This is a genomic window from Pseudomonas sp. P108, from assembly GCF_032613195.1.
Classification (GTDB): domain Bacteria; phylum Pseudomonadota; class Gammaproteobacteria; order Pseudomonadales; family Pseudomonadaceae; genus Aquipseudomonas.
Window position 1 is genome coordinate 5,975,001 of sequence record NZ_CP126691.1, and the last position, 230,686, is coordinate 6,205,686.

A 230,686-nucleotide genomic window follows, 5' to 3' on the forward strand; every position below is an offset into this window, starting at 1 on the left:
ACCCGGCGCTTCCTGGATACCGACGTAGTTGCCCAAAGACTTGGACATCTTCTTCACGCCATCCAGACCTTCAAGCAACGGCATCGTCAGAATGCACTGAGCCTCTTGACCATAACCACGCTGCAGCTCACGCCCCATCAGCAAGTTGAACTTCTGATCGGTACCACCCAGCTCGACATCAGCACGCAGCGCGACCGAGTCGTAACCCTGCACCAGCGGATAGAGGAACTCATGAATAGCGATTGGCTGATTGGTGGTGTAGCGCTTATCGAAGTCGTCACGCTCGAGCATGCGAGCGACGGTGTACTGCGAGGTCAGACGAATGAAGTCGGCCGGCCCCATCTGATCCATCCAGGTGGAGTTGAATGCGACTTCGGTTTTTGCCGGATCGAGAATCTTGAACACCTGAGCCTTGTAGGTCTCGGCGTTTTCCAGAACCTGCTCGCGAGTCAGCGGAGGACGCGTAGCACTCTTGCCACTCGGATCACCGATCATCCCGGTGAAGTCACCAATAAGGAAGATCACCTGATGCCCCAACTCCTGGAACTGGCGCAGCTTATTAATAAGCACGGTATGACCCAGGTGCAGATCCGGAGCGGTTGGATCGAAACCAGCCTTGATACGCAGCGGCTGGCCGCGCTTGAGCTTCTCGATCAGCTCGGACTCGACCAATAGTTCTTCCGCACCACGTTTAATCAGCGCTAGCTGCTCTTCAACCGACTTCATAACAGACCCGCAAGGCTCAGATTCAAAGGGAAACAACCATACAAGATCGCGCACTAATTACAAGTTTTGCCCGGCGCACGGACACCAATCCACAGACGCGCTGTCTGTAGACTTGCTTCAGAGATGATTTGGTTATATTTTATACAGTTATTTCATCTTCATCATGTCATTCATCTTTTCCAATTCATCATTTTTCAAAGTCAAAATTACCTATGACCACAGAACCGTCTAAAGCGCCGCCGCTTTACCCGAAGACCCACCTGCTCGCCGCAAGTGGAATCGCCGCCCTTCTTAGCCTGGCTCTCCTGGTATTCCCTTCCAGTGATGTTGAAGCCAAAAAGACGACCCTGAGTCTTGAACTGGAAAGTCCTGCTGAACAACTGACACAAGATCAAGACGCTGCTGACGCGGTTCAAGCCACAAATGAGCCAGTAGCTTCTCCGTTTGCTCAAATCGAAAACACTGACGAAAACACCGCACAAACCGCAGAAGCCGCACCTGCGCCAGTCGCCGAAAAACCGAAAGCCCCCGGGCATCGTGAAGTTGTTGTAGCCAAGGGCGATACGCTGTCGACCCTGTTCGAAAAAGTCGGCCTGCCGGCTGCGTCCGTCCATGAGGTCTTGGCCAGCGACAAACAGGCCAAGCAGTTCAGCCAGCTCAGGCACGGCCAGAAACTCGAATTCGAATTGAACCCTGACGGCCAACTGACCAGCCTGCACAGCAAGGTCAGCGACGTCGAAACCATTACCCTGACCAAGAATGACAAGGGTTATGCCTTCAACCGGGTTACCGCAAAACCAACCGTTCGCACAGCTTACGTCCATGGCGTAATCAACAGTTCGCTTTCACAATCCGCAGCCCGTGCCGGGCTCTCCCATAGTCTGACCATGGATATGGCCAGCGTTTTCGGTTACGACGTCGACTTCGCTCAGGACATCCGTCAGGGTGACGAATTCGATGTGATCTACGAACAGAAAGTGGTCAACGGCAAGTCGGTCGGCAACGGCCCGATACTGTCCGCTCGCTTTACCAACCGCGGCAAGACGTATACCGCTGTGCGTTACACCAACAAGCAAGGCAACAGCAGCTACTACACCGCTGATGGCAACAGCATGCGCAAAGCGTTCATCCGTACTCCGGTGGACTTCGCCCGCATCAGCTCGAAGTTCTCGATGGGCCGCAAGCACCCGATCCTGAACAAGATCCGCGCTCACAAAGGCGTTGATTACGCTGCGCCACGCGGTACGCCAATCAAGGCTGCCGGGGACGGTAAAGTGCTGCTCGCCGGCCGCCGTGGCGGCTACGGCAACACCGTTATCATCCAGCATGGCAACACCTACCGTACGCTGTATGGCCACATGCAAGGCTTCGCCAAGGGTGTGAAGACTGGCGGTACCGTGAAACAGGGCCAAGTGATTGGCTACATCGGCACCACCGGCCTGTCCACCGGCCCGCACTTGCACTATGAGTTCCAGGTCAACGGCGTTCACGTAGATCCGCTGGGCCAGAAGCTGCCAATGGCTGACCCGATTGCCAAAGCCGAACGCGCTCGTTTCCTCGCACAGAGCCAACCGCTGATGGCGCGCATGGATCAAGAGAAGGCCACCATGCTGGCTTCGAGCAAGCGTTAAGCCATGGCCCTTTATATCGGTGTGATGTCCGGAACCAGCCTCGACGGTCTGGACATTGCCCTGATCGAACAGACCTCGGCGATCAAGCTGATCGCCACGCACTACATTCCCATGCCTGAATCACTGCGCGCAGAGCTGCTCGGCTTGTGCGCCAGCGGCCCTGACGAAATCGCCCGCTCGGCAATTGCCCAGCAGAACTGGGTAAAACTTGCTGCGCAGGGCATTAACACCCTCCTCGATCAGCAGAACCTTAAACCACAAGATATTCGAGCGATCGGCAGCCACGGCCAGACCATCCGCCATGAGCCTGCGCGCGGCTTCACCGTGCAGATCGGCAACCCTGCCCTGCTGACTGAATTGACCGGTATTACCGTAGTCAGCGACTTCCGAAGTCGCGATGTCGCCGCCGGTGGTCAAGGCGCCCCGCTGGTTCCTGCGTTCCATGAAGCTTTATTCGAAGAGCGTACCGGTAACCAGGCGGTCTTGAATGTCGGCGGTTTCAGCAATCTCAGTCTGATAGAGCCGACCAAGCCTGTAGCCGGTTTCGACTGCGGCCCTGGGAATGTTCTGATGGACGCCTGGATTCACCAGCAACGCGGCGATAACTACGATCGCAACGGCGACTGGGCGAAGTCAGGCTCTGTTGAGCCAACCCTGTTGAAGGCACTGCTCAGCGATCCGTTCTTCGTCACCAAAGGCCCGAAAAGTACCGGCCGAGAAGTGTTCAACCTGCCATGGCTGGAAAAACATCTCTCACATCTGCCAACCTTTGCTGCGGAGAATGTGCAGGCCACGCTGCTTGAATTGACTGCACAGAGCATCATCGAGTCGCTGCAAAGCGCTCAATCCGATACTCAGGAATTGTTGGTCTGTGGCGGCGGTGCGCATAACGCCACACTGATGAAGCGACTGGCCGACTTGCTGCCCAAAGCAACCGTCGCCAGCACTGCGACTCATGGTGTCGATCCGGACTGGGTGGAAGCGATGGCCTTCGCCTGGCTGGCCCATTGCTGCCTTGAAGGGATCGCCGCCAACCGCCCAAGCGTCACCGGCGCACGCGGTCTGCGGGTACTCGGCGCCATCTACCCGGCTTGATCAATTCGCACACAGCAAAACGCCGCAGAACCGTAAGGCTCTGCGGCGTTTTGTTATCTGAAACGAAAAGCGATCAGATCGAGAACGATGATCCGCAACCACAGGTCGTGGTGGCGTTCGGGTTCTTGATCACGAAGCGCGAACCTTCCAGACCTTCCTGGTAGTCCACTTCAGCACCCGCCAGGTACTGGAAGCTCATCGGATCGACCACCAGACTCACGCCTTCGCGCTCGACGATGGTGTCGTCCTCGGCCACATCCTCATCGAAGGTGAAGCCGTACTGAAACCCTGAACAACCGCCGCCCGTAACGAATACGCGCAGCTTCAAGCGATCATTCCCCTCTTCATCGACCAGGCTCTTCACCTTGTGCGCGGCACCGTGGGTGAATTGCAAAGCCGTGGGGGTGAAGGATTCGACGCTCATGCTGACTATCTCCCGGCGTTACGCCGCCATAATGCGTGATGACGCGCATTATCCGCTTGTCCGAGAAAATCGGTCAACTATTGTTACGGTATATCAATAAAGCCGACGAGCTGTTCACAATGCAAAAAGGCCCGTTAAACGGGCCTTTTTGCTATGCCGCTTAAAGTGTTACGGCAGCATACCGGCGTGGGACAGGCCGAAACGCTCGTCCAGACCGAACAGGATGTTCATGTTCTGCACTGCCTGACCCGACGCGCCTTTGACCAGATTGTCAATCACCGACAGCACCACCACCAGATCGCCATCCTGCGGACGGTGAACGGCAATGCGGCAAACGTTGGCGCCGCGCACGCTACGGGTTTCCGGATGGCTACCGGCCGGCATTACGTCGACGAACGGTTCGTTGGCATAACGCTTTTCGAACAGTGCCTGCAGATCCACCGAACGATCTACCACGGTCGCGTAGAGTGTGGAGTGAATACCACGGATCATCGGGGTCAGGTGTGGAACGAAGGTCAGACCGACATCCTTGCCCGCTGCGCGACGCAGCCCCTGGCGGATTTCCGGCAGGTGACGGTGACCTTTCACCGCATAGGCCTTCATGCTTTCCGAGGTCTCGGAGTACAGCGAGCCGACAGCCGCACCGCGACCGGCACCGCTGACGCCGGATTTGCAGTCGGCGATCAAACGCGAAGTATCGGCCAGACCCGCCTCCAGCAATGGCAGGAAACCCAGCTGGGTAGCGGTCGGGTAGCAACCCGGCACGGCGATCAGGCGGGCCTTCTTGATCTGTTCGCGATTGACTTCCGGCAGACCATAAATCGCCTCGTCCAGCAATTCAGGCGCGCCGTGCGGCTGACCGTACCACTTGGCCCACTCTTCAGCGTCTTGCAGACGGAAGTCGGCGGACAGGTCGATCACTTTGGTGCCCGCTGCCAGCAATTCACCCGCCAGCGCGTGCGCAACACCATGCGGCGTGGCGAAGAACACTACATCGCAAGCACCGAGGGTCTTGATGTCCGGCACGCTGAAGGCGAGGCCATCGTAGTGGCCGCGCAGGTTCGGGTACATGTCAGCCACGGCCAGACCGGCCTCGGATCGGGAAGTGATCACAACCACTTCTGCCTGCGGATGCTGCGCCAACAGACGCAGCAGTTCGACACCGGTGTAACCCGTGCCGCCGACGATACCGACCTTGACCATAACCTGCCCTCAAAGAACCCACTGGAAAGCCGTCGATAATAGGGGGCGCGCGGCCCTGCGACAACCGTCAAGGTGACGTGCGGACGCTCAAGCCTCTACTATCTGGGCTACCGTGATTAAGGAAATAACTAAAAATGCTCTATCTATGGATCAAAGCTTTTCACATTGTCAGCATCGTTTGCTGGTTTGCCGGACTGTTCTACTTGCCGCGACTGTTTGTTTATCACGCGCAAAGCGAAGACACGATCAGCAAGGAACGCTTCAGCGTCATGGAGCGCAAGTTGTATCGCGGCATCATGGGCCCGGCGATGATCGCTACGCTGATCTTCGGTGGCTGGCTGATTTACCTCAATCCGACCATCTTCAGCATGGGCGGCTGGATTCACGCCAAACTGACACTCGTCGTCCTGCTGATCGGCTACCACCACATGTGCGGCGCGCAGGTAAAACGTTTTGCCCGTGGCGAAAACACCCGCAGCCATGTCTTTTATCGCTGGTTCAATGAAGTCCCGGTTCTGATATTGCTGGCTATCGTAATTCTGGTCGTGGTCAAGCCGTTCTAACTTCAACAAGTACAGATCTTTGGGGTGTTCATCATGTCGCTGCCCGCTCTGCTCGAACAACGTCTGCGTCTGCCTGTAGTGGCCGCGCCGATGTTTCTGATTTCCAATCCTGAGTTGGTGCTCGCCTGCTGCCGCAATGGCGTGGTCGGCAGTTTTCCGGCCCTGAACCAACGCGAAAGCAGCGGCTTCAAAGCGTGGCTGGAACAGATCGAAGCGGGCCTGGCGACACTGGAGAACCCGGCGCCGTATGCAGTGAATCTGATCGTGCACAACAGCAACCCGCGTTTGCAGGCGGACTTGAACATCTGTGTCGAACACAAAGTGCCGATTGTCATCACCAGTCTCGGCGCAGTGAAGGAACTGGTCGACGCGGTGCACAGCTATGGCGGTCTGGTGTTCCATGACGTGACCACTCGCCGCCACGCCGAGAAAGCGGCTGAGGCCGGCGTCGATGGTTTGATCGCTGTCGCCGCCGGCGCCGGGGGCCATGCCGGTACCTGGAGTCCGTTTGCACTGATCGCCGAGATCCGAGAGTTTTTCGATAAAACCCTGCTGCTTGCAGGATGTCTTAACCACGGCCATGAGATCCTCGCCGCACAGCTGCTCGGTGCGGATTTGGCCTACTTCGGTACGCGATTTATCGGCACGACGGAAAGTCATGCGCCTGACGCGTACAAAGAGATGCTGCTGACAGCCAAGGCTGCGGACATCATTCATACTCCAGCGGTGTCGGGAGTGCCGGCGAGCTTCATGCGCCAGAGCCTGGAGGCCGCCGGTTTCGATATGGCCACTCTGCAAGGCAAAGGCGAAGTGAATTTCGGCGACAAGCTCAAGCCGATCAGCGATGAAGCCAAAGCATGGAAAACCGTGTGGTCCGCCGGTCAGGGTGTAGGGCAGATCGATGACTTGCCAAACGTGGATCAATTGATCTCGCGGCTGGACGCTGAATATCGTCAGGCACAGGAAAACGCGACACAGCTTACGAAACACTGGCCACGCTAAGAAAAACCAGGCCAGCCCCGACGGACTGGCCTTACACTGCTGACCTTTCAATCTATTCGCGACAAGGATGCCTCGGCCATGAGCGAACCCCGTTACAAGATCGTATTCGACGGAGCTCTACAGCCCGGTGTCGATATCACCACTGCCAAACTCAATCTGGCGGATCTGTTCAAAAGTGATGTGGCCGCGATCGAGCGCCTGTTCAACGGCCGCACCGTCGCACTCAAACGTGATTTGTCCCACAGCGATGCGCAGACCTATCTGCAAGCGCTGAGCAAAACCGGGATCGATGCGCGCATCGAAGCTGAAACGACGATCGAACTGAATCTCTCCGACGTACACGAGCATTCAGCTGCCATAGCGGAACCTGACTCCCCTTACGCACCACCGCGCGCCACCGTCGGCGAGAGTCTGCCGGCGTTCGCCACGCTCAAGCCGTTCAGCGTCGAAGGGCGAATCGGCCGCCTGCGATTTCTGGCATGGACAATGGTCCTGAGCCTGGTGACCCTGCCCATTGTCGGCGTGTTCGCCCTGCTGGCTCTGGGGCTGGTCAGCGGCGATTCCACCACTGGCCTGATCATCGGTGGCATCTTCGCCTTCTTCCTGTTTGTCGCCTTCCTGATCGTCAGCATTCTGTTCAGCGTTCAACGACTGCACGACATCGGCTGGTCGGGTTGGCTGTGGCTGCTGAACCTGGTGCCGTTCGTGGGCAGCTTCTTCCCGCTGGTCATCATGGTTGTGCCGGGCAACACCGGCGCCAACCGTTACGGGCCTCCGCCGCCGCCCAACAGCACCGCAGTGAAAGTCTTGTGCTCACTGTGGATCGTGTTTTTCGCGCTGGTCTTTGCCGGTGGAATGCTTGGCGGGATTTCGGCCATACAGCAGGAATACGAAAGCAACCTGGAAAGCAGCTACGAAAGTGGCTCAGTAACTACTGATGAAGTCGAAGTAGAGGTCGAATCACCCGTGGATTCCGCCGACGAAGCAGCCGAAGCGGCGCAGGCCCCTGTAGACTCTGCAAAAGAATGAACAGCGCTCCCCGCCGTGACACCCGCGTCGCTGGCGCGGAGCTGTTGCGATGGAGAATTGCATGACCCGTTACGCTCTGATCACTGGCGCCTCCAGCGGCATCGGCCTGGCCATGGCCGAAGCGCTGGCCCGGCGCGGCCGCAGCCTGATTCTGGTGGCCCGACAGCGTGATCAGCTGGAAAGTATTGCGATCGAGTTGACCCAACGCTTCGGTGTTGAAGTGCTGTTCCGCGCCTGCGATCTGGGCGAGCCGCTGCGCCTGTCCGGTTTTTTGCTGGAACTGGAAGAAGGCGACCGGCAGATCGACTTGCTGGTCAATTGCGCCGGCATCGGCACCTGCGGCCCGTTTCTCGCGCAGGACTGGATGACCGAGCAGGATCTGATCGAGGTGAATATCCTCGCCCTCACCCGCTTGTGCCACGCCATCGGTAACAGCATGGCGCTGCAAGGTGGCGGGCAGATTCTCAATGTCGCCTCGGTGGCAGCGTTCAATCCCGGCCCGTGGATGAGCACTTACTACGCCAGCAAGGCGTATGTTCTGCACTTCTCCGAGGCCTTGCGGGTTGAGCTCAAACAAAGCGCGGTCAAGGTTTCGGTGCTCTGCCCCGGCCCGACACGCACGGCATTTTTCCGCACGGCACAGCTCAACAGCGACAAACTCAAAGACAGCAAATTGCTGATGAGCCCCGAGGAGGTCGCGCTTTACACCGTGCGCGCCCTCGACAAGAACCGCGCGATCATCATTCCCGGGCGGCGCAACCGCTGGTTCGCATTCCTGCCGCGACTGGGTTCGCGCTGGCTCAATCGCACCATTGTCGGCATGGTCAACAAGGCTTACTGCCCGCGCTGAAATGCCCTACAGGTAAAACACTGGGCGGGATAAGCCGCCCTGAGTACACTCAGACCAGCCAAACAACGGAGAAAACAGCAGTGGATACTCTGTTCACCAAGATCATCAACCGGGAAATCCCGGCGAAGATCATTTACGAGGACGACCAGGTTCTGGCGTTCCACGACATCGCCCCTCAGGCACCAGTGCATTTCCTGGTGATCCCGAAGAAACCGGTGCGCACCCTCAATGATCTGACCGAAGACGACAAGGCTTTGGCCGGGCATATCCTGTTCACTGCGCAGCGTCTGGCGCTGGAACTGGGCTGCGAGGAAGGTTTCCGCGTGGTGATGAACTGCAATGAAAAGGGTGGGCAGACCGTCTACCACATTCATATGCACGTACTCGGTCAGCGGCAGATGAACTGGCCGCCGGGCTAAGGCACGCCCCTTCCCCCTGTGGGAGCGAGCCTGCTCGGGAAGACTTCGGCACATTCAATGTATCAGTGCCTGACACTCCGCCTTCGCGAGCAGGCTCGCTCCCACAAAAAAGCATGACCGCGCAGCAAATGACCCAGCGCAAACCTTCCCCCGGCCGATTCGGTTAAACTGGCCGCCGAGATTCTTCCCGGAGGTCAGCATGACTACCCAACGTCACTACTCGCCGATTGACCGTCTTCTGCTGCAAGCCGATGCCGCGATGCGTACCCTGTTGCCCTTCAGTGGCCAGCCGTACCGTCCGTCGCCAGCGATTTTGCAGCCGGACACGCAGATGAGCGACGAAGACACCCGCCACGTCGCCGGCCTGATGCGCATCAACCATACCGGTGAAGTCTGCGCCCAGGCGCTGTATCAGGGGCAGGCGTTGACTGCCAAGCTGCCGCAGGTACGCGAGGCCATGGAGCACGCCGCCGAAGAAGAAATTGATCATCTGGTCTGGTGCGAGCAACGCATTCACCAGCTGGGCAGCCATACCAGCGTTTTGAATCCGCTGTTTTACGGGATGTCGTTCGGGATTGGCGCGGTGGCCGGATTGATCAGCGACAAGGTCAGCCTCGGGTTTGTCGCGGCGACCGAGCATCAGGTGTGCAAGCACTTGAACGAACACCTGGAGCAGTTGCCAGCGGAGGATGAGAAATCCCGGGCGATTCTCGAGCAGATGCGCATTGATGAAGAACATCATGCCGAAAGTGCTTTGGAGGCTGGAGGTTTCCGTTTTCCGGCGCCGGTGAAGTTCGGGATGAGTATTCTGGCCAAGGTGATGACCAAGAGTACTTATCGGATCTGAGAACGATATTGCTGCAGAGGGCCCCTTCGCGAGCAGGCTCGCTCCCACAGGGGGGGGTTGGCAGAAATGAAAAAGGCGACCGAAAGGTCGCCTTTTTTGTGCCCGGGAATCTTAGGTCGGCATGTTGCGCGCGTAGAAGATTTCGAGCATTTCGTGTTTCACCCGGTCGGTCACCTGAGCACGCTGCTCGGGGGACAGGTTGCTGGTGGCGTCGCCGAACAGGTAGTTATCCAGTTCGAAGTTCTTCAGCAGCATTTTGGTGTGGAACAGGTTTTCCTGGTACACGTTCACGTCGGTCATCTGGTACGCGTCGCGAGTGTCTTCGGAAAGGTAGTTCTGGATCGAATTGATCTCGTGGTCGATGAAGTGCTTGTTGCCTTCAACGTCACGGGTGAAGCCGCGCACACGATAATCCACAGTCACGATGTCCGAATCGAACTGGTGAATGAGGAAATTGAGCGCTTTCAGCGGTGAGATGACACCACAAGTCGACACGTCGATGTCCACACGGAACGTTGCAATACCGTCGTCCGGATGAATTTCCGGGTAGGTGTGCACCGTGATGTGGCTCTTGTCGAGGTGGGCCAGGATAATTTCGGGCAACGGGCCCGGCGATTCTTCGATCTGGCTTTCAGTCGGGGTTACCGGCTCTTCAGAAATCAGAATCGTGACGCTGGCGCCCTGAGGTTCATAGTCCTGACTGGCAATGTTCAGGATGTTGGCACCAATGATCTCGACAACTTCTGTGAGAATCTGCGTCAGGCGTTTCGCGTTGTACTCTTGATTGATGTACTCGACGTAAGCCTGCTGGTCTTGCGGGGTTTCCGCGTAGCAGATGTCATAGATGTTGAAGCTCAAGGTCTTTGTCAGGTTATTGAACCCGTGGAGCTTGAGTTTGCTTTTCACCGTTAAAAACTCTCTATGTATGCGGCCCGGCCGCGTGATCAAGCATGCCCGTCAAGTGCGAACAACGCACCTGCGTAGGACGGTTAACACCTCTTCGCGATGGCGATTTTGGTTATCTGTTCAGGCGGCTGATCCATCGGCTGACCGATCACTGCCCTGAAAAAAGTGGCGCATTATGCAGACGTCAGCGGGGGATCGCCAGAGTCTGCACTGCTTTTATGATAGTTGAATGTCGGTTCAACCGAGTTCGACGATTTCGTAATCGTGAGTAATCGCCACACCAGCCGCGCCGAGCATGATCGAAGCCGAGCAATACTTCTCGGCGGACAGCTCGATCGCGCGTTTGACCTGGGCTTCTTTCAAGCCACGGCCCTTGACCACGAAATGCATGTGAATCTTGGTGAACACCTTCGGATCTTCGGTCGCGCGCTCGGCTTCCAGGAAGGCTTCGCAGCTTTCCACGGCCTGGCGGGACTTCTTCATAATGCTGACCACGTCGAAGTTGCTGCAACCGCCAACACCCAGCAGAAGCATTTCCATCGGGCGAACACCCAGGTTACGACCACCGGCGTCCGGCGGACCGTCCATCACTACGACATGACCACTTCCGGATTCGCCGAGGAACATGGCTTCGCCAGCCCATTGGATGCGTGCCTTCATCGCCAAGACTCCACTGTTGAAAAAAGGGTCGCCAGCTTAGCACAGCACTTTGCCCGGACAGCGGGCGGCGTTCCTAGGACGGACGCCTCTGCGGTGTAGGTAATTTCTCGAATTTTCGACGAAGTGTCTGTTAAGCTGGCGCCAATTCGCTGGCGCCCATGCCAGCTGTGCAGCGACCGCCTTCAGCGCCTCATAAAAAAATCAAACATCACCGTGCAGTCTTTTCGGGATACAACCATGGTTGCTATTACCCCCACACCCAAAATCAAGAACCTCGACAAGCTGCTGATGCATTGTCAGCGCCGTCGTCATGCAGCCAAAAGCAACATCATCTGTGCGGGCGATCGTTCGGACACGCTGTACTTCATCATCAAGGGCTCGGTAACGATCCTGATCGAGGACAACGACGGTCGTGAAATGATCATCGCCTACCTCAATGCCGGGGATTTCTTCGGTGAGCTGGGTCTGTTCGAACAAGCCGGCCAGGAACAGGAACGCAGTGCCTGGGTGCGGGCCAAGGTCGAATGCGAAACAGCGGAAATCAGTTACGCCAAGTTCCGCGAATTGTCGCAGCAGGATCCGGACATTCTTTACGTCCTCAGCGGACAAATCGCACAACGCCTGCGCAACACCACGCGCAAGGTTGGCGATCTGGCGTTCTTCGACGTCACTGGCCGGGTAGCACGTTGTCTGCTGGAACTGTGCAAGCAGCCAGATGCGATGACCCACCCGGACGGCATGCAGATCAAGGTGACGCGTCAGGAGATCGGGCGGATTGTCGGTTGTTCGCGGGAGATGGTCGGTCGCGTGCTCAAGGATCTTGAGGAACGCAACCTGGTCGATGTGAAAGGCAAGACCATGGTGGTCTTCGGAACGCGCTAAGCCCGAATATCAGGCGCTGTACATCTGCGCCAGCATCAAACGAAACAGCTCATCGAGACGCGCCAGGGCCTGTGGCGCGCTGAATTTCTCGTGCAGGGCAATGTGGCTTTGCGCTCGCACCCGCTGCTCCATGCCACAGGCTTCATTGAAGCGATTGACCGCTGCGACCATCGATTCGCGCTCGTTATCCATCAGCATCGCCCCGTGCACCAGACCGACCGGGCGCTGTCCACCCTGACTCTGGCGCCAGCGCTGGGCGGTGCCGACCATTTTACGGCCGTCGAGATTGACGTTGAAGCGACCGTCACAGAAAGCGCCGTCGATCTCACCCAACGATGATGTGCCACCCAACTCATCCAGTAACTGACAGATCGGATCGCAGAGACGACGGTAGCCGGTTTCGATACGGTTCAGATCGCCTTCGCTGCGCGGTGGTGCGTAGACCAGAGCGATATTGATAGTGGCGGCAGATTGCGGCACGGGTTCGCCGCCGGTTTCGCGCAGCAGGACGGGCCAGCCAGCGGCGGCGGAGACTTCGCAAGCGTGGTCGAAACCGGGGAGACGATTGAGGCGGCGCGGCATGACCAGGGCGCGATCGCTGGGTTGCCAGAACAGCAGGCCGAATTCAGAGTCGCCGGCGCAGACCGAGGCCAGCAAATCCTGTTCGGCTTGCAGGCCGGCTTCGATGGTCAGGGGGGTTGGCAGCGACATGGAAGGCTCCGGCAGATCTGGAATCTTTGGGGATTTCTAGTACCTCATCGCGAGCAGGCTCACTCCTACAATTGGAACGCGTTCCCCTGTAGGAGTGAGCCTGCTCGCGATGGCGTCGACTCGGTCTGGAGCGAATCAGTCGAGGGTCGAACCGCTGATCGACACGCCTCGCTCCGGGAAGAACAGACGCTGCAGTTCAGTGCCCGGATTTTCCGCACGCATGAACGCTTCACCGACGAGGAACGAGTACACGTCGCTGATTTCCATCAGTTCGACATCAGCACGATTGAGGATACCGCTCTCGGTAATTACCAGACGATCGCGCGGAATGCGCGGCAGCAGGTCGAGGGTGGTTTCCAGACTGACATCGAACGTGTGCAGATTACGGTTGTTGACCCCGACCAGCGGTGTATCGAGGGTTTTCAATGCACGCTCCAGCTCATCGCCATCGTGTACTTCGACCAGCACATCGAGACCGACGCTTTTGGCGACGGCGGCCAGCTCGGCCATTTTCACGTCATCGAGTGCGGAGACGATCAACAGCACACAGTCGGCGCCCAGCGCACGGGCTTCAACGATCTGGTAAGGATCAATCATGAAGTCCTTGCGGATCACCGGCAGGCTGCACGCGGCACGAGCCTGTTGCAGGTACGCATCGGCGCCCTGGAAGTAATCGATGTCGGTCAGTACGGAAAGACAGGTCGCCCCACCCTTCTCGTAGCTTTTGGCGATGTCGGCGGGAACGAAGTTCTCGCGGATCACGCCTTTGCTTGGCGAAGCCTTTTTGATTTCGGCAATCACCGCAGGCTGTTTCTTCTTGGCTTGCGCCAGCAATGCCTGGGCAAAACCACGGGGTGCATCGGCCGCCTTGGCCAGACTTTCCAGCTCGCTCAGGCTGACGCGAGCACTACGCTCGGCGACTTCCTGAACTTTGCGCGCCAGAATGTTTTCCAGAACCGTCGGTACACTCATCCCTCATTCTCCACTCTGAATACCGCGGTAAAGGCACCCAGCTCCTCGAGTTTTTCCCGAGCGAGACCGGTGTGCAGCGCGTCGTGCGCAAGCTCGACGCCCTGTTTCAAACTGCTGGCCACGTCAGCGGCATACAGCGCTGCACCGGCATTGAGCACAATCATTTCGGCGGCTTTCTGGCCGTTCTCGGTTTTGCGCTTGCCGAGGGCATCGCGGATCAGCGCCAGCGAGGCTTCCGGGCCGTCGACCGACAGACCGTGCAGGCTCTGGCTCTTCATACCCAGATCTTCCGGCTCGACCCAATATTCGCTGATTTCGTTGTTTTTCAGCTCGGCGACAAAGGTCGGTGCGGCGAGACTGAATTCATCCAGGCCGTCCTTCGAGTGCACCACCAGCACATGCTTGCTGCCCAGACGCTGCAAGACTTCGGCCAATGGCCGGCACAGCGCCTTGTTGAATACGCCCACTACCTGATGCTTCACACCGGCCGGATTCGTAAGCGGGCCGAGCATGTTGAACAGCGTACGCAGGCCGAGATCGCGGCGCGGGCCGGCGGCGTACTTCATGGCTTTGTGGTGAGTCTGGGCAAACATGAAACCGATGCCGACGTTGTCGATGCAACGGGCGACCTGAACCGGCGTCAGGTTCAGATAAATGCCGGCGGCTTCGAGCAAATCGGCGCTGCCGCTCTTGCCCGATACCGCACGGTTGCCGTGTTTGGCTACGGTGCAACCGGCTGCCGCGACAACAAAGGAAGAAGCGGTCGACACGTTGAAGATGTTTGCACCGTCACCGCCGGTACCGACCACATCGACCACGCCATCAAGGGTCTTCAGTTCAACCTGATCGGCCAGCTCACGCATCACCGACACGGCGCCGACGATCTCGTCGATGCTTTCGCTCTTCATGCGCATGGCCATCATGAACGCGCCGATCTGCGCGTCGGTGCATTGGCCGGTCATGATTTCGCGCATCACGTCGCGCATTTCATCGGTGCTGAGGTCGAGGTGTTCGACGATACGGCTCAGGGCTGTCTTGATATTCATGGGAAGTCCTTAGCGCGTGCCGCCGGTTTGTTTGAGGAAGTTGGCAAACAGTTCATGGCCTTGCTCGGTCAGGATCGACTCGGGGTGGAACTGTACGCCCTCAATGTTCAGGGTCTTGTGACGCAGGCCCATGATTTCGTCGACCGAACCGTCGTCGTGTTGCGTCCACGCGGTCAGCTCCAGGCAATCGGGCAAAGTATCGTGCTTGACGATCAGCGAGTGGTAGCGGGTTACCGTCAGCGGATGATTCAGACCTGCGAAAACGCCCTTGTCCTCATGGAATACCGGGCTAGTCTTACCGTGCATCACTTGGCGGGCGCGGACTACATCGCCGCCAAACGCCTGGCCAATGGACTGGTGGCCAAGGCAGACACCGAGGATCGGCAGCTTGCCGGCGAAGTGTTTGATGGCTTCGATGGAGATGCCAGCTTCGGTCGGCGTGCAAGGGCCTGGCGATACCACGATGCGCTCAGGTTTCAGCGCTTCAATTTCGGCGACGGTCAATTCGTCGTTGCGCACGACTTTGACGTCGGCACCCAGCTCGCCGAGGTATTGCACAACGTTGTAAGTAAAGGAGTCGTAGTTGTCGATCATCAGCAACATGGCGTGTCGAACCTCTTGAATTCTGATTTGAAAACAGCCTTCAGATCACTTGCCCGCAGGGCGCTGCACGATGTCGGACGCAGGTAGATGCGTCGGCACAGCGGCATTTCAAACAGGCAAGGAAGGCAAAGCGATACAGATCCGGCAGGGCCGGCAGAAAAGATTCAGGCGCGCCAACGCCAGCGGGCGTGTGCCTTGATGACTTGATCCAGAAGTTTGCTGGTGATCAACACGGGGAAGGTCTCGTTCATACGTTCCGGCACAGTAACTTAGCTGGGCGGAGCGTGCAATATGGCCGGGGCTGCGGGAGATAAAAGCTGGGGAGGATTCGCGACCGATGGCAAAACGCCGGGAGTTTTTGGTACTGTCGTTTCGTTCACCTACAACAATAAATAAACGGACTTGCTCATGATCAAACAGACGCTGTTTGTCCCGCTGGCTGGCTGCCTGCTCGCACTGGCTTGTGCTCAGGCCAATGCTGCACCCAATCCCTATTCGAATTTCATAGTTTTCGGCGACAGTCTGAATGACGCCGGAACCTTCGCCGACACTGGCGGACCGGCCGGCTCCACCGAGCGTTACACCAACCGGACCGGGCCGGTGTATCAGAATGGCAGCGGTGAACTATATTCGTTGAACTCCACGCAGTTGCTCGGCGGACGCCTTGGCTTTTCGCCAGACCAGACAGCCTCTTCCAGCTCCGCCGTGCGCGCCGAAAACGGCCAGCCGGACGGCAACAACTGGGCGGTCGGCGGCTATCGCACCGACCAGATCCTCGACTCGATCACCACGCAATCCGCTACCGGCGAACGCACTCGCGCCGGTTACCTGCCCTCCAACGGCTTCCGCGCCGATCCGAATGCGCTGTATTACATTTCCGGCGGCGGCAACGACTTCCTGCAAGGGCGCATTCTCAGCCTGCCGCAAGCCAACGCCGCCGCCGACCGACTGGCCGACAGTGTGCAGACGCTGCAAACCGCCGGCGCCAAATACGTGATGGTCTGGCTGTTGCCTGACGTTGGCCTGACCCCAGCCATCAACGGTACGCCATTGCAAGCCTTCAGCAGTCAACTTGCCACCCAGTTCAACAGTCAATTGGTCACACGCCTGCAAGGCATCAATGCCGAAATCATTCCGTTGAACATTCCGGTCTTGCTCTCGGAAGTGTTTGCCGACCCGGGACGCTTTGGCCTGGCGACCGATCAGAACCTCACTGCGACCTGCTTCAGTGGCAGCAGCTGCCCGGAAAACGCCCGTTACGGCATCAACAGCGCGACACCCGACCCGAGCAAACTGATCTACAACGACGGCGTGCACCCGACCGAAGCCGGGCAAAAACTGATCTCCGACTACGCCTATTCCCTCCTCGCCGCGCCGTGGGAGCTGACGCTGCTGCCGGAAATGGCCCACGCCACCGTGCGCGCGCACCAAGACGAACTGCGCAACCAATGGCAGGCGGATTGGGAGAACTGGCAAGCGGTTGGCCAATGGCGCGCGATTGTTTCGGCGGGCGGCCAGCATCTGGATGTCGACAGCCAGAGCAGCGGCGTCAGCGCTGATGGCAGCGGTTACAACCTTAACATCGGCGGCAGCTATCGCTTGAATGAAGCCTGGCGCGTGGGTGTGGCAGGCGGCTTCTACCGACAGAATCTGGAGGCCGGCCATAACGACTCGGACTACAAACTCAACAGCTACATGGCCACGGCATTTGCCCAGTACCAGCAAAATCGCTGGTGGGCTGATGCAGCGTTGACCGGTGGCAAACTCGACTACGACAACCTCAAACGCAAGTTCGATCTTGGCGCCAGCGAAGGTGCGGAGAAAGGCGACACTGACGGCAGCCTCTGGGCCTTCAGCGCGCGTGTCGGTTACGACATTGCCCAGCCGGGCAGCGAGTGGCACCTGTCGCCATTCGTCAGCGCCGACTACGCCAGCGTTGATGTCGATGGTTATTCAGAGAAGAGCAATCGCGCCACGGCATTGACCTTCGATGATCAGACCCGTGACTCGAAGCGTCTGGGTCTGGGCTTGCAGGGCAAGTACAACATCACCCCGCAAACCCAGGTGTTTGGCGAATACGCTCACGAGCGTGAGTACGAAGATGACGTGCAGAAGGTCCGCATCGCGCTCAACACCTTGCCGGCGAATGACTTCAAGCTTGAGGGCTATACGCCGCAGAGTCATTTGAACCGCTTGAGTCTGGGCGTGAGCCACAAGCTGACGGCTGATCTGGCGCTGCGCGGCGGGTATTCGTTGCGCAAGGATGATGATTTTACCCAGCAGGGTGTGAATGTCGGGGTTGTGTTGGATTTTTAAGCGGTAGATCAAAAGATCGCAGCCTGCGGCAACTCCTACAGGGCTGTTGCAGGTCACAAAAAAGCGGCGCCCTCACAGGCGCCGCTTTTTTATTGCCAAACATATGCCCCCCTGTGGGAGCGAGCCTGCTCGCGAAAGCGCTAAGTCAGCCAACATCAATGGTGACTGACACGGCCTCTTCGCGAGCAGGCTCGCTCCCACAGGGAAGATCAGTGATCAGTCCGGGGTTTGCTCGGCCAGGGCCACAGCGCGGAACATCGCGCGGCGTTTGTTCAGGGTTTCTTCCCATTCCAGCGCCGGCACCGAGTCGGCGACGATACCGCCACCGGCCTGCACATGCAGTTCGCCGTTCTTGATCACCGCCGTGCGAATGGCAATCGCGGTGTCCATATTGCCGTTCCAGGCGAAGTAACCGACCGCGCCGCCGTAAACACCACGCTTGACCGGCTCCAGTTCGTCGATGATTTCCATCGCGCGAATCTTCGGTGCGCCCGACAAGGTGCCGGCCGGCAGAATCGCCCGCAGCGCGTCCATCGCCGTCAGCCCTTCTTTCAACTGGCCGGTGACGTTGGAGACGATGTGCATCACGTTGGAATAACGCTCGATGACCATTTTCTCGGTGAGTTTCACCGAGCCGATTTCCGAAACGCGCCCGGTGTCGTTACGGCCCAGATCGATCAGCATCAAGTGCTCGGCGATCTCTTTATCGTCCGACAGCAGGTCTTCTTCCAGCGCCACATCGGCTTCTTCGGTGGCACCACGTGGGCGAGTACCGGCGATCGGGCGCACAGTGATCAGGTTGTCTTCGACCCGCACCAGCACTTCCGGGGAACTGCCGACGACGTGGAAGTCGCCGAAGTTGAAGAAGTACATGTACGGCGTCGGGTTGAAGCAACGCAGGGCGCGGTACAGATCGATCGGTGCAGCCTTGAAGTCGATCGACATACGCTGCGACGGCACAACCTGCATGCAGTCGCCAGCAAGGATGTACTCCTTGATGGTGTCGACGGCTTTTTCGTAATCGTCCTGGGTGAAGCTGGAACGGAACACCGGATCAGCCGATTGCTGTTTGCTGAAGTCCAGGCCACGGCGTGGGGTGATCGGTTGGCGCAGTTTTTCCAGAAGTGCCAGCAATTGCGCCTGACCTTGTTCGAAGGCATCCGCCTGCGCAGGGTCGGCCAGCACGATCGCGTGCATCTTGCCGGCGAGGTTGTCAAAAACGACGACCGCGTCGGAGACCATCAGCAAAATGTCCGGCACGCCCAGTGGATCCGGGTTCGGGCACTTGCCCAGACGCTTCTCGACATAACGCACGCAGTCGTAACCGAAATAACCGACCAGGCCACCGTTGAAACGCGGCAGACCGGCAATGGTCGGCACGTTATAGCGAGCCTTGAAGGTTTCGACGAAGGCCAGCGGATCTTCAACATCGTGGCTTTCGGTCTCGACGCCATCAACGGTGATGCTGACGTGATGGTCGTGAACCCGCAGCACGGTGCGGCACGGCAGGCCGATGATCGAGTAACGGCCCCATTTCTCGCCGCCCTGCACCGATTCGAGCAGGTAGGAGTTGGGCTGGTCGGCCAGTTTCAGGTAGATCGACAGCGGCGTGTCGAAGTCGGCCAGGGTTTCGCAGGCCAACGGAATGCGGTTGTAGCCGTCAGCGGCCAAGCGCAGGAATTCTTCGCGGATCATAAGGTGCCTCGTGGTGTGAGGGGCAAATCAGTCAGGTATGCAAACGCGCCGGCGAGCCGGCCAGGAACAAGTCAGGCGCGCCAACGCCAGCGGGCCAGGGCCTTGATGACTTTCATCCAGAGTTTGCGAGTGACCACCACGATGGCGTTTCCAGAATGGGATTGAGAAGCGTCGGGCAACGTTATCTCAGCGGCCGTACCGAGGCAACCGGGAATTAGCTTGCGCAGATCGTCGATCACCAGCGCCGGGGATTCCTCGGCAATCGGTCGGCCATGGTTGTAGCCGTAACTCAGCGCCACGCATTTGACTCCCGCCGCTTTCGCCGCCAGCACGTCGCTGCGCGAGTCGCCGACGAACAACGATTGCGAGGCCGGGATGTTGGCCATTTTCATCACGAAGAACAGCGCCGCCGGATCAGGCTTTTTCTGCGGCAGGGTATCGCCACCGATGATCCACTTGAAGTAGCGGCCGATCTTCATCTGATCCAGCAACGGCGCGACGAAACGCTCCGGCTTGTTGGTGATCAGCGCCATGGCCACGCCTTGCTTGTGCAGCCACTTGAGGGTGTCGCGCACGCCGGGATAGACCACGGTCAGCTCATGGCTGGCGCCGTAGGCTTGCATGAACACTTCCAGCGCACGCTCGGCTTCGACGTCATCCACGGCTGAATGATCAATGCCACCGGCCAACGCGCGGCGCACCAGCACCGGCGCGCCGTTACCAACCCACTCGCGCACCGAATCGATGCCCGCCGGTTGACGACCAAGGGTGAGCAGCATGTTGTCCACCGCGGCTGCCAGGTCCGGAACCGAGTCGATCAGCGTGCCATCCAGATCGAACATCACCAGCCGTGGCAGTTTCCCCGGGAACAGCTGCTCGAACCCGCTCATGGGCGCGCCAGCGCCAGTTCGGAGCGCATCTTGTCGATGACTTCCTGATAGTTCGGCGCGTTGAAGATCGCCGAGCCGGCAACAAAGGTGTCAGCGCCAGCGGCGGCGATTTCGCGGATGTTGTTGACGTTGACGCCGCCGTCGATTTCCAGACGAATGTCACGACCCGAAGCATCGATGATCGCCCGCGCTTCGCGCAGTTTGTCGAGGGTGCCGGGAATGAACTTCTGCCCGCCGAAGCCCGGGTTGACGCTCATCAGCAAGACCATGTCGACCTTGTCGATCACGTACTTGAGCACGTCCAGCGGGGTTGCCGGGTTGAACACCAGACCGGATTTGCAGCCGCCTTCACGGATCAGTTGCAGCGAGCGATCAACGTGCAGCGTGGCTTCCGGGTGGAAAGTGATGTAGGTAGCGCCGGCCTCGATGAAGTCGCCGACGATGCGGTCCACCGGGCTGACCATCAGGTGCGCGTCGATCGGCGCGGTGACGCCGTACTTGCGCAATGCCGCACAAACCATCGGACCGATGGTCAGGTTCGGCACGTAGTGGTTGTCCATGACGTCGAAGTGAACGAAGTCGGCACCCGCGGCCAGAACGTTGTCGACTTCCTCGCCGAGGCGGGCGAAGTCGGCGGAGAGAATCGACGGAGCAATTACGAAGGGCTGCATGACGCACCTTTTCTGAGCTAAATCACGATGGCGCGCATTGTATACCTCAAGTTTCCAAGCGCGCACCGTGACCGCGATGATTGGGTTGTGCCATGACGGAGGACGGGCGCTGACTCAATACGCCGCGCGGTAGATCTTCTCGATGTCCCCAGCGCTGAGTTTGCGCGGATTGTTGCGCATCAGGCGCTCGATCCCCGCCGCTTCCACGGCCATCGCCGGGATCGCTTCTTCCGGCACGCCGAAACTACGCAGTCCGGCCGGAATTTCCACGGCTGCGCACAGATCGCTCATTGCCTGCACGGCTTTGTCCGCTGCTTCGGCGGCGCTCAGATGAGCGGTCTTCACCCCCATGGCTTCGGCGATATCCTGCATGCGCTCAACGCAGGCCATCTTGTTCCAGGTCATGACGTACGGCAGCAGCAACGCATTGCTCACGCCATGGGCGATGTTGAAACGCCCGCCCAGTGGATACGCCAGCGCATGCACCGCGCCGACCCCGGCATTGCCGAACGCCATACCGGCCATCAGGCTGGCGGTGGCCATGTCTTCGCGCGCTTGCAGATTGCCGCCGTTGGCATAGGCCTTGGGCAGGGCTTTGGCGATCAGCTTGATGGCACCGATGGCCAGCGAGTCGGTGATCGGCGAGGCATTCACCGACAGATAGGATTCGATGGCGTGCACCAAGGCGTCGACGCCACTGGCGGCGGTGACACTGCGTGGGCAGGTCAGGGTCATCTGCGGGCTGACCAGCGCCACGTCCGGTAATAGAAAGTCGCTGACGATGCCTTTCTTCAACTGCGCGACTTTGTCCGAGAGGATCGCTACGTTGGTCACTTCGGAACCGGTGCCGGCGGTGGTCGGGATGGCGATCAGTGGCGGGCCTTTGCGTGGCACCTGGTCGACACCGAACAGATCTTCCAGTGCGCCGTGGTAACCGGCATACGCCGCGACACTTTTGGCGATGTCGATGGCACTGCCGCCACCGAGACCGATCAAGCCGTCGTGCCCGCCTTCGCGGTAGACACGCATGCAGTCTTCGACGATGGCGATTTCCGGGTCTGGCAGTACGCGGTCGAAAATCTCGTAGTCGCGACCACCGAGTTGCACCAGTGCCAGCTCAACCGTGCCGGATTTGACCAGCGCGGCATCGGTGACGATCAATGGGTTGTCGATGTCGAGGCGTGTGAGTTCGGCGGCCAGTTGTTCGATGGCGGCGGCGCCGGTGATCAGTTTGTGAGCGATTTTGAACTGGGACAGACTCATCGTGCGCAGCCTCTTATAGATGTGGGAGCTGGGCACAAGATTAGCTGGGGATTTGGGGTTGTCTGCTATTCAGGTGGTGAATGACCTATCGAGGGCAAGAGCAAGAGCCCCTCACCCTAGCCCTCTCCCAGAGGGAGAGGGGACTGACCGAGTTGTACTCTCGAAGTACACCGACCTGAAATACCGAGTCGAACTCAGATTCTGAACCGCACGAATATCTGCTCCCTTTCCCCTCTACCCCTTGGGGGAGAGGGCTGGGGTGAGGGGGTAAGCTTTTGATCTGGCCCTTAAACCTGAGCCGTACGCAGTTTTTCGCTACGACCCCGTAGCCATTCCAGGGTCAGCAGCAGGATGACGGAGAAGGCGATCAGCAACGTAGCCGCAGCCGCAATCGTCGGACTCAGGTTCTCGCGAATCCCGCTAAACATCTGCCGAGGCAACGTCGCCTGCTCAGGCCCGGCAAGAAACAGCGTCACCACCACCTCATCAAACGAAGTCGCAAACGCAAACAGCGCCCCGGAAATCACCCCCGGCGCAATCAGCGGCAAGGTCACCCGACGAAACGCCGTCAGTGGCGAAGCACCAAGACTAGCCGCCGCACGCACCAGATTGTGGTTAAACCCCTGCAACGTCGCCGATACCGTGATGATCACAAACGGCACGCCCAACACCGCGTGCACCACGATCAACGAGAAGAAGCTGTTGCCCAACCCCAGCGGTGCGAAAAACAGATAGCTCGCCACACCAATGATCACCACCGGCACCACCATCGGCGAAATCACCAGCGCCATCACCAGCGCTTTACCGGGGAAGTCACCGCGAGTGAGACCGATTGCCGCCAGCGTGCCAAAGATCATCGCCAGCACCGTCGCCGCCGGGGCGACGATGATGCTGTTCTTCAGGGCGCGCATCCATTCCGCCGAGGCGAAGAAGTCGTGATACCACTGCAGCGAGAAACCCTGCAGCGGATACACCAGAAAACTGCCCGAGTTGAACGACAGCGGAATAATCACCAGCACCGGCAGAATCAGGAACAACAGAATCAGGCCGCAAAGGATCCGCAGGCTGTAGAACCACACCCGTTCAATGGGCGACATGTAAGGACTCAGCATCTCGAATTCCCCTTAGCTCAGGCGCAGGCGACTGGCGCCGACCAGCCAGCTGTAAATCAGATAAAGCACGACAGTCGCCAGCAACAACAGCCCGCCCAGTGCGGTGGCCATGCCCCAGTTGATGCTGGTGTTGGTGTAGAAGGCGACGAAGTAGCTGACCATTTGATCGTTCGGGCTGCCGAGCAGCGCCGGGGTGATGTAGTAGCCAATGGCGAGGATGAACACCAACAGGCAACCGGCGCCGACACCGGCATAGGTCTGCGGGAAGTACACCCGCCAGAAACTGGCAAACGGATGGCAGCCAAGGGAAATCGCGGCGCGCATGTAAGTCGGCGAGATGCCTTTCATCACGCTGTAGATTGGCAGAATCATGAACGGCAGCAGGATGTGCACCATCGAGATGTACACGCCGGTGCGGTTGAACACCAGTTCCAGCGGTTTATCGATGATGCCCATGGCCATCAGGCCACTGTTAATCAGACCGCCCGATTGCAACAGCACGATCCATGCGGCGACACGCACCAGAATCGAGGTCCAGAACGGCAACAGCACCAGAATCATCAGCAGATTGCTTTGCCGCGATGGCAGGTTTGCCAGCAGGTAGGCCAGTGGATAGGCGAGCAGCAGGCAGATCACGGTGATCACCAGGCCCATCCAGAAGGTGCGGGCGAAGATGTCGAGGTAGATCGCCTGATCCGGGGTGGCCGGGGCGATTTCGCCGAGGTCGTCGATGCGGTGGTCGACGGACGCCAGCAGGTAATAAGGCGTGATGCTGCTGGTGTTGCGTTTGACCGCCTGCCAGTAGGCGGGGTCGCCCCAACGTTCGTCGAGTGCTTCCAGGGCTTCTTTATAAGAGGCCGGTTCGCTGGCGAACGGCAGCGCCCGGGCGGTTTTGGTCAACAGGCTGCGATAGCCGGCCAACTCCATGTTCAAGCGCTTGGACAAATCGCCCAGCGTCTGGTTTTTGCGCGCTTCGGCGAGGTCTTCGCCGGCGGCTTTATAGACCGGTTCAGCGGGCAGGCCACGGCCGTCCCAACTGGCGATGGCCGCCACGGTGCGCGGCATGCCGCCGACCACTTCGGGGTTGCCGACGCTTTTGTAGAGCAGCGCCACGATCGGCACCAGAAACACCAGCAACAGAAACAGCACCAGCGGCGCAATCAGCGCTTGAGCCTTCCAGCGGTTGACCCGCTCGGCGCGCTTGAGCTTCTGCTTCAAGGTGGGGCTGTTGCCCTCGTTCAGGGGAACGGCGATGGCCATGACGTACTCCGCAAATCTTTGATCGTTACAGAGGTGGTGAGCCACCGCTGTTGTGTTGAAACACAGCTACCTGTGGGAGCGAGCCTGCTCGCGAAGAGGCCAGCACATTCAACATCTATGCTGGCTGATCTACCGCTTTCGCGAGCAGGCTCGCTCCCACAGGGGTGGGCAAGCCCACCCTCACCAGGCTCGGCTTATTTCGCAGCCCAGGAGTTGAAGCGCTGCTCCAGCTGCTCGCCGTTGTCAGCCCAGAAGCTGACGTCGATCTGCACCTGGTTGGCGATGTTTTCCGGGGTGGTCGGCATGTCTTTCAGGACATCCTTGGCCAGCAGCGGCACAGCCTGGGTGTTGGCCGGGCCGTAGGCGATGTTTTCCGAGTAGGTCTTCTGTTGCTGCGGCTGTACCGAGAAGGCGATGAATTTCTTCGCCGCTTCCGCGCGCTTGGCGTCCAGACCTTTCGGGATAGCCCAGGCGTCGAAGTCGTAGATGCCGCCGTTCCACACCACTTTCAGGTTGGATTCTTTCTGCACCGCCGCGATGCGACCGTTGTAAGCCGAGCTCATCACCACGTCACCGGAAGCGAGATATTGCGGCGGTTGCGCGCCGGCTTCCCACCACTGAATGCTTGGCTTCAGCTCATCAAGCTTCTTGAACGCGCGATCCTGGCCACCCTTGCTCGCCAACTCTTTGTAGACGTCTTTCGGCGCCACACCATCGGCCATCAGAGCGAATTCGAGGGTGTACTTGGCACCTTTACGCAGGCCACGTTTGCCCGGGAATTTCTTCGTGTCCCAGAAATCCGCCCAACTGGTCGGTGCGGTTTTCAGCTTGTCGGCGTTGTAAGCCAGTACGGTCGACCAAACGAAGAAACCTACGCCGCACGGCTGGATCGCGCCTTTGACGTAATCTTCGGTTTTGCCGAACAGTGCCGGGTCGAGTTGTTCGAACATGTCTTCGTCGCAACCACGGGACAGCTCGGGCGATTCAACTTCCACCAGATCCCACGACACGCTCTTGGTGTCGACCATGGCTTTGACCTTGGCCATTTCGCCGTTGTATTCGCCGGCGACGATCTTGCCGTTGCCCGCCGCTTCCCACGGTGCATAGAAGGCTTTGACTTGCGCGGCCTTGTTCGCCCCGCCAAACGACACCACGGTCAAATCCGGGCCAGCGGCCATTGCGCTGGCCGCACCCATCAGGCCCAGGGTCAGGGCGGTGAACTTCAGGGATCTCAACATTTATTGTTCTCTCCACGTGCAGGGTTGGTGTTGGTATTGCCGGGGCGATCAGTTCGCCTCTAAAAGCGGGTCAAGCGCGCGAACGTGCTCGACCTGCCAGCCAAGCGGTACCACGTCACCGACTGCGAGCGCGGGATCGAGCTCGGCAATCGGCTGTTTCACGAAGAAGTCGGTCTTGCCGCAGACTTCCAGGCGCACCCGGACGTGGTCGCCCAGATAGATGAATTCCGCCACCCTCCCTGAGAAGCGGTTAACGCATTGATCGCTCGAACCGTTGAGGCTGACACGCTCCGGACGGATCGACAGGGTCACCGGTTCGCCGGTCTGGCCGACATTGACCGCCAGCGCCTCGACCTTTTCGCCACGACCCAACTCGACCACGCAACGCTCGCCGCTCTGGCTGAGCAAGCGGCCGTTGAGGCGGTTGTTTTCGCCGATGAAATTGGCGACGAAGGTATTTTTCGGTTCTTCGTAAAGGGTGCGTGGTGGGGCGATCTGCTGGATTTCGCCTTGATGGAACACCGCGACGCGATCGGACATGGTCAGCGCTTCACCCTGATCGTGGGTCACGTAGACCACGGTCACGCCGAGGCGCTGGTGCAGGTGTTTGATTTCCATCTGCATGTGTTCACGCAGTTGTTTATCGAGGGCGCCGAGGGGTTCGTCCATCAGCACCAGTTGCGGTTCGAACACCAGCGCGCGGGCCAGCGCCACACGCTGCTGCTGACCACCGGACAGCTGCGCCGGGTAGCGCGAGGCGAACGCGTCGAGCTGGACCATGCTGAGGACTTTCTTCACGCGGTCGCTGACGTCGCTTTTGTTCAGGCCACGGACGGTCAGCGGGAACGCGAGGTTTTCCGCTACGGTCATGTGCGGGAACAACGCGTAGTTCTGGAACACCATGCCGATGTCGCGTTTGTGCGGCGGCACGTTGTTGATCGAGCGCCCGGCCAGCAGAATCTCGCCAGCGGTCGGTGTTTCGAAACCGGCGAGCATCATCAGGCTGGTGGTCTTGCCGGAACCGGACGGCCCGAGCAGGGTGAGAAATTCGCCTTTGCGAATGTCCAGGTTGAGGTCTTTGACGATCAGGTTCTCGCCGTCGTAGCTCTTCTGCACTCCACGAAAGCTGACCAGCACATCACTGGCCCCTGCGTTTGTATCGACCTGGCTCATACCCACACCTTTGTTGTTGATGACTGCTTGTGGGTTAAGCCTAGTGGCTGCTGACAGGCACGCAAATCGGGGCGCAGGAGAGAATCGCCTCAGCCGGATGGAAGGTTGGGGGTAGGGATTGCCCTACAAGGATGGCGCTAATGGATAAGGCAGTGGCAAGCGACAAGCTGCGAGCCACATGCAATGGCAAAAACGCGTGTCGCTTAGGGATATGCGCACAATCCGGATCCAAAGCAGATCCCTTGTGGGAGCGAGCCTGCTCGCGAATGCGGTGGGTCATTCAGCTTATTCGGTGACTGTTACACCGCTTTCGCGAGCAGGCTCGCTCCCACAGGGGAACAGTGCTGATCAGAGAAGTTTGTGTTCCATCGCGTATTTGACCAGTTCGGCCAGCGAGGTGATGTTGAGTTTCTGCATCAGCCGCGCTTTGTGGGTGCTGATGGTCTTGCTGCTCAGGGCCAGTTGCTGGGCGATGTCGTTGACGTTGGCGCCTTGGGCCAGGCGTTCGAACACCGAGAACTCGCGTTCGGACAACAACGAATGCAGCGGCCGCGCATCAGTCAGACCGACTTCAAACACCATGCGATCCGCCAGATCCGGATCAATGTATCGCCCGCCGGCCGCGACTTTACGAATGGCGGTGAGCAACAGCGCCGGATCACTGTCCTTGGTCGCATACCCGGCCGCGCCAACCTTCAGCGCCCGCGCGGCCATCTGCGCTTCGTCGTGCATCGACAGCACCAGAATTGCTGGCGGATTGTTCAACGCACGGATGCGCGGGATTGCTTCGAGGCCATTGACGCCGGGCATGGAGATGTCGAGCAAGACCACTTCGCATGGCACGCTACGCAAGGTTTCGAGCAGTTGCTCGCCATTGCTCGCCTCGCCCACCACTTGCAGATCCTTGGCCAGGCCGATCAATTGCTTGATGCCCTCGCGGACGATGGTGTGGTCTTCGGCTACCAGTACACGGATCAAATCTTTTCTCCAGATTTCAGGTACACACCATTCCCTGTAGGAGTGAGCCTGCTCGCGATAGCGTCAGCCCAAACACTACAGACTTTCAGACCTCACTCACCGGCACCCGCACCATCAGACTGGTGCCCTCCCCCGGTTCACTCTCCAGCGTCAACCGCCCGCCCATGATCAGCACCCGCTCGCGCATGCCAACCAGTCCAAACGAAGTCGGCCGACCGGCAGCGGCGACAAATCCTACGCCATCATCACTGACAGTCAGACACAATTCGTCGCCTTCCAGCGCCAGCGTCAGTTCCACAGTATGCGCCTGAGCATGGCGCATCACATTGGTCAGCGCCTCCTGCAGGATCCGGAACAGGCCAATCGCCTTGGCATCACTGAGCGCCGGAAGATTGTCCGGCACCTGCACCAGACACGGAATCTGCGTCCGCGCTTCAAACCGCCGCGCCTGCCATTCGATCGCCGACGCAATCCCGGCATCGAGAATCGGTGGCCGCAGCGCCGTCGCCACATCGCGCACCAACTGAAACAACTGGGCGATCAAGCGTTTCATGCTGTTGAGGCGTTCGTTAAGACCGGGATCGAGTTGCGCGTAGGCCAGTTCGCACATCGATGTTTCCAGTTTCAGCACCGTGAGCATCTGCCCCAATTCATCGTGAACCTCGCGGGCAATTCGCGCCTTCTCTTCTTCACGCACGCTCTCAAGATGCGCCGACAGTTCGCGCAGTTGCTCACGGGAGGCGGCCAGCTCCAGCTCGATACGCTTGCTCTCGGTGATGTCCCAAACGATGCCGTCCCACACGTAGGCGCCATCCTCCAGTTGCCGGGTGATCGCCTTGATCTCGGCCCAGCGCTGCTCGCCCTGACGCGTGAGGATTCGGCCCTGCCATGACCAGTCGCTGTCGGTGTCCAGCGCCTGATCCTGGGTGCGGTGGTAACTGGCCTTGTCATCCGGATGCACCAGACTGCGCAGACCCATGTCGCGATGAGCGATGACGGCCGGTGCGTAGCCGACCAGACTTTCGCTGCCTTCACTGATGTAGGCAAAGTCGATCTGCCCGGTCACCGGCGCGCGCTCCAGACGGAACACCAGTCCCGGTACGTTGGCGGCGATGCCCTGCAGACGCGCCTCGCTTTCCTGCAACGCCGCCACGGCGCGACGGCGCTCGGTGACGTCGGTGAGATAAACCACCAGATACTCACTGTCACGAAAACGCAAGAAACTCAGCGAGACATCCGCCGGCAAAACACTGCCATCGGCACGCACGCAACTGGTCTCGAAACTCAACGGCCCTTCTTCACTGGCGCGCGCGCGCTTCCACAGGTTGAGCCAGCGATCCATGTGCAGGCCCGGCTCGAAGTCGATCAGCGGTCGCTCGATCAACCCGCCCGAGGGGTAACCGAGCATGACTTCGGCTGCACGGTTGGCGTAGCGCACATGGCTGTCCCAGTTGACCCAGAGGATGCCGACGGTGCTTTGATCAATGGAGAACTGCGTCAACCGCAGCGCTTCTTCGCTGGCCGCGCGCAAGGCGATGTCTTCCCGGGCGGCCAGCAGTCGCTGTTCGAGGCTGTGCTGTTGGCGGCGCTGCCAGAACACGATCGCGACACAACTGAGCAGCATCACCGCGAACAACAGACTAAGGTTCTGCCAGAACCCCGGCGACTCCGACAGTCGTGGATATTTCGGTTGCAGCCATTGATTGTGCAGTTGCTCGAGATCCTTGGCCGGGATCGCGCGCAGCGCACTTTGCACGATGCCGGCCAACTCTGGCCAATCGCGGCGCGAGCCGACTCGCAGCAGTTGCGGCAGGCCGATATCGCCGACCACCACCAGTTCGGCGAACTCCGGTTCTACCGACAAGCGTCCGAGCTGCGCCTCATCGACTACGGCGTAAGCGGCCTGCTGACTCAACAGCAACTGCAAGGCCTGACGTTCGAGCGGCACGCCTTGCAGGTTCAGATGCGGATAGTTGCCGCGCAGATAGTCGGCGGTGGTACTGGGCATGCGCACAGCAACACGGACCTGGCTATCGAGTTTCTCCAGATCGACCACGCCACTGGCCTTCTGATCGCTGACGACCAATTGCGGCACGCGCATGTACGGATCGGAAAACTGCCACAGACGCAACGCACTCGGGGTTTGACTCAGGCCCGGCGCGATATCGATCTCGCCCTCGCGCACCGCGGTTTCCAGTTGCGCGAGATCCTGAAAGTTGCGCCAGCTCAGTTCGACATTGAGCGTTTTCGCCAACAACTTCATCAATTCGACGTTGGCCCCGGACAACCGTTGCAGGCGCCGGTCGTATTGCGCATAAGGGGCTTGCAACACCAGACCAACACGCAATTCATTGTGCTGCGCCAGCCACTGCTGCTGGCCCGCCGACAACTGTGCGAGATGTGACGGCGGCGCAGGCGCCGCCCAGCCCATCAAGGGAAACCATAAACAGCCGATAACCCACAGGCAGCAAAATCGCTTCATTGAAGTCTCATACACTGACAAATTCTGACCAACCCATTAGGCTGCCGGGATACTTTCTGGCCTGGAATAACCGATGCCCTCTGTCTACCGCCTGGCAATGCCAGCATTGTGCCTGTCGCTGATTCTGCCTTGTGCGTTTTCCGTCGAAGCCGCCGATCCGGCACCTGCCGCCACCGCAGAAAAACCGGCCGAAGAAAAACCCGCCGAACGCCAGCCACTGCTTGAGCGTAGTCAGGAAGAAGCCGCCGCACTGCAACGTAAGGTCCCGGCGCAAGAACAGCAACAATTACAGGCCGGCAGCGACACCTTTCTCGCCCTGTGGAAACCGGCCAACACCGCCGAGCCCAAAGGCGCGGTGATCATCATCCCTGGCGCTGGCGAAACCGCTGACTGGCCACAGGCGATCGGCCCATTGCGACAAAAACTGCCTAACGCCGACTGGAGCAGCCTGAGCATCACGCTGCCTGATCTGCAAAGCGATGCCATTGCCCCGCGCGTCGTCGAAGCAGCTGCCGCGCCGAAGGCACCGGAAAGCGGCAGCAAGGACGCCACCACCGCGCAGCCAATCGAACAGGCGGCGGGCGGTGAAGCCGAAGTCGCCGAGCAGGTCGTTGCCGAGACCACCGAAGAACAAGCCAAGGCCGATGCCGAGCGTATCTTCGCGCGGATCGACGCGGCGATTGGCTACGCCGAACAGCAAAGTGCACGCAGCATTGTCGTACTCGGCCACGGCACCGGTGCCTATTGGGCCGCGCGCTATTTGACTGAAAAACAAACCGCGCAGATCGAAAAATTTGTCATGGTCGATGCGCAAGCACCGGCCAAAGCCAAACCGGCATTGGCGGAACTGACACCGACATTGAAATTGCCGACCGCGGATATTTTCTACATGGACAAGCCGCTTGATCGCAACGCGGCGCTGGAGCGCATGCAGGCGAGCAAGCGCTTGAAGACTTCGGCGTTCAGCCAGGTCGCACTCAAGGCCTTGCCGGATAACAAGGCTGAACAGGAACAGCTGTTCCGCCGGGTGCGTGGCTGGTTGAATCCGCAGAACCCGGACTGATCGGTAAACCGCGTCGCCCCCTTCGCGAGCAGGCTCGCTCCCACATTGGATCTGCGTACACAATCCATTGTGGGAGCGAGCCTGCTCGCGAAGGGGCCATCACCGGCAACACAGCGCTAACGACTAGCGAAAATCCCGCCGCTCACGAATCAACGTGTAGGCATTGTGCAGCTCGCGGGTTTTATCGGTCGCCTCACGCACCTGCGCTGGCGTCGCCCCCGTACCGGCAATCTTGTCCGGGTGATGACGACTGAGCAGGCGCCGATAAGCGCGCTTGATCTGCGCCGGCTCACTGGACGCCGACACGCCGAGCAAGCGCATCGCCTCTTGATAGCTTACCGCCGCGCTGACGATCGGCCGCTTGCCCGGCTCGTAATCGTTGGCCAAGGCCTGCACCTGATGCGCCGTCCAGCCCAGCCACTTGCCCCACTGCGCCAGCAACTCACGTTCACTGACGCCCGCGCGACCATCGGCCCAGACCATTCGCCAGCAGGCGCGCAATACGCCTTCGGCAGCATGCGGTTGCGTACTCAGACGCCGCAGATAACCGCGCAGACTGTCACTGCCGGACTTGCCGCGATTGAACGCGGCAATCGCCCGGCGTGTTGCCGGCTCACTCATTTCCAGCGCGCGCATCTCGTTACGCGCCTGCTGGATATGCCCATCGGTGACGCGACCGTCGCTCTTGGCCAGACGACCGAGCAACACGAACAACAATTCATCATTGCGCAGCATCGGCTTACCGCCGAGCTTTTCCCGCAAATGCCCCCAGCTCTGCAAGTGCAGACGCCGATCCAGCGCTTGCCCCAACAATGCCCCAAGCATGGCCCCCGGAATGCTGGCAATCGCAAAACCCGCTCCGGCTCCAATCAGAGTCCCTGGCCACAACATGTCAGCGACTCGCTTCTATCAAGGTTTCAGCTTCTGCCAGACGCTCGTGCGTACCGACATCGACCCAGTGACCTTTCAGACGCTCGCCCGTGACCTCGCCAGCCGCCATGGCGTTGCGCAACAGCGGTGCCAGTTTGAAAGCACCGTCGGCGCAGCCGTCGAACAACTGAGGATGCAGCACCGCGATGCCGCTGTAGGTCAGGGTTGCAGCGTCCGGCTGACCGTTGTGCACCTTGCCATCGACCAAAGTGAAATCTCCACTCGGGTGATGCGCCGGGTTGTCCGCCAGCACCAGATGCGCCAGACCGGTGATCGGCTGGTGCAGGACGCTGAAGTCGTAATCGGTCCAGATATCACCGTTGACCACCAGAAACGCGTCATCGCCAAGCAACGGCAGCGCCCGGAAAATCCCGCCGCCGGTTTCCAGCGGTTCACCTTCCGGCGAATACTGAATGCTCACGCCAAACTGCGAACCGTCGCCCAGATAATCTTCGATCTGCTGACCGAGCCAGGCGTGATTGATCACGATCTCGTTGAAGCCGGCCGCCGCGAGGGCACGCAGGTGGTATTCGATCAGAGGAACGCCGCCGGCACGCACCAGCGGTTTCGGCGTGGTCAGGGTCAGCGGGCGCATGCGCTCGCCTTTGCCTGCAGCCAGAATCATTGCCTTCATGCTGTTGCTCCACCCCGCAGGCTGGTGAGCAGCGTTTGCAGCTCCGCCAGCTCCGGACGACGCCCGATCACTGCCTCTATATAAGAGAAGAAGCGCGGTACGTCGGCCAGATAACGCGGCTTGCCATCGCGATGGCAGATGCGCGCAAAGATGCCAATGACTTTCAGGTGACGCTGCACGCCCATCAGGTCGCTGGCGCGCTGGAAATCTTCGAAGTCCGGCTGCACCGGAATATTCAGCGCCGAGGCTTGTTGCCAATAACTTTCCAGCCAGCCACGTACGCGTTCTTCAGGCCAGCTGAGGAAGGCGTCCTTGAACAGACAAGTCACGTCGTAGGTCACCGGGCCGTAAACCGCATCCTGGAAATCCAGCACGCCGGGATTCGGCTCGCTGAGCATCAGGTTGCGCGGCATGTAGTCGCGGTGAACCAGCACTTTCGGCTGGGCCAGGGCGCTGTCGATCAGCAGATCGCTGATGTGCTGCCACTGTTGTTGCTGAATTGAATCGAACTCGACGCCGAGTTCGCGCTTCACGTACCACTCGGGAAACAGTTCCAGCTCACGGCGCAGCAACGCAACGTCGTAACTCGGCAGCGGCGCAACCATTGGTAACTGCTGAAAAGCCAGCAGCGCTTGCAGGGCATCGCTGAACAATGCGTCGGCATTTTCGCCATCGATCACGTCGAGATAGGTCTTGTTGCCCAGGTCATTGAGCAAAAGAAATCCGCGATCGAGGTCTTCGGCATAAATTTTCGGCACATTTATTCCGGATTTCGCCAGCAAAAAGGCGATATCCACGAACGGTTTGCAGTTTTCCTGGGGCGGCGGTGCGTCCATTACGACAAAGCTGCGACCCTCCCCTTCCCAGCGGAAGTAACGGCGAAAGCTCGCGTCGCTGCTGGCCGCGGTCAACGTGGCCGGGGGCACGGTGCCCCAGCCCTGATTTGCAAACAGGATTGCCAACTGCTCATCGAGCCAAACTTTCAGGTGTTGCAAGCGTACATCTTGATCAGGCATTGCAAGGGTCTCCGACGGCGCTAGCCGTCAAGCGGGTCATGCTTTATTATCCAGCATCTTTTTCAGACCATCGAGAGGCGTGCGGCCCACACCGCGGGCAGATGGCACGCAGGAAGCCCGGACTAATAAGATGGCATTGAAATCCCCCGCGTTTCGTAAAAAATTTCCGTTGTTGGTAACCGGCAGTCTGCTGGCTATGCAACCTCTGGCCAGTCAATTCGTTGTTGCCGCCGAGCAGTATGACTGCTCCGTCTCGGCTTCGGGTGGTTGGGCCTGTGCGCCCAAATCAACCGCTGCTGCGTTGCCGCCGCGTCCGGTGCATGACGGCAGTGCCGTCAGCGCTACCGGCGAAGCCGCGACCGAGAACGGTTCGGTTGCCGACACAGCCCCTAAAACGGCACTCGTCACCGAAGCCAAAGGCCGCGGTCTGAAATCCCGTAGCGAAGACTTCAGTCACCTCGACTGGGTTCCGCGCGAGAAACTCACCGCCGCCCAACTGGCCGAGACCGGGCCTTACTGCTCTGGTGCCTATATCGAACCGATTCGTCCTGGCATGAATGACAAGACGAACAAAAGCGATGCACCGACCTTTATCGGCGCAAAAGCCTCGCGCTATAACACCGATGATCAAGTCGGTACGCTGGCCGGCGATGTCGTCCTGCGTCAGGGCAGCATGCAGGTCGAATCCGACGAGGCCAGCCTGTATCAGGCCGAGAGCCGCGCCGAACTCAATGGCGATGTGCGCATCCGCGACAACGGCGCGCTGATCGTTGGCGACCATGCCGATGTGCAGCTCGACACCGGTGAAGCCAAAGTCGACAACGCCGAATACGTGATGCACAAATCGCGTATCCGCGGCAACGCGCTGTACGCCAAGCGTGCGGAAAACGCGATCATCCGCTTGAAGGACGGCACGTACACCACGTGCGAACCGAACAGCAATGCCTGGCAGCTCAAGGGCAACAACATCACCTTGAACCCGGCCACCGGTTTCGGTACCGCGACCAACGTGACGTTGCGCGTAAAAGACATTCCGATTCTTTACACGCCGTACATCTATTTCCCGATCGACGACCGTCGCCAGTCGGGCTTCCTGCCGCCGACCATTGGCAGCGGCACCGATACCGGCTTCATGCTGGTCACGCCGTACTACTTCAACCTGGCACCGAACTACGACGCCACGTTATACCCGCGCTACATGAGCAAGCGCGGCATGCTGGTGGAAGGCGAATTGCGTTACCTGACCAAGTCGAGTGAAGGTCAGTTCGGTGCCGCCTACCTCAATGATGAAGACGATGATCGCAAGCGACAGTCCGACTACAACGAGACTCGCTACATGTACAACTGGCAGCACAAGGGCGGTCTCGACTCCCGTGTGTTCACTCAGGTTGACTACACCAAGATCAGCGATCCGTACTACTTCCAGGACCTGCAAACCGATCAGATTGGCGTGAAGTCCAGCGACTTCGTCAACCAACAGGGTCTGGTTTCCTACCGTGGTGATTCGTACACCGCCACGTTGAATGCCCAGCAATACCAGCTCGCAACCGTTTCGAACCTGACGCCGTACGGCCGTCTGCCGCAGATCACCTTCAACGGTCAGCTGCCGTACCACCCGGAAGGTCTGAATTTCGATTACGAGACCGAGCTTGTCCGTTTCGACCGTGACCTGAGAAGTGGCACCTTTGTACAGGAAGACGGCGTCACTACCGAGTCGCGCCTAGACAACAACATCACGGGTCTGGCACGTGCCAATGGCGACCGCTTGAATCTCAAGCCGGGTGTCAGCCTGCCAATGAACTGGACCTATGGCTTCTTGAAGCCATCGCTGAAATACCAGTACACCCAATATCAGCTGGATCTGGACAACACCGGCAAATCGCAGATTGATGCGATGACAGCTGAACAGAAAAAGCTCAACGGCGAATTCGACAGCAACCAGAACCGTGGTGTACCGATCGCCAGCATCGACGGCGGGCTGTATTTCGACCGCAATACCCAGTACTTCGGCAAAAACTATCGTCAGACTCTGGAACCACGCTTGTTCTACCTTTATGTACCCGAGGTCGACCAGGAAGACATTCCAGTATTCGACACCAGCGAATACACCTTCAACTACGCTTCGCTGTTCCGCGACAACCGTTTCTCTGGCTCCGACCGCGTCGGCGACGAGAACAAACTGTCGCTGGGCGTTACCAGCCGCTGGATCGAAGACAACGGTTTCGAACGTCAACGCATCAGTGTTGGTCAGGCGTTGTACTTCAAGGATCGCAAGGTTCAATTGCCTGGCATCGCATTCAACGATCGTGACGACGCGAAATCCAACGTCTCGCCATACGCTCTGGAATACGAATACCGCTGGAACCGCGATTGGCGCACCACGGCCGATTACAACTGGGATCCGGACAGCCGCAGCCCGCGCTCCGGCAGCGCGATGTTCCACTACCAGCCTGAAGACAACCCGAACAAGGTTATCAACGTCGGTTATCGCTATCGCAACGACCAGATCCGTTACGACCAGAACACCGGTAAATGGACAGTGGGTGGTGGCGACTACGGCACTCCTGGTCAGCCTGGCTACGTGAAGGACTACTACAAGATCCAGCAGCATGACTTCTCGGTCATCTGGCCGATCGTTCCGCAGTGGAACGCCATCAGCCGCTGGCAGTACGACTACAACCGCAACCGTACCCTGGAAGCCTTCGGTGGTTTCGAGTACGACAACTGCTGCTGGAAACTGCGCCTGATCAACCGTTACTGGGTTTCCTATGACGAGTTCAGCCAGGAAGCCCCGCAAAACGAAAAAGGCGACCATGGCATCTTCCTCCAAATTGTTCTGAAGGGACTCGGCGGCCTCACTGGCGCCAAGGTAGAGAGCTTCCTCGACAAAGGCATTCAAGGTTATCGTGAACGTGAAGACCAAGCTTTCTGATTGTCTGCGCCCGCTGATGCTGGGCGCGCTGTTCCTGGGTACTGCGGCTAACGCCGCAGTTCAATCCATCGACAAAGTGGTAGCGATCGTCGACAACGACGTGGTCATGCAGAGTCAACTGGACCAGCGCGTCCACGAAGTTCAGCAGACCATCGCCAAGCGTGGTGGCGGCCTGCCGCCTCCAGGCGTACTGGATCAACAGGTGCTCGAGCGTCTGATCGTCGAAAACCTGCAACTGCAGATTGGCGAGCGTTCCGGCATCCGCATCACCGATGAAGAATTGAACCAGGCAGTCGGCACCATTGCTCAGCGCAACAACATGACTGTTGATCAATTCCGTGCTGCTCTGGCTCGCGACGGTCTGTCCTACGACGACGCCCGTGACCAGATCAAACGCGAAATGGTCATCAGCCGCGTACGTCAGCGCCGCGTGGCAGAACGCATTCAGGTCTCCGAGCAGGAAGTGAAGAACTTCCTCGCCTCCGACCTGGGCAAGATGCAACTGTCCGAAGAACTGCACCTGGCCAACATCCTGATCCCGACGCCGGAAAGCGCCAACTCTGATGCGATTCAGAGCGCTGCCCGTCAGGCCATGGAGATTTACCAGCAACTCAAGCAAGGCGCTGACTTCGGTCAGATGGCGGTGGCCAAATCCGGTAGCGACAACGCTCTGGAAGGCGGCGACATGGGCTGGCGTAAAGCCGCACAATTGCCACCGCCGTTTGACCGCGAGTTGAGCAGCATGGCCGTTGGCGACATCACTCAGCCTGCACGCACCCCGGGTGGTTTCATCATCCTCAAGCTACTGGCCAAGCGCGGCGGCGAAGCGCAGATGCGCGACGAAGTGCATGTACGCCACATTCTGGTCAAGCCAAGTCCGATCCGCGACGAAGCCAAAACCAAAGCCTTGGTGCAATCGTTGTATGACCGCATCCTGGCCGGTGAAGATTTCGCCGAACTGGCGAAAAACTACTCCGAAGACCCGGGGTCTGCCCTCAACGGCGGCGACCTCAACTGGATCGACCCGAACGCACTGGTGCCGGAATTCCGCGAAGTGATGGCCCAGACCCCACAAGGTCAGCTGTCCAAGCCATTCCAGACCCAATACGGCTGGCACGTTCTGGAAGTCCTTGGCCGTCGCGCCACCGACAGCACCGAACAGGCCCGCGAGCAGCAAGCCATGACCGTACTGCGTAACCGCAAATACGACGAAGAGCTGCAAACCTGGCTGCGTCAGATCCGTGACGAAGCTTACGTAGAGATCAAACTCCCTGGTGCAGACCAGGCAGCGCAGTGAAACCCAAGCGTTTCGCGCTGACACCCGGCGAACCAGCCGGCATCGGTCCCGACCTGTGCCTGCTGCTCGCCTCGCAAGCCCAGCCACATCCCCTGATTGCCATCACCAGCCGCGACCTGCTCAAAGAGCGGGCCGCGCAGTTGGGGCTGGCCGTCACTTTGCTGGATGTCGGCCCGAATCACTGGCCGGACGCTCCGGCACCCGCAGGCAGCCTGTATGTCTGGGATACACCGCTCAGCGCCCCCGTGGTGGCCGGGCAACTGGACAAGGCGAATGCCGCTTTCGTCCTCGAAACCCTGACCCGCGCCGGCAACGGCTGCATGAACGGCGATTTTGCCGGGATGATCACCGCGCCCGTCCACAAAGGCGTGATCAACGAGTCGGGTATCGCGTTTTCCGGGCACACAGAGTTTCTGGCTGACCTGACCCACACCGCGCAAGTGGTGATGATGCTTGCCACGCGCGGCCTGCGCGTCGCACTGGTCACCACTCACCTGCCCCTTCGCGAGATTGCCGACGCAATCACGCCGCAGCGGCTGGAGCGGGTCACGCGGATTCTGCACGCCGACCTGCAAGAAAAATTCGGCATCGCCCAGCCACGCATCCTGGTCTGCGGCCTCAACCCGCACGCCGGTGAAGGCGGCCATCTGGGCCATGAAGAAATCGACATCATTGAACCGACATTAGAGCGTCTGCGCGGCGAGGGCATGGACCTTCGTGGCCCGCTGCCTGCCGACACTCTGTTTACCCCCAAATATCTGGAGCACTGCGATGCAGTGCTGGCGATGTACCATGACCAGGGCTTGCCTGTGCTCAAGTACAAAGGCTTCGGCGCTGCCGTCAACGTGACCCTTGGCTTGCCGATCATCCGCACCTCAGTCGACCACGGCACCGCCCTGGATCTGGCCGGCAGCGGCAAGATCGACACCGGCAGCCTGCAAGTCGCCCTGGAAACCGCCTACCAGATGGCCGAGACCCGTTTATGACCGAGCAATACCAACACAAGGCGCGCAAACGCTTTGGCCAGAACTTCCTGCACGATGCCGGCGTGATCGACCGCATCCTGCGCTCCATCAGTGCCAAGTCTGAAGACCGTCTGCTGGAAATCGGCCCGGGTCAGGGCGCATTGACCGCCGGCCTGCTCAACTCCGGCGCGCAACTCGATGTAGTGGAACTGGACAAGGACCTGATTCCGATCCTCAACCAGCAGTTTGCCGGCAAGAGCAACTTCAATCTGCATCAGGGCGATGCACTGAAGTTCGACTTCAACACGCTCAACGCCGCGCCGAACAGCCTGCGTGTGGTCGGCAACCTGCCGTACAACATTTCCACGCCGCTGATTTTTCATCTGCTGAACAACGCCGGCATCATTCGCGACATGCATTTCATGCTACAGAAAGAAGTGGTCGAGCGGCTGGCCGCAGGCCCGGGTGGCGGTGACTGGGGTCGTCTGTCGATCATGGTTCAGTACCACTGCCGTGTGGAACACCTGTTCAACGTCGGTCCGGGCGCGTTCAACCCGCCGCCGAAAGTCGATTCGGCGATCGTTCGCCTGGTGCCGCACGCCGTGCTTCCACACCCGGCCAAGGATCACAAGTTGCTCGAGCGCGTGGTGCGCGAAGCGTTCAACCAACGCCGCAAGACCCTGCGCAACACCCTCAAGCAACTGCTCAGCAATGCCGAGATCGAAGCCGCCGGTGTCGATGGCAGCCTGCGTCCGGAGCAACTGGATCTGGCCGCGTTCGTACGCCTGGCTGACCAGCTCGCCATACAAGTCCCGGCCTCCCCCGCCGCCGACTGACAAACGATGAACGCTATCGGGCAGGACGCCACTCTGGTTTACTGCCCGATACTTGCCTAGACTGATTCCCCATCAGCTACGCCCCGCGTTCCGCTTCGTTTAAGGCCTCTTGCATGTCCGATTCCCGTTACCAGGTCGATGTCAGCGTCGTTACACACTATCTGGCAGACCAATCGCAACCCGAGCACGACCGCTTTGCCTTCGCCTACACCATCACCGTGCAGAACAATGGCGCGATCCCGGCCAAGCTGCTGTCGCGGCACTGGGTCATCACCGACGGTGACGGCCATGTCGAAGAAGTCCGCGGCGCTGGCGTGGTGGGTCAGCAACCGCTGATCAATGCCGGACAGAGCCACACCTACAGCAGCGGCACGGTCATGACCACCAAGGTCGGCACCATGCAGGGCACGTACGAAATGGTCGCCGACGACGGCAAACATTTCGATGCCATCATCAAGCCATTCCGCCTCGCCGTCCCCGGAGCCTTGCACTGATGGCGACGTATGCCGTCGGCGACCTGCAAGGCTGCCTCGAACCGCTGAAATGCCTGCTCAAGCAAGTCGCGTTCGACCCGGCACTCGATCGGCTCTGGCTGGTCGGCGATCTGGTCAACCGTGGCCCGCAATCACTGGAAACCCTGCGTTTTCTGTATGGCATGCGTGAATCGCTGGTCTGCGTACTCGGCAACCACGACCTGCATCTGCTGGCCGCGGCCAGAAATATCGAGCGCTTGAAGAAGTCCGACACGCTGCGCGAGATTCTCGAAGCGCCGGACTGCGCTGAATTGCTTGAATGGGTGCGACAGCAAAAGCTCATGCACTACGACGAGCAGCGTAATGTCGCCATGGTCCACGCCGGCATTCCGCCGCAATGGTCGCTGAGCCGCGCGCTGAAGTGCGCCGGCGAAGTCGAAACCGCCCTGCGTGACGACAACCTGTTCCCCGCCTACCTCGACGGCATGTACGGTAACGACCCGGCGAAATGGGACAACGACCTCAAAGGCGTCACGCGCCTGCGCGTCATCACCAACTACTTCACGCGCATGCGCTTCTGCACCGCCGAAGGCAAGCTCGACCTCAAGAGCAAGGAAGGCCTCGACACCGCTCCACCCGGTTACAAACCTTGGTTCCAGCACAGAGAGCGCAAGACCAAAGGCCTGCGCATCATCTTCGGCCACTGGGCGGCACTCGAAGGCAATATCCATGAGCCAGGCATCTCGGCGCTGGACACCGGTTGTGTCTGGGGCGGCAGTCTGACCCTGATGAACGTCGACAGCGGCGAACGCCTGTCATGCAAATGCGATGAACACGGCGGCCTCGCCCCGACCGTCGCACCACTTATCCCCGAAACTTCGCCAGTCAGCGCGCCGCGTTAGACTGCGCTTTCAGCCGAGCAACAGGAACCCGCCATGAGCGAATTCAAACGAATCCCCCCGGAACAGGCCCAGGCCCTGCGTGAGCAAGGTGCTGTCGTCGTCGACGTGCGCGACCCGGCGACTTTTGCCGCGCTGCACATCAGCGGCTCGAAGCATCTGGACAACCATTCGCTGCACGCCTTCATCCAGGGCGCCGACCTGGATGCGCCGACTGTGGTCGTCTGCTATCACGGTAATTCCAGCCAGGGCGCTGCGGCGTACCTGATCAGCCAAGGCTTTTCTGACGTCTACAGCATGGATGGCGGCTTTGAGCTGTGGCGTACGACTTATCCTGCAGAAACCGCGCAAGGCACTACCGAATAATTTTTTTGTCACGCGCAGGCCCCGGCTCCCGTGGGCCTGCGCGGGCAGACGAACGGTCTTGCCACAACTAATTACGTATCTCGCCTTTACCTCCCGAATTCCCAACTATCCTTAAGCCCAGGCCATCCAAAACAGGGGAGAGCCGGTACACCGGCGCACGGGTCATCGGGAGTGACTTTCACGATTGTCGATCGTGAAAGTGTTCTGGGGGGTAAACAAACAGCTGCCAAAACGGTTGTTTGCCAGCATCGACTGAGTGATCCGGCGTCGGCTCCACGTATCGAGCGAGGTGACGTCATGAGTATCTTTAGCCACTTCCAACAACGCTTCGAGTCCACACGCCAGGAAGAACTCTCGCTGCAAGAGTACCTGGAGCTGTGCAAAAAAGACCGTAGCGCCTACGTTTCCGCCGCCGAGCGTCTATTGCTGGCCATCGGTGAGCCGGAACTGCTCGACACCTCGACCAACTCGAGGCTGTCACGCATCTTCTCCAACAAGGTGATCCGTCGCTATCCGGCCTTTGAAGACTTCCACGGGATGGAAGAATGCATCGACCAGATCGTCTCGTATTTCCGCCACGCCGCCCAAGGCCTGGAAGAGAAGAAACAGATTCTCTATCTGCTCGGCCCCGTCGGCGGCGGTAAATCGTCGCTGGCCGAGAAGCTGAAACAGTTGATCGAAAAAGTGCCCTTCTACGCAATCAAGGGCTCACCCGTATTCGAATCGCCGCTGGGTCTGTTCAACGCCACCGAAGATGGCGCGATCCTCGAAGAAGACTTCGGCATCCCTCGGCGCTACCTGAACACCATCATGTCGCCATGGGCGACCAAACGCCTGGCCGAATTTGGCGGTGACATCAGCCAGTTCCGCGTGGTCAAACTGTATCCGTCGATCCTCAATCAGATCGCCGTGGCCAAGACCGAACCGGGTGACGAGAACAACCAGGACATCTCGGCGCTGGTCGGTAAGGTCGACATCCGCAAACTTGAGGAATACCCACAGAACGACGCCGACGCCTACAGCTATTCCGGTGCGCTGTGCCGGGCCAACCAGGGCCTGATGGAATTCGTCGAAATGTTCAAGGCACCGATCAAGGTGCTGCACCCATTGCTGACCGCCACTCAGGAAGGCAACTACAACAGTACCGAAGGCCTCGGCGCGATTCCGTTTACCGGGATCCTGCTCGCCCACTCCAACGAATCGGAATGGCACACCTTTCGCAACAACAAGAACAACGAAGCGTTCATCGACCGGATCTACATCGTCAAAGTGCCGTATTGCCTGCGCGTCAGTGACGAGGTGAAGATCTACGACAAACTGCTGTTCAACAGCTCCCTGGCCAAAGCGCATTGCGCGCCAGACACCTTGAAGATGCTCGCCCAGTTCACCGTGCTTTCGCGCCTCAAGGAGCCGGAAAACTCCAACATCTATTCGAAGATGCGTGTCTACGACGGCGAAAACCTCAAGGACACCGATCCGAAGGCCAAGTCGATTCAGGAATACCGCGACTCGGCAGGTGTCGATGAAGGCATGAATGGTCTGTCGACCCGCTTCGCCTTCAAGATCCTGTCCAAGGTGTTCAACTTCGATCCGCACGAAATCGCCGCCAACCCGGTGCACTTGCTCTATGTGCTGGAACAGCAGATCGAACAGGAACAGTTCCAGGCCGAAACCCGCGAGCGCTATCTGCGCTATCTCAAGGAATACCTGGCACCGCGTTATATCGAATTCATCGGCAAGGAGATCCAGACCGCCTACCTCGAGTCTTACAGCGAGTACGGCCAGAACATCTTCGACCGCTACGTGCTGTACGCGGACTTCTGGATTCAGGATCAGGAATACCGCGATCCGGAAACCGGCGAGATCCTTAACCGTGTCGCGCTGAACGAAGAACTGGAGAAAATCGAGAAGCCGGCCGGCATCAGCAATCCGAAGGATTTCCGCAACGAGATCGTCAACTTCGTATTGCGCGCCCGCGCCAACAACAACGGCAAGAACCCGACCTGGCTCAGCTACGAAAAACTGCGGGTGGTCATCGAGAAGAAAATGTTCTCCAACACCGAAGACCTGCTGCCCGTCATCAGCTTCAACGCCAAGGCCAGCAAGGAGGATCAACAGAAGCACAACGACTTCGTCACTCGAATGGTCGAACGCGGCTACACCGACAAACAGGTACGGCTTCTTTCCGAATGGTACCTACGGGTACGGAAGTCGCAGTGAAGCAGCTGCAAGCTTCTAGCTACAAGCTGCAAGAACAAAGCGCGTAACCCAGAGATGCCCGGGAACCTGCTTTTACTTGCAGCTTGAAGCTCACAACTTGAAGCTGCCCGGAGGGCTTCCTATGAGTTATGTGATCGACCGACGTCTGAATGGCAAGAACAAGAGCACGGTAAACCGCCAGCGTTTTCTGCGGCGCTACCGTGACCACATCAAGAAGGCTGTCGAAGAGGCGGTCAGCCGGCGCTCCATTACCGATATGGAGCACGGCGAACAGATCAGTATTCCCGGTCGCGACATCGACGAACCGGTGCTTCACCACGGCCGCGGCGGCAAGCAGACCGTGGTTCATCCCGGCAACAAGGAATTTACTGCCGGCGAACATATCGCACGGCCACCTGGAGGTGGCGGCGGACGCGGTCCGGGCAAGGCTGGCAACTCCGGCGAAGGCATGGACGAGTTCGTCTTCCAGATCACTCAGGAAGAGTTCCTCGAATTCATGTTCGAAGACCTCGAACTGCCGAACCTGGTCAAGCGTAACCTGAGCGGCACCGACACCTTCAAAACCGTACGCGCCGGGATCAGCAACGAAGGCAACCCGTCACGGATCAACATCATCCGCACCCTGCGCTCGGCGCACGCACGGCGTATCGCCCTGTCCGGCAGCAGCCGCGCGAAACTGCGCGAAGTCAAAGAGGAACTTGAGCGACTGAGACGCGAAGAGCCAGACAACTTCGGCGATATTCAGGAACTCGAAGCGGAAATCGAAAAACTCAGTGCGCGCATCCACCGCGTGCCGTTCCTCGATACGTTCGACCTGAAATACAACTTGCTGATCAAACAGCCGAACCCGAGCTCGAAAGCCGTCATGTTCTGCCTGATGGATGTTTCCGGCTCCATGACCCAGGCGACCAAGGACATCGCCAAACGCTTTTTCATCCTGTTGTACCTGTTCCTGAAACGGAATTACGACAAGATCGACGTGGTGTTCATCCGCCACCACACCAGTGCCCGGGAAGTCGACGAAGAAGAGTTTTTCTATTCGCGGGAAACCGGCGGCACCATTGTTTCCAGCGCCCTGAAACTGATGCAGGAGATCATGGCCGAGCGTTACCCGAGCAACGAGTGGAACATCTACGCGGCGCAGGCTTCCGACGGCGACAACTGGAACGATGACTCGCCGATCTGCCGTGACATTCTGATCAACCAGATCATGCCGTTTGTGCAGTACTACACTTATGTGGAGATCACCCCGCGCGAACATCAGGCCCTGTGGTACGAATATGAACGCATCGCCGAAGCCTTCTCTGACACTTTTGCCCAGCAGCAACTGGTCTCGGCCGGGGATATCTATCCGGTCTTCCGTGAACTCTTCCAGCGCAGGTTAGTGACATGACCGCCAAAGAGCAGAAGCGCCAACCCATTTCCACCGGCTCCGAATGGACGTTCGAGCTGATCCAGACCTACGACCGCGAAATCGCCCGGATCGCGGCCCGCTATGCCCTGGATACCTATCCCAACCAGATCGAAGTGATCACCGCAGAGCAGATGATGGACGCCTATGCCTCGGTCGGCATGCCGCTGGGTTACCACCATTGGTCCTACGGCAAACACTTCCTCAGCACCGAAAAGTCCTACAGTCGCGGGCAGATGGGGCTGGCCTATGAAATCGTGATCAACTCCGATCCGTGCATTGCTTACCTGATGGAAGAAAACACCATCTGCATGCAGGCGCTGGTCGTGGCGCACGCGTGCTACGGCCACAACAGCTTCTTCAAGGGAAATTACCTGTTTCGTACCTGGACCGATGCCAGCTCAATCATCGATTACCTGGTGTTTGCCAAGCAGTACATCATGCAGTGCGAGGAGCGCCACGGCATCGATGCCGTGGAAGACTTGCTCGACTCCTGCCATGCCCTGATGAACTACGGCGTCGACCGCTACAAGCGGCCGTATCCGATTTCCGCCGAAGAGGAAAGGCGGCGGCAGAAGGATCGCGAAGAGCACCTGCAGAAGCAGATCAACGATCTGTGGCGCACCATCCCCAAAGGCGCAGACAAGTACAGCGACAGGGACAACGCGCGCTTCCCGGCCGAGCCGCAGGAAAACATCCTGTACTTCATCGAGAAACACGCGCCGTTGCTCGAGCCATGGCAGCGCGAGATCGTGCGGATCGTGCGCAAGATCGCCCAGTATTTCTATCCACAACGCCAGACCCAGGTGATGAACGAAGGCTGGGCGACATTCTGGCACTACACACTGATGAACGACCTGTACGACGAAGGGCTGGTCACCGATGGCTTCATGATGGAGTTCCTGACGTCGCACACCAGCGTGGTGTTTCAACCGGGCTTCGACAGCCCCTACTACAGCGGCATCAACCCCTATGCACTGGGCTTCGCCATGTACCGCGACATTCGGCGCATGTGTGAAGAACCTACCGAAGAGGATCGTCACTGGTTCCCGGAAATCGCCGGGAGCGACTGGCTGTCGACCATCAAATTCGCCATGAGCAGCTTCAAGGATGAGAGTTTCATCCTGCAGTACCTGTCACCAAAAGTGATCCGTGACCTGAAACTGTTCAGCATCATGGATGACGATCAGAAGGACGACTTGCTGGTGCCTGCGATTCATGACGAACCCGGCTACCGGATCATTCGCGAAACCCTTGCTGCGCAGTACAACCTCGGCAATCGTGAACCGAACGTGCAGATCTACAGCATTGATCGACGCGGCGACCGCTCACTGACCTTGCGTCACCAACAGCACGATCGCAAACCGCTGGGAGACTCCACTGACGAGGTGCTTAAACATCTGCATCGCTTGTGGGGCTTCGATATCCATCTGGAAACCCTGCAAGGCGACCAGATCATGAAAACCCATCACGTTCCGCCACGCAGTGAACACAGCGAAGGGGATTACGGCCGGCTCGATCTGGCCGTCATTCATCTTTGAAACGGTTCTGGCCTCCGAAAGTCCGACACAAGAGTTATCCTGTCGGGCTAACGGAGGTTTTTTATGCAGATTTTCAAGGTTGGCGGTGCCGTACGTGATCGCTTGCTCGGCAAACCGGTTACGGACATCGATTGGGTGGTGGTCGGTGCCACCACGGAAGAAATGCTCGCCCAGGGTTATCGCCCGGTCGGTGCGGATTTCCCGGTGTTCCTTCACCCCAAAAGCGGCGAGGAATACGCCCTCGCCCGCACCGAGCGTAAAAGCGGTCGCGGTTATGGCGGCTTCACCTTTCACGCCAGCCCCGAAGTCACGCTTGAAGAAGACCTGATTCGTCGCGACCTGACCATCAACGCCATGGCCGAGGACGACCAGCAGAACCTGACCGATCCGTACCATGGCCAGCGCGATCTTGAAGCTCGAATCCTGCGCCACGTTTCTCCGGCGTTCGCCGAAGATCCTCTCCGCGTTCTGCGTGTTGCCCGCTTTGCCGCGCGTTACGCCGGGCTCGGCTTCACGGTCGCGCCGGAAACCCTGGAACTGATGCGCCAGCTCAGCGAGTCCGGTGAACTGGAGGCGTTGACCGTCGAACGCAGCTGGAAAGAAATCTCCCGTGCACTGCTGGAAGATCGGCCGCAGGTATTTATTGAGGTGCTACGCGACTGCGGCGCGTTAAAGGTACTGATGCCGGAAGTCGACGCGCTTTTTGGTGTGCCACAACCGGAAGCGCATCACCCGGAAATCGATACCGGCCTGCACACACTCAGCGTGCTGGAGCAGTCGGCGCTGCACAAACAGCCGCTGACCGTGCGCTGGGCTTGTCTGCTGCATGACCTCGGCAAAGGCCTGACGCCGGAAGAAGAGTGGCCACGGCACATCGCCCATGAGCACACCGGACTCAAGCTGATCAAAGCGGTCAACGAACGCTTCAAGGCGCCGAAGGACTGTCAGGAGTTAGCGCTACTGGTCGGCAAGTACCACACTCATGGACACCGGGCACTGGAGTTAAAGGCTTCAACATTGCTGGAGCTGCTGCAGAGTTTTGACGTGTATCGCCGACCGCAGCGCTTCGAAGAATTTATTGCTGCGTGCGAGATGGATGCGCGGGGACGCAAAGGGCTGGAACAGAGAAGTTATCCACAGGCGGATTACTTGCGCGGCGCTGCCAAGGTTGCGCGGGAAGTCGCGGTGCAACCGTTGCTGGAGAAGGGATTCAAGGGGCCGGAGCTGGGTGAGGCGCTGAAGCGTGAGCGACTGAAGGCGTTGAAGGCTTACAAAGAGAACGCCTGAAGCAAGATCAGAAGATCGCAGACTACGGCAACTCCTACGCGGGAATATGCGTTTCTCTGCAGGAGCTGCCGCAGGCTGCGATCTTTTGCTTTAAAGATTCGGCGGGGTTAACTGCTTACCCCGCCACTCGAACGCCACCGGCGCCAGCACCTGATCAATCTGCGTCTCAGCCCACAACGTCGCGAAGCTTTTTCCCACACCCGGATGCACGCGATCCGGCGCAATCAGCGACAGCGGCCACAGCACAAAGGCATTTTTCAGAATCTCCGCGCGCGGCAGAACCAGTCCGTCGAAATTTCCCGCCAGTTCGCCATACAGCAGCACATCGATATCCAGCGGCAGCCCCTTGCGATCCGGTGCGTAGCGACCGTTGTCCGCCTCAATGAATTTCAAGCGACGATCCAGCTCCATCAGCGGCAGGTCGGTATACGCCGACACCACAAAGTTGAAGAAAGGCCCGCTTTTGATCCCGACCGGCTGGCTTTCGAACACCGCCGAACAGCGGATATCCACCAGAAACGTCGCCAAAGCGTCGAGACCAGCGCACAGATGAGTTTCGCGCTCGATATTGCTACCGAGCCCAAGGTAGACCTGAGTCAGCGACATCCGCGCTCGATCTCCACACCCACGCCGCCCTTGGCCGCGGACACCGCACCTGGCTTGGTCAGCTTCAAGCGCACCCAAGTGATGTTGAATTCGCTCATCAACACTGCGACCAGACGCTCGGCAAAGGTCTCGACCAATTGAAACTGCGCCTGCTCGGCAAAGGCCTGGATTCGCGCGGATACGCTGGCATAGTCGAGCGCCAGGGTCAGGTCGTCACCGGCGGCGGCCGGGCGATTGTCCCAGGCGAAGCTCAGATCAAGTCGCAGGCACTGTCGGATGCCGCGCTCCCAGTCGTAGGCACCGATCACGGTGTCGACTTCCAGGCCCTCGATAAACACTCTGTCCAAGCACTTCTCTCCACTGCACGACAAGGGCGCAATGCGCCGTTAGAATCAGGGCGTCCTCGCCCGGAATAGTTAGCATGTTTTGGTTACTGGCGACTCTCGCCTACCTGCTCGGCTCGCTGTCCTTCGCCATTTTGCTCAGCCGCCTGACCGGAAACCCGGATCCGCGAATGAGTGGCTCGGGCAATGCCGGCGCCACCAACATGCTGCGCCTGGCCGGTCGCAAACTGGCGATCCTGACCCTGCTCGGTGATCTGTGCAAAGGCCTGGTGCCGGTGCTGATTGCCTCGGCAGTGGGCCTTTCGCTACAGGATCAGGCGTGGATCGGCGTGTGCGCCGTGATCGGTCACCTGTTCCCGCTGTACTTTCGCTTTCGTGGCGGCAAGGGTGTCGCCACCGCTGCCGGCATGCTGCTGGGCCTGTATCCGCCCGCCGCGCTGCTGGCAGTATGCGCCTGGTTGCTGACGTTTTACCTGACCCGCACCAGCTCGCTCGCAGCACTGATCGCCACCCCCTTGACCCTGCCGCTGCTGGCCTGGCAGGAACCGGAGGCGCTGTTGCCGATGAGCGCGCTGACACTGCTGATCGTCTGGCGCCACCGCGGCAATCTACGCGACCTGTTTGCCGGGCGCGAACGGCATTTCTGAATACCGTCATGAGCGCCACTCATCACAGCGCCGACAACTGCTCCATCGGCCAGCGCGCCTGCACGCTGATTGCCAGACTTTCCTGCTGACCGGCCTGCAAGCGCTGGCAACCGGCAAACGCGATCATCGCGCCATTGTCGGTGCAGAACTCGGGACGGGCGTAGAACACATCACCTTTCATGTCGCCGAGCATCTTTTCCAACGAAACGCGCAAGGCTTTGTTGGCGCTGACGCCACCAGCGATCACCAGACGCTTCATGCCGGCCTGCTTCAGGGCCCGTTTGCACTTGATGGTCAAAGTCTCCACCACGGCCTGTTGGAACGCCAGCGCGATGTCGCAACGGGCTTGCTCGTTGTCGTCCCCGGCGCTGACGCACTGCTGCCAGGCGTTGAGAGCAGAGGTTTTCAGACCACTGAAGCTGAATTGCAGACCCGGGCGATCGCACATCGGACGCGGAAAGGTGAAACGTCCTGCGACGCCCTTCTCGGCCAGTTTGGCGATTTCCGGGCCACCCGGATAATTGAGGCCCATCATCTTCGCGGTTTTGTCGAACGCTTCACCGGCAGCATCGTCGAGGGTCTCGCCGAGCAGACTGTACTGGCCAATGCCATCGACCTGAACCAGCTGCGTATGACCGCCGGAAACCAACAAAGCGACGAACGGAAATTCCGGCGGTTTTGGCTCAAGCATCGGCGCCAGCAAGTGGCCTTCCATGTGGTGCACACCGAGCGCAGGAATACCCCAGGCAAAGGCCAGTGCCTGAGCACAGGAAGCACCGACCAGCAGCGCGCCAACCAGCCCAGGACCCGCGGTATAGGCGATTGCATCGATCTCGGTCGGCACGCAGTCCGCCTCGGCCAACACCTGACGGATCAAGGGCAGCATGCGTTTTACGTGGTCACGCGAGGCGAGCTCCGGCACCACACCGCCATAGGCACGGTGCAGGTCGATCTGGCTGAACAGTGCGTCGGCCAGCAGGCCACGTTCGCTGTCGTATAATGCGACGCCGGTTTCGTCGCAGGAGGTTTCTAATCCCAGTACTAGCATGGGTTTGCGCCTTGTTTAGGCTGAATTCGAAGGCGCGCATAATAGTCGCCGCGTGATGCCCCGACCAGCGGTTTTCGATCAGAGGCTTTGCATTCCGAGCGATGAGGGGTTAACATCCGCAACCCTTAAAAACCGACGTCTTCAAGTGCTCTTTTGCCGCGAGGATGTTGACCCCGGTAATGAATGAAGGTAGCTCTGGATGCCAGCCGTCAAAGTTAAAGAGAACGAACCCTTCGACGTAGCTCTGCGTCGTTTCAAGCGCTCCTGCGAAAAAGCCGGTGTACTGGCTGAAGTTCGTAGCCGCGAATTTTACGAGAAGCCAACTTCTGAGCGTAAGCGCAAAGCAGCAGCCGCTGTTAAGCGTCACGCCAAGAAAGTTCAGCGCGAACAGCGCCGCGCCGTTCGTCTGTACTAATACACAGACGTTCGTTGCAAGCTTCTTTGCCTAAGCCCGGCTCTCAGCCGGGCTAATGGCATTTGCGTAAAACGCTTGATGCTTCAACGTCGAAGCCGCACACGCGACCTAGACGAATCTGCTTCACACGTCAGACCTGGCTCTTTTGCCAGCGGTGCACGTCTTTTCTGACGAGCCTTTCAAGGCTACTGACGAGCACACCCACTGATTCCTCTCACGACGATCAGCCCAAGGCACCTGCATGCGTGCCCGCTTTATTGAGCTATCCGAGGCCCTCAACCAGCCGTCAGCGGATTCAGCGCAACACTTTCAAATAGTCGAAGACTGATGAGTACTAACGTCAGTGGATTTTCGGCAGATACACTTCCCGACAGCGATTACGCAGACGACACCGGTCGAGCCGCATATTTTGCGTGCCTACAGTAACGACCCGCGTCCGACCGCCCTTCGTATCGGACTATTTACAGCGCAGACGACGAGAACGCCATGGCCGGGCTGATTCCCCAGAGCTTCATTGACGACCTGCTGAACCGCACCGACATCGTCGACGTGGTCAGCTCGCGCGTGCAATTGAAGAAGGCCGGCAAGAACTACACCGCCTGTTGCCCGTTTCACAAAGAGAAAACCCCGTCGTTCAGCGTCAGCCCCGACAAGCAGTTCTATTACTGCTTCGGCTGCGGCGCCGGCGGCAATGCCCTCGGCTTTCTCATGGATCACGACAACCTGGATTTTCCTCAGGCTGTCGAAGACCTGGCCAAAGCCGCCGGCATGGAAATCCCTCGCGAAGAAAGCGGCCGCGAGCGCAAGCCACGGCAACCGACCGATTCGCCGCTATACCCGTTGCTCACCGCCGCCGCCGACTTTTACAAGCAGGCGCTCAAGAGCCATCCCGCCCGCAAGGCTGCCGTGGATTACCTCAAGGGCCGCGGCCTGACCGGCGAAATCGCCCGCGACTTCGGCCTCGGTTTCGCGCCGCCGGGCTGGGACAACCTGTTCAAACACTTGAGCAGTGACACACTCCAGCAGAAAGCCATGATCGACGCCGGCCTGCTGATCGAGAACGCCGAAACCGGCAAACGCTATGACCGCTTCCGCGATCGCGTGATGTTCCCGATCCGCGATACCCGTGGGCGGATCATCGCTTTCGGCGGTCGCGTGCTAGGCGACGACAAGCCGAAATACCTGAACTCACCGGAAACCCCGGTATTCCATAAAGGCCAAGAGCTCTACGGCCTTTATGAAGCGCGCAAGAACAACCGCAACCTCGACGAAATCATCGTCGTCGAAGGTTATATGGATGTCATCGCCCTCGCCCAGCAAGGCTTGAAGAATGCCGTCGCAACACTGGGCACGGCGACCAGCGAAGAACATCTGAAGCGCCTGTTCCGTGTCGTACCCAACGTACTGTTCTGCTTCGACGGCGACCAGGCCGGCCGCAACGCCGCGTGGCGCGCACTGGAAGCAACGCTGTCGAGCCTTCAGGATGGACGTCGCGCACGCTTTCTGTTTCTGCCCGAAGGCGAAGATCCGGACACTCTGGTGCGTGCCGAAGGCACTGACGCCTTCAAGGCCCGGATCAATCAGCACGCTCAGCCGCTGGCAGATTATTTCTTCCAGCAACTGACCGAAGAGGCCGATCCGCGCTCGCTCGAGGGCAAGGCCCACATGGCCACCCTCGCCGCACCGCTGATCGACAAAGTGCCTGGGGCGAACCTGCGCATCCTGATGCGTCAGCGCCTGACCGAAATTACCGGCCTGAGCAGCGAGACCGTCAGTCAGCTCGCACAAAGTGCGCCGCAGGAAGCACCGCCCGCCTACGATCCAGGCATCGATTACGACGCAATGCCGGATTACAGCGACTACCATCAGCCGCAGGCACAAGACATGTATGTGCCGCAGCAGGAGTGGACGCCGAAGAAACCCGGTGCTGGCGGTAAAAAATGGGACAAGAAGCCCTGGGACAAGAACGGCAAGCGTGGTGGTGATCGCGATCAGCAACGCCCGCGCACGCCGATTGGCGTCGAATCGCCAACCCTGACCGCCCTGCGTACGTTGCTCCATCACCCGCAACTGGCCGAGCGCGTCGAAGATGCCGGACACATTGCGGACGAGAATCAGACCAACGCCCAGTTACTTGTGGCGCTGCTCGAAGCCGTACAGAAGAATCCCAAGCTAAACTCATTTCAGTTGATCGCGCGATGGCACGGCACTGAACAGGGTCGCCTGCTCAAGGCACTGGCAGAAAAGGAATGGCTGATTGACGGAGATAACCTTGAACAACAGTTTTTCGACACCATTACTAGCTTGTCAGCCCGCCAACGCGAGCGAAATCTGGAACAGTTGCTCAGGAAAGCGCGTCAAAGCGAATTGAGCATCGAAGAGAAAAATCAACTGCGCGACCTACTAAGTCGCAATGTTTCCGCATCAAACCCGACCTCAACTGGCGCGTGAGGTCATAGCTCAGGTATAATCCTCGGCTTGTTTTTTGCCCGCCAAGACCTTCAGTGGATAGGGTGTTATGTCCGGAAAAGCGCAACAGCAGTCTCGTATTATTGAGTTGATCAAACTGGGTCGTGAGCAGAAGTATCTGACTTACGCCGAGGTCAACGACCACCTGCCCGAGGATATTTCAGATCCTGAGCAGGTGGAAGACATCATCCGCATGATTAACGACATGGGGATCCCCGTACACGAGAGTGCTCCGGATGCGGACGCCCTTATGTTGGCCGACGCCGATACCGACGAGGCCGCTGCGGAAGAAGCAGCCGCTGCGTTGGCAGCGGTGGAGACCGATATCGGTCGCACCACTGACCCAGTGCGCATGTACATGCGTGAAATGGGTACGGTCGAGCTTCTGACTCGTGAAGGCGAAATCGAAATCGCCAAACGTATCGAAGAGGGCATCCGTGAAGTGATGAGCGCAATCGCGCACTTCCCTGGCACGGTTGACCACATTCTCTCCGAGTACACCCGCGTCACCACCGAAGGTGGTCGCCTGTCCGACGTTCTGAGCGGTTATATCGACCCGGACGACGGCATTGCGCCGCCTGCCGAAGTGCCGCCGCCGATCGAAGCGAAAGCTGCCAAAGCTGACGACGACACCGACGACGATGAAGCCGAATCTTCCGATGACGAAGAAGAAGCCGAAAGCGGTCCGGATCCGGTTATCGCTGCCCAGCGCTTTGGCGCCGTGGCTGACCAGATGGAAATCACCCGCAAGGCCCTGAAAAAGCACGGTCGCAACAACAAGGCAGCGATTGCCGAGTTGCTCGCACTGGCCGAGCTGTTCATGCCGATCAAACTGGTACCGAAGCAATTCGAAGGCCTGGTCGAGCGTGTTCGCGGTGCCCTGGATCGTCTGCGTCAGCAAGAGCGCGCGATCATGCAACTGTGTGTACGTGATGCACGTATGCCACGCGCCGATTTCCTGCGTCAGTTCCCGAGCAACGAAGTCGACGAAAGCTGGTCCGACGCCCTGGCCAAAGGCAAGAGCAAGTACGCCGAAGCCATCGGTCGTGTGCAGCCGGATATCATTCGTTGCCAGCAGAAACTGATCGCGCTGGAAACCGAAACCGGTCTGACCATCGCAGAAATCAAGGACATCAACCGTCGCATGTCGATCGGTGAGGCCAAGGCCCGCCGCGCGAAGAAAGAAATGGTTGAAGCCAACTTGCGTCTGGTGATCTCGATCGCCAAGAAGTACACCAACCGCGGCCTGCAATTCCTCGATCTGATCCAGGAAGGCAACATCGGTCTGATGAAGGCGGTGGACAAGTTCGAATACCGTCGTGGTTACAAGTTCTCGACTTATGCCACCTGGTGGATCCGTCAGGCGATCACTCGCTCGATCGCCGACCAGGCCCGCACCATCCGTATTCCGGTGCACATGATCGAGACGATCAACAAGCTCAACCGTATTTCCCGGCAGATGCTGCAGGAAATGGGTCGCGAACCGACTCCGGAAGAGCTGGGCGAACGCATGGAAATGCCTGAGGACAAGATCCGCAAGGTATTGAAGATCGCTAAAGAGCCGATCTCCATGGAAACGCCGATCGGTGATGACGAAGACTCCCATCTGGGTGACTTCATCGAAGACTCGACCATGCAGTCGCCAATCGATGTCGCCACTGTTGAGAGCCTCAAAGAAGCGACTCGCGAAGTACTGTCCGGCCTTACTGCCCGTGAAGCCAAAGTACTGCGCATGCGTTTCGGTATCGACATGAACACCGACCACACACTCGAAGAAGTGGGCAAACAGTTTGACGTAACGCGTGAGCGGATCCGTCAGATCGAAGCCAAGGCGCTGCGCAAGCTGCGCCACCCGACGCGAAGCGAGCATCTGCGCTCCTTCCTCGACGAGTGATACCAGAACCCCCGGCCCAGGCCGGGGGTTTTGTTTATATGGCAGATTAAATCCTTCGCAACGCCCCTCCCCCGCATACCCCGTCTACACTCGAAACAATCATCCCCGAGCCATAACGAGAGCGTTATGCCCAGATTGGCGTCCGTGCTTTTTTTGCTGTCACTGATGATCTGGACCGCAACGGCTGACGCGCTGACTCTGACCGATGAAGAACGTAGCTGGCTGGCGGCTCACCCGGACTTGCGCCTGGGTGTCGATGCGTCGTGGCCGCCCTTTGAATTTCGCGACGACCAGAACCGCTATCAGGGCCTGGCGGCCGACTATATCGACGTGATTCGCCAACGCCTGACGATCAAATTGACCCCCATCGAACCGGTGAGCTGGACGGTGGTGCTGGAACAAGTGAAGTCGGGCAAGATCGACCTTCTACCCGGCATCATGTCCACCCCTGAACGCCAGACCTACCTGTCGTTCACCCGCCCTTATCTCGACTTCCCGATCGTCATCCTCGCCCACATCGGCGGCGCGCAACCACGCAAGCTCGACGACCTGTACGGCTTGAAGATCGCCGTGGTGGAAAACTATGCACCCCACGAACTGCTGCGCACCCATCACCCTGATCTGAATCTGGTGGCTATGCCGAATGTCAGTTCGGCATTGCAAGCGCTGGCGACCGACGAAGTGGACGCCGTTGTCGGCGACCTCGCTTCCAGTGTCTGGAGCCTGCGTCAGCTCAAGCTCGACGGTTTGTACGTCAGCGGCGAAACCCCTTATCGCTACCAACTGGCGATGGCCGTGCCCCGTGACAACAAGGTACTGGTGGGGATTCTCGACAAAGTGCTGGCCGACATGAGCCCGGATGAAATCAGCAGCATTCAGGAGCATTGGGTCGGCAACGTCCTTGATCACCGGACATTCTGGTCGGACCTGCTGATCTACGGTTTACCGGGGCTGTTGTTGTTGGTGACGATTCTCGCCGTGGTAATCCGCATCAACCGCCGCCTGAGTTCGGAAATCGCCCGACGCATCGACCTCGAACAGGAATTGCGCAGCAGCGAATACCACTATCGCGGCCTGGTCGAGAGTCTGTCGGCGATTGCTTGGGAAGCGCGGATGAGCGACTTCACCTACAGCTATGTGTCGCCCCACGCCGAAGACTTGCTCGGCTACCCGCAATCCCATTGGCTGATCCCCGGTTTCTGGCACAACATCATTCATCCGGCCGATCTGACTCGCACGCAAAGTTACTGCAAAGAAGCCCTGCGCGAGGGTCGCGATCACATCGTCGATTATCGTGTCATCACCGCTGACGGCCGTTGTTTGTGGGTGCGCGACATCGTCAGCCTGATCGAACACGGTCATGAGCCGGTGATGCGCGGCTTGATGATCGACATCAGCGAAATCAAGCGCACTGAAGAAGCACTGCAGCTCTCGGAGCAAAAGTTCGCCTCGGTCTTCCAGCAGTGCCCGGACATTCTGGTGATTGCACGGCTGTCCGACGGTTGCCTGCTGGAGGTCAACGAAGCGTTTGAAGAACAGATCGGGCTGAAAGCCGAGGAAGTCCTTGGCCAGACGGCGACCGACCTGAATATCTGGGGCATTCCCGGCGTTGGTCCGGGACTGCTGCAACGTTTGCAGGCGGGCAGCATTCGCAACCTGGAGATGCCCTTTCGCCGCAACAACGGCCAACTGTTCACTGGCCTGATTTCCGCCGAGCCGTTTGATCTGGACACCACGCCAGCGCTGGTGGTCGTTGTGCGTGACATCACCCAGCTCAAGGAAACCCAACAGCAACTGCAAACCTCCGAGGAGAAGTTCGCCAAAGCCTTCCATGCCTCACCGGACGGTTTGTTGTTGTCGCGCCAGAGCGATGGTTTGCTGCTGGAGGTCAACGAAGGTTTCAGTCGCATTACCGGTTTCAATAGCGCCATGTCGGTGGATCGTTCAGCGCTGGATCTGGGGATCTGGGTCAACCTCAACGAGCGCAAACAGATGCTCGATCTGTTGCATCGCGACGGCTTCGTCCGTGACTTCACCTGCCATATCCGCCGCAGTGACGGGCAGATTCGTCTCTGTGAAGTCTCCAGCCGTCCGCTGCCGATCGGTGAAGAAGACTGCATGCTGACCATCGCCCGCGACATCACCGAACGCCATCTGATGCAGGAAAAACTGCAACAGGCCGCCACCGTATTCGAAAGCACTGCCGAAGGCGTGCTGATTACCGACACCCAACAGCACATCAGTGCGGTCAACCGCGCCTTCACCGAGATTACCGGTTACAGCGAAAGCGAAGCGCTCGGGCATACGCCGCGCCTGCTAGCCTCCGGCCTGCACGACAGCGCCTTTTACGCGGCAATGTGGCACCAGTTGACCGACGAAGGTCACTGGCAAGGCGAGATCTCCAACCGGCGCAAGAACGGCGAGCTGTACCCGAGCTGGCTGACCATCAGTGCCGTACGCAACCGCGACAAGTTCATCACCCACTTTGTCGCGGTGTTTGCCGACATCTCCAGCCTCAAGCATGCGCAAGCCAAACTCGACTATCAGGCGCACCATGACCCACTTACCGGCCTGCCGAACCGTACGCTGTTCGAAAACCGCTTGCTGATGGCACTGAACAGTCAGCAGGAAAACGGCGGTCAGGGCGCCGTGTTGTTTCTCGATCTCGACCGCTTCAAGCACATCAATGACAGCCTCGGACACCCGGTCGGCGACCTGCTGCTCAAGGGCATCGCCGTGCGCCTGAAAGAGCAACTGCGCGACATCGATACCGTGGCACGTCTGGGCGGTGACGAATTCATCATTCTGCTGCCCGGCCTGCAACAGGCCAGTGATGCCGACAACATTGCCACCAAACTGCTCAACTGCTTTGGTGCGCCGTTCCAGGCTGGCGAGCATGAGTTCTTCATCAGCGCCAGCATCGGCACCAGCCTCTATCCACGGGACGGTTGCGACGTCGCCACACTGGTGAAAAACGCCGACGCAGCCATGTACCGCTCCAAGGCCAAGGGCCGCAACCGCGTCGAGAGCTACACCCGCGACCTCACGGCCCAGGCCAGCGAGCGCATCGCGCTGGAACACGAACTGCGCCGGGCTATCGAGCGCGATGAACTGTTTCTCTACTACCAGCCGAAAATCAGCCTCGACGATCATCGCCTGGTCGGTGCAGAGGCACTGATTCGCTGGCGTCACCCGACTTTCGGCGACGTACCGCCAGAGCACTTCATTCCGTTGGCCGAAGAGAACGGCATGATCCTGCAGATCGGTGACTGGGTGCTGGAGACCGCGTGCCGGCAAATGTTCGAGTGGAATCAGATCTACGACAGCCTCGGCCCACTCTCGGTAAACCTCGCCGGCGCGCAACTGCGTCAACCGAATCTGCTTGGGCGCATCGAACAACTGCTCAACGACAACCACCTGCAGCCGGATTTACTGCAACTGGAAATTACCGAGAATTTCATCATGAGTCAGGCCGAAGAGGCGCTGGCTGTGCTGCATCAGCTCAAATACCTCGGCGTGCAACTGGCGATCGATGATTTCGGTACCGGATATTCCTCGCTCAGTTACCTCAAGCGCCTGCCGCTGGATATCCTCAAAATCGACCAGTCGTTTGTCCGCGGATTGCCCGACGACCCCCACGACGCGGCCATTGTCCGAGCCATCATCGCGTTGGGCCGGAGCATGCAATTCACTGTTATCGCCGAGGGCGTGGAAACCCAGGCGCAACAACAATTTCTCGCCGTCGAGGGCTGCGAACAGATCCAGGGCTACATCGTCAGCCTGCCGTTACCACCAGAAGAGTTCGCCGCGACGTTTCTTCGTGTAACCGTATCGGATTATTCGGATAGCACAGCCGAGAAACCGTCGCTATAATCCGCGACCTACTGAGGGCCTATAGCTCAGTTGGTTAGAGCAGAGGACTCATAATCCTTTGGTCCACGGTTCAAGTCCGTGTGGGCCCACCAAATTGAAAGCCGCGCTAAATGCGCGGCTTTTTCTTGGGCGATGGATTAGGGTTCGACGTCTTGGCGAGCGTAATGTACGGAAGGCCATTGTTAGGAATACAACCGCAAGATCTGTAGGAATGTTCCCAAACTAAGTTTTCTCCCCTCTCCGCGCGTTGTTGACCGTTTCTCCAGACGAGTAATCTCCGGACGCCTCCGCCAGTCCAGGATCGATTTCATGCTCGTGAATGCTGCGCCACTGATAAAGGAAGCAGCCGACCAGCAAACCTGGATCGACCTCGCCTTACCCGATCTCAGAACCTTATCAAGAGAACTTCGGTCGGCCGCGATAGAAGAGGTTAAAAGGGCTGAGAACGCAGAAGGCGCGCTCAAAATCCTCTCGGATCACTTTGGGTTTGTCGACGAGTCATTATTGGCCGTTACCATCTTCACACCCATCGGGAACGTCACGGTCCTGAGAGACAAACTGGCCCACATCGTCGAGAAACGTCCAGATTCCCGAGAACGTTATGTTCGACATGCCATAGATACGCTGACGGGACCTTTTGAAATATGGAAAGTTCTCTACGATAACGGCGGATACCGAATGGCATTCATTAACGCCTACGAGGCAAAAAACGACATGCTTGTCGTGGTCGATGTGCGAAACGGGCATGTCCTCTGGAACTTCATGCACGCTCCCGCCAGAGCGATGAACAAACACCGCCAAGGCGAACTTTTGTACAAGCGGTACATTCTTGAAGACAAAGAAAAGGGCAGCCATTTGGCTGCCCTTAATATTTGAATCCTGATATTTGCATCCTCAGGAAATGGGATGAAGAGGTCTCACCTTACACCGATGTTGCAGCATCGCTGAGGTACCTACGTCCACTAATGCCCTGCAAGGCAGCGGATTTCGCGCTCTTGCTGGCATTCTTGATAAATAGGCCAACCAAGTCAAATCAAATATCCGATGTATTGTTTCAGCGCAACGATGCCATCGATTCTTGGGTGAACAATTCAAACATCGCCTGCAAGCGTGTTGCTGACAGTGTCTGTAACATGCGTACTCACCGCCCCCACACCCATGGAGCCGCACCCTTGCCAGACACCCGCCCGCCCGTGCTCGATGAAATCGACCGTCAGCTGATCGCCGCCCTGCAAATCAACGCCCGCGAAAGCGTTGCCATGCTTGCCCGGCAGTTGGGCATTGCGCGCACCACCGTGACTTCGCGACTGGCGCGGCTGGAAAAGGCCAAAGTGATCACCGGTTACGGCGTGCGTCTCGGTCAGCGCGTGGTCGATGGCGGCTTGCAGGCTTACGTGGGGATCAAGGTGCAGCCGCGTTCCGGCAAAGAGGTGGTGCGCCGGTTGAGTGCGATGGCGCAGGTGCAGCAGCTGTGTGCGGTGAGTGGCGAGTTTGATTATGTGGCGTGGTTGCGCACTGATTCGCCGGAGCAGCTCGATCAGTTACTGGATCAGATTGGCGGGGTGGATGGGGTGGAGAAGACGACGACTTCGATTATTTTGAGTAGCAAGGTTGATCGGGGGCAGCCGGTTTAAGGTTTTGATCGGGTATCTCGAGTGGATTACAGGGCCTCTTCGCGGGCAAGCCCACTCCCACATTTGACCCGGGTTGCTCACAAAATCTGCGCCAAGCACAAATCCACTGTGGGAGCGGGCTTGCTCGCGAAGGCGGTTTGTCAGCAACAACGATGTCGACTGATCCGACGCTTTCGTGAGCAAGCACACTCCCACATTTGACCCAGGTTGCGCCCAATATCTGCACCAAGCACAAATCCACTGTGGGAGCGGGCTTGCTCGCGAAGGCGATTTGTCAGCAACAACGATGTCGACTGATCCGACGCTTTCGCGAGCAAGCCCACTCCCACATTTAACCCGGCTTGCGCCCAATATCTGCACCAAGCACAAATCCACTGTGAGAGCGGGCTTGCTCGCGAAGGCGGTTTGTCAGCAACAACGATGTCGACTGATTCGACGCTTTCGCGAGCAAGCCCACTCACACATTTTGGTCGGTGTGCAGGCCTCTATCGTCAGATTGATCAGGTTATTGGCAAAACGACGACACTTTGCGTCTTATTAACGTGTTCTACGCTCCCTAGAATGGCTGGCATCTTTTCCTATACTCAGACGCGCATCCTGCGTCGGGTCGCCAGCAAGGTCAGCCATGAACAAGAACAATCGCCATCCTGCAGACGGTAAGAAACCAGTCACCATTTTCGGTCCGGACTTTCCGTTCGCCTTTGACGACTGGATCGAACACCCGGCCGGTCTCGGCACTATTCCTGAGCACAACCACGGCGCCGAAGTGGCGATTGTCGGCGCCGGCATCGCCGGTCTGGTGGCCGCTTACGAGCTGATGAAGCTCGGACTGAAACCGGTGGTTTACGAGGCCTCGAAACTCGGTGGTCGTCTGCGCTCGCAGGCGTTCAACGGCACGGACGGCATCGTCGCGGAACTGGGCGGCATGCGTTTCCCGGTGTCCTCCACCGCGTTCTATCACTACGTCGACAAGCTCGGCCTTGAGACCAAACCGTTCCCGAACCCGCTGACGCCGGCCTCCGGCAGCACCGTGATCGATCTGGAAGGCAAAACCCATTACGCACAGAAACTGGCGGATCTTCCTGCACTGTTCCAGGAAGTGGCTGACGCCTGGGCGGATGCCCTGGAAGCCGGCTCGCAGTTCGCCGATATCCAGCAAGCCATTCGCGAACGCGATGTGCCGCGCCTGAAAGAGCTGTGGAATACCTTGGTGCCGCTGTGGGACGACCGCACGTTCTATGACTTCGTCGCCACCTCCGAGGCCTTCGCCAAGCTGTCGTTCCATCACCGCGAAGTGTTCGGTCAGGTTGGTTTCGGTACCGGCGGCTGGGACTCGGACTTCCCCAATTCGATGCTGGAAATCTTCCGTGTGGTGATGACCAACTGTGACGATCACCAGCACTTGGTGGTCGGCGGCGTCGAACAAGTCCCACAAGGCATCTGGCGCCATGTGCCGGAACGCTGCGTGCACTGGCCTGAAGGCACCAGCCTGAAATCCCTGCACCGTGGCGCACCGCGTTCCGGCGTGAAGAAAATCGCCCACGCGCCAGATGGCCGTTTCGCGGTCACCGACAACAACGGCGACACCCGCGAATACGCCGCCGTGCTGACCACGTGCCAGAGCTGGCTGCTGACCACGCAGATTGAATGCGACGAAACCCTGTTCTCGCAGAAGATGTGGATGGCGCTCGACCGCACGCGCTACATGCAGTCGTCGAAGACATTCGTGATGGTCGACCGGCCGTTCTGGAAGGACAAGGACCCGGAAACCGGCCGCGACCTGATGAGCATGACCCTCACCGATCGCCTGACCCGCGGCACCTATCTGTTCGACAACGGCGACGACAAGCCGGGCGTGATCTGCCTTTCCTATTCGTGGATGAGCGACGCTTTGAAGATGCTTCCGCATCCGGTGGAAAAGCGCGTTGAGCTGGCGTTGAATGCATTGAAAAAGATCTACCCGAAAGTCGATATCGCTGCGCGGATCATCGGTGATCCGATCACCGTGTCGTGGGAAGCTGACCCGTACTTCCTCGGTGCATTCAAGGGCGCGCTGCCCGGCCACTACCGCTACAACCAGCGCATGTACGCGCACTTCATGCAGGACGACATGCCCGCCGAGCAGCGTGGGATCTTTATCGCCGGCGACGACGTTTCGTGGACGCCGGCATGGGTTGAAGGCGCGGTGCAGACTTCGCTCAACGCGGTTTGGGGGATCATGAAGCATTTTGGCGGCGCGACACATAAAACGAACCCGGGCCCGGGTGATGTGTTCAAAGACATCGGCCCTATCGCCCTGCCCGAGTAAGAGGAATCCCTGATGCGTGTAGCCCTTTACCAATGTCCACCGCTGCCCCTGGACCCCGCCGCCAACCTGCAACGCCTGCATCAACTGGCGATGGAGGCCAAGGGCGCCGACCTGCTGGTGTTGCCGGAGATGTACATGACCGGCTACAACATTGGCGCCGAAGCGGTGAGTACACTGGCCGAGGTCTACAACGGCGAATGGGCGCAGCAGATCGGCCGGATCGCCAAGGCTGCCGGTTTGGCTATTGCGTATGGTTATCCCGAGCGCACCGCCGATGGGCAGATTTACAACGCCGTGCAGTTGATCGATTCGCACGGTGAGCGCCTGTGCAATTACCGCAAGACGCATCTGTTCGGTGATCTGGATCGCTCGATGTTCAGCCCCGGCGATGATGACTTCCCCATCGTCGAACTCAACGGCTGGAAACTCGGTTTCCTGATCTGCTACGACCTCGAGTTTCCGGAAAACACCCGACGTCTGGCACTCGCTGGCGCCGAACTGATTCTGGTGCCAACGGCGAACATGATTCCGTTCGATTTCGTCGCCGACGTCACCGTGCGTTCGCGCGCCTTCGAAAACCAGTGCTACGTGGCCTACGCCAACTATTGCGGCAGCGAAGGCGACATCCACTATTGCGGGCAAAGCAGCCTCGCCGCACCGGATGGCAGCCGTATCGCCCAGGCCGGACTCGACGAAGCGCTGATCATCGGCGAACTCGATCGGCAGTTGATGCTCGACTCACGCGCCGCCAATCGCTACCTCAGTGATCGCCGCCCGGAGCTTTACGGCGCGCTCAACCTGCGCTAATCCGCTAGCATTGGCACTTCACTGTTCTGGAAGTGCCCATGCCTGCGCCGACCCACCCCTGCCCCCACACTGAAACCCTGGCCAACGGCTTGCGCGTGACCCTGCGTCATGTGCCTGACCTGAAGCGCTGCGCGGCTGCTTTGCGCGTGGCCGCCGGTAGCCATGACGTGCCGCTGGCGTGGCCGGGGCTGGCGCATTTTCTTGAGCATTTGCTGTTTCTCGGCACCGAGCGTTTTCCCACGGGCGAAGGGCTGATGGCTTACGTGCAAGGTCACGGTGGGCAAGTGAATGCCAGCACGCGCGAACGCACTACAGACTTTTTCTTTGAGTTGCCGAACCGAGTATTCAGCGGTGGCCTGGAGCGTCTGTCAGACATGCTCGCCAGGCCGCGTATGAATCTGGACGATCAGTTGCGCGAACGCGAAGTGTTGCAGGCGGAATTTGTCGCCTGGTCGCAGGATCCTGCGGCGCAGCGGCAGGTTGCGTTGTATGAAGGTTTACCAGCAGACCATCCACTGCGCGGGTTTCACGCGGGTAACCGGGACAGCCTGAAGGTTGAAGATCCGGCATTTCAGCAGGCGTTGAAAGATTTCCACCAACAGTTTTATCAGACCGGGCAGATGACCTTGAGTCTGGTCGGGCCACAGAGCCTTGAAGAATTGAAATCGCTGGCGGAGCAATTCGCGGCGGCGTTACCGGCTGGGGATATAGTTATGCAGGCTGCGCCCCTGCCGCTGGCGGTGAAAAGTTATCAACAGGTCGATGAGCAGTGCGCCAATCTGATGTTTGCCTTCGATGCCCTGCCTGAATCGTCCACCGAGGCTTTGGCGTTTCTTTGCCATTGGTTGAACAGCGCCAAGCCCGGCGGATTGCTCGCGCATTTGCAGCAGCAAAAACTGGCGAATGGATTAAACGCGGCGCCGGTTTATCACTTTGTCGGACAAGCGTTGCTGCAGCTGGAGTTCACCGCTCCCACCGAATCGCTAGTAGCCATTCGCGAACAACTGCTCGATTGGTTGAGCTTCTTTGCTCAGCAGGATTGGACGTCACTGCACAAAGAATACGCAGCCCTGCTTCAACGTCGGCAGCAAGTGAGCGGCGCACTGCAACTGGCACGGCTCGACAGTGAGCAGCTGGAAAACGGCCTGTCCGATGCCGGCGTTGAAGCACTTACACAGATACTCCGCGAAATCGGCACTGTGGATAACTTCAGTGCTCACTGGCACCTGCCTGCCGCCAATCCATTCCTGCGCGCCAGTGAAGCTTTGGCCAATGCCGGGCTGATTCGCGGCCAGACCAGCGCCCACCGAGGCCTGCGTACATTTGCTCAGGATCGCTCGCGCGGACGCCGCGAACGCTCGCCGATGCAGTTCAGCCAGGCTTTGCCGGACAGCGGCGATGACGGCGCGATCTACCTGCGTTGGCAGGTGGAAGCGGCAGCCAGCGCGGATCTGCTCTCAAGGTTGCAACGCAGTCTTCGGCTCATTCTGCAAGATGCGCGTGAGGCCGGGGTCGATTTGTCTTTTAGCGCCGCAGGCAATCAATGGCTGCTGAAGCTCACCGGCCTGCAAGAGCCGATGCCCAGCGTCCTTGAGCACGCGCTGAAATGTCTGACGCAAGTTGATGCGGATTCCCCGCGCAGCGAGCCGGAAACGCCGCTTGTCGCCATCCGCCAACTGCTTAAAGCACTGCCGGAACAGGTTCTGCAACCAGCAAAAACCGGCGATGACGCCAAACACCTGTGGACAACTTCGCGCTGGGACGGCCTCGCACTGGGCCTCAACCAACCAACGCAATCCGCCATGGGCCTGGCCCTGAGCCGCATACCCGGGATCCCGGACAATCAGTTGCCCGGGCCAACAGTGATCTTCGCGCAAAAGCACTGGCGCAACATCGATTCCGCATCCAGCGAACATGCCTTGCTGCTGCATTGCCCAACCGCCAGCCGTGACATCGCAGACGAGGCAGCGTGGCGAATGCTCGCGCAACTGTGCCAGACACCGTTCTATCAGCGTTTGCGCATCGAACTGCAATTGGGCTACGCCGTGTTCAGTGCGCTGCGGCAGATCCAGGGTCAAACCAGTCTGCTGTTCGGCGTGCAATCGCCAAGTGCCAAACCTGCGGAGTTGCTTGAACACATTCAACAGTTTCTCAACGGCATTCCCGCGCTGATCGAACAGCTTGATGAAGCCAGCCTCAGCCAACACCGGCAAAACCTCGTCGATCAATTCGACGACGCCACGCTGGCCGGCAAAGATGCAGCCGAATTGCTCTGGCAGGCCAGGCTCACGGGCCACTCGTCGGATTATCTTGAGCAACTGATTGCTGCCATCGGCCAACTGGATCGCCAGGCACTGCTCAGCGCTACACAGCGCCTGATCAACGCCGAAGGCGGCTGGCTCTGCCTCGCCAGCGATCCAGCGCCCGAAACCCCATGGCAAGCGGCAAATTGATCATTACCGAGGCTGCAAGGAGCTTTCTCAAAGATTCACGGGCAATCCCGGTGAAATTTTGAGTAACATAGCAGCCTAACTATTTGGAACATCTCTGCGCTGCCGTGGACTATAACTATGGACAGCGCTATCCCACCCACCCTGAGGAGACACACCATGTCCTGGACAAAACCTGCTTACACCGACCTGCGTATCGGCTTCGAAGTCACCATGTACTTCGCCAGCCGCTGAGTTCTGCTCACGTAGAATTGCAGTGCAACGCCTCGGCTCGCCGAGGCGTTTTATTTTCCGCGTTGAAATGATGGAGTGTTCATGTTCGTCCAGATTCTGGGTTCGGCCGCTGGCGGCGGTTTTCCGCAGTGGAACTGCAACTGCGTCAATTGCGCAGGCTTTCGCGACGGCAGCCTGAATGCCAAGGCCCGCACCCAATCGTCCATCGCGATTTCCGACGACGGCGTGAACTGGGTGTTGTGCAACGCCTCGCCAGATATCCGCGCGCAACTGCAAAGCTTCGCCCCGATGCAACCGGGCCGCGCCCTGCGTGACACCGGCATCAGCGCGATCATCCTGATGGACAGCCAGATCGACCACACCACCGGCCTGCTCAGCCTGCGCGAAGGCTGCCCGCATCAGGTCTGGTGCACGGACATGGTTCATGAAGATCTGAGCACCGGTTTCCCGCTGTTCAAGATGCTCACGCACTGGAATGGCGGGCTGGACTGGAACCGCATCGAACTCGACCAGAGCTTCACCGTGGCCGCCTGCCCGAACCTGCGTTTCACCCCGCTGCCGTTGCGCAGCGCCGCGCCACCGTATTCGCCGCACCGCTTCGATCCGCACCCGGGCGACAACATTGGTTTGATCGTGGAAGACCTGAACACCGGCGGCAAATTGTTCTATGCGCCGGGGCTGGGCAAGGTCGATGCACCGCTGCTGGAGATCATGGCGAGCAGCGATTGCCTACTGGTCGACGGCACGATGTGGGACGACGATGAAATGCAGCGCCGCGGCGTCGGCACCCGTACCGGTCGCGAGATGGGTCACCTGGCACAGAACGGGCCTGGCGGCATGCTCGAAGTGCTGGAGCAGTTGCCTGAGCAGCGCAAAGTGCTTATCCACATCAACAACACCAACCCGATTCTCGATGAGGATTCGCCGGAGCGTGCGGAACTGGCGCGGCGTAATGTTGAAGTGGCGTTCGATGGCATGAGTATTGTGTTGTAAGCCGTAGACACCGATGCGCGGCCTATCGCGAGCAGGCTCACTCCTACATTGGAATGCGATCACCTGTAGGAGTGAGCCTGCTCGCGATAAGGCCGGCACAGACACCAGATATTTCTAGGGTTGTTCCCCGGAGAACCGCAATGACCGACACCCCGCTTTCCCCGGCCGAATTCGAAGCGGCCCTGCGCGCCAAAGGCGCCTACTACCACATCCACCACCCTTACCACGTGGCGATGTACCAAGGCCGCGCCACTCGCGAGCAGATTCAGGGCTGGGTCGCCAACCGCTTCTACTATCAGGTGAACATCCCCCTGAAAGACGCGGCGATCCTCGCCAATTGCCCGGACCGGGAAATCCGCCGCGAGTGGATTCAGCGCCTGCTCGACCACGACGGCGCCCCCGGCGAAGACGGCGGCATCGAAGCCTGGCTGCGTCTCGGTCAAGCGGTCGGTCTCGACCCGGATCAACTGCGCTCGCAGGAACTGGTGCTGCCCGGCGTGCGTTTCGCCGTCGATGCCTACGTCAACTTCGCCCGTCGCGCCAGTTGGCAGGAAGCCGCCAGCAGCTCGTTGACCGAACTGTTCGCGCCGCAGATTCACCAGTCGCGCCTCGACAGCTGGCCGCAGCATTACCCGTGGATCGACCCGGCCGGTTACGAATACTTCCGCACCCGCCTCGGTCAGGCGCGGCGTGATGTCGAGCATGGTCTGGCGATCACGCTGGAGCACTACAAGACCCGCGAAGGCCAGGAGCGCATGCTGGAAATTCTCCAGTTCAAACTGGACATTCTTTGGAGCATGCTCGATGCCATGAGCATGGCCTACGAACTGAACCGCCCGCCGTATCACAGCGTCACCGAACAACGGGTCTGGCATAAAGGAATCACCTTATGAGTTTCGACCGCAGCAAAGTCCCGACCTGGCGTCCCGGCTACCGCTTCCAGTACGAACCGGCGCAGAAAGGCCATGTGCTGCTCTACCCCGAAGGCATGATCAAACTCAACGAAACCGCTGCGTTGATCGGCGGTTTGATCGACGGCGAACGCGATGTCGCGGCGATCATTGCCAAACTCGATGAGCAGTTCCCCGGCGTGCCCGAGCTCGGTGACGACATCGAGCAATTCATGGAGGTTGCCCGTGCGCAGCACTGGATCGAACTTGCCTGATCTGCCGGCCAAGCCTGAAATCGGCCTGCCGCTGTGGCTGCTCGCCGAGCTGACCTACCGCTGCCCGCTGCAATGCCCGTACTGCTCCAATCCACTGGATTTTGCCGAGCAGGGCAAAGAGCTGACCACAGAACAATGGATCAAGGTATTTCGCGAAGCGCGGGAGATGGGCGCGGCGCAATTGGGCTTTTCCGGTGGCGAACCGCTGGTGCGTCAAGATCTCGCCGAGCTGATTCATGAAGCGCGACAGTTGGGTTTCTACACCAACCTGATCACTTCGGGCATCGGCCTGACCGAACAGAAAATCAGCGACTTCAAGAAGGCCGGCCTCGATCACATCCAGATCAGTTTCCAGGCCAGCGACGAGCAAGTGAACAACCTGCTCGCAGGCTCGAAAAAAGCGTTTGCGCAGAAGCTGGAAATGGCCCGCGCGGTGAAGGCCCACGGCTATCCGATGGTGCTGAACTTCGTCACCCATCGGCACAACATCGACAAGATCGACCGCATCATCGAGCTGTGCATTGCCCTCGAAGCCGACTTCGTCGAGCTCGCCACCTGCCAGTTCTACGGTTGGGCGCAGCTCAATCGTGTCGGCCTGTTGCCGACCAAGGAACAACTGGTCCGTGCGGAACGCATCACCAACGAATACCGCGCAAAACTGGAAGCCGAAGGGCATCCGTGCAAGCTGATTTTCGTCACCCCGGATTACTACGAAGAACGCCCGAAAGCCTGCATGAACGGCTGGGGCAGCATCTTTCTGACGGTTACCCCGGACGGCACCGCCCTGCCCTGCCATGGCGCCCGACAACTGCCGGTGCAATTTCCCAATGTGCGCGATCACAGCATGCAGCACATCTGGTATGACTCGTTCGGCTTCAACCGCTTTCGCGGTTACGACTGGATGCCCGAGCCGTGCCGCTCCTGCGACGAGAAAGAAAAAGACTTCGGCGGCTGCCGCTGCCAGGCGTTCATGCTCACCGGCGATGCGAGCAATGCCGACCCGGTGTGCAGCAAATCCGAACATCACGGCGTGATCCTCAAGGCCCGCGAAGAAGCCGAGACCGCCACTCAAACCATCGAACAACTGGCCTTTCGCAATGAACGAAACTCACGCCTCATCGCCAAGGGCTGAGCCTTTCAGCGCCTCGCAAGCCGTCGCTGCCGGCATGGACTTCGCCGAGTTGCAGCTCGGCGCCAACGGGTTGTTCTGGAATGAATATCGACCGGAAGATGCCGCGTGCCGGATCTGGCATTGGCGCGATGGCGTGGCGAAATGTCTGACGCCGGATGGCTTCAGTGTGCGCAGTCGCGTGTACGAATATGGCGGTGGCGCGTTTTGTCTGACGCCTGACGGGGTGGTTTTCGTTGCTGAGGCGGATCAGCAGTTATACCGCCAGAACCTCGGTAGCAGGCCGGAAGCACTGACCTCGGGTGAGTGTCGTTACGGCGATCTGCATTTTGCTTTCGGCCAAGTGCTGGCGGTCGAAGAACAGCACGATCAGCATCGGCTGGTAGCGATTGATCTGGCGGATGGCGCGCGACGGGTGCTGGCCGAAGGTGCAGATTTCTACGCGGCGCCTACCCTCAGCCCGGATGGTCAGCGTTTGGCGTGGATCGAGTGGAGCCGGCCTCATCAGCCTTGGACTTCAACACGATTGATGGTGGCTGACGGTGATTTTTCTGCGCCCCGTTGCGTGGCGGGAGACCAGGTTGAGGAGTCGATTCAACAACCGCGATTCGATGCCGAAGGTCGTTTGTACTGCCTGACTGATCGGGGTGGTTTCTGGCAGCCGTGGGTTGAAACTAGCGATGGCTTGAAACCACTGCTCGCTGCGCAGGCCGATCATGCGCCGGCACCGTGGCAACTCGGCGGCTGCACTTGGTTCCCTGTTGGAGATTCCTTTTTAGCCAGTTGGAGCGAAGGTGGTTTCGGGCGCCTGACGCTTGCCGATGAAGATTACACGGGGGACTACAGCCGCTTCCGCCATTTGGCGCTGGATACACAGAACATCTACTGCATCGCCGCCTCGCCTATCACCCCTTCGGCGGTCATCGCTATTGATCGAACCAGCCGCGAAGTTAAAGTGCTGGCCGGTGGTGTTGCGCCCCTGCCCGCTGAGCGCATCAGCCGTCCGCAAACCCTGCGCTACCCAAGCGGTACAGGTGAAGCCCACGGTTTCTTTTATCCGGCCATGAGCGGCGAGACAAAACCGCCGCTGGTGGTGTTCATCCATGGCGGCCCGACATCGGCCTGCTACCCGATGCTCGACCCGCGTATTCAATACTGGACGCAACGCGGTTTCGCCGTCGCCGATCTTAACTATCGCGGCAGCAGCGGTTATGGCCGGGAATATCGACAGGCACTGCATCTGAGCTGGGGCGAGGTGGATGTCGAGGATGCTTGTGCGGTGGTGAGTTATCTCGCCGAACAGGGTTTGATCGACGGTGAACGCGCATTCATTCGTGGCGGCAGCGCAGGCGGCTACACCACATTATGTGCGCTGGCGTTCAAACAGGTTTTCCGCGCCGGAGCGAGCTTGTACGGCGTCAGCGACCCGGTTGCGCTGGCTCGGGCAACGCACAAATTTGAAGGTGATTATCTGGACTGGCTGATCGGTGACCCCGAGCAAGACGCCGAACGCTACGCCGCCCGCACGCCGCTATTGCACGCAAACAATATCCGCGTGCCGGTAATCTTTTTTCAGGGTGAACTGGACGCTGTCGTAGTCCCGCAACAAACCCGCGACATGGTCACGGCACTCGAGAACAACGGCATCCCGGTCGAAGCGCATTACTATCCCGACGAACGCCACGGCTTCCGCCGCGCGGCCAATCAGGCGCATGCGCTGGAGCAGGAGTGGAAGTTCTATCGGCGGGTGATGGGATTTACAGACTGAAACCCTCTTCCTGTAGGAGCTGCGGCACGCTGCGATCTTTTGATCCTGATCCTCGAATTAAAATCAAAAGATCGCAGCGTGCCGCAGCTCCTACAGGTTTATGCCGCTGACTCAGCGCTTGGCGATGATATACACCGCATGCACGATCCCCGGAATATACCCGCACAACGTCAGCAGAATGTTCAACCAGAACGCCCCGCCAAACCCGACCTGCAGAAACACGCCCAGTGGTGGCAACAGAATGGCGATGATGATGCGAATGAAATCCATGGGGCAGCTCCTGTATGGGGGTTGGCTCACTTGAGCCATACAAGCTAATCGACCCGCGCCGTTCGTCAGGGTTCAGTGCAATAGCTGCCCACCGCCTTAAGCCAGAATTTTCAGCCCATGCTTCTGCACAATACTCAGCAGCTTGAGGGCCATCCCACTTGGATGTTTTTCTCCCGATTCCCACTGTTTAATCGTCGACGCACTGGTATTCAAATACCGTGCGAACACTGGCTGGCTGACATTATTGCGCTCGCGTAGCGCCTTGATCTGATCGGCCGGGATCGCTTCTGGAACCGTTGCCAGGCAAGACTCATCAAACTCCCGCATGGTTGCCTTGCTGATTGCTCCGACAGCCAGAAGAGCACTGGCTGACTCGTGTATCGATTCAAAAACTTCACTTTTGAATTTCTTACTCATGAAATATCTCCACAAACTCTTTCATCGCCAACAAATCCCGAATCTGCTCTTCAGTCAGTTGCGCGTACACCTTGGCTAACTTTCTTAAATCCTTCAGTTCTGTGTGAGTGATGTTGCTCTGATCTTTCTTTGCAAACAGCACTTGATAGATCCAATAGCGCCCTCCCTTCGCCAAAACAATTGAGCGATGACGGTTGGCGCTCAATCGTTTCTTCCAGACGCCACCACCAAGATCGTCAGCCTGACCTGCAAGCATCTGGCAAAACGCCTCCCGAAGCTCCTCGTCGCTGATCCATGCCTTGCCGGCTCGTATCGCAAAACCTTTGGTTTTGAACAGCCTGAATGACATCGGTATCCCTTCCCAAAAAACATACCACCCAGTGGTATAGATTACAAAGCCATCCGTCTCGAAAATATCGATCGGCCTTAACCCGCATTCCCTGCCGGCGCTTTCTAAAAAACCATTCGTACCACGAACACTCAAGGACTAATCGCCACCTGCAAAACCCGGCCACAAAAAAAACGCCCCACGCCAAAAGAATCAGGCGTGGGGCGTGCGTTATACCGCGAGACGGTTCTTGGAATCGGGTGGGAAACTTCAGTTCAGACGGCAATCCCCTTGCGGCATTGCAGTTGTGCGGTGCGCACTCGCGAGAAGGCGCGGCCCAGGCGCAGGAGCATTTCGTCGATGTTGGTTTTGCTCACGGTGAGCGCTGGGGTGAAGCGCAAGCAGTTGGCTTGCGGGGCATTGAGCAGGAGGCCTTCGTGCAGGGCTGCATGGACCACAGCATCGGCGGAATCGTCCGACAGGGTCAGACCATAGAACAGGCCTTGGCCGCGCAATTCGCCGTGGTCATAGCGGTGCGCCAATCGAGCCAGGCCTTCGCGCAGGTATTGGCCGTTGTCGTTGATCTGCTGGAGGAAGCTGCGGTCGTGCACGCTGTCGAGCACTACCAGACCGGCCGCCGTCATCAATGCATTGCCGTGATGCGTACCGCCGAGCTCGCCGGCCTCGAAACAACATGCTTTGCCCCGCGCCAACAATGCCGCCAACGGCACACCGCCGCCAAGCCCTTTACCGAGCACGACGATATCGCCGCGCACGCTGTAGGACTGTTCCGCGAGCAACGTGCCGCAGCGGCCGATGCCGGTTTGCACTTCGTCGAGGATCAGCAGAATGCCCAGTTCACGGCACAGACGCTCGACACCCTTGAGGTAATGCTCGGTGGCCGGGATTACACCGGCATCACTCTGGATCGGCTCCAGCATGATCGCCACGGTCTGCGCATCGACCGCCGCATGCAGCGCCGGTAAATCGTTGAACGGCACCAGATCAAAACCCGGCAGCAGCGGCGCGAAACGGTTGTGCAGGTTGCAGCTGTCCGAGGCGGAAATCGTCGCCAGACTACGGCCATGACACCCCTGCTTCGCAACGATGATCCGCGACGCGCCGCCGCGATGCAGTTGGCCCCACTTGCGCGCCAGTTTGATCGCCGCTTCACAGGCTTCGCTGCCGCTGTTGAGCAGGTAAGCCTGATCGCTGGAGGTCGCGGCGCACAGGCGTTCGGCGAGGCTGAGCATGCCGCGATTGTGTAGATTGAATCCGGGATTGATCAGCGCCTGCGCCTGACTGCTGATGGCTTTCACCAGCGCCGAAGGGCTGTGGCCGAGGCTGTTGGCGCCACCAGCTTGGGAAAAATCCAGGTAAGCGCGGTCGTTACTGTCCCATAGCCACGAACCCTGACCACGGATGAATACCTGTTGCGGCCGTCCGACGCTGGGCATCAGGCGCTCGGCGCTGAGATTTTCGTTATGGTCAGATGGATTGGCCTCGAAAGCGAGGTCATCAAGACTCGGCGTCTGACGCCGCAAACTGAACAGATTCATTGAAAAACACCTCGTTTCAGGTGTTTTGAACTGCCTATGCAAACACTGTCGAAGCGAACGCTATTCATCGCGTTTTCTGGCCCTGTAAGCCTTGTGAATACGGTTAGACTAGGCTCACTGACGCCCGCGGGCCATTTCGATTTCCCAGCATTTTCGATAAGCATTACTTATGGATTTCAAACAACTGCGTTATTTCGTCGCGGTCTACGAAGAAGGTCATGTTGGCCGCGCCGCTGAACGCCTGTCGATCTCGCAACCGGCACTGTCGCAGCAGATCCGCCAACTCGAGCAAAACCTCGACGTCACTCTGTTCGAACGCAGCAGCAAACGCCTGCTGCCAACTCTCGCCGCGCACACGCTGTACAACCATGCCTTGCCATTGCTTGATGGCTTGCAACGGGCGCGCGAGGCATTGGGCAACTTCAAGGGCCAGGCCTTGCGTACGCTGGCGATTGGCGTGCTGCAAACGGTTCACACCAGTCTGGTGCCGCAAATGCTCGAACGGGTGCGCAAGGCGCAACCGCATCTGGTGGTGCAAATTTACGAATTGACCGGACTTGAGATCGAGCGGCGACTGCTCAACGGTTCATTGGACATCGGCATCAGTTATCTGCCGCCACGCCAACCTGGGCTGCACGGCGTAATGCTCTACGAAGATGAACTGACGCTGGTGATCCCGGCGGATCATCCGTTGCGTGAATTCAAGAAAGTCTCGATGCGCCAAGCGGCAGAACTGCCCATGCTGCTGTTGGGCGAAGAGTTTCAGATCCGCCAGATCTGGCAGGCGCAACTGACCGCCCTGGGACGACGCCCGCAAGTGCAGGCCGAGCTGAACAATATGGTGGGGATTCTCGACAGTCTGCCGCACACCAGACTGGCGACGGTGCTGCCCGGGCGTTCGCAGAAGGAATACGACGATCAGGATCTGTTGTGGAAACCGCTGAGCGAACCGCGGGTACCGCTGAAAGTGGGCCTGGTCTGTCGCGATGTGCAGCGTCAGCAGGCGCCTTTGGCGCTGTTGCAGACATTGCTGGAGGAAGTGATGGCGCGTGAAGTGCGGCCAGAGAGAGATCCTTTGGTCTGAGCACTTTTCTGCAGGCAAAAGAAAACCCCGCCGAAGCGGGGCTTTGCAGACTGTTTCCCTGACATCCATTTCACTCCGCCACCCTGGCAGAATCCTACGTGTCCGTGTTGTTGCTTTGCGCTTCCTGCGCGACGTCCATGAAATGTAGATTAGCTGTGGATCCAATCCGCGCCTATGGGAGAACAGCAGCACGTCATGTAAGAGAATGCTTACATGACGCGATCACATCAGAATTGCGCCGCATCCAGCAGGAACAGCGACTCGCTACCCGCCTTGACCGACGCGCTCAGCGAGTGAATACGCGGCAGCAAACGGGCGAAATAGAAGCGCGCAGTGCCGAGCTTGCTGGCATAGAAATCGTCCTGCGCTTCTTTGCCCAGTGAGGCTTTGGCCATCAATGCCCACATGTAGGCGTAGGAAACGTATCCAAACGCTTGCAGATATTCGACCGAAGCCGCGCCGATTTCGTTCGGGTTGGTTTTCGCCCGATCCAGCAGCCACGAGGTCAGCTCGTCGAGGGTGCCGACGGCATCGTTCAGCGGTTTGGTGAATTCGCCCAGATCGGCACTGGCGGTAGCGGTGAAATGGCGGATCTCATCGGCGAACAGTTTGTAGAACGCGCCGCCGCTGCCGACGATCTTGCGCCCGACCAGGTCCAGTGCCTGAATGCCGTTGGTGCCTTCGTAGATTTGCGTGATGCGCACGTCACGCACCAGTTGTTCCTGACCCCACTCGCGGATGTAGCCGTGGCCGCCGAAAATCTGCTGGCCGTGCACGGTGGTTTCCAGACCCAGATCGGTAAGGAACGCTTTGGCCACCGGCGTCAGCAACGCAACCAGATCTTCCGCACGTTTGCGGGTGGTGGCATCTTCGCTGAACTTGGCAGTGTCGAGTTGCATCGCCACGTAAGTGGAGAACGCGCGTCCACCTTCGTTCGAGGCTTTCATGGTCAGCAGCATGCGCCGCACGTCCGGGTGGACGATGATCGGGTCAGCGACTTTGTCTTTGTTCTGCGCGCCGGTTGGCGAACGGCTTTGCAGACGGTCGCGGGCGTATTCAACAGCGTTCTGATACGAACGCTCGCCAGTCGCCAGGCCTTGAATGCCAACACCGAGACGCTCGTAATTCATCATGGTGAACATCGCGGCCAGGCCTTTGTTTGGCTCGCCGACCAGATAACCGACGGCTTCGTCGAAGTTCATCACGCAGGTCGCGGACGCCTGGATGCCCATCTTGTGTTCGATCGAACCGCAGGTCGCCGGGTTGCGTGCGCCCAGGCTGCCATCGGCATTGACCATGAACTTCGGCACGAGGAACAGCGAGATGCCCTTCGGGCCCGCCGGGGCGTCCGGCAGTTTCGCCAGTACCAGATGGATGATGTTTTCGGTAAGGTCGTGTTCGCCACCGGTGATGAAGATCTTGGTGCCGCTGACCTTGTAGGAACCGTCGGCCTGAGGCTCGGCTTTTGTACGAATGATCCCCAGATCGGTACCGGCATGCGGCTCGGTCAGGCACATCGAACCGGCCCAGATGCCGGCATACATGTTCGGCAGGTAGGCGGCTTTCAGCTCTTCGCTGGCGTGGGCGTTGATCGACAGGCAGGCGCCGGCGGTCAGCATCGGGTACAGACCGAACGACAGGCTGGCGGAGTTGACCATTTCTTCGACTTGCGCCGACACGGCTTTGGGCATGCCCATGCCGCCGTATTGCGGATCACCGCCAACGCCGACCCAGCCGCCTTCGGCATAAGTCTGATAAGCCTGTGGGAAACCTGCCGGGGTGGTGACGGCACCGTCGGCCCAGTGGCAGCCTTCTTCGTCAGCGGCACGGCTCAGTGGCGCGATGCTTTTGCTGGTGACCTTGCCGGCCTCTTCGAGAATGGCTTCAACAGTTTCGGCGTCGACGGTCTCGGCCAGTGCTGGCAATTCGGCCCAGAGTTTGGCGACCTCGAACACTTCATTGAGGACGAAGCGCATATCGCGCAGCGGCGCTTTGTAGTCAGCCATGGCAAACCTCGCAAGATCTAAACAGGTGATTCGTGGAATGGTGTTTTCGTTGAGCCGGAGTGTACCTCAACAACTTTTGCGACACATAGGGTCAACCGGTGACTGATTTGTTATTTTCAGTCATCACAAAAAGATCGCAGCCTGCGGCAGCTCCTACAGATAAAACTCGGTCCCATGTAGGAGCTGCCGAAGGCTGCGATCTTTTGATCTTGCTTAAAGCGCAAACATTTCCGCCGGCAACTTCATCAAACACTCACTCCCCGCCTCGATCGCCGCCCGATGCGCCGCCGTACGCGGCAACAAGCGCTTGAAGTAAAACTCGCTCGTCGCCAATTTGCCCCGCAGGTAATCCGCCTCACCCTCGCCCGCTTCCAGTTGCGCCTGCGCCACTAACGCCATGCGCAACCACAGATAACCGAGAATGATGTAACCGCTGTACATCAGGTAATCCACCGACGCCGCGCCCACTTCATCCGGGTTCTTCATCGCCGCCATGCCGACCTTCATGGTCAGGTCGCCCCACTGCTGGTTCAACTCATTGAGTTGCGCAACGAAACTGCCCAGTTGCGGATGCTCGGCGTTGGCTGCGCAGAATTTGTGGACGATTTTGGTGAAGCCACGCAGCAATTTACCCTGACTGCCCAGCACCTTACGGCCCAGCAGATCCAGCGCCTGAATACCGTTGGTACCTTCGTAGATCGGTGCAATCCGACAGTCGCGAACCAACTGCTCCATGCCCCACTCGCGAATAAAACCGTGGCCACCAAACACCTGCATGCCGTGGTTGGTCACTTCCAGCCCGGTGTCGGTCATGAACGCCTTGCAGATCGGCGTGAGGAACGCCAACAGATCTTCCGCCTCCTGCCGTGCCTCGGCGTCGCTGCTCAGGTGCGCGACATCGAGCAACTGCGCGGTGAAGTAGGTCAGCGCGCGGTTGCCTTCGTTGAAAGCTTTCATGGTCAGCAACATGCGCCGCACATCCGGGTGGACGATGATCGGATCCGCCACTTTGTCCGGGGCTTTGGCGCCAGTCAGCGAGCGCATCTGCAAGCGGTCGTTGGCGTATTTGATCGCGCCCTGAAAGCTCGCCTCGCCCAGACACAACCCCTGCATGCCGGTGCCGAGCCGCGCGTGGTTCATCATGGTGAACATGCAGTTCAGGCCCTTGTTCGGTTCGCCGATCAGGTAGCCTTTGGCGCCGTCGAAGTTGAGCACGCAAGTGGCCGACGCCTTGATGCCCATCTTGTGTTCGATCGAACCGCAGGAAACGCCATTGCGCTCGCCTGCTTCGCCCGCCGCATCCGGCAAGAACTTCGGCACGATAAACAGCGAAATCCCTTTGGTCCCTGCCGGTGCGTCCGGCAGTTTCGCCAACACCAGATGGATGATGTTGTCGCTCATGTCGTGCTCGCCAGCAGAGATGAAAATCTTGCTGCCGGTGACCGCATAACTGCCGTCAGCCTGAGGCACGGCGCGGGTCTTGATGATGCCCAGGTCGGTGCCGCAGTGGGCTTCGGTCAGGCACATGGTGCCGGTCCATTGCCCGGCGGTGAGTTTGCTCAGGTAAGTTTCTTTTTGTTCGGCAGTGCCGTGGGCATGGATTGCCGACATCGCGCCATGAGTCAGGCCCGGGTACATGCCCCAGGAGGTGTTGCTGGAGCCGACCATTTCGCTGATCACCAATCCCAGCGAACTCGGCAAGCCCTGGCCGCCGTAAACCGGATCTGCTGCCAGACCGTGCCAGCCGCCCTCGACGTATTGTGCGAAGGCTTGCTTGAAGCCTGTAGGCGTTGTCACCACACCGTTGTCGAAATGGCAGCCCTCTTCGTCACCGCTGCGATTGAGCGGTGCCAGAACGTTCTCGCAGAACTTCGCACCCTCTTCGAGGATCGCGTTGATCATGTCCGGGCTGGCGTCGTGGGCGCCGAGGGCGGCGTAGTTGCTGTGAAAGTCAAAGACGTGGTCGATCAGAAAGCGCATGTCGCGCAGGGGAGCTTTGTACTCAGGCATGGTGGCTTCTCCGTCAGCAGATTTCCTCAACCTACTGCCGGCCACCACGCCCCACAATCATTGTGCAGACGCTGAATGCGCCGTCATCACTCAACCTGCGGCCGTGTCCATGCGCACCGCGCCGCGGCGGTTTTGTCCGTATGCCATCACGCAATTACGCCCCGCACCTTTTGCGGCATAGAGCGCCTCGTCGGCAGACTTCAGCACTTGTTCCGGGTTGCGCTGTTCCACTCGTTCGGCGACGCCGATGCTCACCGTCACCGATACGCTGGAGGCACCCGAGCCGGCCCGGCGCTGACGACCTTGCTGATCATCCTGCGGACGGTTTTCCTGATTGCGCAGTTGAATGCTGTAGGACGCAATCGACTCGCGGATCACCTCAAGATGCGGCATGCACTCTTCAAGGGTTTTGCCTGCGAACACCAGAGCAAATTCCTCACCACCGTAGCGATACGCCCTACCGCCACCGCTGATTTTCGACAGCTTGCTGGCGACCAGACGCAGTACCTGGTCACCGACATCGTGACCGTGGGTGTCGTTGAATTTCTTGAAGTGATCGACGTCGCTCATCGCCAGCACGTAGTTGCGGCCAAGGCGCTGCATGCGTTCGTTGAGTGCGCGGCGGCCCGGCAGACCGGTGAGTTCGTCACGGAAGGCCATTTGATAAGCCTCGTGCGCCACCGCAGCGGCAATCATCAACATCACCTGACTGCACATGATGTTGAGGGTAAACGGCAGGATGAAGGTTTTCGGCAGCATCCAGAACACGCCGAGCAAGCCGACCAGTTGCGCCGCATGCAGCGGGCGCGGATTGCGCCAGTATTGCCAGGCGAGCAACAGGAATGCCGAGATAAACACCGGATAGGACAGCTGGATCAGGCTCATCCATGCGCCATGCAGCGCCGGCCAGCGGATCTCCGACAGCCAGATCAGCAAAGCCTGGGGATAACTTTGCTCAAGGCCCAACGCCACACTGCCAAAGGCCAGCAACACGGCGAACCGCGCGACCATGTCCTGGAACAGATGTGTTCGTTCCTGCCAGGCGGCGAACAAGCCGAATAACAACGGCAGCAATAAACAGACCAGGTGGAAGACCACCGCAGCGTCTTCGCGGACCTTGCCGTTGTCGCGGTAATAGTCGGTCTGGGTATCGAGGAGAAAGTAGGCGATGTACACCGTGAGCATCAGAAACAGCTCGCGCTGACGGCGGTAAACCGCGCAATAAGCACCACCCAACAACAGCACCAACGTCGGCAACACATTGAACAGCGAAGTGAAGAACACGTTGAGGTCTTTGACGTACGCAGCCGCCAACCCCGCGAGTAACAACAGCAGTGAAGGTAGGAAATGGCTGAAACGTACAGCGGAAGAACGCGGCAAGGGTAAAGCTCCGACCCGTCATATCAAAGAGATGGCATTGTGCCTGCAAAGTGCAGCCAAGCCCACACAATGTGATCCAGATCACACACTGTCTCTTTAACGGCCGGAAGCCCGACTATCTGAGCGATTCGCCAACAAAAAAACCGCTGCCCCCCAACGGGAGCAGCGGTTTTCATGAGACTGCGTTAAGCCTTAGTAGCCCAGCGCGAAGTCTTCTTCTTTCATGTCCATCAGGTTGTTGGCGCCCGACAGCATGGTGGCCACGTGCGTACGGGTACGCGGCAGGATGCGCTGGAAGTAGAAGCGCGCGGTTTGCAGCTTGGCGGTGTAGAACGCCGCGTCGCCGCTGCCTTCTGCCAGCTTTTCAGCGGCCAGACGCGCCATGTCGGCCCAGAAGTAAGCCAGGCAGGCATAACCGGAGTACATCAGGTAGTCCACGGAGGCCGCGCCGACTTCTTCGCGATCTTTCATGGCGGCCATACCGACCTTCATGGTCAGCTCGCCCCATTCCTTGTTGATTGCAGCCAGCGGTGCGACGAATTCTGCAACGGCTTCGTTGCCTTCGTTGTTCTGGCAGAACTTGTGGACGATCTTGGTGAAGCCTTTCAGAGCTTCGCCTTGAGTCATCAGCACTTTACGGCCGAGCAGGTCGAGCGCCTGGATACCGGTGGTGCCTTCGTACAGCATCGAAATGCGGCTGTCGCGAACGTTCTGCTCCATGCCCCACTCGGCGATGAAGCCGTGGCCGCCGTAGATCTGTACGCCGTGGTTAGCGGACTCGAAACCGACTTCGGTCATGAACGCCTTGGCGATCGGGGTCATGAAGGCCAGCAGTGCGTCGGCTTTCTTCTTCTCTTCTTCATCGACACCGTATTTGACGATGTCGACCTGTTTGGCGGTGAAGTACACCATCGCGCGATTGCCTTCGGCGAAAGCCTTCATGGTCAACAGCATGCGGCGTACGTCAGGGTGCACGATGATCGGGTCAGCGGCTTTGTCCGGCGCTTTCGGGCCAGTCAGCGAGCGCATTTGCAGACGATCGCGAGCGTATTTCAAGCCGCCCTGGAAACCGATTTCGGCGTGGGCCAGACCTTGCAGTGCGGTACCCAGACGTGCGGTGTTCATAAAGGTGAACATGCAGTTCAGGCCTTTGTTCGCCGGGCCGATCAGGAAACCAGTGGCGCCGTCGAAGTTCATCACACAAGTGGCGTTGCCGTGGATGCCCATCTTGTGTTCCAGCGAACCGCAGCTCACTGCGTTGCGCTCACCGACAGTGCCATCGGCATTCGGCATGAACTTTGGAACGATGAACAGCGAGATGCCTTTGGTGCCAGCCGGTGCGTCCGGCAGGCGGGCCAGTACGATGTGGACGATGTTGTCGGCCATGTCGTGTTCGCCGGCCGAGATGAAGATCTTGGTGCCGGAGACTTTGTAAGAACCATCAGCCTGAGGTTCGGCCTTGGTGCGCAGCATGCCCAGGTCGGTGCCGCAGTGCGGCTCGGTCAGGCACATGGTGCCGGTCCATTCGCCGGAGACCAGTTTGGTCAGATAGGCTTCTTGCTGCTCTGGGGTGCCGTGCTCGGAGATGGTGTTCATCGCGCCGTGCGACAGGCCTGGGTACATGCCCCACGACCAGTTGGCTTCGCCAACCATTTCACTCACTGCCAGACCCAGCGACTCCGGCAGGCCTTGGCCGCCGTGCTCAACGTCGTGGGCGAGGCTTGGCCAGCCGCCTTCGACGAATTGCTTGTAAGCCTCTTTGAAGCCAGTCGGGGTTTTCACGCCGGACTCGCTCCAGGTGCAACCTTCGAGGTCGCCCACGCGGTTCAGCGGTGCCAGTACCTGCTCACAAAACTTGGCGCCTTCTTCGAGAATGGCGTCAACCATGTCCGGAGTTGCGTCTGCGCAAGCCGGAAGGCTCTGATAGTGCGCTTCGTAGCCGAGCAGTTCGTCACGAACGAAGCGAATATCACGCAAGGGGGCCTTGTAGTCAGGCATAGCGATAAACCTCTGCTGATGTAACCGGGAATGAACGACCGTGTTGATTTGTTGTGACGGTCAAACAGTTGTTTGAAACATACGTTTACGCCGAATTCTTGTCAAGCATCGATCTTTTGCCGTTCGTCATCGCACCTTTCAAACGCCGGGCACAGCAAACCGCCATGCGTTCGAATGAGCCACGGGCGCTGAAAAAAGATTAGTTGAGGGAGAAGGACTTACAACGAAAAACGCCGCGACAAGGCGCGGCGTTCAGGATGCAGATTGCGAAAAATCAGGCGAAGGTGTCGATGATCGTACCGAGCACTTCGTCGGAGGCTTTGGCGACTTTCACACCCAGCTCTGCCTGGATCTTGCCTTGGGACATCTCGACCATATTGCTGGCCAGATCCGATTGCTGGGCACGATCCACGCCGCGCAGACGATCAACCTGCACTTGCGAAGACTGGCTGGTCACCGAACGTTCAATCGTATTATTGGCAATCTGGCTGGCAGCCTGATCGACGCGGTTCTGCCCGCTCTGAATCGAGCTCAGGCCTGCATAAAAAGCTGTGTTACCGGAGATTTCCATAACGGTTCTCATCCTTGGGAAGGATCAATGGCTGCCATTGAAGCAGAGGCGCCAGAAAAACACCCGTCAAAAACACTAATGGCACAGTGCCTGCCCATAGAGAAAAGCTTAGTCGAGCAAATCCAGTTGCAGATGAGCCGCCACCGCTTCCGCACTCAACGCCTTGAGTTTCGGCACTCGACCCAAACAGGGCGCTGGGATCCGCTCAGCCAATGTCGCCAGATTCTCCTCCAGCCGCGACGTCTTCGGATCAATGATATTCGCCACCCACCCTGCCAATTGCAGCCCATCGCGAGCAATCGCCTCGGCCGTCAGCAAAGCATGACTGATGCAACCCAGCCGCACGCCCACCACCAGAATCACCGGCAACTTCAGCGCAATCGCCAGATCCGACAAATTATCCTGATCCGCCAACGGCACCCGCCAACCACCCGCGCCTTCGATCAGAGTGAAATCGGCATTCATCGCCAGAATCTCACGCATCGGCGCCAGCAGCGATTGCACGGTCAACGCGACACCCGCTTCACGCGCCGCCAGATGCGGAGCAATGGCCGGCTCGAACGCCACAGGATTGACCTGTTGATAACTCAGCGGCAACGAACACTCGGCCAACAGCGCCAGCGCGTCGGCATTGCGCAGTCCTTTCGGCGTCACTTCGCACCCGGACGCCACCGGTTTTCCCGCCGCCGTACTCAACCCCGCCGAACGCGCCGCGTGCAGCAACCCGGCGGCAACGGTGGTCTTGCCGACGTCTGTGTCGGTTCCGGTGATGAAATAGGCTGCGCTCATACGGGTTTCTCCAACACGGCGTAGACCACCTGATAAGTCGCCGGCAATCCCGACGCCTCACGGAATTGCTCGTAAGCGTCGACCAGCCCGAGAATCCGCGCGCGGCCGGTCAAACCGCCCGGCCGCCCAGGATTCAGATTGTGCGCACCCAACGCTTTCAGTTCGTGGGTCAGACTGCGCACATCCGGGTAGTGCAACACGTGAGGCTGATTCTCCAGACTCAACGTGCGCAAGCCACTGGCCGCAGACAATTGCTCATACCGGACGAACTCGCGGAAGCGATTGACGTGCACCAGCCCGTCGACCTGCCGCCAACTGTCGCGCAACTCAAACAACGTCCCTGCACAAAGACTAGCAAACGCAAAAATCCCACCCGGTTTCAGCACGCGAAAAGCTTCGCTGAGCACTGCATCGAAGTCCGCGCACCACTGCACGGCGAGGCTGGAGAAAATCAGGTCGCAGGTCGAATCCTGCAGCGGCAGCCGCTCCGCATCGCCGGCGATGAAATGCTCGGCACCGCCCAATGGCCGCGCGTGATTGAGCATGCCCTCGGCGATATCCAGCGCCAGACCGTGGCCCTCGGCAAACCGCGAAGCCAGCGCGCGAGTGAAATAACCCGTGCCACAGCCCAGATCCAGCCAACGCGCAGGCACAAATTCCTCGGGCAATCGCTGCAGCAACTGTGTACCGACATCACGTTGCAACTCGGCGACGCTGTCGTAACTGGCCGCCGCACGAGAGAAAGAGGCCGCGACCTGGCGTTTGTCAGGCAAGCCGCCAGGCAGCACAAGAGACAAATCAGTCATCACCGCACTCGTGTAGAAAAGCCTGGATAGCACCCGCCAGTCCGTGGGGGTCTTCCAGAAGAAACGCATGACAGGCCTGTTCGATCAGACCTATTTCGATATCCGGCAACAGCGCGAATAACGCCCCCGCCGCTTCGGCAGGCACCAGCTCATCGTGCCCGGCAAAAAGATGAAACTGTGGGCCACGAAACGCTAGCAACGCTTCACGGGTGTCCAGTTGCGCGAGCAGTTCCAGTCCTGCCATCAACGCGCCGGGCGCCGTCTGCGGTGCGCCGCCGAGCATCAGCCGCGACAAGCCGCGCGGATCTTGCGCACCTTGAGCACACAGCAACGAGAAACGCTTGAGAGTCATCCGCGGATCGGCCTGGCAACCGGCAAGGAACGCATCGAAGGTCTCGCCGGGCATCGCATTCGGCCATTGTTCATGAGCAACAAAAGAAGGATTGCTCGCCAGCGTCAGCAAGCCGCAGCAATGTTCACCCCGACGTGCGGCCAATTCGGACGCAAGCATGCCGCCCAGCGACCAGCCACCGAGCCACACGTCGTGGGGAATACGTTCATCGAGTTCGTCGAGCCAGTCTTGCGGATCGCTGGAATCCAACTGCGGCAGCGGCTCGATTTCCACTTTCAGATGTTCGTCGAGCCCCTGCAACGCCGCAGCCAGAGGCTCCATCGGCGACACACCGAGGCCCCAGCCGGGCAGCAGAATCAGGCGATCACGCATGGCTTGGCTCCGACGACAGTTGGGCAAAGCAATCGGCCAGTCCCTGTAACAATAGCTGCACCTGCGCCTCGCTGTGCGCGGCGGTCAGGGTCACGCGCAAGCGAGCGCTGCCGGCCGGCACGGTTGGCGGGCGGATGGCGGTGACCATCAAACCGCGCTCGCGCAACATCTGCGACAACCGCACCGCGCGCCCGGCATCGCCAATCATGATCGGCTGGATCGGCGTGAAGCTGTCCATCAACTCCAGGCCAATCTGCTCGGCGCCATGGCGGAACTGACGGATCAGCGTTTGCAGATGTTCTCGACGCCAATGTTCAGTGCGCAGCAGCTCCAGGCTTTTCAGCGTCGCGCAGGCCAGCGCTGGTGGTTGGCTGGTGGTGTAAATGTACGGGCGGGCAAACTGGATCAGGCTTTCGATCAGCTCTTCACTGCCGGCGACGAAAGCGCCAGCGGTGCCGAAGGCTTTACCGAGGGTGCCGACCAGCACCGGCACATCCTCCTGACTCAAACCGAAGTGCTCGACGATGCCACCACCGTTGGCACCCAACGGCCCGAAACCGTGAGCGTCATCGACCATCAACCACGCGCCTTTGGCCTTGGCTTCGCGGGCGAGTGCCGGCAAGTCGGCAAGGTCGCCGTCCATGCTGAACACACCGTCGGTGACTACCAATGTGTTGCCGGTGGCTTTCTCCAGGCGTTTGGCCAGACTCACCGGGTCGTTGTGCAGATAGCGATTGAAACGCGCGCCGGACAACAGACCCGCATCCAGTAACGACGCGTGATTGAGCCGATCTTCCAGCACCGTATCGCCCTGCCCGACCAGCGCCGTGACGGCGCCGAGATTGGCCATGTAACCGGTGGTGAACAGCAGCGCACGCGGACGCCCGGTGAGGTCAGCCAATGCTTCTTCCAGTGCGTGATGCGGGCCGCTGTGGCCGATCACCAGATGCGAGGCACCGCCTCCAACGCCCCAGCGTTCAGCACCGGCGCGCCAGGCTTCGATCACTTGCGGGTGATTGGCCAGACCGAGGTAATCGTTGTTGCAGAACGCGAGCAGCGGTTTGCCGTCGACCACCACTTCCGGCCCCTGCGGGGACTCGAGCAGCGGTCGCTGGCGATAGAGGTTTTCGGCACGACGGGCAGCAAGGCGTGCGGCGAGATCGAAAGACATGCAGGCCTCGACTTTCAAGTGACACAGATCCCATGTGGGAGCGAGCCTGCTCGCGAATAGGCCTTCACATCCAACATCAATGTCGACTGAGGCACCGCTTTCGCGAGCAGGCTCGCTCCCACAGGGGTTTGGCATTCCTTCAGAGGAATCCGGCCGCTTTCAGACGGCGGCGTTGTAGAACTGCTCGCTGCTCTTCTGCTCCACCAGCGCCTGCTCGATCGCGGCCTGGTGAACCTCGTCGGCATGCTCCTCTCGGGCCTCTGGCTGGATGCCCAGACGCGCAAACAACTGCATGTCCTTGTCCGCCTGCGGGTTGGCCGTGGTCAGCAACTTGTCGCCGTAGAAAATCGAGTTGGCGCCGGCAAAGAATGCGAGAGCCTGCATCTGCTCGTTCATCGCTTCGCGGCCAGCGGACAGGCGCACGTGGGATTGCGGCATGAGGATCCGCGCAACGGCGAGCATACGAATGAAGTCGAACGGGTCGATGTCTTCGGCGTTTTCCAGCGGCGTGCCGGCGACTTTCACCAGCATGTTGATCGGCACCGACTCCGGATGCTCCGGCAGGTTGGCCAACTGGATCAGCAGATTGGCGCGGTCGTCCAGCGACTCGCCCATGCCGAGAATGCCGCCGGAACAGATCTTCATCCCGGATTCACGCACGTAAGCCAGCGTTTGCAGGCGCTCGCTGTAAGTGCGGGTGGTGATGATGCTGCCGTAGAACTCTGGCGACGTATCAAGGTTGTGGTTGTAGTAATCGAGGCCGGCCTTGGCCAGCGCTTCGGTCTGATCCTGATCGAGACGCCCAAGGGTCATGCAGGTTTCCAGGCCCATGGCTTTCACGCCTTCGACCATTTTCAGCACGTACGGCATGTCTTTGGCCGACGGGTGCTTCCACGCCGCCCCCATGCAGAAACGCGTCGAACCGATGGCCTTGGCGCGTGCCGCCTCTTCGAGGACCTTCTGCACTTCCATCAGCTTTTCTTTTTCAAGGCCGGTGTTGTAGTGACCGGACTGCGGGCAGTACTTGCAGTCTTCCGGGCAGGCGCCAGTCTTGATCGACAGCAGGGTCGAGACCTGCACGCGGTTAGCGTTGAAATGTGCGCGGTGCACCGTTTGCGCCTGGAACAGCAAGTCGTTGAATGGCTGTACGAAGAGTGCTTTGACTTCGGCCAGAGACCAGTCGTGACGCAGGGTGGCGGTAGTGCTCGCGCTCATGGGTAGTTCCTTGGTTATGCTTGGCTGGCGGCTGCGGGAACGGAATACCCACAGGCGCGACACGGATGTTCGGCATATTTAAGGAAGAGTCATGCGCTGTCAACCACGATACGAAGGACAGGTTTACATCTGTTTAAATAATGTACAGACCTGCTTGCTATGCGATGAGCCGGCAGAAGCAGAAATGCCAATCTGCGTGGCTTGCGAAACCGATCTGCCGTGGCTGGGAGATCACTGCATCACCTGTGCGCTGCCGCTGGCGGCGGCGGACATGACCTGTGGTGAATGCCTGCTAGAGCCTCCGGCATTCGAACAGGTCGTTGTGCCGTGGACGTATGGCTTCCCGGTGGACAGCTTGATTACGCGCTTTAAACACAACGCGAAATGGCCGTTTGGCCACCTGCTCGCCGACGTTCTCGGGCAATGCCTGCAACATCGCTTCGATGAGGGTTTGCCCAGACCGGATGTGTTGTTGCCGGTGCCGCTGGCGGGTAAACGTCTGCGCCAACGGGGGTTCAACCAAGCGGCGATGCTGGCGCGCTGGTTGAGTCAGACGCTGGATCTGCCGTGCGAAGAACAGGTTCTGCGCCGAATCAAGGAGACCGGTGCCCAGCAGGATCTTGATGCCAAGGCGCGTAAACATAATTTGCGCAATGCCTTCGGCCTCGTGCCGGATGCGCATGTAAAAGACCGGCATTTGGCGTTGATTGATGATGTGCTGACCACTGGCGCGACCGCACAGGCTCTGGCCCGGCTGCTGATGAACGCGGGCGCGGCGCGGGTCGATGTCTACTGTCTGGCGCGCACGCCAAAACCCGGAAGCTGAAGCCAACACCATTCCCTGTGGGAGCGAGCTTGCTCGCGAAGGGGCCAGCACATTCAAAATCAATGTTGACTGAGACGCCGCTTTCGCGAGCAAGCTCGCTCCCACAGGGTTCTGTGTCAGGCTTGACTCTCGCGTCGCTAGCGGCCAACTTCCTCCCCCACCGCCACAGCAAAAAAGCACCTATCCATGTCCATGCCTTCCCTGTTGTCCCAGCACATCGTCCGCCGTCCGCAGCGCATCGCTCTGCTGCAACACATCGCCGAACAGGGCTCGATCACCCGCGCCGCAAAAAGCGCCGGACTGAGTTACAAAGCGGCGTGGGATGCCATCGATGAGCTGAACAACCTCGCGCAGAAACCGCTGGTCGAGCGTGCCGTCGGCGGCAAGGGTGGTGGCGGCGCGAAACTCTCCAGCGAAGGCGAGCGCGTTTTGCGTCTGTACCAAAAATTGCAGGCCTTGCAGGCGCAGGTGCTGGAGGCAGCGGAAGATGCCAGCGACCTCGACCTGCTCGGTCGCTTGATGCTCAGAACCAGCGCGCGCAATCAGTTGCACGGCAAAGTCGTGGCAATCGCAGCGCAGGGCCGCAATGACCTGATCCGCCTCGAACTGGCCGAAGGGCTGTGCCTCGACGCGCAGATCACCCATGACAGCACCGTGCATCTGGAGCTGCAGGCCGGTACCGAAGTGGTGGCCCTGATCAAGGCCGGCTGGCTGGAATTGCTCGGCAGCGCGCAATCTGCAACGTCTGGTCACAATCTTCTGAAGGGCACCATCGAAGCGATTCTCGACGCCGAGGACGGCCCGAGCGAAGTACGGATTACCCTGCCCAACGGCCATACCCTCTGCGCCCTGGCTGAGCCGCTCGACTTGCGCACGCGCGGATTGAGCGTGGAACAACCGGTGCAGGTGCAGTTTTCGCCGTCCAACGTGCTGATCGGCACGCCGCTGTAATCCGGCGCTGCAACGAAAGCGTCATCGACGCTCATTAAGGTAGCTGCCAAAACCAAGCAGGGAGCCTGATGTGAGCCTATTAGAAGAAAACCAATCCACTGACCTGGAAAAAATGGTCGGCCTCAGCCGTCGCGGTTTCATCGGCGCTGGCGCACTGTGCGGCGCGGCAATGTTCCTCGGCGGTAGTCTGTTGAGCCGCAGCGCACTGGCCACCGGCGTCAGCGCCGGCAATAGCCGCTTGCTCGGTTTCGAGAGCATTCCCGCCGCGACCACCGACGTCATCACATTGCCCAAAGGCTACAAGTCTTCGGTGCTGATCAGTTGGGGGCAGCCCCTGCAAAAGAACGGCCCGGCGTTCGACCCGAGCGGCAACGGCACCGCCGCCGCACAGGAAGTGCAGTTCGGCGACAACAACGACGGCATGAGCCTGTTCGCCTTCCCCGACGACCGCAACCGCGCGTTGATGGCGATCAACAACGAATACACCAACTATCGCTACCTCTACCCGCACGGCGGCATGCCGCAATCGGCCGAAGACGTGCGCAAGGCGCTGGCCTGCGAAGGTGTTTCGGTGATCGAAGTGCAACGCAAGAACGGTCAGTGGCAGTTCGTTCAGGGCTCGCGCTACAACCGGCGCATTCACGGCAACTCGCCGTTGCGCATCAGCGGCCCGGCGGCCGGTCATGACCTGATGAAAACCGCGGCCGACAAACACGGCAAGAAAGTCCTCGGCACGTTCCAGAACTGCGCCAACGGTAAAACGCCGTGGGGCACTTACCTGACCTGTGAAGAAAACTTCACCGACTGCTTCGGCAGCAGCAACGCCCAGCAGCAGTTCGACCCGGCGCAAAAGCGCTACGGCGTCTCGGTCGCCAGCCGCGAGATCAACTGGCACCCGTACGATCCGCGCTTCGACATGGCGAAAAACCCCAACGAACTCAACCGTCACGGCTGGGTGGTCGAGATCGATCCGTTCGACCCGCAATCGACTCCGGTCAAACGCACCGCGCTGGGCCGCTTCAAGCATGAAAACGCCGCACTGGCCGAGACCGATGATGGTCGCGCCGTGGTGTACATGGGCGACGACGAGCGTGGCGAATTCATCTACAAATTCGTCAGCCGCGACCGCATCAACCACCGCAACGCCAAGGCTAACCGCGACATCCTCGACCACGGCACCCTGTACGTGGCGAAATTCGACAACGGCGACAGCAACCCCGATCACCCGAAAGGCCAAGGCCAGTGGATCGAGCTGACTCACGGCAAAAACGGTATCGACGCCAGCAGCGGTTTTGCCGATCAGGCCGAAGTGCTGATCCACGCACGCCTTGCCGCCAGTGTCGTAGGCGCGACGCGCATGGACCGCCCGGAATGGATCGTCGTCAGCCCCAAGGACGGCCAGGTCTATTGCACCCTGACCAACAACGCCAAGCGCGGCGAAGACGGCCAGCCGGTGGGCGGGCCGAACCCGCGTGAGAAGAACGTTTACGGGCAGATCCTGCGCTGGCGCACCGACCGTGACGATCACGCGTCGAAGACGTTTGCCTGGGACCTGTTTGTGGTCGCTGGCAACCCGGGCGTGCACGCCGGGACGCCGAAGGGCGGCTCGAAGAACATCACCCCGCAGAACATGTTCAACAGCCCGGATGGCTTGGGCTTCGACAAGGCTGGGCGTTTGTGGATTCTCACTGATGGTGATTCGAGCAACGCCGGCGACTTTGCCGGGATGGGCAATAACCAGATGCTCTGTGCCGATCCGAAGACCGGTGAGATTCGCCGCTTCATGGTCGGGCCGATTGGCTGTGAAGTCACCGGGATCAGCTTCTCGCCGGATCAGAAAACCCTGTTTGTCGGGATTCAGCATCCGGGGGAGAACGGGGGTTCGACCTTCCCTGAGCATCTGCCGAATGGCAAGCCACGGTCGTCGGTGATGGCGATTACCCGTGAGGACGGTGGAATCGTCGGCGCCTGACAGACCCTCATCGCGAGCAGGCGAAGGCCTACATTTGGAATGCGTGCGTTCCCCTGTAGGCCTTCGCCTGCTCGCGATGGCTTCAGCGAAGACACCAACCAACTCCCCCGCGGCCATCTGCGCTACCATGCTGGGCCGGACGCGGCAGCCTGCTGCGCGCAGGAGTCAGCATGGCCCACCCGTTTGAAACCCTCACACCCGACCTCGTGCTCGATGCCGTTGAAAGCATTGGCTTCCTCAGTGATGCGCGCATTCTGGCGCTCAACAGCTACGAAAACCGCGTCTATCAGGTCGGCATCGAAGACTCCGAACCGCTGATCGCCAAGTTCTATCGTCCGCAACGCTGGACCAACGAAGCCATCCTCGAAGAGCACCAATTCACCTTCGAACTGGCCGACGTGGAAATCCCGGTGGTGGCGCCGCTGATCCACAACGGCGAAACCCTGCACGAGCATGCCGGTTTCCGCTTCACGTTGTTTCCGCGTCGCGGCGGCCGGGCGCCGGAGCCGGGCAATCTTGACCAGCTGTATCGCCTCGGCCAGTTGCTCGGGCGGATTCACGCGGTCGGCGCGACCAAGCCGTTTGAACACCGCGAAGCTCTCGCTGTGCAGAACTTCGGCCACGCGTCGTTGAACACCTTGCTCGAAGGCAATTTCATTCCGAAAAGCCTGCTGCCGGCCTACGAGTCCGTCGCCCGCGACCTGCTCAAGCGCGTGGAAGATGCTTACGCCAACACACCGCACCAGAACATCCGCATGCACGGCGATTGCCACCCCGGCAACATGATGTGCCGTGACGAGATGTTCCACATCGTCGACCTCGACGACTGTCGCATGGGCCCGGCGGTGCAGGACATCTGGATGATGCTCGCCGGTGATCGTCAGGAATGCCTGGGGCAGTTGTCGGAATTGATGGATGGCTACAACGAGTTCCACGATTTCGACCCGCGTGAGCTGGCGCTGATCGAACCGCTGCGCGCCCTGCGCCTGATGCACTACAGCGCCTGGCTCGCGCGGCGCTGGGATGATCCGGCGTTCCCGCACAGCTTTCCGTGGTTCGGCACCGAGCGTTATTGGGGCGATCAGGTGTTGGCGTTGCGTGAGCAACTGTCCGCGCTTAACGAAGAACCACTGAAACTTTTCTGATCCGCCTCCATCCTCTGTAGGAGTGAGCCTGCTCGCGATAGCGTTTTATCAGTCAACGAAAATGTTGAATGTCAGAGTGCTATCGCGAGCAGGCTCACTCCTACATTTGTTCGGTGTTCACAATTTCCCGACCTATCCGCTAAGGCATTCGTAGACAAACCTCCTTACAATCCCTCCTTTGTTAGCTGCCTAAGCAAGGATTCTGCATGCAAGCCGCCAACCCGCGTCGCGGGTACATTCTGGGCCTGAGTGCCTACATCATCTGGGGCCTGTTCCCGATCTACTTCAAAGCCATTGCCGAAGTACCGGCGGTCGAAATCATCATCCATCGGGTGCTGTGGTCGGCACTGTTCGGCGCGCTGTTGCTGATGGTGTGGAAACACCCGGGCTGGTTGCGCGAGTTGCTCGACAATCCCAAGCGACTGGCGATTCTGGCCTTGAGCGGAACGCTGATCGCGGCCAACTGGCTGACCTACGTGTGGTCGGTGAACAACGGGCGCATGCTCGAAGCGAGCCTCGGTTACTACATCAACCCCTTGGTAAACGTGCTGTTGGGCATGTTGATTCTCGGCGAACGCTTGCGCCGGATGCAGTGGCTCGCGGTCGGTCTGGCGGCGGTCGGTGTCGCGCAACAGGTTTGGCAGGTCGGCAGTCTGCCGTGGGTTTCGCTGGTGCTGGCGTTGACGTTTGGCTTCTACGGCTTGATCCGCAAACAGGCACCGGTCAAGGCGTTGCCGGGGTTGGTGGTGGAAACCTGGATGCTGGTACCGATCGCGATTGCCTGGCTGCTTTTCAACCAGACCGCGACCAGTGCGCAACCTGAGTTCTGGACTACGTCCCAAGCCTGGTGGCTGGTGGCGGCCGGTCCGGTCACATTGGTGCCGCTGGTGTGCTTCAACGCCGCCACGCGCCATTTGCCGTACACCACGATCGGCTTCCTGCAATACCTCGCCCCGACCCTGGTGCTGTTGCAAGCGGTGCTGCTGTTCGGTGAGCACTTGTCGTCGAGCACGCTGGTCGCGTTTATCTTCATCTGGGCCGGTCTGGCCGTTTACAGCGTTGATGCGTGGATAAGTCTGCGCCGGCGCAGCTGATCAAAAAACGCACAAACCCTCACAGGCCACGGTTCTCGTGGCCTGTATCGTTCCTTCCCAAGGTTATCCACAGCGTGATCCCCGCCGTTTGTGCGCAAGTCACTGAATGTTGGCGGTTTTTTGATCAACTCCCGCAAAGCCACGGCGGGTGTGGCGTTGACGACAGTCTCTACAGGTTATCCACAGGCAGGTGCACGTTTAAACTGGATAACCTGATCGGTGCTTAAACGTCTGTGCGTAACACCAGTTCCACCATCAGATCGTCAGCCAGGGTTTCCAGACGCGACTGCAAGACGTCGAGCGACAAGGTCAGCGGTACCGCGAGAATCGCCTCAGCATGGAACAGCGGCTCACTGCTCATCGGCGCCGGACGCACTTCCGTGACCAGCCTTTCCAGGTTTACACCCTGCTCGCTCAACAACCGGGTGATGTCCCGCACAATCCCCGGCCGATCATTGCCCACCAACTCCATGGCGATCGGTTTCCAGGTACAGGATTGTTCGATACCACTTTCGGCAATCAGCACGCGGATGCCATGCACCGTCAGTGCTTGTAGGGAATCGACTAATTCGTCGTAAGCCTCTCCCGGCACGCCCACCCGAAGAATCCCGGCGAACTGCCCGGCCATTCGCGACATGCGGCTTTCCAGCCAGTTACCGCCGTGCTCGGCAATGCATTGGGCGATGCGCTCGACCTGTCCGGGCTTGTCCGGGGCGAAAACAGTGAGTACGAGATGGTCCATGGCGCAGCCCTCTTGTCATGACTTTTGTTATGGAAGAGCAAGTATAGGCAAGGGATGGTCAGCCGCCTCAGACGCGCGAAACGACAAATCGTGTACAACTTTTTATATTTAACTGGAACAATCCAGCTGTTTTTTGAGAACATCCGGTTCCGCGACGTGACTGCAATGCGTCATGAGGTCGCAGAACGACGTTATTAGTCTGATTTTCACAAGCGCAACTCATCATGTAGTATGCCGCAGCGCGCACTACATAACGCTGGATCGATGTCTGCCCAAGGCACGTTCGCAACCCTGAAAGCCCTGTCAGCAAGGCCCCCAAGCCGTTGATTGGTCCCAGCCCAGCCGCCAGCAATGGCATGTACTGGTCGGCAGGTTTGTGGTTTAAATGGCCAGAGGCTTCATTGTCAAAATTGAAGAGCTGAAAAGCGAAATAGCTGAGCAGAGTGAGGCAAGCAATGACTGAACACGTTCAAGTCGGTGGCCTGCAGGTCGCCAAAGTCCTGTTCGACTTCGTGAACAACGAAGCCATTCCCGGTACCGGCCTCACCGCCGACAAATTCTGGGAAGGTGCCGACAAGGTCATTCATGACCTGGCGCCGAAGAACAAAGCCCTACTCGCCAAACGCGATGACTTCCAGGCCCGCATTGATGCCTGGCACCAGGAACGCAACGGTCAGGCGCACGACGCCGTGGCCTATAAAGCCTTCCTGCAAGAAATCGGTTATCTGCTGCCAGAAGCGGCTGATTTCCAGGCAACGACACAAAACGTCGATGATGAAATCGCCCGTACCGCCGGCCCGCAACTTGTTGTGCCGGTGATGAACGCCCGCTTCGCTCTCAATGCCTCGAACGCCCGCTGGGGTTCGCTGTATGACGCCCTTTACGGCACCGACGCGATCAGCGAAGAAGGTGGCGCGGAAAAAGGCAAAGGCTACAACAAGGTGCGTGGCGACAAAGTCATCGCCTTCGCCCGTGCGTTCCTCGATGAAGCTGCGCCATTGGCGGCTGGCTCTCACGTCGATTCGACCGGCTACAAAATCGCTGACGGCAAACTGCTGGTCACCCTCAAGGGCGGCAGCAACACTGGCCTGCGCGATGACGCACAACTGATCGGTTTCCAGGGCGACGCCAACGCGCCAATCGCCATCCTGCTGAAACACAATGGTCTGCACTTCGAAATCCAGGTCGATGCCACCACTCCGGTCGGCCAGACCGACGCCGCCGGCGTCAAAGACATCCTGATGGAAGCCGCGCTGACCACCATCATGGACTGCGAAGACTCCGTGGCTGCCGTCGATGCCGACGACAAAGTGGTGATCTACCGCAACTGGCTCGGGCTGATGAAGGGCGACCTGGCGGAATCCGTGTCCAAGGGCGGTCAGACCTTCACCCGCACCATGAACCCGGATCGCACCTACACCGCGCCGAACGGCGGTGAAGTGACCCTGCACGGCCGTTCGCTGTTGTTCGTGCGCAACGTGGGTCACCTGATGACCATCGACGCAATCCTCGACAAAGACGGTAACGAAGTGCCGGAAGGCATCCTCGACGGTCTGGTCACTAGCCTCGCGGCGATGCACAACCTCAATGGCAACACCTCGCGCCGCAACACTCGCACCGGTTCCGTGTACATCGTTAAACCGAAGATGCACGGCCCGGAAGAAGCGGCGTTCACCAACGAGCTGTTCGGCCGCATCGAAGACGTGCTGGGCCTTGCGCGCAACACCCTGAAAGTCGGGATCATGGACGAGGAGCGCCGCACCACGGTCAACCTCAAGGCCTGCATCAAGGCTGCCAGTGAGCGCGTGGTGTTCATCAACACCGGCTTCCTCGACCGCACCGGCGACGAAATCCACACCTCCATGGAAGCCGGCCCGGTTGTGCGCAAGGCTGACATGAAGGCTGAGAAGTGGATCGGCGCGTACGAAAACTGGAACGTCGATATCGGTCTGAGCACCGGCCTGCAAGGTCGTGCGCAAATCGGTAAAGGCATGTGGGCGATGCCGGATCTGATGGCGGCGATGCTTGAGCAGAAAATCGCGCATCCATTGGCCGGCGCCAACACCGCTTGGGTACCGTCGCCGACCGCCGCTGCACTGCACGCGCTGCACTACCACAAGGTTGATGTGTTCGCTCGTCAGGCCGAACTGGCCAAACGTGCTCGCGCTTCGGTAGACGACATCCTGACCATCCCGTTGGCGGTCAATCCGAACTGGACGCCAGAGCAGATCAAGAACGAACTGGACAACAATGCCCAGGGCATTCTCGGTTACGTGGTGCGCTGGATCGACCAGGGCGTGGGTTGCTCGAAAGTACCGGACATCAATGACGTCGGCCTGATGGAAGACCGTGCCACGCTGCGCATCTCCAGCCAGCACATCGCCAACTGGCTGCGCCACGGCGTGGTCACTGAGGCGCAAGTGATGGAAAGCCTCAAGCGCATGGCGCCGGTGGTGGATCGTCAGAACGCCAACGACCCGCTGTACCGTCCGCTGGCCCCGAACTTCGACAGCAACATCGCCTTCCAGGCGGCGGTCGAACTGGTGATCGAAGGCACCAAGCAGCCGAACGGCTACACCGAGCCGGTGCTGCACCGTCGTCGTCGCGAGTTCAAGAAGGCCAACGGCCTGTAACTTGCGCTGAATGCCGGACATGAAAAAGCCCTGATCGAAAGATCAGGGCTTTTTTGTTTGTGTGGTGTGGGCTGGTATTTGTGGAGGGCTTGAGATCGATCCCCCTCACCCCAGCCCTCTCCCCCAAGGGGGCGAGGGGGAAGGGAGCAGATTGGGGAAGCTTCAAGTTCTGAGTTCGACTCGGTAATTTCAAGTCGGTGTACCTTGCACATTCACCGCGGTCAGTCCCCTCTCCCTCTGGGAGAGGGTTAGGGTGAGGGGCTTTTAAGGATCGATACCCAACTCGTGTTTGACCAGACCGAGCAACTTGTCCGTATCAATCGGCTTGAGCAGAAAATCCACCACGCTCAAATGCATCGCCGCGATCGCGTCTTTCACATCAGCATCACCCGACACAATGATGATCGGCATCGCCGCCCGCACCGATTCGCGTACCTGCCGAATCAGCTCAAGCCCACCGACATGGCCCATGCGCAGATCGGTGATCACCAGCCCGATCGAAGGTTTCTCCTCCAGCATCTTCAGCGCAGTCTCGCCACTGGCCGCAGTCATGCAACGAATGCCGTCCAACGCGAGAATCTCCGACAACAGCTCCCGGGCGTCCTTGTCGTCATCAACGATCAATACACGCTGAGGTGGAAGATCAGGTTCGAGCATGACTGCACTGAGCGCTTCTCGCTCGGCATCGCTCAAAATATCGTGGTCGGACATGGCGTTCTCTAAGTATTCAAAACAGTCCCTTGGCAAGTGGTCAGACATCGCGGGGCAGAGCTTCAATGTGCACTTCGTCGGATTTTTTTCCAAGGGGGCAAGCAAGGGAATTTCCGACTGTTTGCGTAGGGCATCTCCGAAACTGCGCCAATGGTGGCAAAACCTAGACTTACGTCCAATGGGCACCCTGTCCGCAGGGGTCGACCATGGCCGGAACGATCCGACAACAACAATTCGAAAAAGACTGCGGTAATGGTTATGAGTAAAGCGGACGCCTTCACCCAGGCAGGGAAAACCGCGGTATTGCAGAACATTCAGGGCACCCTGCAATTCCTCCAGCGCTTCCCGCCCTTCAATCAGATGGAACACGCCCACCTCGCTTATCTGGTGGAGCAATGTCAGCTGCGTTTCTACGGCCAGGGCGAGAGCATCATCAAACCTGCCGACGGCCCGGTCGAACACTTCTATATCGTCAAGCAAGGTCGGGTGGTCGGCGAACGTCAGCACATCACCAAGCCCGGCACCGAGACCACGTTTGAAATCACCACCGGCGAATGCTTTCCGCTGGCCGCGCTGCTCGGTGAACGCGCAACCCGCACCGAGCACTTGGCTGGCGAAGATACGTTCTGCCTGCAACTGAACAAACTGGCGTTCATCAAACTGTTCGCCCTCTCCAACGCCTTTCGCGACTTCGCCTTGCGCGGAGTCAGCAGCCTGCTCGATCAGGTCAACCAGCAAGTGCAGCAGAAAGCCGTGGAAACCCTCGGCACGCAGTACTCGCTGAACACCCGACTTGGCGAATTGGCCATGCGCCACCCGGTCACCTGTAGCCCCGACACACCACTGCGTGAAGCGGTGAAACTGATGCACGAGCAACAGGTCGGCAGCATCGTTGCGGTGGACGAACACAAGGCGCCGCTGGGAATTTTCACCCTGCGCGATTTGCGCCACGTTGTGGCTGAAGGCATCGGTGATTTCAGTGAAGCCATCGAGCGCCACATGACGCCTTCGCCCTTCTATCTTTCGCCGGATCACAGCGCCTTCGATGCAGCGATTGCCATGACCGAACGGCACATCGCCCACGTTTGCCTGGTCAAGGATCAGCGTTTGTGCGGCGTGGTCTCCGAGCGCGATCTGTTTTCCCTGCAACGGGTCGATCTGGTGCATCTGGCGCGGACCATTCGCAGCGCGCAACGCGTCGAACAACTGGTGAGCCTGCGCGGCGAGATCGGCCAACTGGTCGAACGCATGCTCGCCCACGGTGCTTCTTCGACGCAGATCACCCACATCATCACCTTGCTCAACGACCACACCGTGTGCCGGGTGATCGAACTGACTCTCGCGGAAAAAGGTGACCCCGGCGTGCCGTTCAGTTGGTTGTGCTTTGGCAGCGAAGGCCGCCGCGAGCAGACGCTGCACACCGATCAGGACAACGGCATTTTGTTCGACGCGCGAGACGCGGCGCATGCAGCAGAGATTCGCGGCAAGCTGCTGCCGATTGCCCAGCAGATCAACCAGAGTCTGGCGCTGTGCGGCTTCACCCTGTGCAAAGGCAACATCATGGCCGGCAACCCCGAGCTGTGTTTGTCGCGAGCGGAATGGGCACGGCGTTTTGCAGCTTTTATTCGTGAGGCGACGCCGGAGAATCTGCTCGGGTCGAGCATTTATTTCGACTTGCGCGTGGTCTGGGGAGATGAACAAGGCTGTGAACAACTGCGCCGAGGCATCCTCGATCAGGTCGGCGACAACCGTTTGTTCCAGCGCATGCTGGCCGAGAACGCCCTGCGCAATCGTCCACCGGTGGGACGTTTCCGTGAGTTTGTGCTGGCGCGCAAGAACGGCGAGAAAGCCACACTGGATCTCAAGGTGCAGGGGCTGACGCCGTTCGTGGATGGCGCGCGACTGCTGGCGCTGGCCAACGGCATCGACGCCAACAACACCCTTGAGCGCTTCCGTCAGTTGGTCGAGAAAGAAGTCATTGAGCGCCTGGATGGCGCGGCGTATGAAGAGGCCTATCACTTCATTCAGCAAACGCGCATGCAACAACATCAACTGCAGACGCGGGAGAATCTGCCCTACTCCAACCGCGTCGACCCGGACAGCCTCAATCACCTCGACCGGCGCATCCTGCGAGAATCCCTGCGCCAGGCCCAGCGCCTGCAAAGCAGCCTGACCTTGCGGTATCAGCTATGAGCCTGTTCTCGTGGCTGCGCCCGGCGAGTGCGGTGGTGCCGGTGGATTTCCAGCAGCGTCTGGCGCAGCTGCCGGCGATTACCGAACTGCGCGAATGCACGTTGCGCGAACAACGTTGGGTGGTGCTGGATCTGGAAACCACCGGACTGAACCTGAACAAGGATCGTGTGTTGTCGATTGGCGCGGTGGTGATCGAGGATGGCGCAATCGATTTCAGCCAGCAGTTCGAGCGCACGCTGCAATGCCGCGAGCTGAAGCTCAGCCCCAGTGTGTTGATTCACGGCTTGGGGCCGAACGCGATTGCAGCCGGCAGTGAACCGGCCGAGGCGTTGCTGGAGTTATTGGAGTTTATCGGTGAAAGCCCGGTATTGGCGTTTCATGCGCCGTTCGATCAGCACATGCTCGGGCGCGCGTTGAAGGAGCATTTGGGGCACAAGTTGCAGCAGGTCTTTCTGGATGTCGCCGACATTGCACCGCTGGTGTGTCCGCAGGCGAATATTCGTGAGGCCGGGCTGGATGAGTGGATCGACTGGTTCAAGCTTGAAGTGTTCGAGCGGCATAACGCGAGCGCCGATGCGCTGGCGACGGCGGAACTGGCGTTGATTCTGTTCAGCCGGGCGCGGGGACAGCAGATTCATAGTCCGTTGAATTTGCAGCAGCGGTTGAGTCAGTGGAAGCGGCGGCAGCAGGCGCCTTCGTTCTAAATCAGAAGACCAGCCCTCTCCCCGAGGGAGAGGGAGCCGACCGAAGTGTCTGACGCTTTATATCGACCTGAAAGATCGAGTCGATTGAGGATTCGCTAAAAATCGTTCAGGTCGGTGTACCTCTAGAATATCCCCCGATCGATCCCCTCTCCCTCTGGGCGGTCCGACGTTTCGGGGGGGCTAGGGTGAGGGTCTGCCTTTAACCGCCCACCTGACCAGTGGCCAATTGCTAACCATTCCCACCTCTGCCACAATCGCGAACAATTCGCGTTAGTTAACATTTCCCAATCGGTGATGTCCGGTGTCGTCAGTCCCAAGCCCTAACAGTGAGCTCGTCGGTGCGATGTATCGTGACCATCGCGGCTGGCTGCTGGCATGGCTGCGACGAAATGTGGCGTGTCCGCAGCGTGCCGAAGACCTGAGTCAGGACACCTTCGTCCGTCTGCTCGGTCGCGACGAAATGCTGACACCCCGCGAGCCGCGGGCCTTTCTGGTGGCGATCGCCAAAGGCCTGCTGTTCGACTACTTCCGCCGTGCGGCGCTGGAACAGGCCTACCTCACCGAACTGATGCTGATCCCCGAAGGCGAACAACCGTCGGTGGAAGAACAGCAAATGATCCTCGAAGACCTCAAAGCCATCGACCGCTTGCTCGGCAAACTGTCGACCAAGGCTCGTGCCGCTTTCCTTTATAACCGCCTCGATGGCCTCAGCCATGCCGAGATCGCCGACAAGCTCGGCGTCTCGGTGCCGCGTGTGCGCCAGTATCTGGCGCAAGGCATTCGCCAGTGCTACATCGCCCTGTACGGTGAGCCGACATGAGCCCGGCCAGTTCCAGACCGGTGCCGGCGCATGTGCTGGATGCGGCGATTGCCTGGCAACTGACCCTCGACTCGAGCAGTCCGCTGGAGCGCGAAGAGTTCGCCAAATGGCATGCGGCCCATGAAGAACACGCCCGTGCGTGGCGGCAACTGGGCATGCTCGATCAGCGTTTCAGCATGGCTAAAGGGCCGGCGCGCAGTGCGCTGCTGCAATCACGCGAAGGCATTCGCCGACGGGTACGCAAGCTTGGCAGTGGGCTGGCCAGCGTTGTGGTGCTTGTTGGTGTGGGGCTTTTCGCCAGCGAACGGTTTATGCCGCTGGATTACTGGCTCGCCGATCAACGCACTGCTACGGGCGAACAGCGCACCGTGCACCTGGCGGACGGCACTGTTTTGAATCTGAACACCCACAGTGCGGTGGATGTGCGTTTCGATGACAAGCGCCGATTGATCGTGTTGCAAGAAGGCGAAATTCTCGTCGAGACCGGGCATGGCGATGCACGCCCCTTTATCGTCGAAACCCGCGAAGGCAGCATGCGCGCCCTGGGTACGCGGTTTCTGGTCAAGCGTGAAGACGAAGGCACGCGTCTGAGCGTGTTGCAGTCGGCAGTCGCGGCGCACCCGCAATCCAATCCTGAAGAGCAAATCCTCCATGAAGGCCAGCAGGTGCTGCTGCGCAGTGACGGATTGGGTTCGATTGTCGCGCTCAACCCCGGCGCCGATGCCTGGACCCGAGGCATGTTGGTGGTGGATAACGCACGCCTTGGCGATCTGGTGCATGAGCTCGGGCGTTATCGTCGCGGGCATCTGGGCGTGGCGCCGGAAGTGGCGGATTTGCGGATTACCGGCAGCTTCCCGCTGCATGACACCGATAAGGCCCTGAGCGCGCTGCTGCCGACCCTGCCGGTGCAGATCGAGCGGCATACGCCGTATTGGGTCACAGTCGCGAAGGCCGAGCCCTCCTCCCCTTGATCTGATCGTTCCCACGCTCTGCGTGGGAATGCAGCCCGGGACGCTCTGCGTCCCTGCCGAAGCGGACGCAGAGCGTCCATTGAGGCATTCCCACGCGGAGCGTGGGAACGATCAAGCCCGCAGAAATGTGGCTGTTTTCCAGTTAATCGAAATTATTTTCATCCAGCCCTATCACTTTTTGCTTTTCATCCGGCACACAGGCAATTGAGAAATATTTCCATTCAGGAGCCGCCGTATGTCCCGTTCGCTAGACACCTTGTTGCGCCCCAGTCTGCTGGCTGTCGCCATCGCGCTCAGCGCGCCGCTGATCAGCAGTCCGTTGCTTGCCGCTGAACAAGCGTCCAGCGTACGCGCCTACAACTTGCCAGCGGCGCCACTGTCGACGACCCTCAACCAGATCGCCAGCCAGGGCGGGATTGCGCTGTCGCTGAATCCGTCGCTGGCGGCAGGCAAGACCTCGGCGCCGGTCAACGGCCAATACGATGCGGCTGGCGCTCTGCGCGCGGCACTGCGTGGCACCGGTCTGCAACTGGAACAAAGCAGCACCGGCACTTACACCCTGGTTGCCGTGCCTGAAGGCGTGATGGCCCTGCCGGAAACTTCGGTCATCGGTGTAGAAAACTTCGAAAGTGCCTGGGGCCCGGTCGAAGGCTACACCGCCACTCGCACCGCCGCTGGCACCAAGACCGACACCGCACTGGTCGAAGCACCGCGCTCGATCTCGGTGGCGACCCGTCAGCAAATGGACGACCGCAGCGTGCACAGCCTCGACGATGCCGTGCGCTACATGCCGGGCATCACCGCCAGCAGCTACGGCAGCGACACCCGCGCCGACTGGCTGCGCGTACGCGGTTTCGAGCCGACCCAGTTCCTCGATGGCCTGCCGCTGCCAAAAGGCGTGTACGCCAACCCGAAACAGGAAACCTGGAACCTCGACCGCCTCGCCCTGCTGCGCGGCCCGGCCTCCTCGGTTTACGGCCAGACCCCACCGGGCGGTCTGCTCGACATGGTCAGCCGTCGCCCAAGCGCCGAAGCCAGCAACGAAATCCAGTTGCAGTACGGCAGCGACAACCATCGCCAGATCAACTTCGCCAGCACCGGCAAGATCGACGACGCCGGCCAGTTTCTCTATGGCCTCAGCGGTGTGGTGCGCGACAGCGGCACCCAGGTCGATCACGTCGACAACAAGCGCTACAACATCGCGCCGAGCCTGACCTGGAACATCGACGATGACACCAAGCTCACCCTGCTGAGCCAGTTCACCCGCGACGATACCGGCATCACCAGCCAGTTTCTGCCAATTCAGGGCACTAAGATCAAGTCACCGTTCGGCGATATCTCTCACCACAAGAATCTGGGTGATCCGGACTGGGAATATTACGATCGCACCTACTACGCGCTGGGCTATGCCTTCGAACATCGTCTGAACGATGTCTGGCAGTTCAAGCAGAACCTGCGCTACACCAAGTCGGATCTGTCGTTCCAGTCGCTGACACCGGGGTCGTACCCATTCACCGAAGTGGATGATCAAGGCAATGTCGGACGCACCAGCACCAGCGTCGAAGAAGACATCAGCCAGTTCGCCGTGGACAACAACTTCCAGGCCGACTTCGCTACCGGCGACATCCGCCACACCCTGCTGCTGGGCCTTGATCACCAGCGCAGCAACACCAACTACACCTCGATCTTCGGCTTTTCGGATACCACTCCGGGCACCAACGTGATCACCCCGATCTACGGCCAGCCGATCATTCGTCCAGCGCGTTCCACCGCGTTTTACGATTACGACCAGAAGACCTACCAGACCGGCCTGTACGTGCAGGACCAAATGGCCCTCGACCAGTGGCGCCTGACTCTCGGCGGCCGTGAAGACTGGGTACACACCAGCACCAAATTCATCAACAAGGGTGATGCCACCAACACCCAGCGCGACAAGGCCTTCAGCGGCAACGCCGCGCTCAGCTACGTCTTCGACAACGGTTTCGTGCCGTACCTGTCGTACGCCGAATCCTTCCAGCCGACCACGGGCGCTGATGCCACCTCGACCGGCTCGCTCAAGCCGACCGAAGGCAAGCAGTGGGAACTGGGCATCAAGTACCAGCCGCCGGGCAGCAAAACCCTGCTGACCGCCGCCGTGTATGACCTCACCCAGAAGAACGTCTCGGTCAACACCTTCGTCAACAACGTGTCGATCACCAGCCAGACTGGCGAAGTGAAAGTCAAAGGCCTGGAGCTGGAAGCGGTTTCCGACGTCACCGACAACCTGAAAGTCATCGCCGCCTACACCCTCGCCAAATCCGAAGTGCAGAATGGCGTCGACAAGGGCAATCGCCTGCAACTGATGCCGAACCAGCAAGCGTCGCTGTGGACCGATTACACCTGGCACGCCGGCGTACTCGACGGCTTCGGCATTGGCGGTGGCGTGCGTTACACCGGCAACACCTACGGCGACAAGGCCAACACCTGGCTGGGCAAGGCTGACGCCTACACCGTGTTCGACGCGAGCGTGCATTACGACCTCGGCCGTCTGGACAACAGCCTCAAAGGCGCGTCGCTGGCACTCAACGCGACCAACCTGTTCGACAAGGAATACATTTCCACCTGCGACAGCTTCTACTGCTACTACGGCGACACGCGCAGTGTCGTCGCCAGCGCCACTTACAAGTGGTAAGCGATTGAGCTGAAACAGGCCCTGTGACCAGGCCGTCCCTCGTGGACGGCTTTGGTGTTTTTGAAGGTCATGAAATGAAAAGTAAAACAATCCGCCGCTGGTCGTTCGTGCATACCTGGACCAGCCTGGTCTGCACCGTGTTTTTGCTGATGCTGGCACTGACCGGTCTGCCACTGATTTTCCATCACGAGATCGAGCACCTGCTCGGCGATGCGCCCGAAGTGCGCGAGATGCCGGCCGACACGCCACGGCTGAATCTGGCGCAGCTGGTCGAGGCCGCAGAAAAACATCGTCCCGATGACGTCGTGCAGTACTTCGGTTTCGACGACGATGAGCCGAATGCCGTGCTGACGATCATGGCGAAAACCGCCGGCACTGAACCGAACTCGTCGCACACCTTCATGCTCGATGCACGTACCGGTGAAGCGCTGGAAACGCCGTCGGCCAACGGCGGTTTGATGCTGTTTATCCTGCGCCTGCACGTCGACATGTTCGCCGGGCTGCCGGGCAAGTTGCTGCTGGCGTTCATGGGGCTGCTGTTTGTCGTGGCCATCGTATCCGGGACGGTGCTGTATTTGCCGTTCATGCGCCGTTTGAAGTTCGGCACCGTACGCCAAGACAAATCAACCCGCTTGCGCTGGCTCGACCTGCATAACCTGATTGGCGTGGTCACCCTGACCTGGGCGTTGGTGGTCGGCGTGACCGGCGTGATCAGCGCTTGCGCCGACCTGCTGATCGCCGCTTGGCGCAATGAAGCACTGACTGCGCTGATCGAACCTTACCGCGAAGCGCCACCGCTGACTCACCTGGCACCGGCCACGCGGTTGCTCGACATCGCGGCTGAAGTCGCGCCGGGCATGAAACCGGATTTCATCGCTTTCCCCGGCACACGGTTTTCCAGCGAGCACCATTATTCGGTGTTCATGAAGGGCGGCACGCATTTGACCTCACACCTGCTGACACCGGTGCTGATCGATGCCACCACGCTGCAGGTCACCGCTGTGGCCGAACGACCGTGGTACATGGACGCCATGGGCATGTCGCAGCCGCTGCACTTCGGTGATTACGGCGGCATGCCGATGAAAATTCTCTGGGCCACCCTCGATGTGTTGACCATCATCGTCCTCGTCAGTGGCGTGTACCTGTGGGTGGTGCGGCGCAAAGCGGCGAAGCCTGTGCTGGAAACGGCGGAGGCCTCTGCATGAAACCGCGTCAGTCGAATTTCTGGAAGGTGTTCAGCACGCCGATCGTGATTGCATTGCTCAGCGCGGCGGGGTTGTTTGCGGCGTTGCTTGGGGATGGGATTTGGGATGCGCTGAGCTGGGTTGGTCTGGGTGTGCCGGCGGTTCTGGCCATAAGAGGATTGCTGCAGCGAAGCTAAAGAAACCTGTGGGAGCGAGCCTGCTCGCGAAAGCGCTCTGACATTCAACACCAATGTTGACTGTACCGACGCCTTCGCGAGCAGGCTCGCTCCCACATTGGTTTTGCACTGGGCTTGAGGACGTGGCGTTACGCGCTATGCTGCTCCCTCATCGTTCTGATCGAGACCCTGCCAATGTCCGCCCCCAGCATGACCCTGTACCACAACACGCTCTCCCCGTTCGTGCGCAAAGTGATGGTGTTGCTGCACGAAACCGGCCAGCAGGATCGCGTCGCCTTGCAAGACTGCGTGCTCAGCCCGGTCAGTCCGAGCGCCGAACTCAATCTCGACAACCCGCTGGGCAAGATCCCCGCCCTGCGTCTGGCCGACGGCAATGTGATCCATGACAGCCGTGTGATCCTCGAATACCTCGACCAGCAACACGTCGGCAACCCGCTGATCCCGCGCGAAGGCGCGGCCCGCTGGCGGCGTCTGACCCTGGCCTCGATGGCCGACGGGATCATGGATGCGTCGGTGATGGTGCGTTATGAAATGGTCCTGCGTGCTCCGGAAAAACATTGGGACGAATGGCTCGAGGCCCAGCGCGACAAGATCCGCCGCGCTCTCGCTGTGTTGGAAAACGACGCGATTGCCGAGCTGACCAGCCATTTCGACGTGGCCGCCATCAGCGTCGCGTGTGCGCTGGGTTACCTCGACCTGCGTTTCCCGGATCTGGGCTGGCGTGAGGCCAACCCGCAACTGGCCAACTGGTTTTTTGAAGTGAGTCAGCGACCGTCCATGATCGCCACCATGCCCAAGCCTTAAGTAGGCGGCGCTTGTTCGGGCCTCTTCGCGAGCAGGCTCGCTCCCACATTGTTTTTGGGTATGGCAGACATCTCTGTTCCAACACCCATCCTGTGGGAGCGAGCCTGCTCGCGAATGCACCACCTCGGTTCCACAGGCAAAAACCCGATAATCCGCGTCACCAACTCATCCTTCCAGCACTGATCCTCACGCAATCCCAGCGACCGGCTCATTGCATCGCCCCCACATCAAACTCCAACGGCTTCGCCGGCTTCTGCCCGATCCCGTACCAATCCAGTTTGCGCGTCAGCACCATGAACACACCGAGCAGACCGAACAGCAACAACGAGCCCATCAACAATGCGTAATCCTCGGCGCTCAGCAAGCCATAGAGCAGGCCATACAACGCCGCCAGCCCCGCCGAAAAACTCAAGCCGTGACGCACACTGCGCAACACGTGGCAGACATAAAACCCGATCAACAACACACAACCGCTGGCCGACAACAGATACGCCGGGGCGAAACCAATGTGCTCCGACAGCGAGAGCAACAACAGATAAAAGAACGCCAACGCCACACCGACCAGCGCGTATTGCACCGGGTGCACGGCCAGACTTTTGAGCACTTCGAACAGGAAGAAACCGGCGAACGTCAGGACGATGAACAGCAACGCGTATTTGATCGCCCGGTCACTCTTCAAATATTGATCTACCGGATCGATGAAGCTCACGCCAAAGCTGCGGCCGTTGAATGCCTCGCAATCATTGCTGCTGACGCAACGGCTCATGGCGTCTTGCAGGTTGGTGGAGAAGAACGTGGTCTGCCAATCGGCGCTGAAACCCTGATCGTTGATCTCACGCTTGGCCGGCAGGAAATTGCCGATGAAACTTGGATGCGGCCAATTCGCAGTGAGGCTGACGCTGCTGCTCTTGCCCACTGGCAACACCTGCAATGAACCGGTGCCTTGCAGACGCAGGTCAAAACCGAAGCTCAGTTCCGTGGTTTTGCTGGTGTCGAGCAGCGGCAGCGTCACTCGTACACCCTCGCCGAGCCAGCCCACTTGAGTCCCCGGCACGAAGTCCAGACGCTGGCCGTCGAGTTCCAGTTTCAGCGCATTTTCGATGCCGCGAATGTCGCTGATACCGACCGCGAGAAACGGTGCATCGAACTGGTAGTCGCTAAAGTCTTCTTTGATGCCCAACTGCGCCGGCAACGAGAAATGGCCGTTGACACGGTTATCGGCGTGGAACAGCCGCGCCTCATAAATGCCGCGCGCACGCAGCTCGGTTTGCACCTGGCCGTCGAGTTCGAAACGCTCCGGCAGGAAGTACAAACGCCCGCGCTCTTCGCTCGGTTCGTCGTAGCGTTGGTTGGTTTTGTCGTTGGTTTTCCAGTTGTGAATCACTTTGCGATACGGCACCACCATCACCGGCCCGCTCAATTGCTGGCTGTAGCTGGAACTGCGGGCGATGTCTTCGAGCACGCCGTCGCGCAACTGTTGGCGGTCGTCGATGACGCCATCGATCATCAATAAAGGTATCAGCAACAGCAGGATCAGCACGGCGATGGCGCCGAGCTTGATGGTCAGATTCTTGTTCATGGGACTCTCCCTGTTTGGATGGGGGGAGTCTGGTGATCGGGTGTGGGGGTTTTGTGGGGGGATTGTGGAGATTGTGTGGAGACTTCACCGGCCCTATCGCGAGCAGGCTCACTCCTGGAATGCGTTCCCCTGTAGGAGTGAGCCTGCTCGCGATGGCCGCAACTCGGTATCAAGACAAGCGCAATGTCACCTCAACACCGTTTTCAACATTACGAATCTGCATCGACCCACCATGCAACTTGACCACCTCTTCAACGAAGTTAAGCCCCAGCCCCGTGCTTTTCCGCCCACTGTCCGGGCGCGGCAATGAGTAGAAGCGTTCAGTCAAACGCGGCAAAGCGTAGTCAGGAATCGGCGCCGTTTCATTGAACAATCGAAATTCGATCTGCTCGCCAACCCGCTCGGCACTGAAGCGCAGCAGCCCCTCAACCGGGGTGAAATCCAGCGCATTCTCCAGCAGATTACCCAACGCCTGACGCAGCAGAAATGGCTCGCCGATCAACAGAAGATCAGCCGCAATCGCCTGTTCGATGCGCAACTGTTTGCCTTCAATCCGCGCCGCCTGCCCCTGCAGCAATTGATCAACCAGCGCCGCCAACGGCACAGCGACCCGCTCTTCAAGGCCCTGACGTTGTTCCACTTGTGCCAGATTCAACAACCGTTCGATCAACTGCTGCATCCGCGCACTTTCGCTGTCGATGTTGCCGATAAAGCGCAGACGTTGAACCGGCGGCATTTCACCTTGCAGCAACTCCGCCGCGCCACGAATCGCCGCCAGCGGACTTTTCAGTTCATGGGTCAACGTATGCACGTAGCGCTCAACGTACGCCTTGCCCTCCAGCTGTGTGCGCATCTGCTCAACCGCTGTGGCCAGTTGCTCCAGCTCACCGCCGCGATAGTGCGGCACTTCCACCCGCCGCCCTTCGCTCACCGCTTGTGCATAACCGGTCAAACGGTGCAGTGCGCGGCTCAGCCACCACGACAGCAAGGCACCAAAGAGCAGACCGAGGCCGATCAAACCCGCGCCGTAAAACAGCAGGCGCCGTTCGGTACGATCCACATAAGGCTGCAATGAGCTGTTGGGTTTGGCCACGGTGACCACGCCGATGATCTGCCCGTTGTCGCGGATCGGCGCGCCGACGTGCATGACTGAAGATGTTGGGTCATCCGGATCGCTGCGACTGGATCGCGCACCGTATTCGCCACGCAAGGTCAGGTAGACATCGTTCCAGCGCGAGTAGTCCTGCCCCACGGCCACGCCACTGGAATCGAGCACAACGATGCCTTTGGCGTCGGTGACGTAAATGCGGTGGTTGACCTGATTTTTCGGTAAGCCCCAAATGCTCGCTTGCGGCTGACGCTCGCCATAGGCGCGCAGCAACTCGGGCCAGCGGTTCTCGCTGAGGGTGCCGGCATTGAAATCGTCCCGCAGGATTTCCGCCATCAGGTTGGCGGTGTCGACCAGGGTTTCTTCGGTGGACTGACGCACGCCGGGGCGGATTTCTTCCATCACCGTGTTGAGCACGAAATAACCGGTCAGGCCGACAAACAGCACATACACCAGAAAGATCCGCAGCCCCAGTGACATCAGCTGTGCCCCGGGCTGTAGCTGTAACCGAGGCCGCGATGGGTCTGGATCGGCTCGGCGTCGGCGCGCACCTGACGCAACTTGGCGCGCACGCTTTTGATATGACTGTCGATGCTGCGCTCGTAGCCGGCGTCGGCCGCTACGCCTAGCGCATCAAGCAATTGCTCACGACTGAACACCCGCTCGGGTTGTTCGAGCAGGCATTGCAGCAGGCGGAATTCGTGGCGGGTCAGGGTCAACGTCTGGCCGCGATAAATGATTTGAATCCGCTCCGGATCGATTCTAAATAGCGCTGAAGTGGCTTCAATCGCAGGACGCGGCGCCATGCGTTTAAGGATTGCCTTCACTCGCGCCGCGACTTCACGCGGGCTGAACGGCTTGACCACATAATCGTCGGCACCAATTTCCAGACCCACCACGCGATCAATCTCGGCATCGCGGGCGCTGAGGAACAGCACCGGCACCTCGCTGAAGCGCCGCAGTTGCTTGCAGGTCTCGAAACCGCTGATATCCGGCAGGCCGATGTCGAGGATGATCAGATCGGCCGGGGTCTGCCGCTGATGCTCCAGCGCCGCCGCGCCGAGGCTCAGCCACGTGGTGGTGAAGCCTTCGCCCTGCAAGGCAAAAATCAGCGTGTCGGCAATCGCCGCTTCGTCTTCGACAATCAGGATATGAGGCATGGCGTCCGAGCCCGTGGGTTAAGTGCGCGAACGGTGCCCCAAGCCTGACGTTACGTCAATGAGACCACTTGGCTCAGCAGTCCGGCTTGTCGGCCGTGAAGCGTCGCGCCGGGTTCACCGCTGCGCCGAACTCGCGCAAGGCTTTGGCACCGATCAGCAACGGGTAATTGAAGTTGCTGCGGTCGGTCAGGTTGACCTCAACGGTACGCTTGACGTTACCCAGGCACAGCTCCAGATCGACCACCGGGCGTTTGGCGACTTCGGTGCTTTCACCCTCGTCTTCTTCGTCCGAGCGGCTCTTGATCTTGCTGATCCGCGCGACCTTGTGTTCGTAGACCTTGTTGCTGGCGTCTTTGGTGCCGAGGCGGAAACGCACCCATTCGTCGCCATCGCGGGTGAAGGTTTCGATGTCCTTGGCCGACAGCGAGGCGGTCAGTGCGCCGGTGTCCATCTTGGCCTTGAGCACTTCACCGCCGATTTCCGGCAGCGCAATGTATTCGTAACGCCCGTACAGGGTCGGCTCGGCGGCCATGACAGGCAGGGCGACGAGGGCAAACAGTGCAAGGAGGGATTTCACGTAAGGGGCTTCCTTGAGAGGTTGGGCAACGGGATTTTAGACCGTTGCGCGCTTGATCGTTCCCACGCTCTGCGTGGGCATGCATCCAGTGACGCTCTGCGTCACAGGGACGCGGAGCGTCCCGGGCGGCGTTACCACGCAGAGCGTGGGAACGATCAGGTTAACGCGACGAAAGTGAAACATTCGTCACCAGCGATTTGGCCTGCCGCGCGAAGCTGCTTATCATGGCGCGCCCATCCGTTTGCAAAGAGTTGCTTATGCGCCGCCTGCTCACCGGCTGTTTCGTCACCCTGCTGCTGTTGCTCAACACCCTGATCCTGATCGGGCCGTTGCTGGTCTTTGCCCTGCTCAAACTGATCGCACCAGGCCGCTGGCGCGATTACGCGTCGGGGGCGGTGATGTGGATCGCCGAGACCTGGGCCGAGATCGACAAGCTGATTTTCCGCCTGTGTATCCCCACCCAATGGGACATTCGCGGTGGCGAAGACTTGCGCGGCGACACCTCGTATCTGGTGGTCAGCAACCACCAGTCGTGGGTGGATATTCCGGCGCTGATCCAGACCCTCAACCGGCGCACGCCGTTCTTCAAATTCTTCCTCAAGAAAGAGCTGATCTGGGTACCGTTTCTGGGGCTGGCGTGGTGGGCGCTGGATTACCCGTTCATGAAGCGCTACACCAAGGCCTTTCTGGCGAAACACCCGGAGCTGGCGGGCAAGGATCTGGAGATCACCAAAGCGGCCTGCGAGCTGTTCAAGCGTCAGCCGGTGACCGTGGTCAATTATCTGGAAGGCACACGCTACACCGCCGCGAAAAGCGCGCAGCAGCAATCACCGTTCAGCCACTTGCTCAAGCCCAAGGCCGGCGGCGTGGCGTTTGTATTGGCGGCGATGGGTGAACAGCTGGATGCGATTCTCGACGTCACCGTGGTTTATCCACAGGCGAACATTCCGGGTTTCTGGGATCTGATCAGCGGCAACGTGCCGCGCGTGATCATCGACATCAAGACCCGCGAACTCGACCCGGCGCTGTGGCAGGGTGATTACGAGAATGATCCGGCGTTTCGCCAGACGGTCCAGAGCTGGGTCAACCAGCTCTGGAACGAGAAGGATCAGCGCATCGCCGAACTGCGCGGCGAGCGCGGCTGAATCAGCTACCGGTGCCGGCGCCCCAGATGCTGCCCAGGCTGCTCAGCAGCGAACCGCCGACGCCCTGCTGACCGAGGTATTGCAACAGCACAGGGGCAAACTGGCCGATCATGCCGCTGTCCATGCCCAATGCGCTGAAGGCATTGTTCAGGTCATTGGTGTCCTTGACGTTGCCCAGCGCGTTTTCCAGCCCGGCGGACTTGCCGGACGAACCGAGCAAAGCCCCCAACGCCGCCAGATTGCCACTGCCGCCTGACAACTTGTCGATGCCCGGCACTTCCTTGGCCAACTGCGAATAATCGGTACTGCTCAACTGATTCTTGGCCAGCCCGAGCATCGCGCTAGTACCGCCAACGGCTTGCTCCGGCGTGACATCCAGCGCACTGAGGGCACTGAGCAAACCGGCGGTTTCCGAGGTCGGCGCCGAAGCAGCCGCCTTGTCACCGCCCTGCATCCCCGAAACCGCACCAGCGACGTCGTTCAGACTGAAACCGGCAAACACCGGCCCGGCCGCCATGGTCAGGAGCGATGCCAAGGCAAAACCGCGTGAAATCTTCATTCAGACATCCTCTTGCGCTGTGAAAACCACCCGCTGAACGGGCAGTGAAACTGCCGGTTTGACCGGGTATCCGCCGGCATGTTCCGGCGCGGCGCATCCATTTTCATCCGGCCTGCGTATATAAAACGTGAAATCCCGGACACCCTCGCGATGAATGGCACAACCGCTGTCGCTGAACTAGCCTGTGAACAGTCCGAGCTCAGCCCTCGTCGCCCGACCTTTGCCTGGAGAGTCGTCATTTCCATCGCCGACACCGATCAGCTGCGACAGTTGTTGGCCCAGTGTTCACTGGGTGATCGTCGCGCCTTCGAAACGCTCTACCGCAGCGTCGGCCCGCGCCTGCATGGCGTCGCGCTGCGCTTCATGGGCCGCGCCGATCTGGCCGAAGAAGTGCTGCAGGAAGCCTTCGTGCGCATCTGGAACAACGCCTCGCGCTACGAAGCGCACCTGTCGGCGCCGCTGACCTGGATGATCAACATCACGCGCAATCAGGCTATCGATCAATTGCGCAAACACCGCGACCGACCGCTGACGGATCTCGAACAAGATGCGCTGCTGGACGAAAGCCCTTCGGCACATGATCAGTTGAACAGCGCCCGCGAGGCTCAGATGTTGAACCGCTGCCTTGAAACCCTCGACGGCATGCAGCGCCAGTCGATTACGGTGGCCTACTTTCAGGGATTGTCGTGCACGGAACTCGCCGAACACCTGGCCACGCCGCTGGGAACGGTGAAATCCTGGATCCGTCGTGGCATGGAACGCCTGCGTCGGTGCCTTGAATCATGAACTACCAGACCCCTGCCCTGCGCCGCGCCCTCGCCGCCGATTATGCGATTGGCTTGATGTCATCGGCTACGCGTCGGCGGTTTGAGCAGTTGTTGCTGGATGACGCAGCATTAAGGGCTGAACTGGCGCAATGGCAGGAATCGCTGGTGAGGCTCACCGAATCTCTGCCGGAGCATCCGGTGCCCGATCGCGTCTGGCATGGCATTACCGCGCGGATCGAACCGCAAGTGCTGCATGTGCCCGAGAAGCGGCCGTTCTGGAACTGGCTACGGGTTAGCGCTGTGCTGTGTTCGATCGTGGTGCTGGTGTTCCTCGGCTCGCTGTACAACCGCGACGACGCCCGCTACCGCGCCACCCTGCTGACCGCCGATGCGCAACCGGCGCTGAAGGTCGAGGCGCATGCGGATTATCTGCAAGTCGAGCCGCTGACGCTGGCGGCGGTTGATGCGGATCGCAGCCTGGAACTGTGGGCGATTCCGGCTGACGGAAAACCGATTTCTCTCGGCGTTATTCCGGCGGGGGGCAAAGGCAAGGTTGAGTTGAACGAGGCGCAGAAAGTCTTGATCGGTAAGCCGATTGCGCTGGCGGTAAGTCTTGAGCCGAAAGGTGGTTCGCCGACCGGGCAGCCGACTGGGCCGGTGTTGTACCAAGGGGCGTTGGCGGGCCTGTAAAGCAAAGCCCCTCACCCTAACCCTCTCCCAGAGGGAGAGGGGACTGACCGAGGTGTCTGGCACCATACATCGACCTGCCACACCGAGTCGATTATGGATTCACAGCGGTATTTTCAGGTCGGCGTAAATTGTGAGCATCCCTCGGTCGGCCCCCTCTCCCTCCGGGAGAGGGCTGGGGTGAGGGTCGCTTTTGACCTGGGCTTGCAACAAAAAACGGCGACCCTCAGGTCGCCGTTTTGTATTGCGCTTGAACCTTACGCCGCACTAAACAACTTATGCGGATCAATCACAAACTTCTTCGGCACGCCCGCATCGAACTCGCCATAGCCTTCCGGTGCCTGATCGAGGCTGATCACTTGCACGCCCACCACATCGGCGATGTTGATGCGATCCCACATGATCGCCTGCATCAACTGGCGGTTGTACTTCATCACTGGCGTCTGGCCGGTGTGGAAGCTGTGCGACTTGGCCCAGCCCAGACCGAAGCGAATGCTCAGGCTGCCCATTTTCGCGGCGGCGTCCACGGCACCCGGATCTTCGGTGACGTACAGGCCGGGGATACCGATCTTGCCGGCGACACGCACCACGCCCATCAGTGAGTTGAGCACGGTGGCCGGAGCCTCGGCTTTCACGCCGTCGTGGCCGTGGCCGCGTGCTTCGAAGCCGACGCAGTCCACCGCGCAATCCACTTCCGGCTCGCCGAGCAGTGCGGCGATCTGTTCGTGCAGCGGGGTGTCCTTGGACAGGTCGACGATTTCAAAACCCTGGGATTTGGCGTGAGCCAAGCGGATGGTGTTGACGTCGCCGACGATCACCACCGCCGCACCGAGCAAACGCGCAGAGGCAGCGGCGGCCAGACCGACCGGGCCGGCGCCCGCAATGTAAACGGTGCTGCCCGGACCAACGCCGGCAGTGACGGCGCCGTGGTAGCCGGTCGGGAGGATGTCGGAGAGGCAGGTCAGGTCGCGGATTTTCTCCATGGCCTTGTCGCGGTCCGGCAGTTTCAGCAGGTTGAAGTCGGCGTACGGCACCAGCACGTATTCGGCTTGGCCACCGGTCCAGTCGCCCATGTCGACGTAGCCGTATGCGCCGCCGGCACGGGCCGGGTTGACGGTCAGGCAGACGCCGGTGTGTTGCTCTTTGCAGGAACGGCAGCGCCCGCACGCGACGTTGAACGGTACGGAGACCAGATCACCGATTTTCAGGTTCTCGACGTCGGAGCCTTTTTCGATCACCTCACCAGTGATTTCGTGACCCAGCACCAGACCGGTCTGCGCCGTGGTACGGCCGCGCACCATGTGCTGGTCGGAGCCGCAGATATTGGTGGAAACCACTTTGAGAATGACCCCGTGCTCGATCTTGCGACCGCGCGGGTCCTGCATTTTCGGATAGTCGATTTTCTGTACTTCGACCTTGCCCGCGCCGAGATACACCACACCACGATTGCCAGACATGCTTTCACCTCGCTGTTGTTTTTATGGAACCGCGTTGCCCAGGCAGGCAGCGCGTTGAATGCTCGGGTTATTGCTTGTTGGTTTTGCGTTGTTTGTTATGGCCCCTTCGCGAGCAGGCTCGCTCCCACAGTTGATCTTTGGTGTGACAGAGACCTGTGTTTCAACACAAATCCCTGTGGGAGCGAGCCTGCTCGCGAAAGCGATCTAAAGAACGACGGTTCTATTGGCGTTCAAAAACACCCTTCTTTCGATGTGATACCCAACCGCCCGCGCCAGCGTCAGGCCTTCGATATCACGCCCCTTGGCAATCAGATCCTCAGGGTAATGACTGTGATCCACCGCCTCGACGCCTTGGGCAATGATCGGCCCTTCGTCGAGGTCGTTATTGATGTAATGCGCCGTCGCGCCAACCAGTTTCACGCCTTTGTTGTAAGCCTGGTGGTACGGTTTGGCGCCTTTGAAGCCCGGCAGCAGCGAGTGATGAATGTTGATTGCCTTGCCATCGAGTTTGCGGCACAGCTCCGGCGACAGCACCTGCATGTAGCGGGCGAGGATCACCAGTTCGGCGCCGGACTCTTCGATCACCTGCCACACCTGACGCTCCTGCGACGGTTTGTCGTTGGGGTCGAGGGGGAAATGGTAGTAGGGAATCTGGTGCCAGTCGGCCAGCGGTTTCAGATCCGGGTGATTGGAGACGACGGCAGCAACGTCCATCGACAACTGGCCAATGCGCTGGCGGTAGAGCAAATCGTTGAGGCAGTGATCGGCCTTGGAGACCATGATCACCACTTTTGGCCGGTAGTTCGGCGCGGTCAGCTCGAAGATCATGCCGAACGCCTGCCCGCGTTCGGCTAAGCCGGCGCGGAAGGATTGCTCGTCGAAACCGTCGGGCTGGCGGAATTCCACGCGAATGAAGAAGCGCCCGGAGAGGCGGTCATCAAACGAATGGTGCTCGGTGACGTAACAGCCCTGCTCGAACAGAAAACGCGTCACCGCGTCCACCGTGCCGAGGACGCTGGGGCAGTCGGCGGTCAGAATCCATGTGTCTGGGGCGCGGCTCATGGTGCGGTGACTCCTGTTCTTTGTGTGGGGTGTCAGGTTTTTCCCTCACCCCAGCCCTCTCCCAGAGGGAGAGGGGACTGACCGAGGTGTTCTTTCGAGCTACGCCGACCTGAAATTCCGAATGTGAATGCAGATCGCAAAAACACCCGAGATCGGCTCCCTTTCCCCCTCTCCCCCCTGTGGAAGAGGGCTGGGGTGAGGGGGTAGCTCTTGATCTTTCAGGCCTGAACGCTCAACCCGTACTCAGCCGAAGCATCCTGCAACCACAACCACCAGTAATCCGAAAAGCTACGACGAATCAGCAGTTCCCAAGTGTCTTCAGCGGTATGGCGAATCATCAACTGCGATTTGGCGAACACCGTGCCGACCGCTTTACCCACCGGAAAATTATTCGGGTGCACGTCATAGCTGGTCGACTTCATTAGCACCTGACGCACGTTCGGCCCGCTCAGTTCGAGCACTTGCTGACCGCCGCTGACGTTGACGATCGCGATGTGCAGTTCGCCCAGCGCTTCACGCAGTTTCTGTTCGGCGGCGAATTCTTCACCGCTTGGCACGATCAGCAGCCACTCATCCGGGCCCATCCATTGCAGGCTGGTCTCGCCTTTGACGATGACGCTCAGAGCGCCGGGCAATTCGATGCCCAGGGCTTTGTGCACACCGGCAGCGAACGCGGCATCGTGGCCATCGCCACGGATGGTCAGGTGGCCAAGGAGTTTTTTCTCACGCACGATCACGCCGGCGTTCTTGCGGCCCTTGCCGACCAGGCTGGCGAGGTCTGCATGGTGCAGCGACGACTCGGCCTTGGCCCCGGTGGTCGGGCGTTGTTGGTAAACATTGGCTGTGGTCATAAAGCACCTTCCTGAATTCTGTTGGTTCCTGCGGTGGCTGATCTGCCGCTTTCGCGAGCAGGCTCGCTCCCACAGGGGAACGCGGTCGAATGTGGGAGCGAGCCTGCTCGCGAATAGCCGCCCGCCCACAGTTCTTGAGGCCGTCAGATGTTCTGGCGATCCCCCTTCGGATCGAAGAACACCGAAGACACGATTTCCGCCTCGATCACGCTGCCGTCGGCCAGCGGTGCAAACACCCGCTCACCGAGGCGCTTCAGACCGCCCTTGACCACACCCATGGCAAACGAATAACCGAGGGAGTTGTGCGCGTAGCTGGAAGTCACGTGGCCAACCATGGTCATCGGGATCGTCTGCTTGGTGTTGAACACCAGTTGTGCGCCCTCCGGCAGCCAGACGTTCGGATCGATCGGCTTCAGGCCGACCAACTGTTTACGCTGATCCTTCACGCAGTCTTCACGGTTCATGCCGCGTTGGCCGATCCATGAGAACGGTTTGGTGCGACCCACACACCAGCCCATGTTCAAGTCGTCCGGGGTCATCGAGCCGTCAGTGTCCTGACCGACAATGATGAAGCCCTTCTCCGCGCGCAGTACGTGCATGGTTTCGGTGCCGTACGGGGTCAGGTTGTACTGCTTGCCGGCCTCGACGATTTTCTCCAGCACACCCATCGCATAGTCGGCCTGCACGTTGACTTCGTACGACAGCTCACCGGTGAACGAGATGCGGAACACCCGCGCCGGCACGTCGCCGACCAGACCTTCTTTCCAGGTCATGAATGGGAACGCTTCGTTGCTCAGATCAATGTCGGTCACGGCGCTGAGCAGCTTGCGGCTGTTCGGCCCGGACAGGGTCATGGTCGCCCAGTGGTCAGTCACGGAAGTGAAGTAAACCTTCATGTCCGGCCATTCGGTCTGGTGGTACAGCTCCAGCCATTGCAGCACGCGAGCCGCGCCGCCGGTGGTGGTGGTCATGACGAAATGGTTGTCGGCCAGGCACGCCGTGACACCGTCGTCGAAGACCATGCCGTCTTCTTTGCACATCAAACCGTAGCGAGCCTTGCCCACGTCGAGTTTGGTCCAGGCGTTGGTGTACACGCGGTTGAGGAACTCGCGGGCATCCGGGCCTTGAATGTCGATCTTGCCGAGGGTCGAGGCGTCGAGCAGGCCGACGCTGTCGCGCACGGCCTTGCATTCGCGCTTCACCGCGGCATGCAGGTCTTCACCGTTTTTTGGGAAGTACCATGGACGCTTCCACTGACCGACGTCTTCAAACTCGGCGCCATTCTTCACATGCCATGCATGCAGTGCGGTGTGACGCACCGGCTCGAAGATGTGCCCACAGTGACGACCGGCCACGGCGCCGAAAGTCACCGGAGTGTAGTTCGGGCGGAACATCGTGGTGCCCATCTGCGGGATGGTTACGTTCAGCGAGCGGGCGGCGATGGCCAGACCGTTGACGTTGCCGAGCTTGCCCTGATCGGTGCCGAAGCCCAGCGCGGTGTAGCGTTTGACGTGCTCGACCGACTCGAAACCTTCGCGAGTTGCCAGTTCGATCGCCGCAGCGGTCACGTCGTTTTGCAGATCGACGAATTGCTTCGGCGCCCGTGCGGTGTTCTTTTCATGCGGCACCTGGAACAGCGCCAGCGTCGGTTCTTCGTGACGGCTCAGGGCTTTCGGCAGCACGCCTTCGACAGTCTGGAAACCGGCTTCAGCGGCAGCGCGCACGCCACCTTCAAAACCGTCAGCCAGCGAATCGCCGAGACCGTAGACGCCATTGATGCCGCCGACGCACACGCGTTTCTGCGGTGCTTCGCCCGGTACAAAACCGAGGATGTCTTCACGCCAGGTCGGTTTGCCACCGAGGTGCGAAGCCAGGTGAACGACCGGGCTGTACCCGCCGGAACTGGCAACCACATCGCAGTCGAGCCACTCGCCAGGACTGGTCACGGCGTGCGCTTTAACATCAATCGCCGCCACGCGGGCAGCAGTCACGCGCTTGCTGCCACGGGCTTCGATCACGGCGCTGCCAGTGAGGATGCGGATGCCTTTGGCGCGGGCTTCTTCTACCAACGCACCACGCGGATTGCTGCGCGCATCGGCGATGGCGACCACTTGCAGACTGGCATCGAGCCAATCCAGAGCGACGCGATAAGCATGATCGTTGTTGGTCGACAGCACCAGTTTCTTGCCCGGCGCGACGCCGTAGCGACGCACGTAAGTCGACACCGCACCGGCAAGCATGTTGCCCGGCACGTCGTTGTTGCCGTAAACCAGCGGACGCTCGCAAGCACCGGTCGCCAGCACGACACGCTTGGCGCGAACACGGTGAATGCGCTGGCGCACCTGGCCAATTGGCGCGCGGTCACCGAGGTGATCGGTGAGGCGTTCGTGAATGGTCAGGAAGTTGTGGTCGTGGTAACCGTTGACCGTGGCGCGCGGCAACAGCAGCACGTCCGGGGTGTTCTTCAGTTCAGTGATGACGCTGGCGACCCAGTCCATCGCCGGTTTGCCGTCGAGGCTTTCACGAGAATCGAGCAGGCTGCCGCCGAACTCTTCCTGCTCGTCCGCCAGAATCACTCGGGCACCGCTGCGCGCAGCGGCCAGGGCAGCGGCGAGACCGGCCGGGCCAGCGCCGACGATCAGCACGTCGCAGTGCTGGTTCATGTAGTCGTAAGTATCCGGATCGACTTCGGTCGGCGAACGACCCAGACCGGCAGCCTTGCGAATGTACTTCTCGTACGTCATCCAGAACGATTGCGGGTACATGAAGGTTTTGTAGTAGAAACCCGGCGGCATCAGCTTGCCGCCGACCTTGCCGAGAATGCCCATCATGTCGTTGTTGACGCTCGGCCAGCCATTGGTGCTGGTCGCGACCAGACCTTGATACAACGCCTGTTGCGTGGCGCGCACGTTGGGAATCTGTGTGGCTTCGGTGGCACCGATCTGCAATACCGCATTCGGCTCTTCGGCACCGGCGGCGAAGATGCCGCGAGGACGCGAATACTTGAAGCTGCGGCCGATGATGTCGACGCCGTTGGCGATCAGCGCGGCGGCCAGCGAGTCACCCTCGAAGCCTTTGTAGCTCTGACCGTTGAAGGTGAAGCTCAGCACTTTGTTGCGGTCGATCCGTCCACCGTTGGACAGGCGATTGGTCTGGCTCATACCTTCTCTCCCAGCGCCGTCGTGGCTGTTTTCGCCGTATCAGCCTTGTCGGTGAATTGCGGCTTGGTGCCGATCTTGTAGGTTTCGAGAATCTCGTAGGTCACGGTGTCGCGGGTGACGTTGAAGTACTGACGGCAACCGGCGACGTGATCCCACAGTTCGTGGTGCAGACCGCGCGGGTTGTCGCGGAAGAACATGTAGTCGCCCCACTCCTCGTCGGTGCAGGCGCCTGGATCCAGTGGACGCGGAATGTGCGCCTGGCCGGATGCGTGGAATTCCTCTTCGGAGCGCAGTTCGCCGCAGTGAGGACAGAAGATATGCAACATGGGGATTTCTCCTGTTAGTGGGCAACCGCAGCAGCGCCGTGTTCATCGATCAACGCACCGTTGTGGAAACGGTCGATGGAGAAAGGTGCGGCCAACGGGTGCATTTCACCCTTGGCCAGACTCGCGGCAAACACGTTGCCCGAGCCAGGCGTTGCCTTGAAGCCACCGGTGCCCCAACCGCAGTTGAAGAACATGTTCGGTACCGGGGTTTTCGAAATGATCGGGCAAGCGTCCGGGGTGGTGTCGACGATGCCGCCCCACTGACGGTTCATGCGTACGCGGGACAACACCGGGAACATCTCGACGATCGCTTGAATGGTGTGCTCGATCACCGGGTACGAACCGCGCTGGCCGTAGCCGTTGTAGCCGTCGATACCGGCGCCGATCACCAGGTCGCCCTTGTCGGACTGGCTGATGTAACCGTGCACGGCGTTGGACATGATCACGCTGTCGATAATCGGCTTGATCGGCTCGGACACCAGCGCTTGCAGCGGGTGGGATTCGATCGGCAGACGGAAACCGGCGAGTTTGGCCATGTGCCCGGAGTTACCGGCCGTGACCACACCGACGCGCTTGGCGCCGATGAAACCCTTGTTGGTTTCAACACCGATGCACACGCCGTTTTCCTTGCGGAAACCGATCACTTCGGTCTGCTGGATCAAGTCCACGCCGAGGGCGTCGGCGGCACGGGCAAAGCCCCAGGCCACGGCATCGTGACGGGCGACGCCGCCGCGACGCTGGACGGTCGCGCCCAACACCGGGTAGCGAGTGTTTTTCGAGCAGTCGAGGTACGGAATCTCGTCAGCGACTTGCTTGGCGTTGAGCAGTTCGCCATCGACGCCATTGAGGCGGTTGGCGCTGACCCGACGCTCGGAATCACGGATGTCCTGCAGGGTGTGGCACAGGTTGTAGACGCCACGCTGGGAGAACATCACGTTGTAGTTGAGGTCCTGCGACAGGCCTTCCCACAGTTTCATTGCGTGTTCGTAGAGGTGCGCCGACTCGTCCCACAGGTAGTTGGAGCGCACGATGGTGGTGTTGCGCGCGGTGTTACCGCCGCCCAGCCATCCCTTCTCGACCACGGCGACGTTGGTGATGCCGTGTTCTTTGGCCAAGTAGTAAGCCGTCGCCAGACCGTGCCCGCCGCCGCCGACGATGACCACGTCGTAGACCTTTTTCGGCGTCGGCGTGCGCCACATGCGCTGCCAGTTTTCGTGGTGGCTGAGGGAGTGTTTGAAGAGGCCGAAGCCCGAATAGCGTTGCATAGTCAGTTACTCCAGAACACTCAGCGGTAAACCGGGAAGTCAGCGCACAGGGCCGACACTTGCTGGGCAACATTGGCCTCGACATCGGCATCGCCGAGGTTGTCGAGGATGTCGCAAATCCAGCCCGCCAACACTTCGCACTGGGTCACTTTGAAGCCGCGAGTGGTGACCGCTGGGGTGCCGATGCGCAGGCCCGAGGTCACGAACGGCGATTGCGGGTCGTTCGGCACGGCGTTCTTGTTGACGGTGATGTGGGCACGGCCGAGGGCGGCGTCGGCATCTTTGCCGGTCAGGCCCTGACGGATCAGGCTGACCAGGAACAAATGGTTATCGGTACCGCCGGACACTACATCGTAGCCACGTTTGATAAACACGCTGGCCATCGCCTGAGCGTTGTCGATCACTTGCTGCTGATAAGCCTTGAAGCCTGGCTCCAGCGCTTCCTTGAAGCACACGGCTTTACCGGCGATGACGTGCATCAGCGGGCCGCCCTGAGCGCCGGGGAATACGGCAGCGTTGAGCTTCTTCTCGATCTCTTCGTTGGACTTGGCCAGGATCAAGCCGCCACGTGGACCGCGCAGGGTTTTGTGGGTGGTGGTGGTGACCACGTCGGCGTACGGCAGCGGGTTCGGGTACAGACCGGCGGCAACCAGACCGGCAACGTGAGCCATGTCGACGAACAGCAGCGCGCCGACCTTGTCAGCGATCTGACGGAAGCGCGGGAAGTCGAGGGTCTTCGAGTAAGCGGAGAAACCGGCGACGATCATTTTCGGCTTGGATTCGACGGCGAGACGCTCGACTTCGTCGTAATCGATCAGCCCGGTGTCAGTGTTGATGCCGTACTGCACAGCGTTGTAGAGCTTGCCCGAGGACGACACTTTGGCGCCGTGGGTCAGGTGACCGCCGTGAGCCAGGCTCATGCCGAGGATGGTGTCGCCCGGCTGGATCAACGCCAGGTACACGGCGCTGTTAGCCGAAGAACCCGAGTGCGGCTGGACGTTGGCGTAATCGGCGCCGAACAGCTGCTTGGCGCGTTCGATGGCCAGCGCTTCGACTTTATCGACGTGCTCGCAGCCACCGTAGTAGCGCTTGCCCGGATAGCCTTCGGCGTACTTGTTGGTCAGGCCGCTGCCTTGCGCTTCCATCACGCGTTTGCTGGTGTAGTTCTCCGACGCGATCAGCTCGATGTGATCTTCCTGACGTTGCTCCTCGGCATTCATCGCCGCCAGCAGTGCATCGTCGTAACCCTGGATCTGGTCTTGCTTGCTGAACATCGCGTCTCTCCCAGCGGCATCTGTGCGCCATTCGTCTCGGTAAGGCACTGGCAATGAAGGCAGTGCCCTTTGATGCCGATGGTATGACCGGCGCAGACAGCTCAAATGCCTGCGCGCGCCACGCAAAGGTGCGTTTACGACATGGCTCGAAATGGCTGGTCGAACGCATCCCTCGAATCCGTGGAGATCCCCTGTGGGAGCGAGCCTGCTCGCGAAAGCGGTCGGTCAGCCAGCTTCTATGTTGGATGTGCCGGCCTCTTCGCGAGCAGGCTCACTCCTACAGGGGTTATGCGATCAATTGGCGGACGGCGAGTAGCAGGAGGAAATGCGCGGGATAGATGGCGTAGGCCCAGCGGCGCATCGGCGGCGGCTGAAGATGTCGCACATGTCGCAACAGGAACATCCCCAGCATTGGCGCAGACAGGCATGTCGCAATACCGAGAATGGCGACGCTATTGCCGAACTTCGCCGAGTCGTACAGTACCTGCCATTGATTAGCCGCCAGACAGATCAAACCCGGCAACAAGCTGAAATACCACGGCCGGCGAAACACCAGCAGCATCGCCAACGGCAGCAACACACCGAATAAACCAAACATCAGTCGTTCCGGAAACATGGCGGCCAGCACCAGCGCAGCAACGCCCAGCAATCGCGACATGATCGTTGGATCCTGCCACCCCCGCGCCACCAACAAGCCCAGCGCCAGCGTCGGCATCACGTTCAGCGTGTCGGGGTCGGGAATGTACAACCGATAGGGAATCTCGCTCACCGCACTGAACAGCAACAACCAGCCCAGATAGCGCCATTCCATCCTCCGCGATCCATCGCGCGCCAGATTCGCCGCCATCGCCAGACAAAACCACGGAAACGCCAACCGCCCCGGCACGTACAGCCAATCGGCGGAGAACCCGACATATCGCAGGTGATCGAACAACATGCTCAACAGCGCCAGCCACTTGAGCAGATCCAGCGCGCCGTCGCGTTTAGTCAGGTGCATAATCGGCCTGCGTCCATGTAATGTTCTGACAGCGACATCCCGTGTGCTCCCCGGAAGATCTTCGGTAAAGTGCGCACCATCATTGACCACGAGCCTTCACAAGAGTCTCGACCACGGAAGCCGGCCATGACCGACAAGAGCCAACAATTCGCCAGCGACAACTATTCCGGTATCTGCCCTGAAGCCTGGGCTGCAATGGAACAGGCCAACCACGGCCACCAACGCGCGTATGGCGACGATGAATGGACCGCTCGCGCGTCCGACCATTTCCGCCAGTTGTTCGAAACCGACTGCGAAGTGTTCTTCGCCTTCAACGGCACCGCCGCCAACTCGCTGGCCCTGTCGTCGCTGTGCCAGAGTTACCACAGCGTGATCTGCTCGGAAACCGCCCACGTCGAAACCGACGAATGCGGCGCCCCGGAATTCTTCTCCAACGGCTCGAAACTGCTGATCGCCGGCACTGAAAACGGCAAGATCACCCCGCAATCGATCCGCGAAGTCGCGCTCAAGCGCCAGGACATTCACTACCCGAAACCGCGTGTGGTCACCCTGACCCAAGCCACTGAAGTCGGCAGCGTCTACACCCCGGAAGAAGTCCGCGCCATCAGCGCGACTTGCAAAGAGCTGGGCCTGCACCTGCACATGGACGGCGCGCGCTTCTCCAACGCCTGCGCATTCCTCGGCTGCTCGCCAGCGGATCTGACCTGGAAGGCTGGTGTCGATGTGCTGTGTTTCGGCGGCACCAAGAACGGCATGGCCGTGGGTGAAGCGATCCTGTTCTTCAACCACAAACTGGCGGAAGACTTCGACTACCGCTGCAAACAGGCCGGTCAGTTGGCGTCGAAAATGCGCTTTCTGTCAGCACCGTGGGTCGGCATCCTCGAAAACGACGCCTGGCTCAAATACGCCCGCCACGCCAATCACTGCGCACAATTGCTCGCTGAACTGGTCAGCGACATTCCCGGCGTCGAACTGATGTTCCCGGTACAGGCCAACGGCGTGTTCCTGCAATTATCCGAACCGGCCATCGCCGCGTTGACTGCGAAGAACTGGCGCTTCTACACCTTCATCGGCAAGGGCGGCGCACGCTTCATGTGCTCGTGGGACACCGAAGAAGAACGCGTCCGCGAACTGGCCCGCGACATCCGCGAAGTCATGTCCGCCTGACCTGAGGCCAGTGCACTGATCGTTCCCACGCTCCGCGTGGGAATGCCTCCCGGGACGCTCCGCGTTCCATCCCCCAGACGCTAAACACCGCTATGACGCAGAGCGTCAATGGCTGCATTCCCACGCAGAGCGTGGGAACGATCTTCGGCCGAAGATGACTTTTCCCACCGTAATACCAGACTTCTCTTCTAGCGCGAACATCCCGTCCGCCTCACCCTGATCGTTCCCACGCTCCGCGTGGTAACGCATCCCGGGACGCTCCGCGTTCCATCTCCAATGCACCGCAAGATTCAAGGAAGAATCCCATGGGCCGCAGCCGCTACACCTTTACCGAAACCGACAAACCGCATTTCCTGACTTGCACGATCATGGAATGGTTACCGCTGTTCATCCGTCCCTACATCGTCGACCACCTGCTCAACTGCTGGCGTTATCAACAGACCCACCATGACTTGAAGCTGTACGGCTACGTGATTCTGGAAACCCATCTTCACTTCGTCGCTCAGGCGCCCGACCTGAGTAAATGCCTCAGCCAGTTCAAATCATTCACTGCTCGACAGATTATTGATGACTTGCAAAGCAAAGGCGCTGACAAAACCCTGCAACGGCTGCGCTTTAGCAAACGTGCGCACAAGCAGGATCGGGTTTACCAGTTATGGCAGGAAGGTTCTCACGCAGAAATGGTTTATAGCGAATCGGTGATGCGCCAGAAGCTTGAATACATTCACAACAACCCGGTGAAACGCGGATATGTGGATTTGCCGGAGCATTGGCGTTATTCGAGCGCCAGGGATTACGCGGGAATGCCGGGGCTGATCGAGGTTCAGTGCTGGTATTGAAATGGGACGCAGAGCGTCCCGGGCTGCATTCCCACGCAGAGCGTAGGAACGATCAGATCTGACTCCACCGCACTGATCGTTCCCACGCGGAGCGTGGGAACGATCAACTTCGCCCGCGAAGACTTGGTCTACATTGTCTGTCGAGCCCTCCGCTCAGATAACAATAAGCAGGAGCATCGGCATGTCGTTACAAGGCAAAACCCTGTTCATCACCGGCGCCAGCCGTGGCATTGGCCGTGAGATCGCGCTGCGTGCTGCGAGGGACGGCGCCAATATCGTCATTGCGGCGAAGAGCGCCGAACCCCACGCCAAATTGCCCGGGACCATCCACAGCGTCGCCGCCGAAGTCGAAGCGGCGGGCGGCAAGGCTCTGGCAATGCAGTTGGATGTGCGTGATGAAGACGCGGTGCGCCGGGCACTGGCCCAGGCCAACGAGCACTTCGGCGGCATCGATGCACTGGTGAACAACGCCGGGGCGATCAAGCTCACGGGCGTTCAACACATCGAACTCAAGCGTTTCGACCTGATGCACCAGATCAACACCCGCGCGGTGCTGCTGTGCAGCCAGGCCGCCCTGCCCTATCTGAAGAAATCCGCCGGGCACATTCTCAACCTGTCGCCGCCGCTGAATCTGGCGAACAAGTGGTTTGCGCAGTTCAGTCCGTACACCGTGACCAAGTACGGCATGAGCATGCTGACGCTGGGGATGAGCGAGGAATTTGCCAGTTATGGGATCAGCGTCAACTCGCTGTGGCCGCAGACGATGATTGCCACGGCGGCGATCGAGTTTCAGCTAGGGAATCGGGAGTCGTTCAAGCAGGCGCGAACGCCAGCGATCATGGCGGATGCGGCGCATGTGATTCTGGATAGTAGTGGACGGCAGATTACCGGGCGGTTGTTGATTGATGAGGAGATTTTGCGGGAGAGCGGCGTGACTGAGTTCGATCAATATCGCTTTGATCGAGAAAGCGACGCGGCGTTGATGCCGGATTTGTTTGTTGACTGAAAAGCCCCTCACCCTAGCCCTCTCCCAGAGGGAGAGGGGACTGATTGGGGGATGCTCAAGGAGTACGCCGACCTGAAACTGCTTTGCCGAATCCATAATCGATAAGGTCGTTCAGGTCGATGTACAACCCTGGACAACTCGGTCGGCCCCCTCTCCCTCTGGGAGAGGGCTGGGGTGAGGGGCAAGCCGTACGCAAAAACCCGCCCCACTCAGAAATCGATACGCACATCCCCCTTCGGCACGCTGCAGCACGACAAGATAAACCCTTCCGCCTCGTCATCCTCGGTAATCCCGCCGTTGTGTTCCATCTCCACCTCGCCGCCCAGCTTCAACACCTTGCACGTCCCGCAAATCCCCATCCCGCACGCCTTCGGAATCATCAAGCCCAGCTTGGCCGCCGCCGCATGCACCGTCTCACCCGGTGCCACACGAATGCTCTTGCCGGACGAGGTGAATTCGACCTGATGCAGATCCGCCGCATCGATTTCCGGCGCATCCGCAGCCTGCTCGGCTTGCTCCACCGCATCGGCACGGGCTTCCGGTGGCGTGGCGCCGAAGGATTCCTCGTGATAACGCGACATGTCGTAACCGGCCACTTCCAGCAAACGCTTGACCGCATTCATGTACGGCGTCGGGCCGCAGCAGAACACTTCGCGCTCAAGGAAGTCGGGCACCATCAATTCGAGCATCTTGTGGTTCAGGTAACCGCGATAACCGGCCCATGGTTCGCCCAAGCCGTGCTTCTCGCAAATCAGGTGCAGGCTGAAGTTGTCGATCCGCGACGCCATGTGTTCCAGCTCGCGGTGATAGATGATGTCTTTCGGCGAGCGCGCGCTGTGGATAAAGGTCATGTCGACATTGGCGTTGGTGTCGTAGAACCAACGCGCCATCGACATGCACGGCGTGATGCCGACGCCACCGCTCAGGTACAGGACTTTCGGGCTCGGAAAGTCGATGGCATTGAACAGCCCGACCGGCCCGTGCACCGCCAACTCTTGCCCCTCATGAAGCGTGTCGTGCAACCAGTTCGAGACCTTGCCACCCGGCACGCGTTTGATCGTCACCGAAAAGCTGTACGGCACCGACGGCGAACTGGAGATCGTGTACGAGCGCATGATCGGCTGGCCTTCGATTTCCAGCTCCAGGGTCACGAATTGCCCGGGCTTGAAGAAGAACAGGATCGGCTGATCAGCCATAAAGCAGAAGGTGCGCACGTCCCAGGTTTCCTGGATGACTTTGACGCAACGGACGATGTGTCGGCCATTGGCCCAGGTCTGGGTGGTGACCGGATTCAGGAAGCTGTTGGACATGCTGTTCTCCACGGCCGACTGTCGGCCTCATGTCGGCGATTCTGCGTATAGCGCGAACCGCCCGTTTACCTATCCGCGACATCGGCATACTTATCGCGACCAGCCCCCAACCACCGGGGGTTGCGCGTCGGGAACAGATTGCACCATGTCGCCCATGGATAAGGTTGCGCCCTGCGCCGGGCCCACACTCGCCCCAACACCAAGACAGCTTCTTTACACCTTGCGTAGCAACCGTTAGCAGCACACCTGATCAGCCACTTTTCGCCGGCCACGCAGATGGCCATGAGGATCACATCGATGGACGTCACCGCAAAAATCAGCCTGGGCGATCCGCTGGAACCCGCACGCAAGGCCACCGCACAAATGCTGCAAGAGCGCGAGCGCACCTTTTCGCTGCCGCAACCGTTCTATAGCGATGAGCGGCTCTTCGATATCGACATGCAGGAGATCTTCCAGAAGGAGTGGTTGATCGCCGGCATGACCTGCGAAATTCCGGCCAAGGGCAATTACCTGACCCTGCAGATCGGCAAGAATCCGATCATCGTCATCCGTGGCGCCGAGGGCGTCGTGCATGCGTTCCACAACGTCTGCCGTCACCGTGGCTCGCGTCTGTGCACCAGTGAAAAAGGCAAGGTCGCCAAATTGGTCTGCCACTACCACCAGTGGACGTACGAGCTGGACGGGCGCCTGCTGTTCGCCGGCACCGAAATGGGCGCCGACTTCGACATGAAGCAGTACGGCCTCAAACCGGTGAACGTGAAGACTGCCGGCGGCTACATCTTCATCAGCCTGGCCGAGAACCCGCCGGCCATTGATGACTTCCTGTCGACGCTGAACCATTACATGGAACCGTACGACATGGAGAACACCAAGGTGGCGATCACCACCACCTTGATGGAAAAGGCCAACTGGAAACTGGTGCTGGAAAACAACCGCGAGTGCTACCACTGCAACGCGTCGCACCCGGAACTGTTGAAAACCCTGCTGGAATGGGACGACGTCACCGATCCGCGCGCCGATCAGGCGTTCAAGGATCACGTCGCCGCCTCCGCCGCCGCTTGGGAAGCCGAGAAGATTCCTTACGCCCACGCCAGTTTCGGCCTGCGCAACCGCATCGTGCGCATGCCGCTGCTCAAAGGCACCGTATCGATGACCCTCGACGGCAAACAGGGCTGCGCGAAACTGATGGGCCGGATCAAGAACCCGGACCTCGGCTCGATGCGCATCCTGCACCTGCCGCACTCGTGGAACCACTGCATGGGCGACCACATCATCGTCTTCACCGTGTGGCCGATCAGCGCCCAGGAAACCATGGTCACCACCAAGTGGATCGTGCACAAGGATGCGGTTGAGGGCGTCGATTACGATGTTGATCGCATGCGTCAGGTGTGGGATGCGACCAACGATCAGGATCGCCGACTGGCGGAAGAGAACCAGCGCGGGATCAACTCGACGGCGTATCAGCCTGGGCCTTACTCGAAGACCTACGAGTTCGGCGTGGTCAACTTCGTTGATTGGTACAGCGAGCGTCTGCTGAACAACCTTGGCGCCGAGCCTGCGCCTTACCTCAAAGGCGTCCCGGTTCAGGGCTAAAAGCAAAAGCTTCGCGAGCAGGCTCGCTCCCACAGGTGGAATGCATTCCAAATGTGGGAGCGAGCCTGCTCGCGAAGGCGTCATGAAAGTCATTACATCTCTGAAACGGATTGCACAATTTCTGATCAACCACCCCACACACCATACCCACCAAGCCCCCCAGCCTTCCGCAAACAAGTTATCCACATAGCCACCCACAGCAAATGGGGACAACTGTGGATGACTCAAAAAATATCTCACTGATTTGCAAAGAAAAACCGTGACTTATCCAGAAGCACGGTTTTCGAAAGGCAATGATCGTTTTTTGATCAACAGGCTGAAAGGTACACAGATCGTGGCCTTCAGCGGATGGCAAACACCTTATCCACAGAAGCGCCAACAGAGATCGGGGGTAACTTTGCTTCTGCTGTGGAAAAGCGCTGAAGACTGCGAAAAAACGGGGGATTCGAGGGATTCATCCGGTCAGAAGCGCAAATTGATCAGTTATTGATCAATTCTCTGAAAGCCACGTTTCATATGACTGTTAGCGGAGAGCGAACATCTTATCCACAGAAGCGCCAACAGAGATCGGGGGTAACTACGGAAGTTATCCCGACGAAAAATCCCGTAAAAACCGTAACTTAGGCTGGTTGTTTTTTGATCTGAAGCCTGCAGGCCACGGCCGGCGTGACGTGCAGTGATGGGCAAACACGTTATCCACAGACTGACCAACAGGGATTGTGAGTAAACACTCGTCAGTGGATAACCGGATTCAGGCGCGGTGCATCAGATAGGCCTCACCCGTCACCCGAATCATCGGATGCGGTACCACCTGACAGGTTTTGACGATGCCAAAGCCATGTCGCTCATAAAACCGCCGAGCGCCAGTATTGGCGGCGTAGTCGATCAGGCTCAGGCCTTTGAGCGTGAGTTGATCGGCGCGCGCCTGGGCATGTTGGAGGAACTGCACGCCCAATCCTTGATTACGCCAGCCTTCGTGCAGCGCCAGGCTGGAGATGTACAGCGTATCCGCCACCTCCATATCGGCGTAAGGCGCCAGCACTGGATCGGTGGGCGGTGTCGGGTCTGGGTCTTCGCGCATGACGTAGCTGTGCATCATCCCGACCACACAGCCTTCGGCCTCAGCGATCAGGCAGTTCTGCCAGGAAAAATCCACATCGTCGCGGGCATAGCGCCGCTCACCGACATCAAGCAACGTCTCGCCCGGCTCCGCCAACTGGCTCCAGATGTAATCCGAGGCGCCCTCCGAGGAGATCTGAAACAAACGCGCAATGTCGCGCGCATCCGTGCGCCGGGCAGGTCGAAACTCAACTGTCATTCACATTATTCCTGTGGGTAAGCCGCTGACCTGAAGGAAAGGGATTTGGGATGTCAGCGGACGACACCTTCTTCGATCAGCAGTTTGAGGATGGCTTCGGCGCCAGCCTGCGGGGTGACGCCTTTGAGCACTTGTCCACCGCCACCACTGGCTTTGGCGGTAGCCGCTTTCATCCGGTCGGCACCGCTTTTGGCTTTGATCACTTTCAGGCGTTTGGGCCTTGGTTTGGCCGGCTGCAGGGTGGCGACAGCCAAGAGCTCGTCGTCTACGACCTCGACGTCGTCAGCCTCCAGCACCCCGCGTCGCGCCGGGCCATAGGCACTCTGCCGAGGCTTCGGCGCAGCGTTATCCACAGTCGCGAGAAACGGCAGCTTGACCTTCAACCGCCGCCGCTGCCCACGCGGCAAGGCTTGCAGCACCAGCGCCGAACCGTCATTGATCGACTCGACCTGCGCCAGCCCCACCACCAACGGCCAGCCCAGTCCTTCGGCGAGCAAAAACGGCAACATCCCCGAACCTTCGCCGGTTTCCGCCTGGCTGCCGGTCAGCACCACTTGCGCACCGGCATCGCGCAGATACGCGGTCAACGCCGGCAGCGCATCGGCGCCAGCCGGTTGCTCCAGCACGTGCATCTGCTCAAGACCCATACCCAGATAGGCGCGCAACGCCGGCTCCGCAACGTCGCCGGCATGCAGCACTTGCAGGTTATCCCCAGCCAGTTGCAGGCCCAGTTCCACGGCGCGCGCGTCCTGGTCGGCGCGACGTGGCCTGCCGGAAGTCGGGTGGGCGCCGATTGAAACCAGACTGATAACTTTCGTGTTCATAGCGTTTCCTTAAGCCGCATCGCGCTTGGCTTCGTTGCGGTAAGCCGCCACCGCCTCGATCAACGCTTGAAGAATCTCTGCGCTCTCGCCGATCACTGAGAGGTCGGCGCGCTTGATCATGTCGCAACCCGGGTCGAGGTTGATCGCCACCACCTTGTCGCAGGCGCCGATACCTTGCAGGTGCTGGATCGCGCCGGAGATACCCACAGCCACATAAACCCGTGCGGTGACCCAAGTGCCGGACGCGCCGACCTGGCGATCACGGGCCATGAAGCCATCATCCACTGCAACGCGGGAAGCGCCTTCGGTAGCGCCGAGTGCCGCCGCCGTTTCGTGGAACAGTGCCCAGTCCTTGACGCCGTTGCCGCCGGAGAAAATGAACTCCGCTTCGGCCATCGGAATCGCTGCCGGGTCGACCGCCACAGCGCCGAGATCTTCGATCCGCGACAGGCTGCGCGCGACACTTGTGGATAACTCCACCGGCAACGCTTCGTGACGGGTTTCACTGACCGGTTCAGCGCATTCGGCCGCCACCAGAATCAACCGTGCGACGGGACGGGCAAGGTCTTGCAGCCCCGCGCCAGCGCGGCCGATGCATTCCTGATCCTTGACCTGCCAGACCCGTGTCGCCGGGCGCTCGCCCAATGCCGCCGCAAAGCGTCGACCGAGTTCACCGCCACCGCTGCGGCTGTCCGGCAGCAGCCAGTGACGCGGGTTGAACTGGTTATCCACAGCGCGCAAACCTTGCACCCGTTGCTCCGGTGCATAACCGCTGAATTCATCGCCTTCGAGTACCAGCAAGCGATCGACGCCAGCGGTCGCGAAAGCGTTTTCCTTATGCTCGCCAAAGACCACCGCCAACACCGCGCCGTCCTGGCCGGCGAGTTGATGGGCGAGGCCAAACAAATCACGGTCGTGACTGCTCAAGCGACCGCCGACCATGTCCGGCACCACGGTGATATAGAACGCCGGGGCCGGCACCTGATGCAGCGGCAGTTGCACTTCCACAGCAGCGGATCGTTTGACCACCCCGCCCTGTTGCGCGCCGCTGCGGTCGATACGCTTGATGCCGTTGGGGCCGATAAAACCGATGCCGTGCAGGTTCTTGCGGATGACGCCATTCGGCCCCATCCAGCTGTGTTGCGCCGGTTGCATGGCCGCGTGCAGCGGGTGCAGGCGGTTACGCGCAATCCATTCGGCGCGCGGGTCGCGGCGGATAATGTCGCTCATCAGTGGGCCTCCGCAGGTTCACGTTTGGCCGGAGTGGCAGGCTTGCTCGGCGCGGCGTCTTCGAGCAGCGCGTCGGCCACCAGTTCGGCGATGTCCTTGATCAGCGGCCGCGGTTCGACCACGCCTTCGAGCATCGCCGTGCACTGTGGACAACCCACCGCCACCAGTTCAGCGCCGGTCTCGCGGATGTCTTCCATGCGCATGTCGGGAATCCGCTGCTTGCCCGGAATGTCGGTAATTGGCGCGCCACCGCCACCGCCGCAGCAGCGCGAACGGAAGCCGGAACGCTGCATCTCTTTCACTTCGATACCGAGCGCACGCAGCACTTCGCGCGGCGCTTCGTACTCGCCGTTGTAGCGACCGAGGTAGCACGGATCGTGATAAGTCACGCTGTTGCCTTTGTGCTGACCGAGGTTCAGCGCACCGGCCTGAATGATTTCCGCCATGTAGGTGCTGTGGTGCTGTACCAGGTAGTTGCCATCAAACGCGCCGTACTCGTTTTTCAGCACATGGAAACTGTGCGGATCGCAGGTGACGATGCGGTTGAAGCTATATTTGGCCAGGGTCTGGATGTTGCGTTTGGCGAGCAACTGGAAGGTCGCTTCATCGCCCAATCGGCGGGCCACGTCGCCGCTGTCACGCTCTTCGAGACCGAGCACGGCAAAGTCGATTTTCGCCGCTTTCAACACTTTGACGAACGCGCGCAGGGTGCGTTGGTTGCGCATGTCAAAAGCACCGTCGCCGACCCAGAACAGCACATCGGTGGATTTCTTTTCGCTGAGCAGATTGAGGTTCAGATCCGCCGCCCAGTTCATCCGCCCGCCCGGGGCGAAACCGCCGGGGTTGTCGGTGGCGATGAGGTTTTCGAGGACTTCGGCGCCCTTGTTCGGCGTCGCGCCTTTTTCCAGGGTCAGGTGACGGCGCATGTCGACGATGGCGTCGACGTGCTCGATCATCATCGGACATTCCTCGACGCAGGCACGGCAGGTAGTGCACGACCACAGGGTTTCGGCGTCGACCAAGCCGTTGACGATCGGTTGATGTGGATTACCGCTATGCTCGCCTACAGGTTTGCCCGGATACGGGCTGCCGGCGAACTTGGCATCGGTGCCGCCAGCGAGGCCGACGACCATGTCCTGAATCAGTTTTTTCGGGTTCAGCGGCTGGCCAGCGGCGAAGGCCGGGCACGCCGCTTCGCACTTGCCGCACTGCACGCAGGCGTCGAAACCGAGCAGTTGGTTCCAGGTGAAATCCTTGGGTTTCTCAACCCCTAACGGCGCTGAAGGATCATTGAGATCCAGCGGTTTGAGACCGGTGGAACGACCACCGCCAAAACGTTCGGCGCGACGGTGCCAAGCCAGGTGCAAGGCACCGGCGAAGGCGTGTTTCATCGGCCCGCCCCAGGTCATGCCGAAGAACAGCTCCGACACGCCCCACAGCACGCCAATCCCGAGAATGACTGCGAGCACCCAGCCGCCGAAGTTCTCCGGGAGGATTCCGGCCACCGGCAAGGTCAGCAGGAAGAACGACGCCGAGAACGCCAGCAGGCTTTTCGGCAGGCGCATCCACGGGCCTTTCGACAGCCGCGCCGGCGGGTTGCGCCGTCGCAGATAAACGAAGATCGCGCCGACGAACATCACCGCCGTCATCAGCAGCAACGCGTAGCCAAGAATGCGGTTATGCAGGCCGAAACCGTGCACCAGCAGCGCCAGCACAATCGACGCCACCGCACCGCCCGCTGTAGCGACGTGGGTGTTGGCGATGTATTTGTCTCGCGCCACCACGTGGTGCAAGTCGACCATGTAGCGCTTGGGCATGGCCAACAGGCCGCCGATCAGATCGACCTTCGAGGCCCGGCCCCGACGCCACATGGCCACCCGCCGCAACGCGCCAAGGACCCCAAGGCCGATAGCTGCGAACAACAGGATTGGAAGAAGGGTGTTCAACATGGTGAAGCTCCCACCAGTACAACCTGGAGAAACACGATCCGCTTTACTGTGGGAGCGAGCCTGCTCGCGAAAGCGGTGAATCAGTCAGCTCATCTTTCACTGACAGATTGCATTCGCGAGCAGGCTCGCTCCCACAGGGTTTGGTGCAAGTCCTTAGAAATCCTTGCAGAGCCGCAGGGCGTCATAGATCGCGGCGTGGGTGTTGCGCTGCGCCACGCAGTCGCCGATGCGGAACAGCAAGTAGCCGTCGCCCGCCTCGCTCAGCGAAGGTTGCGGCTGGATCGCGAACAACGCTTCGACGTCGATCTGACCCTTGTTGCGCGAACCCTCTTTGAGCGCGTAGTAGATTTCCTCATCCGGACGCACGCCGTTTTCCACCACCACCTGATCGACCACCCGCTCCTCTTTGGCGCCGGTGTATTCGTTCTCCAGCACCGCGACCAGTTTGTCGCCTTCGCGGTAGACCTTCTCGAGCATCATGTCGCCGGTCATGATCACTTCTTTCGGGTACATGCTGCGGTAGTAGGTCGGGAACGACGTTCCGCCGATGGCCACGCCCGGTTTGATGTCGTCGGTGACGATCTCGACCTGGCTGCCTTTGTCGGCGAGGAAGTCGGCAACCGACATCCCGGTGAACTCGCAAATGGTGTCGTAGACCAGCACGTTCTTGCCCGGCGCCACCTTGCCGTCGAGCACGTCCCAGCTGCTGACCACCAGCCCTTCGGCGGCACCCCAGTGTTCGTTCTGTTCCAGGTACGGATGCCCGCCGACCGCCAGCACCACCACGTCCGGACGCAAGTCCATGATGGTGTCGGCATCAGCTGCCGTGCCCAGGCGCAAATCGACTTTCAGCCGCGCCAGTTCCAGCTGGAACCAGCGAGTAATACCGGCGATCTGGTCACGCTGCGGCGCTTTCGAGGCAGTCGTGATCTGCCCGCCGATGAATTCCTTCTTCTCGAACAGGGTCACTTCGTGGCCACGCTCGGCCGCCACGCGGGCCGCTTCCATCCCGGCCGGGCCGGCACCGACGATGACCACTTTGCGTTTCGGCCCGGTGGATTTCTCGATGATGTGCGGCACGCCCATGTATTCACGGGACGTTGCAGCATTCTGGATGCACAACACGTCGAGGCCTTGATACTGGCGGTCGATGCAATAGTTGGCGCCGACGCACTGTTTGATCTGGTCGATCTGGCCCATCTTGATCTTGGCGATCAGGTGCGGGTCAGCGATGTGCGCGCGGGTCATGCCGACCATGTCGACGTAACCGCCTTCAAGGATGCGCGTGGCCTGGTTCGGGTCCTTGATGTTCTGTGCGTGCAGCACCGGCACCTTGACCACTTCCTTGATCCCGGCGGCCAGATGCAGGAACGGCTCCGGTGGATAACTCATGTTCGGAATCACGTTGGCCAAGGTGTTGTGGGTGTCACAACCCGAGCCGACGACGCCGATGAAGTCGAGCATGCCGGTGTCGTCGTAATACTTGGCGATCTGCTTCATGTCCTCGTGGGACAAACCGTCCGGGTGGAACTCGTCACCGCACAGACGCATGCCGACGCAGAAGTCGTCACCGACCTCGGCGCGCACGGCTTTCAGCACTTCCAGACCGAACTTCATCCGGCCTTCGAAGGTGCCGCCCCATTCGTCGGTACGCTTGTTGACGCGCGGGCTCCAGAACTGGTCGATCATGTGCTGGTGCACCGCCGACAGTTCAACGCCGTCGAGGCCACCGGCCTTGGCCCGGCGCGCAGCCTGGGCGTAGTTGCCGATCACCCGCCAGATTTCTTCCGGCTCGATGGTTTTGCAGGTCGCGCGGTGCACCGGTTCACGTATGCCCGACGGCGACATCAGCGTCGGCCAGTTGAAGCCGTCCCAGCGCGAGCGGCGGCCCATGTGGGTAATCTGAATCATGATCTTGGCGCCGTGCTTGTGCATGGCGTCAGCGAGATTCTGGAAGTGCGGAATGATCCGGTCGGTCGACAGGTTGACCGAGCTCCACCACTGCTGCGGGCTGTCGATGGCGACCACGGAGGAGCCGCCACAGATCGCCAGGCCGATGCCGCCCTTGGCTTTCTCTTCGTAATATTTGACGTAGCGCTCGGTGGTCATGCCACCGTCAGTCGCATAGACCTCGGCGTGCGCGGTGCTGAGCACGCGGTTGCGGATGGTCAGTTTGCCGATCTGGATCGGCTGGAACATTGCTTCGAAAGCCATGGCGGGTTCCTCGACTTACAACGGCTTGACGGTGAACAGGCCGTCTTCGTGGCCTTCTTCGGAGCCACCGTAAACTTGCTCGGCAACCGTGCGGATCTTGCTGCCGCGCGCCTCAAGAATCTGATCCATGGCCCCGGCAAACCAACCGGTGAACATGTAATCGACCTTGCGCCCGACCTTGCCGTAGACGTAGACGAATGCCGAGTGTTCGAGCTTGACGCTGGCGGTGCCTTTGTCGAGGTCGATGTCCTGGATCTTGAACAGGCCCCAGCCGCGTTGCGACAGGCGTTTCATGTAGTGCTCGAACACCGCGACGCCTTCCAGGCCGTGGCATTCGGCTTCTTTCTCGCACCAGTGCCAGGCGGATTTGTAGCCGGCCTTGTAGAGGATCTCGGCATAGGCGTCAGCACCCAAAACCTCTTCGATACCCATGTGGTTATTCACGAAGAAATGCCGTGGCACGTAGAGCATTGGCAGGGCGTCGGAGGTCCAGACACCGGTCTCGCTGTCGACTTCGATTGGCAATTGCGGGGCGATCTTGGCCATGGAAACTTAACTCCAGAAAAAATAGTGGATTCAGTGCTGACCGCTGCCCTCACCCCAGCCCTCTCCCACAGGAGAGGGGGCAGTTCGGCGGCGGTCTTGAGTCAGCGTTACTCGCCCCAGACGTCTTTCAAGACGTTGACCCAGTTCTCGCCCATGATCTTGCGCACCACGCGCTCGGAATGGCCGCGCTTGAGCAGGGTTTCGGTCAGGTTCGGAAACTCGCCGACGGTGCGGATGCCCAGCGGGTTGATGATCTTGCCGAAGCTGGTCAGACGGCGGGCGTAGCCCTTGTCGTGGGTCAGGTATTCGAAGAAGTCCTGGCCGTGGCCCTGAGTGAAGTCGGTGCCGATGCCGATGGCGTCTTCACCGACGATGTTCATGGTGTATTCGATCGCTTCGGCGTAGTCGTCGATGGTCGAATCAATGCCCTTGGCGAGGAACGGCGCGAACATGGTCACGCCGACGAAACCGCCGTGGTCGGCAATGAACTTCAGTTCTGCATCGGACTTGTTGCGTGGGTGTTCTTTGAGACCCGACGGCAGGCAGTGGGAATAGCAGACCGGTTTTTTCGATTCGAGGATGACTTCTTCAGAGGTCTTGGAACCGACGTGGGACAGGTCGCACATGACGCCAACACGGTTCATCTCGGCGACGATTTCGCGACCGAAGCCCGAGAGGCCGCCGTCACGCTCGTAGCAACCGGTGCCGACCAGGTTCTGGGTGTTGTAGCACATCTGCACAATGCCGACGCCGAGCTGCTTGAACACCTCGACATAGCCGATCTGGTCTTCAAACGCGTGAGCATTCTGGAAGCCGAAGAGGATGCCGGTCTTGCCTTGTTCCTTGGCGCGACGGATGTCGGCAGTGGTGCGCACTGGCATCACCAGGTCGCTGTTTTCGCGGATCAGCTTCTGGCTGGCAGCAATATTGTTCACGGTCGCCTGAAAGCCTTCCCACACCGACACAGTGCAGTTGGCTGCCGTCAGACCGCCCTTGCGCATGTCTTCGAACAGCTCGCGGTTCCATTTGGCAATGATCAGACCGTCGATAACGATGCTGTCGGCGTGTAATTCGGCTGGGCTCATCAGGCGTCCCCTTATTGGCGATTCATGCGCCGAATCGTCTGCCGGCGCTTTGGGGCCAGCATATGCCTCGGTGCCGGGGCGACCGGGTGCAAAAACGACAGGGGAATTGCCGAAAGCGTCAATCCGCGACAAAGGGTCGCCAGACGCTCCGATCAGCTACCTGTTCAAGCCCGCAAGCTTGAGCCAGAATCTGCGGCATCCTGGAAACACCACTGGCTTAGAGCGGCGACAACAATGAAATCGATCTTCCTGGCTTTGGCTTTGCTTGCGACCGGCGTACACGCCGCCGAAGAGTCCGACAACAACCCCTGCGACGCCGTCGAAAACGACGTCCAGACCCTGGAATGCTCGACCTACAGCCGCAGCACCGCCGAAGACCTGCTCAAGGACAACTACGCCAGCCTCAACGAGCGCATGCAGACGGCGTATGGCAAGAACCCGACGCAATTGGCGGACATTACCGCCAAGATCAAGACGGCTCAGCAGCAATGGCTGAAGACGCGGGATGCCGATTGCGCGGTGGAAGCGTTCCCGGCGACGGCGGGGAGCAAGGCGTTTACGATTGCGCAGAATGATTGCGTGGCGCGGATGAGTGATGAACGGTCGGAGTTTTTGGAGTCGATTGGGCAGGAATAGTCCTCAAAATTTGAAGGAAAATTGGCACTGCTTTCTGCAATTGCCTCGTGAATCTCTTCTTCTTACGGCACATGCCGACTTCGCCTACACCTATTGCGTGAAAGCCCCGATCTACGGGCGCTTCACGCAATATCCTGACAACTGTTCTTGATTGGCTACCTTAAAAATATAAGTAAAGATTCGCGAATCTTATAAAAGACTTATATTCTTCCATGAACAGCATCCACTGGACACGAAAGGCCGTTAAGCAACTTTTGAAATTGCACTCTGTGCATCAGGTACAGGTTCGAGATGCCGTTACGGCGCTTGCCGACATGCCTGATGTGGGCAATGTCAAAGCACTGATTGGCCATGACTACGCCTACCGCCTGCGTGTCGGTAATTATCGAGTCATGTTCGACTGGGATGGCGCAATCAAAGTGGTCAGTATTCAAGAGGTCAAGAAACGCGATGAACGCACCTACTGACATCCAAATCATCAACGACGCCGAGGGCAACCCCGCCTTCGTCGTCATTCCCTACGCGCAGTACGTTGCGCAAAAAATGCAGCCCGACCTGATTCCCCATGAGGTCGTCAGTCGGATGGTCGGCGGGGCGACACCGATCCGTGCCTGGCGCGAACACCTCAACCTGACTCAGGAAGAAGTCGCTAAACGCATGGGTATTTCGCAACCGGCGTTTGCCCAGCAGGAAACAGTCGCCAAGCCACGCAAGGCCACTCGCGAGAAAATTGCGTCGGCGTTCGGCATCACCGCCAATCAGCTTGAGCTGTAAGCTGCCCTCTTCACTTCAAGGAATTCCCCATGAACATCTGCGGCATCGAAATCAAAGGCAGCGAAGCAATCATCGCCGTGGCCGCTCTCGACGGTTCGGCCTTGAGCCACGTTCCCCTTGCCACCAAGAAGATCGCCCTCGAAGACGATGACGAAGCGGCCAACGTGAAGTTGTTCGCGGCGCAAGTGGCGTCGTTTGTGCGGGAGAACTCGGTTGATCGGATTGCGATCAAGAAGCGCAGCAAGAAGGGTGAGTTTGCCGGTGGGCCGACCACTTTCAAGATTGAGGGGATTTTGCAGCTGCTGGATGGCTGTGAAGTGACGTTGTTGTCGCCGCAGACGATCAATGCGCAGGCGAAGAAGCATAATTTCGAACTGCCGGGGACGTTGAACAAGTATCAGCATGAGGCTTATAAGGCTGCGTGTTCGGCGTTGGTGAAGAAGTAACGCGATCAAACTGTAGGAGTGAGCCTGCTCGCGATGACGAAGTGTCAGTCGACATCAGTGTTGTCTGACTTACCGCTATCGCGAGCAGGCTCACTCCTACAGGGGTTTTGTGTGCATCCATTCAGGCCTGGGCGGTACGGCGGTCTTCGCGGGGACAGCGGGCGAATTTTGCGCGGTAACTGCGGGTGAAGTACGACGGCGATTCGAAGCCGCAGGCGATGCTGACTTCGAGCACGCTCATGTCAGTCTGGCGCAGCAGTTGCCGGGCCTTTTCCAAGCGCAGACGCAGGTAGAAATTGCTCGGCGTGTCGTTCAGGTGCAGCCGGAACAAGCGCTCCAGTTGCCGCCGCGTGACCTTGATCGATTCCGCCAATTGCAGCGTAGTCAGCGGCGGTTCGCTGTGCTGCTCCATCTCGCCAATCACCTGCACCAGTTTCTTGTTGCTGATCCCGTAACGCGTGGCCACTTCCATGCGCTGGTGATCTTTTCGCGGTCGAATTCGCCCCAGCACAAACTGCTCGCTGACCTGAATCGCCAGTTGCGGGCCGTGGGCCTGGGCGATCAGATCGAGCATTAAATCGATGGACGCGGTGCCGCCCGCTGAAGTGATGCGCCGACGGTCGATCTCGAACAGCTCCTGGGTCACGCTGAGCTGTGGATAAGATTCCTTGAAAGCGTCAATGGCTTCCCAGTGCAGCGTCAAGCGATGGCCCTCAAGCAACCCGGCTTCAGCAAGGACAAAGCTGCCGGTGTCGATGGCACCGAGGGTCACGCCTTCGTTATCCAGCCGCCGCAACCAGTGCTCAAGGGTTGGCGTGGCGAACTTCAGCGGTTCAAACCCGGCCACCACCAACAACGTCGCGCCTTTCTTCAACGGCTCCAGCGCCGCGTCGGCGTTGACCGACATGCCGTTGCTCGCCAACACCGCCCCGCCATCAGCGCTCAACACATGCCAGCGGTACAGCTCGCCACGAAAGCGGTTGGCCACGCGTAGCGGTTCGATCGCGGAAATAAAGCCGATGGCGGAGAACCCCGGCATCAGCAAGAAGTAGAAATCCTGGGACATGTGCGCACTCGGTTGGCGGGTAGCGTGGGATGTTGATACGCCAGTTGTCTTCGGCATTCAAGAGCGCAGGTCGCTACAGTGCAAATGCCAGTCGCCGCAGTGCGCTTTCATGGGCGTATAGCTGCGTAACTTTGCATCACCGGCGCATCAGACACCGGAACTCACAATAAACGACCTGCCGAGGAACCCGACATGAAACGACTGATCAGCAGCTGTGTTCTTGCACTCAGCGGTACCGCTTTCTTCAGCGCCAGCGTCATGGCGGCCGACCCGGCATCGTGCCAGAACGTGCGCATGGGCGTGGTCAACTGGACCGACGTGATCGCCACCAGTGCCATGACCCAGGTCCTGCTCGACGGCCTCGGCTACAACACCAAACAAACCAGCGCCTCCCAGCAAATCATCTTCGCCGGGATCCGCGATCAGCGCCTGGACCTGTTCCTCGGTTACTGGAACCCGCTGATGACCCAGACCATCACCCCGTTCGTCGACGCCAACCAAGTCAAAGTCCTCGAAGCGCCAAGCCTGAAAGACGCCCGCGCGACCCTCGCGGTGCCGACTTATCTGGCGGACAAGGGCCTGAAAACCTTCGCTGACATCGCCAGGTTTGAAAAAGAACTGGGTGGCAAGATTTACGGCATCGAACCGGGCTCGGGCGCCAACACGCAGATCAAGGCAATGATCACCAAGAACCAGTTCGGCCTCGGCAAGTTCCAGCTGGTCGAGTCCAGCGAAGCCGGGATGCTCGCCGCCGTCGACCGCGCCGTGCGCCGCAAAGAGGCTGTGGTGTTCTTCGGCTGGGCGCCGCACCCGATGAACGTCAACGTCAAGATGACGTATCTGACCGGCAGCGACGACGCCCTCGGTCCGAACGAAGGCATGGCCACCGTGTGGACCGTCACCGCGCCGAAATACGCCGAGCAGTGTCCGAACATCGGTCGCCTGCTGACCAACCTGACGTTCACCGCCGAGGACGAGAGCCGGATGATGCAGCCGCTGCTCGATCACAAGGACGCCTTCGAATCGGCCAAGCAATGGCTCAAGGATCACCCGGAAGACAAGCAGCGCTGGCTCGAAGGTGTGACCACGTTCGATGGCAAACCGGCCGCTGAAAACCTGCAGTTGACCAGCAAATAACCCTCTCTTGAAAAGCCCCTCTCCCAGATTGGGAGAGAGGACTGACCGACGCTTCGCAGCCCCGAAAAGGGCTGCGGACAGACCCATCACGCCTGAAGGAAACCGCACCATGAACCACGACGTCATCATCACCTGCGCACTCACCGGTGCTGGCGACACGACCGCCAAGAGCCCGCACGTGCCGGTCACCCCGAAACAGATCGCCGCTGCCGCCGTAGAAGCGGCCAAGGCTGGAGCCACCGTCGTGCACTGCCATGTGCGCGATCCGCAGACCGGCAAGTTCAGCCGCAACGTAGCGCTGTACCGCGAAGTGATGGAGCGCATCCGCGAGGCCGACGTCGACATCATCGTCAACCTCACCGCCGGTATGGGTGGCGATCTGGAGATCGGCGCCGGCGAGAACCCGATGGAGTTCGGTCCGAACACCGATCTGGTCGGCCCGCTGACCCGTCTGGCGCACGTTGAAGAACTGCTGCCGGAAATCTGCACCCTCGATTGCGGCACGCTGAACTTCGGCGATGGCGACACCATTTATGTGTCCACTCCGGCGCAACTGCGGGCCGGCGCCAAGCGCATCACCGAGCTGGGCGTGAAGGCTGAGCTGGAGATTTTCGACACCGGTCATCTGTGGTTTGCCAAGCAGATGATCAAGGAAGGTTTGCTCGACAACCCGTTGTTCCAGTTATGCCTGGGCATCCCGTGGGGCGCCCCGGCCGATACCACCACCATGAAAGCCATGGTAGACAACCTGCCCGCCGATGCGGTGTGGGCCGGGTTTGGCATTGGCCGGATGCAGATGCCGATGGCCGCGCAAGCGGTGCTGCTCGGCGGCAACGTGCGGGTCGGGCTGGAGGACAACCTGTGGCTGGACAAGGGTGTGCTGGCGACCAACGGCCAATTGGTCGAACGCGCCACCGAGATCCTCAGCCGCCTCGGCGCCCGCGTACTGACCCCGGCCGAGGGCCGCAAGAAAATGGGCCTGACCCAGCGCGGCTAAACGACCACTCATTTCCCACTGTGGGAGCGAGCCTGCTCGCGAAGAGGCCGGTACATCCGAAGCATCTTCATCAGCAGAGGCACCGCTTTCGCGAGCAGGCTCGCTCCCACAGTTGATCCCCGAACTATTCAGGAATGTCGCCATGAGCTTTATCACCGATATCAAAACCTTCGCCGCGCTGGGCAGCGGTGTCATTGGCAGCGGTTGGGTCGCTCGCGCCCTCGCCCATGGCCTCGATGTGGTGGCGTGGGACCCGGCCCCCGGTGCCGAAGCAGCGCTGCGCAAACGCGTGGCCAATGCCTGGGGCGCGCTGGAGAAAAATGGTCTGGCACCCGGCGCTTCGCAGGATCGTCTGCGCTTTGTTGCGACCATCGAAGAGTGCGTGCGCGATGCCGATTTCATTCAGGAAAGCGCCCCGGAACGTCTCGAACTGAAACTCGATCTGCACAGCAAAATCAGCGCCGCGGCCAAGCCGAATGCGTTGATCGGCTCGAGCACTTCGGGCCTGCTGCCGAGCGAATTCTACGAGAGTTCGACGCACCCGGAACGTTGCGTGGTAGGCCACCCGTTCAACCCGGTTTATCTGCTGCCGCTGGTCGAAGTCGTGGGCGGCAAGAACACCGCGCCCGAGGCCGTTCAGGCAGCGATGAAAGTCTACGAATCCCTCGGCATGCGCCCTTTGCATGTGCGCAAGGAAGTGCCCGGTTTTATCGCCGACCGCTTGCTTGAAGCGCTGTGGCGTGAGGCGCTGCACCTGGTCAATGACGGTGTCGCGACCACTGGCGAGATCGATGATGCGATCCGTTTTGGCGCCGGGTTGCGCTGGTCGTTTATGGGTACGTTCCTGACTTACACCCTGGCCGGCGGTGATGCAGGCATGCGCCACTTCATGTCGCAATTCGGCCCGGCGTTGCAGTTGCCGTGGACGTATCTGCCGGCACCGGAACTGACTGACAAGTTGATTGATGATGTGGTGGAAGGCACCAGTGATCAGCTTGGTCGTCACAGTATTTCGGCGCTGGAGCGTTATCGTGATGATTGCCTGCTGGCTGTGCTTGAGGCGGTGAAGAGCACCAAGGAAAAACATGGGATGGCGTTCAGCGAGTGATGGGGTTGGCATGACATCGCTGCCCTCACCCTAGCCCTCTCCCAGAGGTAGAGGGGACTGACCGAGTTGAATGTTCGAGTTACGCCGACTTGCACCATCGAGCCGAACTCAAGTTTTGAAAGGCCCCCGATCTGCTCCCTTTCCCCCTCGCCCCCCTGAGGGAGAGGGGACTGATCGCGTTGATTGTTCGAGTTACGCCGACTTGCACCACCGAGCCGAACTCAGGTTTTGAAAGGCCCCCGATCTACTCCCTTCCCCCTCTCCCCTTGGGGGAGAGGGCTGGGGTGAGGGGGTAGCTTTTGATCTTGAAGACCACCTAACTGCCGGAACCCAAATCATGCCGCACCTCACCACCTACCAAACCAGAATCATCCCCGACTGGGTCGACTACAACGGCCACCTGCGCGACGCCTTTTACCTGCTGATATTCAGCTACGCCACCGACGCCCTGATGGACCGTCTCGGCATGGACAGCAACAACCGCGAGGCCAGCGGCAACTCGCTGTTCACCCTCGAACTGCACCTTAATTACCTGCACGAAGTGAAGCTCGACACCGAGGTGGAAGTGCGCACGCAAATCATCGGCCACGACAGCAAACGCCTGCACCTCTATCACAGCCTGCACAAGGTCGGTGATGACCAGGAACTGGCCGGCAACGAACAGATGCTGTTGCACGTCGATCTCGCCGGCCCACGTTCGGCACCTTTCAGCCCGGACACCCTGAGCCGCCTGCAAAGCATCGTCGCCGAGCAGAAAGACTTGCCTGCCCCCGCTTACATCGGCCGCGTCATCGCGCTGCCACCTGCAAGGTAAATCCATCGATCACAAGGAACCGCCATGAACACCGCTGCCGCTGTTGCCGACTTCCGTACTTATCCGTTGATCAGCGCGCTCGGTGGCGTGCAGACCTTGGCGGATCGCGTTGCCATTGAGTGGGCTGACGGGCGCGTCAGCCCGTTCCACCATATCTGGTTGCGGGACAACTGCCCGTGTCCACAGTGCGTCTACAACATCACCCGCGAACAGGTCTTCGAGATCGTCGATGCCGTTGAAGACCTCAAGCCAGCTGTCGCACATATCGATACCCACGGCTGTCTGCGCATTGACTGGCAGGACGGCCACCTCAGTCGTTTCGATCCCGGCTGGTTGCGTGCTCACGCCTACGATGATGAATCCCGCGCCGAACGCTTGGCCGCCAAGCCCAAGCCTTATCTGTGGCACAGCGATTTGCAATTGCCGGTGTTCGAATACGCAACGCTGATGAACGACAACGCCGCCCTGCTGCAATGGCTGATCGCCTTACGCGACATCGGCCTGACCCAAGTGCGCGGCGTACCCACCGAACCCGGCTCGCTGAAGCTCATCGCCCAGCGCATTTCCTTTATTCGCGAGAGCAACTTCGGCGTGCTGTTCAACGTGCAATCCAAAGCCGATGCCGACAGCAATGCCTACACCGCTTTCAACCTGCCGTTGCACACCGACCTGCCCACTCGCGAGCTGCAACCTGGATTGCAATTTCTGCATTGCCTGGTGAATGACGCCGAGGGTGGCGAGAGTATTTTTGTCGATGGTTTTGCGATTGCCGATGCGTTGCGCAGCGAAGACCCGGCAGCGTTTCAGGCGCTGTGTGAAATACCCGTGGAGTTTCGCAACAAGGATCGTTATAGCGACTATCGCTGTCTGGCGCCGATCATCGCTCTGGATGCCTTGGGACGCGTGGCGGAAATTCGCATGGCGAACTTTCTGCGCGGCGCGTTCGATACGTCAGTGGAGCAAATGCCACGGTTGTATCGGGCTTATCGACGCTTCATCGCGATGACCCGCGAGCCGCGATTTCGGTTGATACAGCGACTCAATGCGGGGGAGTTGTGGTGTTTCGATAACCGCCGCACGTTGCATGCGCGCAATGCGTTTGACCCTGCTACCGGGGCGCGGCATTTTCAGGGCTGCTATGTCGACCGGGATGAATTGTTGTCGCGGATTCTGGTGCTGCAACGCTAGACCGCGTCATCGTTCTTCGCGAGCAGGCTCGCTCCCACATTCAACCTCATTCCCATGAAGGAACGCGGTCACCTGTGGGAGCGAGCCTGCTCGCGAAGGCGTCAGCAGCAACACACCGTTCTCTGATTCACAGGCAAAAAAACTCCGATCAAGCCGTGACAGGATCGGAGCTGAGGAGGGTACTGTTGAGGAGCTGCCAAGCGAGGGTGACCAAACCTTCGTGTTGCAAGCTGAGTTCAGTGTGCCCACTCCCTTGAGCGGCGAGTTAGCCGAAAACGACCTGTTCATAGCCGTCGCGGCCACTGCGACAAATCGCCCTTGCCGTGCCTCGGCATGCCTACCAGAATCGAGCCACGACCTCCGTTACCGAAGAAGGATGCGCGTCATGATGTATGCCGATTTGATCGATCAGGAAGATTTGTTGGGCCAGCTCAAGGCGTTGGGTATTCAAGTGCCCAGTGGCACGACCGCCGATCAGGCTTGCGAGTGCGCGGTGCGCGGTCTGGATAACGTTCGCGCGTTTGAACTGCGCAAGATGGTCAAGGACATGTACACCAGCGGCGCCAGTATTCAGCCGGCGGTGCGTCAGGCGATCGACAAACAGTTGTTGCCGGCCTTGGCGGACTACCAGCAAAGCCATAGCGCCTGACGTTGCTCACCTGATCGTTCCCACGCTCTGCGTGGGAATGCCTCAACGGACGCTCCGCGTTCGGCCTTTTGGGACGCAGAGCGTCCCGGGTTGCGTTCCCACGCAGAGCGTGGGAACGATCCTCATCAGAGCCTTACGCTGGCAAACGTCGATTCATTGCGCGCCTGACTCAACGCCGACATCGGCCCCGACAGCGGCGACATCACGATTGCCTGCGGCAGCGGCAGCATCGCCACTTGCTGGGTGGTATTGGAGCCTACGCGCTCGTCACGCGGCGGAATGCCGAAGTACTCGCGGTAGCACTTGGAGAAGTGCGGCGTCGAGACGAAACCACACACCGACGCCACTTCGATGATCGACATCGGCGTCTGCTTGAGCAACTGCCGGGCGCGAATCAAACGCAGCTTCAAGTAGTAACGCGACGGCGAGCAGTGCAGGTATTTCTGGAACAGGCGCTCCAGCTGTCGACGCGACACGGCGACGTACACTGCCAATTCATCCAGGTCGATCGGCTCTTCCAGATTGGCTTCCATCAGCGCGACGATTTCCTGCAGCTTCGGCTGGTTGGTGCCGAGCATGTGCTTGAGCGGCACGCGCTGGTGATCCTGTTCGTTGCGGATACGTTCGTAGACGAACATCTCCGAGATCGCGGCGGACAGTTCACGGCCGTGATCGCGGCTGATCAGGTGCAGCATCATGTCCAGCGGTGCGGTGCCGCCGGAACTGGTGAAACGGTTACGGTCGAGGGTGAACAAGCGCGTGCTCATGGCCACGCGCGGGAAAGCTTCCTGCATCGCCGCCAGACATTCCCAGTGCACGCTGCAATCGAAACCGTCGAGCAACCCGGCGCAAGCCAGCGCCCAACTGCCGGTGCACACGGCGCCGAGGCGCTTGGACTGTCGCGCCTGGCTTTGCAGCCAGGAAACGTGTTCGCGGGTGACAGTGCGTTGGATACCGATGCCGCCGCAGACAATCACAGTGTCCAGCGGCGGGGCTTTGTGCATGGAAGCGTCGGGAGTGATTTGCAGACCGTCACTGGCCCACACCTGACCGCCATCGACGGTGAGGGTGCTCCAGCGATACAGCTCGCGACCGGACAATTGGTTGGCCATGCGTAGAGGTTCTACTGCGGAGGCCAGAGAAATCAGCGTGAAATTGTCCAGCAGCAGAAAGCCGATGGATTGAGGCGCACGGTTCTGGGGTTGGGCCCCGGAGTTGAACGACGTCATCGCGGTATCTCCTCACACAAAGCGGGTGATGGCCTCAGGCGGAGGCTCTTGTTATTGCCAGCGTTCTCGCGTGGGAGACGGGCTTTGTTATGACAGAGCAATTGCCATGCCTAAAATTGAATGGCTGTTCAATAACTCCTGAAAACGACGTCGCGACGTGTCTATACGAGCCGTCCGACGAAAGGTGTTTCGAAGTGCCATTAGTGTTGTTGAGCGCCTTGCCCCGAGGGGTGTGAGCAAATCGGTAGCACTTGTGGGAACTGGCCTGCGCGCGATTGTCGGACAGTGTCACCGCAAGCACGGGTGACGGACGGTAGGAGAGCTGAGCGCGTGTAACAGGTGGGAAAGACTCTTATCTGATTACGACGCGCTAAAAGGTGGCGTGATTTATTGTCTGTGTTCACTTGGTGAGCAGTTTTGACTGGTCTGGCCCCTTCGCGAGCAGGCTCGCTCCCACAGTAGATCTCCAGTGAACACAAAATGTGTGAACGCCAGGGTCCAATGTGGGAGCGAGCCTGCTCGCGATTGGGGCAACGCGGTCTCAGCACTCAACCGCACTGACCGCCAACCCACCCCGCGATGTCTCTTTATATTTGTCATGCATATCCGCACCGGTATCACGCATGGTGCGGATCACCCGATCCAGCGAAATAAAATGCTGACCATCACCACGCAACGCCATCTGCGCCGCGTTGATCGCTTTCACCGCCGCAATCGCATTGCGCTCGATGCACGGCACTTGCACCAGGCCACCGACCGGATCGCAGGTCAGCCCAAGGTTATGTTCCAGGCCGATCTCCGCCGCGTTGCACAATTGCTCCGGCGTAGCGCCAAGAATCTCCGCCAGCCCCGCCGCCGCCATCGCGCACGCTGAACCGACCTCGCCCTGACAGCCAACTTCGGCGCCCGAGATCGACGCATTCTTCTTGCACAGAATCCCCACCGCCGCCGCACCGAGGAAGTAGTCGACCACGTTGGCGTCCGTCACCGCTTCGCTGAACTTCATAAAGTAGTGCAACACCGCCGGAATGATCCCCGCCGCGCCATTGGTCGGCGCCGTGACCATGCGCCCACCCGCCGCGTTTTCTTCATTAACAGCCAGCGCAAACAGATTGACCCACTCCATCGCACTGAGCGTCGAGCCGATCACATTGGGCTTGCCCAACTCCTGAAGACTGCGGTGCAACTTCGCCGCGCGCCGCCGTACATTCAATCCGCCAGGCAGGATGCCTTCGTGTTTCAGCCCCTGCTCGACGCAGTCCTGCATCGCCCGCCACAGCTTCATCAGACCGGCGCGGATTTCTTCTTCACTGCGCCAGACCTTTTCGTTAGCCATCATCAGTTCGGCAACGCGCAGGTTGTTGTTCTTGCACAGCTCCAGCAGCTCGACCGCGCTGGAAAAGTCATAAGGCAATTCAGTGCGATCCAGATCGAGCACGCCACTGGACGCCTGCGCTTGATCGACGACAAAACCGCCACCCACCGAATAGTAGGTGTCGCGATGCAGTTCGCCGTGATCGCCCTCGGCCACAATCGTCATGGCATTGGGGTGGAACGGCAGGTTCTCGTCGATCAGACGCATGTCCCGCGCCCAGACAAACGGCACCGCCAAACGACCGTCCAATAACAGCGTGTGAGTTTCACGCAGGGCCTGAATGCGCGGGCCGATCTGCGACGGGTCGATTGCGTCCGGCCACTCGCCCATCAGGCCCATGATCACCGCGTTGTCGCTACCGTGACCAATGCCGGTCGCCGATAACGAACCGTACAGCTGCACTTCGATCCGCCGCACCTGCTCCAGCTGGTGCTTGTCGCGCAGCGACTCGACGAATAACGCCGCGGCGCGCATCGGCCCGACGGTGTGGGAACTGGAAGGGCCGATGCCGATTTTGAACAGGTCGAAAACGCTGATAGCCATTGCTGCAGAGCTCCTGAGGATACCGGTCCGGGGCGCAAAAGCGCCCGCTGGCGGAGCTGCTACGCTCAAGCTGCGATCCGCCGGAATGCCCGCATCATCAGGCTTTTGTCGGAGCGCACGGCGTCTGACACCGACGCACTCATGTCCACCAGCGCCGCGCCGTTTTCGCCCAGGTTTTTCGCCGTTTTTGTACGGTTCAGAGGGCCATTCGGGGCTGAAAAAAGCTGTAAACGACGTCACTGACACTGGATGCGACCATCCCTGTACTGGATACGACCCCCCCTGTAGGCGTCAGATTTTCACTGGTACATGATCGTTATGACTCGATTGCAAGGCGCCGTGGTAGAGCTGTCTCCAGAACGCCATCCAACCGCAACCTATAAGTGCGGTGGTCCACAGTCGGAACACTGCCAAAAAAAACACCAAGGAGTCCATCCATGAAAGGTTCCCCGTCGTTGTTGTTGGCCGCCATGCTGAGTCTGCCGTTACTGGCGCAAGCTGCAGAACCGGCGCAGTGCAGTACCGTTAACTTCTCCGATGTCGGCTGGACCGACATCACCGCCACCACCGCCACCACCTCCGTTGTCCTCAACGCCCTCGGCTACAAGACCAAGACCACCATGATCTCCGTGCCCGTGACCTACAAGTCGCTGGCCGACGGCAAGAACATGGACGTGTTCCTCGGCAACTGGATGCCGACCATGGAAAACGACATCAAGGCCTACCGCGACGCCGGCACCGTGGAAACCGTGCGCACCAACCTCAAGGGCGCCAAGTACACCCTCGCCGTGCCGCAAGCCCTGTATGACAAAGGTCTGCATGACTTCGCCGACATCGCCAAATTCAAGAAAGAGCTCGACGGCAAGATCTACGGCATCGAGCCTGGCAACGACGGCAACCGCCTGATCCAGAGCATGATCGACAAGGACGCCTTCGGCCTGAAGACCGCCGGTTTCAAAGTCGTCGAATCCTCGGAAGCGGGCATGCTCTCGCAAGTGGATCGCGCGCAGAAACGCGACACCGCCGTGGTCTTCCTCGGCTGGGCGCCGCACCCGATGAACAAGCGCTTCAAGATTCAATACCTGACCGGTGGCGATGATTTCTTCGGCCCCGATTTCGGTGCGGCGACCGTGGCAACCAACACCCGCAAGGGTTACGCCACGGAATGCAGCAACGTTGGTCAGTTGCTGAAGAACCTGGAGTTCACCGTCGACATGGAAAGCGAACTGATGGGCAACATCCTCGACGACAAGATGAAGCCTGACGCGGCCGCCAAGGCCTGGCTGAAAAAGAATCCACAAGTGCTCGATACCTGGCTCACTGGCGTGACCACCATTGACGGTAAACCTGGCCTGGAGGCCGTGAAAGCCAAGCTTCAGTAATCGCTTATGCCGGGTGGGTTCGCCCACCCGGGCTGTTTATTTCCTTGCATGCGGACGTTCACTACCATGCTGATTGATCAGAAAATACCTTTAGGCCAGTACATCGCGGGCTTCGTTGAATGGTTGACGCAACACGGCGCCAATACCTTCGACGCAATCGCCGTGACCCTGGAAACGATGATCCACGGCGTGACGTTTGCGCTGACCTGGTTCAACCCATTGGTCTTGATTGGCCTGATTGCAATCATCGCCCATCTGATTCAACGCAAGTGGGGCCTGACCGCGTTTGTGGTCGCCTCCTTCCTGCTGATCCTCAATCTGGGGTACTGGCAGGAGACCATGGAAACCCTCGCCCAGGTCATGTTTGCGACCCTGGTCTGCGTGGTCATCGGCGTGCCATTGGGCATCGTCGCCGCGCATAAACCGATGTTCTACACGGTCATGCGTCCGGTACTCGATCTGATGCAGACCGTACCGACCTTCGTTTACCTCATTCCTACCCTGACCCTCTTCGGGCTGGGTGTGGTGCCGGGCCTGATCTCCACGGTGGTGTTCGCCATCGCTGCGCCGATCCGCCTGACCTACCTGGGCATCCGCGATGTCCCGCAAGAACTGATGGACGCCGGCAAGGCCTTCGGCTGCTCGCGTCGCCAACTGCTCTCACGGATTGAACTGCCTCACGCCATGCCGAGCATCGCGGCCGGTATCACCCAGTGCATCATGCTGTCGTTGTCGATGGTGGTGATCGCGGCACTGGTAGGCGCCGACGGACTCGGCAAACCGGTGGTCAACGCACTGAACACTGCTGATATCGCCCTGGGCTTCGAAGCGGGCCTGGCGATCGTACTGCTGGCGATCATGCTCGACCGTATCTGCAAACAACCCGACGCCAAAGTAGGGGGTGACGCATGAGCATAATTCGCTTCGAAGACGTTGACGTAATCTTCTCCAAAGATCCGCGCGAGGCACTCAAGCTGCTGGATCAGGGCATGACCCGCAACGAGATCCTGAAGAAGACCGGACAGATCGTCGGTGTGGAAAAAGCCACGCTGGATATCAACAAAGGCGAAATCTGCGTGCTGATGGGCCTGTCCGGTTCCGGCAAGTCGAGCCTGCTGCGCTGCATCAACGGCCTCAACACCGTGAGCCGCGGCAAGCTGTTTGTCGAGCATGAAAACCGCCAGATCGACATCGCCTCCTGCACCCCGGCCGAACTGAAAATGATGCGCACCAAACGCATCGCCATGGTGTTCCAGAAGTTCGCCCTGATGCCGTGGCTGACGGTGCGCGAGAACATCAGTTTCGGTCTGGAAATGCAGGGCCGTCCGGAGAAGGAACGCAAGAAACTCGTCGACGAAAAACTCGAACTGGTTGGCCTGACCCAATGGCGCAACAAGAAGCCTGACGAACTCTCCGGCGGCATGCAGCAGCGCGTTGGTCTGGCGCGGGCGCTGGCGATGGACGCCGATATTCTGCTGATGGACGAACCGTTCTCGGCGCTCGACCCGCTGATCCGTCAGGGTCTGCAGGATGAACTGCTGGAACTGCAACGCAAGCTGAGCAAGACCATCGTCTTCGTGAGCCATGACCTCGACGAGGCGCTCAAACTGGGTAGCCGCATCGCGATCATGAAAGACGGCCGGATCATCCAGTACAGCGTGCCGGAAGAGATCGTGCTGAACCCGGCGGACGATTATGTGCGCACGTTCGTGGCGCACACCAATCCGCTCAACGTGCTTTGCGGGCGCAGCCTGATGCGCACACTGGACAAGTGCAAACGCATCAACGGTTCGGTGTGTCTCGATCCGGGCGGCGATTCGTGGCTGGACCTGGCCGAAGGCAACACCATCAAAGGCGCACGGCAGAATGGTTCGGTGCTGAACCTGCAGAACTGGGCACCGGGGCAAGCGGTCGAGGGCCTGGAGCGCAAGCCGACGCTGGTGGACTCGAACATCGGTATGCGCGATGCGCTGCAGATTCGTTATCAGACCGGCAACAAGCTGGTGCTGCACGATAACCATCATGTGGTGGGGATCTTGGGCGACAGCGAGCTGTATCACGCGCTGTTAGGCAAGAACCTCGGTTAAGGCGGGATAAAAAAAGGGATCGCGGTGAGCGATCCCTTTTTTATTGGGTCAGGGAAAAGCCCCTCACCCTAGCCCTCTCCCGGAGGGAGAAGGAACCTACCGAGTTGTACTTTCAAGCTACATCGACCTGAGAAATCGAGTCGAACTCAGGTCTTGAAAAGCCCCCGATCTGCTCCCTTTCCCCCTCTCCCTTGGGGAGAGGGTTGGGGTGAGGGGGCTTTTGACTTTAGCTATACACCCGGCCAAGGAGCTGCCGATGGCTTTCAAACTGATCGAGCACATCCCGCGTGATCTGATCCTGCGTGAAGCCCATCAGGTCGTAATCCTGGCTGCCGTTGTGCAGATACACTTCAGCGCGGTAGTAACGCTGACGCGCTTCATCGGACTGCGCCGATTCAGTCGGGGTCGCCAGATAGCCGTCAAGGCTGACTTCGTAGACGAAAGGGTTGCCCTCTTCCATCTCGACGCGCACACCCATGCAACGCTTGGATTTACCCAACAGCGTCTGCACTTCCAGACCCTGCGCACGCATCTGCGCGGTGGCATCTTCCAGCGCCGGGCTGACCTGCTTGTCCATGAAACGCTGCACCACCGATTGGCTCGGTTGCAGGTCCAGTTGCGTCAGACGCTCGCTGAAACCACGACGACCGCGCTCCGCCAGTTGCGCCTGCTCCTGTTCGATCTGCACGTCCTGGCGCATCGCCTTGTGCAGGCCGAACATGAAGAACACCAGCACCACCGAGAACGGCAGACCGGCCAGCACCACCATGGTTTGCATGGCTTCGAAGTTACCGGCAAACAGCAGACCGATGGTCACCAGGGTGATCACCACCGACCAGAAGATCCGCAGCCAGTGCGGCGCATCTTCATCGACGTTGCCGCCCTTGCAGGACAGATTCGCCATCATCACCGCGCCGGAGTCGGCCGGGGTCAGGAACAGCACGAAGCCAACAAAGATCGACACACCGATGACGACTTTCGACGCCGGGTAGTGCTCAAGCAATTGATAGATCGCCATCGACGGCTGTTCCAGCGCCGTCTTGCCCAACTCAACCGCCCCCTGGTTCATCACCAGATCCAGCGCCGAGTTACCGAAGATCGACAGCCAGGCCAAGGTGAAGCCCAGCGGAATCAGCAGCACGCCAGCCACCAGTTCACGCACGGTACGACCACGGGAGATACGCGCGATGAACATGCCGACGAATGGCGCCCAGGAAATCCACCACGCCCAGTAGAACAGGGTCCACAGGCCCATCCAGCGCTCGGACTTGGCGTTGTCGCCCTCGTACACATAAAGGTCGAAGGTTTTCAGCACGATGCCATTGAGGTAGTCACCGATGTTCTGCACGAAGCCGTTGAGCAGGTGCAGGGTCGGCCCGAACAGCAGGACGAAAATCAGCAGACCGCTGAACAGCACGATATTCAGGTTGGACAGGCGACGGATGCCGTTTTCCACGCCGGACACGGCAGCGATGGTCGCCACGGTGCTCATCACGATGATCACGATCAACAGGTTAGTGTTGCTGTGTTCCATGCCGAACAGGTTTTCAAGGCCCGAGGACACTTGCAGCGAACCAATCCCCAGGTTGGTCACCAGACCCAGCAGGGTCACGAACATGCCGAAGCCGTCCACCGCGTGACCGGCCGCGCCCTTGACCCAACGCTCGCCGACCAGCGGATACAGCGCCGAACGCAGGGCCAGCGGCTGGTTATGACGGTAAGCAAAGTACGCCACGGCCAGACCGACCAGTGCGTAGATCGCCCAGCCGTGCAGGCCCCAGTGCAGGAACGTCAGCTGTACAGCCTGACGCGCGGCCATGTTGCTGGCCGATGCGCCTTCCGGTGGATTGAAGTAGTGATCCAGTGGCTCGGATGCGCCGAAGTACAGCAGCGAAATACCGATACCCGACGAGAACAGCATCCCCGCCCAGGCGCCGTAACTGAAATCCGGGGTGTCGTCCTTGCTGCCCAGTTTGAGTTTGCCGTACGAGGAAAACGCCAGGCCCACCACAAACACCAGGTAGGCGGCGATGACCACCATGTAGTACCAGCCGAAGCTGCGCGACAACCAGGCCTGAGCGATACCCAACAGTCTGCCGGCCTCTTGCGGGGCGATAATCAGAATGGCGGTCAACAACAGAATCAGCGCGGTAGAGGTGTAAAACACCCAACCGTTGACCGTCACCTTCTCGGGCGGGGTCTTTATAAGCGAGGCAGAACTCATGGCACAAATGCTCCAGGCAGTGCGAGAGAAGAACACAAGGCAACACGGAACCCGACCAATCGGTTAGTTGGCAGCCGACCGGCGGGTGATATAAAGACACCCCGAAAAATGCCCGAACCTGCCGAAATGGCGCTGCGAATCGCTTTCGTGGCCGAAGGTGGACGGACGTTCATCCGAAACCTGGCCCTGAGCGTCTTGCCCTTTCAACACGTCCATCGAATCGCGAACCGCGCCATGCCCCACGCAGGTTTCGAGCTTTTTCGGATGTCGGTTTTATCGCCACTTACACGTAGGAAAAATCTGTAGGCAGCGACGATTTGTCGCAGATCTTATTCTTTGTTGATTGAACGTTCAATCAAAACAAAATAGACTGGCCGTCAATCCGATAGGCGTGATTCGCCGCTCGGAAGGCCTAAGGAGATGTGCAAGATGCCCAAGGTCGGTATGCAACCCATCCGCCGCCAACAACTGATCGAAGCCACTTTGCAGGCGGTCGATCAGGTCGGAATGGGGGACGCCAGCATTGCGCTGATCGCCCGTTTGGCCGGTGTCTCGAATGGCATCATCAGTCATTACTTTCAGGACAAGAACGGCCTGATTGCCGCCACGATGCGGTATCTGATGACCGCCCTCAGCGAGAGCGTCACCGCGCGCCGTCAGGCGCTGGCAGATGACAGCCCACGGGCGCATCTGCAGGTGATCATCGAAGGCAACTTCGACGCCAGCCAGGTCAATGGCCCGGCAATGAAAACCTGGCTGGCCTTCTGGGCCACCAGCATGCACCAGCCGTCTTTGCACAGGTTGCAGCGGATCAACGATCACCGTCTGTATTCCAACCTGTGCTGCGAGTTCCGCCGTGTGTTGCCGCTCGAAGATGCGCGCACCGCAGCGCGTGGCCTGGCAGCGTTGATTGACGGCTTGTGGTTGCGCGGCGCTTTGTCGGGAGATGCTTTCGACACGGCGCAGGCGCAACAGATCGCTTACGAATACATGGATTTCCAATTGGCCAAGAAGGTGAGCTAGAGCACACAGAAAACGCTCGGCCCCTGAACGCCACCGCAGCCTCACCGCGGTGGTCAACGCCAACCACCAATGCACTTGCGAGGACACTATGGCCCGTTTCGAACTGCAAAAACTTTACATCGATGGCGCGTACTCCGACGCCGGCAGCGATGCCACCTTCGAAGCCATCAACCCGGCTAACGGTGAAGTCCTCGCACTGGTGCAACGTGCGACCAAGGAAGACGTCGAGCGCGCCGTGGTCAGCGCTGAAAAGGGCCAGAAAATCTGGGCTGCGATGACCGCCATGGAGCGTTCGCGCATCCTGCGTCGTGCCGTCGACATCCTGCGCGAGCGCAACGATGAACTGGCCGCACTGGAAACTCTGGACACCGGTAAATCCTTCTCCGAAACCAAGTACGTCGACATCGTCACCGGCGCTGACGTGCTGGAATACTACGCAGGCCTGGTGCCGGCCATCGAAGGCGAGCAGATCCCGCTGCGTGACACTTCGTTCGTCTACACCCGTCGCGAGCCACTGGGCGTGGTTGCCGGTATCGGCGCGTGGAACTACCCGATCCAGATCGCGCTGTGGAAATCCGCTCCAGCCCTGGCGGCCGGTAACGCGATGATCTTCAAGCCAAGCGAAGTCACCTCGCTGACCACCCTGAAACTGGCCGAGATCTACACCGAAGCCGGCGTTCCAAACGGTGTGTTCAACGTACTGACCGGCAGCGGCCGTGAAGTCGGCACTTGGCTGACCGAGCACCCGCGCATCGAAAAAATCTCCTTCACCGGCGGCACCGACACCGGCAAGAAGGTCATGGCCAGCGCTTCGGCTTCGTCGCTGAAAGACGTGACCATGGAACTGGGCGGCAAGTCCCCGCTGATCATCTGCGACGACGCCGACCTCGATCGCGCTGCCGACACCGCGATGATGGCCAACTTCTACAGCTCCGGTCAGGTCTGCACCAACGGCACTCGCGTGTTCGTACCGGCGCACCTGAAAGCCGCTTTCGAAGCCAAGATCGTTGAACGCGTTGCACGCATCCGCGTCGGCAACCCGGAAGACGAAAACACCAACTTCGGCCCGCTGGTCAGCTTCGCGCACATGGAAAGCGTGCTGGGCTACATCGCCAAAGGTAAAGAACAAGGCGCCCGCGTGCTGTGCGGCGGCGACCGTCTGACCGACGGCGAATTCGCCAAAGGCGCGTTCGTGGCTCCAACCGTGTTCACCGATTGCACCGACGACATGACCATCGTTCGTGAAGAAATCTTTGGCCCGGTCATGGCGATTCTCTCCTACGAAACCGAAGAAGAAGTGATCCGCCGCGCCAACGACACCGACTTCGGCCTGGCCGCCGGCATCGTCACCAAAGACCTGAACCGCGCCCACCGCGTGATTCATCAACTGGAAGCCGGTATCTGCTGGATCAACGCCTGGGGCGAGTCCGACGCAAAAATGCCGGTCGGCGGTTACAAGCAGTCGGGTGTTGGCCGTGAGAACGGCATCAGCTCGCTGAACAACTTCACCCGCATCAAATCGGTACAGGTCGAGCTGGGCGATTACGTCTCGGTGTTCTAAGACCCGAGTCTTGTATTGCTCGTGAGGCCGTCTTCGCGAGCAGGCTCGCTCCCACAGGAGATCCCATTCCAATGTGGGAGCGAGCCTGCTTGCGAATCGAGTGCAAAGCACTCGTCAGGCCCGACCTGACCACATCTAAAGAGGGTGCATTCAATGTCCCAAGAATTCGATTACATCATCATCGGTGCCGGCTCGGCCGGTAACACCCTGGCGACCCGTCTGACTGAAGACGCTGGCGTCACCGTTCTGCTACTCGAAGCAGGCGGCCCGGACTACCGCTTCGACTTCCGCACGCAAATGCCGGCTGCCCTGGCATTCCCGCTGCAAGGTCGTCGCTACAACTGGGCGTACGAAACCGATCCAGAGCCACACATGGACGGTCGTCGGATGGAATGCGGTCGCGGCAAAGGCCTTGGCGGTTCTTCGCTGATCAACGGCATGTGCTACATCCGTGGTAACGCGATGGACTACGACGGCTGGGCAAAATTGCCAGGTCTGGAAAACTGGTCGTACCTCGACTGCCTGCCGTACTTCCGCAAAGCGGAAACCCGCGACATCGGCCCGAACGATTACCACGGTGGCGAAGGCCCGGTCAGCGTGACCACGCCGAAGGCTGGCAACAACCCGCTGTTCCACGCCATGGTTGAAGCCGGCGTACAGGCCGGTTATCCGCGCACCGAAGACTTGAACGGTTACCAGCAGGAAGGCTTCGGCCCGATGGACCGCACCGTGACGCCGAACGGCCGTCGTGCTTCCACCGCCCGTGGCTACCTCGACACCGCTAAAAAGCGTTCGACCCTGACCATCGTCACCCACGCCCTGACCGACAAGATTCTGTTCGAAGGCAAGCGTGCGGTTGGCGTGCGTTACCTGGTCGGCGACGCCGAAGAGCGCGTTGAAGTCAAAGCGCGCAAAGAAGTCCTGCTGTGCTCCGGCGCCATCGCTTCGCCGCAGATTCTGCAGCGCTCCGGTGTCGGCCCTGCCGAACTGCTGAAGTCGCTCGACATTCCGGTGGTTCACGACCTGCCGGGCGTCGGTGAAAACCTGCAGGATCACCTTGAGCTGTACCTGCAATACGCGTGCACTCAGCCGGTTTCGCTGTACCCGTCGCTCCTCTGGTACAACCAGCCAGCCATCGGTGCCGAGTGGCTGTTCAACGGCACCGGCATCGGCGCCAGCAACCAGTTCGAAGCCGGCGGTTTCATCCGTTCGCGTCCGGAATTCGAATGGCCGAACATCCAGTACCACTTCCTGCCGGTAGCGATTAACTACAACGGCAGCAACGGTGTGAAAGAGCACGGTTTCCAGGCGCACATGGGTTCCATGCGTTCGCCAAGCCGTGGTCGCATCCAGGCCAAGTCGAAAGACCCGCGCCAGCACCCGAGCATCCTGTTCAACTACATGGCTACCGAGCAGGACTGGCAGGAATTCCGTGACGGCATCCGCCTGACCCGTGAAATCATGCAGCAGCCTGCGCTGGACGCTTTCCGTGGCCGTGAAATCAGCCCGGGCATTGAAGTGCAAACCGATGAGCAATTGGACAAGTTCATCCGCGAGCACGCCGAAACTGCGTTCCACCCGTCCTGCTCGTGCAAGATGGGCACCGACGAGATGGCTGTGGTGGATGGCGAAGGTCGCGTGCACGGCATGCAGAGCCTGCGTGTGGTCGATGCCTCGATCATGCCGATCATCACCACCGGCAACCTGAACGCGCCGACGATCATGATCGCCGAGAAAATCGCCGACAAGATCCGTGGCCGCCAGCCGCTGCCGCGCAGCACCGCGCCGTACTACGTCGCGGGCGATGCGCCGGTGAAGGGCAAGCCGATGCGTGATATCACCCCGGCTGCTCAGTAGCCTGAAGTGATCGTTCCCACGCTCTGCGTGGGAATGCATCCCGTGACGCTCTGCGTCACACAGCGGACGCAGAGCGTCCATGGCGGCGTTCCCACACAGAGCGTGGGAACGATCTCCTGCCTCGCACAGTAAATCCCCCTACACCCCCTCCTCACTTGATCCTACCCCCACGCAGGCCTACTCTAGACCTCGCGCAACCGTTTCACCCCCTCCCCGCCGCTGCTCTACCGCTTCCCCCTGACAAGGAGGTTCCCGAATGTTCGATTTCCACCCCCAGCTCAAGCAGCGCTTCGCTGCCTTGCGCACGGGCGCTGAGTTTTTTTCCCTGCGATACGTACGCGAATCCGGGCAGTACCTGTCGGTGCGTAAAAACGTCGCCGAACCGCCGAGCCTGAGCCGCGACGAAGGCGCGATGCTTACCGTGCGCGTCAACGGCGTTGAAGCCTATGCCGCGACCAATGACCTGTCGCAACAAGGTCTGCAGGCTGCCCTCGAACGCGCCGAGCTGCAAGCGCGCCGGCTCAAGCCGCACGCCTTGCTCGACCTGCGTGATCAGCCGGTGTCCAGCGATCGCGCTGATTACTTTTCGCCCAATCTCGAACAACCCTTCCCGTCCCTGAGCGAATGCTTTGAGTTGCTCGGTGCGGAATCCGCCTCGGTGCCAAAGGATGAGCGCCTGGTGAACTGGGAAGTGAGCATCGGCATCACCCTCGTCGAACAGATCTACCTGAGCAGCGCCGGGGCTGAATTGCGCCAGGCCCAGCGTTTCGTCTATCCAGGTCTCGACGTCACCGCTTACGACGGCAAAGACAGCCAGACCCGCAGCCTCGGCCGCGAGAACTTCGGCCAACAGGGCGGCGCTGACGTGATCAGCCGCTGCGGCTTGATCGGCGCCGGTCCGCAGGTCGCCGATCAGGCCCTGCAACTGCTACTCGCGCCGAACACTCCGCAAGGCCCGCGCGACCTGCTGTTGATGCCGGACCAGATGATGCTGCAGATCCACGAATCCATCGGCCACCCGCTGGAGCTCGACCGCATCCTCGGCGACGAGCGCAATTACGCCGGCACCAGTTTCGTCAAAGCCAGCGACTTCGGCAGCCTGCAGTATGGCTCGAAACTGCTCAACGTGACCTTCGATCCGGGCATTCCCGAAGAACTGGCCAGCTATGGCCACGATGACGACGGCAGCAAAGCGAGCAAACAATTCCTGATCCGCGATGGCCTGTTGCTGCGTCCGCTGGGCGGTGCGCTGTCGCAATACCGTGCCGGGATGGATGGCGTCGCCAACAGCCGCGCCTGCGGCTGGAACCGGCCGCCGATCGACCGCATGGCCAACCTCAATATCGAACCGGGCGACCAGCCGCTTGAGCAGTTGATCAAAGGCATCGAGCACGGCATTTTGATGAGCACCAACCGCTCGTGGTCGATTGACGATGCGCGCAACAAATTCCAGTTCGGCTGTGAATGGGGTCAGTTGATCGAAAACGGTGAACTCAAAGGCGTGGTGAAAAACCCGAACTACCGGGCGATTTCCGCGCATTTCTGGAAAAGCCTGCGCGCCGTCGGCGACGCCAACACCGTCAAGGTGCTGGGCACGCCGAACTGCGGCAAGGGCGAACCGAACCAGGTGATCCGCGTCGGCCACGCTTCGCCGGCCTGCGTATTCAGCAACATTGATGTGTTTGGGGGAGACGCCTGATGAGCATTTCGAAGAGTCAGTCCGACGCCTTCAAGGTCATGGTCAATTGGCTGCGTGACAGTGTGCGCGAGCCGGAACAGTTCACCCTCAGTTATGCCGCCGAATCGTCGGCGTTCGTGCGTTTCAATCACGCCAAGGTGCGGCAGGCCGGGCAAGTGCAGCAGGCCAACATCGTTCTGAAACTGATCAACGACGGGCGTCATGCCGACCTGCAAGTCACCCTGTCCGGTGATCAGGAAGGCGATCTGCAACGCCTCGCCGAAGGCCTGCAACAACTGCGCGAAACCCTGCCGTTGCTGCCGCAGGATCCGTACCTGCTGCTCAATCACAACGGCTGGCAGAGTCAGAACGTGCAGGAACATCCGCTACCGGACACTGAACAGGTCGTCGATGAAATCTGTGCCGCTGCCGAAGGTCTGGATCTGGTCGGCTTTTATGCTGCCGGCCCGATCAGCCGTGGTTTCGCCAGTTCTTCAGGCGCATTTGGCTGGCATCAGGCCAACAGCTTCAACTTCGACTTCAGCCTGTTCCACGACAATGGCGAAGCGGTGAAAGCCAGCTACGCCGGGCATGACTGGAGCAGCGAAGGCTTCGCCAAGCGCTTCGGCCAGGCACGCGAGCAACTGGAGTTTCTCGGCCGCCCGCTGCGCACCTTGGCGCCAGGGCAGTACCGAGCCTATCTGGCACCGGCGGCGCTGGAAGAAATCATGGGCATGCTGAGCTGGGGCGGTTTCTCGGCGCAGTCGATTGCCAGCAAAAGCAGCCCGTTGCAGAAGTTGTATGTCGGTGATCAGGCGTTCAGCCCGCTGGTGTCGCTGGATGAGAAAGTCAGTGAATCGTTGAGCCCGGCGTTTTCCGGCGAAGGTTACCCGCGCAGCGATCTGCGGCTGATCGTCGAAGGCAAGGCCGGCGATCAACTGGTCGGCTCGCGCAGTGCGGCGGAATATGGTCTGGCCGCCAACGGCGCCGGCGGTGGTGAAATGCCGAGTGCGTTGAACATGGCGGCGGGCGATCTGTCGCAAGCAGAGATCCTCAAGCAGTTGGGCACCGGGTTGTACATCAGCAACCTGTGGTACCTGAACTACTCGGATCAACCGGCGGCACGCATGACCGGCATGACCCGTTTCGCGACCTTCTGGGTCGAGAACGGCGAGATCCAGGCGCCGGTGAGCACCATGCGCTTTGATGACAGTGCTTACAGCCTGCTCGGTTCGCAGCTGGAAGCGTTGACCGCCGAGCGCGAGTTGCTGCTGTCGGCGAGTACGTATAGCCAGCGCAATACCTCGTCGGCGTTGCTGCCGGGGGCACTGGTGAGCCGACTCACGCTCACCCTCTGACAGCGATCGTTCCCACGCTCTGCGTGGGAATGCAGCCCGGGACGCTCTGCGTCCCAGCCAAAAGCGGACGCGGAGCGTCCGTTGAGGCATTCCCACGCAGAGCGTGGGAACGATCATCAAACAGACAACAAGAGGTTCCATGCCCAACCGCCCGCCTCTCGACGCCATCACCGCCCGCTGGTTGCCGTGGGTCGTCGCTATCGCTTTCTTCATGCAGTCCCTCGACGGGACCATCCTCAACACCGCCCTGCCCGCCATGGCCCGCGATCTGGCCGAAGATCCCTTGCGCATGCAGGGCGTGATCATCGCCTACATGCTCACCGTGGCCTTGCTGATCCCGGCCTCAGGCTGGATCGCCGACCGCTTCGGCACCAAGAAAATCTTCTTCGGCGCGATTCTGCTGTTCAGCTTCGGCTCGCTGCTCTGCGCCTTGTCGAGCAGCCTGAGCATGCTGATCGGCGCCCGCGTCGTTCAGGGTCTGGGCGGTGCACTGATGCTGCCCGTCGGGAGGCTAGTGGTGCTGCGCGCTTATCCACGATCCGAGCTGGTGCGGATCATGGGCTTCATCACCATTCCCGGTCTGCTCGGCCCGTTGATCGGCCCGACCATGGGCGGCTGGATGGTCGAATACCTGACGTGGCACTGGATCTTCCTGATCAACCTGCCGGTCGGCGTCATCGGTTGCTACGCGGTGTGGAAATTCATTCCCGACCTGCGCGGCACCGAGCGCACGCGCTTCGATAGTCTGGGTTTCCTGCTGTTTGGCGCGGCGATGATCCTGATCACCATCGCCATGGAAGGTCTCGGCGAATTGCACTTGCCGCACCTGCGCGTGATGTTGCTGCTGTTCGGCGGCATGGCCTGTCTGGCGGCGTACTGGTTGCGCGCCGGGCACATCGAAAACCCGCTGTTCGCACCGTCGTTGTTCAAGACCCGCACCTTTGCCGTCGGCATTCTCGGCAACCTCTTTGCCCGCTTGGGCAGCGGCGCCTTGCCGTTTCTGGTGCCGCTGCTGCTGCAAGTGGCGCTGGGCTATTCACCGTCGCAAGCGGGGATGAGCATGCTGCCGCTGGCCGCTGCGGCGATGATCGCCAAGTGGGTGGCGCGGCCGCTGATCGAACGGCTCGGTTATCGCATCGTCCTCACCGGCAACACATTGGCGCTGGGGATCATGCTGGCGAGCATGGGCCTGGTCAGCGAGCAGACGCCGTACTGGCTGCTGCTATGCCTGCTGGCAGTGCTGGGCGCGATCAACTCGCTGCAATTTACGGCGATGAACACCGTGACCCTGATCGACCTCGACGACGCCAGCGCCAGCAGTGGCAACAGTTTGCTCTCGGTGGTTGCACAATTGTCATTGAGTCTGGGGGTTGCCTGCGCCGGTGCGTTGCTCGGCGGGTTCACCGCGGAGGTTGGTAACGATGGCGTCGAGACCGTGCTCGGTGCGTTCCAGCTGACCTTCGTCACCGTCGGCATCATGGCAATGCTCGCCGCGACAATCTTCTCGCAACTGTCGAAAGAAGACGGTCGGCGCGCCAAACGCCCGGAAGAACACATCGAACATTAACCACTGTTCGTCCAGAACTTTCGAAGAAAGTGGCACGGGGCTGCTACACTGCGCGACATTTTGTTTTGCAGGCCAGTCCCGTGACCACCATCGCCACCGCTTTTAATACTCTGCCGCTGTCCGCCGCCATGCTGGCTAACCTCGAATCCCTCGGTTATGCCCAGATGACGCCGATCCAGGCGCAGAGCTTGCCGGTGATCCTCAAGGGGATGGACCTGATCGCCCAGGCCAAGACCGGCAGCGGCAAGACCGCCGCATTCGGCATCGGCCTGCTCAACCCGATCAACCCGCGCTACTTCGGTTGCCAGGCACTGGTGATCTGCCCGACGCGCGAGCTGGCCGACCAGGTCGCCAAGGAAATCCGTCGTCTGGCCCGTGCCGAAGACAACATCAAGGTCCTGACCCTGTGCGGCGGCGTTTCGTTCGGCCCGCAGATCGCTTCGCTGGAACACGGCGCGCACATCATCGTTGGCACCCCGGGGCGCATTCAGCAGCATCTGCGCAAGGGTTCGCTGGTCCTCGATGGCCTGAACACGCTGATCCTCGACGAAGCCGACCGCATGCTCGACATGGGTTTCTACGACGCCATCGAAGACATCATCGTCAAGACGCCAGAGCGTCGTCAGACCCTGCTGTTCTCCGCCACTTACCCGGTGGGCATCAAGCAACTGGCGTCGAAATTCATGCGTGATCCGCAAACGGTGAAAGCCGAAGCGTTCCACGATGACACGCAGATCGAGCAGCGTTTCTACGAGATTTCCCCGGAAGACCGCATGAGCGCAGTGACCAAAGTCCTGCACCACTTCCGTCCGGCGTCCTGCGTGGCGTTCTGCTTCACCAAGCAGCAGGTTCAGGAAACCGTCGATCACCTGACCGCCAAAGGCATTTCCGCCGTCGGCCTGCACGGCGATCTGGAACAGCGTGATCGCGATCAGGTGCTGGCGATGTTCGCCAACCGCAGCACTTCGGTACTGGTCGCCACCGACGTCGCCGCCCGTGGTCTGGACATCGATGCGCTGGACATGGTGATCAACGTCGAACTGGCGCGTGATTCGGAAATCCACATTCACCGCGTCGGCCGTACCGGTCGCGCTGGCGAGAAAGGCATCGCGATCAGTCTGGTTGCGCCGGGTGAAGCGCACCGCGCGCAAGCCATCGAACAACTGCAGAAATCGCCGTTGAACTGGGATCAGGTCGATAACCTCAAGTCCCAGGGCCTCGCCCCGCTGCAGCCGCCGATGACCACGCTGTGTATCGGTGCTGGCCGTAAAGACAAGGTTCGTCCGGGCGACATTCTCGGTGCATTGACTGGCGACGCCGGCATTCCCGGTGCACAGGTGGGCAAGATCGCGATCTTCGATTTCCAGGCTTACGTGGCGGTTGACCGCACCGTGGCCATGCAGGCCTTGCAGCGTCTGAACGACGGCAAGATCAAGGGCCGTTCGCTGCGCGTACGCATTTTGTAAACGATCTTCCATTTAACGAAGATCCCCTGTGGGAGCGAGCCTGCTCGCGAAGGCAATCTGTCAGCCAACATCAATGTTGAATGACACACCGCTTTCGCGAGCAGGCTCGCTCCCACAGTTTGTTTTGTTGCGACCCACCATGAGGACACCGTTTTGCGCTCTACCGAAGTCGTGATCATTGGCGCTGGCGCCGCTGGGTTGATGTGTGCACTGACCGCCGCCGGGCGTGGGCGTCAGGTGTTGCTGCTCGACCACGCGAACAAGGCCGGCAAGAAAATCCTGATGTCGGGCGGTGGCCGCTGCAATTTCACCAACATGTACACCGAGCCGAGCAATTTCCTCTCGCAGAACCCGCACTTCTGCAAATCCGCACTGGCGCGCTACACCCAGTGGGATTTCATCGGCATGGTCGGCAAACACGCCGTGCCGTACCACGAGAAAAAACTCGGCCAGTTGTTCTGCGATAACAAATCCAGCGACATCCTTGGCATGCTGCTGGACGAATGCGATCAGGCCGGCGTCGAGCTGCATCTGGACACGTCGATCCAGACCATCGAGAAAGTCGAGAACGGTTACCTGCTCGACGCCACCCTAGGCCAGATCCAGTGCCAGTCGCTGGTGATCGCCACCGGGGGTCTGTCGATCCCGACGCTGGGCGCCACCGGGTTCGGTTATCAGGTCGCCAAACAGTTCGGCCATGAGTTGCTGCCGACCCGCGCCGGTCTGGTGCCATTCACCATCACCGATCAGCTCAAGGAGCTCTGCACCGAGCTGTCCGGGACGTCAGTGGATTGTCTGGTCAGCTGCAACGATCAGAGCTTTCGCGAGAACATCCTCTTCACTCACCGTGGCCTCAGTGGCCCGGCGATTTTGCAGATTTCCTCGTTCTGGGAATCCGGCGACACCGTGGAGATCAACCTGCTGCCGGATCACGACGCGGCGAGCTGGCTGCAACAGCAAGTGGCCGAGCGCCCGAACAGCGAATTGAAAACTCTGCTCGGTGAGATTTTCACCAAGAAAATGGCCAATCTGCTGGCGGACAACTGGTTTGCGTCCAAGCCGATGAAGCAGTACACCCACGCCGAACTGGCGGAAATCGCCGAGAAGCTCGGCAGCTGGAAAGTCGTGCCAGCGGGGACTGAGGGTTATCGCACCGCCGAAGTGACCCTCGGCGGCGTTGATACCCGTGAAGTGTCGTCCAAGACCATGGAATCACTGAAAAGCCCTGGCCTGTATTTCATCGGTGAAGTGCTCGACGTCACCGGGCATCTGGGCGGCTTCAACTTCCAGTGGGCCTGGGCCTCCGGCTACGCCGCCGCGCAATACGCCTGATCCAAACTCAAACACAAAACCCTGTGGGAGCGAGCCTGCTCGCGAATGCGGTGTACCAGTCGACATCAATGTTAAATGACACTCCGCTTTCGCGAGCAGGCTCGCTCCCACAGTGGTTTGTGGTGTAAGTAAAAGGAACACTTTTTGCTGTCAGATGTGATCGGCGCCATTGCGTCGGCGTCATTACTGGCTCAATTTAGCGGCATCGCCTCGGAAGGCCTTCGCACTTCATGTCCTCGACCTCGTTTCGTCAGTCTTTGCGGCGCCTGTGGGCGCTGGATAAATTCAGCTACAGCGTGCGGGTGTTCATCGCCCTGACCGGCAGCATGGCGCTGTGCTGGTATCAGGATGAAATGGGCCTGCTGATCCCGTTGTTCCTGGGGATTATCGCCAGCGCCCTGGCCGAGACCGACGACAGTTGGCAGGGCCGCCTCAATGCCCTCGCGGTGACGCTGGTGTGTTTCAGCATCGCCGCGCTGTCGGTGGAATTGCTCTTCCCCTACCCCATCGTGTTTGCCATTGCTTTGGCGCTGGCCAGTTTCGGCCTGACCATGCTCGGTGCGCTCGGCGAGCGTTATGGCGCGATTGCCTCGGCGACGCTGATTCTGTCGGTGTACACGATGATCGGTGTTGACCAGCGCGGTGGCGCGGTCACCGACTTCTGGCACGAGCCGATGCTGCTGGTCGCCGGTGCGGCGTGGTACGGCTTGCTCTCGGTGGTGTGGCAGGCGCTGTTTTCCAACCAGCCGGTGCAGCAAAGTCTGGCGCGATTATTCCGTGAGCTGGGCTTTTACCTGAAGCTGAAATCCTCGCTGTTCGAGCCGATCCGGCAGATGGACGTCGAAGCCCGGCGGCTGGAACTGGCCCAGCAAAACGGCCGCGTGGTGGCGGCGCTGAACAGTGCCAAGGAAATCATCCTGCACCGCGTCGGCAACGGCCGCCCCGGCTCGAAAGTCAGCCGTTACCTGAAGCTGTACTTCCTCGCTCAGGACATCCACGAACGCGCCAGCTCCTCACACTATCCGTACAACGCGCTGGCCGAAGCGTTCTTCCACAGTGACGTGCTGTTCCGCTGCCAGCGCCTGTTGCGCCAGCAAGGCAAAGCCTGCCGCGCACTGGCCGAATCGATCCAGATGCGCCAGCCATTCATTTACGACGCCAGTTTCGCCGAAGCCCTGAGCGATCTCGACGCCTCCCTCGAGCACCTGCGCATCCAGAGCAACCCGGCGTGGCGCGGATTGCTGCGTTCGCTGCGCGCACTGGCCGCCAACCTCGGCACCCTCGATCGCTTGCTCAGCGACGCGAGCAACCCCGATGCCTTGGCCGATGCGACCGACAGCAGCCTGCTCGACCGCTCGCCGCGCAACCTCAAGGACGTGTGGATTCGTCTGCGTACGCAGCTGACGCCGACTTCTCTGTTGTTCCGTCATGCCCTGCGCCTGCCCTTGGCGCTGAGTATCGGCTACGGCATGGTGCACCTGATTCACCCGTCGCAAGGCTACTGGATCATCCTCACCACGCTGTTCGTCTGCCAGCCGAACTACGGCGCGACCCGGCGCAAGCTCGGTCAACGGATCCTCGGCACCGCCATCGGCCTGACCGTGGCGTGGGCGCTGTTCGATCTGTTCCCGAGTCCGTTGGTGCAGTCCTGTTTCGCCATCGCTGCCGGCGTGGTGTTCTTTACCAACCGCACCACCCGCTACACCTTGGCGACGGCGGCGATCACCATCATGGTGCTGTTCTGCTTCAACCAGGTCGGCGACGGTTACGGACTGTTCCTGCCACGGTTGTTCGATACCTTGCTCGGCAGTTTGATTGCCGGGCTGACAGTGTTCCTGTTCCTGCCGGACTGGCAGGGCCGACGCCTGAACAAAGTGCTGGCCAACACCCTGACCTGCAACAGCATCTACCTGCGCCAGATCATGCAGCAATACGCCGCCGGCAAAAGCGACGACCTCGCCTATCGGCTGGCCCGGCGCAATGCGCACAACGCCGATGCGGCGCTGTCGACGACGCTGGCGAACATGCTCATGGAACCGGGGCATTTCCGTAAGGAAGCGGATGTCGGCTTCCGCTTTCTGGTGTTGTCGCACACGCTGTTGAGTTATCTGTCGGGACTTGGTGCGCATCGGGAAACTCAGTTACCCGCCGATGTTCGCGAGCATTTGATTGATGGCGCCGGGGTGAAACTGGCGACGAGCATCGATGAAATCGCCCAAGGTCTGGCGAACAAGCAGCCGGTGGCGATTCAGAGTGATGAAGAAGAAGCGCTGGCCAATGAGCTGGAGCAAATGGCCGACGAGATCGATGAGGGGCAGCGGTTGGTGCAGACGCAACTGGCGTTGATCTGCCGGCAGTTGGGGCCGTTGCGGACGTTGGCGGCGCATCTGATCAAGGACACCGGTGAGGTCAGCGCTGGCTGACAGGACGTCTTCGCGAGCAAGCTCGCTCCCACACTGGATTTATGAACGACACAGAAAAAATGTGGGAGCGAGCTTGCTCGCGAAGAGGCCATCAGCAACAACACAACTCTGGGATCAGAAACTCACATCCCATGCTGCCTCAACAACTTGTCATAACTCCCATCCGCCTTCATCGCCGCAATCGCCTTATCAAACCCCGCGACAATCTGCTCATGCTGCGGATTCTTCAGGCTCACCAGAATGTGCAGGCTGTTCTCACTCAACGGCTTGGGCAAAAACTCCACTGAATTGCGCACCTTGGCGGATTCCCGCGCCAGGTAATACTTCGCCACATACTCATCCTCCAGCGTCAGCTTGACCCGATCCGCCGCGAGCATGCGCACGGCCATGGCGAAGTTATGCACAGGGACTTTCTGCAACGCCGTGTCGGCATCGAACGGCGCCGAATAGGCGTAACCGCGCACCACCGCAATCGGATAGGTGTGCAGTTGTTGCAGATTGGAATACTCGAGTGGCGTGTCTTTGCGCTTGAGAAAGCGGATGCGGTTGAGCAGGTATTCCCCGGAAAACTCGCCCAGCTTGGTCCGCTCATCGTTGTACCAAGCGTTGACCAACACATCGTAGCGGCCCTCGCCAACGCCAAGCAGCGCCCGCGCCCAAGGCACCTGCTCGTAGCCGCTGGCATAACCGGCCCGGGCCAGGGCAGTCGTGACGATATCGGTGGCCAGTCCGCCGTTGACCAGCGTGTCGTCGGTAAAGGGTGGCCAGATATCAAACACCAGCCGCAGCTTCTCCGCTGCAGCGGTCTGAGCCAGCAAGAGCAATCCGATCAAAGCAAAGGCTCGATGCAAACGCGGCATGCTTGAAAATCCTTAGCGGGCAGGTTGCCCGGCATGTTTTCAGCCAAAACCCCAAGGCCCCTTACCGGCAAAACCCAGGCCCTAACATTAGCTCATTGCAGCCAGTGCACAGCGCTCTCCAGCAGATTACACAAAGTCGCCGAGGCTGCGAGAAAGGAATGATGGCATTTTGACCTTTGTCACAGACTCTTACGCCATAAAGACATCTTTGCCGCAGGCGCTTAGTATCCGGTGACACGTTCAAGGAATCGGCACATGACAATCGAGTGGGTCTGCAAACATCACAGTGATCTGGGCAAGGAGCAGCTGTACGCGCTGTTGAAGCTGCGCTCAGACGTGTTCGTCGTCGAACAGAAATGCGCTTATCCGGACCTCGACGGCCAGGATCTGGAAGGCGACACCTACCATTTGATGGGGTGGGAGGATGACCAGTTGATGGCGTATCTGCGCCTGCTGGATCCGGAATCCCAGGGCGGTGATGTGGTGATCGGCCGCGTGATTACTGCACCCCAGGGCCGCGGCAAAGGGCTGGGGCACGAAATGATGGAACAGGCGTTGAAACAGGCCGAGAAGCATTGGCCGCAGGTGCCGATCTATCTGTCGGCGCAGGCGCATTTGCAGGGGTACTACGGCAAGTACGGGTTTGTCGTGGCGGGTGAGGAGTATCTGGAGGATGACATTCCGCACATTGGGATGCGTCGCCCTTAAGTGCCCCTTCGCGAGCAGGCTCGCTCCCACAGGGAAACGCATTCCAACTGTGGGAGCGAGCCTGCTCGCGAAGGCGTCAGCTCAGGCGCCGCAGGACTCAGGGATACTCCAGAACAGCCTTGATCTGCCGCAAATTACGCTCGATCCACCTGCGATCAATCGCCCCCCACTCACGAATCCGATAGCGCCCCGCATGGTTGCGCGCGCCCTCTTCCTGCTCGAATTCACAAACGATATCCAGATCCGCCAACGCCGCAATCGTGTCCTGCGCCGTGCGCCGGGGCATGCCGGTCACTTCGGTCAGCGTCGGCACACTCGGCGCCAGACCGCTGTCGATCAGGTACGCCACATACAAGCGACGGTAGAAACTGCTTTTGGTCTTGCTGACGTCCATCCACACCTTCCTGGTTGCGTACTGTTAAGCCTGCAGATCCCGCCATGTCAGGTACACGCGCAGATCAAACTCGACCTGGTGATACCCCGGCAGCATGTGCTCGCACAATTTATAGAACGCCTTGTTGTGATCCGATTCCTTGAAGTGCGCCAGTTCATGCACGACGATCATTTTCAGAAAGTCCGGCGCGGCGTCCTTGAACAACGAGGCGATACGAATCTCTTTCTTGGCCTTGAGCTTGCCGCCCTGCACCCGCGACACAGTGGTGTGCAGACCGAGGGCGCGGTGGGTCAGGTCGAGGCGGTTGTCGAACAGCACCTTGTCGATGGCCGGCGCGTTGCGCAGGTATTCCTGCTTCAAGTCCAGCGCGTAGCTGTACAAGGCCTTGTCGCTCTGCACATCGTGCCGCCCTGAATAGCGTTGATTCAGGTATTCACCCAGCCGCCCTTCGGCGATCAGTTGGCGTACCTGGTCCTGCAATTGCGCGGGATAGGCCTGGAGGTACTTCAACACAGTCATGGACAAGCGACACGGTTCGAAAAAGGTGCGCCAGTGTAGCGAATTCAAACGGGCAGCGCGCTCCAGTCAAACGGCTCGGCGAAGCTGACCGCGTCCTCGGCGATCAATGGACGCGCGACAAGGAAGCCCTGCACATATTCACAGCCGTGAGCTTGCAGCCACTGGTATTGCTCGATGGTTTCCACCCCTTCGGCAATCACCAGCAAACCGTATTGCTTGCACAGACTGATGACCGTGCTGACCAGCGAGGCGTCCCGCTGGGAGTCCGGCAATCGGGCGATTAGATGGCGATCAATTTTCAGCGTATCGAGCTCCAGATCGCGCAGATGTGCCAGCGAACACGGCCCGGAACCGAAGTCATCCAGCGCCACGCGCACACCGAGATTGCGCAGCAAGCGCAGCTGCTTGCGGGTTTCGTCGGGATTCTGCATCAGCGCTTCTTCGGTGACCTCGACCTCCAGCTGCCGGGGCTGCAAGGCATGTCGCTCCATGACTTGCCGCAACTCGGTGACCAGATTCGGCAGACTGAACTGGGTGTTGCTCAAACTCACGCCCAGCACCAGATCTTCGGCAAACAGGGTTTCCCAGGCTTTGCGCTGGCCGGCGCCACGATGATAGATCCAGCTGCCGAGGCGACTGATCAAACGTGCCTCTTCCAGCAACGGCAGAAACAGCCCCGGCGGCACATCGCCCACGCTCGGGTGCTGCCAGCGCAATAACGCTTCGAAGCCACGAATCTGGCCAGTGTCGATGGCCACTTGCGGCTGATACACCAAGTTGAAATCGCGGTTTTCGATGGCTGCACGCACGCTCTCCTCGAGCATCAGCCGCGAACGCGCCCGACCGTTCATTTCATGATCATAGAAACGATATTGCTGACGCCCGGCGCGCTTGGCTTCGTACATGGCGATGTCCGATGCGCGCAGCAATCCGTCGAGGTTGGAGCCGCAGTCCGGGTAAGTGGCGATGCCGATGCTGGCGCCGAGAGCGATGTCCAGCCCTTCGATCTGCTGACAGATCGACACCCGCTCAATGAGCTTTTCGGCAATCTTCGCCGCTTGCTCGGGGAATTCCAGATCGAGCAGCGCGGTAAATTCATCACCGCCCATGCGCGCGAGAATATCGAACGGTCGCAGGCAGGCTTTTAACTGCTCGGAGACCCAGCGCAGTACACGATCGCCGGCATCGTGACCGAGTGAATCGTTGACCCGTTTGAAGCCATCAAGATCCAGATAGAGCAACACCCAACTGCTATCACTACGTTCGCCACGCAGCAGCAAGTTTTCAACGGTCTGGTAAAAGCCGCGACGGTTGAGCAAACCGGTCAGTGGATCGGTCACCGCTTGAAATTCGAGCTGCTGGTGCAAGTGCCGCACCACCGACATGTCCAGCACGGTCACCACCATCGCGTGTTGCTCGGAAGGCAGCGCGGCGCACGACAGCGCCACCGGCACTTGCTGGCCGGGCGCCGTGCGCAGCAAGGCGTCGTGCAGCCTTAACGTCTCGCCACGCTTGTAGCTGGCATAAAACTCGGAATCGGCCCACAGCGGGATGTGCGGCTTCTGTAGAAAATCGAGAAACTCTTTACCTTCCAGCTCCTTCACCGGCGCATTCAATAACCGCGAAATCGCCGGATTGGCAAAACGGATCAAACCGTCTTCGCCCACCACCAGAATGCCTTCGGCGGCGTTATCCAGCACCGAGGCATTGAAGGCGCGCGCCACTTCCAGGTCATGACTCAGGCGCTGCAACGCGCGGCGATTGCGCTGGTGTTCCAGCAACGCCTGCACCTTGGGCTTGAGAATCTGTGGGTCGAACGGCTTGAACAGGTAATCCACCGCACCACTGGCATAGCCCTTGATCACGGCGTCCTGGGATTGCTCGTTGGCGGTCAGAAAGATAATCGGCGTCAGGCGCGTGCGCTGGCTGCCACGCATAAGCCGCGCCACTTCAAAGCCGTCCATGCCCGGCATCTGCACGTCCAGCAGCACCAGGTCGACGTCGTGGGAGAGCAGAATATTGAGCGCTTCGAAACCTGAGGCTGCAGTGAGGACATGCCAATCCTGGCGCTGCAGCAACGCGCGCATGCTGATCAGATTTTCAGGGTAATCATCAACGATCAAAAGGACAGAGCTGCCTTCACCTGGCGGGGGTTGCGCGCATTCCATGCTGCTTCTCTTGTCGGGACTTTTGGTCGGTTGCCGGTAAAAACCGCACACATACTGAGCCTTCACTCTAGTACTGGATCCAAGAAAGCAGAAGCTGTCATCAGGCCATCATTTAACCAAAGCGTGAATTTGCCGACTAACGGTCACCGCTGAAGCCCCCGGAAACCGGCAGAGATGGCATTTCGACAGGATGTTGACGTCAATCATCTGCCAAACGGGCGTTAACAAATTTTCCCTCTACGCTTATAAAGGCCGCCCCAAAACGTGCGGGCTAGAGCTTCTGGCACGTACGTGCAGTGAAACTTGAGTGGAAGAACCGACATGATCGATCTCGCAACCTGGAACCTCAGCGTTCCCGTTGGCAGCCCGCCATACACCGTCGAAACCTCCAAACTGGTGAACGGCTTCAAAGATCAATACTTCCATTCCGACACCGGCACCTTGTTCTTCTGGTCACCGGTTACCGGGTCAAAAACCGAAAACGCCATCTACCCGCGCACCGAACTGCGGGAGACCTATAGCAACGGCACCCTGCGCAACTGGTATTACCCGGACGCCGACAACCTGCTGCGCGCGACCCTCACGGTTAATAAGGTGCCCAGTTCCGGCAAGATCGTCATCGGCCAGATTCACGCTTATGAAAGCCAGAAGCCGATGGTCAAACTCGAATATCAGTACAAGACCAAAACTGAAACCGGCAACCTGGTGATCAAGGTGCGCATGCATCCGGACGAGGATGAGAGTCGCGTTATCACCTTGGCGACCGGGATCAAACTGGATCGCGAATTCAACTACCTCATTCACCTCAGTCCTGGCGGTGCATTGGGTGTGAGTGCGGCGGGATATCAGTGGGATTCACAGATCAGTGCGACGTGGCGCAACAAGCCGTTGTACTTCAAGGCTGGGGTTTATGTGCAGGACAACACCGGGTACACCAGCGAAGGTGGCCAAGTGACCTTCTCCAAACTCGACATCGATCACGACAAATAACCCAATCCCAACGGTAGGAGCTGCCGAAGGCTGCGATCTTTTGATCCTGTTTTTGATTCTGAAAAGACAAAATCAAAAGATCGCAGCCTTCGGCAGCTCCTACCTTTAAACAGTGCTGTTTAGATCTGTCGGCGGTTACTTCCGGATGCCTACAAGGCCTTGCGCCGTTGCCTACCACTACGCCAGAATCCGCCGGCTTGTGCGCCTGGCGGGCCATCGGTAACTTGATTCGCGTCACTGATTTCCAGTGATCGGGTTTAGTAGCCCGTGGTTACGCGATGCGCATTGGCACCATTCAGTCGGGCATAACCCGCGCTTGATGGCAGCTGTACGCAGGGCGCCTTCGGGTGCGCCGGTCGCGTCTCCCCGGTCTACTAACCTGCGTTCAGCTGCCACCCTCTTCGTTTAGTAGCGATCCGGTGTCGGCTCCATTTACCGGAGACGAAACATGATCAAATCAACGCCGCACCCGCCAGAAACAGATCCCGCATCCCCCTACGAATCCCTCGATTCCAAAAAACTCAACGACGCCGCCGAACGCGCCCTCGACCATTACCTCAAACCGTCCGCCTTCATCATGGCCAGCACGCACAAACCCGAGCCCATGTACCTCGCCAATCCGAAGTACAACACCGAATCCCTGCTGGCCAACGCCAGCGAAACTCTGGGTTCAGCCAGCGAAATGCTCAACAACTTCGCCGCCATGCTCGACACCTCACACCGCAAGACTGCCCTGGGCATTGCGCAAGTGGTCATGCTCGGTGAATTGGCGGTAAATCAGGCATTGGATCATGTCGAACTAAAGGAATAACCCGCCCACAAAAAAACCCGCCTCATGGCGGGTTTCTTAAGCCAAATGGATTAAATGTTCCGCATACGCAACATCGACATCAAAATGTGACGGTAGCGCAACATGGATTACTCTCTTTTAATCACCCGTCTCGGCATTCAATTACGTGAAAAACGTATAAATCGTGGCCTGACGCAGGTTCAGCTTGCCGATCTGGCGGGACTGACGCGATACAAAGTCATCGCGGTGGAGAAAGGCACCCTTTCTGTCGGCATGATCGCTTACGCGCGGGTTTTAGCTGCGCTGGACTGCGAACTCTCGGCGGTTCCAGCAACGATGCCAACCCTTGAAGAACTTGGAGATTTATTCGAATGAAAATGTCCTCTCTTCAAGTCAGTACCCCTGAAGGTAATAGCGGGAGACTGTTCAGCAATACCGAGGATTTCACTTTCCGTTATCACGAAGATGCATCGCCACAAATGGCGATCAGCCTCTTGATGCCTGTACGGCATGACGAGTTTCGTCGGCGTGAGTTGCACCCTGTATTTCAGCCTCGCGGCGGGCTCCTGAATAGCAATAAGCGCAAAAGCGTAGCTAAACGTTGCTATCTCCCAATACAGGCTTACGCTTCAATCCCGACCCAACCGAATCATTCAAGGCAACTGTACGCCCGACATCCCATTCGCGTTGCATCCCCACAAACAATTCAGCATCCACTCGCGACCGATGAGCAGCCAATGCCTGACTCATTGCCTCAGCTATCCGGTCGATGATCAATGCCGGCCTATCCACCGCGCAGTGTTTGCGACCGAACTCAATCAGTTGCTGGCGATCCGGGTAGTCTTTGGTTTTATTCATTTTGATTGCCAGGGTACGGTCAACCAGTGAACGCCCTGACTTCGGGTTGTAGTTTTCATAGACCGTGGTGGTCGTAACATCGTAAATCGGGGCTAACTGCACGGTTTCTGGAGCCGCGGGCTGCGTGTATATCACGCCGAAGTTCTTCAAATGTGCATCGCCATTGCGCACCATCACCGAAAGGCAGACTGACGAAAAGTATCGCTCCAGCTCTCGTATCGGTTCGGCATGGCGACATACCTGGCGGATGGCTGCCGCGAGGGTTTCATAGCTCTGCGAATACTTGTAATTGTCGTGAGGATCTTTGTTCAGACCCAACAGCACCGCCATGTCTTCGAAACCGAGCCGGCCGGACGACGTCAGGTCAAACCGCTCCATGACAAACAGCTCACCGCTCTCGGAAAGCCAGAACGGTGGCGTTTCCAATCCTGCCAGCCTCGCCGCCTCCAGACACAGAAACTCGTTCTGGGCCAAGTGCTCATACTCCTCGGCTCCTGATTTGACGATGAGATCGGAACTGAGGATGGTTTTTCGGCCGCCAGTGAGCTTGTCCAGGTCAGGCACCAGTACCTTGGGCTGCACTCCGGAAATACCCGACTCAAAGTAGGTTTCAACCAGAAAGTTGAAAACACCCTGAGAGGCGTCGGCAGACAGAATGTCTTGTAAACCGACCTGGGCACGCACGGCGCTAGGTGGCTCAGTCGGATTTTCATAGGTGAGGCGACCAATCTGATTGCCGCCAATGACCGAAAGCAGCCGCATTTCATCGACCTGCATATGCTTGGCCATCCGACGTTTGATCTGATCGGCCAGAAAACCTTCCGGCACATTCATATCGAAGATCGGGTGCAACACATTGCTCACCACGGGTGTCGGGTCATAAGGCATGACCAATGAGACTTCCCTGGACGCTTCCGCCGACTGGTAGGTAAACGAGAACTGCGAACCCTTGGACAGCTCACCCGAGCAGCCTTGCGGCGTCATGACGTTGAGTCGTTTGACCTTATTCATCATGCTCTACCAGATCGGCGAGCGACTTGAGATCGATTCGGTTGTCGACGATTTCAAGCGCCATGCCCAACGCGGCAATCACCCGGAACACGGTATAAAAAGCGACGTTTTCACCCGCCTCAAGATCGATAATGGTCTTGCGACTGCATTTGGCCTTATGCGCCAGCATTAGCTGACTGTAGCCCTTGGCTTTTCGCAGCTGACGAATGCGTTCGGCGAAAATCGCAGGATTATTCAGGATCAAAATGTCACCTATATGGGACTTTAAGCTGATAAAAATCATTAAAGTTCACTATAGGTGACATTTCAAGTGCTGATTTCCAAGTATCGCTACCAAAAATTTCACCCACAAAAAACCCGCCTCACCGGCGGGTTTCTTATCGAAGCAGTTTAACGCTCAGGCTTAGTTAACCTTGGCGTTCAACTCACCCTTCAGATAACGCTGATACATCGCTTCCAGCGAGATCGGTTTGATCTTCGAAGCATTACCGGCAGTGCCGAACGCTTCATAACGAGCGATACATACATCACGCATCGCCGTCACGGTGGCGCCGAAGAATTTACGCGGGTCGAATTCGCTCGGGTTGGTGGCCATCAGGCGACGCATCGCACCAGTGGACGCCAGGCGCAGGTCGGTGTCGATGTTGACCTTGCGCACGCCGTGCTTGATGCCTTCGACGATTTCTTCAACCGGTACGCCGTAGGTTTCTTTGATGTCGCCGCCGTACTGGTTGATGATCGCCAGCCACTCTTGTGGCACCGAGGACGAACCGTGCATCACCAGGTGGGTGTTCGGGATGCGCTTGTGGATTTCCTTGATGCGGTCGATCGCCAGCACGTCGCCGGTAGGTGGCTTGGTGAACTTGTAGGCGCCGTGGCTGGTGCCGATGGCGATGGCCAGCGCATCGACCTGGGTGCGTTTGACGAAGTCAGCGGCTTCTTCCGGGTCGGTCAGCATTTGGCTGTGATCCAGAACGCCTTCAGCGCCGATGCCGTCTTCTTCACCGGCCATGCCGGTTTCCAGCGAACCCAGGCAGCCCAGCTCGCCTTCTACCGAAACGCCGCAGGCGTGAGCCATGGCCACGGTTTGTTGGGTAACGCGGACGTTGTAGTCGTAGTCGGTCGGGGTCTTGCCGTCTTCGCCCAGCGAGCCGTCCATCATTACCGAGCTGAAACCCAGTTGGATCGAGCGCTGGCAGACGTCAGGGCTGGTGCCGTGGTCCTGGTGCATGCACACCGGGATGTGCGGGAATTCTTCGATCGCGGCGAGGATCAGGTGACGCAGGAAAGGCGCGCCGGCGTATTTGCGAGCGCCGGCCGAAGCCTGGACGATCACCGGGGAGTCAGTCTTGTCAGCGGCTTCCATGATGGCGCGCATCTGCTCAAGGTTGTTGACGTTGAAGGCTGGAACGCCGTAGCCGAATTCGGCTGCGTGGTCCAACATCTGGCGCATGCTGATAAGTGCCATTGTGTGTGTCTCTCCCGGTTGAGGGTCGTTAATCGTGCCAGCCTGCCGGAGCGGCGGCGGCTATTCAAGTGATTGCAGATCGGGGGTTGAGGCCCGGTCTGGTGATTCGATAAAGCAAAATCCTGAGAGCTACACAGAACCCCTGTGGGAGCGAGCCTGCTCGCGAAAGCAATCTTGCAGTCGCTGATGCAGTGCCTGTCAGACCGCTTTCGCGAGCAGGCTCGCTCCCACATTAGAACTGTGGTGTGTCAATTACTGCGCTTTGCAGCCGCGGCCGATCAGGTCATTGGTGGCGACCCAGTACACCAGGCCTTCCTCTCCCTTGACGTGAAACGCCAGCATGCCGTCGCTGTACAGCGTGCCCGAGGCGCCTGGCTCTTCTTTCAAGCGATAGACCTGATCACCGCCACCCAGTCGAACATCGACTTCCTTCTGGCCGGCGTCGGCGTAACGCCACAGCACTTTGGCCTGGCTGTCGCAGGTCCAGGTCGTCCAGTTATCCGCCGGAGCAGACGACTGAAACAGGTTCAACTGCGCGCAACCGCCCAACAATGCCAACGCCGCAATGGCGATCAAGCCTTTCATCCGTGTTCCTCGACTGACGGCACACGCCGCCAGCCCTGAGTTAAAGAGTCAGACCCGTCAAGGACAACCATGTTCCTTGGCCGGGGTTTGCGTCTCGTATTTGTCCAGGCCGTCCGGCCCCGAACGCTTGTTCAGCACCGGGTTGGTTTCGGCTTGCCAGTCGGCCTGATAACAGCCCTTCTGCGACTCGCTCGGTGCCGGCGTGACCTCGGCCTTCGGGTTACTCCCGCAGGCCGCCAGCGTACCGGTCAGCAACAACAGCGCTAACGACTTGACCATGTAAACACTCCTTTGCCTGGCCAAACGGGCGGCCTCAGGCCTTGGCCCGGCTTTCCAGGACTTCAACGGCTGGCAGCACTTTGCCCTCGACGAATTCGAGGAACGCGCCACCACCGGTGGAAATGTAGGAGATTTGCTCAGCCACGCCATATTTATCGATCGCGGCCAGAGTGTCGCCACCGCCAGCAATCGAGAATGCCGAGCTTTCAGCGATGGCCTGGGCCAGCACTTTGGTGCCGTTACCGAACTGGTCGAACTCGAACACGCCGACCGGACCGTTCCACAGAATGGTTTTCGACGATTTCAGCAGTTCGGCGAAATTGGCTGCGGTTTGCGGGCCGATGTCCAGAATCATGTCGTCAGCCGCGACGTCAGCGATCAGTTTGACGGTGGCTTCGGCGGTTTCGGCGAATTCTTTGGCAACCACGACGTCAACCGGCAGCGGCACACTGACTTTGGCAGCGATGGCGCGTGCGGTGTCTAGCAGGTCCGGTTCGTACAGCGACTTGCCAACCGGGTGACCGGCTGCCGCGAGGAAAGTGTTGGCGATGCCGCCGCCGACGATCAGTTGATCGCAGATCTGGCTCAGGCTGTTCAGCACGTCGAGTTTGGTCGAGACCTTGGAGCCGGCAACGATGGCCGCCATTGGCTGAGCCGGTGCGCCAAGGGCTTTGCCCAGTGCGTCCAGTTCAGCGGCCAGCAGTGGGCCAGCAGCGGCGACTTTGGCGAACTTGGCCACGCCGTGGGTCGACCCTTCGGCGCGGTGAGCGGTGCCGAACGCGTCCATCACGAACACGTCGCACAGGGCCGCGTATTGCTGGGCCAGTTCGTCAGTGTTCTTTTTCTCGCCTTTGTTGAAGCGCACGTTTTCGAACAGCACGATGTCGCCGGCCTTGACGTCAACACCGCCCAGGTAATCAGCCACCAGCGGCACTTCGCGGCCCAAGGCCTTGCTCAGATAGTCAGCGACAGGCTTGAGGCTGTTCTCGGCGGAGAACTCGCCTTCGGTCGGACGGCCAAGGTGCGAGCAGACCATCACGGCCGCGCCTTTTTCCAGGGCCAGCTTGATGGTCGGCAGCGAAGCCAGGATACGCGCATCGCTGGTGACAACACCGTCCTTGACTGGGACGTTGAGGTCTTCGCGGATCAATACGCGCTTACCTTGCAGATCGAGGTCGGACATCTTCAACACGGTCATGGGTCGCACTTCCTACGGTTTTTTTGAAGTTGCTGTTTGCAGATAGTGTTCTGCAACGTCCAGCATTCGGTTGGCAAAACCCCACTCGTTGTCGAACCAGGCCAGGATGTTCACCAGCTTGGGGCCGGAAACACGGGTCTGACTGGCATCGACGATGGCCGAATGTGGGTCATGGTTGAAATCACAGCTGGCGTGCGGCAACTCGGTGTAAGCCAGCAAGCCTTTGAGCGGTCCGCTGGTAGCGGCTTCGCGCAGGATCCGGTTGACCTCATTGGCGTCGGTCGCCGTGGCGGTCTGCATCGTGATGTCGAGGCAGGACACGTTGACCGTCGGCACGCGTACGGCTTTGGCCTGAATTCGCCCGGCAAGTTCCGGCAGCAGGCGCTCGATACCCCGCGCCAGACCAGTGGACACCGGGATCACCGACTGGAACGCCGAACGGGTGCGGCGCAGGTCTTCGTGGTGATAAGCGTCGATCACTGGCTGATCGTTCATCGCCGAGTGAATCGTGGTGATCGACACGTAATCGAGGCCGATGGCCTTGTCGAGCAAGCGCAACAGCGGCACGCCGCAGTTGGTGGTGCAGGAGGCGTTGGACACCAGCAGTTCGTCACCGGTCAGGCAATCCTGATTGACGCCGTAAACGATGGTGGCGTCGACATCCGCGTCGCTGGCCATTGGCTGCGAGAACAACACGCGTGGCGCGCCGGCGTCGAGAAAGCGCTGGCCGTCGGCACGGGTGTTATAGGCACCGGAGCATTCGAGCACCAGATCGACGCCGAGTGACGCCCAATCGATGCCTTCGGGAGTGGCACTGCGCAGAACCTTCACGCAATCGCCATTAATATGCAGACAGTCGCCTTCTACTCGCACCTCGCCGGGAAAACGGCCGTGGGTGGAGTCGAAGCGTGTCAGGTATTCAATACTGGCCATGTCCGCCAGATCGTTGATCGCGACAATTTCAAACCCGGCTTTCTCGCCTCGCTCAAACAACGCACGCAAGACGCAACGACCAATCCGGCCGTAGCCGTTGAGTGCAACTTTGAAGGGACGCGGTTGAGGCATGGGGTTCTCGATTACCGTGGTGAATCAGGCAGTGCGATGTTGCCTGAACCAACACTTTCGCGAGCAGGCTCGCTCCCACATTGGAATGCATTTCCCTGTGGGAGCGAGCCTGCTCGCGAAGGCGTCAGCTCAGACGACATCTTTTCTGGATCAGTCTTCCAGCAGCTCTTCAGCCTGACCCAGGATGTTTTCCAGGGTGAAGCCGAACTCTTCGAACAGTGCCGAAGCCGGAGCCGATTCGCCGTAAGTGGTCATGCCGATCACGCGACCTTCCAGACCCACGTACTTGAACCAGAAATCGGCGTGAGCCGCTTCGATGGCGATACGTGCGCTGACCTGCAGCGGCAGCACGGCTTGTTTGTAGCCGGCGTCCTGAGCATCGAACACGCTGGTGCACGGCATGGAAACCACACGCACCTTGCGACCTTGTTCGGTCAGCTTGTCGAAAGCCTGAACAGCCAGACCGACTTCCGAACCGGTCGAAATCAGGATCAGCTCAGGCTCGCCTGCGCAGTCCTTCAGTACATAACCGCCACGGCTGATGTCGGCAATCTGGCCGGCATCGCGCTCTTGGTGCTGCAGGTTCTGACGCGAGAAGATCAGCGCCGATGGGCCGTCCTTGCGCTCCAGAGCGTTTTTCCAGGCCACGGCCGATTCAACGGCATCGGCTGGACGCCAGGTGTCGAGGTTCGGTGTGGTACGCAGGCTCGTCAGCTGCTCGATCGGCTGGTGCGTCGGGCCGTCTTCGCCCAGACCGATGGAGTCGTGGGTGTAGACGTGGATGACCTGCTTCTTCATCAGCGCGGACATGCGCACGGCGTTGCGCGCGTATTCCATGAACATCAGGAAGGTCGCGCCGTAAGGCACCAGGCCGCCGTGCAGGGTGACGCCGTTCATGATTGCGGTCATGCCGAATTCGCGCACGCCGTAGTACATGTAGTTGCCGCTGGCATCTTCAGCGCTGACGCCCTTGCAACCTTTCCACAGGGTCAGGTTGGAACCGGCCAGGTCAGCCGAACCGCCGAGCAGTTCCGGCAGCAATGGGCCGAACGCGTTCAGGGTGTTCTGGCTGGCTTTACGGCTGGCGATGGTTTCGCCTTTGGCCGCAACTTCAGCGATGTAAGCAGAAGCTTTTTCCGAGAAGTCAGCTGGCAGCTCACCGCTCAGGCGACGCACCAGTTCGTTGGCTTCGGTCGGGAACGCAGCGGAGTAGGCAGCGAAACGCTGATCCCACTCGGCTTCGGTTGCGCGACCTTTTTCCTTGGCATCCCACTCGGCATAGATGTCGGCCGGGATTTCGAACGGACCGTGGCTCCAGTTCAGCGCCTGACGGGTCAGGGCGATTTCTGCGTCACCCAGTGGAGCGCCGTGGCAGTCTTCTTTGCCCTGCTTGTTCGGCGAACCGAAACCGATGGTGGTCTTGCAGCAGATCAGGGTCGGCAGCGGGCTCTTGCGCGCGGTTTCGATGGCGGTCTTGATCTCTTCCGGGTCGTGACCGTCAACGTTGCGGATCACTTGCCAGTTGTAGGCTTCGAAACGCTTCGGGGTGTCATCGGTGAACCAGCCTTCGACTTCGCCGTCGATGGAGATGCCGTTGTCATCGTAGAACGCGATCAGCTTGCCCAGACCCAGCGTACCGGCCAGGGAAGCGACTTCGTGGGAAATGCCTTCCATCATGCAGCCATCACCCAGGAATACGTAGGTGTGGTGGTCGACGATGTCGTGGCCAGGACGGTTGAACTGCGCGCCCAGAACCTTTTCAGCCAGAGCGAAGCCTACAGCGTTGGCCAGGCCCTGACCCAACGGGCCGGTGGTGGTTTCAACGCCCGGGGTGTAACCGAATTCCGGGTGGCCCGGGGTGCGGCTGTGCAGTTGACGGAACTGCTTGAGGTCTTCGATCGACAGGTCGTAACCGGTCAGGTGCAGCAGCGAGTAGATCAACATCGAGCCATGGCCGTTGGACAGCACGAAGCGGTCACGGTCGGCGAACGATGGATTGCTCGGGTTGTGCTTGAGGTAGTCGCGCCAAAGCACTTCGGCAATATCTGCCATACCCATTGGGGCACCGGGATGGCCGCTGTTGGCTTTTTGCACGGCATCCATGCTGAGGGCACGAATGGCGTTGGCACGCTCACGACGGCTAGGCATCGCTGATCTCCTGGGTTCTGGTAAGTCGAAACGGAAAAAAGGAGGGCATTTTCCCTCACCGGAGCGCCTCGGGGCAATGACAGATAGTCATCGGGGGGCGTTTTTCCAATGGATAGCGGCGCTTTCTGTTGGTGAAACCTTTCCGCTACTCGTTTGTAGAGTTAACCGCTTGGTGAGAAGTGCCATTTATCGAGCAATATCAAAACTTTTTGATATTGGCCTTGCGATGAATTCCCCCCGTCTCTAGACTGCGGCCCTATGAATTTACGCGTGCCTTCCATTCGCCATGACGATTGCGACGAGCTGGCGGCCCTGTGCAAGGCCGGCGGCGATCCGTTGCGGCTGAATGTACTGCGCGCATTGGCCAACGATTCGTTCGGTGTTCTGGAGTTGGCGCAGATCTTCGGCATCGGCCAGTCCGGCATGAGTCATCACCTCAAGGTACTGGCACAAGCCGACCTGGTGGCGACACGCCGCGAAGGCAACGCGATTTTCTATCGCCGCGCCCTGCCCCACACCGAACTGCTCGGCGGCAAGTTGCACGCTGCATTGTTAGAAGAAGTCGACAATCTGGATCTGCCTGACGACGTGCAAGCGCGCATCGAGCAGGTTCACGGCCAGCGTGCCGCAGCCAGTCAGGACTTTTTCGCCCGGGTGGCGGAGAAATTCCGTGCCCAGCAAGACTTGATCGCAGGCCTGCCGCAATACCGTGACAGCGTGCTGGCCCTGCTCGACAAACTGAACTTCAATGGTGCAGCCACGGCCATTGAAGTCGGCCCCGGCGATGGTGCTTTTCTGCCGGAACTGGCCCGCCGCTTCGGCACCGTAACCGCGCTGGACAACAGCCCGGCGATGCTCGAACTGGCGCGTCAGGTGTGTGAACGTGAACAGCTGGCTAACGTCAGCCTGCAATTGGCCGATGCATTGAATGGCACAAGCCTTCAGGCCGATTGCGTAGTGTTGAACATGGTGTTGCACCATTTCGCCGCGCCGGCCGATGCGCTCAGGCACATGGCCGACCTGCTGCAACCGGGCGGTAGCCTGCTCGTGACAGAGTTATGTAGCCACAACCAGAGTTGGGCCAGGGAGGCCTGCGGTGATCTGTGGTTGGGGTTTGAACAGGACGATTTGGCCCGTTGGGCCACCGCTGCGGGACTCGTTCCCGGGGAAAGCCTCTATGTAGGCTTACGTAATGGTTTCCAGATCCAGGTCCGCCATTTTCAGCGACCGGCTGGCGACACTCACCATCGGTAAATTCAGGAAAACATCGAGATGAGCGAATACTCCCTCTTCACCTCCGAGTCCGTGTCCGAAGGACATCCGGACAAAATCGCCGACCAGATTTCCGATGCGGTGCTGGACGCCATTATTGCCCAGGACAAACACGCACGCGTTGCTGTGGAAACTCTGGTCAAGACCGGTGTGGCCATCGTTGCCGGTGAAGTGACCACCAGCGCCTGGGTCGACCTGGAGCAGATCGTTCGTGACGTGATTTGCGACATCGGCTACACCAGCTCCGAAGTCGGCTTCGACGGCGCGACTTGCGGCGTGATGAACATCATCGGCAAGCAGTCCCCAGACATCAACCAGGGTGTTGACCGTGCCAAGCCTGAAGATCAGGGCGCCGGCGACCAGGGCCTGATGTTCGGCTACGCCAGCAACGAAACCGACGTTTTGATGCCAGCCCCGATCACCTTCTCGCACCAGCTGGTGCAGCGCCAGGCCGAAGCCCGTAAATCGGGTCTGCTGCCTTGGCTGCGTCCAGACGCCAAGTCGCAAGTGACGTGCCGTTACGAAGGCGGCAAGGTTGTCGGTATCGACGCGGTTGTTCTGTCGACCCAGCACAACCCGGAAGTGTCGTACAAAGACCTGCGCGAAGGCGTGATGGAGCTGATCGTCAAGCACGTACTGCCTGCCGAACTGCTGAGCAAAGACACCCAGTTCCACATCAACCCGACCGGCCAGTTCATCATTGGCGGCCCGGTAGGTGACTGCGGTCTGACCGGTCGCAAGATCATCGTCGACAGCTACGGCGGCATGGCCCGTCACGGCGGCGGCGCGTTCTCCGGTAAAGATCCATCGAAGGTTGACCGTTCGGCTGCCTACGCTGGCCGTTACGTTGCCAAGAACATCGTCGCTGCCGGCCTGGCCGAGCGTTGCGAGATTCAGGTTTCCTACGCGATCGGTGTGGCTCAGCCTACCTCGATCTCGCTGAACACCTTCGGCACCGGCAAGATCAGCGATGACAAGATCATCAAACTGGTGCGTGAAGTGTTCGACCTGCGTCCATACGCGATCACCACCATGCTCGATCTGCTGCACCCGATGTACCAGGAAACTGCAGCGTACGGCCACTTCGGTCGCGCACCAGAGACCAAGACCGTTGGCGAAGACACCTTCACCACGTTCACCTGGGAAAAAACCGACCGCGCCGACGCTCTGCGTTCTGCTGCTGGTCTGTAAGCCTTTCCCGGCTGCACAAAAAGCCCCGCACGGTTCGCGCCGTGCGGGGCTTTTTCATGCCTGAAATACCTCCCTGTGGGAGCGAGCCTGCTCGCGAAGAGGCCAGCCGGACCAACATCACTTCCCGACCAGACACACCCCGCAAAACACCCCACCTGCCAAGCCCCCAATCGTCTTCTAACCTTCAAGCATTCCCCCTGAGCAAGGACGCTCACAATGCTTGTCACGCTGCGCCTGTTGTTGGTTTTCTTCACCGCCTGTACGGCCCTCAACACCCACGCCGATTGCCCGAAATGGCCGGCCACTCAAGCAAAAAGCGAAATCGCCGCCCTGCAAAAACAGATCAACCAATGGGACGACGCCTATCACCGCAAAGGCCGCTCACTGATCGCCGACGAACTCTACGACCAGTCACTCCAACGCCTGAGCGCATGGCGTGAATGCTTCAGGCTACCCTCGCCCGTCGAACCTTTGCGCACGGCTTCAGGCACAGTCACCCACCCCATCGCCCATACCGGTCTGGATAAAATCCATAAAGCCGAGGCCGTGCAAGCATGGCTACGAGATCGTCAGGACGTCTGGGTTCAACCCAAAGTCGATGGCGTGGCAGTGACGCTGGTTTATCGCCAAGGGATGTTGCAACAAGCCATCAGTCGCGGTGACGGGATCAGCGGACAGGACTGGACGACTTCAGCGCAAAGAATCAACGCCATACCTCAACGCCTGACGCAGCCGCTGGATCTGCTGGTTCAAGGGGAGCTCTATTGGCGCTTGAATGAACACGTGCAAGCCCGATCCGGCAGCGTCAACGCCCGTGCCGCCGTTGCCGGACTGATGAACCGCAAATCCTTCACGGCAGAACAGGCTGCCGGGATCGGACTGTTCGTTTGGGACTGGCCGCAAGGGCCTTTGGATTTGCCCGAACGGATTTCACGATTGGCAGCGCTGGGCTTTGCCAAGACTGAACCGTACAGCCAGCCCGCCAGCGATTTCGCAGAGGCACAAAAATGGCGCGACCATTGGTATCGCTCGCCTTTACCCTTTGCCACCGACGGCGTGGTGTTGCGCCAGAGTCAGCGCCCGCCCGCCGAACGCTGGCAAGCTCGCGCACCGTACTGGGCGATCGCCTGGAAATACCCGTTTGCGCAAGCGTTGGCCGAAGTTCGCAAGATCGACTTCAAGATTGGCCGCACTGGCCGCATCACACCGGTGATCGAGTTGACCCCGATCATGCTCGATGACCGGGAGATCAAACGGGTCAGCGCCAGTTCGCTGAAACGCTGGCAAGAGCTGGACATTCGCCCGGGAGATCAAGTGGCAATCAGCCTCGCCGGTCTGACCATTCCTCGGCTCGACAGTGTTGTACTGCGCACCAGCGAACGCACAGATATCGATATCCCCGACGCAGAGGATTTCCACGCCTTGAGTTGCTGGCAACCGACCCCCGGTTGTGAAAGCCAGTTTCTCGCCCGCTTGAGCTGGCTCAGCGGTAAGCAAGGGCTGGCGATGCAGCATGTCGGTCGTGGTACCTGGGAGAAACTTCTCGAAACACGCCGTGTGAACAACCTGCTGGATTGGTTGACCCTCGACGCGTCAGAGCTTGCTAACATTGCCGGCTTCGGCGAGCGCAGCAGCGAACGCCTGATGCACAGTTTTCACAGCGCCCGCCAACGGCCCTTCGCCCAGTGGCTCAAAGCCTTGGGCTTACCGCCAAGCGGTCAGGCACACCTGCCTGACTCGTGGCAGGCGCTGGCACAACGCGACACCGAACAATGGCAGGCCGAAGCCGGTATCGGCCCGGGACGCGCAGCGCAATTGAGCGCATTCTTTCGCGACCCGCAGGTACTGGCCTTGAGCGAAACCTTACGTGCCGCCGGAATCGACGGTTTCTGACTACGCAATCCCGGTGCGCCGGGAACCCATCGGTAGCCCAAGCGCTCCAACAGCGCAGTGCCTGACCGACCCGATTGCCTTTGCACATGGAGCTTTTATGAAATTTCTTGCACCGCTCGCCATGCTGACCCTTTGCGGCGTGATGGCCGCCCCCGTAATGGCCGATGAAGATGCCCCCGGCCTGACCGGCTGCGCTGCGAAAAAGCAGGGCATCATGAACCAGATCGAACAGGCGAAATCGCGCGGCAATGCCGATCAGCAGGCGGGTCTGGAAAAAGCCCTGAGCGAAGTGACCGAACACTGCACCGACGCCGGTCTGAAGAAAGAACGCGAAAACAAAGTGCTTGAGGCCAAACACGAAGTCAGTCAGCGTCAGGCCGATCTCGATAAAGCCATGAAGAAAGGCGATCCGGAGAGGATCAACAAGCGCAAAGAAAAACTCGCCGAATCGCGCAAAGAACTGCAGGACGCGCTGGAAGAAATCGACAAGTAAAAATCAAAAGATCGCAGCCTGCGGCAGCTCCTGCCCTGATCAATACAGGAGCTGACGCAGGCTGCGATCTTTTAAATATCAATGATCGCGAAACTGTTTATGGCAAGCGCTGCAGGCATCCTCAACTTTCTGCACCGCCGGCGCGAGGTTGCTGGCCTTGTACGGCTGAACCTGACTGGCAATCACCAGCTCGCCGGTGGCGGCTTCGAGCGTGCGAGCCATTTCCTGAAACTGCGCCTGTTTCTGCCAGACATCGTCCTTGGCGCTGGTGTGATCGTCCTCGCGAACTTGCGGAAAATGCTTCCACGGTTCATGGGACAACGTATCGAGCTTGACCGCGCCCTCGGCGAATTTCGGCCCGTCGAACGGAATGCGCCCACGCAACATGCCACCCAGATCTTCACCGGTCTTGAGCATCTGTTTGAAAATGGCCTTGCGCTGGCCCAGAGGAGAATTCGGATCGACACCGCCACAGGCGGACAAGGTCAGACAGGCCAGCAATACAACAGCAATTCTTTTAACAGTCATGGTGGCTTCAGGTCACGGAATTCGGCGGCCAGTATCCTCGCGTCACCGCCAAACACCAATAGCCCTATTAAAAATACGGGTTGTTCGAGCGCATGGAGCACGCGGGCAACCGACACAGGAATCACTCCATGAACAGCCGTTTCAAGGCCTGGCGTCACCCGCTGATTGCAACCCTGCCGCTGCTGGCGATACTCGCCGGCTGCACCGGTGGCGAGAACGCCAAGCCGAAAACCCACGCGCTGGCCACTTATTCCAGCGCCACTTGGGAGGCATTGCCGGCGGTATCCGATAGCGATCTGGTCGCCGGTTTCGGTTCGTGGCGCAGCGCCTGCACCCGACTCAAGGCAGATGCGGTCTGGGGCACAACCTGCGCAGCAGCGGCCAATGTTCCACAGAGCGCCACAGAAATTCGTGCGTTTCTCAAACAGAACCTCGATGTCTACGGCCTGCGCGCTGAAAACGACAACCCCAACGGCTTGATCACCGGCTACTACGAGCCGGTCTACCCCGGCAGCCTGACGCCCACCGAGGCGGCCAACGTGCCGGTGTATGGCGTGCCGGAGGACATGATCATTGTCTCGCTCGACAGCATTTATCCCGAACTCAAAGGCAAACGCCTGCGTGGTCGCCTTGAAGGTCGAGTACTCAAACCTTACGACGATGCTGCGACCATCGAATCCAAAGGTGTGAAAGCCCCGGTGGTTGCCTACCTGACCGACCCGATGAATCTGCAATTCCTGCAGATCCAGGGTTCGGGGCGGATTCAGACCGCAGACGGCAAACAGCTGCGCATTGCCTACGCCGATCAGAACGGCCATCCATATCGGCCGATCGGCCGCTGGCTGGTCGAGCAAGGCGAGTTGAAGAAAGAAGACGTGACAATGAGCGCGATCAGCAATTGGGCCAAGGCCAATCCGTCGCGCATCCCCGAACTGTTGGGCAGCAACCCGAGTTACGTGTTCTTCACTCGCAATCCGGACAGTAACGAAGGCCCGCGCGGATCACTGAACGTGCCGTTGACTGCGGGCTACAGTGCGGCAGTGGATCGCAAGGTAATTCCGCTGGGCAGCCTGTTGTGGCTGTCGACCACGCGCCCGGATGGTACGGCACTGGTCCGCCCGGTGGCGGCGCAGGATACCGGCGGCGCGATTGCCGGCGAGGTGCGTGCGGATCTGTTCTGGGGCACCGGTGATGCAGCCGGGCAACTGGCCGGGGACATGAAACAGCAGGGGCAGATCTGGATGCTCTGGCCAAAAGGTGCGGCGCTGCCACAAGTGCCGCGGGTGGCTGATACAGAGAAGAAGTAACCCTTAGGATCTTTGTCGTCTGAACAATGGCTTTCGCGAGCAGGCTCGCTCCCACAGTTGGAATGCATATCCATGTGGGAGCGAGCCTGCTCGCGAAGAGGCCATCAGCAACACCCGAGCATCAGACCGACACGAAGAAGAACGAAGCAATCAGCCCCATCCCCACAAACCACACCAGCGACCGCAAGATCGCCCAGTCCGCCAGGTAGCAAATGATGTAAAGCAGGCGACTGGTAATAAACATCACCGCCAGCACATTGACCGTCACCAACTGCGCGGTTCCCACCAGGTGCGCGACGATCACCGCCGCTGCAAACGCCGGCATCACCTCAAAGCTGTTCAGCTGCGCCGCGTGCGCCCGACGGGCCACACCGTTGAGACTTTCAAGAAAGTCGCGCGGATCGTGGTTGTCACTCAACCGGTAGCCGCCCACGGCTTTCGCCACGCCAGTGCAGACATATGGCAGAAAAATCGCAATCAACACACACCACAGAGCCACCGTCATAACGCCGTCCTTTTTTCGAGTTATAGAATTCGCGAGCGGTCAGAACTTCATCACCAGCATGCCGATCAGCACCAGCCCACAGGCTAAGAGCCGCGGACGGCCGAAAGGTTCTTTCAAGTAGCGCATGCCGAACAACACCACCAGAATCACGCTGATTTCGCGCAATGCCGCCGCCTCCGCAATCGAGCCCAATTGCATCGCCCACAGCACCAGAGCGTAGCTGGCCAATACGCAGAAGCCCACCGCCAACCCCAGCTTCCATTGCTCACGCCAGAACAACATGAACGCCGGACGCTTGGCGCCCCATGCCAACAGCGGAAACGGCCACGCGCTGAGCAGCGTGACCCAGACCAGGTAATCGAGCGGATGCGACCAGCGCCGCAACGCCTGGCCATCAATGTAGGTGTAGCAGCCGATGCACAGGCCGATCAGCGCCACCACCGGCAGCATCGACCACGGCAAGTGCTTGCCACCACCGCCCTGCCACAGCAGGCAAACCATGCCCAACGGAATCAGCATGATGCCGAAGATCTGCTGGGTGGTGAGCACTTCGCCGGCGAAGATCAGCGTCAGCGCCAGCACTACCAGCGGCGACAAACCGCGCATCAGTGGATAGACCAACCCGAGATCGCCGACCCGATACGCCTGAATCAGCAGGTAGCGATACAGCAATTCAAACGCTGCCGACGCCAGAATCCACGGCCAGATATCCATCGGCGGCAAGCTCACGAATGGCAACGCGATGGCGACGACCAGCAGCGCCACGGTGTCCATGCACGCCACCACCAGCAGCCGCTCGGCGCTGAACTTGATCAATGTATTCCACGTCGCATGCAGCAGCGCCGCCATCAATACCAATCCCGTCGCCAGCACGTTCCACTCCTTATTGTTGTTAGCGAGCCAATTAGTCAGATTATTGATTCGCGATGTGTCAGCAGCTGTTTATACTGCAAGCGACCACGCCGCACTCAGTTGCGCACAGAAAAATACCAATAATTCCTGCCTGCACCGCGCTCCTTCGAGATCGGTCGTCGGCCTGCGTATGCCTGATCAAAGCGTCAAGACTACCGACAGAGACCTTGCGCATGCCACTCGCCTTGCTTGCCCTCGCTGTTGCCGCATTCGGCATCGGCACAACCGAATTCGTCATCATGGGCTTGTTGCCCGATGTCGCCCGCGACCTTGCCGTGAGCATTCCTCACGCGGGCCTGTTGATCACTGGTTATGCGTTGGGCGTGGTGTTCGGCGCGCCAATCCTGGCGATCGGCACCGCGAACATGCCGCGCAAAGCGACGCTGCTCGGCATGACGCTGATGTTCATCCTCGGCAACGTGCTCTGCGCCCTGGCGCCGAACTACGCGACGCTGATGGCCGCTCGCGTGGTCACCGCACTGTGCCACGGCGCGTTTTTCGGCATTGGCTCGGTGGTCGCCGCCGGGCTGGTCGCGCCGAACAAACGCGCACAGGCGATTGCGATGATGTTCACCGGCCTGACCTTGGCCAACGTTCTCGGCGTGCCGCTGGGCACGGCGCTCGGGCAATACGCCGGCTGGCGTTCGACCTTCTGGGCGGTTTCGGTGATCGGTGTGATCGCAGCCCTCGCGCAGTGGTTTTGGCTGCCGAAACACATCCCGATGGACAAGGCCAACCTCGCCAGCGAATTCAAGGTATTGGGCAAGGTCAACGTGCTGCTGGCGCTAGGCATGAGTGTGCTGGCATCGACCAGCCTGTTCAGCGTGTTCACCTACATTGCGCCGATCCTGCAGGACATCACCGGCGTCAGTCCGCACGGTGTGACTGTGATGCTGCTGTTGTTCGGCGTCGGCCTGACCGGTGGCAGCATGCTCGGCGGGCGTCTGGCTGATAGCCGTTTGTTGCCGTCACTGGTCGGAGTGGCCCTGGCGGTAGTGGTGATTCTGGCGGCGTTCAGCCAGACCAGCCGTTCGGTGGTGCCGGCGGCGATCACGCTGGTGCTGTGGGGGATTTTTGCTTTTGCGCTGTGCCCGATTCTGCAATTGCTGATCATCGATCAGGCCCATGAAGCGCCGAACCTCGGCTCGACATTGAACCAGAGCGCTTTCAACCTCGGTAACGCGGCGGGTGCGTGGATCGGCGGGCTGGTGGTTGCCAGTGGTGCAGATCTGGCGGATTTGCCGTGGACCGGGGCACTGGTCGGCGTGCTGACGGTGCTGACGGCGCTGTTTTTCATCTATCTGCAACGTCGCGAAACGGCTGGGGTCAATGTGTCTGGCTAATCGTGTCGTGCCAGACAGAGCCCTCACCCTAGCCCTCTCCCAGAGGGAGAGGGGACTGAACGGGGGATGCTTCAGAAGTACGCCGACCTGAACGCGCATTGCCGAATCCATAATCGACTCGGTTATTCAGGTCGATGCATGCCACAAGACAATAAGGTCGGCTCCCTCTCCCTCCGGGAGAGGGCTGGGGTGAGGGAAGCTTGTGCCCTCAGTCGTTCTCGGCCCATCAAACCCCTGCGCCCAAGTATCGGACGCGCTCCATTCACCCCTCATCCAAAGGACCCCGGATGCTTGAACTTGTCGCCGCTTTCATCTGCCTCACCACCCTCCTCACCTTCGTCAACTTCCGCTTCATTGGCCTGCCGCCGACCATCGGCGTGATGGTGACTGCGCTGCTGTTCTCCCTGATCCTGCAAGGCCTGAGCGTACTCGGCTACCCCGGTCTCGAAGAACGCGTGCAGCAACTGATCGGCCAGATCGACTTTGGCGATCTGCTGATGAACTGGATGCTCTCATTCCTGCTGTTCGCCGGCGCCTTGCACGTCAACCTGAATGATCTGCGCAGCTACCGCTGGCCCATCGGCCTGTTGGCAACCTTCGGCGTGTTGATTGCCACCACGGTAATCGGCAGCCTCGCCTATTACATTTTTGCCCTGTTCGGCTGGCACGTGAGTTTCTTGTATTGCCTGCTGTTCGGCGCGCTGATTTCGCCGACCGACCCGATTGCCGTGCTCGGTGTGCTGCGTACCGCCAACGCCTCGAAGCCGCTGAAAACCACCATCGTCGGCGAATCACTGTTCAACGACGGCACAGCTGTTGTGGTGTTCACCGTATTGCTGGGCATCGCCCAACTCGGCGAAACCCCGACCGTCAGCGCCACCGCCATGTTGTTCGTTCATGAAGCCATCGGCGGTGTGTTGTTCGGCGGGCTGATCGGTTATCTGGTCTATCGAATGATCAAGAGCGTCGAACAGCATCAGATCACCGTGATGCTGACCTTGGCGCTGGTCATTGGCGGTTCGGCGATGGCCACGGAGATTCACGTTTCCGCGCCGATCGCGATGGTGGTGGCCGGTCTGATCATCGGCAACCTCGGGCGCAATCTGGCAATGAACGACATGACCCGCCGTTATCTGGACGGTTTCTGGGAATTGCTCGATGACATGCTTAACGCGCTGCTGTTTGCGCTGATCGGCATGGAGCTGTTGCTGCTGCCGTTCAACTGGCTGCACGTGGCGGCGGCGAGTGTATTGGCGGTGGCCATTCTGCTGTCGCGCCTGCTCACTGTGGCCCCGGCGATTCTGCTGCTGCGCCGCTGGCGGACAGTGCCGGCCGGCACCATCCGGATTTTGACTTGGGGCGGTTTGCGCGGCGGTGTTTCAGTGGCACTGGCCCTGGCCCTGCCGCTGGGCCCGGAGCGCGATCTGCTGCTGAGCATCACTTACATCGTGGTGCTGTCGTCGATCCTGTTGCAGGGTCTGACCATCGGCAAACTGGTCAAGCACGCGACTCGCAACGAGCCCGCGACCACCAGCGAACCTGCTCACCACTGATCATTTTTTGATCGCCTGCGGATCAGGTTTCTCGGCCTGATCCGCAGATTCCTTCGGTGCACCGCTCTCGCTGCGAATCTGCGCATGGCTGATCAGCGCAAAGATAAAGCTGCCGCCAATGATGTTCCCCGCCAGCGTCGGCCCGGCGAAGACCATCCAGAAATCACTCCACGGCAGCTCGCCGGCAAACACCAGATATGACACCTCGGCCGAACCCACCACGATGTGAGTGAAGTCGCCGAGCGCCATCAGGTAGGTGATGAGGATGATGATCCACATCTTCGCGCTCTCCATGGACGGAATCATCCAGACCATGGTGGCGATCATCCAGCCAGACACGATGCCTTTGGCGAACATCTGGCTGGCATGGTTTTCCATGACTTTGCGGCCGATTTCGAGGAAGGCAACGTCGGTCTTGCTGTCGAAGATCGGCAGTTCGAGCATCACGTACGCCACCAGAATCGTGCCGCAGAGGTTGCCGACGAGCACCACCGTCCACAGACGGATCAGCCGGCCGAAGTTCTGAAGGGTCGGCTTGGTCATGACCGGCAGCACGGCGGTCAGGGTGTTTTCGGTGAACAGTTGCTGACGGGCGAGGATCACCGCGAGAAAACCTGCGCAGTAGCCGAAGCTGGCGATCACTTTGAATTCATCACCGTCGGGCAGGCGCGAATTGAGCAGGCCCATGCCCATCAGCGACAGGCCCATGGTCAACCCGGCCGCCAGCGCCGACCACCAGAGTGCGGCGATGCTGCGCTCCAGTTCCTGATCGCCTTGAGAGCGGATGATTTCATGCAGGACGGCCGCGCGGGGCGGCTGGTTTTTCTCGACTTCATGCTGTTCTTTGGCCGAGAGATCGGGGGTCTTGCCGTCGGTGGGAGTGGTCATGGCGTGGGAACCGTGGGGGTGGTGTTTACCTACGACCCCGGCGGTTCATGGCTGTTCAGTGGGCAGATAATTCTTCGCTGACTGAACAACCGCTTTCGCGAGCAGGCTCGCTCCCACAGGTACAGCGTGATCCTTGTGGGAGCGAGCTTGCTCGCGAAGAAAGCGCCGCCGATGTTATTTGGTGACTAACTCATCTTCCTGGAACTGATCTTTCACATATTTGATTTCAGTGCGCCCGTGCGGTGCCGGCAAGCCGTCTTCGCCCAGATTGACGAAAACCATCTTCTCGACGGTGAGAATGCTCTTGCGAGTGATCTTGTTGCGCACTTCGCAGGTCAGGGTGATCGAGGTGCGACCGAACTCGGTGGCGGTGATGCCCAGTTCGATGATGTCGCCCTGGCGCGAGGCGCTGACGAAGTTGATCTCGGAAATGTACTTGGTCACCACGCGCTGATTGCCCAACTGGACGATCGCGTAGATCGCCGCTTCTTCGTCAATCCAGCGCAACAGACTGCCGCCGAACAGGGTGCCGTTGGGGTTGAGGTCTTCGGGTTTTACCCATTTGCGGGTGTGGAAATTCATCTTCACTCCTGAGTGTCTTGCCGAACGATGGACGGTATCTTGGCAGACTGAGCGGTCAGGCTCCATGCGGCTTCGACTATGGTCGTCATTAACGATCTTCATCTGGCCGACAGAAACCCTTTGGAAGATCAGTCTAGACGGCTATAATCGCCACCGTTTCAAAACGGTAACGTTCACTTGCTACCGTTTTCCCGCCACCTGTCCGAGGGGCGCTGCAGCAGGTTCAACCTGTCAGGCTCGGATGGGGCGTTGACTGGCTCAGGCCAGACACTAAACGCACAACGGCGCCCATTCGCATACATTACGAATGGAGGCTCTTCATGAGCGCTGTTATCACGCCTGCAGATTTTAACGATTACAAAGTTGCCGACATGTCCCTGGCTGCCTGGGGCCGTCGCGAAACCATCATCGCCGAATCGGAAATGCCGGCTCTGATGGGTCTGCGTCGCAAGTACTCCGGCGAACAGCCGTTGAAAGGCGCCAAGATCCTCGGCTGCATCCACATGACCATTCAGACTGCCGTGCTGATCGAAACCCTGGTTGCCCTGGGTGCCGAAGTACGCTGGTCGTCGTGCAACATTTTCTCGACTCAGGATCAGGCTGCTGCCGCTATCGCTGCTGCCGGTATCCCGGTTTTCGCCTGGAAAGGCGAAACTGAAGAAGAGTACGAGTGGTGCCTGGAGCAGACCATCCTGAAGGATGGCCAGCCATGGGACGCCAACATGATCCTCGACGACGGCGGCGACCTGACTCAGCTGCTGCACGACAAGTACCCACAAGTACTGGATCGCGTTCACGGCGTGACTGAAGAAACCACCACCGGTGTACACCGTCTGCTGGACATGCTGGCCAAGGGCGAGCTGAAAATCCCGGCCATCAACGTCAACGACTCGGTGACCAAGTCCAAGAACGACAACAAGTACGGCTGCCGTCACAGCCTGAACGACGCGATCAAGCGCGGTACCGACCACCTGCTGTCCGGCAAGCAAGCGCTGGTCATCGGTTACGGTGACGTGGGCAAGGGTTCGGCCCAGTCCCTGCGTCAGGAAGGCATGATCGTTAAAGTCTCCGAAGTTGACCCGATCTGCGCCATGCAAGCGTGCATGGACGGTTTCGAACTGGTTTCGCCGTTCATCGACGGTATCAACAACGGCACCGAAGCAAGCATCGACAAAGCGCTGCTGGGCAAGATCGACCTGATCGTGACCACCACCGGTAACGTCAATGTTTGCGACGCGAACATGCTCAAAGCCCTGAAGAAGCGCGCCGTGGTCTGCAACATCGGTCACTTCGACAACGAAATCGACACCGCTTTCATGCGCAAGAACTGGGCATGGGAAGAAGTGAAGCCACAGGTACACAAGATCCACCGTACCGGCCCGGGCGCTTTCGACGCGCAGAACGACGACTACCTGATCCTGCTGGCCGAAGGCCGTCTGGTAAACCTGGGTAACGCCACTGGCCACCCAAGCCGCATCATGGACGGTTCGTTCGCCAACCAGGTGCTGGCACAGATCTTCCTGTTCGGCCAGAAGTACGCCGACCTGTCGCCAGCCCAGAAAGCCGAGCGTCTGACCGTTGAAGTACTGCCGAAGAAACTCGACGAAGAAGTGGCTCTGGAAATGGTTCGCGGCTTCGGCGGCGTGGTCACTCAACTGACCAAGCAACAGGCTGACTACATCGGCGTGACCGTCGAAGGCCCGTTCAAGCCGCACGCTTACCGCTACTAACAGGCGCTTGCTCGCTCTCCCTGTGGGAGCGAGCCTGCTCGCGAAGGCGTCTCAACATTCAACATCCGTGTTGTCTGACCCGGCGCTTTCGCGAGCAGGCTCGCTCCCACATGGGATTGCAGCGCCTCGAAGGTTCTTGTTTCCAAGGGTATGACCATGTCCCAAGACCGTCGCTACAGCTTCGAGTTCTTCCCGACCAAGACCGATGCTGGGCATGAAAAACTGCTCGCCACTGCCCGTCAGCTGGCCACCTACAACCCCGACTTCTTTTCCTGCACCTATGGCGCTGGTGGTTCGACCCGTGATCGCACCCTCAACACCGTTCTGCAACTGGAAAGCGAAGTCAAAATTCCGGCCGCACCGCACCTGTCGTGCGTCGGCGACAGCAAGGACGACCTGCGCGGCCTGCTGAACGAGTACAAGGCTGCCGGCATCAAGCGCATCGTTGCCCTGCGTGGTGACCTGCCGTCCGGCATGGGCATGACCAGCGGTGAGCTGCGTCACGCCAATGAGCTGGTTGAATTCATTCGTGAAGAAACCGGTGACCATTTCCACATCGAAGTTGCCGCTTACCCGGAGATGCATCCGCAAGCACGCAACTACGAAGACGATCTGGCCAACTTCGTGCGCAAGGCTCGCGCCGGTGCCGACAGCGCGATCACCCAGTACTTCTTCAACGCCGACAGCTACTTCTACTTTGTCGACCGTTTGCAGGCGCAGGGTGTTGATCTGCCGATCGTGCCGGGGATCATGCCGATCACCAACTACAGCAAACTCGCGCGCTTCTCCGACGCCTGCGGTGCGGAAATCCCGCGCTGGATCCGCAAGCAACTGGAAGCCTACGGCGATGACACACAAAGCATTCAGCGCTTTGGTGAGCAAGTCGTCAGCGAGATGTGCGAACGCTTGTTGCAGGGCGGCGCGCCGGGGCTGCACTTCTATTCCATGAACCAGGCTGAGCCTAGTCTGGCGATCTGGAATAACCTGAAGTTGCCGCGTTGAAGCAGCTTCAAGCTTCAAGCTGAAAGCGACAAGCAAGATCAAAAGATCGCAGCCTTCGGCAGCTCCTACATTGAGATTTCGTATCCCGTGTAGGAGCTGCCGAAGGCTGCGATCTTTTGCTTTTAAATGCCCGAAACAGAGCTTGTGCCGGCACTTTCTGGCTCTTTCGCGTTTCTCGTCGTAATCTCAAGCCATGCCTTTGATCACGCAGTTATTCGCCGTGCTGGTTTTTGCTTGCCTGAGCTTCGCCGCTCGAGGCGAGAAGCTGCGTATTGTCACCGAGCCATGGGCGCCGTACGTGTATGAAGAAGGCGGCAAGAACCTCGGGCTCGACTACGAAACCACGGCCATCGTCTTCAAACGTCTGGGCATTGAAGTCGAATGGCAATTCCTGCCATGGAAGCGCTGCCTGTCGATGCTTGAAACCGGTCAGGCCGACGGTGCACTGGACATTTTTCACAGCGACGAGCGCGACGCCACCCTGCTCTACCCGAGCGAACCCTTGTCGGATGTCGAGTTCGTGATGTTCTACGCCAACGACCGGCCGCATCCGTTCAGCAAACTCGAAGAACTCAAAGGCCTGACCATCGGCACTTCGCCGGGCTATCTGTACAGCCCCGATTTCAGCGAATCAACGTTGTTTAGCCGTGAGCCGGCACCGACCCACGAAGCCAACTTCGGTAAATTGGTGCGCGGTCGAATCGACTTGCTGATCACCGATCGCCGCGTTGGCCAGCATTTGCTCGATGAGCTGAATATCCGCGATCAGATCACTGAAAACCCCACCGTCATTAGCCGCCAAAGCCAGTTTCTCGCGGTTCGGCGCAATGCCGGCATGGATTTATTGGTGCAACGTTTCGGTGCCGAACTCAAACGTTTCAAGCGCGAACCGGCTTACGCCGAGCTCAGCGCACGCTACGGCGCCGCACCCGCCGGCAGCCCTTCACTGAACTCAGCCACGGCCAACCGCAAAACCGTTGAGCAGCAGGAAAGCAGCGCGCAGTGATTGCTCTGTTATACTCCGGCGTTCCCGCCAGGCTCACGCCCGGACGCCCGGAACCGTAACAGGCCTCTCGACCCGCTACAGCGCAGCTTTGCAGCCCGCGCGAGCGCTCCAGACGTGCCTTCGGAACCGCAGCAGGACCGGACGGGATTGCGTCCTCTTAAACGCCATTCGCGCCAGGCAAGACTCCCATTGGGCCAAGCCCTAACTAAAACAGGATTACTCATGTCCTTTGCTTCCCTCGGTCTCTCCGAGGCTTTAGTCCGCGCCATCGAAGATGCGGGCTATACCGAGCCTACTCCGGTGCAACAGCGGGCCATTCCCGCCGTGTTGCAAGGTCGCGACCTGATGGTTGCGGCACAGACAGGTACCGGTAAAACCGGCGGTTTCGCCCTTCCGATCCTGGAGCGGTTGTTCCCCAACGGTCACCCGGACAAATCCCAGCGTCATGGCCCGCGTCAACCGCGCGTACTGGTCCTGACCCCGACCCGCGAACTCGCGGCCCAGGTTCACGAGAGCTTCAAGATCTACGCCCGTGACCTGAAATTCGTCAGCGCCTGCATCTTCGGCGGCGTCGGCATGAACCCGCAGGTTCAGGCCATGTCCCGTGGCGTCGACGTGCTCGTCGCCTGCCCGGGTCGTTTGCTCGATCTGTGCGGCCAAGGCAGCGTTGACCTGTCCCACGTGGAAATTCTCGTCCTCGACGAAGCCGACCGCATGCTCGACATGGGTTTTGTGCACGACGTGAAGAAAGTCCTCGCGCGCCTGCCGTCCAAGCGTCAGAACCTGCTGTTCTCGGCGACCTTCTCCAAAGACATCACCGACCTCGCCGGCAAGCTGCTGCACAACCCGGAACGCATCGAAGTGACGCCGCCGAACACCACGGTCGAGCGCATCGAGCAACGCGTATTCCGTCTGCCTGCCAGCCACAAACGTGCGCTGCTGGCCCACCTGATCACCGCCGGCGCGTGGGAACAGGTATTGGTGTTCACTCGCACCAAGCACGGCGCCAACCGTCTGGCCGAGTACCTGGACAAGCACGGCCTGCCGGCTGTGGCGATCCACGGCAACAAGAGCCAGAACGCGCGCACCAAAGCGCTGGCCGACTTCAAGGCCAACCAGGTGCGTATCCTGGTTGCCACCGACATCGCCGCACGCGGTCTGGACATCGATCAGTTGCCACACGTGGTCAACTTCGAACTGCCGAACGTCGATGAAGATTACGTGCACCGTATCGGCCGTACCGGCCGTGCCGGTCGTTCGGGCGAGGCGATCTCGCTGGTCGCGCCGGACGAAGAAAAACTGCTGAAAAGCATCGAACGCATGACCAAGCAGAAAATCGCCGACGGCGACCTGATGGGCTTCGATTCGAGCACCATTGAAGCCGAGAAGCCGGAAGTGCGTGAGCGTCCGGACGTGCGTAACCCGCGCAATCCACGTGGCCCACGCGGTGACGGGCCGAATGGCGGCGGCGGTGGCGGCGGTCGTAAAGACAAAGGCAAAGACAAGGGCAAGGAAAAACCGGCCGGTGAACGTGGCGAGCGCCCTGCCCGTCAGCAGAAACCGCGCGAAGGCACTCCAGCCCGCGAACAGCGCCCGAGCCAACCGCCACGTGCGGCGGCTGATCGTGCACCGGACGAGTTCCTCGACGACGATGTGGATAACTTCGGTAACCGCGTTGACTACGTGCCCAAGCCTGCCCCGGCAGGCGGTCGCGGCCGTCGTCCAGGCGCACCGGCTCAAGGTGCTGGCGCAGGTTCGGGCGCACCACGCGGCGGTCAGTCGCAGGGTCGTCAGAACGGTCCGCGCAACAGCAACGGCTCGAGCACCGGCACCCCGCCCGCCAAACGCAGTGGCGGCCCGCGCAACGGCGCACCGCGTGATGGTCAGTCGGGTCGTCGCGACGAGTCCGCTTCGTCGTCGCGCAACCGTCGTCCAGCCCGTGACGATCAGCCACGCAGCGAACCGGCCGTACAAAACCCGCGCAGCACCGGGCCGAAGATCATGCACAAGGAATCGAAAGCCGACCGCTTCCCGACGCCTGAGCAGCTCGATCAACTGCCAAGCCGCCCGCGTGGCGAGAAACCAGCGCTGCTGACCCGCAATCGCTGAGTTGACGCTGCCATGAAAAATGCCCCGCCTCGCAAGAGCCGGGGCATTTTTTTAGGCGCCACAAACACCCCTGAATCACCGCATATCCCCTGTGGGAGCGAGCCTGCTCGCGAAAGCGGTCATTCAGCCAACATCAATGCTGACTGACCCGTCACCTTCGCGAGCAGGCTCGCTCCCACAGGGAAGTGTGTGTGTGTCGTAGACAATAAAAAACGCCCCCGGCCTTTCGACCGGGGGCGTTTTTGTGTGGCGAGCGAAAGTTACTTAACTTTCACGCCTTCCAGCGAGATGTCCAGATCCGCAGTCTGCGAGGTAGGACCTGGGCCCTTGATCCCGAAATCGTTCAGGTTGAGGGTGGTCTTGGCGTTGAAGCCAGCACGCTCGCCGCCCCATGGATCCTTGCCTTCGCCGTTGAATGTGGCTTTGAAGGTTACAGGTTTGGTCACGCCGTGCAGGGTCAGGTCGCCAGTCACGTCAGCAGTCTTTTCACCGGTCGATTTAACGGCGGTGGAGACGAACTTGGCATCAGCAAACTTGCCCACGTCGAGGAAGTCTTTGCTGGCGATGTGCTTGTCACGTTCAGCGTGGTTCGACCACAGGCTGGCGGTTTTCACATCAACCGAGATCTTGCTGGCTTCAGGCTTGGCCGAATCCCACGAGAAAGTACCGTCGAAATCCTTGAAGGTACCGTGGATGAAGCTGTAACCCAGGTGGCTGATTTTCCAGTCAACGAAGGCGTGCTGACCTTCCTTGTCGATTTTGTAGTCCGCTGCCATGGCCTGGGCCGAGAGCAGTGCAGAACCGATTGCCAGAGCGGCCAGAGTCTTTTTCAACATGCTTTCTTTTCCTTTGAGTCGAGGTTGAATTTCAGGCTTTGCGACCGAGCATTCGCGTCAGGGTCGCATCACGATCGATAAAGTGGTGCTTCAATGCTGCCAACGCATGGAGACCGGAAAAAATTACCAGCGCCCACGCCAGCCAGAGATGAATCACCCCAGCGGTATCTGCCTGATCCGGTAGCCCGGAGAGCAGTGCAGGAACTTCAAAAAGGCCAAACACCGGGATCCCGACACCGTCTGCGGTGGAAATCAGGTAACCGGCAATCATCACAGCGAACAGCGCGAGATACAGAAACCCGTGGCCGAATTTGGCGCCGATACGGGTCATGCGGCTGTAGCTTTGCAGCGTCGGTGGCGGTGGGCTGATAAAGCGCCACAGCACCCGCAACACCATCAGACCCAACAGCACCAGACCGATGCTCTTGTGCAGATCCGGCGCGTCTTTGCGCCAGCTGCTGTAGTAATCCAGCCCGACCATCCACAAGCCCAGCGCGAACAGCCCGAAGACCACCAGCGCCACACCCCAGTGCATGAAGATGCTGACCCAACCATAGCGCGAAGAAGAGTTACGTAGCTGCATTGCCCAAATCCTGTGAGAACTGCGAACCAAGACTAGCGAGTTATCTATCGAATTAAAGCGGAAAATTTTGCTTTGAAATATCGAGAAATACGATCAAGAGTCTGGAAGTGGCGTGTTAAGGAAAGATTAAAGGCGGTTTTTCCGCACAGCGCTCGGGCCATGCTGCTCGATTCTCGCGGGCTGATCCGACACTCCCTGGAGCGGGTGGCGATCACGGGAAGGTCGTCGCCAGAGAAATTCCCAATCGATAACTATGTATCGCTGGTTGTACCTCTGCACCTGATCAAATGATGACTCAATCATTCTTTGAAAAGGTCAACAACATGGCGCTTCGTTACAGCCCCTTTCAAGCAAGTGGTACTTCCGAGTTACCGCCGAACCAAACCTTGACCCCAGACCAATATCTGCAATCCGAGAACGGTCGATTCCGCCTTATATTACAGGGCGATGGAAATCTTGTGATCAAAGACGGTGAAACGGTAGTGTGGATTGCCGATAGCAATCAGCCTTACAGTTTAACTTTGCATCCAAAAAAGATGCGTGAGCCACTGCAGTTTGTCATCAGCAACAACGGCTTTCTCTACGACCCTTCCCGACGGCGCCTGTGGATTGCTGAAAGCACGCACAGCCTCGACAAATCGCTCTGGCACAACACCTACATGACGATGCAGGACGACGGAAACCTGGTCATCTACGATCAGCGCAACGGGAATCTGCGCTGGGCCCGCTCCGGATTTGTACCCGGACGAATTCGAAAACCCAAGCAGCGATGGCTCAGAAAGTTGCCGAACGGCACGGAGTTCTTCAAATGGGACTTTTAATACGCCTGAGTTATTTTGATTGATTAGTTGGTGAAAACCGCCGGTGGCTGCAAGCAATCCGCACTGTACGGATCTATCTTGCATTGATGGGCAAGTTCAGCACCATAACCTCCAGGAAAGAAACGTCCATTGGCACAACCGGAAAGTGTCATCAACAGAACTATTGCCATTAGCCTTTTCATCAAGCGCCTCCAATTTTTTCAAGCATAAAGTTGGAGATCAGGCACCCGCTATCGTTTCGTTCTGATTGTTTTGTGGGAAGTGTCCTGCGCAAAGGTAAGCCTTGAGACTGCACCGGGAAGGATTGACGTGCGCGCTTCTGGCAAAAAAAACGCGGCCCTCATGGCCGCGTTTTTTATTGAAGCAAAGGCTTACTGCGCCTTGGTCTCAGTAGTGGCTGCCGGCTTGGCCGCTGGCTTCTTCGCCGGTTCGGCCTTTTTCGCTGCCGGTTTGGCCGGGGCCTTCTTCGCCTCGGTTTTAGCTGCAGGCTTCTTCGCCGCTGGCTTGGCCGCTGCTTTCTTCGCCGGTTCAGCTTTCACCGGGGTCGCTGGTTTCGGTGCTTCCACCGGCGCTGGCGCGGGTGCCGGGGTCGGCGCAGGCGCTGGAGCGACCGGTGCAGGAGCCGGCTCTGGCGCCTTCACAGGCTCAGGCTTCTTCTCGTCATCCGAACCGCCAAACAGGTTACTGAAGAAGTTGCCCTTCTTCGCCGCCACGGCACCCGCCGCGCCTGCCGCTGCAGCGGCCGGAACCACTTTGGCTGGCTCGAACGATTTGCCTGCCGCCAGATCTTCAACCTGACTGGCCGCACGCTGACCGGTGCGCAATGCGCCTTCCAGGGTGCCCGGGTACAAGGTGTCGGTATGTTCGCCAGCGAACGTCACGCGTTGCAGCGGACGTTCCCACAGACGCCAGAACTTGCTGATCTGCCCTGGGCCGTAAGCCAGGTAGGCGCCGCCCATCGACGGGTCGGTGCTGTAGCGACGGATTTCATAACCGGTGAACGAGCCACGGGCCTGTGGATAAAACGCGTGCAGACGAATCAGCACCTGATCGACCATCTGCTTGTCGCCAAACGCCTGCATCACACGAGCGTTGTCGCCGGACAGGTTGATCACCACGTTGGCGCCGCCCTTCAGCGCAGGTTCGATCCAGAGCATGCCGAGGCCGGTGTTGCTGTAGATCTCGCCGGACATGCGCGCCTTGCTTTCCCACACCGGCGTCTTGAACTTCAACATGATCTGGTCGCGCCAGCCGTAGTTGGTGCCCTTGATCGCGGCCATGTGCTGAGCATCCAGCGCCGGCGTCAGGGCAATCTTGTTCAGTGCACGCAGCGGCACGGCCAGCACAACGTAGTCAGCCTGGTAGCCAACACTGCCGACCTTGACGGTCACGCCGTCCTTGTCCTGAGTGATCGCCGACACCGGCGAATTGGTCTTGATCGTTTTGATCTGTTTGACGAACGCCTGCGCCAGCACCTGGCTGCCGCCGACCAGACGCGAAGCGCGCAGGTCACGGTCGGAGATGCCGCGATAGACACGGTTCTGCTGGGCGAAATACAGCAGCGACAGACGCGAAGGTTCGTCGTAGTGGGTGCGGATATCCTGGTTGATCAGCTGACGCGCGGTGGCCGGCAGGTTTTGCTTATCGAGCCAGCTCGATACGGTGATCTGGTCCAGCGCGTGCAGGGTGCTGGTCGCTGCCGGGTTCTGTGGATCGTCAATCGAACGCGCCAGATCGTCGAGGGTTTTCTGATAGCGCTTCAAGGCATCGGCGGTAGCCGGTTGCTTGGTCGCCAGATCGGCGGCAGAGAAATACTCGCCGTCGATCAGGTAGCCCGGGGTACGCACGAATTCAGGGGCCGGCGTGGTGCCGAGCTTGAAGGTCGACACGTACTTGTTCAGCACCGGCTGGGTCTTGTCGTTGCCGATCCACTCGCTGGTGGCCATGCCCGAGCGCCCGCCCAGGCTCGGCTTGGCTTCCAGCAGGGTGACCTGCCAGCCTTTGTTTTGCAGTTCATAAGCGGCAGTCAGGCCCGAGAGGCCGCCGCCGATCACGATTGCGGTTTTATCCTTGGCCAGCGCTGTAACGCTGAACAGCCCCAACATCACCAGCGCACAGGCGCGCAGCCAACCGACAGACATTCAGCGAACTCCGGAAATACACGTAGGAAAAAGCAGTTGTGCGGGTCAGACGACCCAAAGAACCGCGAAGAATACGTTAGCCATCAAAACGCCGCCAGCGACGTCTATCGGCTCATACAAAGTAGCTCAATCGACACAATGGGTTGTCCCCGCGCGATGCATTGCATAGGCTTGCGCGATTGTTTGCCCGCGCCTGTCGCGAGCCGCCTCGAGGAGACTGTAAATGGGCCTGAATAACCAGTGGATGCAACGCGACCTCGCGGTGTTGTGGCATCCCTGCACCCAGATGAAAGACCACGAACAGCTGCCGCTGATCCCGATCAAGCGCGGTGAAGGCGTCTGGCTCGAAGACTTCGAAGGCAAGCGCTACCTCGACGCCGTCAGCTCGTGGTGGGTCAACGTGTTCGGCCACGCCAACCCGCGCATCAATCAGCGCATCAAGGATCAGGTCGATCAACTGGAACACGTGATTCTGGCCGGCTTCAGCCATCAACCGGTGATCGAGTTGTCCGAGCGTCTGGTGAAGATGACGCCGGAAGGGCTGAACCGGGTGTTCTACGCCGATAACGGTTCGTCCTGCATCGAAGTCGCGTTGAAAATGAGCTTTCACTACTGGCTCAACCGCGGCCAACCGAACAAGAAGCGCTTCGTCACCCTGACCAACAGCTACCACGGTGAAACCATGGCGGCGATGGCGGTCGGTGATGTGCCGCTGTTCACCGAGACCTACAAAGCGCTGCTGATGGACACCCTCAAAGTGCCGAGCCCGGATTGCTACGGGCGCCCGGAAGGCATGAGCTGGGAAGAACACTCGCGCAACATGTTCGCCGCCATGGAACAGACCTTGGCAGAGCATCATGACAGCGTTGCGGCAGTAATCGTCGAGCCGTTGATTCAGGGCGCTGGCGGCATGCGCATGTACCACCCGGTGTATCTGAAATTGCTGCGCGAAGCCTGCGACCGTTACGGCGTGCACCTGATCCTCGATGAAATCGCCGTCGGTTTCGGTCGCACCGGAACCATGTTTGCCTGTGAACAGGCTGGCATTCGTCCGGACTTCCTCTGCCTGTCGAAAGCCCTGACCGGCGGCTATCTGCCGCTGGCCGCGTGCCTGACCACCGACGAGGTCTACAGCGCGTTCTACGATGACTATCCGACCCTGCGCGCGTTCCTCCATTCGCACAGCTACACCGGCAACCCGCTGGCGTGCGCGGCGGCACTGGCAACGCTGGATATCTTCGAGCAGGACAACGTCATCGAGAACAACAAGGCGCTGGCCCAGCGCATGGCCTCGGCGACGGCGCATCTGGTCGATCACCCGAACGTGTCCGAAGTGCGTCAGACCGGCATGGTCCTGGCCATCGAGATGGTCAAGGATAAAGCCACCAAAGAGGCCTACCCTTGGCAGGAACGTCGCGGTTTGAAGGTGTTCCAGCATGCGCTGGAGCGTGGCGCGTTGCTGCGACCGCTCGGTAGCGTGGTGTATTTCCTGCCGCCGTACGTGATCACCCCGGAGCAGATCGACTTCCTCGCCGAAGTCGCCAGCGAAGGCATCGACATTGCTACGCGTGACAGCGTCAGTGTGGCCGTGCCAAAAGACTTCCATCCCGGCTTCCGTGATCCGGGCTAACGTGACCGCTCGTTCCCACGCTCCGCGTGGGCATGCAGCCCGGGACGCTCCGCGTCCCAAAGCGGACGCAGAGCGTCCATCGAGGCATTCCCACGCAGAGCGTGGGAACGATCTAATCTGAGAGACCCGAAATGAGACTGTCCCGCTTCTTTATCGACGCCCCCCTGAGCACTGGCGAACACGAATTGCCGGAGGCCCAGGCGCATTACATCAGCCGCGTGCTGCGCATGGCCGAGGGCGATGCGGTGCAGTTGTTCGACGGTTCTGGCCATGAGTTTCGCGGCGCTCTGCTGGAAGTCGGCAAGAAACGTGTGACCGTGCAGATCGACGAGCAATTCGCCGGTCAGGTCGAATCGCCGCTGCACATCCACCTCGGCCAGGGCTTGTCCCGTGGCGAGCGGATGGATTGGGCGATCCAGAAAGCCACCGAGCTGGGCGTGAATGAAATCACGCCGATCTTCAGTGATCGCTGCGAAGTCCGCCTCAAGGACGAACGCGCCGACAAACGCCTGCTGCATTGGCGCCAGGTGGCGATCAGCGCGTGTGAACAATGTGGTCGTTCGCGGGTGCCGGTGATTCATCCGCCGGTATTGCTGGCGGACTGGATCAAGCAAACCGAAGCCGAGTTGAAACTGGTGCTGCACCCGGTAGCGGAGCCGTTGGTGAGTCATGCCAAACCCGCGACTTTGGCGTTTCTGATCGGGCCTGAAGGCGGTTTGACTGACGCTGAAGTCGAGCAAGCCAAAGGCAACGGTTTCCACGCCGCTCGCCTCGGCCCACGCGTATTGCGTACCGAGACCGCGCCAGTGGTGGCACTGGCGGTGGCCCAGCAGCTTTGGGGGGATTTCTAAACCTTTTTGCCGGACTGATCGTTCCCACGCTCTGCGTGGGAATGCAGCCCGGGACGCAGAGCGTCCCATACGACGTGACGCAGAGCGTCACAGGAGGCGTTACCACGCAGAGCGTGGGAACGATCAGTCACAGGGGGATGGTGGCGTCTCTAGAGGACGTAAAACAAGATCGCGACAAAGTGCAGCAAACTCCCCGCGATCACAAACAGATGCCAGATCCCATGCGCATGCCGCAGCCGGTGATCCAAGGCAAAAAAGATAATCCCCACCGTATACAAAACCCCGCCCGACGCCAGCCAGGCAAACCCGGTAGTGCCCAGCGCCGCGATCAGCGGCTTGACCGCCACCAACACAATCCAGCCCATCACCGCGTAAATCACGATCGACAGAATCCGCGCTTCGGAACGCGGTTTGATCTCTTGCAGGATGCCGATCAACGCCAGCCCCCAGACAATCCCGAACAGCGTCCAGCCCCACGGCCCGCGCAGGGTGACCAGGCAGAACGGCGTATAACTGCCGGCAATCAACAGGTAGATTGAAAAGTGATCGACCTTCTTCATGATCGCTTTCTTGCGCCCGCGCACGCTGTGGTACACGGTCGAGGCGCTGTAGAGCACCAGCAAGGTAAACGCGTAAATCGCCACACTGACAATCTTCCACGGGCTGCCGTCGAGACAGGCGATCACCAGCATCCACACGCCGCCAACAAAAGCCGCCACTGCCCCGACCAGATGGGTCCAGGCGTTCAATCGTTCTCCGTGATACATGTATTGCTCACCTCACATTCGTTACCGCAGCGCGCAAGGCTCGGGCCTTGAGCGTAAAAGCGCAATGTTTCTGTTCAACACGGACCAGCGCACGTCGTGGTAATTGGGCACAATCGGCCGATACCAAAAAGAGTCCGCGCCATGCTGATCGACGAAGAATTGACCCTGAAAAAACTCGAGGTGTTCCTCGCTTTCATGCGCACCGGCAACCTCGCCCGCGCCGCTGCCGAGTTGCAGACCAGCAACGTCAGCGTGCACCGCGCCATTCATTCGCTGGAAAGCGCCCTGCGCTGCCCGCTGTTCAAACACGAAGGCCGCAACCTGACGCCGCTGGAAAGTGCTTATGTCCTCGAAGAGCGCGCGCAGAAGCTGATCAGCGACGTCGTCGAAAGCGTACGCCTGACCCGCGAGGCGGCCGGGTTCTCCGCCGAACGTTTCAAACTCGGTTCGCTGTATTCACTGACAGTGAAGACCGTACCGCAACTGATCATGGGCCTGAAAATCCGCCGCAGCGAACTTAACATCGACCTGATCCTCGGCTCGAACATTGACCTGCTGTACAAGCTGAAAAACATGGAAGTCGACGCGATCCTGGTGTCGCTTGACGACAGCATCAACGACCCGGATTGCGAACAGATCCCCCTGTTCTCCGATGACATTTTCCTCGCCACGCCGGCAGATTCAAAGTTTGCCCAGCGCAGTGAAGTGGATCTGGCCGAAGTGCGCGATGAAACCTTCATCACCTTGACCCAAGGCTTCGCGACGCATCAGGACGGCAACCGGGTGTTCAAGCAGGCGGGGTTCGAACCGAAGGTGGCGATGCAGGTGAATGACATCTTCACGCTGTTGAGCATGGTCAGCTCTGGGGTGGGTTACGCGTTGCTGCCGGGACGGATTGCCGCGGTGTATGAGAATCGGGTGAAGCTGATTCCGTTGCAGGAGAAGTACCGGTTGCAGCAGCACATTGGCGTGGTGTTTTTGAAGGCCAAGGAGAGGGATCCGAATTTGCTGGCGTTGCTGGCGGAGTGTCGGATGTATGCCAATCGCCAGATCACCCCATGATCGTTCCCATGCTCCGCGTGGGAATGCCTCAATGGACGCTCCGCGTCCGCTTTGGGACGCAGAGCGTCCCGGGCTGCATTCCCACGCAGAGCGTGGGAACGATCAATCAGAAACCTAGCCCACAATCCCGCGAACAATGAAGAACAACAGCGATGGCCCAAGCAAACACCCCAGCCCGGTATGGAAAGTAGCGGTCAACGCCCCATAAGGCACCAGCCGCCGATCCGTCGCCGCCAATCCAGCTGTAACGCCGCTGACAGTCCCGGCCAAACCACCAAACACCATCGCCGAACGCGGGTTATCCAAGCCCATCCAACGCGCCGCGACCGGCGTGCCGACCATCACCAGAATCGCCTTGATCAACCCGGTGGCAATCGACAGCGCCATCACATCCGAGGTCGCGCCAATCGCCGCACCGGTCACCGGCCCGACGATATAAGTCACCGCACCCGCGCCAATGGTGGTCATGCTCACCGCATCGCGATAACCGAACGCCCAGGCCATGCACGCGCCAACAATGAACGGCAGAATCGTGCCCAGCAGCAGCGCAATCACACCAATCATCCCGGCCTTCTTCGCCTCGGTCGCCTGCACTTCAAACGCCGTGGCCACAATCGCAAAGTCACGCAGCATCGCCCCGCCCATCAGGCCGATACCGGAGAACAACGTCAGATCCGCCAAGCCTTTCTGGCCACCGGTCATGGTGCCGCCGACCCACGCCAAAACCAGACCAATAACGATGGCAATCGCCGAGCCGTGAATGCGTCCGAACGTCAGGCGTTTGGACAGAACCACCGACACCCACATGATCACGCCGACAAAAGCGAATGCAGTGACCAGCCCGTTATGTTCCAGACCTTTCTCGATGAGATCCCACATATCAGCGACCTCCTACTGGCGTGCCGACCGGGGAGATTTCCGCCGGTTCATCAGGCAATGGCTCGCCCTTATGGGTGCGGCTGATCAAGGCAATCGTGCAACCACAAACCACCACCGAACCGATCGCCGCCAGCACCGCCACCGGGCCGCCATGCAACGCGGTGACAACGTTCTGTTGCGCCGCCATCGCCACCACCACCGGAATGTACATCGCGCCCCAGAAGCCGACGCCCATCTCGCATTCCTTGGTCATGCCGCCGCGTTTCTGCATCCACAACCGCGCGCAGATCAACAGGATCATGGCGATGCCGACCCCGCCGACATTGGATTTCACGCCCAACAACACGCCGAGCATGTCACCCATGATCACCCCTGCCAGCGTACAGATCGCGAGCAGCGCCACACCGTAAATAATCATTGTTGTAGTCCTCAAAGTGCATCGTCGAATGTTGTTTTTGTTGTTCGAAGCTTGAGTCGCGGCGGTTTAGAGTTGGCGGCTACCCTCCTCACGCAACAGCGCCTGCAAGGTGTCGAGACGCGCACTGTCGAAGGCAGTGACGGTGCCTTGTTCGAACACCCGGCGCGCCAGCCCGGTCAGCACCGCACCGGGCGGCAGTTCGATCTGTAAACGTACGCCACGCTCGTAAGCGCTTTGCACAGTGCCGCGCCAATCCACCACGCGGCACATGTTGAAGGCGAGGTCGTCGCGCAGCGCTTCTACTTTGCTCACAGGGCGTGCGCGACTGCCGCTCAGGTAGGCGACCCGAGGGGTTTTCAGTTCAATTTTGGCGAAAGCTTCGGCGAGGGTTTGCGCCGGTTTTTCCAGCAATGGGCAGTGCGACGGCACGCTCACTGCCAAACGTTTTGCCAGACCAGCGCCGCGACTGCGCGCCAGTTCGGCCACGGCTTGCATCGCCTTGTCGGAGCCAGCAATCACCACCTGATTATCGGCATTGATGTTGGCCAGATACACCGGCGAATCGTCGCTGTGCACCTGCGCCAGCAACGTTTCGACTGTGGATAATTGCAGGCCGATGATCGCGGTCATGCCGTAGCCCTGTGGATAAGCCCGTTGCATCAACTCACCGCGCAGGCTGACCAGATGCAACGCGTCGCTGAAGCTCAGCGCACCAGCGACAACCGCTGCCGGATATGCGCCGATGGACAGGCCGGCGACGTAATCCGCCGTGAGTCCGTCCTGCAACAGCTGCCTTGAAGCAGCAACTCCAGCGATTAGCAGGCAGAGCTGAACCGCCCTTGTCGTGCGCAATGCTTGAGCAGAATCCAGCAACAAAACATCTTCGCCAAGCACATCACTGGCTTCGACCAAGGTTTCGCGAGGCAAGCGCTGCAGCATGCCCGCTTGCTGCGCGCCCTGGCCGGGAAACACCAGCAGACTGCTCACGCTGCCTGCTCCTGCGGGTTCCACGGATCAATCACCAGGCAAGCCTGATGAGCATTTTTCAGCAGCACGCGTGCCGATCCGCTGGCCCACTCGCGCAATGCGACCGCACCGAACGGCGTCTGCAACTGCATGTCGACCCGGCACACAGCCTGATCAAAAACCGCGACCAGTTTGCGTGCCTGATTACGGGTGATCAGTTGCGGCGTACGCAGAATCAGATCGAGATCACTGGCCGCGTGCATCGCGGTAAAATCACTGGCCAGTTCAAACCCGACACTGCCGCTGACACCCCAGACCCAACCGCAATCGTCGAGCATCGGCCGCAGTTGTTTGAGCGCCTGCATGACCGGCAGATCGCGCTCGCTGTCGACATGACACAGCGCCTCCGGACTGACCCGACAGGCAATCGAATCGACCGCCATAAATGCCGCCAACCGCTGCTCGCGCAACACACCGCGCACACCGACCGCGAGAAAACCCTCATCGCTCAACGCCCGCCGCACTACCACCGGTTGCCCGGCGGCCAGCGACTCGACTGCCCACAGCGGCGCATCCGCCGGCAACTGCACCGGGGTCATGCCCCAGAGCAGGTCGTGGGCCAGAGGCGTATTCACCACTGCGCCCTCAGCAGTTCGCGAACCTTGCTGGAAGCCGCACGATTCTTCGCGCCGAGGCGATTGCTCAAGTCAGTACTGACGACATCGCCGATGGCTTGCTTCAGGCACTCGTTGACTCTCGAAAGATCCTCCACCGTCGGCTGTTCAATCTGCTGCACTGACAAGGTTTCCCAGAGCAATCCGAGACTGGCATAACTGTCGATGTCATAAGCCATCGGCGGCACACTGGCGGCCAGCGCTTCCAATTCTTCAACGCTGCGCAACGTCACCCGCGCCGCCGAAGCCTTGCCCATGGCATGCACCATCACGCCCGGATCGCGCAGCGCGATCAAACGGTTGGCCTGATAACCATGAGCCAGAAACGCCCCGGACATCGCCTTACCGACCAACAACGCAATCACCGGATGCCCGGCCAGACGCGCACGGGCATAACTGTCCGCCGCACCGGCCAGCGCCTGATGAATGCCGAGGGCTTCTTCGCGACGACCGTAAGCCTGGCTCGGCACATCGACGATGGCGATGATCGGGCGTTTCTGCGCCCTATCGCGATCAGCAGTGATCGCGTCATCCACAGCCTTGGCCAGACCCCAGCCTTCAAGCAAGCCGACTTCGCCATTACGAGCGCGAGGGAAACGATTGTCCGGATCAGCAACCACAGCGATAAAACGTCCCAGTTCACCGTCAGCAACTTTCAACGAGGGCGGCAGCCCTTCAACACTTTTAGCGCCCGCACTCAACGCGTTGAACCAGTTCAAGCCGCGCAACGAATAACCGCTCATGAGCGCTCTCCTTGATACAGATCGCGAACCACCGACGGTTCGATTTGCGGGTCACTGTTCAGACTGCCGAGGCGTTGCAGAAACCATTCGGCGCGCTGGCTACGCGGTTGCGCCGGCAAACCTTGCTGAAGCAATTCGCCGACCTGCTGCCGAATCTTCGCCACGTCGTCGGCGACATAACGATCGACCAGACCACTGGCAAACCGCTGCTCACCGCCAGTCAAACTCCAAATGAAAGGCCGGTCGCGCGAGTCGTACTCTTCGATCCCCGCTTCCTGTTCAATCACCTGCGGGCCGTTTAAACCAAGGCGCGCTTCCTGAGTCACCAGCAAATAGCTGCACAACGCAGCGGCAATCGACATGCCGCCAAAGCAACCGACGCTACCTGCCACCACGCCGACCACCGGTTGGTACTGCTGCAAATCGACAATCGCCGCATGAATATCAGCAATCGCCGCCAGCCCGAGGTTGGCTTCCTGCAGGCGCACACCCCCGGTTTCCAGCAACAACACCGCCCGAGTCGGGATGCCTTTGCGGTTGTCTTCGGCGGCCAGTTCCAGCGCGCCGGCAATCTTCGCCCCGCCGACTTCGCCAAGGCTGCCGCCCTGAAACGCGCCTTCAATCGCAGCAATGACCACTGGCAAACCGTCGAGGCTGCCCTTGGCGATCACTACGCCGTCATCGGCCTGCGGCACCACGCCCTGACGTTCGAGCCACGGCGACATCACCCGTTGAAACGGGTCGAGCAATTCACGAAAGCTGCCGGCATCGAGCAAGGCCTTCGCCCGTTGCCGCGCACCGAGTTCGACGAAGCTGTGTTTGTTGAGCAACGCGGCGCTGTCAGTCATGGCCGATCTCCTCGAAACCTTGTTCCAGACGCAAGCGCACCACCCCCGGCGTCGCGCCGAAATCGTGGATATCGATGGCCATCGCCGGCGGCGTGGTGCCGTCGAACATCCGCGCAAACAGGTGCTGCCAGCGCAGCTGCGCGCCGTTGACCGAGGTCTGCACGTTGATGGTCAGCTTGCCGGCCAGACCCGGTTCGATCAGCACTTCCAGATCACCCGAGCCGACACAACCGACCAGCGCACGACCGCGTGGCGGCTGCCCGGCGGGGAATTCAAACGATAGGGTTTCCATCAAAACGCTCCCTGAAGGATGCCGTCGCGCTCGATGCGATCGAGCAGCAGCGTGGCGGCGAGCAAGTCGGCGGCGCCACCGGGCGAGGCATTCAATGCGATGAGTTGTTGATCCAGTTCGTGCAGCCGGCGGCGACCGCTGAGGCTGGCGCTGCCACCGGCGTCGAGCACCGCTTGCGCGCCGGACTGCATGGCGTGCAGACCCTCTTCACCGGCACGGTAGAGCACGCAGGTGTCGGCCAGATTGGTCATGATGGCGAGCAAAGCGTCGAGCCGGGCGTTTTGTTCGCCGTGGCCATTGGCGCGGCTGCGCTTGAGTTGTGGCAGGCCGCGTTGCAGCACCGAGGGGAAGCCGAGTTGTGCTTCTTCCCGAGCACCGCGAGCGCCGTAACGCAGGGCGACTTGGGCGCCGTGGCTCAGTGGTTTGGGTGCGTAGCGGTCATCCAGCAGGGCGAGACGTGCGGCGCGCAGGGTTACGGCGTTGGCGCTGGAAGATTGCGGCTCCAGCGCAGCGGCGGTCACCAATAATCCCAAGGCCCAGATCGCCCCACGATGCGTGTTCACACCGTTGGTGGTGGTGAGCATCGCTTGCTCGCCTTCACGGCCGATGCGGCCAATCGCTTCGCGCAACGTTGAATCGACTTCGCCGATTGCAACTGCCGCCTCGGCCATCTCTTTGAACGCCGGCCACAACGACAGCGCCGAAGCGTGCATCAGACCCAGGTGCAAATCGGTGTGCGCGCCGTTGCCGCGACGGTCGACCAGTGCCGGTTTCGGCGACAGATCGGCTTCGTCGATCAGGGCGTCCACCGCCAGATCGGCCAATCGATCAGCCATAGAAAGCGGTTTCGCTTGCAGGTTAAGTGCGTGCATTACCAGCTCCTGAATTTCGCGGGCGGGTTGTACAGGCCGCCGGACCACTCGACCAGATCGGCCACGCTCTTCGCCGCGAGCAGTTCGCGGGTGGCGTCGGTGCGGCGGATGCCGAGGTCTTCGGGCAAGGCGATCAGGCCTTCGCGGCGCATGCGTTCGGTGTCTTTCGGGTTGTGGCGCAGGCCGATGGCGGTGACGCCCGCGACGGCGGCGATCATTGCCTGGCGCTCTTCCAGCGAGCGCGCCTTGTACAGGTAGGCGATGCCTTCTTCGGTGAGCAGGTGGGTGACGTCATCGCCGTAGATCATGATCGGCGCCAGCGGCATGCCGCTCTTCTTCGCCACTTCGACCGCGTCGAGGGTTTCGACGAAGGTGGGTTTGCCGCCCTCCTGGAACGTCTCGACCATTTGCACCACGAGTTTCTTGCCGCGTTCGAGCATCGGTTGCTGCGCATCGTCGTGGCGCATGTCCAGCCACGCCGGGGTGCCGTGACGGCGACCGCGCGGGTCGTGGCCCATGTTCGGTGCGCCGCCGAAACCGGCGAGGCGGCCACGGGTCACGGTTGAGGAATGGCCATCGCCATCGACCTGCAACGTCGCGCCGATAAACAGGTCCACCGCGTATTGCCCGGCGAGTTGGCAGAACATCCGGTTGGAACGCAGCGAGCCGTCGCGGCCGGTGAAGAACACGTCCGGGCGCGCGGCGATGTAGTTTTCCATACCCAGTTCGGTGCCGAAACAATGCACGCTTTCGACCCAACCGCTCTCGATCGCCGGGATCAGCGTTGGGTGCGGGTTGAGCGTCCAGTTGCGGCAGATCTTGCCTTTGAGGCCGAGGGATTCGCCGTAGGTCGGCAGGATCAATTCGATAGCGGCGGTGTTGAAACCGATGCCGTGGTTGAGCGACTGCACATTGTGTTTTTCGTAGATGCCACGGATCGCCATCATCGCCATCAGCACGTGCACGGGCTTGATGTGCCGTGGGTCGCGGGTGAACAGCGGTTCGATGTAGAACGGCTTGTCGGCGACCACGACGAAATCGACCCATGAGGCGGGGATGTCTACGCGAGGCAGTTCGCTGACGTCGTCGACCAACTGGTTCACCTGGACGATGACAATGCCGTCGCTGAACGCCGCCGGTTCGATCAGTGCCGGGGTGTCTTCGGTGCTCGGGCCGGTGTAGATATTACCGGCGCGGTCGGCCATGAAACCGGCCGAGAGCACGACGTTGGGGATCAGGTCCACCACCAGCCGCGCATAGAGCTCGATGTAAGTGTGGATCGCGCCGACTTCCAGCAGGCCGTCTTCCAGCAACTGGCTGATGCGCAGGCTCTGGGTGCCGGCGAAGGAGAAATCCAGTTTGCGGGCGATGCCGCGTTCGAACAGGTCGAGGTGCTCGGAGCGACCGACGCTGGGCATGATCATGTGCAGGTCGTGGAGCTTTTCCGGGTCGGCTTTGGCCAGCGAACGGGAGAGGAAATCCGCCTGCTTCTGGTTGTTGCCCTCCAGCACCACACGGTCGCCGGGGTGGATCAGCGCTTCGAGCGCGGCGACGATCTTGTCGGTGGGCAACACCACACCGTCGGCCAGCCCGTGCACCTTGTCGAGGCGGCGCTGCTTCTCATCGCGCCGCCGCGTCCAGCGCGAGTCGGGGGAAATTGTTGTTGTCATGCTCACTCCACGGGGTTCGCTGTCGTGGAGCTAAGGTAGGCGTGTGGGGTGGGGGCATCAATCAAGCGCGGTGGTGAATCATTACGCTGAGCGTAATGGTCAAGAGCGCCCTCACCCTAGCCCTCTCCCTGAGGGAGAGGGGACTGACCGAGGTGTCTGGCGCCATACATCGACCTGCCCCACCGAGTCGATTATGGATTCACAGCAGTATTTTCAGGTCGGCGTAACTTATGAGCATCCTGCGGTCGGCCCCCTCTCCCTCCGGGAGAGGGCTGGGGTGAGGGTCAGCTTTTAAGTCACTCCGTCGGCACCAACCTATCCAACAAACGATTGACCGCCATCTCCGCCACCATCACCACCTGCGCAATTCCTTGCACAGTCTTGCGGTGCGTACCTTCCACCATTGCCGCATGGTTGTTGAGCATCACCGTGGCCGACCCGAGGGTTTCACTGGCATCGGCCAGCAGGGATTCGGTGTCGGCACTGGGGTTGGCCATGTACAGCGTGTTGGGGGTGTAAGGCGTGGCCATCAGGTCGGCGTTGGTCGGGCCGAGGTAATGGTCGAGGGCGCGTTCGGCGGCTTCGTGGAATTTCTTGGAGTCGGGGGATTCGTAGGGGGATGCGGGATCTGCAAGCGGGGGGTTAGGCGTAGGTTTAATCATCTTCAGGTTCCGAAATTAAGCTGGAACCGCTTCTCTGCTAAAAGAAGGGGTGGCAGCTGAACGCAGGTTAGCAGACCGGGGAACCTAAGGAAGCCGGCGCGCCGAAGCGCCCTGCGCACAGCCGCCATCGAATGCAGGCGCTGAGCCTGACGATGATGTATGTGCACCCTTAGATTAACCACGGGCTGCTAAACCCGATCACTGGAAATCAGTGACGGAATCAAGTTACGCAGCCTGCCCAAGGCGCACAAGCCGGCGGATTCTGGTACATGCGTAGGCAGCTGCGCAAGGATTTGTAGGCTAGGGAGCCGTAACACCGGGTGTCTTTAAACAGATGTGCCTGGATGCGTTTATTGCGCTGCGGGGATTGAGGATTTGTCTGTCGGATTTTGGTGGATGCCGCAGGCGCTATCGCGAGCAGGCTCACTCCTACAGGGGAATGCATTCCAAATGTAGGAGTGAGCCTGCTCGCGATGAGGCCAGTCAGGCCAATGAAAGTTCTGAATCAGTGGATCAGCCCAGCATCCACCAACAACTTCTCCAACCCCAATAAATCCGGCACCTTCGCCACCTGCTCCCCGACCTGCACCGCTGCCTGCTCCAGCGCACACAACGGCACATCGACATAACTCAACTGGCTATCAAGCTTGTACGAGCGCGGAATCCCCTGCACCAGCAGGGCAATGAACTTCAGCTCCGGCAACCCGCCCAGCGCATTCAAAATCACGATCCGCGCGCGCTCGCCAATGACGATTTTCTGCCCGCACGCCGACTCGAAACTCAGCAGCGGAATCTGCCGCTCGCGCCACTTCACGCGCCCCAGGTACCACGGCGGCGTGTCCAGATCGAAGGCGCTGGCCTGGTAATCAATCAACTCAGCGACAGCGACGTTAGGCAGGATCAAATTACGATCCGCCAATGGCAGCAGCAACCCGGTCAGTTGGCTGCTGCGCTGATTGTGCCGGCGCTCATGCATGTTTCTTGCTCCACTGGGCAATGCTTTCAAGCAGCACCGACTCTTGATACGGCTTGCCGAGGTAGTCGTTAACGCCGATGGCCATCGCGCGGTCGCGGTGTTTCTGCCCGGTGCGCGAGGTGATCATGATGATCGGCAGGTGTTGCAGGCGTTCGTCATTGCGCACCTGGGTGGCGACTTCGAAGCCGTCCATGCGCGGCATTTCGATGTCGAGCAGCATCAGGTCAGGCATGTGTTCTTCGAGCAGCAGCATGGCGTCGACACCGTCCTTGGCGGTCAGCACGTTCATGCCGTGGCGTTCGAGCAAACGGCTGGTGACCTTGCGCACGGTGACCGAGTCGTCGACCACCATCACCAGCAGCGGTTTGTGCGGTTCGCTGTCGATCTCCGGCAGCGTCGGCGCCTGCACAACCCGCGCCTGCATCGCCCGAATCGGCGCGAGCAGATCGAGAATCAGCACCACCCGGCCATCGCCAAGAATCGTCGCCCCGGACACGCCCTGCACCGCCGCGAATTGCGCGCCAAGGCTTTTGACCACGATCTCGCGGGTGCCGGCCATGGTATCCACCAGCACCGCAATGCGCCGGTCGTTGTAGTGCACCAGCAGCACCGGCAACGGCAGGTTCTGCCCCAGCAGTTTCGGTCGTGGCGCGGTTTTCAGCAGTTCGCCGAGGTAGCACAGTTCATAGGTCTGGCCGCCGTACTGATAGCGCGGCGGATCAACCCGGAAGTAAGCTTCCAGATCATTCGGCAACACGCGGACGATGCCTTCGATGGTGTTCAGCGGAATCGCATATTGATCCTCGCCACACTGCACCATCAACGCGCGGTTGACCGACACGGTGAACGGCAGCCGAATGCGGAAATGCACGCCCTGCCCCGGCACCGAGTCGATGCTCATGCTGCCGCCCAGTTGCCGCACTTCTTCGTGCACCACGTCCATGCCGACGCCACGTCCGGAAATCTGGGTGATCTTTTCTGCTGTGGAAAACCCCGGCTGGAGGATGAACTGCAACACGTCGCGGTCGCTGATCTCGGCATTCGGTGCGAGCAATCCACGCTTGATTGCTTTGCGCCGCACGGCTTCCAGCGGCACCCCGGCACCGTCATCGCGAATGTCGAAAACGATGTCACCGCCCTCGCGCGACAGATCGAGGCTGATCTGACCTTGCGCCGGTTTACCCGCCGCCAGCCGCACTTCGGCGGACTCCAGACCGTGGTCGACGGCGTTGCGCAGCATGTGTTCCAGCGGCGCGGCCATACGTTCGAGGACGTTGCGATCCATCTCGCCTTCAGCGTTGCCAATGACGAAGGCGACGTCTTTGTTCAGCTCTTCAGCGACCTGACGGACGATGCGTTTGAGGCGCGGCAACATGCGCTCGAACGGCACCATGCGCGTGCGCATCAGGCCTTCCTGCAATTCGGTGTTGATGCGGCCCTGTTGCTGCAACAGGTTCTCGGCGTCGTGATTGCGGCGGTCGAGGGTTTCCTTGAGATCGAGCAAGTCGGAGGCGGATTCGAACAGCGCCCGCGACAGTTGCTGCAACTGCGAATGGCGATCCATTTCCAGCGGATCGAATTCTTCGTAGCCGAGACGTTCGGCATCGACTTGCTGACGGCTGAGAATCCGCCCTTGGGTTTCAGTATCGAGGCGGCGCAACTGATCACGCATGCGTTCGATGGTGGTTTCCATCTCGTTCAGCGCGATCTGCGCGTCGTTGACTTGCTGTTCGATACGACCACGGAAGATCGAGGTTTCGCCGGCCAGATTGACCAGTTCATCAAGCAGTTCGGCGGAGACCTTGACCATGTCCGCGCCCGCTTCGGCGGTCGGTGGCGCCGCGTCAGTCTTGACCGGCACAGGTAGCACTGGCGGCGTTTCTACCGTCACCGGATGGCTGAAATTCTGGATCGCGTTGATCAGCCGATCGGCCGGTGGACACGGTTGCCCGGCGCGCACGCCATCGAGCATTTGCGCCAAGCGATCATGCCCGCGCTGCACCAGCGCAAACAGCTCCGCCGACGGCTGCAAAGCGCCGCTGGAAAGACTTTCGTAAAGGTATTCCAGCTCATGGGCGAGGTCTCCGATCGGGCCGATCTCGACCATCCGCGCGCCACCCTTGAGGGTGTGCAGATCGCGCAGCAGGGTTTCCACTTCCTGACGATTGCCCGGCTCCGCCTGCCAGCGCAGCAGCGCGGCGCCAGAGTTTTCGATGATGTCGAAACCTTCTTCGAGGAAGATCTCCATCAGCTCCGGGTCGTGGCCAGCGCTGTCGTGCTCGGCTATTGCTGGCGGCGCTTCGGCGACACTGTGGCCCTGACGTAGCTGACGAATCGTGTCGATCAGATCCTGCGCCGGGGTCAGCGGCTGATGGTTTTGCAACTGATCAAGCATCAACGCCAAGCGGTCATGGCTCTTGAGCAGCAAACGCCCCAGGCTTTCGCTGTAGTGGTAGCGACGATCGACCAAGCCTTCGTAAAGGCTTTCCAGCTCCTGGGCCAGATCGCCAATGGCCTCGACTTCAGCCATCCGCGCGCCGCCCTTGAGCGTATGCAAATCCCGTTGCAACGAGGACAGTGGCGCTGTGTTGTCCGGGTCGCTGAGCCAGCGCTGCAAGGCTTGGCCTGAGCTGTCGAGAATGTCCACGGCCTCTTCAAGGAAGATCTCGACGATCTCGTCATCGGGCTCAAGCGCGGTTGCCTTTTGCTGCAACTCGGCGGTGGCGCTGCCCAGTTCACGGATGCTCAAGGTGCGGCTGCCATCGCTTCGAATCAGGCCCATGGAAGAAGGATCGAGGCTCTGATCGAGCAGATCATGCAACGCCCGAATCCGCTCTGGCTGCGGCGTGACTTCCTGACCGGCAGCCAGTTCATCGAGCATGTTGATCAGCGCTTCATGGGCGTTCTGCGCTTCGCGGAAAAACTGTTCGCTGACCGCCAGACTGCTTTCTTCCACCGCGCCATACAGGTCGAGCAAGGCTTCGCACAACACATCGACTGGCAGCAGATCGGCCAGATGCGCGCCTTCGCCAAGGGTGGTCAGTTCATCCAGCAGCGCGCTGAGTTCCTGACGCTCGCCGGGGTGTTGCTGCCAGCGCTGCAACAGGCTCTCCGCATCGAGCAGGATGTCCATGCCCTGGGCGAGGAAGTTATTGATCAGTTGCGGATCGCGCTTGATCCGCAGGCCGGTATTGGGCGCATCGAGGATCGACGCCAGACGCTCGGCGAGCAGGGTTTCCGAGCGTTTGATCAGCGACTGTGCACCGACAATCGGCGCCAGCGGATCATGCTTGAGCTGACGCAGGCCGACGCGGAACAGGCCCTCGGCTTCGAGCAGCAATTCCACTTCGTCGAGGTCCAGCGGCAACTGATGCGCCTTGAACTCGCGGGCCAGTTGATCGAGCGGTGCAGCGAGTTCGGCAATCGGCAATACGCCGGCCATCGAGGCGCTGCCCTTGAGCGTGTGCAAGGCGCGCTGCAACTCGTCGCTGGCTTGCAACGGTACGTGTTCGGCGGCCTGATCGAGAAAACGGTTGAGGCTGGCGAGGTGCGTTTCGGCTTCGTTGCGGAAGATCTCCAGCAACAACGGATCGAGCGCCGCCACATCGTCGACGTCTTCGGCCGCCAGTGGTTCGTCACCCTTGGCCAAGGCATGTGCGCGGGCAGCAAGTTGGTCGACATCGCTGCGTTGACGTTGGCTGTTGGTGGCAAATTCGTTGATCAGTTCCGGCAGCAACAGCACCGTGTCGGTAAGCAGTTGCTGCACCACCGAACCGGGTTCGACGCTTTGTTCGAGCACGCGGTTGAGCAGGTTTTCCACCGCCCAGGCCAGCTCGCCGAGGATCAGCGCACGGACCATGCGCCCGCTGCCCTTCAAGGTGTGGAAGGCGCGGCGCAGTTCAGTCAGCGCGTCGCGATCCTGCGGATTGGCGGTCCAGCGCGGCAGGTATTCGTGGAGGACTTCGAGGACTTCGTCGGTCTCTTCGAGGAACACTTCGCGCAATTCGTCGTCGACCGGTTCTTCATCGGCCGGTGGCGGCATCAGGCTGCCGGGGGTGATCAGCGCTGGCGGGTTGAGCGCCGAAACCGGGCTGGCCAGAACGTCGGCCAGCGACTGTACGGTTTCCGGATCATCGAGCGCCTGCATGTCCTGCATCACCAGCGCTTCGCTGGGGCTAAGCACGTCTTCGAGCACGGGCACATGCGGCTCATTTGGAAAGAAACCCAGACTCGCAAGAGACTTCTGCGCGACATCCAGCAACTGCTCGCTCGGCGCCTGCGGATCGTCGCTCAGACGTTCGAGGTAATACTCGAGGCTGCTGATGACATCGGCCAGATGATCAAGTTGTTCCCAGCCCGGCTCATGCGGATCAAGCAGCAAATGCTCGCGGATAAAACCGTTGCAGGCTTCGACCAGACTCGCCGCGCGGTTCAACGGAATCATCGCCAGCGCACCGCGCACCTGAGTCAGCAGCGCCGGCAACGGTTGCAGGTGCTGGCGATCCCAATCGGCGTCGATGTAGTCGACGATCATGTCCTTGGCCTGTTGCAGGCAGATGCGTGCTTCCTTGATGACGATCTGATGGATCTGCGTCAGGTCGGTGGTCGGCAGGCGCGAATCTTCCGGGCTTTCCGGCTCGACGGTGCCGACCATTCCGGCCAGTGTCGCTTCGACGTAAAGCAGCGCACCGGCAACGTCCATCAGGATCGCGTCATTCGGTTCGCGCTGGCCTTGGGCAAGGCTGAGCACCACGGCCAATTGATCGATGATGACTTTGCGCGGTTGGCCAAAACCGAGCACGGCCAACGTGTCGGCGATTTGCCGCAGCGGTGCCAGCAAGCTCTCCAGATCCGAGGTGTGCTGGCGGTCGCTGCGCACGAACAGGTCGAGGCGTTCCTTGACCCGCACCAGCTCTTCGCACAGCGCCGACAGCACCGAGCGCATCGCATCGCGGTCGGGGCCGGCCAGGCGCGCGCGTTCTTCGTCGACCATCGCGCTGTCGGGCAACGCGTCGTCCAGCGAGTAGCGATCTTTCATGGTCAGCATCTGCCCGGTGGGATGTTCGGCTTTGGCAATATAGAACAACAGGCTTTTCAGCAGCTCCGCCGGGGGCGCTTGGTTGAGGCCGGTCATGCCTTGCTCGAGCAAGCGCTTGAGCTCTTTGTCGGCGTCCTTGAACAGGCTACGCAGCGCCGGGCTGTTGGCAATCACGCCCTCGCGCATGCCTTCGACCAGCGCTGAGGCGACTTGCCACAACGGGCTCAGGGGCGCATCGCCGCTCAGCGCTTCGAGGCGGGTGAAGACTTTCGCCAGATAATCAAGGTGCGTCTGGTCATCCTGCTCGCGCAGCAAACCGACCAGGGTCATTTGCAGCATCTGCCGTAATTTGCGCAGCACGTTCGGCAGTTCTGCCGGTTCCAGCAGTGCCAGCGCTTGCGCGTTCAATGGCGCCAGCTCGGGCAGTTGCGGGCTGAACAGACTGGTTTCCGAGAGCAGGCTTTCGCCCCGAGCGCTGCGCAAATCGTTGATCAGCGGCAGCACCACCAATGGCAAATCACGCCGGGCGCTCTGCACGCGGTCGAGGTAGATCGGCAATTGCCCGAGGGCTTGCAGTAACAGGTGCAGCGCTTCGTCGCGATGGCTGACGCGCTCGTGCTGCAAGGCTTCGACCAGATGTTCCATTTCTTCGGCGAGCAACGCTGCGCCGTAGAACTCGACCATCTGCAGGCTGCCGTGGACCTGATGGATGTATGCCAGGCACTCGTCCAGCCCCGGGAAGGCCTGCGGATCGTCGAGCACGGCTTCAATCGCCTGATGCGCCTGTCTCAGCGTTTCGGCAATTTCGCCTTTGACCCATTCGAGGGCCACGTAGTCATGCCGGTCACCCATAACCGCTCCGATCACACTTTTTCCGCCGCCGGCAAGGTGAAGCCGGACACCGAACGGCGTAACTGACTGGCCATTTTCGCCAGGTTACCGATGCTTTCCGCAGTGGCCGTGGAGCCGGACGAGGTCTGCGAGGTGATCTGCTGGATCACGTTCATCGTCAGGGAAATCTGCCCGGCCGAGGACGTCTGCTGCTGCGCGGCGTTGGAGATGCTCTGAATCAGCGCCGCGAGGGTCTTCGATACGCCTTCGATTTCTTCCAGGGCCACACCGGCATCCTGCGCCAGTCGCGCGCCGCGCACCACTTCGGTGGTGGTTTGCTCCATGGAAATCACGGCTTCATTGGTGTCGGTCTGAATCGCCCGCACCAGCGTTTCGATCTGCCGGGTAGCAGCGGACGAGCGTTCGGCCAGTCGCTGCACTTCGTCGGCGACCACGGCAAAACCGCGCCCGGCATCACCGGCCATCGACGCCTGAATTGCCGCATTGAGGGCGAGGATGTTGGTCTGGTCGGCGATGTCGTCGATCAG

Annotated in this window: 202 protein-coding genes, 1 tRNA gene, 1 pseudogene and 1 riboswitch (2 of these 205 only partly in view); of the genes and pseudogenes, 104 read left to right on the top strand and 100 right to left on the bottom strand. The window is 59.7% G+C overall.

The window, feature by feature from the left end; translation table 11 throughout:
* On the bottom strand, positions 1-726 hold the 5' portion of the coding sequence (tyrS, locus tag QOM10_RS26460; RefSeq protein WP_316917189.1) for a tyrosine--tRNA ligase. Its footprint begins 474 nt before the window's first position; the window shows 726 of its 1,200 coding nt (coding positions 1-726); the start codon lies at positions 724-726; the stop codon falls past the left edge of the window.
* A gap of 212 nt (positions 727-938) precedes the next feature.
* On the opposite strand from tyrS, the gene QOM10_RS26465 reads away from it, so the two are divergent.
* Positions 939-2,357, top strand: a complete 1,419-nt coding sequence (locus tag QOM10_RS26465; protein ID WP_150776668.1) for a peptidoglycan DD-metalloendopeptidase family protein — start codon at positions 939-941, stop codon at positions 2,355-2,357.
* 3 nt (positions 2,358-2,360) lie between these two features.
* On the top strand, positions 2,361-3,452 hold the full coding sequence (locus tag QOM10_RS26470; protein ID WP_127929978.1) for an anhydro-N-acetylmuramic acid kinase: 1,092 nt from the start codon (positions 2,361-2,363) through the stop codon (positions 3,450-3,452).
* 73 nt (positions 3,453-3,525) lie between these two features.
* On the opposite strand, the gene erpA is transcribed toward QOM10_RS26470, so the two are convergent.
* The gene (gene erpA, locus QOM10_RS26475; RefSeq protein ID WP_008077999.1) at positions 3,526-3,876 is read right to left on the bottom strand and encodes an iron-sulfur cluster insertion protein ErpA; all 351 of its coding nucleotides are present in this window, start codon (positions 3,874-3,876) and stop codon (positions 3,526-3,528) included.
* Positions 3,877-4,044: 168 nt separating this feature from the next.
* Positions 4,045-5,079 carry an N-acetyl-gamma-glutamyl-phosphate reductase gene (gene argC, locus QOM10_RS26480; protein ID WP_150749657.1) on the bottom strand — a complete coding sequence of 345 codons (1,035 nt, stop codon included), beginning with the start codon at positions 5,077-5,079 and terminating at the stop codon, positions 4,045-4,047.
* Between the two features lie 134 nt (positions 5,080-5,213).
* Between argC and hemJ the strand changes: the two genes are divergently transcribed.
* The 6 genes from hemJ (at position 5,214) to coq7 (ending at position 9,789) form a co-directional block, all read left to right on the top strand.
* Positions 5,214-5,642 carry a protoporphyrinogen oxidase HemJ gene (gene hemJ, locus QOM10_RS26485; RefSeq protein WP_127929979.1) on the top strand — a complete coding sequence of 143 codons (429 nt, stop codon included), beginning with the start codon at positions 5,214-5,216 and terminating at the stop codon, positions 5,640-5,642.
* 33 nt (positions 5,643-5,675) lie between these two features.
* Positions 5,676-6,644 carry a nitronate monooxygenase family protein gene (locus QOM10_RS26490; protein ID WP_316917190.1) on the top strand — a complete coding sequence of 323 codons (969 nt, stop codon included), beginning with the start codon at positions 5,676-5,678 and terminating at the stop codon, positions 6,642-6,644.
* Between the two features lie 78 nt (positions 6,645-6,722).
* Positions 6,723-7,673 (top strand): DUF805 domain-containing protein, encoded by a 951-nt coding sequence (locus QOM10_RS26495; RefSeq protein ID WP_127929981.1) that lies wholly within the window; start codon positions 6,723-6,725, stop codon positions 7,671-7,673.
* Positions 7,674-7,734: 61 nt separating this feature from the next.
* Positions 7,735-8,523 carry an SDR family NAD(P)-dependent oxidoreductase gene (locus QOM10_RS26500; RefSeq protein WP_034155108.1) on the top strand — a complete coding sequence of 263 codons (789 nt, stop codon included), beginning with the start codon at positions 7,735-7,737 and terminating at the stop codon, positions 8,521-8,523.
* Between the two features lie 80 nt (positions 8,524-8,603).
* The gene (locus QOM10_RS26505) at positions 8,604-8,942 is read left to right on the top strand and encodes a histidine triad nucleotide-binding protein (protein ID WP_003228789.1); all 339 of its coding nucleotides are present in this window, start codon (positions 8,604-8,606) and stop codon (positions 8,940-8,942) included.
* A gap of 199 nt (positions 8,943-9,141) precedes the next feature.
* Positions 9,142-9,789, top strand: coding sequence for a 2-polyprenyl-3-methyl-6-methoxy-1,4-benzoquinone monooxygenase (coq7, locus tag QOM10_RS26510; RefSeq protein ID WP_008077993.1), 648 nt, complete (start codon positions 9,142-9,144; stop codon positions 9,787-9,789).
* Positions 9,790-9,900: 111 nt separating this feature from the next.
* Here the strand turns inward: coq7 and speD are convergent, their stop codons facing one another.
* Together speD and QOM10_RS26520 are read right to left on the bottom strand one after the other, a co-directional pair.
* Positions 9,901-10,695 carry an adenosylmethionine decarboxylase gene (gene speD / locus QOM10_RS26515; protein ID WP_016983471.1) on the bottom strand — a complete coding sequence of 265 codons (795 nt, stop codon included), beginning with the start codon at positions 10,693-10,695 and terminating at the stop codon, positions 9,901-9,903.
* A gap of 237 nt (positions 10,696-10,932) precedes the next feature.
* Positions 10,933-11,355: an OsmC family protein gene (locus QOM10_RS26520; protein WP_316917191.1), complete on the bottom strand. Its 423-nt coding sequence runs from the start codon at positions 11,353-11,355 to the stop codon at positions 10,933-10,935.
* A 237-nt stretch (positions 11,356-11,592) separates the two neighbouring features.
* Here QOM10_RS26520 and crp point away from each other — a divergent pair, with 237 nt between their 5' ends.
* A complete protein-coding gene (gene crp / locus QOM10_RS26525) occupies positions 11,593-12,237 on the top strand; it encodes a cAMP-activated global transcriptional regulator CRP (protein WP_316917192.1) in 645 nt (214 codons plus the stop codon).
* A gap of 9 nt (positions 12,238-12,246) precedes the next feature.
* Here the strand turns inward: crp and QOM10_RS26530 are convergent, their stop codons facing one another.
* The 4 genes from QOM10_RS26530 to QOM10_RS26545 all read right to left on the bottom strand — a co-directional run bounded on the left by QOM10_RS26530 (position 12,247) and on the right by QOM10_RS26545 (position 15,569).
* On the bottom strand, positions 12,247-12,948 hold the full coding sequence (locus tag QOM10_RS26530) for a biotin/lipoate A/B protein ligase family protein (RefSeq protein WP_150749658.1): 702 nt from the start codon (positions 12,946-12,948) through the stop codon (positions 12,247-12,249).
* A gap of 135 nt (positions 12,949-13,083) precedes the next feature.
* Positions 13,084-13,920 (bottom strand): indole-3-glycerol phosphate synthase TrpC, encoded by an 837-nt coding sequence (trpC, locus tag QOM10_RS26535; RefSeq protein WP_316917193.1) that lies wholly within the window; start codon positions 13,918-13,920, stop codon positions 13,084-13,086.
* Entirely contained in the window at positions 13,917-14,966 is a 1,050-nt protein-coding gene (gene trpD, locus QOM10_RS26540; protein ID WP_150693827.1) for an anthranilate phosphoribosyltransferase, read from the bottom strand. Before trpD ends, trpC begins: the two co-directional genes overlap by 4 nt.
* 9 nt (positions 14,967-14,975) lie before the next feature.
* Positions 14,976-15,569 carry an aminodeoxychorismate/anthranilate synthase component II gene (locus QOM10_RS26545; RefSeq protein ID WP_007918806.1) on the bottom strand — a complete coding sequence of 198 codons (594 nt, stop codon included), beginning with the start codon at positions 15,567-15,569 and terminating at the stop codon, positions 14,976-14,978.
* 408 nt (positions 15,570-15,977) lie between these two features.
* Here QOM10_RS26545 and estP point away from each other — a divergent pair, with 408 nt between their 5' ends.
* Positions 15,978-17,885 (top strand): esterase EstP, encoded by a 1,908-nt coding sequence (gene estP / locus QOM10_RS26550; protein ID WP_316917194.1) that lies wholly within the window; start codon positions 15,978-15,980, stop codon positions 17,883-17,885.
* Between the two features lie 216 nt (positions 17,886-18,101).
* Here the strand turns inward: estP and trpE are convergent, their stop codons facing one another.
* From trpE to QOM10_RS26600, 10 genes are all read right to left on the bottom strand, one after another.
* Positions 18,102-19,580 carry an anthranilate synthase component I gene (gene trpE / locus QOM10_RS26555; protein WP_316917195.1) on the bottom strand — a complete coding sequence of 493 codons (1,479 nt, stop codon included), beginning with the start codon at positions 19,578-19,580 and terminating at the stop codon, positions 18,102-18,104.
* Between the two features lie 71 nt (positions 19,581-19,651).
* On the bottom strand, positions 19,652-20,470 hold the full coding sequence (locus QOM10_RS26560) for a phosphoglycolate phosphatase (protein ID WP_127929987.1): 819 nt from the start codon (positions 20,468-20,470) through the stop codon (positions 19,652-19,654).
* A complete protein-coding gene (gene rpe / locus QOM10_RS26565; RefSeq protein WP_007918813.1) occupies positions 20,467-21,141 on the bottom strand; it encodes a ribulose-phosphate 3-epimerase in 675 nt (224 codons plus the stop codon). The genes QOM10_RS26560 and rpe overlap by 4 nt, the downstream gene beginning before the upstream one ends.
* A 114-nt stretch (positions 21,142-21,255) precedes the next feature.
* Positions 21,256-22,404, bottom strand: a complete 1,149-nt coding sequence (locus QOM10_RS26570; protein ID WP_127929988.1) for an iron-containing alcohol dehydrogenase — start codon at positions 22,402-22,404, stop codon at positions 21,256-21,258.
* A 287-nt stretch (positions 22,405-22,691) separates the two neighbouring features.
* A complete protein-coding gene (locus QOM10_RS26575; RefSeq protein WP_008084123.1) occupies positions 22,692-23,516 on the bottom strand; it encodes an ABC transporter permease in 825 nt (274 codons plus the stop codon).
* Between the two features lie 12 nt (positions 23,517-23,528).
* Positions 23,529-24,776, bottom strand: coding sequence for an ABC transporter permease (locus QOM10_RS26580; RefSeq protein ID WP_008084125.1), 1,248 nt, complete (start codon positions 24,774-24,776; stop codon positions 23,529-23,531).
* A 194-nt stretch (positions 24,777-24,970) separates the two neighbouring features.
* Positions 24,971-26,014: an ABC transporter substrate-binding protein gene (locus QOM10_RS26585; protein WP_038363355.1), complete on the bottom strand. Its 1,044-nt coding sequence runs from the start codon at positions 26,012-26,014 to the stop codon at positions 24,971-24,973.
* 48 nt (positions 26,015-26,062) lie between these two features.
* On the bottom strand, positions 26,063-27,187 hold the full coding sequence (locus QOM10_RS26590; RefSeq protein WP_038363353.1) for an ABC transporter ATP-binding protein: 1,125 nt from the start codon (positions 27,185-27,187) through the stop codon (positions 26,063-26,065).
* Between the two features lie 348 nt (positions 27,188-27,535).
* Positions 27,536-28,165, bottom strand: a complete 630-nt coding sequence (locus tag QOM10_RS26595) for a response regulator transcription factor (protein WP_116028308.1) — start codon at positions 28,163-28,165, stop codon at positions 27,536-27,538.
* A gap of 85 nt (positions 28,166-28,250) precedes the next feature.
* Positions 28,251-30,647, bottom strand: a complete 2,397-nt coding sequence (locus tag QOM10_RS26600) for a PAS domain S-box protein (protein ID WP_316917196.1) — start codon at positions 30,645-30,647, stop codon at positions 28,251-28,253.
* 73 nt (positions 30,648-30,720) lie between these two features.
* On the opposite strand from QOM10_RS26600, the gene QOM10_RS26605 reads away from it, so the two are divergent.
* Positions 30,721-31,710, top strand: a complete 990-nt coding sequence (locus QOM10_RS26605) for an alpha/beta hydrolase family protein (RefSeq protein WP_316917197.1) — start codon at positions 30,721-30,723, stop codon at positions 31,708-31,710.
* Between the two features lie 123 nt (positions 31,711-31,833).
* On the opposite strand, the gene QOM10_RS26610 is transcribed toward QOM10_RS26605, so the two are convergent.
* From QOM10_RS26610 to QOM10_RS26620, 3 genes are read right to left on the bottom strand one after another with little or no spacing between them, the layout of a single operon-like run.
* Positions 31,834-32,601 carry a TerB family tellurite resistance protein gene (locus QOM10_RS26610; protein WP_316917198.1) on the bottom strand — a complete coding sequence of 256 codons (768 nt, stop codon included), beginning with the start codon at positions 32,599-32,601 and terminating at the stop codon, positions 31,834-31,836.
* Between the two features lies 1 nt (position 32,602).
* Positions 32,603-33,274, bottom strand: a complete 672-nt coding sequence (gene murU / locus QOM10_RS26615; protein ID WP_316917199.1) for an N-acetylmuramate alpha-1-phosphate uridylyltransferase MurU — start codon at positions 33,272-33,274, stop codon at positions 32,603-32,605.
* A complete protein-coding gene (locus tag QOM10_RS26620) occupies positions 33,271-34,290 on the bottom strand; it encodes an aminoglycoside phosphotransferase family protein (protein ID WP_316917200.1) in 1,020 nt (339 codons plus the stop codon). Before QOM10_RS26620 ends, murU begins: the two co-directional genes overlap by 4 nt.
* Before the next feature lie 130 nt (positions 34,291-34,420).
* On the opposite strand from QOM10_RS26620, the gene QOM10_RS26625 reads away from it, so the two are divergent.
* The 11 genes from QOM10_RS26625 to QOM10_RS26675 all read left to right on the top strand — a co-directional run bounded on the left by QOM10_RS26625 (position 34,421) and on the right by QOM10_RS26675 (position 48,517).
* Positions 34,421-37,222, top strand: coding sequence for an LPS-assembly protein LptD (locus QOM10_RS26625; protein ID WP_316917201.1), 2,802 nt, complete (start codon positions 34,421-34,423; stop codon positions 37,220-37,222).
* On the top strand, positions 37,197-38,519 hold the full coding sequence (gene surA, locus QOM10_RS26630; RefSeq protein ID WP_316917202.1) for a peptidylprolyl isomerase SurA: 1,323 nt from the start codon (positions 37,197-37,199) through the stop codon (positions 38,517-38,519). The genes QOM10_RS26625 and surA overlap by 26 nt, the downstream gene beginning before the upstream one ends.
* Entirely contained in the window at positions 38,516-39,505 is a 990-nt protein-coding gene (gene pdxA / locus QOM10_RS26635; RefSeq protein ID WP_316917203.1) for a 4-hydroxythreonine-4-phosphate dehydrogenase PdxA, read from the top strand. Before surA ends, pdxA begins: the two co-directional genes overlap by 4 nt.
* Positions 39,502-40,320, top strand: coding sequence for a 16S rRNA (adenine(1518)-N(6)/adenine(1519)-N(6))-dimethyltransferase RsmA (gene rsmA / locus QOM10_RS26640; RefSeq protein ID WP_102900136.1), 819 nt, complete (start codon positions 39,502-39,504; stop codon positions 40,318-40,320). The genes pdxA and rsmA overlap by 4 nt, the downstream gene beginning before the upstream one ends.
* 113 nt (positions 40,321-40,433) lie before the next feature.
* The gene (gene apaG, locus QOM10_RS26645; RefSeq protein ID WP_127929997.1) at positions 40,434-40,814 is read left to right on the top strand and encodes a Co2+/Mg2+ efflux protein ApaG; all 381 of its coding nucleotides are present in this window, start codon (positions 40,434-40,436) and stop codon (positions 40,812-40,814) included.
* Positions 40,814-41,695: a symmetrical bis(5'-nucleosyl)-tetraphosphatase gene (locus QOM10_RS26650; protein WP_127929998.1), complete on the top strand. Its 882-nt coding sequence runs from the start codon at positions 40,814-40,816 to the stop codon at positions 41,693-41,695. The genes apaG and QOM10_RS26650 overlap by 1 nt, the downstream gene beginning before the upstream one ends.
* 33 nt (positions 41,696-41,728) lie before the next feature.
* On the top strand, positions 41,729-42,058 hold the full coding sequence (glpE, locus tag QOM10_RS26655; protein ID WP_150749669.1) for a thiosulfate sulfurtransferase GlpE: 330 nt from the start codon (positions 41,729-41,731) through the stop codon (positions 42,056-42,058).
* Positions 42,059-42,355: 297 nt separating this feature from the next.
* Complete coding sequence (locus QOM10_RS26660) at positions 42,356-44,278, top strand: PrkA family serine protein kinase (RefSeq protein ID WP_007910115.1); 1,923 nt, start codon at positions 42,356-42,358, stop codon at positions 44,276-44,278.
* Positions 44,279-44,399: 121 nt separating this feature from the next.
* Positions 44,400-45,671 carry a YeaH/YhbH family protein gene (locus tag QOM10_RS26665; RefSeq protein WP_007910114.1) on the top strand — a complete coding sequence of 424 codons (1,272 nt, stop codon included), beginning with the start codon at positions 44,400-44,402 and terminating at the stop codon, positions 45,669-45,671.
* Complete coding sequence (locus QOM10_RS26670; RefSeq protein WP_127930000.1) at positions 45,668-47,230, top strand: SpoVR family protein; 1,563 nt, start codon at positions 45,668-45,670, stop codon at positions 47,228-47,230. The genes QOM10_RS26665 and QOM10_RS26670 overlap by 4 nt, the downstream gene beginning before the upstream one ends.
* Positions 47,231-47,293: 63 nt before the next feature.
* Positions 47,294-48,517, top strand: a complete 1,224-nt coding sequence (locus tag QOM10_RS26675) for a multifunctional CCA addition/repair protein (protein ID WP_316917204.1) — start codon at positions 47,294-47,296, stop codon at positions 48,515-48,517.
* A gap of 90 nt (positions 48,518-48,607) precedes the next feature.
* Here QOM10_RS26675 and folK read toward each other — a convergent pair whose 3' ends face one another.
* On the bottom strand, positions 48,608-49,123 hold the full coding sequence (folK, locus tag QOM10_RS26680) for a 2-amino-4-hydroxy-6-hydroxymethyldihydropteridine diphosphokinase (protein ID WP_316917205.1): 516 nt from the start codon (positions 49,121-49,123) through the stop codon (positions 48,608-48,610).
* Positions 49,114-49,470 carry a dihydroneopterin aldolase gene (gene folB, locus QOM10_RS26685; protein WP_316917206.1) on the bottom strand — a complete coding sequence of 119 codons (357 nt, stop codon included), beginning with the start codon at positions 49,468-49,470 and terminating at the stop codon, positions 49,114-49,116. The genes folK and folB overlap by 10 nt, the downstream gene beginning before the upstream one ends.
* Positions 49,471-49,544: 74 nt before the next feature.
* On the opposite strand from folB, the gene plsY reads away from it, so the two are divergent.
* Positions 49,545-50,114 (top strand): glycerol-3-phosphate 1-O-acyltransferase PlsY, encoded by a 570-nt coding sequence (gene plsY, locus QOM10_RS26690; protein WP_064390790.1) that lies wholly within the window; start codon positions 49,545-49,547, stop codon positions 50,112-50,114.
* A 22-nt stretch (positions 50,115-50,136) separates the two neighbouring features.
* Here the strand turns inward: plsY and tsaD are convergent, their stop codons facing one another.
* Positions 50,137-51,162, bottom strand: a complete 1,026-nt coding sequence (gene tsaD / locus QOM10_RS26695) for a tRNA (adenosine(37)-N6)-threonylcarbamoyltransferase complex transferase subunit TsaD (RefSeq protein ID WP_034155077.1) — start codon at positions 51,160-51,162, stop codon at positions 50,137-50,139.
* A gap of 199 nt (positions 51,163-51,361) precedes the next feature.
* On the opposite strand from tsaD, the gene rpsU reads away from it, so the two are divergent.
* The 16 genes from rpsU to QOM10_RS26775 all read left to right on the top strand — a co-directional run bounded on the left by rpsU (position 51,362) and on the right by QOM10_RS26775 (position 72,301).
* Entirely contained in the window at positions 51,362-51,577 is a 216-nt protein-coding gene (gene rpsU / locus QOM10_RS26700; RefSeq protein WP_002551877.1) for a 30S ribosomal protein S21, read from the top strand.
* A 486-nt stretch (positions 51,578-52,063) separates the two neighbouring features.
* Complete coding sequence (dnaG, locus tag QOM10_RS26705) at positions 52,064-54,028, top strand: DNA primase (protein WP_127930004.1); 1,965 nt, start codon at positions 52,064-52,066, stop codon at positions 54,026-54,028.
* Between the two features lie 67 nt (positions 54,029-54,095).
* Positions 54,096-55,940 carry an RNA polymerase sigma factor RpoD gene (gene rpoD, locus QOM10_RS26710; protein WP_127930005.1) on the top strand — a complete coding sequence of 615 codons (1,845 nt, stop codon included), beginning with the start codon at positions 54,096-54,098 and terminating at the stop codon, positions 55,938-55,940.
* A 126-nt stretch (positions 55,941-56,066) separates the two neighbouring features.
* Positions 56,067-59,813: a bifunctional diguanylate cyclase/phosphodiesterase gene (locus QOM10_RS26715; RefSeq protein ID WP_316917207.1), complete on the top strand. Its 3,747-nt coding sequence runs from the start codon at positions 56,067-56,069 to the stop codon at positions 59,811-59,813.
* A gap of 15 nt (positions 59,814-59,828) precedes the next feature.
* Positions 59,829-59,905: transfer RNA gene (locus QOM10_RS26720), tRNA-Ile, on the top strand.
* A 217-nt stretch (positions 59,906-60,122) separates the two neighbouring features.
* A complete protein-coding gene (locus tag QOM10_RS26725) occupies positions 60,123-60,689 on the top strand; it encodes a PBECR2 nuclease fold domain-containing protein (protein ID WP_316917208.1) in 567 nt (188 codons plus the stop codon).
* A gap of 296 nt (positions 60,690-60,985) precedes the next feature.
* The gene (locus QOM10_RS26730) at positions 60,986-61,447 is read left to right on the top strand and encodes an Lrp/AsnC family transcriptional regulator (protein WP_150749676.1); all 462 of its coding nucleotides are present in this window, start codon (positions 60,986-60,988) and stop codon (positions 61,445-61,447) included.
* A 625-nt stretch (positions 61,448-62,072) separates the two neighbouring features.
* Positions 62,073-63,755 carry a flavin monoamine oxidase family protein gene (locus tag QOM10_RS26735; RefSeq protein WP_316917209.1) on the top strand — a complete coding sequence of 561 codons (1,683 nt, stop codon included), beginning with the start codon at positions 62,073-62,075 and terminating at the stop codon, positions 63,753-63,755.
* A 12-nt stretch (positions 63,756-63,767) separates the two neighbouring features.
* Positions 63,768-64,562: a carbon-nitrogen hydrolase family protein gene (locus QOM10_RS26740; RefSeq protein WP_316917210.1), complete on the top strand. Its 795-nt coding sequence runs from the start codon at positions 63,768-63,770 to the stop codon at positions 64,560-64,562.
* 38 nt (positions 64,563-64,600) lie between these two features.
* Entirely contained in the window at positions 64,601-67,015 is a 2,415-nt protein-coding gene (pqqF, locus tag QOM10_RS26745; RefSeq protein WP_316917211.1) for a pyrroloquinoline quinone biosynthesis protein PqqF, read from the top strand.
* A 156-nt stretch (positions 67,016-67,171) separates the two neighbouring features.
* Positions 67,172-67,246 (top strand): pyrroloquinoline quinone precursor peptide PqqA, encoded by a 75-nt coding sequence (pqqA, locus tag QOM10_RS26750; RefSeq protein ID WP_003422658.1) that lies wholly within the window; start codon positions 67,172-67,174, stop codon positions 67,244-67,246.
* Between the two features lie 81 nt (positions 67,247-67,327).
* On the top strand, positions 67,328-68,239 hold the full coding sequence (gene pqqB / locus QOM10_RS26755) for a pyrroloquinoline quinone biosynthesis protein PqqB (protein ID WP_093429954.1): 912 nt from the start codon (positions 67,328-67,330) through the stop codon (positions 68,237-68,239).
* 140 nt (positions 68,240-68,379) lie between these two features.
* The gene (pqqC, locus tag QOM10_RS26760) at positions 68,380-69,132 is read left to right on the top strand and encodes a pyrroloquinoline-quinone synthase PqqC (RefSeq protein WP_093429953.1); all 753 of its coding nucleotides are present in this window, start codon (positions 68,380-68,382) and stop codon (positions 69,130-69,132) included.
* Positions 69,129-69,404, top strand: a complete 276-nt coding sequence (pqqD, locus tag QOM10_RS26765) for a pyrroloquinoline quinone biosynthesis peptide chaperone PqqD (protein WP_095050301.1) — start codon at positions 69,129-69,131, stop codon at positions 69,402-69,404. The genes pqqC and pqqD overlap by 4 nt, the downstream gene beginning before the upstream one ends.
* On the top strand, positions 69,397-70,536 hold the full coding sequence (gene pqqE / locus QOM10_RS26770) for a pyrroloquinoline quinone biosynthesis protein PqqE (protein WP_410479235.1): 1,140 nt from the start codon (positions 69,397-69,399) through the stop codon (positions 70,534-70,536). Before pqqD ends, pqqE begins: the two co-directional genes overlap by 8 nt.
* Entirely contained in the window at positions 70,502-72,301 is a 1,800-nt protein-coding gene (locus QOM10_RS26775) for a S9 family peptidase (protein WP_316917212.1), read from the top strand. Before pqqE ends, QOM10_RS26775 begins: the two co-directional genes overlap by 35 nt.
* Before the next feature lie 111 nt (positions 72,302-72,412).
* Here QOM10_RS26775 and QOM10_RS26780 read toward each other — a convergent pair whose 3' ends face one another.
* The 4 genes from QOM10_RS26780 to QOM10_RS26795 form a co-directional block, all read right to left on the bottom strand.
* Entirely contained in the window at positions 72,413-72,571 is a 159-nt protein-coding gene (locus tag QOM10_RS26780; protein ID WP_003228885.1) for a YqaE/Pmp3 family membrane protein, read from the bottom strand.
* A gap of 96 nt (positions 72,572-72,667) precedes the next feature.
* The gene (locus QOM10_RS26785) at positions 72,668-72,988 is read right to left on the bottom strand and encodes a helix-turn-helix domain-containing protein (protein WP_127930012.1); all 321 of its coding nucleotides are present in this window, start codon (positions 72,986-72,988) and stop codon (positions 72,668-72,670) included.
* A complete protein-coding gene (locus QOM10_RS26790) occupies positions 72,981-73,337 on the bottom strand; it encodes a type II toxin-antitoxin system RelE/ParE family toxin (protein WP_127930463.1) in 357 nt (118 codons plus the stop codon). The genes QOM10_RS26785 and QOM10_RS26790 overlap by 8 nt, the downstream gene beginning before the upstream one ends.
* A 254-nt stretch (positions 73,338-73,591) precedes the next feature.
* Positions 73,592-74,875, bottom strand: a complete 1,284-nt coding sequence (locus QOM10_RS26795) for an aspartate aminotransferase family protein (RefSeq protein ID WP_150749681.1) — start codon at positions 74,873-74,875, stop codon at positions 73,592-73,594.
* A 169-nt stretch (positions 74,876-75,044) separates the two neighbouring features.
* On the opposite strand from QOM10_RS26795, the gene QOM10_RS26800 reads away from it, so the two are divergent.
* A complete protein-coding gene (locus tag QOM10_RS26800; protein WP_127930014.1) occupies positions 75,045-75,959 on the top strand; it encodes a LysR family transcriptional regulator in 915 nt (304 codons plus the stop codon).
* Positions 75,960-76,186: 227 nt separating this feature from the next.
* Here the strand turns inward: QOM10_RS26800 and QOM10_RS26805 are convergent, their stop codons facing one another.
* The 10 genes from QOM10_RS26805 to bioB all read right to left on the bottom strand — a co-directional run bounded on the left by QOM10_RS26805 (position 76,187) and on the right by bioB (position 88,629).
* On the bottom strand, positions 76,187-77,965 hold the full coding sequence (locus QOM10_RS26805) for an acyl-CoA dehydrogenase C-terminal domain-containing protein (protein WP_316917213.1): 1,779 nt from the start codon (positions 77,963-77,965) through the stop codon (positions 76,187-76,189).
* Between the two features lie 213 nt (positions 77,966-78,178).
* Positions 78,179-79,975, bottom strand: coding sequence for an acyl-CoA dehydrogenase C-terminal domain-containing protein (locus QOM10_RS26810; protein WP_316917214.1), 1,797 nt, complete (start codon positions 79,973-79,975; stop codon positions 78,179-78,181).
* A gap of 90 nt (positions 79,976-80,065) precedes the next feature.
* Entirely contained in the window at positions 80,066-81,355 is a 1,290-nt protein-coding gene (locus QOM10_RS26815) for a GGDEF domain-containing protein (protein WP_127930017.1), read from the bottom strand.
* Positions 81,356-81,547: 192 nt separating this feature from the next.
* Positions 81,548-83,353 carry a phenylacyl-CoA dehydrogenase gene (locus QOM10_RS26820; RefSeq protein ID WP_127930018.1) on the bottom strand — a complete coding sequence of 602 codons (1,806 nt, stop codon included), beginning with the start codon at positions 83,351-83,353 and terminating at the stop codon, positions 81,548-81,550.
* 274 nt (positions 83,354-83,627) lie between these two features.
* Positions 83,628-83,924, bottom strand: coding sequence for a pyrroloquinoline quinone biosynthesis protein PqqE (locus tag QOM10_RS26825; RefSeq protein ID WP_160042094.1), 297 nt, complete (start codon positions 83,922-83,924; stop codon positions 83,628-83,630).
* A 108-nt stretch (positions 83,925-84,032) separates the two neighbouring features.
* Entirely contained in the window at positions 84,033-84,713 is a 681-nt protein-coding gene (bioD, locus tag QOM10_RS26830; RefSeq protein ID WP_150651663.1) for a dethiobiotin synthase, read from the bottom strand.
* A complete protein-coding gene (bioC, locus tag QOM10_RS26835; protein WP_127930021.1) occupies positions 84,710-85,519 on the bottom strand; it encodes a malonyl-ACP O-methyltransferase BioC in 810 nt (269 codons plus the stop codon). The genes bioD and bioC overlap by 4 nt, the downstream gene beginning before the upstream one ends.
* Positions 85,512-86,243 (bottom strand): alpha/beta fold hydrolase, encoded by a 732-nt coding sequence (locus QOM10_RS26840; RefSeq protein ID WP_127930022.1) that lies wholly within the window; start codon positions 86,241-86,243, stop codon positions 85,512-85,514. Before QOM10_RS26840 ends, bioC begins: the two co-directional genes overlap by 8 nt.
* Positions 86,236-87,414, bottom strand: a complete 1,179-nt coding sequence (gene bioF / locus QOM10_RS26845) for an 8-amino-7-oxononanoate synthase (RefSeq protein WP_127930023.1) — start codon at positions 87,412-87,414, stop codon at positions 86,236-86,238. The genes QOM10_RS26840 and bioF overlap by 8 nt, the downstream gene beginning before the upstream one ends.
* Positions 87,415-87,573: 159 nt before the next feature.
* The gene (gene bioB / locus QOM10_RS26850; protein WP_064388191.1) at positions 87,574-88,629 is read right to left on the bottom strand and encodes a biotin synthase BioB; all 1,056 of its coding nucleotides are present in this window, start codon (positions 88,627-88,629) and stop codon (positions 87,574-87,576) included.
* A gap of 91 nt (positions 88,630-88,720) precedes the next feature.
* On the opposite strand from bioB, the gene QOM10_RS26855 reads away from it, so the two are divergent.
* The 5 genes from QOM10_RS26855 to rarD all read left to right on the top strand — a co-directional run bounded on the left by QOM10_RS26855 (position 88,721) and on the right by rarD (position 94,617).
* Entirely contained in the window at positions 88,721-89,455 is a 735-nt protein-coding gene (locus QOM10_RS26855; RefSeq protein ID WP_127930024.1) for a ComF family protein, read from the top strand.
* 186 nt (positions 89,456-89,641) lie between these two features.
* On the top strand, positions 89,642-90,406 hold the full coding sequence (locus tag QOM10_RS26860) for a TOBE domain-containing protein (protein WP_150749687.1): 765 nt from the start codon (positions 89,642-89,644) through the stop codon (positions 90,404-90,406).
* Between the two features lie 70 nt (positions 90,407-90,476).
* Complete coding sequence (locus tag QOM10_RS26865; RefSeq protein ID WP_093429938.1) at positions 90,477-92,378, top strand: PhoX family protein; 1,902 nt, start codon at positions 90,477-90,479, stop codon at positions 92,376-92,378.
* 170 nt (positions 92,379-92,548) lie between these two features.
* Complete coding sequence (locus QOM10_RS26870; protein WP_110720743.1) at positions 92,549-93,523, top strand: serine/threonine protein kinase; 975 nt, start codon at positions 92,549-92,551, stop codon at positions 93,521-93,523.
* A 206-nt stretch (positions 93,524-93,729) separates the two neighbouring features.
* On the top strand, positions 93,730-94,617 hold the full coding sequence (gene rarD / locus QOM10_RS26875; protein ID WP_127930027.1) for an EamA family transporter RarD: 888 nt from the start codon (positions 93,730-93,732) through the stop codon (positions 94,615-94,617).
* A 223-nt stretch (positions 94,618-94,840) separates the two neighbouring features.
* Here the strand turns inward: rarD and QOM10_RS26880 are convergent, their stop codons facing one another.
* Entirely contained in the window at positions 94,841-95,359 is a 519-nt protein-coding gene (locus QOM10_RS26880) for a glycine cleavage system protein R (protein WP_316917215.1), read from the bottom strand.
* Positions 95,360-95,814: 455 nt separating this feature from the next.
* Here QOM10_RS26880 and QOM10_RS26885 point away from each other — a divergent pair, with 455 nt between their 5' ends.
* Positions 95,815-97,992, top strand: coding sequence for a malate synthase G (locus QOM10_RS26885; RefSeq protein ID WP_316917216.1), 2,178 nt, complete (start codon positions 95,815-95,817; stop codon positions 97,990-97,992).
* A gap of 264 nt (positions 97,993-98,256) precedes the next feature.
* Here QOM10_RS26885 and QOM10_RS26890 read toward each other — a convergent pair whose 3' ends face one another.
* Positions 98,257-98,703, bottom strand: a complete 447-nt coding sequence (locus QOM10_RS26890; RefSeq protein ID WP_316917217.1) for a response regulator — start codon at positions 98,701-98,703, stop codon at positions 98,257-98,259.
* 258 nt (positions 98,704-98,961) lie between these two features.
* Here QOM10_RS26890 and QOM10_RS26895 point away from each other — a divergent pair, with 258 nt between their 5' ends.
* The 8 genes from QOM10_RS26895 (at position 98,962) to QOM10_RS26930 (ending at position 108,247) form a co-directional block, all read left to right on the top strand.
* A complete protein-coding gene (locus QOM10_RS26895; RefSeq protein ID WP_316917218.1) occupies positions 98,962-100,896 on the top strand; it encodes a putative nucleotidyltransferase substrate binding domain-containing protein in 1,935 nt (644 codons plus the stop codon).
* Positions 100,893-101,600, top strand: coding sequence for a PolC-type DNA polymerase III (locus QOM10_RS26900; RefSeq protein WP_127930031.1), 708 nt, complete (start codon positions 100,893-100,895; stop codon positions 101,598-101,600). The genes QOM10_RS26895 and QOM10_RS26900 overlap by 4 nt, the downstream gene beginning before the upstream one ends.
* 343 nt (positions 101,601-101,943) lie before the next feature.
* Entirely contained in the window at positions 101,944-102,420 is a 477-nt protein-coding gene (locus QOM10_RS26905; RefSeq protein ID WP_189684071.1) for an RNA polymerase sigma factor, read from the top strand.
* A complete protein-coding gene (locus tag QOM10_RS26910) occupies positions 102,417-103,391 on the top strand; it encodes a FecR family protein (protein ID WP_316917219.1) in 975 nt (324 codons plus the stop codon). The genes QOM10_RS26905 and QOM10_RS26910 overlap by 4 nt, the downstream gene beginning before the upstream one ends.
* A 235-nt stretch (positions 103,392-103,626) precedes the next feature.
* Positions 103,627-106,062: a TonB-dependent siderophore receptor gene (locus QOM10_RS26915; RefSeq protein ID WP_316917220.1), complete on the top strand. Its 2,436-nt coding sequence runs from the start codon at positions 103,627-103,629 to the stop codon at positions 106,060-106,062.
* A gap of 74 nt (positions 106,063-106,136) precedes the next feature.
* On the top strand, positions 106,137-107,267 hold the full coding sequence (locus QOM10_RS26920; RefSeq protein WP_316917221.1) for a PepSY-associated TM helix domain-containing protein: 1,131 nt from the start codon (positions 106,137-106,139) through the stop codon (positions 107,265-107,267).
* Positions 107,264-107,443 carry a hypothetical protein gene (locus tag QOM10_RS26925; protein ID WP_127930036.1) on the top strand — a complete coding sequence of 60 codons (180 nt, stop codon included), beginning with the start codon at positions 107,264-107,266 and terminating at the stop codon, positions 107,441-107,443. Before QOM10_RS26920 ends, QOM10_RS26925 begins: the two co-directional genes overlap by 4 nt.
* Before the next feature lie 174 nt (positions 107,444-107,617).
* A complete protein-coding gene (locus tag QOM10_RS26930) occupies positions 107,618-108,247 on the top strand; it encodes a glutathione S-transferase (protein ID WP_160042112.1) in 630 nt (209 codons plus the stop codon).
* 208 nt (positions 108,248-108,455) lie between these two features.
* Here QOM10_RS26930 and creD read toward each other — a convergent pair whose 3' ends face one another.
* The 4 genes from creD to QOM10_RS26950 form a co-directional block, all read right to left on the bottom strand.
* A complete protein-coding gene (gene creD / locus QOM10_RS26935; protein WP_316917222.1) occupies positions 108,456-109,826 on the bottom strand; it encodes a cell envelope integrity protein CreD in 1,371 nt (456 codons plus the stop codon).
* Between the two features lie 169 nt (positions 109,827-109,995).
* Positions 109,996-111,414, bottom strand: coding sequence for a two-component system sensor histidine kinase CreC (gene creC, locus QOM10_RS26940; protein ID WP_316917223.1), 1,419 nt, complete (start codon positions 111,412-111,414; stop codon positions 109,996-109,998).
* Positions 111,414-112,094, bottom strand: a complete 681-nt coding sequence (creB, locus tag QOM10_RS26945; protein WP_316917224.1) for a two-component system response regulator CreB — start codon at positions 112,092-112,094, stop codon at positions 111,414-111,416. Before creB ends, creC begins: the two co-directional genes overlap by 1 nt.
* Positions 112,095-112,167: 73 nt before the next feature.
* A complete protein-coding gene (locus tag QOM10_RS26950) occupies positions 112,168-112,671 on the bottom strand; it encodes an ATP-dependent zinc protease (RefSeq protein ID WP_007909997.1) in 504 nt (167 codons plus the stop codon).
* A gap of 257 nt (positions 112,672-112,928) precedes the next feature.
* On the opposite strand from QOM10_RS26950, the gene QOM10_RS26955 reads away from it, so the two are divergent.
* A complete protein-coding gene (locus QOM10_RS26955; RefSeq protein WP_095122525.1) occupies positions 112,929-113,816 on the top strand; it encodes an acyltransferase in 888 nt (295 codons plus the stop codon).
* Between the two features lies 1 nt (position 113,817).
* Here the strand turns inward: QOM10_RS26955 and QOM10_RS26960 are convergent, their stop codons facing one another.
* A complete protein-coding gene (locus tag QOM10_RS26960; protein WP_127930043.1) occupies positions 113,818-114,375 on the bottom strand; it encodes a DUF2780 domain-containing protein in 558 nt (185 codons plus the stop codon).
* 150 nt (positions 114,376-114,525) lie between these two features.
* Between QOM10_RS26960 and QOM10_RS26965 the strand changes: the two genes are divergently transcribed.
* Complete coding sequence (locus tag QOM10_RS26965; protein ID WP_316917225.1) at positions 114,526-115,161, top strand: sigma-70 family RNA polymerase sigma factor; 636 nt, start codon at positions 114,526-114,528, stop codon at positions 115,159-115,161.
* The gene (locus tag QOM10_RS26970; RefSeq protein WP_160042118.1) at positions 115,158-115,832 is read left to right on the top strand and encodes an anti-sigma factor domain-containing protein; all 675 of its coding nucleotides are present in this window, start codon (positions 115,158-115,160) and stop codon (positions 115,830-115,832) included. The genes QOM10_RS26965 and QOM10_RS26970 overlap by 4 nt, the downstream gene beginning before the upstream one ends.
* Positions 115,833-116,086: 254 nt before the next feature.
* Here the strand turns inward: QOM10_RS26970 and fdhA are convergent, their stop codons facing one another.
* The 8 genes from fdhA to QOM10_RS27010 form a co-directional block, all read right to left on the bottom strand.
* Positions 116,087-117,286, bottom strand: a complete 1,200-nt coding sequence (fdhA, locus tag QOM10_RS26975) for a formaldehyde dehydrogenase, glutathione-independent (RefSeq protein WP_316917226.1) — start codon at positions 117,284-117,286, stop codon at positions 116,087-116,089.
* 204 nt (positions 117,287-117,490) lie between these two features.
* Positions 117,491-118,348: a formyltetrahydrofolate deformylase gene (gene purU, locus QOM10_RS26980; protein ID WP_008086918.1), complete on the bottom strand. Its 858-nt coding sequence runs from the start codon at positions 118,346-118,348 to the stop codon at positions 117,491-117,493.
* A 218-nt stretch (positions 118,349-118,566) separates the two neighbouring features.
* Positions 118,567-119,199 (bottom strand): sarcosine oxidase subunit gamma, encoded by a 633-nt coding sequence (locus QOM10_RS26985; RefSeq protein WP_316917227.1) that lies wholly within the window; start codon positions 119,197-119,199, stop codon positions 118,567-118,569.
* 143 nt (positions 119,200-119,342) lie between these two features.
* Complete coding sequence (locus tag QOM10_RS26990; protein WP_102900091.1) at positions 119,343-122,360, bottom strand: sarcosine oxidase subunit alpha; 3,018 nt, start codon at positions 122,358-122,360, stop codon at positions 119,343-119,345.
* Positions 122,357-122,686 (bottom strand): sarcosine oxidase subunit delta, encoded by a 330-nt coding sequence (locus QOM10_RS26995; protein WP_016986286.1) that lies wholly within the window; start codon positions 122,684-122,686, stop codon positions 122,357-122,359. Before QOM10_RS26995 ends, QOM10_RS26990 begins: the two co-directional genes overlap by 4 nt.
* 14 nt (positions 122,687-122,700) lie before the next feature.
* Complete coding sequence (locus QOM10_RS27000) at positions 122,701-123,951, bottom strand: sarcosine oxidase subunit beta (RefSeq protein ID WP_034155011.1); 1,251 nt, start codon at positions 123,949-123,951, stop codon at positions 122,701-122,703.
* 20 nt (positions 123,952-123,971) lie between these two features.
* Positions 123,972-125,225 carry a serine hydroxymethyltransferase gene (locus QOM10_RS27005; RefSeq protein ID WP_008086924.1) on the bottom strand — a complete coding sequence of 418 codons (1,254 nt, stop codon included), beginning with the start codon at positions 125,223-125,225 and terminating at the stop codon, positions 123,972-123,974.
* 286 nt (positions 125,226-125,511) lie between these two features.
* Positions 125,512-126,222, bottom strand: a complete 711-nt coding sequence (locus QOM10_RS27010; RefSeq protein ID WP_316917228.1) for a TraX family protein — start codon at positions 126,220-126,222, stop codon at positions 125,512-125,514.
* A 126-nt stretch (positions 126,223-126,348) separates the two neighbouring features.
* On the opposite strand from QOM10_RS27010, the gene QOM10_RS27015 reads away from it, so the two are divergent.
* From QOM10_RS27015 to QOM10_RS27025, 3 genes are all read left to right on the top strand, one after another.
* Complete coding sequence (locus QOM10_RS27015; RefSeq protein ID WP_038363178.1) at positions 126,349-127,389, top strand: low specificity L-threonine aldolase; 1,041 nt, start codon at positions 126,349-126,351, stop codon at positions 127,387-127,389.
* Positions 127,390-127,694: 305 nt separating this feature from the next.
* Entirely contained in the window at positions 127,695-128,228 is a 534-nt protein-coding gene (locus QOM10_RS27020) for an REP-associated tyrosine transposase (protein ID WP_127930048.1), read from the top strand.
* A 181-nt stretch (positions 128,229-128,409) separates the two neighbouring features.
* A complete protein-coding gene (locus QOM10_RS27025) occupies positions 128,410-129,234 on the top strand; it encodes an SDR family oxidoreductase (RefSeq protein ID WP_127930049.1) in 825 nt (274 codons plus the stop codon).
* 209 nt (positions 129,235-129,443) lie between these two features.
* Here the strand turns inward: QOM10_RS27025 and gbcB are convergent, their stop codons facing one another.
* The gene (gbcB, locus tag QOM10_RS27030; protein ID WP_007911227.1) at positions 129,444-130,544 is read right to left on the bottom strand and encodes a glycine-betaine demethylase subunit GbcB; all 1,101 of its coding nucleotides are present in this window, start codon (positions 130,542-130,544) and stop codon (positions 129,444-129,446) included.
* Positions 130,545-130,841: 297 nt separating this feature from the next.
* Here gbcB and gbcA point away from each other — a divergent pair, with 297 nt between their 5' ends.
* Positions 130,842-132,137, top strand: a complete 1,296-nt coding sequence (gene gbcA / locus QOM10_RS27035) for a glycine-betaine demethylase subunit GbcA (protein ID WP_053124549.1) — start codon at positions 130,842-130,844, stop codon at positions 132,135-132,137.
* Positions 132,138-132,396: 259 nt separating this feature from the next.
* Positions 132,397-132,627 carry a hypothetical protein gene (locus QOM10_RS27040; RefSeq protein WP_191629816.1) on the top strand — a complete coding sequence of 77 codons (231 nt, stop codon included), beginning with the start codon at positions 132,397-132,399 and terminating at the stop codon, positions 132,625-132,627.
* 261 nt (positions 132,628-132,888) lie between these two features.
* On the opposite strand, the gene QOM10_RS27045 is transcribed toward QOM10_RS27040, so the two are convergent.
* From QOM10_RS27045 to QOM10_RS27075, 7 genes are all read right to left on the bottom strand, one after another.
* On the bottom strand, positions 132,889-133,455 hold the full coding sequence (locus QOM10_RS27045; RefSeq protein WP_127930052.1) for a GNAT family N-acetyltransferase: 567 nt from the start codon (positions 133,453-133,455) through the stop codon (positions 132,889-132,891).
* Between the two features lie 53 nt (positions 133,456-133,508).
* Entirely contained in the window at positions 133,509-134,279 is a 771-nt protein-coding gene (locus QOM10_RS27050) for an electron transfer flavoprotein subunit beta (RefSeq protein ID WP_150729888.1), read from the bottom strand.
* 9 nt (positions 134,280-134,288) lie between these two features.
* Positions 134,289-135,509, bottom strand: a complete 1,221-nt coding sequence (locus tag QOM10_RS27055; RefSeq protein ID WP_316917229.1) for an electron transfer flavoprotein subunit alpha/FixB family protein — start codon at positions 135,507-135,509, stop codon at positions 134,289-134,291.
* Positions 135,509-137,458, bottom strand: coding sequence for a dimethylglycine demethylation protein DgcB (gene dgcB, locus QOM10_RS27060; RefSeq protein ID WP_127930055.1), 1,950 nt, complete (start codon positions 137,456-137,458; stop codon positions 135,509-135,511). The genes QOM10_RS27055 and dgcB overlap by 1 nt, the downstream gene beginning before the upstream one ends.
* Positions 137,459-137,611: 153 nt before the next feature.
* On the bottom strand, positions 137,612-139,672 hold the full coding sequence (dgcA, locus tag QOM10_RS27065) for a dimethylglycine demethylation protein DgcA (protein WP_316917230.1): 2,061 nt from the start codon (positions 139,670-139,672) through the stop codon (positions 137,612-137,614).
* A gap of 15 nt (positions 139,673-139,687) precedes the next feature.
* The gene (locus QOM10_RS27070) at positions 139,688-140,218 is read right to left on the bottom strand and encodes a DUF5943 domain-containing protein (RefSeq protein WP_053124559.1); all 531 of its coding nucleotides are present in this window, start codon (positions 140,216-140,218) and stop codon (positions 139,688-139,690) included.
* A 107-nt stretch (positions 140,219-140,325) separates the two neighbouring features.
* A complete protein-coding gene (locus tag QOM10_RS27075; RefSeq protein ID WP_007962626.1) occupies positions 140,326-141,303 on the bottom strand; it encodes a dipeptidase in 978 nt (325 codons plus the stop codon).
* Between the two features lie 234 nt (positions 141,304-141,537).
* On the opposite strand from QOM10_RS27075, the gene QOM10_RS27080 reads away from it, so the two are divergent.
* The 4 genes from QOM10_RS27080 to QOM10_RS27095 all read left to right on the top strand — a co-directional run bounded on the left by QOM10_RS27080 (position 141,538) and on the right by QOM10_RS27095 (position 143,159).
* Positions 141,538-141,939 (top strand): lysozyme inhibitor LprI family protein, encoded by a 402-nt coding sequence (locus QOM10_RS27080; protein ID WP_095121593.1) that lies wholly within the window; start codon positions 141,538-141,540, stop codon positions 141,937-141,939.
* A 212-nt stretch (positions 141,940-142,151) separates the two neighbouring features.
* On the top strand, positions 142,152-142,406 hold the full coding sequence (locus tag QOM10_RS27085) for a type II toxin-antitoxin system RelE family toxin (protein ID WP_064388148.1): 255 nt from the start codon (positions 142,152-142,154) through the stop codon (positions 142,404-142,406).
* Positions 142,390-142,713, top strand: a complete 324-nt coding sequence (locus QOM10_RS27090; protein ID WP_316917231.1) for a helix-turn-helix transcriptional regulator — start codon at positions 142,390-142,392, stop codon at positions 142,711-142,713. The genes QOM10_RS27085 and QOM10_RS27090 overlap by 17 nt, the downstream gene beginning before the upstream one ends.
* A 29-nt stretch (positions 142,714-142,742) precedes the next feature.
* Positions 142,743-143,159 (top strand): DUF3010 family protein, encoded by a 417-nt coding sequence (locus QOM10_RS27095; RefSeq protein WP_064388145.1) that lies wholly within the window; start codon positions 142,743-142,745, stop codon positions 143,157-143,159.
* A 121-nt stretch (positions 143,160-143,280) separates the two neighbouring features.
* On the opposite strand, the gene QOM10_RS27100 is transcribed toward QOM10_RS27095, so the two are convergent.
* Positions 143,281-144,225, bottom strand: a complete 945-nt coding sequence (locus QOM10_RS27100) for a GlxA family transcriptional regulator (protein ID WP_316917232.1) — start codon at positions 144,223-144,225, stop codon at positions 143,281-143,283.
* A 192-nt stretch (positions 144,226-144,417) separates the two neighbouring features.
* Here QOM10_RS27100 and QOM10_RS27105 point away from each other — a divergent pair, with 192 nt between their 5' ends.
* The 6 genes from QOM10_RS27105 to QOM10_RS27130 all read left to right on the top strand — a co-directional run bounded on the left by QOM10_RS27105 (position 144,418) and on the right by QOM10_RS27130 (position 150,118).
* Positions 144,418-145,362, top strand: coding sequence for a choline ABC transporter substrate-binding protein (locus tag QOM10_RS27105; RefSeq protein WP_316917233.1), 945 nt, complete (start codon positions 144,418-144,420; stop codon positions 145,360-145,362).
* A gap of 109 nt (positions 145,363-145,471) precedes the next feature.
* Positions 145,472-146,359, top strand: coding sequence for a 3-keto-5-aminohexanoate cleavage protein (locus QOM10_RS27110; protein WP_316917234.1), 888 nt, complete (start codon positions 145,472-145,474; stop codon positions 146,357-146,359).
* Between the two features lie 142 nt (positions 146,360-146,501).
* Complete coding sequence (locus tag QOM10_RS27115; protein WP_316917235.1) at positions 146,502-147,467, top strand: L-carnitine dehydrogenase; 966 nt, start codon at positions 146,502-146,504, stop codon at positions 147,465-147,467.
* Between the two features lie 337 nt (positions 147,468-147,804).
* The gene (locus QOM10_RS27120) at positions 147,805-148,281 is read left to right on the top strand and encodes a thioesterase family protein (RefSeq protein WP_316917236.1); all 477 of its coding nucleotides are present in this window, start codon (positions 147,805-147,807) and stop codon (positions 148,279-148,281) included.
* A gap of 24 nt (positions 148,282-148,305) precedes the next feature.
* Complete coding sequence (locus QOM10_RS27125; protein WP_150749710.1) at positions 148,306-149,469, top strand: gamma-butyrobetaine dioxygenase; 1,164 nt, start codon at positions 148,306-148,308, stop codon at positions 149,467-149,469.
* Between the two features lie 385 nt (positions 149,470-149,854).
* A complete protein-coding gene (locus QOM10_RS27130; RefSeq protein ID WP_016983943.1) occupies positions 149,855-150,118 on the top strand; it encodes a hypothetical protein in 264 nt (87 codons plus the stop codon).
* Between the two features lie 125 nt (positions 150,119-150,243).
* Here QOM10_RS27130 and QOM10_RS27135 read toward each other — a convergent pair whose 3' ends face one another.
* Positions 150,244-151,347, bottom strand: coding sequence for a GlxA family transcriptional regulator (locus tag QOM10_RS27135; RefSeq protein ID WP_007949927.1), 1,104 nt, complete (start codon positions 151,345-151,347; stop codon positions 150,244-150,246).
* A gap of 541 nt (positions 151,348-151,888) precedes the next feature.
* Positions 151,889-153,265 carry an L-serine ammonia-lyase gene (locus QOM10_RS27140; RefSeq protein ID WP_316917237.1) on the bottom strand — a complete coding sequence of 459 codons (1,377 nt, stop codon included), beginning with the start codon at positions 153,263-153,265 and terminating at the stop codon, positions 151,889-151,891.
* Between the two features lie 437 nt (positions 153,266-153,702).
* Here QOM10_RS27140 and QOM10_RS27145 point away from each other — a divergent pair, with 437 nt between their 5' ends.
* The 3 genes from QOM10_RS27145 to choV all read left to right on the top strand — a co-directional run bounded on the left by QOM10_RS27145 (position 153,703) and on the right by choV (position 156,734).
* On the top strand, positions 153,703-154,647 hold the full coding sequence (locus tag QOM10_RS27145; RefSeq protein WP_102900069.1) for a choline ABC transporter substrate-binding protein: 945 nt from the start codon (positions 153,703-153,705) through the stop codon (positions 154,645-154,647).
* A 66-nt stretch (positions 154,648-154,713) separates the two neighbouring features.
* Complete coding sequence (gene choW, locus QOM10_RS27150; RefSeq protein ID WP_095121426.1) at positions 154,714-155,559, top strand: choline ABC transporter permease subunit; 846 nt, start codon at positions 154,714-154,716, stop codon at positions 155,557-155,559.
* Positions 155,556-156,734 carry a choline ABC transporter ATP-binding protein gene (choV, locus tag QOM10_RS27155; protein WP_160042146.1) on the top strand — a complete coding sequence of 393 codons (1,179 nt, stop codon included), beginning with the start codon at positions 155,556-155,558 and terminating at the stop codon, positions 156,732-156,734. The genes choW and choV overlap by 4 nt, the downstream gene beginning before the upstream one ends.
* A gap of 226 nt (positions 156,735-156,960) precedes the next feature.
* Here the strand turns inward: choV and betT are convergent, their stop codons facing one another.
* On the bottom strand, positions 156,961-158,958 hold the full coding sequence (gene betT / locus QOM10_RS27160; RefSeq protein ID WP_108225114.1) for a choline BCCT transporter BetT: 1,998 nt from the start codon (positions 158,956-158,958) through the stop codon (positions 156,961-156,963).
* 429 nt (positions 158,959-159,387) lie between these two features.
* Between betT and betI the strand changes: the two genes are divergently transcribed.
* The 9 genes from betI (at position 159,388) to yccS (ending at position 173,223) form a co-directional block, all read left to right on the top strand.
* On the top strand, positions 159,388-159,981 hold the full coding sequence (gene betI / locus QOM10_RS27165) for a transcriptional regulator BetI (RefSeq protein WP_034153602.1): 594 nt from the start codon (positions 159,388-159,390) through the stop codon (positions 159,979-159,981).
* Between the two features lie 88 nt (positions 159,982-160,069).
* Complete coding sequence (gene betB / locus QOM10_RS27170) at positions 160,070-161,542, top strand: betaine-aldehyde dehydrogenase (protein ID WP_077574839.1); 1,473 nt, start codon at positions 160,070-160,072, stop codon at positions 161,540-161,542.
* Positions 161,543-161,695: 153 nt separating this feature from the next.
* Positions 161,696-163,399 (top strand): choline dehydrogenase, encoded by a 1,704-nt coding sequence (gene betA / locus QOM10_RS27175; protein ID WP_150775760.1) that lies wholly within the window; start codon positions 161,696-161,698, stop codon positions 163,397-163,399.
* A gap of 256 nt (positions 163,400-163,655) precedes the next feature.
* A complete protein-coding gene (locus QOM10_RS27180) occupies positions 163,656-165,098 on the top strand; it encodes a TldD/PmbA family protein (RefSeq protein WP_316917238.1) in 1,443 nt (480 codons plus the stop codon).
* Positions 165,098-166,435 carry a TldD/PmbA family protein gene (locus QOM10_RS27185; RefSeq protein ID WP_134176108.1) on the top strand — a complete coding sequence of 446 codons (1,338 nt, stop codon included), beginning with the start codon at positions 165,098-165,100 and terminating at the stop codon, positions 166,433-166,435. The genes QOM10_RS27180 and QOM10_RS27185 overlap by 1 nt, the downstream gene beginning before the upstream one ends.
* A gap of 139 nt (positions 166,436-166,574) precedes the next feature.
* Positions 166,575-168,002 carry a multidrug transporter subunit MdtD gene (gene mdtD, locus QOM10_RS27190; protein WP_316917239.1) on the top strand — a complete coding sequence of 476 codons (1,428 nt, stop codon included), beginning with the start codon at positions 166,575-166,577 and terminating at the stop codon, positions 168,000-168,002.
* Between the two features lie 128 nt (positions 168,003-168,130).
* Entirely contained in the window at positions 168,131-169,468 is a 1,338-nt protein-coding gene (gene dbpA, locus QOM10_RS27195) for an ATP-dependent RNA helicase DbpA (protein ID WP_230669476.1), read from the top strand.
* A gap of 153 nt (positions 169,469-169,621) precedes the next feature.
* Positions 169,622-170,800, top strand: a complete 1,179-nt coding sequence (locus tag QOM10_RS27200; protein WP_316917240.1) for an NAD(P)/FAD-dependent oxidoreductase — start codon at positions 169,622-169,624, stop codon at positions 170,798-170,800.
* 230 nt (positions 170,801-171,030) lie between these two features.
* Positions 171,031-173,223: a YccS family putative transporter gene (gene yccS / locus QOM10_RS27210; RefSeq protein ID WP_316917241.1), complete on the top strand. Its 2,193-nt coding sequence runs from the start codon at positions 171,031-171,033 to the stop codon at positions 173,221-173,223.
* A 122-nt stretch (positions 173,224-173,345) separates the two neighbouring features.
* On the opposite strand, the gene QOM10_RS27215 is transcribed toward yccS, so the two are convergent.
* On the bottom strand, positions 173,346-174,083 hold the full coding sequence (locus QOM10_RS27215) for a substrate-binding periplasmic protein (protein WP_316917242.1): 738 nt from the start codon (positions 174,081-174,083) through the stop codon (positions 173,346-173,348).
* 255 nt (positions 174,084-174,338) lie between these two features.
* Here QOM10_RS27215 and QOM10_RS27220 point away from each other — a divergent pair, with 255 nt between their 5' ends.
* Complete coding sequence (locus tag QOM10_RS27220; protein WP_127930071.1) at positions 174,339-174,791, top strand: GNAT family N-acetyltransferase; 453 nt, start codon at positions 174,339-174,341, stop codon at positions 174,789-174,791.
* Between the two features lie 97 nt (positions 174,792-174,888).
* Here QOM10_RS27220 and QOM10_RS27225 read toward each other — a convergent pair whose 3' ends face one another.
* From QOM10_RS27225 to QOM10_RS27235, 3 genes are read right to left on the bottom strand one after another with little or no spacing between them, the layout of a single operon-like run.
* Positions 174,889-175,185 carry a helix-turn-helix domain-containing protein gene (locus tag QOM10_RS27225; RefSeq protein WP_150749720.1) on the bottom strand — a complete coding sequence of 99 codons (297 nt, stop codon included), beginning with the start codon at positions 175,183-175,185 and terminating at the stop codon, positions 174,889-174,891.
* A 24-nt stretch (positions 175,186-175,209) separates the two neighbouring features.
* Positions 175,210-175,704: a M48 family metallopeptidase gene (locus tag QOM10_RS27230; protein ID WP_095121442.1), complete on the bottom strand. Its 495-nt coding sequence runs from the start codon at positions 175,702-175,704 to the stop codon at positions 175,210-175,212.
* A 44-nt stretch (positions 175,705-175,748) separates the two neighbouring features.
* The gene (locus QOM10_RS27235; RefSeq protein WP_127930072.1) at positions 175,749-177,872 is read right to left on the bottom strand and encodes a putative bifunctional diguanylate cyclase/phosphodiesterase; all 2,124 of its coding nucleotides are present in this window, start codon (positions 177,870-177,872) and stop codon (positions 175,749-175,751) included.
* Positions 177,873-178,193: 321 nt separating this feature from the next.
* Between QOM10_RS27235 and QOM10_RS27240 the strand changes: the two genes are divergently transcribed.
* The 4 genes and pseudogenes from QOM10_RS27240 to QOM10_RS27255 form a co-directional block, all read left to right on the top strand.
* Positions 178,194-178,862 carry a polysaccharide lyase family 7 protein gene (locus QOM10_RS27240; protein ID WP_194935214.1) on the top strand — a complete coding sequence of 223 codons (669 nt, stop codon included), beginning with the start codon at positions 178,194-178,196 and terminating at the stop codon, positions 178,860-178,862.
* Positions 178,863-179,310: 448 nt separating this feature from the next.
* On the top strand, positions 179,311-179,673 hold the full coding sequence (locus QOM10_RS27245; RefSeq protein WP_034153614.1) for a DUF6124 family protein: 363 nt from the start codon (positions 179,311-179,313) through the stop codon (positions 179,671-179,673).
* 102 nt (positions 179,674-179,775) lie between these two features.
* Positions 179,776-180,027 carry a helix-turn-helix domain-containing protein gene (locus QOM10_RS27250; protein WP_316917243.1) on the top strand — a complete coding sequence of 84 codons (252 nt, stop codon included), beginning with the start codon at positions 179,776-179,778 and terminating at the stop codon, positions 180,025-180,027.
* A pseudogene (locus QOM10_RS27255) lies at positions 180,024-180,239 on the top strand (HipA N-terminal domain-containing protein); the annotation flags it as partial. The gene QOM10_RS27250 and the pseudogene QOM10_RS27255, both read left to right, overlap by 4 nt.
* Positions 180,240-180,246: 7 nt before the next feature.
* Here the strand turns inward: QOM10_RS27255 and QOM10_RS27260 are convergent.
* From QOM10_RS27260 to tkt, 8 genes are all read right to left on the bottom strand, one after another.
* On the bottom strand, positions 180,247-181,521 hold the full coding sequence (locus tag QOM10_RS27260; protein ID WP_316917244.1) for a type II toxin-antitoxin system HipA family toxin: 1,275 nt from the start codon (positions 181,519-181,521) through the stop codon (positions 180,247-180,249).
* The gene (locus QOM10_RS27265) at positions 181,514-181,804 is read right to left on the bottom strand and encodes a helix-turn-helix transcriptional regulator (protein ID WP_249122201.1); all 291 of its coding nucleotides are present in this window, start codon (positions 181,802-181,804) and stop codon (positions 181,514-181,516) included. The genes QOM10_RS27260 and QOM10_RS27265 overlap by 8 nt, the downstream gene beginning before the upstream one ends.
* Before the next feature lie 120 nt (positions 181,805-181,924).
* On the bottom strand, positions 181,925-182,989 hold the full coding sequence (fba, locus tag QOM10_RS27270) for a class II fructose-bisphosphate aldolase (RefSeq protein WP_008081027.1): 1,065 nt from the start codon (positions 182,987-182,989) through the stop codon (positions 181,925-181,927).
* Positions 182,990-183,241: 252 nt separating this feature from the next.
* Positions 183,242-183,574, bottom strand: coding sequence for an MliC family protein (locus QOM10_RS27275; protein WP_016987235.1), 333 nt, complete (start codon positions 183,572-183,574; stop codon positions 183,242-183,244).
* 57 nt (positions 183,575-183,631) lie between these two features.
* Positions 183,632-183,853: a hypothetical protein gene (locus tag QOM10_RS27280; protein WP_316917245.1), complete on the bottom strand. Its 222-nt coding sequence runs from the start codon at positions 183,851-183,853 to the stop codon at positions 183,632-183,634.
* A 34-nt stretch (positions 183,854-183,887) separates the two neighbouring features.
* Positions 183,888-185,051 carry a phosphoglycerate kinase gene (locus tag QOM10_RS27285; protein WP_127930076.1) on the bottom strand — a complete coding sequence of 388 codons (1,164 nt, stop codon included), beginning with the start codon at positions 185,049-185,051 and terminating at the stop codon, positions 183,888-183,890.
* Between the two features lie 12 nt (positions 185,052-185,063).
* Positions 185,064-186,116, bottom strand: coding sequence for an erythrose-4-phosphate dehydrogenase (gene epd, locus QOM10_RS27290; protein ID WP_127930077.1), 1,053 nt, complete (start codon positions 186,114-186,116; stop codon positions 185,064-185,066).
* A gap of 150 nt (positions 186,117-186,266) precedes the next feature.
* Complete coding sequence (tkt, locus tag QOM10_RS27295) at positions 186,267-188,264, bottom strand: transketolase (RefSeq protein WP_127930078.1); 1,998 nt, start codon at positions 188,262-188,264, stop codon at positions 186,267-186,269.
* A gap of 258 nt (positions 188,265-188,522) precedes the next feature.
* Here tkt and QOM10_RS27300 point away from each other — a divergent pair, with 258 nt between their 5' ends.
* The 4 genes from QOM10_RS27300 (at position 188,523) to QOM10_RS27315 (ending at position 193,113) form a co-directional block, all read left to right on the top strand.
* Entirely contained in the window at positions 188,523-189,518 is a 996-nt protein-coding gene (locus tag QOM10_RS27300; RefSeq protein WP_160042167.1) for an ArsR/SmtB family transcription factor, read from the top strand.
* Positions 189,519-189,536: 18 nt separating this feature from the next.
* Positions 189,537-190,727 carry a methionine adenosyltransferase gene (metK, locus tag QOM10_RS27305; protein ID WP_034153622.1) on the top strand — a complete coding sequence of 397 codons (1,191 nt, stop codon included), beginning with the start codon at positions 189,537-189,539 and terminating at the stop codon, positions 190,725-190,727.
* 216 nt (positions 190,728-190,943) lie between these two features.
* Complete coding sequence (ligB, locus tag QOM10_RS27310) at positions 190,944-192,620, top strand: NAD-dependent DNA ligase LigB (protein WP_316917246.1); 1,677 nt, start codon at positions 190,944-190,946, stop codon at positions 192,618-192,620.
* A 97-nt stretch (positions 192,621-192,717) separates the two neighbouring features.
* Positions 192,718-193,113, top strand: a complete 396-nt coding sequence (locus tag QOM10_RS27315; protein ID WP_127930080.1) for a DUF1090 domain-containing protein — start codon at positions 192,718-192,720, stop codon at positions 193,111-193,113.
* Between the two features lie 78 nt (positions 193,114-193,191).
* On the opposite strand, the gene QOM10_RS27320 is transcribed toward QOM10_RS27315, so the two are convergent.
* Positions 193,192-193,641: a c-type cytochrome gene (locus tag QOM10_RS27320; protein WP_127930081.1), complete on the bottom strand. Its 450-nt coding sequence runs from the start codon at positions 193,639-193,641 to the stop codon at positions 193,192-193,194.
* Between the two features lie 128 nt (positions 193,642-193,769).
* On the opposite strand from QOM10_RS27320, the gene QOM10_RS27325 reads away from it, so the two are divergent.
* A complete protein-coding gene (locus tag QOM10_RS27325) occupies positions 193,770-194,948 on the top strand; it encodes a murein transglycosylase A (protein ID WP_127930082.1) in 1,179 nt (392 codons plus the stop codon).
* Between the two features lie 121 nt (positions 194,949-195,069).
* On the opposite strand, the gene QOM10_RS27330 is transcribed toward QOM10_RS27325, so the two are convergent.
* On the bottom strand, positions 195,070-195,453 hold the full coding sequence (locus QOM10_RS27330) for an MAPEG family protein (RefSeq protein ID WP_077574861.1): 384 nt from the start codon (positions 195,451-195,453) through the stop codon (positions 195,070-195,072).
* Between the two features lie 39 nt (positions 195,454-195,492).
* A complete protein-coding gene (locus QOM10_RS27335; RefSeq protein WP_127930083.1) occupies positions 195,493-196,326 on the bottom strand; it encodes an EamA family transporter in 834 nt (277 codons plus the stop codon).
* A 212-nt stretch (positions 196,327-196,538) separates the two neighbouring features.
* Between QOM10_RS27335 and QOM10_RS27340 the strand changes: the two genes are divergently transcribed.
* Positions 196,539-197,708, top strand: coding sequence for an MFS transporter (locus tag QOM10_RS27340; RefSeq protein WP_316917247.1), 1,170 nt, complete (start codon positions 196,539-196,541; stop codon positions 197,706-197,708).
* A 287-nt stretch (positions 197,709-197,995) separates the two neighbouring features.
* Positions 197,996-199,261 (top strand): cation:proton antiporter, encoded by a 1,266-nt coding sequence (locus tag QOM10_RS27345; RefSeq protein WP_034153629.1) that lies wholly within the window; start codon positions 197,996-197,998, stop codon positions 199,259-199,261.
* Here the strand turns inward: QOM10_RS27345 and QOM10_RS27350 are convergent, their stop codons facing one another.
* Together QOM10_RS27350 and QOM10_RS27355 are read right to left on the bottom strand one after the other, a co-directional pair.
* Positions 199,262-200,149: a formate/nitrite transporter family protein gene (locus QOM10_RS27350; RefSeq protein ID WP_127930086.1), complete on the bottom strand. Its 888-nt coding sequence runs from the start codon at positions 200,147-200,149 to the stop codon at positions 199,262-199,264. It lies immediately after the preceding gene.
* Between the two features lie 174 nt (positions 200,150-200,323).
* Complete coding sequence (locus QOM10_RS27355; protein WP_016984776.1) at positions 200,324-200,731, bottom strand: acyl-CoA thioesterase; 408 nt, start codon at positions 200,729-200,731, stop codon at positions 200,324-200,326.
* A gap of 198 nt (positions 200,732-200,929) precedes the next feature.
* Positions 200,930-201,028, top strand: a riboswitch (S-adenosyl-L-homocysteine riboswitch).
* 23 nt (positions 201,029-201,051) lie between these two features.
* Between QOM10_RS27355 and ahcY the strand changes: the two genes are divergently transcribed.
* From ahcY to QOM10_RS27375, 4 genes are all read left to right on the top strand, one after another.
* Complete coding sequence (gene ahcY, locus QOM10_RS27360; RefSeq protein WP_007913721.1) at positions 201,052-202,461, top strand: adenosylhomocysteinase; 1,410 nt, start codon at positions 201,052-201,054, stop codon at positions 202,459-202,461.
* A 156-nt stretch (positions 202,462-202,617) separates the two neighbouring features.
* Positions 202,618-203,463, top strand: a complete 846-nt coding sequence (gene metF / locus QOM10_RS27365) for a methylenetetrahydrofolate reductase [NAD(P)H] (RefSeq protein ID WP_007913720.1) — start codon at positions 202,618-202,620, stop codon at positions 203,461-203,463.
* Between the two features lie 193 nt (positions 203,464-203,656).
* Positions 203,657-204,469: a substrate-binding periplasmic protein gene (locus QOM10_RS27370; RefSeq protein ID WP_316917248.1), complete on the top strand. Its 813-nt coding sequence runs from the start codon at positions 203,657-203,659 to the stop codon at positions 204,467-204,469.
* A gap of 222 nt (positions 204,470-204,691) precedes the next feature.
* Positions 204,692-206,578 (top strand): DEAD/DEAH box helicase, encoded by a 1,887-nt coding sequence (locus QOM10_RS27375; RefSeq protein ID WP_127930088.1) that lies wholly within the window; start codon positions 204,692-204,694, stop codon positions 206,576-206,578.
* 260 nt (positions 206,579-206,838) lie between these two features.
* Here QOM10_RS27375 and QOM10_RS27380 read toward each other — a convergent pair whose 3' ends face one another.
* Positions 206,839-207,414: a YceI family protein gene (locus QOM10_RS27380; RefSeq protein ID WP_007913714.1), complete on the bottom strand. Its 576-nt coding sequence runs from the start codon at positions 207,412-207,414 to the stop codon at positions 206,839-206,841.
* Positions 207,415-207,445: 31 nt separating this feature from the next.
* Complete coding sequence (locus tag QOM10_RS27385; RefSeq protein WP_150775747.1) at positions 207,446-207,997, bottom strand: cytochrome b; 552 nt, start codon at positions 207,995-207,997, stop codon at positions 207,446-207,448.
* A 290-nt stretch (positions 207,998-208,287) separates the two neighbouring features.
* On the opposite strand from QOM10_RS27385, the gene QOM10_RS27390 reads away from it, so the two are divergent.
* The gene (locus QOM10_RS27390) at positions 208,288-208,818 is read left to right on the top strand and encodes a hypothetical protein (protein ID WP_224794648.1); all 531 of its coding nucleotides are present in this window, start codon (positions 208,288-208,290) and stop codon (positions 208,816-208,818) included.
* 371 nt (positions 208,819-209,189) lie between these two features.
* Here QOM10_RS27390 and QOM10_RS27395 read toward each other — a convergent pair whose 3' ends face one another.
* Positions 209,190-210,959, bottom strand: coding sequence for a flavin monoamine oxidase family protein (locus QOM10_RS27395; RefSeq protein WP_316917249.1), 1,770 nt, complete (start codon positions 210,957-210,959; stop codon positions 209,190-209,192).
* Positions 210,960-211,182: 223 nt separating this feature from the next.
* Here QOM10_RS27395 and QOM10_RS27400 point away from each other — a divergent pair, with 223 nt between their 5' ends.
* A complete protein-coding gene (locus QOM10_RS27400) occupies positions 211,183-212,589 on the top strand; it encodes an adenosylmethionine--8-amino-7-oxononanoate transaminase (RefSeq protein ID WP_150775745.1) in 1,407 nt (468 codons plus the stop codon).
* A 131-nt stretch (positions 212,590-212,720) separates the two neighbouring features.
* Positions 212,721-213,440: a 16S rRNA (uracil(1498)-N(3))-methyltransferase gene (locus tag QOM10_RS27405; protein ID WP_007913710.1), complete on the top strand. Its 720-nt coding sequence runs from the start codon at positions 212,721-212,723 to the stop codon at positions 213,438-213,440.
* Positions 213,441-213,589: 149 nt separating this feature from the next.
* On the opposite strand, the gene trhA is transcribed toward QOM10_RS27405, so the two are convergent.
* Positions 213,590-214,207 carry a PAQR family membrane homeostasis protein TrhA gene (trhA, locus tag QOM10_RS27410; protein WP_007913708.1) on the bottom strand — a complete coding sequence of 206 codons (618 nt, stop codon included), beginning with the start codon at positions 214,205-214,207 and terminating at the stop codon, positions 213,590-213,592.
* A 141-nt stretch (positions 214,208-214,348) separates the two neighbouring features.
* Here trhA and QOM10_RS27415 point away from each other — a divergent pair, with 141 nt between their 5' ends.
* The gene (locus QOM10_RS27415) at positions 214,349-215,269 is read left to right on the top strand and encodes a LysR substrate-binding domain-containing protein (RefSeq protein ID WP_122594701.1); all 921 of its coding nucleotides are present in this window, start codon (positions 214,349-214,351) and stop codon (positions 215,267-215,269) included.
* Positions 215,270-215,383: 114 nt separating this feature from the next.
* On the opposite strand, the gene madM is transcribed toward QOM10_RS27415, so the two are convergent.
* The 13 genes from madM to QOM10_RS27480 form a co-directional block, all read right to left on the bottom strand.
* Positions 215,384-216,148, bottom strand: a complete 765-nt coding sequence (gene madM, locus QOM10_RS27420; protein WP_064388097.1) for a malonate transporter subunit MadM — start codon at positions 216,146-216,148, stop codon at positions 215,384-215,386.
* 1 nt (position 216,149) lies between these two features.
* Entirely contained in the window at positions 216,150-216,566 is a 417-nt protein-coding gene (gene madL, locus QOM10_RS27425; RefSeq protein WP_038358777.1) for a malonate transporter subunit MadL, read from the bottom strand.
* A gap of 66 nt (positions 216,567-216,632) precedes the next feature.
* On the bottom strand, positions 216,633-217,553 hold the full coding sequence (gene mdcH, locus QOM10_RS27430) for a malonate decarboxylase subunit epsilon (protein ID WP_316917250.1): 921 nt from the start codon (positions 217,551-217,553) through the stop codon (positions 216,633-216,635).
* On the bottom strand, positions 217,550-218,170 hold the full coding sequence (locus QOM10_RS27435) for a malonate decarboxylase holo-ACP synthase (RefSeq protein WP_316917251.1): 621 nt from the start codon (positions 218,168-218,170) through the stop codon (positions 217,550-217,552). The genes mdcH and QOM10_RS27435 overlap by 4 nt, the downstream gene beginning before the upstream one ends.
* A complete protein-coding gene (gene mdcE, locus QOM10_RS27440) occupies positions 218,164-218,949 on the bottom strand; it encodes a biotin-independent malonate decarboxylase subunit gamma (protein WP_316917252.1) in 786 nt (261 codons plus the stop codon). The genes QOM10_RS27435 and mdcE overlap by 7 nt, the downstream gene beginning before the upstream one ends.
* Positions 218,946-219,797 (bottom strand): biotin-independent malonate decarboxylase subunit beta, encoded by an 852-nt coding sequence (locus tag QOM10_RS27445; RefSeq protein ID WP_316917253.1) that lies wholly within the window; start codon positions 219,795-219,797, stop codon positions 218,946-218,948. The genes mdcE and QOM10_RS27445 overlap by 4 nt, the downstream gene beginning before the upstream one ends.
* A complete protein-coding gene (locus tag QOM10_RS27450; protein ID WP_007913697.1) occupies positions 219,790-220,089 on the bottom strand; it encodes a malonate decarboxylase subunit delta in 300 nt (99 codons plus the stop codon). The genes QOM10_RS27445 and QOM10_RS27450 overlap by 8 nt, the downstream gene beginning before the upstream one ends.
* Positions 220,089-220,961, bottom strand: a complete 873-nt coding sequence (locus QOM10_RS27455; RefSeq protein ID WP_316917254.1) for a triphosphoribosyl-dephospho-CoA synthase — start codon at positions 220,959-220,961, stop codon at positions 220,089-220,091. Before QOM10_RS27455 ends, QOM10_RS27450 begins: the two co-directional genes overlap by 1 nt.
* Complete coding sequence (mdcA, locus tag QOM10_RS27460; protein WP_316917255.1) at positions 220,961-222,631, bottom strand: malonate decarboxylase subunit alpha; 1,671 nt, start codon at positions 222,629-222,631, stop codon at positions 220,961-220,963. The genes QOM10_RS27455 and mdcA overlap by 1 nt, the downstream gene beginning before the upstream one ends.
* Before the next feature lie 296 nt (positions 222,632-222,927).
* Positions 222,928-223,293: a DUF6124 family protein gene (locus QOM10_RS27465; protein ID WP_316917256.1), complete on the bottom strand. Its 366-nt coding sequence runs from the start codon at positions 223,291-223,293 to the stop codon at positions 222,928-222,930.
* 505 nt (positions 223,294-223,798) lie between these two features.
* Positions 223,799-224,269: a chemotaxis protein CheW gene (locus QOM10_RS27470; protein WP_150749746.1), complete on the bottom strand. Its 471-nt coding sequence runs from the start codon at positions 224,267-224,269 to the stop codon at positions 223,799-223,801.
* Positions 224,262-230,159 carry an Hpt domain-containing protein gene (locus tag QOM10_RS27475; RefSeq protein WP_316917257.1) on the bottom strand — a complete coding sequence of 1,966 codons (5,898 nt, stop codon included), beginning with the start codon at positions 230,157-230,159 and terminating at the stop codon, positions 224,262-224,264. Before QOM10_RS27475 ends, QOM10_RS27470 begins: the two co-directional genes overlap by 8 nt.
* A gap of 11 nt (positions 230,160-230,170) precedes the next feature.
* Positions 230,171-230,686, bottom strand: the 3' end of a protein-coding gene (locus QOM10_RS27480; protein ID WP_016985966.1) for a methyl-accepting chemotaxis protein. Its footprint extends 1,530 nt past the window's final position; 516 of the gene's 2,046 nt are visible here — the last part of the coding sequence; its start codon lies beyond the right edge, outside the window; it ends in the stop codon at positions 230,171-230,173.

Coding starts and splice junctions, on each gene's coding strand:
- ligB (WP_316917246.1), top strand. CDS start 190,944: ATGCTTGTCACGCTGCGCCTGTTGTTGGTTTTCTTCACCGCCTGTACG.
- epd (WP_127930077.1), bottom strand. CDS start 186,116: ATGCCTCAACCGCGTCCCTTCAAAGTTGCACTCAACGGCTACGGCCGG.
- QOM10_RS27275 (WP_016987235.1), bottom strand. CDS start 183,574: ATGAAAGGCTTGATCGCCATTGCGGCGTTGGCATTGTTGGGCGGTTGC.
- mdcE (WP_316917252.1), bottom strand. CDS start 218,949: ATGAGCGGTTATTCGTTGCGCGGCTTGAACTGGTTCAACGCGTTGAGT.
- QOM10_RS26790 (WP_127930463.1), bottom strand. CDS start 73,337: ATGTCATTCAGGCTGTTCAAAACCAAAGGTTTTGCGATACGAGCCGGC.
- creD (WP_316917222.1), bottom strand. CDS start 109,826: ATGAACAAGAATCTGACCATCAAGCTCGGCGCCATCGCCGTGCTGATC.
- QOM10_RS26605 (WP_316917197.1), top strand. CDS start 30,721: ATGCCCTCTGTCTACCGCCTGGCAATGCCAGCATTGTGCCTGTCGCTG.
- apaG (WP_127929997.1), top strand. CDS start 40,434: ATGTCCGATTCCCGTTACCAGGTCGATGTCAGCGTCGTTACACACTAT.
- QOM10_RS27380 (WP_007913714.1), bottom strand. CDS start 207,414: ATGTTGAAAAAGACTCTGGCCGCTCTGGCAATCGGTTCTGCACTGCTC.
- QOM10_RS26780 (WP_003228885.1), bottom strand. CDS start 72,571: ATGGATTTCATTCGCATCATCATCGCCATTCTGTTGCCACCACTGGGC.
- metK (WP_034153622.1), top strand. CDS start 189,537: ATGAGCGAATACTCCCTCTTCACCTCCGAGTCCGTGTCCGAAGGACAT.
- QOM10_RS26625 (WP_316917201.1), top strand. CDS start 34,421: ATGGCATTGAAATCCCCCGCGTTTCGTAAAAAATTTCCGTTGTTGGTA.
- QOM10_RS27385 (WP_150775747.1), bottom strand. CDS start 207,997: ATGCAGCTACGTAACTCTTCTTCGCGCTATGGTTGGGTCAGCATCTTC.
- dbpA (WP_230669476.1), top strand. CDS start 168,131: ATGCTGGCTAACCTCGAATCCCTCGGTTATGCCCAGATGACGCCGATC.
- QOM10_RS27400 (WP_150775745.1), top strand. CDS start 211,183: ATGGGCCTGAATAACCAGTGGATGCAACGCGACCTCGCGGTGTTGTGG.
- QOM10_RS27415 (WP_122594701.1), top strand. CDS start 214,349: ATGCTGATCGACGAAGAATTGACCCTGAAAAAACTCGAGGTGTTCCTC.
- QOM10_RS26530 (WP_150749658.1), bottom strand. CDS start 12,948: ATGTCGCTGCCAACCCCCCTGACCATCGAAGCCGGCCTGCAAGCCGAA.
- QOM10_RS27025 (WP_127930049.1), top strand. CDS start 128,410: ATGTCGTTACAAGGCAAAACCCTGTTCATCACCGGCGCCAGCCGTGGC.
- QOM10_RS27095 (WP_064388145.1), top strand. CDS start 142,743: ATGAACATCTGCGGCATCGAAATCAAAGGCAGCGAAGCAATCATCGCC.
- mdcA (WP_316917255.1), bottom strand. CDS start 222,631: ATGACAACAACAATTTCCCCCGACTCGCGCTGGACGCGGCGGCGCGAT.
- betI (WP_034153602.1), top strand. CDS start 159,388: ATGCCCAAGGTCGGTATGCAACCCATCCGCCGCCAACAACTGATCGAA.
- QOM10_RS27475 (WP_316917257.1), bottom strand. CDS start 230,159: ATGGGTGACCGGCATGACTACGTGGCCCTCGAATGGGTCAAAGGCGAA.
- QOM10_RS27300 (WP_160042167.1), top strand. CDS start 188,523: ATGAATTTACGCGTGCCTTCCATTCGCCATGACGATTGCGACGAGCTG.
- QOM10_RS26580 (WP_008084125.1), bottom strand. CDS start 24,776: ATGGCCATCGCCGTTCCCCTGAACGAGGGCAACAGCCCCACCTTGAAG.
- QOM10_RS26895 (WP_316917218.1), top strand. CDS start 98,962: ATGAGTAAAGCGGACGCCTTCACCCAGGCAGGGAAAACCGCGGTATTG.
- QOM10_RS27130 (WP_016983943.1), top strand. CDS start 149,855: ATGATGTATGCCGATTTGATCGATCAGGAAGATTTGTTGGGCCAGCTC.
- QOM10_RS27045 (WP_127930052.1), bottom strand. CDS start 133,455: ATGACAGTTGAGTTTCGACCTGCCCGGCGCACGGATGCGCGCGACATT.
- QOM10_RS26665 (WP_007910114.1), top strand. CDS start 44,400: ATGAGTTATGTGATCGACCGACGTCTGAATGGCAAGAACAAGAGCACG.
- QOM10_RS26810 (WP_316917214.1), bottom strand. CDS start 79,975: ATGCCTGAGTACAAAGCTCCCCTGCGCGACATGCGCTTTCTGATCGAC.
- QOM10_RS27325 (WP_127930082.1), top strand. CDS start 193,770: ATGAACAGCCGTTTCAAGGCCTGGCGTCACCCGCTGATTGCAACCCTG.
- trhA (WP_007913708.1), bottom strand. CDS start 214,207: ATGTATCACGGAGAACGATTGAACGCCTGGACCCATCTGGTCGGGGCA.
- QOM10_RS26560 (WP_127929987.1), bottom strand. CDS start 20,470: ATGAGCGGGTTCGAGCAGCTGTTCCCGGGGAAACTGCCACGGCTGGTG.
- QOM10_RS26910 (WP_316917219.1), top strand. CDS start 102,417: ATGAGCCCGGCCAGTTCCAGACCGGTGCCGGCGCATGTGCTGGATGCG.
- QOM10_RS27405 (WP_007913710.1), top strand. CDS start 212,721: ATGAGACTGTCCCGCTTCTTTATCGACGCCCCCCTGAGCACTGGCGAA.
- QOM10_RS27450 (WP_007913697.1), bottom strand. CDS start 220,089: ATGGAAACCCTATCGTTTGAATTCCCCGCCGGGCAGCCGCCACGCGGT.
- rpe (WP_007918813.1), bottom strand. CDS start 21,141: ATGCAGCCCTTCGTAATTGCTCCGTCGATTCTCTCCGCCGACTTCGCC.
- glpE (WP_150749669.1), top strand. CDS start 41,729: ATGAGCGAATTCAAACGAATCCCCCCGGAACAGGCCCAGGCCCTGCGT.
- QOM10_RS27355 (WP_016984776.1), bottom strand. CDS start 200,731: ATGAATTTCCACACCCGCAAATGGGTAAAACCCGAAGACCTCAACCCC.
- QOM10_RS27395 (WP_316917249.1), bottom strand. CDS start 210,959: ATGTCTGTCGGTTGGCTGCGCGCCTGTGCGCTGGTGATGTTGGGGCTG.
- QOM10_RS27250 (WP_316917243.1), top strand. CDS start 179,776: ATGGATTACTCTCTTTTAATCACCCGTCTCGGCATTCAATTACGTGAA.
- trpE (WP_316917195.1), bottom strand. CDS start 19,580: ATGATCCGCGAAGAATTCCTGCGCTTGGCCGCTGACGGCTACAACCGC.
- QOM10_RS27245 (WP_034153614.1), top strand. CDS start 179,311: ATGATCAAATCAACGCCGCACCCGCCAGAAACAGATCCCGCATCCCCC.
- QOM10_RS27260 (WP_316917244.1), bottom strand. CDS start 181,521: ATGAATAAGGTCAAACGACTCAACGTCATGACGCCGCAAGGCTGCTCG.
- QOM10_RS26890 (WP_316917217.1), bottom strand. CDS start 98,703: ATGTCCGACCACGATATTTTGAGCGATGCCGAGCGAGAAGCGCTCAGT.
- QOM10_RS27280 (WP_316917245.1), bottom strand. CDS start 183,853: ATGGTCAAGTCGTTAGCGCTGTTGTTGCTGACCGGTACGCTGGCGGCC.
- QOM10_RS26965 (WP_316917225.1), top strand. CDS start 114,526: ATGAATGGCACAACCGCTGTCGCTGAACTAGCCTGTGAACAGTCCGAG.
- QOM10_RS27090 (WP_316917231.1), top strand. CDS start 142,390: ATGAACGCACCTACTGACATCCAAATCATCAACGACGCCGAGGGCAAC.
- QOM10_RS27020 (WP_127930048.1), top strand. CDS start 127,695: ATGGGCCGCAGCCGCTACACCTTTACCGAAACCGACAAACCGCATTTC.
- QOM10_RS27115 (WP_316917235.1), top strand. CDS start 146,502: ATGAGCTTTATCACCGATATCAAAACCTTCGCCGCGCTGGGCAGCGGT.
- betB (WP_077574839.1), top strand. CDS start 160,070: ATGGCCCGTTTCGAACTGCAAAAACTTTACATCGATGGCGCGTACTCC.
- metF (WP_007913720.1), top strand. CDS start 202,618: ATGTCCCAAGACCGTCGCTACAGCTTCGAGTTCTTCCCGACCAAGACC.
- QOM10_RS27320 (WP_127930081.1), bottom strand. CDS start 193,641: ATGACTGTTAAAAGAATTGCTGTTGTATTGCTGGCCTGTCTGACCTTG.
- QOM10_RS26495 (WP_127929981.1), top strand. CDS start 6,723: ATGAGCGAACCCCGTTACAAGATCGTATTCGACGGAGCTCTACAGCCC.
- madL (WP_038358777.1), bottom strand. CDS start 216,566: ATGATTATTTACGGTGTGGCGCTGCTCGCGATCTGTACGCTGGCAGGG.
- dgcA (WP_316917230.1), bottom strand. CDS start 139,672: ATGGCTTTCGAAGCAATGTTCCAGCCGATCCAGATCGGCAAACTGACC.
- QOM10_RS26575 (WP_008084123.1), bottom strand. CDS start 23,516: ATGCTGAGTCCTTACATGTCGCCCATTGAACGGGTGTGGTTCTACAGC.
- QOM10_RS27125 (WP_150749710.1), top strand. CDS start 148,306: ATGAACACCGCTGCCGCTGTTGCCGACTTCCGTACTTATCCGTTGATC.
- mdtD (WP_316917239.1), top strand. CDS start 166,575: ATGCCCAACCGCCCGCCTCTCGACGCCATCACCGCCCGCTGGTTGCCG.
- argC (WP_150749657.1), bottom strand. CDS start 5,079: ATGGTCAAGGTCGGTATCGTCGGCGGCACGGGTTACACCGGTGTCGAA.
- crp (WP_316917192.1), top strand. CDS start 11,593: ATGGTTGCTATTACCCCCACACCCAAAATCAAGAACCTCGACAAGCTG.
- QOM10_RS26920 (WP_316917221.1), top strand. CDS start 106,137: ATGAAAAGTAAAACAATCCGCCGCTGGTCGTTCGTGCATACCTGGACC.
- rsmA (WP_102900136.1), top strand. CDS start 39,502: ATGACCGAGCAATACCAACACAAGGCGCGCAAACGCTTTGGCCAGAAC.
- bioF (WP_127930023.1), bottom strand. CDS start 87,414: ATGTCTTTCGATCTCGCCGCACGCCTTGCTGCCCGTCGTGCCGAAAAC.
- QOM10_RS26800 (WP_127930014.1), top strand. CDS start 75,045: ATGGATTTCAAACAACTGCGTTATTTCGTCGCGGTCTACGAAGAAGGT.
- QOM10_RS26590 (WP_038363353.1), bottom strand. CDS start 27,187: ATGAGCCAGGTCGATACAAACGCAGGGGCCAGTGATGTGCTGGTCAGC.
- QOM10_RS27455 (WP_316917254.1), bottom strand. CDS start 220,961: ATGCACGCACTTAACCTGCAAGCGAAACCGCTTTCTATGGCTGATCGA.
- QOM10_RS27285 (WP_127930076.1), bottom strand. CDS start 185,051: ATGACCGTGTTGAAGATGTCCGACCTCGATCTGCAAGGTAAGCGCGTA.
- QOM10_RS27220 (WP_127930071.1), top strand. CDS start 174,339: ATGACAATCGAGTGGGTCTGCAAACATCACAGTGATCTGGGCAAGGAG.
- fba (WP_008081027.1), bottom strand. CDS start 182,989: ATGGCACTTATCAGCATGCGCCAGATGTTGGACCACGCAGCCGAATTC.
- QOM10_RS26675 (WP_316917204.1), top strand. CDS start 47,294: ATGCAGATTTTCAAGGTTGGCGGTGCCGTACGTGATCGCTTGCTCGGC.
- ahcY (WP_007913721.1), top strand. CDS start 201,052: ATGAGCGCTGTTATCACGCCTGCAGATTTTAACGATTACAAAGTTGCC.
- dnaG (WP_127930004.1), top strand. CDS start 52,064: ATGGCCGGGCTGATTCCCCAGAGCTTCATTGACGACCTGCTGAACCGC.
- QOM10_RS26620 (WP_316917200.1), bottom strand. CDS start 34,290: ATGCCTGATCAAGATGTACGCTTGCAACACCTGAAAGTTTGGCTCGAT.
- QOM10_RS27390 (WP_224794648.1), top strand. CDS start 208,288: ATGACTCAATCATTCTTTGAAAAGGTCAACAACATGGCGCTTCGTTAC.
- QOM10_RS26880 (WP_316917215.1), bottom strand. CDS start 95,359: ATGGACCATCTCGTACTCACTGTTTTCGCCCCGGACAAGCCCGGACAG.
- QOM10_RS26915 (WP_316917220.1), top strand. CDS start 103,627: ATGTCCCGTTCGCTAGACACCTTGTTGCGCCCCAGTCTGCTGGCTGTC.
- QOM10_RS26740 (WP_316917210.1), top strand. CDS start 63,768: ATGCGTGTAGCCCTTTACCAATGTCCACCGCTGCCCCTGGACCCCGCC.
- hemJ (WP_127929979.1), top strand. CDS start 5,214: ATGCTCTATCTATGGATCAAAGCTTTTCACATTGTCAGCATCGTTTGC.
- QOM10_RS27110 (WP_316917234.1), top strand. CDS start 145,472: ATGAACCACGACGTCATCATCACCTGCGCACTCACCGGTGCTGGCGAC.
- QOM10_RS27050 (WP_150729888.1), bottom strand. CDS start 134,279: ATGAACACGAAAGTTATCAGTCTGGTTTCAATCGGCGCCCACCCGACT.
- fdhA (WP_316917226.1), bottom strand. CDS start 117,286: ATGTCTGGCAATCGTGGTGTGGTGTATCTCGGCGCGGGCAAGGTCGAA.
- QOM10_RS27140 (WP_316917237.1), bottom strand. CDS start 153,265: ATGGCTATCAGCGTTTTCGACCTGTTCAAAATCGGCATCGGCCCTTCC.
- estP (WP_316917194.1), top strand. CDS start 15,978: ATGATCAAACAGACGCTGTTTGTCCCGCTGGCTGGCTGCCTGCTCGCA.
- QOM10_RS27005 (WP_008086924.1), bottom strand. CDS start 125,225: ATGTTCAGCAAGCAAGACCAGATCCAGGGTTACGACGATGCACTGCTG.
- rpoD (WP_127930005.1), top strand. CDS start 54,096: ATGTCCGGAAAAGCGCAACAGCAGTCTCGTATTATTGAGTTGATCAAA.
- QOM10_RS26905 (WP_189684071.1), top strand. CDS start 101,944: ATGTATCGTGACCATCGCGGCTGGCTGCTGGCATGGCTGCGACGAAAT.
- QOM10_RS27100 (WP_316917232.1), bottom strand. CDS start 144,225: ATGTCCCAGGATTTCTACTTCTTGCTGATGCCGGGGTTCTCCGCCATC.
- QOM10_RS26995 (WP_016986286.1), bottom strand. CDS start 122,686: ATGTTGCATATCTTCTGTCCTCACTGCGGCGAACTGCGCTCCGAAGAG.
- QOM10_RS27105 (WP_316917233.1), top strand. CDS start 144,418: ATGAAACGACTGATCAGCAGCTGTGTTCTTGCACTCAGCGGTACCGCT.
- betT (WP_108225114.1), bottom strand. CDS start 158,958: ATGAGTTCTGCCTCGCTTATAAAGACCCCGCCCGAGAAGGTGACGGTC.
- creB (WP_316917224.1), bottom strand. CDS start 112,094: ATGCCTCATATCCTGATTGTCGAAGACGAAGCGGCGATTGCCGACACG.
- QOM10_RS27445 (WP_316917253.1), bottom strand. CDS start 219,797: ATGACTGACAGCGCCGCGTTGCTCAACAAACACAGCTTCGTCGAACTC.
- QOM10_RS27055 (WP_316917229.1), bottom strand. CDS start 135,509: ATGAGCGACATTATCCGCCGCGACCCGCGCGCCGAATGGATTGCGCGT.
- choW (WP_095121426.1), top strand. CDS start 154,714: ATGCTGATTGATCAGAAAATACCTTTAGGCCAGTACATCGCGGGCTTC.
- QOM10_RS26955 (WP_095122525.1), top strand. CDS start 112,929: ATGCGCCGCCTGCTCACCGGCTGTTTCGTCACCCTGCTGCTGTTGCTC.
- QOM10_RS26870 (WP_110720743.1), top strand. CDS start 92,549: ATGGCCCACCCGTTTGAAACCCTCACACCCGACCTCGTGCTCGATGCC.
- QOM10_RS26490 (WP_316917190.1), top strand. CDS start 5,676: ATGTCGCTGCCCGCTCTGCTCGAACAACGTCTGCGTCTGCCTGTAGTG.
- QOM10_RS26520 (WP_316917191.1), bottom strand. CDS start 11,355: ATGAAGGCACGCATCCAATGGGCTGGCGAAGCCATGTTCCTCGGCGAA.
- QOM10_RS26660 (WP_007910115.1), top strand. CDS start 42,356: ATGAGTATCTTTAGCCACTTCCAACAACGCTTCGAGTCCACACGCCAG.
- QOM10_RS27240 (WP_194935214.1), top strand. CDS start 178,194: ATGATCGATCTCGCAACCTGGAACCTCAGCGTTCCCGTTGGCAGCCCG.
- murU (WP_316917199.1), bottom strand. CDS start 33,274: ATGAAGGCAATGATTCTGGCTGCAGGCAAAGGCGAGCGCATGCGCCCG.
- QOM10_RS27330 (WP_077574861.1), bottom strand. CDS start 195,453: ATGACGGTGGCTCTGTGGTGTGTGTTGATTGCGATTTTTCTGCCATAT.
- QOM10_RS27185 (WP_134176108.1), top strand. CDS start 165,098: ATGAGCATTTCGAAGAGTCAGTCCGACGCCTTCAAGGTCATGGTCAAT.
- QOM10_RS27180 (WP_316917238.1), top strand. CDS start 163,656: ATGTTCGATTTCCACCCCCAGCTCAAGCAGCGCTTCGCTGCCTTGCGC.
- QOM10_RS27075 (WP_007962626.1), bottom strand. CDS start 141,303: ATGAGCCCAGCCGAATTACACGCCGACAGCATCGTTATCGACGGTCTG.
- QOM10_RS27080 (WP_095121593.1), top strand. CDS start 141,538: ATGAAATCGATCTTCCTGGCTTTGGCTTTGCTTGCGACCGGCGTACAC.
- QOM10_RS26500 (WP_034155108.1), top strand. CDS start 7,735: ATGACCCGTTACGCTCTGATCACTGGCGCCTCCAGCGGCATCGGCCTG.
- QOM10_RS26900 (WP_127930031.1), top strand. CDS start 100,893: ATGAGCCTGTTCTCGTGGCTGCGCCCGGCGAGTGCGGTGGTGCCGGTG.
- QOM10_RS27230 (WP_095121442.1), bottom strand. CDS start 175,704: ATGACTGTGTTGAAGTACCTCCAGGCCTATCCCGCGCAATTGCAGGAC.
- QOM10_RS26860 (WP_150749687.1), top strand. CDS start 89,642: ATGTCCATGCCTTCCCTGTTGTCCCAGCACATCGTCCGCCGTCCGCAG.
- QOM10_RS26855 (WP_127930024.1), top strand. CDS start 88,721: ATGCGCTGTCAACCACGATACGAAGGACAGGTTTACATCTGTTTAAAT.
- QOM10_RS27350 (WP_127930086.1), bottom strand. CDS start 200,149: ATGACCACTCCCACCGACGGCAAGACCCCCGATCTCTCGGCCAAAGAA.
- folK (WP_316917205.1), bottom strand. CDS start 49,123: ATGTCGCTGACTCAGGTCTACCTTGGGCTCGGTAGCAATATCGAGCGC.
- QOM10_RS27225 (WP_150749720.1), bottom strand. CDS start 175,185: ATGGACGTCAGCAAGACCAAAAGCAGTTTCTACCGTCGCTTGTATGTG.
- QOM10_RS26785 (WP_127930012.1), bottom strand. CDS start 72,988: ATGAGTAAGAAATTCAAAAGTGAAGTTTTTGAATCGATACACGAGTCA.
- pqqD (WP_095050301.1), top strand. CDS start 69,129: ATGAGTTTCGACCGCAGCAAAGTCCCGACCTGGCGTCCCGGCTACCGC.
- bioC (WP_127930021.1), bottom strand. CDS start 85,519: ATGACTGATTTGTCTCTTGTGCTGCCTGGCGGCTTGCCTGACAAACGC.
- madM (WP_064388097.1), bottom strand. CDS start 216,148: ATGTGGGATCTCATCGAGAAAGGTCTGGAACATAACGGGCTGGTCACT.
- QOM10_RS26985 (WP_316917227.1), bottom strand. CDS start 119,199: ATGACCACAGCCAATGTTTACCAACAACGCCCGACCACCGGGGCCAAG.
- QOM10_RS26600 (WP_316917196.1), bottom strand. CDS start 30,647: ATGAAGCGATTTTGCTGCCTGTGGGTTATCGGCTGTTTATGGTTTCCC.
- QOM10_RS27215 (WP_316917242.1), bottom strand. CDS start 174,083: ATGCCGCGTTTGCATCGAGCCTTTGCTTTGATCGGATTGCTCTTGCTG.
- QOM10_RS26990 (WP_102900091.1), bottom strand. CDS start 122,360: ATGAGCCAGACCAATCGCCTGTCCAACGGTGGACGGATCGACCGCAAC.
- gbcA (WP_053124549.1), top strand. CDS start 130,842: ATGGACGTCACCGCAAAAATCAGCCTGGGCGATCCGCTGGAACCCGCA.
- QOM10_RS27340 (WP_316917247.1), top strand. CDS start 196,539: ATGCCACTCGCCTTGCTTGCCCTCGCTGTTGCCGCATTCGGCATCGGC.
- QOM10_RS26570 (WP_127929988.1), bottom strand. CDS start 22,404: ATGAGTCTGTCCCAGTTCAAAATCGCTCACAAACTGATCACCGGCGCC.
- coq7 (WP_008077993.1), top strand. CDS start 9,142: ATGACTACCCAACGTCACTACTCGCCGATTGACCGTCTTCTGCTGCAA.
- trpC (WP_316917193.1), bottom strand. CDS start 13,920: ATGAGTGTACCGACGGTTCTGGAAAACATTCTGGCGCGCAAAGTTCAG.
- QOM10_RS27085 (WP_064388148.1), top strand. CDS start 142,152: ATGAACAGCATCCACTGGACACGAAAGGCCGTTAAGCAACTTTTGAAA.
- QOM10_RS27010 (WP_316917228.1), bottom strand. CDS start 126,222: ATGCACCTGACTAAACGCGACGGCGCGCTGGATCTGCTCAAGTGGCTG.
- rarD (WP_127930027.1), top strand. CDS start 93,730: ATGCAAGCCGCCAACCCGCGTCGCGGGTACATTCTGGGCCTGAGTGCC.
- QOM10_RS27465 (WP_316917256.1), bottom strand. CDS start 223,293: ATGATTAAACCTACGCCTAACCCCCCGCTTGCAGATCCCGCATCCCCC.
- plsY (WP_064390790.1), top strand. CDS start 49,545: ATGTTTTGGTTACTGGCGACTCTCGCCTACCTGCTCGGCTCGCTGTCC.
- bioB (WP_064388191.1), bottom strand. CDS start 88,629: ATGAGCGCGAGCACTACCGCCACCCTGCGTCACGACTGGTCTCTGGCC.
- QOM10_RS27145 (WP_102900069.1), top strand. CDS start 153,703: ATGAAAGGTTCCCCGTCGTTGTTGTTGGCCGCCATGCTGAGTCTGCCG.
- QOM10_RS27070 (WP_053124559.1), bottom strand. CDS start 140,218: ATGGCCAAGATCGCCCCGCAATTGCCAATCGAAGTCGACAGCGAGACC.
- QOM10_RS26775 (WP_316917212.1), top strand. CDS start 70,502: ATGAACGAAACTCACGCCTCATCGCCAAGGGCTGAGCCTTTCAGCGCC.
- QOM10_RS26820 (WP_127930018.1), bottom strand. CDS start 83,353: ATGCCTGACTACAAGGCCCCCTTGCGTGATATTCGCTTCGTTCGTGAC.
- QOM10_RS26670 (WP_127930000.1), top strand. CDS start 45,668: ATGACCGCCAAAGAGCAGAAGCGCCAACCCATTTCCACCGGCTCCGAA.
- QOM10_RS26795 (WP_150749681.1), bottom strand. CDS start 74,875: ATGAATCTGTTCAGTTTGCGGCGTCAGACGCCGAGTCTTGATGACCTC.
- QOM10_RS26925 (WP_127930036.1), top strand. CDS start 107,264: ATGAAACCGCGTCAGTCGAATTTCTGGAAGGTGTTCAGCACGCCGATC.
- pqqB (WP_093429954.1), top strand. CDS start 67,328: ATGTTCGTCCAGATTCTGGGTTCGGCCGCTGGCGGCGGTTTTCCGCAG.
- creC (WP_316917223.1), bottom strand. CDS start 111,414: ATGTCACTGGGGCTGCGGATCTTTCTGGTGTATGTGCTGTTTGTCGGC.
- QOM10_RS26840 (WP_127930022.1), bottom strand. CDS start 86,243: ATGCGTGATCGCCTGATTCTGCTGCCCGGCTGGGGCCTCGGTGTGTCG.
- QOM10_RS26885 (WP_316917216.1), top strand. CDS start 95,815: ATGACTGAACACGTTCAAGTCGGTGGCCTGCAGGTCGCCAAAGTCCTG.
- yccS (WP_316917241.1), top strand. CDS start 171,031: ATGTCCTCGACCTCGTTTCGTCAGTCTTTGCGGCGCCTGTGGGCGCTG.
- pqqC (WP_093429953.1), top strand. CDS start 68,380: ATGACCGACACCCCGCTTTCCCCGGCCGAATTCGAAGCGGCCCTGCGC.
- choV (WP_160042146.1), top strand. CDS start 155,556: ATGAGCATAATTCGCTTCGAAGACGTTGACGTAATCTTCTCCAAAGAT.
- QOM10_RS26585 (WP_038363355.1), bottom strand. CDS start 26,014: ATGTTGAGATCCCTGAAGTTCACCGCCCTGACCCTGGGCCTGATGGGT.
- QOM10_RS26715 (WP_316917207.1), top strand. CDS start 56,067: ATGCCCAGATTGGCGTCCGTGCTTTTTTTGCTGTCACTGATGATCTGG.
- QOM10_RS27135 (WP_007949927.1), bottom strand. CDS start 151,347: ATGACGTCGTTCAACTCCGGGGCCCAACCCCAGAACCGTGCGCCTCAA.
- QOM10_RS27315 (WP_127930080.1), top strand. CDS start 192,718: ATGAAATTTCTTGCACCGCTCGCCATGCTGACCCTTTGCGGCGTGATG.
- QOM10_RS26650 (WP_127929998.1), top strand. CDS start 40,814: ATGGCGACGTATGCCGTCGGCGACCTGCAAGGCTGCCTCGAACCGCTG.
- tsaD (WP_034155077.1), bottom strand. CDS start 51,162: ATGCTAGTACTGGGATTAGAAACCTCCTGCGACGAAACCGGCGTCGCA.
- QOM10_RS27470 (WP_150749746.1), bottom strand. CDS start 224,269: ATGCATGAGCGCCGGCACAATCAGCGCAGCAGCCAACTGACCGGGTTG.
- QOM10_RS27375 (WP_127930088.1), top strand. CDS start 204,692: ATGTCCTTTGCTTCCCTCGGTCTCTCCGAGGCTTTAGTCCGCGCCATC.
- gbcB (WP_007911227.1), bottom strand. CDS start 130,544: ATGTCCAACAGCTTCCTGAATCCGGTCACCACCCAGACCTGGGCCAAT.
- QOM10_RS27265 (WP_249122201.1), bottom strand. CDS start 181,804: ATGATTTTTATCAGCTTAAAGTCCCATATAGGTGACATTTTGATCCTG.
- QOM10_RS26465 (WP_150776668.1), top strand. CDS start 939: ATGACCACAGAACCGTCTAAAGCGCCGCCGCTTTACCCGAAGACCCAC.
- tkt (WP_127930078.1), bottom strand. CDS start 188,264: ATGCCTAGCCGTCGTGAGCGTGCCAACGCCATTCGTGCCCTCAGCATG.
- betA (WP_150775760.1), top strand. CDS start 161,696: ATGTCCCAAGAATTCGATTACATCATCATCGGTGCCGGCTCGGCCGGT.
- bioD (WP_150651663.1), bottom strand. CDS start 84,713: ATGAGCGCAGCCTATTTCATCACCGGAACCGACACAGACGTCGGCAAG.
- QOM10_RS26970 (WP_160042118.1), top strand. CDS start 115,158: ATGAACTACCAGACCCCTGCCCTGCGCCGCGCCCTCGCCGCCGATTAT.
- QOM10_RS26805 (WP_316917213.1), bottom strand. CDS start 77,965: ATGGCTGACTACAAAGCGCCGCTGCGCGATATGCGCTTCGTCCTCAAT.
- QOM10_RS26960 (WP_127930043.1), bottom strand. CDS start 114,375: ATGAAGATTTCACGCGGTTTTGCCTTGGCATCGCTCCTGACCATGGCG.
- erpA (WP_008077999.1), bottom strand. CDS start 3,876: ATGAGCGTCGAATCCTTCACCCCCACGGCTTTGCAATTCACCCACGGT.
- QOM10_RS27120 (WP_316917236.1), top strand. CDS start 147,805: ATGCCGCACCTCACCACCTACCAAACCAGAATCATCCCCGACTGGGTC.
- QOM10_RS27000 (WP_034155011.1), bottom strand. CDS start 123,951: ATGCAACGCTATTCGGGCTTCGGCCTCTTCAAACACTCCCTCAGCCAC.
- trpD (WP_150693827.1), bottom strand. CDS start 14,966: ATGAATATCAAGACAGCCCTGAGCCGTATCGTCGAACACCTCGACCTC.
- QOM10_RS27370 (WP_316917248.1), top strand. CDS start 203,657: ATGCCTTTGATCACGCAGTTATTCGCCGTGCTGGTTTTTGCTTGCCTG.
- purU (WP_008086918.1), bottom strand. CDS start 118,348: ATGAGCCGCGCCCCAGACACATGGATTCTGACCGCCGACTGCCCCAGC.
- QOM10_RS26825 (WP_160042094.1), bottom strand. CDS start 83,924: ATGGAAATCTCCGGTAACACAGCTTTTTATGCAGGCCTGAGCTCGATT.
- QOM10_RS26545 (WP_007918806.1), bottom strand. CDS start 15,569: ATGTTGCTGATGATCGACAACTACGACTCCTTTACTTACAACGTTGTG.
- QOM10_RS26930 (WP_160042112.1), top strand. CDS start 107,618: ATGTCCGCCCCCAGCATGACCCTGTACCACAACACGCTCTCCCCGTTC.
- QOM10_RS26735 (WP_316917209.1), top strand. CDS start 62,073: ATGAACAAGAACAATCGCCATCCTGCAGACGGTAAGAAACCAGTCACC.
- QOM10_RS26470 (WP_127929978.1), top strand. CDS start 2,361: ATGGCCCTTTATATCGGTGTGATGTCCGGAACCAGCCTCGACGGTCTG.
- dgcB (WP_127930055.1), bottom strand. CDS start 137,458: ATGTTGAACACCCTTCTTCCAATCCTGTTGTTCGCAGCTATCGGCCTT.
- QOM10_RS27235 (WP_127930072.1), bottom strand. CDS start 177,872: ATGGAATGCGCGCAACCCCCGCCAGGTGAAGGCAGCTCTGTCCTTTTG.
- rpsU (WP_002551877.1), top strand. CDS start 51,362: ATGCCAGCCGTCAAAGTTAAAGAGAACGAACCCTTCGACGTAGCTCTG.
- QOM10_RS27345 (WP_034153629.1), top strand. CDS start 197,996: ATGCTTGAACTTGTCGCCGCTTTCATCTGCCTCACCACCCTCCTCACC.
- pqqF (WP_316917211.1), top strand. CDS start 64,601: ATGCCTGCGCCGACCCACCCCTGCCCCCACACTGAAACCCTGGCCAAC.
- QOM10_RS27015 (WP_038363178.1), top strand. CDS start 126,349: ATGACCGACAAGAGCCAACAATTCGCCAGCGACAACTATTCCGGTATC.
- QOM10_RS26725 (WP_316917208.1), top strand. CDS start 60,123: ATGCTCGTGAATGCTGCGCCACTGATAAAGGAAGCAGCCGACCAGCAA.
- QOM10_RS26610 (WP_316917198.1), bottom strand. CDS start 32,601: ATGTTGTGGCCAGGGACTCTGATTGGAGCCGGAGCGGGTTTTGCGATT.